Source organism: Streptomyces sp. TE5632 (genome assembly GCF_054061295.1).
In genome coordinates this window covers 115343-344688 of the sequence record NZ_JBSSEA010000002.1, presented here as the reverse complement: position 1 = coordinate 344688, position 229346 = coordinate 115343, and the positions used below count along the sequence as shown (strand labels likewise).

Genomic DNA, 229346 nt, shown 5'->3' with positions numbered 1-229346 from the left:
GCGGTCAACGTGGTCAGCGGCTGGTTCAGAGACGAGTTCACCGCCCTCGGTGAACCCTGGCTGGAGCACGACGAACGCTACCGCCGCTCCGAGGAGTTCATTCGTGCCCTGCGCACCATCTGGACCGAGGACCACGCCGAACTCGCCGGTGATTTCTACCGGTTGCGGGACTTCTCACTCAAGCCCAAGCCGCTGAACACGCGGGAGCGTCCGCACCCGGAGATCTTCCAGGGCGGCAACTCCACCGCTGCCCGCGCCATGGCCGGCCGGGTCTCCGACTGGTACTTCAGCAACGGCAAGGACTTCGGCGGCGTCACCGAGCAGATCAACGACGTTCGTGCCTCCGCCGCCCAAGCAGGGCGCAGGCCCCCGAAGTTCGGCCTCAACGGATTCCTCATCGCCCGCGACACCGAGGCCGAGGCCCGTGACACCCTCCGGGAGATCGTCGCCAAGGCCGACTCCGAGGCGGTCGAGGGCTTCGGTGCCGCCGTCAAGCAGGCCGGCAGGTCCACGGCCGACGGCAAGGGCATGTGGCAGGACTCCACATTCGAGGACCTGGTCCAGTACAACGACGGCTTCCGCACCGGGCTGATCGGCACCCCGGAGCAGATCGCCGAGCGGATCGTCGCCTACAAGCGGCTCGGCGTGGACCTCCTTCTCCTCGGCTTCCTCCACTACCACGAGGAGGTCGAGTACTTCGGCCGCCGTGTCCTGCCCTTGGTGCGCGAACGGGAGGCGGCCCTTCCCGCCGTCACCGGCTCCGTCTCCGTACGCGTCTGAACGCGTCTGAACATGTCTCCCCCACGAACACGCCCACGAGAAAGGCCGAACCGATGAGCACCGTCACACCGACCGACTGGGACGTCCGCCCCGCCCCGCGCACCGCCGAGGACTGGATCGCCCGAGCCGCGGCCGTCGCCGCCGTCCTCGCCACGGATGCCGCCGCCCGCGACCGTGCGGGCGCCGCTCCGCACGAGGAGGTGCGGCTGCTGAAGGACTCCGGCCTCGTCACCCTGCTCGGTCCCGTCGAACACGGTGGCGGAGGCCAGAACTGGATCACCGCCTACCGGGTGATCCGGGAGATCGCCAAGGCCGACGGTTCCCTCGGCCAGCTCCTCGGCTACCACTACCTGTGGAACTGGGCGGCCCGGTTGGTCGGCACCCGTGAGCAGTGGGAGCACGTGGAGGCGGAGGCCGCTCGCAACCGCTGGTTCTTCGGCGGTGCCGTCAACCCGCGCGATCGGGATGTCGTGGTCACCGAGGACGGCGACGACCTGGTCTTCACCGGCCGCAAGTCCTTCTCCACCGGCAGCAGGGTCTCCGACGTCACCGTTCTGGAGGGTGTCCTGGAGGGGACCGACCAGCACGTCTTCGCGATCGTGCCCTCGGACAGCGCGGGACTGACCTTCCACGACGACTGGGACAACATCGGCCAGCGGCTCACCGAGAGCGGCAGTGTCACCATCGACGGGGTCCGCACCCCCTGGTCGTCCGCGGCCGGATACGTCGACAAGGAGTTCCGGCCGCGCGTCTACAACACCCTCAACGTCCCCACCATCCAGCTGGTCTTCGTCAGCTTCTACCTCGGCATCGCGGCCGGCGCGCTGGAGACGGCGGCCACCTACACCCGTACCAAGACCCGGCCCTGGCTGCACGGCGGCCACGCCCGCGCGGTCGACGAGCCGTACGTCGTCGACACCTACGGCGACCTCACCGCGAAGCTGTGGGCGGTCGAGGCCCTGGCCGACGCCGTCGCCGCCGAGGGACAGAAGCTGCACGACGACCCCGACGCGGTCACCGAGCAGGCGCGCGGCGACTTCGAGGTGCGGGTGGCCGCGGTCAAGGCCCGCGCCACCGATGCCGCCCTGGAGATCGCGAGCCGAGTCTTCGAGGTGACCGGCGCCCGCTCCACCAGCACGGCCGAGGGACTCGACCGGTTCTGGCGCAACATCCGCACCCACACGCTGCACGACCCGGTCGCCTACAAGCGCCGGGAGGTCGGACGCTGGTTCCTCGAGGGCGAACTGCCCGAACCCACCTGGTACTCCTGACGCTCCCGGGGCGCCCGCCGGTCGCGGGCGCCCCGTACTCCTGGCCTCCGTGTCTCCCGAGAACCCCACGGAGCCTGCGTGAGCCCTGAGCCCTGCGCTTTCCGAATCCCGAGCCTTCCGAAAGAGGACCCATGGCCACCGTCCTGTCCGTCTCCGGCAGCCCCTCCGCCTCCTCCCGTACCCACAGGCTGCTGCGCCACCTGGACCAGCGGCTGACCGCGCAGGGGCACGAGGTGATCCCGCTCGACGTGCGCACCCTCCCCGCCGAGGCGCTGCTCGGCGCGGACTTCCGCCACCCGGCCGTCGTCGAGGCCGCCGAACTGTTCGCCCGTGCCGACGGCGTGGTCGTCGGCACCCCCGTCTACAAGGCGTCGTACTCCGGTGTCCTCAAGGCGCTCCTCGACCTGCTGCCGCAGTACGCGCTGACCGGCAAGACGGTGCTGCCGCTGGCCACCGGCGGCACCACCGCCCACGTCCTGGCCATCGACTACGCCCTGCGCCCGGTCCTGAGCTCCATGGGTGCGGCCCACATCGTGCAGGGCTGGTTCACCCTCGACAAGGACATCACCGTGCACGACGACGGCTCTCCGGTCGTCGCCCAGGGCGCCGCCGAGGCCCTCGCCCAGGTGGTCGACCAGTTCTCGGCGGCCCTGCGCCCCGCCGCCCCGGCGACGCTGGCGGTCGCGAGTTGACCGGGGGCACCGCGCACGTCATCGCCGACGACGCGGAAGCGCTCGCCGTCGCCGCCTCTCTGGCCGAGGAGTTCCGCGTGGAGGCCTCCGTGCGCGACGCCGAACGCCGGCTGCCGCGTGCGGAAGTGGACCGGCTCGCCTCGTCCGGTCTGCTCGCCGTCACCGTCCCGGCCGAGTACGGCGGGGCGGACGTGAGCCAGGAGACCCTGGCGGAGATCTTCCGGCTGCTGGCCGCGGCCGACGCCAGCCTCTCCCAGATCCCGCAGAGCCACTTCGTCTACGTCAACGTGATCCGGCGTCAGGGCACCGACACACAGCGCGCGTTCTTCTTCGCGGAGCTGCTCGCGGGCCGCCGCCTCGGCAACGCCCAGTCCGAGGCGGGGACCCGGCACGTCCAGGACATCCGTACCCGCCTGGAGCCCCGGCCGGACGGCTCGTACGTCCTCAAGGGCGTCAAGCACTACGCCACCGGGGCCCTCCACGCCGACTGGATCCCCGTCCTGGCCCGCGCCGAGGACGACAACCTGCACGTCGCCTTCGTCCCGCGGGACGCCCCGGGCCTCACCGTGATCGACGACTGGGACGGCATGGGGCAGCGGACCACGGCCAGCGGCACCGTGCGCCTGGACGGCGTCCCGGTGGCGGCCGGCCACCTCTTCCCGCACCATCTCACCTTTCGTGGCCCACAACTGCACGGAGCAGCAGCCCAGTTGCTGCACGCCGCGATCGACGCGGGGATCGCCGGGGGAGCGCTGGCGGAGGCCGCCGAGTTCGTCCGGACGAAGAGCCGCCCCTGGTTCGAGAGCGGCTTCGACGCCGCGGCCGACGATCCCCTGCTCGTCCAGCGGTTCGGTGAACTCGCCGTCCGGGTGAGGGCGTCGGAGGCGCTGCTGCGGGAGGCCGCCCGCGCCGTGGACACCGCCCGCTCCGGTCTCACCGACGCCTCGGCCGCCGAGGCGTCCGTCTCGGTGGCCGCCGCTAAGACGCACGCCGCCGGCACCGCGGTCGAGGTGGCCGGCGCGCTCTTCGAGGTCGCCGGCACCCGCGCGGCCCTCAACTCCCTGAATCTGCACCGGCACTGGCGCGACGCTCGCACCCACACCCTGCACGATCCGGTGCGCTGGAAGATCCAGCACATAGGCCGGTACGTGCTGAGCGGGACCCCGCCGCCCCGCCACGGCCTGCTCTGACGAACGCGCCTGATCGGAGATCCCTCGTGTCCCTCACCTTCCACTGGTTCCTGCCCACCAACGGCGACAGCCGCCATGTCGTCGGCGGCGGCCACGGCACCCCGGCGTCCGCCTCGGGCCGGGACCGGCCGCCGACCGTCGCCTACCTGAGCCAGATCGCCCGTGCCGCGGAGCAGCTCGGCTTCGTGGGTGCCCTGACCCCCACCGGCGCCTGGTGCGAGGACGCCTGGCTGACCACCGCCATGATCAGCCGGCACACCGAGCGGCTGAAGTTCCTGGTCGCCTTCCGGCCCGGGTTCGTCTCGCCCACGCTCGCCGCGCAGATGGCGTCCACCTTCCAGCGGCAGACCGGTGGACGGCTCCTGCTCAACGTCGTCACCGGCGGTGAGAGCCATGAGCAGCGGGCCTACGGCGACTTCCTCGACAAGGACGCCCGTTACCGCCGTACCGGCGAATTCCTGCGGATCGTAAGGGACTTGTGGGGCGGTGCGACCGTCAGTCTGGACGGGGAGCACCTGAGTGTGCAGGACGCGTCCCTGACCAGGGTGCCCGACCCGGTGCCCGAGGTGTACTTCGGCGGTTCCTCGCCCGCCGCTGTGGAGGTGGCCGCCCGGCACGCCGACGTCTATCTCACCTGGGGCGAGCCGCCCGCGCAGGTGGCCGAGAAGATCGACCGGTTGCGGTCGGCCGCCGCCCGCGAGGGCCGCACCCTGCGGTTCGGCGTCCGGTTGCACGTCATCACCCGCGACACCGCCGAACAGGCCTGGTCCGAGGCGTTCCGGCTGCTCGACGGATTCGACCAGGAGACCGTGCGCTCCGTCCAGGCCGGGCTCGCCCGAAGCGAGTCCGAGGGGCAGCGGCGCATGCTCGCCCTGCACGGCGGCAGCCGGGACGGGCTGGAGATCCACCCCAACCTCTGGGCGGGTATCGGACTGGTGCGCGGCGGCGCGGGCACCGCCCTGGTCGGCAGTCACGACGAGGTCGTCGAGCGGATCGAGGAGTACCACGACCTGGGTGTGGAGGAGTTCGTCCTCTCCGGCTACCCGCATCTGGAGGAGGCGTACTGGTTCGGCGAGGGCGTCCTGCCCCGCCTCGCCGCACAGGGGCTGTGGAGGCATCCCTTCCAGGAGGGTGCGGAACCCGCAGTTCCCACCCAAGTCCCCTTCGTCAAATAGGAGTTGACGCGCGGGGCTGGCCGGTCCGCGGCTTGACTGGTACAGACCAATGCGGTTAAGTGTGCCCGACACCCCCCACCACGGCCGCCCCCCACGCCGTGGCCGGCTCCGCCGGCGCGCGTGCGGCGACAGTTTGCTCAGGCATGTCCCCGCCCGGGAGCGGCCGTGTCCCGCAGAGGAGTTGATCCCTTGTCGAGACGCCGCATATCCACCGTGCTGGCCGCAGTCGTCATCGCCGGCAGCGCACCGGTGCTGCTCCCGGCCGCGACCGCTTCCGCCGCTCCCGTGTCGGCCGCCGCCGCGTGCTCCAGCTATCCGAACTGGGTGGCCGGGCAGTGGTACAACGCCGGTGACATCGTCCGGTACACCGACGGCCGCGCCTACATCGCCGAGCACGCCAACCCGGGCTACGACCCGATCATCAGTACCTGGTACTGGGAGCCGTACTCCTGTGACAACGGCCCCGGAACACCGGTCGGGAACTTCGTCGTGACCGAGGCGCAGTTCAACCAGATGTTCCCGAACCGGAACTCCTTCTACACCTACAGCGGGCTGAAGGCGGCCCTGAGCGCCTACCCCGGCTTCGCCAACACCGGCAGCGACACGGTGAAGAAGCAGGAGGCCGCCGCCTTCCTCGCCAACGCCAGCCACGAAACCGGTGGCCTGGTGCACGTGGTGGAGCAGAACACCGCCAACTACCCGCACTACTGCGACTGGGGCCAGCCCTACGGCTGCCCGGCCGGCCAGGCCGCCTACTACGGGCGCGGGCCGATCCAGCTGAGCTGGAACTTCAACTACAAGGCCGCCGGTGACGCGCTCGGCATCGATCTGCTGAACAACCCCTGGCTGGTGCAGAACGACTCCTCCGTGGCCTGGAAGACGGCCCTGTGGTACTGGAACACCCAGACCGGCCCCGGCTCGATGACCCCGCACAACGCCATGGTCAACCAGGCCGGTTTCGGCCAGACGATCCGCAGCATCAACGGCTCCCTGGAGTGCGACGGCCGCAACCCGGCGCAGGTGCAGAGCAGGGTGACCACGTATCAGCAGTTCACCCAGATCCTCGGGACGTCGCCCGGCGGCAACCTGTACTGCTGACGCAGGGCCGCGGGGCATGGTGTCATGCTCCTGACCATCCGCGACCTGGCCGCGTGCCCTCGTGCACGCGGCCATCCTTCGGACGAAGGGCACCCACCATGCGCACCCCCCACGTCCTGCTCGCCACGGCCGTCACGACCACCGCGCTGGTCGCGGCGGTCGTGGCGCCGACGCCCGCGGCGGGGGCCGACGCGGTTCTGCCGCCCGGCACCACCCACTACGTGCAGAGCGCCACCACCGGACTCAACGCGGCCGACAGCGCCGGAGCGGTCGAGCAGCACCGGCCGCGCGGCAACGAGGGCCGCCAGCAGTGGACGCTGCGGGTGAACGGCGCCTCGTACCTCCTGGAGAACGCCGACACCCCCGGCAGCTGCCTCGGCCGTGCCGGCGACCTGGCCGGGACCGTTCCCTGTACGAGCGCGGACGCCGCCTGGGAGATCACTCCCGTCGGCGCCGACCGGTACACCCTCGGCGTCCCCGGCACCGACCGCCGCCTCACCGTCGCCCCCAGACCCGCGGGGGCCAACCACCCCGCCCGACTCGCCGTCGCCGGCGGCTCCGGAGACCTCGCCGACTGGTATCTCACCCCGGTCACCCCCGCCACCCGGCCCATGCCGCCCCAGGACACCCGCACCCTGGACCAGGTCACCTTCCTCACCTCGCACAACGCCTACGCCAACGGGGTCGACGGCGGCTTCGCCCCGCCGTTCGTCAACCTCTTCCCCAACCAGACGCGCGGCATCGAACGCCAACTCGCCGACGGCGTACGCGGATTCATGCTGGACATCCACCAGACCCCGGACGGCGCGATCCTCTGCCACAACAGCTGCACCCTGGTCAGCAGGCCCGTCGCACTGTGGGTGGACCTCCAGCGCATGGTGGACTTCCTCAAGGCCCACCCCGACCAGGTCGTCACCGTGTTCCTCGAGGACTACGTCGACCCGGGCGTACTGCGCGCCGAACTCGCCCGCGTCACCGGACTGTCGGACGTCCTCCACCGGCCGGACCGCACCGGGGTGCGCGAGCACGGCTGGCCGACGATGGCGGAGCTGACCGCCACCGGGAAGCGGCTGCTGATCTTCAGCGACCACAGCCGCTCCGCCGACCAGTCCGCGGGGCTGACCCGGGACAGCTTCGGCGTCATGTACCAGCGGGAGTGGACCGTCGAGAACCACTGGTCCATGGGCTCCGGAGTCGGCACCTCCGACTGGTCCTGCTACAGCCGCTGGTACGACGCCGGTACCAACATCCCGCTCACCCGCACCGAGCCGGGCTTCCGGCCCCTCTTCGTCATGAACCACTTCCGGGACACCCCGATCGCGGACACGGTCGGCACGGACAACGCCAAACTCGCCGACCGCGCCCGCCGGTTCTGCCAGCCCGCCGCCCGCAAGAAGCCCAACTTCCTCGCCGTGGACCGCTACGACCTCGGCAACCCGGCAGCGGCCGTCGCAGCCCTCAACACGTACACGTATCCGTAGCCCCGTGCGGCAAGGAGGGCAGGTGCGGGTCCGGCGCCGGGAGGCGCCCTACACCAGCCAGGTTCCGTCCCGCATGAGATGCCGCTTCGGCATCTCATGCACCTCGTGCCAGGCCTGCACCGCCCGGGGGCGTACCCGGAAGAACGCGTAGACGGCCCGGTCCGCGCGCGGATCCCAGCCGGTCTTCTCCCGGAACGCCTCCGCCGCCGCCGGCGGCACCTCCCGCGCGCCGTACGTCTCCACCTCGCCGTCGATCAGGACGACGTCCCGCGTGTCGCCGAGCGCCAGCCGGGTCCGGCCGCCCTCCCGCAGATTGCGGCCGGTGGGGTTGGCCGGCCGGGTCGCCAGCCAGACGGCCTCGCCGTCCCACACGAACCACAGCGGCACCAGGCAGGGCAGCCCCTCGGCGTCCGCCGAGGCCACCCAGATGTCCATCTCCCGCTCCAGCCGGTCCAGGACATCCCTTCTGCGCTGCTGCCGACTCCGCTGCGGTGGCTCGGTGATCTTCATGCACGGACGGTAGCCGCGCGACCCGCCCGGGCGCCTCGGTCTGCCGTCGTAGGTCCTCGGGACCAGGTCCGGGGCGCCGCCGGGAGCGGGACTGGCGCGCACCGACGTTTTACGTATAACCTCTGCCGATCGAACCTACTCCGGAGAGGCCCGATGAGACGTGTCGCCCTGGTGACCCTCGTCGTAGACGACTACGACGAGGCGATCCGCTTCTACACCGAGGCCCTCGGGTTCCGCCTCGCCGAGGACACCCCCCGGCCCGACGGCTCCCGCTGGGTCGTCGTCGAACCGGACGACGGGCGCACCGGCACCGGACTGCTCCTAGCCCGGGCCGAGGGGGAGGAGCAGCGGGCCCGGATCGGAGACCAGACCGGCGGACGCGTCGGCTTCTTCCTGCACACCGACGACTTCGCCGGCGACCACGCCCGGATGACGTCCGCCGGCGTGACCTTCCTGGAACAGCCGCGCCACGAGCCGTACGGCTCGGTCGCCGTATTCCAGGACCTGTACGGCAACCGCTGGGACCTGCTCCAGCCCGCCGAGTGATCCCTCACTCCACCACCGAACAGCTGAGGAACGCACCACCCATGACCACGCCACGCCTCGACACCGACACCCTCCGCCGGCTGCCCAAGGCCGTACTGCACGACCACCTCGACGGCGCCCTGCGCCCCGCCACCCTGGTGGAGTTGGCGGACACGGTCGGCCACACCCTGCCCACCACCGACGCCGACGAGCTCGCCGCCTGGTACGTCGAGGCCGCCGGCTCCGGTGACCTGGTGCGTTACATAGGCACCTTCGAGCACACCCTCGCCGTCATGCAGAGCCGCGAGGGCCTGCTGCGCACCGCCGAGGAGTACGTGCTCGACCTCGCCGCCGACGGTGTCGTCTACGGCGAGGTCCGCTACGCCCCCGAGCTGATGACCAAGGGCGGGCTGACCCTGCCCGAGGTGGTCGAGGCGGTGCAGGAGGGGCTCGCCGCCGGCATGGCCAAGGCCGCCGCCGGGGGGACACCGGTGCGGGTCGGGACGCTGCTGTGCGGCATGCGGATGTTCGACCGGACGCGGGAGATCGCCGACCTGGTGGTGGCGTTCCGGGACGCGGGCGTCGTCGGCTTCGACATCGCCGGCGCCGAGGACGGCTTCCCCGCCGCCGATCACCTGGACGCCTTCGAGCACCTGCGCCGCGAGAGCGTGCCGTTCACCATCCACGCCGGCGAGGCCCACGGCCTGCCCAGCATCCACCAGGCCCTCCAGGTGTGCGGCGCGCAGCGCCTCGGCCACGGTGTGCGGATCACCGAGGACATCCCCGACCTCGCGGCCGGCAAGCTCGGCCGGCTCGCGGGCTGGGTCCGCGACCGCCGGATCGCGCTGGAGATGTGCCCCACCTCCAACCTCCAGACCGGCGCCGCCGACTCGATCGCCACGCACCCCATCACCGCGCTGAAGGACCTCGGTTTCCGGGTCACCCTCAACACCGACAACCGACTGGTGTCCGGCACCACCATGACCCGCGAGATGTCCCTTCTGGTGGAGCAGGCGGGGTGGACCGCCCGGGACCTGCGGACCGTCACGGTCAACGCCGTCAAGAGCGCGTTCCTCCCGTTCGACGAGCGCAACGCCCTCCTGAGGGACGTGGTGCTGCCCGGCTACGAGCCTGTGCTCTGAAGGAGCCCGCGCACATAGGCCGCCTGTCCGGCGTGCTGGAGGTCGTCGGACAGGACGCTGACCAGCCGCACCCCGAGGCTCACCGGTGGGTCCCAGCGCTCGTCCACGATGCGCTCCAGGTCCTTGGCCCGCAGCACGCGCAGCGCCCCCAGGCTCTGCGCGTGCACCGCGTCGTAATAGCCGGTCAGCAGGTCGGCCGAGTCGACCCGCACCTCGGCGACCCGCGCCGGGGTGTGGCCGTACCCGGTGTCGCGGCGGGGCAGGCCGAGCGCGAACCGCTCCTCGAAGTCCTGGGCGAGCCACACCTGGTCGAGCCCGAAGGCGTCCGCGACGTGGTCGTCCTGGATCCGGGTGAGGTGCCAGACCAGCCAGGCGATGGAGTTGGCGCCGGGCGCGGGCCGGGCGTTGAGGACGTCGGGGCCGAGCCCGGCCACCGCGGCGTGGACTTCTTCGCGGATCCTGCCGAAGCCGTCGATGAGGATGTCCTTGGCGTGCATGGGTCCACCCTCGCGCATCCCGCCCCCGCCCGCGCCCCGTTCCCCCGTGGGGAGTCCGGCCGTGCTCACGCTTCCGCGTCGTCCAGCAGGGCCATCAGCGCCCGCGCGGCGGGGCTGGTGGCCTCCGCCGGCGGGAGCAGCGCCACGGTCTCGTACACCGGCTCACCGGTGTCCTTGAGCGGCAGCGCGGTCAGCGCCTCACGCTTGTGCCGGAAGTGCTGTGGGACGACGGCGATGCCGAGGTTCTCGTCGACCAGGTCCAGGAGGCTGTGCACGTCGTTCACCTCCAGTGCGACCGTGCGCCGTACCCCCGCGGCGGCGAACGCGGTGTCGGTGGCCCGGCGCGGACCCCAGTCGGGATGGAAGTCCACGAACACCTCGCCGCCCAGGTCGTGCGGGGTCAGCGGCGCCCCGGTCCGTGCGAGCCGGTGCTCGGGATGGCACAGCACGGTCATCGGCTCACCGGCCAGCGCCACCGGCCGCAGCTGGTCCGGGTCCGCCTGCGTCCGGTAGGCGAAGGCCAGGTCGAGGCGTCCCGCCGCGACCTCCTCGGCCAGTGCCGCCGAGCCCCACTGCCGCAGCCGGATCTCCACGTCCGGATGGCGTCGCCGGAACGCGGCCAGCAGCTTTGCCACATGCACCCCGGCGATGCACTGCTCGGTGCCCACCGCGAGCGTGCCGCGCAGCACACCCTGCACTGCGGCCACCGCCTCGTGTGCGGCCCGCACCTGGGCCAGGACGCGCTCGGCCTCCACCAGCAGGGCCCGTCCGGCCTCCGTCAGCGTCACCCTCCGGGTCGTCCGTACGAACAGCGGCGCCCGCAGCTCGCGCTCCAGCGCGCGGATCGAGGCCGACAGGCCCGACTGGGAGACCAGCAGCCGCTCCGCCGCCCGGGTGAAGTGCTGGTCCTCGGCGACGGCGACGAAATGCTGGAGGTGGCGCAGTTCCATGATTGAGAAGCGTATCCGCTGAATTCCATCGGATTCTTCTGTTGGACCGCTGCCCGCGGTGCGCGACAGAGTGGAACCCCGGTTCGACGGAACCGGACACCCGTGTGCCAACCCCCTGGAGTCGTGTTGTACACCCCGCACCCCGACCGTTACGCGGACCTGCCCTACCGGCGCACCGGACGCAGCGGCCTGAAGCTTCCCGCGCTCTCGCTCGGCCTGTGGCACAACTTCGGTCCCGACCGCCCCGCGGAGACCCAACGCGCCATCCTGCGTCGCGCCTTCGACCTGGGCGTCACCCACTTCGACCTCGCCAACAACTACGGCCCGCCGCCCGGTGCCGCCGAGTCCGCCCTCGGCGAGGCGCTGCGCGCGGACTTCGCGCCGTACCGCGACGAACTGGTGATCTCCACCAAGGCCGGCCACCTGATGTGGCCCGGCCCGTACGGCGAATGGGGTTCACGCAAGTATCTGTTGTCCTCCCTCGACCAGAGCCTGAGCCGCATGGGCCTGGACTACGTCGACATCTTCTACTCGCACCGCTTCGACCCCGACACTCCGCTGGAGGAGACGATGGGGGCCCTGCACTCCGCGGTCCAGCAGGGCAAGGCGCTCTACGTCGGCGTGTCCAACTACTCCGCGGAGCAGACCCGTGAGGCCGCCCGCATCCTCGGCGAGCTGGGCACCCCGCTGCTGATCCACCAGCCGCGCTACTCGATGCTCGACCGGCGGCCGGAGGACGAGGGCCTGCTGGACGCCCTGGACGAGCTCCAGGTCGGCTCCATCGCCTACTCCCCGCTGGAGCAGGGCCTGCTGACCGCCCGCTACCTCGACGGCATCCCCGAGGACTCGCGGGCCGCGAGCGACAGCCCGTTCCTGAACACCGACGCCGTCACCGGCGAACTGGTGGAGCGGCTGCGCACGTTGAACGGCATCGCCGAGTCCCGCGGCCAGACCCTCGCGCAGATGGCGCTGGCCTGGGTGCTGCGCGGTGGGCGCGTGACCTCGGCCCTGGTCGGGGCGAGCAGCCCGCGGCAACTCGAGGACAGCGTCGCGGCCACCCGCAACCTCGACTTCGACGCGGACGAACTGGCCCGCATCGACGCGGTGGTCAAGCAGTAGGCCCCTCACTCGGGCAGGTCGCCCACCCGGCCGCGTCGTGGTCCTCGGCACGACGCGGCCGGGTGCGGCGTCGTGCTTCCGGTCACCGTGCGCGCCGCGTTCCGGCCAACGGGAGGGGCGAATATGCCAGGAGAGTGGCCGGAAAGGCATGGTGACAGTGATTCAGCGGTGAACATACTCGACAACGAGAGCGCTTCACCCCGCGCGACGGCGCCCTCACGCACAGCGCGCGACCCACCGGAGAGCGAGCGCGGTCGGCCGCCGGGCAACGCAACGGGGGGAGAGCATCGTGCACGACGAGTTCCTGTGCCACGTCACGGCGTACGGGGTCTGCGACGGCCGGCGCATCGGCGTACCCCTCGGCACCTACCGCGCGCCCACCCTGGCCCTGGCCCTCTGGTGGCTGCGCGATCGCGCCTCGTGGATCGCCGAGCGCCTCGACCCGCAGCCCGAGGCCGAACACTTACCCCCGGGCGCGCTCGTCCCCGTCGCGGACGGTGTGCCCGACGTACCCGCCGTGCTGCGTGCCTGGTGCGGTGACGCCGCCCGGCAGGAGGAGATGGCGGAGGCGCTGGCCGCCGGACAGTTGGTGCGCCTCGCCACCGGCGACGACACCACCGAGTACGAACTGCTGGCCGAATCCGTGGACGCCCTGCGGATGCAGCGCGCCGCCCCGGTGCTGGGCGTCCCGGTCGCCTGACCGCCCCGCCGCGCACAGCACGCACCGCGCACAGCACGCACCGCGCGCCGCGCCGACCCCGGGCCACCCCGGCCGGGCCAGGCACTCGAACGGGCCGATCGGTGGAATCCAGGCATGGTCGAGCGGTCGGTCGCGCCGGAGCTACCGGTTCGCCCGCGTCGTCCACGAGACCCTCGCCGGCCATCCGCCGTTCCGCCGGGACGACGACATGGCCCTGCTCCGGGCCCACCAGTACGACGACCCGCCGCCCCTGACCGCCGTACGCCCCGACTTCCCGCCGCAGACCGACGCCGTCCTCGCCAAGGCGCTGGCGAAGAGTCCCGACGACCGGTACGCGTCCGGCCTGGACCTCGTCGCCGCCCTGCGCACCGCCATGGCAGGGGGCGGCGAGGCCACGACCGCACCCACGGGGCACACGGGCGGGGGAACGCCGGCGAGGGGAGCACCGACAGGGGGGAGCATCGGACAGGCAGACGCCTGAACTGCCGAAACCGCCGCCGGCCTGGGCAAAACCGGTGTTCGGACCGCGGACGTAGAACACCGTCGGCGGCCGACGCGCCCCGTCAGCGGTCCGGCCCGCCCCGGCCGCGCCGCCTCCCCCGCGCCGGCAGCGCGCCCGCGAAACCGGTGACCAGGCCCCACAGGAGGGCCAGACCCAGCGCGCCCGCCAGACGCGGTTCGAGCAGCACCTGACCGGAGAGTCCGGTACCGAGGTCGCCGATGCCGAGCACGGAGAAACCGAGCCGGGCGGAGATCCGGCCGACCAGGCAGATCATCAGAACCGTCAGCGCGAGTGCCACCGCCAGGTGCACGGCGTGCTGCCAGGCCCGGACCCGGGCCGGTGACAGGGCCGCCATCACGAACGCGACGGCCAGCAGCAGCACCGCGTCGGCCACCAGCAGCCACCACACCCTGCCGTCGTGCTCGGCGAGCGTGCTCAGGTTCAGTGCCGAGACGTCCTCGGTGCGCAGCACCTCGTCGAGCACATGCGGCATGGGCAGCCCGAAGGGCCCCTCCACCCTGCCGTCCCAGGTGGCGCCGAGCCCGATGGTCAGCGCGAGCCAGGTCACGTTGGGCAGACCCAGCAGGATCACGGCGAACGTATCCGCCGGGTGTCCCCGCGTCGCGGCGACGACCAGCGCGATCACGGCACCGATGACGACGAAGGCGAGCAGCAGCCGCAGCATCGCGCGCGCCGCGGGCCGCACCGCCGTCTGGAACCGGAGCAGCCTGCCCGGCAGTGGGGCGCCCCGCGACACCAGCAGGGCCAGCACCAGCACACCCGCCAGCCAGAGCAGGCCGACGAGGACGGTCAGCGGCACATCGGCGGCGAAACCGACCTCGGGGGAAATCCCGAACAGATCCCCGAGATCATCCAGGGACCCGTCCCCGAGCGAGACCTCGAAGGTGTGCCGGGCGGCGAACGCCAGTCCGAGCAGGGCGAGCAGCCACAGAGCGGCGATCCGCGCGGCCCACCCGATCAGCTCGGGCGCCCCCGCGACGGCCCGGTGGCGCAACGGACGCAGAAAGCCCCGGCCGACGAGCAGGGCCCCGGTGAGCGTGACGGACAGCGGCATGACCGTCAGGCCGCCCTCCGCACCGGCCAGCTCGCCCGCGTCCCCGGACAGCCTCACCGAGCCGCCCACGGCGGTGACCACCGTCGCCGCGACCACCTTGGGGGAGGAACCGTCGGGGAGGTCCGCGGCACCGGCCGCCCACAGCCCGAGCGCGGCCACGACACCCATGGCGAGCAGCCCGCCCACCACCGTGACCAGGGCCTGCGCCCAGCCGTGGCGGGCGGTCACCCGGTCGGAGACGGCACGTGAGCCCACCCCTGCACGCTAAGCGGGTTTTTGCAGCGGGCGCCTGTCGAAAGGCCCGTCCGCGTCGGCTTGCGACCGGTGCGCCACCGGAGCGCACAATGAACGAGTGGCGGAAGCAGTGGGGTGTGTCCGCAGGAACCCACGGAAACAGCCGGCAAAGGCCTGATGCCGGTGCGGCGCGTGACTGTCGTGGAGCATCCGCGTGGGAAGAAGGGCTCGTGAGCGTCGAACCACCGTCCTCCGGCCGGCCCACCGGTCCTCCCTCCGGGCCGTTGCCGGGTTCCTCCCAGCCACCGCACTCCGGGCCGCCCCCGCCACCGGCGGGCGGAGCGGGCAAAGACGCGAGCGGCGGTTCGGGGCCGCCCGGGCGGGGCCGGCAGCCGCGGTGGCGGTCCGTACCCGCTCTGGCCGCGCTCGCCGCGGCCGTGGCGGTGGCCGTGGTCCTCGCCGTGGTGCTCACCCGCTCCGACGGCGGCTCCGAGGCGGGCGGTGGCGAAATCTTCCTGCAGGCCGCGAACGCCGAGGGCGCCGATCCGTTCACCGAGTCGACGGCCGAGGACGGCTCCGCCCCGCCCGACACCCCGCCACCCAGGACCTCGGCCCCGTCCACCGGGCCCTCGTCCCCTGCCGACGCGGTGGGGACGGTGAGCGGCGGGGAGCCCGGCCTGTACGGCGGCACCCGCAACGTCTCCAGTTGTGACGTGGAGCAGCAGATCAAGTTCCTGCGGGAGGTGCCCGCGAAGAACGAGGCGTTCGCCTCGGTGGCCGAGGTCGAACCCTCCGAGGTGCCCTCCTACCTCCGCTCGCTGACCCCGCTGCGACTCCGGCTGGACACCAGGGTCACCAACCACGGATACCGCGACGGCGCCGCCACGGACTACCAGGCCGCCCTCCAGGCGGGCACGGCCGTACTGGTCGACGACCGCGGTGTCCCCGGGGTCCGCTGCGCCTGCGGCAACCCGTTGACCGAGCCGGTCGAACAGGCCGACCCCCGGTACACCGGCGACCCCTGGCCGGGCTACCGCGCCTCGAACGTCGTCGTGGTCGAACCGGCACCGCGGCCGATCGAGAAGTTCGTGGTCCACGACTCCGGCAGCGGCGGCTGGTCCGAGCGGCACCGGGGAGACGCGGGCGGCAAGGACCGTGCCACGAAACCGCCGGACGGGCAGAGCCCGTCACCGGGTGGCACCACCCCCTAGACGCCGTCGCCGGACACGCCCCGTCGGCCGGACCGTCCACCCCCGAGTCCGAGGCGCCGACCAGCGGGCCCCACCGGCGAATCGCCCACCAGCGAGCCGGGGAGCGGCGAATCACCGACCGGTGAACCGCCGTCGTCCGAACCCCCGGCGCCGCCTTCCGCCGAGTCCGGCACCACGAACGACGCCCCGGACGGCATGATGAACGACGCCCCGGACACCACCGCCGACGTCGCGAGCGGCGCCGCCCAGTCGGTCACCCAGTCGGTCGCCCAGTCAGCCGTGCGGTGCCGGTGTCCCGCGCCCGGTGCCCCGAGCGCGGATCACCAGAGCGTGGTCGCCCAGCCCGAGGAGGCGGTCGGCCGGGAGTTCGCCGCGTGTGGTGAGGACCGCCTCGATGCGGGCGGTGAGCGGGTCGAAGGCCGCGTCGAGCACGGTGCCGCGCTCCTCGCCGTCCTCGGTGAGGACCCTGCTGCCGAGCAGATCGTGATGCGGTGGGGGCTCGGCCGAGGCGGAGGACGGCGGGAGGGCGATCAGCATGTCCGGACCGGCGGCGTCCACGTCGTCCCAGGCCAGCACGGTCTCCCTGCGCAGGCGCCCGCTCCGTACCCGCACATGGGTGACCGTGCCGGACGCCGCGTCGACCGTCAGCGCCCGCACGACGCCGAGCCGGTCCCCGTCCCCCGGGGTCAGCACCGGCAGCCCTCGCACCCGGGAGAACAGCATCACGGCAGCGCGCCCGTCCGCCGGGCATGGAACGCGCCGACCCGCGCCACGAAGGCCGGCAGGTCGTCGGTGACGTAGGTGGTGGCGTGCGCGGGGATGACCAGCGACCGGCCGGAGACGGAGACCGCCTCGCCCCGCGGCACGTACACCTGGTGCCGGCGGTGCCTCGAGCCCGGCACCAACTCCCGGTGCGCGGCGAGCCGGAAGGCGACGATCCGGCCACTGGTGCCGCCCTCGACCAGGACGTCGAGGACCGTGCCGACCGCGTCACCCTCGTCGGTGAGGACCTGCGCGCTGAGCAGCCGCCCGTGCAGGGCGTCGCGGCGGGCCACCGACAGGGGCACCTCGCACAGCGCCCTCTCGTCGCGGACCATGACCGCGTGCCGGCCGAGGGAATGCACCGCCGGCCAGGGCAGATCCCGGGGCAGGGGACCCGACAGCAGAGTTCGGCCGGTGAGCGTGAAGCCGGTGACGCGCCCGGTCGTGGCGTCGAGGACCGTGTCCTTGACGTGGGCCACCGCATCGCCGCCCAGCGTCACCACGGGCAGCGTCCGCAGGCATCGCACCGCCAACAGTTCGTTCATGGCTCGCCCTTCCCACCGGAGGCGGTCCCCGCTCCGCACCCGCTTGTCCGGGTGCCCTCCGTGTGGCATGACGAACACCGATCAGGGGACTGTGCCGCCCGACTCGGGGTAGGTGCACGGGTGCAGAACGTCCGGCCAGTCCGGCTTCCCAGAGAGATACGCATGACCAATCACCTGGACGGGGCAGTGATACCGATTGGTTTCGACGTGCCCGTGGAACCGCTGCGGCGGACGGCACACTTCACCGGCGAGCCGGGATGCATCGCCGAGGCGCGCGACTTCGCCGCGCGCTTCCTGGAACAGCTGAGGACCGAGTGGTGCGCCACGATCGGCCGGCGGACCGACGGCGCGGCACTCCTGGTGGTGAGCGAACTCGTCACCAATGCCGACCGGCACAGCGGCGGCCCGTACATCCTGGAGCTGGAGGGCACGGACGAAGCGATCACGGTCGCCGTGTACGACAGCAGCGGCACCCTGCCCCGGGTCTTCCCCCGTGACCCCCAGCGCATCGGCTGCCACGGACTGGAGATCGTCCGGGCCCTGGCGCGGGAGCTCTTCGTGGAGCGGGTACCGGTCGGCAAGCGCGTCGGCGCGGTGCTGAGCCTCGACGCCGGCTGAGACACCGGCCGACGTCGGCCAGGAACGCCTGGCCGAGAACGCCTGTCGGCAGAGCTCCCACTCCCCAAGGGCGTCTTTGGACGGCCCGCACCCACCGGGAAACGACAAACCGAGCACGCGGCTGCCGGCCCACCCTCACAGGGTGGGCCGGCAGCCGCGTGCGGTGTCCGTCCCTCAGGGCGTCAGGCGCAGCCCAGCTCGCCCAGCATGCCCTCGCGCAGACGGCCGATGATCCGCTTGATCAGCCGGGAGACGTGCATCTGCGAGCACCCGAGCCGCTCGCCGATCTCAGCCTGGGTGGCCTCCTCCACGAACCGCATGCGGATGATCTCGCGGTCGCGGTCGCTCAGCTCGGCCATGAGCGGCGCGAGCGCGTGGAAGTCCTCGACGAGCCGCAGCCCCTCCTCCTCCATACCGATGAAGTCGGCGAGGACGGCTTCGCCGTTCTCCGGGCCGTCACCGGTGAGGGCGGCGTCCAGCGACGAGGAGTTGTAGCCGTTCGCGGCGAGCTGTCCCTCGTTGACCTGCTCCTCGGTGATGTTCATCAGCGTGGCGAGCTCGGCGACCGTGGGATCGCGGTCCAGCCGGCTGGAGAGCTCCTCGCGGGCCTTGGCCAGTTCCACCCGCAGCTCCTGGAGCCGCCGCGGCACATGCACCGCCCACGTGGTGTCACGGAAGAAACGCTTGATCTCACCGACGATGTACGGCAGCGCGAAGGAGGTGAACTCGACCTCGCGCGACAGCTCGAACCGGTCTATCGCCTTGATCAGACCGATCATGCCGGTCTGGACGATGTCCTCCATGTCGTCGCCACGGCCGCGGAACCGTCCGGCCGCGAACCGCACCAGCGACATGTTCATCTCGATCAGAGTGTTGCGCGCGTACTGGTATTCGTGTGTGCCCTCCTCCAGCTCCGCCAGACGACGGAAGAACTGCCGGGACAGTTCCTTGGCATCGCGCGGAGCGACGGCTCGGGGATCCACCACCCCCGGCAGGCTCCCGTCACCCGTCCCGGCCTCGGCGTTCTCCTCGACGACCTGTGCCTGCGGCCGGATCACGGCGGTCTCCATACCTCTACCTCTCCCCACGAACGTGCACGGGCGGATGTGCGTCGGTCCTTCGGAGGTGCTGGTACCCAGCTTGTCCCCGAACACTCCCCCCGACTTTTCGAGAGCCCCGCAAAGGCTCGGCGTTCCGCCCCTTCACTCAGGGCGGAATGCCGCTCCCTTCCCCTCGGAGCGGGGATTCCTAGGCTGAAGGAGTGAGCAATCAAGCGCCCCTCGACGTCCGTGTCATTCCCCTGCGGCCCGCGGCCGCGGGCCCGAAGCCCGCGCGCCGGGCCGCGGCCCCGCCGGGCCGGGCCCCCATCGTCCCCGTCCCCGTTCCCGGCCCCGCTCCGGCTTCCGCTCCGGCTCCCAGGGAGCCGCTGTGGCGCGACCTGGTCGGCGACGTGCTGCGGCGTGAGCGGCTCGCCCAGGAACGGACGCTGAAGGACGTCGCCGACACGGCCCGGATCTCCATGCCGTACCTGTCGGAGGTGGAACGGGGCCGCAAGGAGGCCTCGTCGGAGGTCCTCGCGGCCGCCGCCCAGGCCCTGGGACTGGGCCTGGGCGACCTGCTGTCGCGGGCGCAGGGAGAACTCGTCCGCGTCACCGGCCTGCGGGCTCCCGCCGGCCGGGGCGCGAACCGGGGCACCCCCCGCGCCTCGTACGACGGGCTGTGCCTGGCCGCCTGACGCGACCGTGCCGGGCCCGGCGCCTCACGCACCCACGAGGCGCCGGCTCAGCACCTCGTCGGCCAGGCCGTAGGACACGGCCTCCTGCGCGGTGAACACCTTGTCGCGGTCCATGTCCGCGCGCAGCGTCGCCACGTCGTGGTGCGTGTGCCGGGACAGGACCTCCTCCACCTGCGAACGGATCCGCAGCATCTCCTTTGCCTGCAACGACAGATCGGAGACCGTGCCTCGCTGCCCGCCCGTGGCCGGCTGGCCCAGCAGCACCCGCGCGTGCTCCAGCACGAACCGGCGCCCCGGGTCCCCGCCGGCCAGCAGCACCGCCGCCGTGGACGCCGCTTGACCGACGCAGTACGTCGAGATCGGCGCCTGCACGAACGCCATGGTGTCGTAGATCGCCATGAGCGAGGTGAACGAGCCGCCCGGGGAGTTGATGTAGACCGCGATCTCGCTCTCCGGGGCCGACGACTCCAGATGGAGGAGCTGAGCGATGACGACGTTGGCCACCCCGTCGTCGATCTCGGTGCCCAGGAAGATGATCCGCTCGGACAGCAGCCGGCTGAACACGTCGTAGGACCGCTCGCCCTGCGGGGTGCGCTCGACGACGTTCGGAATCGTGTACGTACCCATCGTCACAGCCCCATCCGGCGTCGCGAGGCGGCCGGCCGGACATCGTCCAGCGACTCCACCACCTGGTCCACCATTCCGTACTCCCTGGCCTCCTCGGCCGTGAACCAGCGGTCGCGATCGCCGTCCCGGGAGATCGTCTCCGCCGACTGGCCGGTGTGCTCGGCGGTGATCCGCTCGATGGTCCGCTTGGTGAACTCCAGGTTCTCCGCCTGGATCTCGATGTCGGCGGTGGTACCGCCGATCCCGGCAGACGGCTGGTGCATCATGATCCGCGCGTGGGGCAGGGCGTACCGCTTGCCCGGTGCGCCGACGCTCAGCAGGAACTGGCCCATGCTGGCCGCGAATCCCATGGCGAGCGTCGAGACGTCGTTGGGGATCAGCCGCATCGTGTCGTAGATCGCCAGGCCCGCGTGCACGGAGCCGCCGGGACTGTTGACGTACAGGCTGATGTCGGTGCGCGGGTCCTCGGCGGACAGGATCAGCAGCTGCGCGCACACCCGGTTGGCGGAGACCTCGTCGACCTGGGTCCCGAGCAGCACGATCCGCTGCGCGAGGAGCTGCGCGGCCAGATGGTCGTCGAACCGGGTCGAAGGGGTGTCGCCCTCCTCGGCCCGGGGCAGCGGAGCCGGCGGCCGGCCGGCGGTGAGTGGAGACATCGGCGCTCCCGTGTTGTCGGTGTTATAGGTGTCAGTGCCGTGTTGCCCTTCGGCGCACGGCCGGTGCGACCGTGTGTCCTCACTCTCGACCGGCTGCGGCGGCCCGTGGGGCTTTCTCTGCCCGCGGCAGATTCGCCAGGGGCAGAGCGCCGCCGACCGATGAGTTCCGAGGGGCGGGCCGGTCGGCAACGACAGACCGCGTTCCACGCCCTTTCCACACCCCGGGAGGTATCCATGACCACCGACGGATTCACCACATGTCTCTGGTTCGACGGCCAGGCCGAAGAGGCCGCGGACTTCTACGTCTCCGTGTTCAAGAACTCGAGTGTCGGCCGGATCCTCCGGTACACCGAGTCCGGGTACGGCACGACGGGCTCCGTCCTCACCGTGGAGTTCACGGCCGACGGACAGAGGTTCGTCGCGCTGAACGGCGGACCCGAGTTCAAGTTCAGCGAGGCGATCTCCTTCCAGATCGACTGCGCCGACCAGGCGGAGGTCGACCACTACTGGGACAAGCTCGTCGAGGGAGGTGGGGAGCACGGCCCCTGCGGTTGGCTCAAGGACCGGTTCGGCGTGTCCTGGCAGGTCACCCCGGTACGGCTGACCGAGCTGATCAGCGACCCGGACCAGGAGAAGGCGGACCGCGCCATGAAGGCCATGCTGTCCATGGGCAAGCTCGACATCGCCGCCCTGGAGAAGGCGTACGCGGGCGAGTGACGCCGGCGGGGCGGGCGGGGCCGCGGACGGGCCCCGCCCGGCCGACGGCGGCCGGGCCCGGGCGGATCACCGCCCCAGTGGGGCCCGCTCGGCCAGGATCTCCTGGAGCACATGCCGTGAGTTCGCCGCGAGCACCAGGTCGGTGTCCCAGTGGTTACTGGCGCAGAGCACTTGTTCCGTAGCTGCCGTATTCCTGGGAACAAGCAACGCAGAGTGGCGATGCAGCCCGGCCTCAACGGCTGGGCACTGGCAAGCGGGCTGTCTCGAACTCGCTGTGTGCCTACGGCAGACGGATAACCAGTAGAGCCCTGGGCAGGCTGATGACAAGGTGACGCTTATGCCGTCGCCCGTGGTCGAACAACTGCTCCGTGAACTGCACGCGTCACTCATACTGCGCAAGCGTCCTGAGGATGTGGGCCGCCTCATCCAAGATCTTCACGCCGCACAGGGCACCGACCTCGATACAGCGACCGAGGCGGCGCTCGCCAAAGCCGCCGAGCATTCGCTGCGCGACCTCTGGCACAGCTATACCTCCATGGCGGAAGAGTTTGCCCGTCCCGTCGGCGCACAACGCCAGCTCGCCCGAGCGGCGAGCCTGTTCACGAGTGTGACGGAACTGCTGGGCAGCGCCGGGGACGATCCCGCCGAGATCGAGGCGGTGATCCGGCATGCAGGCGAGGAGATCGGCCGATCGTACGGGCAGAACGACTTCGGCATGGACCGCCTCAACAGGGTCGAGCGCACGGCGGCGGGCCTCGGCGCGATCTCAAAACGCCAGTACAACAAGCGTTTCCGGCTGCTGCGCCGGATGGAAGCCAAACTGGCCCGACTCATCCACGAGCAGCACCGCCGCGAAGTGACGATGACCGGCAAAGGCGCGCTTGCTCACGCCCTGCCGTACGAGCTGTTCGCCATCGACATGGACACGGCAGCCTTCATCGCCTACATCACGGCGCGCGGCTACATGCGCAGCGTCTTCACCAACGGCCGGCAACGTCAGGTCTACGACGAGGTCGCAGAGGCCTTGTTCCAGCGCCTGCGGGACGCTCCCCTGCGGACTTGCTGGCACGCGGTCGCGCATGTATACCCTACGGCCGAAGTGCTGGCCCATGTGTCCGACCAGGACCTCACACAGTTGCTGGTTCGGTGGAACCGTTTCCTGCGCCAGGTCGCCGATCTGCTGGAAGACGCCTGGGACCGGCACCCGCTGGAACGCGACACGATGATCGTGCGCCGCGGAAACGACTCGTCGACGTGGAACCAGGCCGCGCAAGCATGGAACACGGCCCGGGCACATTGGTTCGCGCTGCTCAGCGAGTTGGGCCAGGACGAGATCCTGGATCGTGTTTGCCCCGGCAAGGTGCCCCGCCTCATGGCTGCCGACGTCGCGTACCGGCACCGCATGAGCGGCGGCGGGCTGCACCCGGACACCTACATCTGGGCGGAGCTTCCTCTGCCCTGGGAAGTCCTCCGGGCTGAGAAGGAATGCCCACGCTCACTCGTCGAAGCAGTCTGCGCCCGGCATCGGGTGGACCCGGTGGCCAGCGCCTGGACCGCCCCCAGGTCGGCAGCTGAAGCCGTGCCTTTCCGGCGCACGCCCGAGCTGGTGCACGGAGTCGTCGTGGCGGACCCACTCATAGCCAGCGCGCTTCGGTCAGCAGGAGTCTTCTCCGGCAAGGACAAACGTGCTGCCGCTCAAGAGTGGTGGTGACCGACGGCAATGAACGCACGGGGCTGGGCCTGCAAATCAGTTGACCCACGCGGCAACTCCCGACAATGATCACAGCGGCGACGAGGAAGCTCTGCGGAGGAGCGCCCGGCTCTGATCCCGGGTGGACGCAGGTTCGAATCCTGCCCTCGTCGCCCCTTCACGTACTCGCCCCCCAACAGCCTGACCAGCCGATTACTCCAGCCGCTGTTTACCGGCGCACCGCGGTCATGCTCCGGCAAGGCCGCGTCAGTGCGGGGCACGCGCTTGATCTCGCCGCGCCGCTTCCTGCGCGTCCTGGGCATCACCGGCTCCAGGCGCCGGGCAGCCGGGCGGGACGCCACGGGTAGCGGAGGCCGGGGCGCTACGGGTGGGCCGGCCGATGCGGCGGCGCGGGCGGGGGATGAGCACGAATGATCCCAGCGGGTTGGGTGGGCAACACCGCGGCCCGCTGACATCGGTGCGTCGGCGGGGCGCGGGAGACGGTGAGGTAGGTGACCGGGCAGGGCGTCGGGTCAGGAGTCAGCTGGCGCTGCGGGTCCGGAGCAGCCGGGCGGCCCACTGCCGCAGCTGGTCCAGGAGCGTGGGGTGGGTGTGGCGCCAGGCGCTGCGGTCCAGGCCGTAGGTCTCCAGGAAGCGGTGGGAGGCTCCGCAGGTGCACGTCCAGCCGTAGGGCGCGGGGCGGGTGTCGTCGCGGGTGGCGGTAGCCTGACGGCAGTTGGATGAGCGAGACCGACAGCGCCCCGCCCGCGGGCCCACACGCCGCCCGTCCCAGCGGTGAACGCGCCTGTTGTCGAACGGTTTTGACGCACCCCGTCAGCGGGAGCGGACCTGCTCCCCGAGCACCCGGGTGATCTCCCGCGCGATGCGCAGGATGCCGGGGGAGCGGACCGGGCAGGGTCTCGGCGTCGACGTCGTGGGCGCCAGGCAGAAGTGCAGGTAGTCGTCATCCAGGTGCAGGGCGGTGCGGCCTCGGCCCTGCTGGGTGCAGTACTCGGGATGGGCCCGCTCGTAGGCGTCGCACGGCAGGTACTGCGACCAGGTGTAGCGCGCCCCGGCCGGACTCACCGCGCCGCCCGCGTCGGCCACCAGGCCGCCGGAGGCGGCGGCGTGTTCCTCGTAGAGCGTGTTCACCCGGCGGACCCGGTCGGGGGTGATCGGGTCGGGTCCCTGCAACACCCAGACGATCCGGGGCGGTCGGGCCGCACCGGCCGCGCGGATCTGCTCGGTGAGCCGGCGTGCGGCGGCCGCGTACCGCTCGAAGTACTTCTCAGGTGAGGCGTCGTAGGTGATTCCGTCCATGCAGGGGGTGTAGTCCCAGGCGTTGCCCCAGAACTGCAGCACCACGTAGTCCGGCCGCAGCGAGCGCACCAGCGCCGCCGCCTTGTCCGCCGCCGGGACCAGGGACCGTCGTGCGGAACCCTCCAGGTAGTCGCACAGGGTGGTACCCGAGTAGGGCGCGCTCGTGTACCGCGCGCGCAGGTCCTTGCGCAGTTCCCGCCCGAGGACCTTCTGGTTCTCCATCGCGAGTGAGTCGCCGAGGTACAGCACGGTGGGCGGCTCGGGCGGCTCGCCGGACGCGGCGCCGGGGGAGACGTCCCGGGAACCGCCCGCACCGGGCGAAGGGGTGCCGGGCGTGGCCGCGGGCCGTTGGTGCGTGGTGGCCGACGCCGAGGGCGCGGCGGGCGGTGGCGGCTCGACCCCGGGCCCGGACGACGGGTCCCCGCACGCGCCGAGCAGCACGGCGGCCAGCGCCATCCCCACGACCCACGGCTTGCGCATACGGCGACCCCCGCCCCGCCCGGCGAAAACGGCTCCCAGGCAAGCACAGCAGAGCCCAGGGGGGAAGACACAGTGCAGGAAAGGCCGTTCACCGGGGACGCGCGGGCCGTGCCCGGCGCGCGGGTCCGGGCGACGGTGACTAGCGTGACGCAAAGGACCGACCAGCCTCCGGAGAGGGCACGCCGCCATGGCCGTACAAATCGAGGGAACACCCTGCTGGGCCGACGCGGTGTTCAACGACGTCGAGGCCGCCAAGGCTTTCTACGGAGACGTCCTGGGCTGGACCTTCGGCGCGTCCTCGGAGTTCGGCGACTACACCCAGGCGTACGCCGACGGCAAGGCGGCGGCGGCCGTCGTGCCGCCCATGCCGGGCCAGGAAGGCCCGTCGCAGTGGTGCCTCTACTTCGCGGTCCGGGACGCCGCCGCCACCGCCGTCCGGATCGGGGACAACGGCGGCGAACTGCTGATGGAACCGATGCGGGCCGGCGACTTCGGCACGATGTGCCTGGCCCGTGAACCCGGCGGGGCCGTCTTCGGCCTCTGGCAGGCCGGCACCCACGAAGGCTTCGAGGCGACGGCCGTACCCGGCGCGTACTGCTGGGCGGAGGTCTTCACCCGGGACCCGGAGAAGACCGACGCGTTCTTCCCCACCGTCTTCTCCTACCGGTCGAAGCAGCTCGAGGACGAGACCGACTTCCGGATCTACGGCCTGGGCGAGCGACCCGTGCTCGGCCGGATGAAGATGACGGAGGACTTCCCGCCCGAGGTGCCGCCGTACATCAACATCTACTTCACCGTCCGGAACTGCGACGAGGCGGTGACCCTGGCCACCGAGCGCGGCGGCATCCTGCGCTTCGGGCCGACGGACACCCCCTTCGGGCGCTTCGCGGCACTCAGCGACCCGCAGGGCGCGAACTTCTCGGTGATCGACATCACGACCACGACGGGCGAGACGCCCGAGACGACGGACGTCGTCTGAGACGCCGGCCCGGACCGGCGCACCGCCCGGCCATGGCATGATCGGGCGCATGCGTGAACGTGTTGTGGCCGCGTGCGACGGGGCCTCCAAAGGCAACCCCGGACCCGCCGCCTGGGCCTGGGTGATCGCCGACGCCTCCGAGACCCCGGTCCGCTGGCAGGCGGGCGCACTCGGCAGAGCCACCAACAACGTCGCCGAACTCACCGCGCTGGAACGGCTGCTGGCGGCGACCGACCCCGATGTGCCGCTCGAGGTCCGGATGGACTCGCAGTACGCCATGAAGGCGGTCACCACCTGGCTGCCCGGCTGGAAGCGCAACGGCTGGCGCACGGCGGCCGGCAAACCGGTCGCCAACCAGGAACTCGTCGTCAGCATCGACGAACTCCTGCAGGGCCGCTCCGTCGAGTTCCGCTACGTCCCCGCCCACCAGGTCGACGGCGACCGGCTCAACGACTTCGCCGACCGGGCCGCCAGCCAGGCGGCCGTCGTCCAGCAGGACGCGGGCAGCGACGCGGGCTCGCCCGAGCCGCCGCCCTCCCCGGACACCCCGCCGGCCGGCGCCGCGAAACGCCGCTCCTCCGCGACCAAGGCGTCCTCCCGGCCGCGCGGTGGCTCCTCGACCCGCACGATCAAGGCGAAGTTCCCCGGCCGCTGCCTCTGCGGCCGCTCCTACGCGGCCGGCGAGTCCATCGCCAAGAACGACAGCGGCTGGGGCCACCCCGAATGCCGCACGACCGCGAGCGTCTGAGCAGGACCGCTCGTCTCGCCGTCCCACCGGGCCGCGACGGATGACAGACTGACGCCATGGACGAGCGCACATTCGACAGGTCGGGTCAGCACGCCTCCGTGATCGGTCTCGGCACCTGGCAACTCGGGGCGGACTGGGGGGAGGTCGACGACAAGCAGGCCCTCACGGTCCTGGAGGCCGCCGCCGAGTCCGGGGTCACCTTCTTCGACACCGCCGACGTGTACGGCGACGGGCGCAGCGAGCAGACCATCGCGTCGTTCCTGAGCGGCCGGCCCGATCTGCACGTCCTGGTCGCGACCAAGATGGGCCGCCGGGCCGAACAGCTCCCGGAGAACTACGTGCTGGACAACTTCCGTGCGTGGAACGACCGTTCGCGGCGCAACCTCGGTGTCGACCGCATCGACCTGGTGCAGTTGCACTGTCCGCCGACGCCCGTCTACTCCTCCGACGAGGTTTTCGACGCCCTCGACACCCTGGTGGCGGAGGAGCGCGTCGCCGCCTACGGGGTCAGCGTGGAGACCTGCGCCCAGGCGCTGACCGCGATCAGCCGGCCGAACGTGGCGAGCGTGCAGATCATTCTCAACCCGTTCCGCATGAAGCCCCTGCTCGAGGTGCTCCCGGCGGCCCGCGCGGCGGGCGTCGGCGTCATCGCCCGCGTCCCGCTGGCCTCGGGGCTGCTGTCGGGCAGGTACACCAAGGACACCGTCTTCCCGGAGAACGACCACCGCACCTTCAACCGGCACGGTGAGTCCTTCGACCAGGGCGAGACCTTCTCCGGTGTGGACTACGCGACCGGCGTCGAGGCCGCCGCCGAGTTCGCCACGCTCGCCCCCGAGGGCTACACCCCGGCCCAGCTGGCCCTGCGCTGGATCGTCCGGCAGCCCGGCGTCACCACCGTCATCCCCGGCGCCCGCTCGCCCGAGCAGGCCCGCGCCAACGCGCACGCCGCCCGGCTCCCGGAGCTGTCCGAGCGGACGCTCACCGCGATCGACGACCTCTATGCGCGGCGGATCAAGGACCAGGTGGAGTCCCGCTGGTAGGAGTCCCCGGCAGAGCCGTCGGCAGAGTCCGCCGGCAGCGGCCCAGAACCGTCATGGCGCCAGGAGCAGCTGCCTCTCCTGCTCCTGGTCGCCGGAGACTGCTCCCTCGTCACGCGTGGTGAAGGCCTGGGCGAGCGTGTCGCTCGCCCGCCGCACCGCACCCGGGGCGCCCTGCACGGTGACGGCCACCGGCGCGGACAGACGCCCGGGGTCCGTGGGAGAGCCGTCGGTCCGGGCCTCCCCGGTGGAGGTCGCCACGTGGACCGTCGCCTGCTCGTCGGGGGGAGGCTCGTCCGGCGCCCCGAACGCCTGCCCGAGGGCCCGGACGACCACACGTGCGTCGTCGACGCCCTCGCCGCTGAGTGTCACGGTGAGCTGGGTATCGGGCATACGTCCCACAACCTCCCGGTCTCGATGTCGTCGGCGTCCGTGCAACCGGCCGTCCGGCACCCAAACCGGGCCCGGGAAGCGGCCCCGGAACCGTGGAGAACGGCCGCGGACGGGGAAGAGGCGGGAAGAGAGGGACCGAGGCCGTTCAACTCAGGAGGCATCGTGCCGGACCCGGAGCAGGGCGAGAGCAGGCGCAGGGGGCGCAACGAGACCGAGGAGGAGCGGGCGGACCGGATGTGGCAGGAACTCATCCAGGAGGTCCGCGTCGCGCAGACGGGTGTCCAGATCCTCTTCGGCTTCCTGCTGACCGTCGTGTTCACCCCGAAGTACGAGCAACTGTCCGAAACGGACCAGACGATCTACATCGTCACGGTCGCCCTCGGCGCCTGCGCCACCGGTGCGCTCATCGGCCCCGTCTCGCTGCACCGGCTCGTCTCCGGGCGGCGCGTCAAGCCGCAGGCGGTGCGGTGGGCGTCCCGGCTGACCCTGCTCGGCCTCGTCCTGCTGCTCGCCACCACCAGCGCCGCACTGCTGCTGATCCTGCGCGTGGCGACCCACGACGACTTCGTCCCGTACCTGGTCGCCGGGGTGGTCACCTGGTACCTGGTGTGCTGGTTCGGGCTCCCGCTGTGGGCCCGGCACCGGCACACGACGCGGTGACGCCGTCGTCCGTTGTGCGTCGTCTGTTGTCCGATGGCGTCCCTCAGCTGCCGGCGAGGACGTTCGCGAGGAAGTCGTCGAGGTGGACCTCCTCGTGTCCCGGTGCGACCGTCCGGTACGTCTCGCGCAGGAAGTCCCCGACGGTCTCGGCCCACGCGTACACCACCGCGCGGTGCCGGCCGCCGTCGGCGTGGGCCGCACCGAAGAACTCCATCCGCAGTTCCCGCCCCACGCCCGGGGACTCCGGACGCAGTCGCACATCACCGGTCCCGGTCGGGCGGGTGAGACCGTCGAAGAGCATGTCCCGGTCCAGCTGCCAGCGTGCGAGGACCCGGCCCTCGTGGCTGAACACGACGGTGACGGCGAAGGGATCCGCGGGGTCGTAACTCAGGTGGGCGAGCCCGGGAATGCGATCCGCGACGCCCGCCTGGATCTCCACCACCAGGGTCTTGTGCACGAACGAGTTCACGAGGGGGCCTCCGGGAAGTACCGACGTAGAGCCCCCTGGTACCCCGCAACCGGACCGTATGCTCATCCCTCCGGGTGATTCCTCGGTGCCGCGCCCGGCTCGCCCCCGACGGGGTTCCGTTCAGCCGAAGGCGCTCCGCAGTGCCGGCAGCAGGGTTTTCTCCGACCAGTCGAGGTGCTCCGGCTGTGTGTCGTCGTCGATCCGCACGAGGGCGATCTCGGTGAAACCGGCCTCCACTATGTGTCATGACCGCCGAGTCCCCGATCGAAGGGGGCGATAACGGTGGATCTGCACCGGTGACCGGGGTCGGAGACGGAGGGGCGAGGACGGCCCCGGGCCGGATGGGGGACGGGCTCAGGACCGCGCGAGGGCGGCGATGCGCAGGTCGCGGGTACGGCTCTGATGCTCGATGACGTGCTGCCGGGCGGCCGCCGCGTCGCCGCGCCGGATCGCGTCCAGGATCCGGGTGTGCTCCTCGAGGATCAGGGTGAGGTTGTCCGGACGGGTGGTGGTGCCGGAGTCGTAGACCTTCAGCTGGGCGTCCAGACGGTCCATCAGCTCGGTGATCGTCGCATTGTGCCCGGCCTCGCGCAGCGCCCGGTGCCACTGTTGGTTGAGCTCCTGCAGCTCCGCGGGGTCCGTCGACGCCGCGGCGGACTCGTGGACGTGGACGAGCCGGGCCAGGTCGAGTTCGGTCCGACGGGTCGCGGCCGCCTGTGCGGCCGACGACTCCAGTGCGATGCGCGCCTCGCAGATCTCCAGGATCTCCTGGGGGGTGCGGGTGCGCACCACGTAGCCGCGAGTGGCCCGGGTCACCAGGCCCTCCTGTTCGAGTCGGATCAGCGCCTCCCGGACAGGAGTGCGCGAGACGTTGAACTGCGTGCTGAGACCAGTCGGGATCAGGACGGTTCCGGGTGGTGACTGGCCGTCGAGGATGCTCTGCCGGATCCGGGTGTAGTGGCTGCCCGCGCCCGTATCGGCGCCCCGGTCTCCCCGTGCGGTGCTCAAACTGGTCGCTCCCCTTTCCGTGCCGAGGACCGGCCCGCCGTCGGCGCACGCGAAGCGGCGTTCTCGGCGGACAGACGTTCTCGCGATTCGAGACGGTCATAGTCTGCCACTGTCTACATGTGTATACAGTTGCTTGCAGTTGAATCCGGACGTGAGAACCGTCGAGTCCTCGGGTCCGGGTCCACGTTCGAGTGCATGACCCATGTACGCCTGACGGGATTTCGGGAGCTTCTGATGCATCGTGGCGCGCAGCCGGGGCGATACGCCGCCCACCCGGCGCACCCGGTGGCCGGGCCGACCTCCCGCTTCTGCAACAGCCTGACGAGCCGTCGGCACATCGACCTCATGCGCGTCGTCAGCACGAGCTGTTGTTGATCACACACGCACTCCGCCTGCCGCGTTCCGGCCGCTGAAACAGCGGCGGGCGCGGCCGTGTCAGGCCCGACCGCAGGCGCACCTCGTCTCCTGCCCCGGCTCGCCCCGCCCAGTCCACTGTTCGGAATGGCTCCGGGAGTCGGCTCCGGGCACCGCCCCCAAGGCCTCACCGCCACACGGCCCCGAAGTCCTTCCCGGCTGCCGCCCCACACCGGCCAAGCGGTCGGACGGGCGGCCGAACCACTCCTGAAGGGGATCTCCCATGCCCGAGCAGACGCTGCTCGCCAAGGACCGACCACCGCATCCCGGACCTGCCGGTCCTGTCGGACGACCCGGCACACCGAGGAAGGGGGCGGCCGGGCCGTCCTCCGCCGGCCGCAACCGCCGGGCGCTGCTGCGCACCGCCCGCACGGCCGGCCCCTGGGCCGTCCCCCTGCTGGTCCTGGTGGTGTGGCAGTGGACCGCCGCGGCCGGCATCCTGCCGCCGTCCATCCTCCCCGCCCCCGGAGCGGTTCTGCGGGCGGGAAGCGATCTGGCCGCCACCGGGGAACTCCAGTTCCACCTCCTCACCAGCCTGCGGCGCATCCTGCAGGGCTTCGCCCTGGGCGCGGCCACCGGCCTGATCCTGGGCTTCCTGGTCGGCATGTCGAAGGTGACGGAGATCCTCCTCGACCGCTCCCTGCAGATGGTGCGCACCATTCCGCACCTGGCTCTGGTGCCGCTGATGATCGCCTGGTTCGGCATCGGGGAGGAACCCAAGATCCTCCTCGTGGCGCTGGGCACCTTCTTCCCCATCTACCTGAACACCGTGACCGGCATCCGCGGGGTCGACCCCAAGCTGCTGCAGCTCGGCCGCTCCTACGGACTGGGACGGTGGCGTCTGGTGCGCGACATCGCCGTCCCCGGGGCCATGCCCACCATCCTGTCCGGCATCCGGTACTCCCTCGGCGTCGCCTGGATGACCCTCGTGGTCGCCGAGACCATCTCGGCCAGCGACGGGATCGGCTACCTCGCCCAGAACGCCCGCGAGTTGCTGCGCACCGACCAGATCGTCCTCGCCATCGTGCTGTACGCACTGGCCGGTCTGCTCGCCGACCTCCTGACCAGGCTCATCGAAAGGAGGGTGCTCCGGTGGCACCCGAACTATCGTCCCGAGGCGAACCAGTGACCCCGGCGCGAGCAGGTGCCCGGCTCGCTCTGGACGGCCTGGGCCGGCAGTACGACGGCCGGTGGGTCCTGGAGAACCTCGACCTGGAGATCGAAGCCGGCTCCTTCGTCTCCTTCCTCGGCCCCAGCGGCGCGGGCAAGAGCACCCTGCTGCGGATCGTCGCCGGGCTGGAGGAGCCGAGCGCGGGAACCGTCCAGCTCCACGGAGCCGGTCCGCAACCGCCCATGGTGCGGATGATGTTCCAGGAGGACCGGATGCTGCCCTGGCGCACGGTCGAGGACAACGTGCTGCTGGGCGTCAAGGGCCGCAAGGACGAGGCACGCGCCCTGCTGGAGGCCGTGGGACTGGCCGACCGCGGGGGCGCCTGGCCGGCCGAGCTCTCCGGCGGGCAGAGGCAGCGCGTCGCCCTGGCCCGCGCCCTGCTCCACCACCCCGAACTGCTGCTCCTGGACGAGCCGTTCGGCGCTCTGGACGCGATCACCCGGATCGCCATGCAGCAACTCCTGGAACGCCTGTGGCTGGAGCAGCCGCGCACCGTCCTGCTGGTGACCCATGACGTGGAGGAGGCGCTCGTGCTCTCCGACCGCGTCCTGGTGCTGGCCGACGGCGCCGTCGGCCGCGACCTGCACATCGACCTGCCCCGCGGGGAGCGGCGCGGCCACCCCCGCCTCGTCGCCTGGAAGGAGGAACTGCTCCAGGGTCTCCTCGAACCGCACTCCTCCGTCCCGGCCGACGTCTGACCCCGCGACCCACCCCCACCCCCACCCCCGCCGCCGCCACCCGCCCCCGCTTCCGCCCGCCCGCCCGAGCAGCACGCCACCGAGAAAGAACCCGACCGTGACCGTGAACCGCCCGTTCTCCCGTACGACCACAGGAGCCTCCCCGCTCCTGTCCAAAAACGTCTCGCGCCGCCGCATCCTGGCCGTCGGCGGTGCCGCCGCCCTCGCCCCGGCGCTGGCCGCCTGCGGCGGCGGAACGCGGCCGGGCAACGCGGCACTGGCCGACGGCGTGCCGGAGAAGCTCCGCTACGCGGTCATCGGCAGCGGCAGGACCGGCACCCCGGCGGCCCTGCGCTACAAGTTCGACGGCGTGGACCTGGGCAAGGAACTCGGCGGCACCACCGTCACCTGGCCGTCCGGGTTCACCGCCTCACTGCCGGTGATGGAGGCGCTCAAGGCCGGCAGCGTCGACCTCACCTTCGCCACCGCCACCGCCGTGGCCTACGCGATCGGCGGCGGCGTGCCCATCGTGCCGCTCGCCGCATACCCGCTGCCCGCCAACGAGGTCGAGATCCTCGTCGCCCGGAACTCGCCCATCCGCGGCGCCGCCGACCTCAAGGGCAAGCGGGTCGCCGACCAGCAGGGCACCACCGGCACCTACAGCCTCATCAAGTACCTGCAGACCGCCGGCCTGCGGCTGGACGACGTCGAGTACGTCAACCTGCCGGCCGCCGACGCCGAGTCGGCCTTCGCCAACGGCAAGGTGGACGCCTGGATCAGCTGGACGCCGGCCATCAGCCTGGGCCGGGCCCGGCACAAGGCCCGCAGGCTGCCGAACGTCAAGACCTACGACTACTCCTTCTACGTGGCCAGTGAGTCCTTCGCCGAGGAGTACCCCGAGGCCGCGGCGAAGGTGGTGCGTGTCATCCGGGACACCCAGCGCCGCGTCAACGCCCGTCCCGAGGCGAGCGTCGAGTTCTTCGACAAGATCGGCGGATTCGGCTCGGAGGACCTCGAACGTGAGGTGTTCCTCGAGCTGACCAAGGAGAAGAGGCTCTCGGACTCCAACGCCGACCGGCTCGCGCCGGTGGACCGCAAGGCGATCGAGAACACCCAGGACCTCGCCGACAGCTTCCACGCCCTGGGCGTCTACCCCTCGAAGATCGACGTGACCGGGTTCCTGCAGGACTCCCGGTTCGACACGGTCAAGAAGGCGGTGGCCGCCGAACTGGCCAAGTGACCGACAGGGCGAACCGCAGGACACACAGCACTACAGCACGGAAGAGAGAACACGCAGTGAGCACCCCCGAGAACCAGATGCACCTCGCGGCCTTCGTGACCGCGGGCCCCGGCCGGCCCGGCGGCTGGCGCCACCCCGGATCCGAGCCCGGCTGGCTGTCGGCCTCCTACTACCAGCACATCGGCCGCGTGCTCGAGCAGGGCAAGTTCGACCTGATGTTCCTCCCGGACATCCTGTCCGTGCCCGACCGCCTCGGCGGCAGCATGGACAGCCAGCTGCGCTACGGCGCGCTCGGCTCCCTGCGGCTCGACCCGACGCCGGTGCTGTCGGCGGTCGCCGCCGCCACCACCCGGCTCGGCGTGGCCGCCACGATCTCCACCAGCTACTTCGAGCCGTTCCCGGTGGCGCGCTCCTTCGCCACGCTCGACCACCTCAGTGACGGCCGCGCCGCCTGGAACGTGGTGACCTCCTTCCAGGACTCCGAGGCCCGCAACTTCGGCGAGGACCGGCACATCGACCGCGACCAGCGCTACGAGCGGGCCGACGAGTTCCTCGAGGTGACCTGCAAGCTGTGGGACAGCTGGGAGGACGACGCCCTCGTGGCGGACCCGGAAGCCCCCCTCTTCGCCGACCCCGACCGCGTGCACGCCATCGACCACAAGGGGGAGTGGTTCAACGTCCGCGGCCCGCTGAACACGCCCCGGCCGCCCCAGGGCTACCCGGTGATCATCCAGGCCGGGGCGTCCCCCAAGGGCCGCGACTTCGCGGCGCGCTGGTCCGACGTCATCTTCTGCAGCCACGCCTCCCTGGAATCGGCCAAGGACTTCTACCAGGACATCAAGGCCCGGGCGGTCCGCCACGGCCGCCGTGCCGAGGACGTCAAGATCCTCCCCATGGCCACCCCCATCATCGGCCCCACCACCGAGGCCGCGCGCGAGGCCGAGCAGCGCCTGGCGGACCTGGTCCCGCCGCTGGCCGGCCTGTCGACCCTCGCCTACCACCTGGACGTGGACCTCTCGGAGCTGCCGCTCGACGAGCCGCTGCCCGACGTCGACGTCCCCGGTGTCCAGGGGCACTACAAGGAGGTCGTGGAGATGACCCGGCGCGAGGGGCTGACCCTGCGTGAGCTGGGCAAGCGGTACGGCGGCCGCACCGAGGGCTCCTTCGTCGGCACGGCGGCCGAGGTCGCCGACGGCATGGCGCAGTGGTTCACCGAGGGCGCCTGCGACGGCTTCACCGTGGGCGCCGTCCACACGCCGGGCGCCTTCGAGGACTTCGTCCGCCAGGTGGTGCCCGACCTGCAGCGCCGCGGCCTGTTCCGCACCGAGTACGAGGGCACCACCCTGCGCGACCACCTGGGCCTGGAGCGCCCCGAGGCCGGGCAGTGGCGCAACCGCCGGGACGGGAACGGCGACAACGGCTGACCCGCACCACACCCCACACACCGGATCCCGCACAGCGACGCCAAGGACCTCACGGCATGACAGCAGCAGGCGACATCACGAGTATCACCGGACGCACCACCGACACCCAGGGGCGCTTCCTGATGACCGCCCGGACGAACCACTTCGTCTCCGACGCCCGCACAGGGCCGGGGGAGGCCGTCGGGGCAGGAGAGCTGCTGCTGTCCGCCCTGGCCTCCTGCTCCCTGAGCAACATCCAGCTCCATGCCGAGGAACGCGGCTCCGGCCTGACCGGGGGCCGGGCCGAGATCAGCTACCAGCGGGACCCGCAGGACCCCACCCGCTACACCTACCTGCGGATCGAGCTGCTGCTCGAAGGAGTCGACCGGGGCGAGGCCGACATCCTGGTCGGGCTCTTCACCGGCAGCTGCCCGATCTACAACACCCTGCGCCGGGGCGGCCACGTCGAGGTGGCCGCCCGGGTGCGGGAACCGCTCGCCGGCGCCGCCTGAGGAACCGGCCGACCCGGAGCCGGGTCACACCGAAACCCCGCACTCGGCCCGCCGCACGGCAGGCATGTGGGTCCGGGGCCGCTCCCGGCCCCCGGACCCGCTCCACCGCATCCCGCACACCCCCCGCACGCACACCCGAAGGTGATCACCGTGGCCACCGTCCTGTCCGTCTCCGGCAGTCCCTCCGCCGCATCCCGCACCGCCCGCCTGCTGCGCCACCTGGACGCGCGACTGACCGACAGGGGGCACGAAGTGATCCCACTGGACGCACGTACCCTGCCCGCCGAGGCGCTGCTCGGCGGCGACTTCGGCCACCCCGCGGTCCGCGAGGCCGCCGCCCTGTTCGAACGCGCCGACGGCGTCGTGATCGGCACCCCCGTCTACAAGGCCGCCTACTCCGGCCTGCTCAAGTCCCTGCTGGACCTGCTCCCGCAGTACGCCCTGGCCGGCCGGACCGTACTGCCGCTGGCCACCGGCGGCTCCACCGCCCATGTCCTGGCCGTCGACTACGCACTGCGCCCGGTCCTCGCCTCGATGGGCGCCGAACACATCACCCCCGGCTGGTTCGTCCTCGACAAGCACCTGGCCACCGCCCCCGACGGCACCCTGGACATCGAACCGGAGACCGCCCGCCACCTCGAGCGCGTCGTCGACGGCTTCGCCACCGCCCTCGAACGCAGCACCCTGCTGGCCGTCGGCTGACCGGGAGCGGCCACGTTCCCCCGCCGGACAGGCCCTAGCCGGAGCCCGGCCGGAACGTGCGCAGGAACGTCCGTAGCGCCTCCTGGTTCTCCGCCTTCTCCCAGTCGGCGGCCGGGGTCGTCCAGCGCAGCGAGAAGCCGCGCCCGCCGCCCAGGAGGAACCCGCGGCCGAAGGTGCGCACCCGGGGGCCGTCGGCCGCCGACAGCCATTCCATGTCGGCGGCCTGGCGCCCCTGGTACGTGGTCGCGCGGATCGCGCCGATCCGCTCGTAGGCGTCCGTCCGCTCCAGGGACGGCTCCACGTCGTCCCGCCACACGGCCACCGGGTCCGGGCCGACCCGCTCGCTGTAGGTGACCGCGAGGGTGCGGGTGTTCCCGTCCACGCCGAAGGTGACCCGGTAGGCGAGGTCGGACACGCGGGAGGTGTCCAGCCGTTCGAAGTCCTCGGGGAGCGCGACGGAGAAGCCCTCCGGCGCACGGTAGAGGCGGTAGCCGGCCGGGAGACCCGCTGTGCCCGAGGGGGCCGGGGTGGGTACGGCGGACGGCGGGGAGGTGCCCCGGTCGCCCGGCCTGCCGGGTTCGGCCGCCCCGGACGGGTCCGGGGGAGCCGGCGTGGAGGCGGAGGCCGGCGGCGTGTCCTGCGCGTCGGCGGCGGAGCCGGTGCCGGTTGCGGGCAGCCCCAGGACCGCGGCGAGTACGACGGCCGCCACGATGACGACGGCCAGGGCCGTGCCGAGGACCGTCGTCCTTCTGCTCCACTCCCGGCCCGTGGTCCTGAGGGCGGCGGTGCGGGTGCCGCGCAGCCGGGGACCCGGCACCGCGCCCAGGACCGCGTCGGGATCCTCGCTGAGAGCACGGGTGAGCGCCTCGCGGACCACCTGACGGGTCAGCCGCTCCCGCGCGTCCTTGCGGAGCAGGCCCTGAACGACCTGGGTCAGGGGTCCCGCACGCACGGGCGTGCGCAGCGGCAGCCGGTCCACTGCCTTCAGCGTGGACTCGGGCCGCCTCCGGTCGCGGAACGGGGGACGCCCCTCGACCATCGTGTAGAGGATGGCGCCCAGCGTCCACAGGTCCGCGGCGGGACCGACGCGCTCGTCGCGGGCCTGCTCGGGGGAGGCGTAGGACGGTGACGTGAGGCGGGGGGCCGGGGTCGAGCCGGCCAGGCCGAACCCGGCGACCACGACCGGGCCGGTCTCCCGCACGAACACCTGGCCGGGGCCGAGTTCGCCGTGCGTGATGCCCGCCGCGTGTGCGGCATCCAGCACGTCGAGCAGCTCCAGCCCGATGCGCGCGGCCCGCACATAGTTGAACGTGCCCTCCTCACCGAGGAGTTCGCCCAGCGGTGTGCCGTCGACCCAGGCGGTGACGGTCCACAGGAAGCCGGCCTCGTCGACGGCGTCGACGACGGTGGCGATCCGTCCGGGACACAACCGCGTCATGCTCTCGGTCGTGCGCAGGACACGGGAGGGGACGCGGCGCCCGGGCTCGGACGGATCCTCCGGGAGCGTGATCTGCGTGACCAGACAGGGACGTCCCGTCCCGAGGTCGTCGGCGTACCAGCAGATGTGATGGGGCTCGCGATGGATGACCTCAACCAGCCGGTACCTCCCGGCGACCGGCTGGTGGGTGAAGACGTGCGCCCTGCCCATGGCCATCCCTCGTCCGAGCCGCTGCTTCCGCCTTTGCCAGAGGTACGCGCGACCGGGCGCCCTTTGTTCAAGGGGCGGCGCCCGAATTCCGGCGACGACGGATTCCTGTCCTTCGGTCAAAGAAAGGAGCGAGCGGATACGGATCTCCGGGCCCGAGGGGAGGGCTCAGCGCAGCCCGAAACGGGACGCCCAGGCGACCATGTCGCCGGTGGTCGCGTTGCCCCCGCACACCACCAGCCCGATCCGGGCCCCCTCGCCGACCCGCTCCAGCACCCGGCGCGCCGCCGGCAGCAGACAGCCCGCAGCCGGCTCCGTCCACACCTTGGCGTGGTCCGCGAGGTCCAGCGAGCCCTGTACGGCCTCCCGGTCCGGCACCACCAGCACCTCGGTGACCAGCGCCGACACATGCTCGTACGTCAACTGCGACACGGCCGGGGCACTGAGCGTGGAGACGATCGACGACAGCGCGACCGGCACCGGTCCGCCCGCCGTGAGCGCCTCGGACATGGCCTGGGCACCCTCAGTCTCCACACCCCAGATCCTGATTCCGGGCCGCCGGGCCCTGAGCGCCGCCGCCACACCGGAGATCAGTCCGCCGCCACCGATGCTCACCAGTACGTCGGTGAGGTCACCGGCGTCGTCGGCGAACTCCCGTCCCACGGTGCCCTGCCCGGCGATCACCACCGGGTCGTCGAAGGGGTGGACCAGGGTCAGCCCTTCCTGCTGAAGCCGCGTCATCAGCGCGAAGGCACCGTCCATGTCGTCGGCCAGCCGCACCGACGCGCCGGCCGTCTCCGCGACCTCGACCGCCCGCGCGGGGGCCGACCGGGGCATCACCACCGTGGCCTTGACGTCGAGCGCGGAGGCCATGACCGCGACGGCGATCCCGTGATTGCCGCCGCTCACGGCCACGACCCCGGCGGCCCGCTCCGCCTCGTCCAGCGACAGCAGCTTCGCCACCGCGCCGCGCGCCTTGAACGATCCGGTGCGCTGCAGCAGTTCCAGCTTCGCCGTGACCGGGGTGCCGAGCAGCGCCGACAACCCGGGGCTCGGCACCGTCGGCGTCCGTACCACGTGTCCGGCGATCCGCTCCGCCGCGGCCTCGATCTCCGGCATTCCGATCATGACAACCGCCTTCCGGCGCGGGGCGTGATCCGCGCCGTGACGAACCCTGACCCGGCCGGGCCGCCAAGGTCAACAGGGTTCGTCCGGCGGTACGGGCCTCAGTGCTGCTGCGGCTTCTGCGGCGTGGTCTCGCTGGGCCGCACGATGACGTGTCCCTCGCCCTGCAGCATCAGTTGCACCGCCTCGCCCGAGCCGCCGCGCAGCATCGAACCGAACGACTGCGAGCGGTGCAGGGAGGTCGCCAGGCCCGCCGTCCAGCCGACGATCGCGTCCGTGTCGACGTAGACCGGGTACTGCGGCGACACCGGGAGGACCAGCGGATCGCCCTCGCAGACCAGGCCCAGCAGGCCGTGCCCCGTGAAGACGCTGTTGAACAAACCGCCGCCGGTGATGCCGGCGCCCTTCACGGTCGAGATGCGGTACGACAGCGTGGAATCGAAGCACAGGACGTTGCGGCCGTTGACGGTGAACTCGTCGCCCGGCTCGAGCTGGACGATGAAGCAGTTCTGCGCCTCCTGCGCGAACCAGGCCTCGCCCTGTCCCCGCACCGCCATCAGCGGCAGCCCTTCGCCCGTCACCGCGCGTTTGAGCATGCCGCCCACGCCCTGGCCCTTGCGCTCGAACTGGAGTCCGCCGCGGTAGGCGATCATCGCACCCTGCCGGGCGTGCATCTCGCCGTTGACGACGTACCGGATGCACTTGGCGTTCTCGACCGTCATGCCCGGAGCCGAGGCGGGCTGCACCATGTGCCGGCTGGAAAACAGATCACCCTTCATGAGGGCATCCTCACCCGGAGGGTCCGCCTCCGCCAAGATCCCGCCCGGAGCCGGACTCGAGGGCGCCGGCGTGTGGAGCGTTCAGCGGCGAAGGCGCTCCGCCCAGTTCTCCGGTACGCGCTCGGCCGGGCCCGGGGACGGCTGGTCCGCCGGGTGGCTCACGGGCGGGGCCAGGTCGGGGCCCGACTCGTACATCTCGTCGGTGGCGTAGTTCCAGAACCAGGCCTCGCCGGGTTCGTAGCTGCGGACCACGGGATGCCCGGAGGCCCTGAAGTGCGCCGTGGCGTGCTGACCGGGGGAACTGTCGCAGCAGCCGACGTGCCCGCACTGCGCGCAGCGCCGCAGATGGAACCACCAGCCGCCCGCGGCGTCGCACTCGGCGCACCCCGCGCCGCTCGGCGGAACACGGGGATCGATGGCGTGGTCGCTGGTCATGCCGACTCCTCGAGGACGTCGCGGAACTCCACCGACGGTCGGTCCAGCGTATGGGGGATCGCGACCGTTCGCTCGGGTGCGGGCTGCTTCAGGCGGGACGCGAGGAGAGCACCGGAGACGGGTTGGGGAAGACTGGACCGCGTCTGATGGACACGACACAGGAGGAACCGCATGACGCGCCCGATCACGGCAGGGGTCGACGGAACCGAGGAGAGCCTCGCCGGGCTGGCCTGGGCGGCGAGGGAGGCGGTCCGCCGGGGACGGCCGCTGCGGGTGGTGCACGCCTGGCGCTTCCAGACACACGAGGGAATCGACGCCGGTGACGCCGCCACCCAGGGGCAGTGGGTGCGCGACGCGGTGGGTGAGTCGGTCCGCCGGATCACCGAACGGCACCCGGACCTCGCGGTGACCACCGACGTCCTGGAGGGGGACGCCGTGCAGACCCTGGCCGGCGCCGCGGCGGATGCGGAGATGCTGGTGCTCGGCTCGCGCGGGCACGGGCGGATCATCGGCTTCCTGGTCGGCTCGGTCGGCCAGCAGGTGATCGTCGACGCCACGCGGCCGGTGGTCTTCGTGCGGGCCGGGGACCGGGCGTCGGGCGAGGTCGCCGGACGGGAGATCGTCGTCGGCCAGCAGGGCGATCCGGAGGACAGCGCCGCCGCGCTGGACTTCGCCTTCGAGACGGCCGCCGCGCGGGGCGCCACCGTGCGCGCCGTACGGGCCTGGACCCTGCCGCCGATGTTCGTCTACAGCCCCGAAGTGCTGCGCCAGGTCGACGAGGCCGGGGGGCTGGAGCAGTACGAGCAGAAGGCTCTGTCCACGGCCCTCGCGCCGTTCCGTGAGCGTCACCCGCACGTGCCCGTCGTCGAGCACGTGGAGATGGGCAGCGCCGGGCAGGTGCTGCTGTCGGTGGCCGGCACCGCCCAGCTGATGGTGGTCGGCCGTCGCGCGCGCCGCACCGCCGTCGGCGCCCGGATCGGTTCGGTCGCCCACGGCGTCCTGCACCACGCCGACTGCCCGGTGGCGGTGGTACCGCAGGCCTGACTCGGCCGACCGTGGGCCGCAGCGCCACCCGGCCCCGGGCCGGACGTTCCTGACGCAGTCCTCGACCGCCGTGTCGAGACCGGCGTCGTGCCGGACCCGCTCGGACAGGTACCGGCAGTGAGCGAGGGCCTCCGGGCGTTCGGGGGCTGCCCGGCACCGGTTCCGGTGTGCAGTCGGGAGGCGCCGCCGGGGCTGTCCGGGACGTCGTCCTCCTGGGGGACATCCAGCTCTCCAGGTCTGTTCAGCAGCCGCCTAACCTGGTTCTCCTCGGTGTCGAGCCCGGTCAGGCGGAGCAGTCGGCGCCGGTGGTGCCCGGCGTCGACGGCCTTCGGTACGAAGGTGAGCGTGTCGCTGTGGGAGGTGTGCCCGATCTGCATCCCGGCGACGTCGAAGCCCGACTCGTTCAGCCGGCGGATCCGGCGGTCGTCACACCGGTGACCGCCCCCTCAGCCCGGTGCGTGCTCACGGGCCAGCCGCGCCGCGTCCCGCGGGGACCCCTCGCGCGCGGGGCCGTGTCCGGGCAGCAGGAGGTCGCCCTCCAGCCCGGCCAGGATGTCCAGTGAGGCGAGGGCGGTGGCCCGCTCGCGGTGGAACATGCCGGGCAGCAGTTGCGGTCCGCTCACCCGGGAGGTCGGGTGAGCGCTCACCAGGGCGTCGCCGGACACCACTGCCCCGATGTCCGGGAGGTGGAAGGCGCAGTGCCCGTCGGTGTGGCCGGGCGTGTGCACGGGGACCGGCCGGCCGGGCAGATCGAGCGGGCGGGGCGGATCCGGTGCATCGGACCGGCGTTCGGACCGCTCCTCGGACCGGCGTTCGGACCGCGGTCCGGGCCGCGGGAACGGCTCGGGGGCGGCGACCGGCACGTGCGCCGTGCCGCCGGAGCGCAGCGCGTGCAGGGCCCAGGGCAGCACGCCCGGCCGCCAGCCGTTGCGCAGGATCTGCCCGACGGTCACCTGGTGCAGGAAGTCCCGGCGGACGTGCGGGACTTCGGCCTCATGGGCGTACACGGGGGTGCCGTACGTGGCCCGCAGGTACTCCGCGGAGCCCAGGTGGTCCGTGTGCGCGTGGGTGATCAGTACGGCCGTGACCGCCTCCGGCGCGCTGCCCACCTCCGCCAGGGACGCGAGGAGTTGCCCGCGGTCACCGGGGTAGCCGGTGTCGATCAGGGTGACGGCGTCCCCCTCCTGGAGGATCACCCAGTTGGTGTTCGAGCCGTGCACCAGGTGGGTGCCGTCGGCCACGTGCCGCACATCTGCCCGCATGATCGCCCCGCGCTCTGCCGTCCTGCCCGAAGGCCACCAGCAAAGCAGATCAGGACGCCAGCGACCGGGTCGGACCCGGACGTGTCGGAGCCGTCGTGGGGCGGGGCCGGGGCTGCGGGCGCACCCCGAAGAGAAAGCGCGTCAGCCGCGTTCCGCGCACCCTGTACGCGTACACGGCGAGGATGACGGCCAGTGAGGCGGCGACGATCACCACGTACTGGACGGCCATCGGCGCGGACCATCCGACCACGCCGTAGGCGAAGGCGACCACGACCGGCTGGTGCAGCACGTACAACGGCAGCGCGGCGAGCACCGGATACCGGCCGTACCGGCGGGCTCCGTGGAGGCGGCCCCGTAACGGGCAGTCTCGGCCGGCGCCCGCACCCGCGGTCGCCTCCGGTGCCCCCGAAGTCCCGTTCCGGGGCCGGTCCAGCAGGCCGGGGAGGGCCGGCACCCAGCACCAGCCCGCTGCCCCGAGAGCCGCCCGGGTGAACAGCGCGAAGGGGGTCCACGCGGTGAAGGGGGTCCACGCGGCGAAGGGAGCGTCCCCCGCGACGAATCCGGGTGCCGTCGCGGCGAACAGGAGCAGCCCGAGCACACCGGCCAAGGCGGCCACACGGCGCGTCAGGGCGCGGACGCGCTCGTCGTCGCCGAGCGCGAACCCGTACAGCAGGAACAGGAGATACGCCCAGCGGTTCCAGCCCGCGAAGCCCTCCTCCCTGCCCAGCAGGGCGTTGACGGCGGCGAGCGGCAGCACGAGGAACCACAGGTGCCCGGTCTCGAAGTGGTCCCCCTCCAGGACGAAGGGAAGGTCGGCGAGGTCCAAACGGACGGTCAGGAAGCGCGGCAGGGCGGCGGGCCGGTTCACGCGGTGCGGGCGGAACCGGACGCTGATGCGCGGCCCGGCCGCGCTGACGCCCTTGGGCACCCGGTGCTCCCGGGTGCGCCGGCCGGACCCGCCCGGCAGGCGTCGATGTTCACACAGGTGCTCTGATTCCGGCGAGACCCTTCTGGATACGCCGGTGTATCGGATACGTTCGCGTATCGAACGGAGGGGTGGCATGACCGTGGACGGCGTATCCGGGCGGGCGGCGGCCGGGCGGCGGGTGACCGGGCGCCGGGCCCGCACGCGCGCGAACCTCCTGCAAGCGGCGTTCTGCGTGTTCGCGGCCAAGGGCTTCGGGCACGTCTCGATCGAGGAGGTCTGCGAGGCCGCCGGCTACACCAGGGGCGCCTTCTACTCGAACTTCGCCGGCCTGGACGAGCTCTTCTTCGCCCTGTACGCGGAGCGCGCCGAGCTCATCGCGGAGCAGGTCTCCTCGGCCCTCGCCCAAGGCTGCCCCGACCTCGACGTGTCCGCCGCCGTGGACCGCGTCACCGAGGTGCTGCTGCTCGACCGGGACTGGCTGCTGGTGAAGACCGACTTCCTGGTGCACGCCGCCCGCGACCCCGAGGTGTCCCGCAGCCTGCTGGAACACCGCGCGCGGCTGCGCCGGGCCGTCGCGGACCGGCTGGCGCGGGCCCGCGGCCACACCGAACTGCCCGCCGTCCTCGGCACCGCCGAGGACGCCGCGCACGCCGTGGTCGCCGCCTACGACGGAGTCACCGTCCAACTGCTGCTGGACGGGAACGTCGCAGGCGCCCGCGCCTGGCTGAAACAACTGCTGACCGCGCTGCTCACCGACGGCAGCACCGAACCGGCCGCGCACCGACGCGGATGAGGAAGGGACTTCTCGCCATGGATGCCGACGTCGTCGTCGTCGGAGCGGGTCTCGCGGGCCTGGTCGCGGCCCACGAACTGACCAGCCGGGGCCGCAGGGTCGCCCTCGTCGAGCAGGAGAACGCCGCCAACCTCGGCGGGCAGGCCTTCTGGTCCTTCGGCGGGCTGTTCCTCGTCGGCTCCCCGGAGCAGCGGCGTCTCGGCATCAAGGACTCCTTCGAGCTCGCCTGGAACGACTGGCAGGGCAGCGCGGGATTCGACCGGCTCCAGGACGAGGACTCCTGGGCGGTGCGCTGGGCCCGTGCCTACGTCGAGTGGGCGGCGGGGGAGAAGCGGTCCTGGCTGGACGGGCACGGCATCTCGTTCCTGCCCACCGTCGGCTGGGCCGAGCGCGGCGACCTCCGCGCGGACGGCCACGGCAACACCGTGCCCCGCTTCCACATCGCCTGGGGCACCGGCACCGGCGTCGTCGAACCCTTCGTACGCCACGCCCGGCAGGCCGCGCGCGACGGGTTGCTCACCTTCCACCACCGTCACCGGGTCGACGAACTGGTCGTCCAGGACGGCACCGCGCGCGGAGTGCGGGGCACCCTGCTGGCACAGGACGACGCACCGCGCGGTGTCGCCTCCAGTCGCGAGGCGATCGGCGACTTCGAACTCACCGCCCAGGCCGTGATCGTCACCAGTGGCGGCATAGGCGCCGACCACGACATCGTCCGCCGCCACTGGCCCGAGCGGCTCGGCACCCCGCCCCGGGAGATGATCACCGGAGTCCCGGCCCACGTGGACGGACGGATGCTCGACATCAGCGCCCGCGCGGGCGCGCGCCTGGTCAACAGGGACCGCATGTGGCACTACACCGAGGGCGTACGGAACTGGGACCCGATCTGGCCCGGTCACGGCATCCGCATCCTGCCCGGACCGTCCTCGATGTGGTTCGACGCCCTCGGCCGCCGGCTGCCCGAGCCCTGCCTGCCCGGTTACGACACCCTGGGCACACTCGAGCACCTGCGCACCACCGAGGACATCGCCGCCCACGACCACTCCTGGTTCATCCTCACCCAGAAGATCATCGAGAAGGAGTTCGCGCTGTCGGGCTCCGAACAGAACCCCGACATCACCGCCAAGGACCGGGCCGGGTTCCTGCGCGAACGCGTGCTGGGCAAGGGCGCCCCCGGCCCGGTCGACGCGTTCCTGCGCCGGGGCGCGGACTTCGTGACCGCCCCGACCCTGGAGCAACTCGTCGAGAGGATGAACGCCCTCACCGACAAGCCCCTGCTCGACGCGGCCGTCGTCCGCCGCCAGATCGAGGCCCGCGACCTGCAGATCGCCAACCCCTACGCCAAGGACGTCCAGGTGCAGGGCATCCGCAACGCCCGCCGCTACATCGGCGACCGCCTCGGCCGGGTGGCCGCCCCGCACCGCATCCTCGACCCCGCGGCCGGCCCGCTGGTCGGCGTCAAGCTGCACGTCCTCACCCGCAAGACCCTCGGCGGCATCCAGACCGACCTCGACTCCCGCGCGCTGGACGGCGCGGGGCAGCCGATCGAGGGGCTGTACGCGGCGGGCGAGGTCGCGGGCTTCGGGGGCGGCGGCGTCCACGGCTACAACGCCCTGGAGGGCACCTTCCTCGGCGGCTGCCTCTTCTCTGGGCGCGCGGCGGGACGGGCGGCGGCGCGGCAGACGGTGTAGCCGGCGCGGCCGACGGGGGCAGGGGACGGGTCAGTCGTCGAGGAGGCGGGCCAGCACCTCGGCGTGACTGGTCGCCGGCTCCCTGGCCGCGGTCAGCAGGGTCACCTGGCCCTTCGTCGCCAACTCCCGTACATGATCCAGGAGTTCGGCCGCCTCGGGGGCGGTGAGCTCTGCCTCGTAGCGCCCGCGGAACTCCTCGTACGGCCGCTCGCCCATGTGGTACCAGCGGCGCAGTTCCGTCGACGGGGTCAGTCCCTTGGGCCATTCGTCCACGCGTGCCATGTCCTTCGCCAGGCCGCGCGGCCACAACCGGTCGACCAGGACGCGGACACCGTCGTCCGGCTCAGGCGGTTCGTAGACGCGGCGCACGCGTACGCTCATGGTCGGCCCCTTCCCGTGGTCTCCCGCGAGCCTAGCGCCGTCCCCCGGGCCGGGCACGGCGGACAGGACGACGGACGGGCGGGCCGAAACGGGGGCCCCGCCCGCCTCAGGCGCGCCGCGCCTTCAGGCGGCGCTTCAACGCGCGCCGCTCCGTCTCGCTCGTGCCGCCCCACACCCCGAGGGACTGGCCCGAATCCATAGCCCAGTCGAGGCACTGCTCCCGGACGGGACAGCGCCGGCACACCGCCTTCGCCTGCTCCGTCTGGAGAAGTGCCGGGCCGGAGGTCCCGATCGGGAAGAAGAGGTCGGGATCCTCGTCCCGGCAGGCCGCGCGAGTCCGCCAGTCGTCCATGGAAAACCACCTGTGATCGGAGTGGATACGCACCCTTCGGGTGCACTGTTCCGTTACGGGTCACCTGCCGGTGCGCGATGAAACAGCGGCTCCGGTGTTCTGCGTCACCGCGGACACGCCCGCCCGGCCGGCGACGGACGGGTGTGACGCGCCCTCAACTCCGCAGCGTCGTCGCCGCAGTTGCCGCCACCGCGTCGGCCACCGCCGCGAGGGCCGGGGAGTCCAACTTCCACTGCTGCCAGTACAGGGGCGCTTCGGCCACGTGGTCCGGGGCGAAGACGACGAGCCGGCCGGCCCGCAACAGGGGCTCGGCCTGCGTCTCGGGCACCATGCCCCAGCCCAGGCCCGCGGCGACCGCCTCGGCGAACCCCTCCGAGGTCGGAATGAGGTGCCGGCTCGTGCTCGCCCCGGTGCGGCCGCGGGTGAGCCGGCGCACGAAGGCGTCCTGGAAGTCGTCCCGTCGGTCGAAGGTCACCACGGGTGCCCGCGGCAGCGTCTCCTCCAGCGGCACCGTGAGGTACCGCGCGGCGAACTCCGGGTTGGCCGCGGGGAGATAGCGCATCCGACCCAGGGGCCGCACGGAGCAGCCCGGCACCGCCTCCGGCGACGAGGTCACCGCGGCCATCACCGTTCCCTCGCGCAGCAGGGCCGCGGTGTGGGACTCGTCCTCGCGGCGCAACTCGAAGGAGAGGCGCGGCTCGCCCGGAACCCGGGTGAGGGCGCCGAGGAACCAGGTCGCCAGGGAGTCCGCGTTCACCGCCACCGACACCCGGGTCGGCTCCCCGCCGGGGCCCAGCCCCAGCTCCGCGTACGCGTCCCGCTCCAACCGGGCCACCTGGCGGGCGAGCCGCACCAGCACCTCTCCCGACTCGGTCGGCCGCACCGGCCTCGTGCGCAGCAGCAGCACCCGCCCGGTGCGCTGCTCCAGCGCCTTCACCCGCTGGCTGACCGCGGAGGGTGTCACGTGCAGGGCTGCCGCGGCCGCGTCGAACGTGCCCTCGTCCACCACGGCGAGCAGGGTCCGTACCTGGTCGAGCGGAAGATCCTCCATCACATCGGCTAAGGGTACGTAAGAAACATTAGCTGTACTGCGCCAGGCGGTGCCTCTAGCGTCCTCGGCATGAACAGCGCCCTGACCACGGCCGCCGCCGGATTCGGCACCGGCCTCTCCCTGATCGTCGCCATCGGCGCCCAGAACGCCTTCGTCCTGCGCCAGGGTGTCCGCCGGGAGGCGGTCCTCGCCGTCGTCGGCATCTGCGCCGTGTCCGACGCGGCCCTCATCGCCCTCGGCGTCGGCGGGGTCGGTGCGCTGGTCGTGGCGTGGCCCGGCGCGCTGACGGCGGTCGGCTGGATCGGCGGCCTGTTCCTGCTCGGCTACGGCCTGCTGGCCGCGCGCCGGGTGGTCCGACCGGGCGAGGCCGGGCTGCGGGCGGAGGGCGAGGCCGTGCGTTCGCGCCGTCGCGCCGTGCTCACCTGTCTGGCGATGACCTGGCTCAACCCGCACGTCTACCTCGACACCGTGTTCCTGCTGGGCTCGGTCGCCGCCGACCACGGGCCGCTGCGCTGGACGTTCGGCCTCGGCGCCGTGCTGGCCAGCCTCTGCTGGTTCGCCGCCCTCGGCTTCGGGGCCAGGCTGCTGAGCCGTTTCCTGGCCCGGCCCACCGCCTGGCGGATCCTGGACGGCCTGGTCGCGACCACCATGGTCGTCCTCGGTGGCACGCTCATCGCCGGCAGCTGATACGGCGGGCGGGCGCCGTCACCGGTCCTGCCATAGTGAACCCCGGCAAAAAGATGTAGTCACCAACCGGGACGGTCGTGGACACCAGCGAGAGCAGCACCGAACCCCAGGCCGAGGAGCCCGCCCCCGAGCGGGCCGTGCCGGGTCCGTCAGGCCCATCGGGTCCGTCGCGTACGGCAGGTCCTTCCGTGCGGCCACGGCCGCGCGGCCTGCGCCGGTGGGCCATGGACACCCGCCCCCTGCGCCGCCCGGCCTACCGCCGGCTGTGGGCGTCCACCGCCGTCACGGCGGTCGGCAGCCAGCTCACCGCCGTGGCCGTGCCCAAGCAGATCTACGACATCACCGGCTCCTCCGCCTGGGTCGGCGCCGCGAGTCTGGCGGGTCTGCTGCCGCTGATCGTGTTCGCCCTGTGGGGCGGCGCGATCGCCGACGCCATGGACCGTCGCAAGCTCCTGCTGATCACCAACACCGGGATCGCCGTCACCTCGGTCCTGTTCTGGGTGCAGGCCGCCACCGGGCTGGACTCCGTCGCCGTGCTCATGGTCCTGCTCGCGGTGCAGCAGGCGTTCTGGGGACTGAACGCCCCGGCCCGCAGCGCCTCCATCGCCCGCCTGGTCCCCGAGGAGGAGCTGCCCGCCGCCAACGCCCTGGGCTCCACCGTCATGCAGACCGGCCAGATCGCCGGACCGCTGCTCGCGGGTGCGCTCATCCCGGTCGTCGGGCTGGCGGAGCTCTATCTGATCGACGCGCTGGCGCTGTGCGTCACGGTGTGGGCGGTCCACCGTCTGCCCGCCCTGCCACCGCTCGACGCGACGGTGGCGCGGCGCGCGGGCCTCCGGGAGATCCTGGACGGATTCCGCTACATCTCCGGGCACGCGGTGCTGCTGCTGTCGTTCGTGGCGGACATCGTCGCCATGGTCCTCGGCATGCCCCGGGCCCTGTTCCCGCAGCTCGCCACCGAGACCTACGCGCCCTACGGAGAGGGGTTCGCGCTGGGGCTGCTGTTCGCCGCCATCCCGATCGGCGCGGTGGCGGGCGGACTGTTCTCCGGCACGTTCTCCCGGGCCCGTCGGCACGGCTGGATGGTCATCGGCTCCGTGGTGGTCTGGGGCGTCGCGGTCACGGGGTTCGGGCTCAGCGACAGCCTCTGGATCGCCGTGGCCTTCCTCGCCGTCGCCGGGATCGCGGACATGGTCTCGATGGTCTTCCGCGGGGCGATCCTGCTCTCCGTCGCGACCGACGAGATGCGCGGCCGGATGCAGGGCGTCTTCACCGTCGTCGTCGCGGGCGGCCCCCGGCTCGCCGACGTCCTGCACGGCACCGCCGGTTCCGCCTTCGGCCCCCGTACGGCGGTGGCGGGCGGCGGGCTCCTGGTCGTCGTGGTGATGCTCGCCCTGGCCGCCGCGATGCCGGCGCTGCGCCGCTACCGCGTGTGAGGCGCGACCGGGCCGTACGAGGTGCCGGGGTCTACAGTGCGCGGTGCCCGCGCGTCGTGTGCGGCTCCATCAGCCGGACCCGCGTCGCCTCCAGCCGGTGCGCGAGGATCTCGGCGACGCAGCGCACCAGCGTCAGCCCGAGCGCCGGGTCCTCCTCGCACAGCCGGAGCACGGCCGCCGCGTCGAACTCGTAGGCGCGGACCGGGCTGAACGCCTCGGCGCCGAAGTCCCACCGGTGGGGCGGGAACAGCCAGGACCAGCCCAGCAGATCGCCCGCGCCTAGGGTGGCGACCGTCACCCGGCGCAGGTCGTTCACCCGCTGGTCGAGGGAGACCGCACCGGAACGGACGACCCAGAAACGGTCGGCGGTGGCTCCGGCCTCGAAGATCCGGGTGTCCTCCGGGAAGGCGACCTCCCGCGCGAGTGCCATCAGACGTTGGCGCTGCGGTGGGGGGAGGGCCGTCAGGAGTTTGATCGCGTTGGTCATGAAGCAGGGCTCCTCGCCGGACATTCGGTACCGGTGCCTACCTCCATTGGAGCCGCTGCCGCCGTCCGGGGCACTTCGGCATGTGAAAGCCCTGGCTGGACGGGGGAAGCCAGCCAGGGCGGTAAAAGGTGGTGGAGGGAGGACGGGCGTCGACTCCGTCACCACTTATGGGTGAACGATAAACCATCTGTGCGGGTGGGTGCCGCCAGAACCGGGTCACGTGACCTGTTTCACCTCCGCCGGTTCGGGAACAGTCCCTGGACCGGCCGGTCAGCTCCGCACGTCGGACCTGCCGGGAGTCAGGATCTCGTCCAGCACCCGCAGCACGGCCTCGTACGCCAGCCTGTGCATGTCGGCGACTCCCTTCTCCGCGGGATCAGCCCGTTCGAGTTCGGCGCTCCTCGTCCGCCACAGCCGCTCCTCATGGGCCGCGCGGGCCCGCGCCCGCTGGATCCGCCGTACCAGTTCGTCCGAGTCCACCACACCGGTCATGACGTCCGCCTACCCCGTTGAGCCACGGGAATGGCAGGTGTTCGGAAAAAGGTCGGAAGGTTTGCCGGTGCCGGGGCAGGTGAGCCGAAAGAGATGACATTCCTCATCGGACAGGGAGCCGAACAATGTGCGAGGAGCGCATGACCGGAACCGACATCGCCCCGCGCGGCACCCGCCGCGCCGACACACGGCGACCGTATCGGCCACGGCCGGCCGAGGCGCGCCAGGCCGTGTGGCAGGCGGTGTGCGAGCGCTGCCGCGCCACGCACACCCCGTGCGACGCCGAGGCCCTCGCGGACGTGCTGCTCGTCACCTCCGAACTCACCACCAACGCGATCCTGCACGGTGGCGGCATCACCGACTTCCGGGTCGACGTCACCGGTCCCGGCGTGCGCGTCTCGGTGAGCGACCGCAGCGCGGAACTGCCCGTCGCACGGCCGACGACCGACCGGCAGGGACGCTTCACACCAGGCGGCCGGGGCTGGCGCATCGTCTGCCGGCTGTGCCGCGACGTGCGGGTGGCCGACCTGCCCGCGGGCGGCAAATGCATCACCGCCGTGGTCCCCCTGCCCTGAAGGCCCGCCGGACCCGTCCGGCAGATTGTGCCGGGAAGCGGAGTTTGCGCCACCGGCGGGAGGGCAGTCGGAGGGTCGTGCTTCGGACCGGAGGCGCGCCAGCGGGAGAGACATGGCTGCTGAGGAATTCCCTCCGGACGCCCCCGCAGCGGCCGTCCCGCGGTAGACCACTTTGAAATCCACTGTTCGGGAGCGAAATCGCATGCTCATAGACACGCCCACCGACCGCCCCGACCCCGCTGCCACCACGACCACCACCCCGGCCCCCGCCGCCACGACGCCCACGACCGCCGCCACGACGCCCACGACCGCCACCGCGACGGCGGCCGCCCCCGCAGCCCGCGACGCGCGCAGGCGCCACGAAGACGCTCCGGACACCGCGGCCCTGTTCGCCCGGCTGGCGTCACTGGAGGACGGCCCCGAGCGGGACGCCGTCCGCGACGAACTCGTCACCGCGTGGCTGCCCATGGCCCACCGCATCGCCGGCCGCTTCCGCGACCGCGGCGAATCCGTCGAGGACCTGCGTCAGGTGGCCGCTCTCGGACTGGTCAAGGCGGTGGACCGCTTCGACCCGGCCCGCGGAGCCTTCGAGAGCTACGCCGTCCCCACCATCACCGGCGAGGTCAAGCGGCACTTCCGGGACCGGATGTGGGCCCTGCGGGTGCCCCGCCGGGTACAGGAACTGCGCAACAAGGTACGGATCGCCCGACGGGACCTCGCCCAGACGCCCGGCAGCCCCGAACCCTCGCCCGCCGCCCTGGCCGAGCACACGGGGCTGACCGAGGAAGAGGTCGGAGCCGGGCTGGAGGCGCTGGAGAGCTTCAGCACCCTGTCACTGGACGCGGAGATGTCGCCCGACGACGACGGCTACAGCCTGGCCGACACCCTGGGCGCCTCGGACGCGGCCTACGACGTCGTGGTCGACCGCGAGTCCGCCAAGGAAGGACTGCGCCGCCTGCCCGAGCGCGAGCGCACCATCCTCTACATGCGCTTCTTCGAGGACATGACCCAGAGCCGCATAGCCGACCAGCTGGGGATCTCCCAGATGCACGTCTCCCGGCTCATCAGCCGCAGCTGCGCCCGCGTGCGCGCCGACGCGATGGGCCGACGGAGGACGACCGCCCATCGAGGGCATGCCTGAGCGTCGTACCGTCGCCAGTCGTGCTGTCTCCAGTCGCCAGTCGTCCCTGTCGCATGAGCGACCGCAAGAAGGGAACACGGTGCAGATGAGTGAATCCGAGATCCCGCCGGACGGCCGGCCCGTGGACGTCTACCTCGACCTGTTGCGCATCCGGATGGACACCGAGGACTACCGCCTGCTGCTCCGTGTGGTGGAGCCGGTGCTCCGGGCGATCGAGGAACACCGCCTGTCCGGTCTCGACGTCGCCCTGGACGGCGGAGACGACGAACTGCCCCAGGAGGTCCGCGACGAGGCCGCCCTCGTCATCGCCACAGCCGTCACCGGCCGCATGGACAACGAGGTGGTCGAGCTGGACGTCGACGAGAGCGGACCGGTCCGCGTGGTCACCGACGCGACCACGGCCGCCGACCCGTCCCGGCTCGACGAGATCGCCGGCTACATCAGGGAACGGCACCGGCAGAACGACGAACTGCGCGGCATCGCCGAGGCCAGCGGCCTGCCCACCGACTTCTGAGCGGACCCGCCCACCGGATCGCACGAGGTCGCGGACCCGGCCGCCCGGCCACCCGCCACGGAAGGTCCGTCACCGCTCGCGTGTCGCCAGCGGTACGCCCAGGGGGCGCGCGAGACCCACCACCGCTTCGTCCAACCGCTCCAGATGCCGCAGCACCCGGCCGGTGATCCGGCCGTAGCGCGAGGCGCCGTCGTCACCGGAACCACCCAGCAACGAGGCGAAGCTCGGCCCCGTCTCGATCCTGGCCGTGACGTCCTCGTCCGCGACCCGGGCCGCGATCGCCGCGATGTTGCGCACCGTGCGCCCCGTCGTCCCGCGCAGCCGTGGATCCGCCGCGATCGAGGGGTGGGCCTGCAGCAGTTCGGCCGTGGCCGCCAGCGAGCGAGCGTGGTAGGCGCAGGTCTCCAGGAGCGCCACGACGTACCGCGCGGTGTCCCGTCGGCCCCGCAGCGGAGTGACCGGATGGGTGAGCGGCTGGGTGGCGGAGCGCAGATCGCCCAGCGCCTGGTCCAGCTCCCGCGCCCGGTCCAGCAGATCGACGGCGGGTCCGCCGCTGAGCTGGTCGACGGCGGCCTCGGTGACCTCGGTGAGCCGCTCCAGCACGGTGCCCAGCAGCTCGTTCGTGCGCCGGTCCGTGCGCACCGGCAGGACCAGGGCCGCGGCGACCACCCCGCAGGCGGCACCCAGCGCGGTCTCCTCCACGCGCAGCACCAGCACCTCCCAGCTGTAGGTGTGCAGCAGCGTGTACAGCAGCCCCACCATCGCCGTCACGAAGAACGACATCAGCGTGTACGAGAGCGGTGCCGTGTAGGACATCGCGAAGATCATCACCAGGATCAGGCCGAACGTCGTCCAGGTGTGCCCGCCCACCACCGCGGCCAGCGCGATGCCGGCGACCACGCCGAGGACCGTGCCCAGCAGCCGCCGGTAGCCCTTGACCAGGATCTCGCCCGTCGACGAGGTGTTGATGAAGACGATCCAGCACGTCAGGACCGCCCAGTACCAGCGCTCGGAGGACAGCAGCTCACCGCCGACGATGGCCAGCGACGAGCCCACGGTGACCTGTACGGCGGCCCGGGTGGTGGGACGTCTCAGCCCCGTGTCCTCCTCGGTCGTCCGCTCCTCCTCCCCGGCGTCGATGGAGGCGTCCTCGGCGTCCAGTTCCTCACGGGAGCGGGCCGTGGCAGGGGTGTCGTCCGACTCGTCCTGCGGACCGTCCAGGGCGATCCGCAGACCCATCACCGCACGGGCCGACTCGCCGATGGCCCGGAACACGTCCTGGAGGGCCGGAGAACACACCGGCAGGTTCTCCTCGTCCCGGTAGGCGAGCAGGCGGTTGCGCACGTGCGCAACCGCCGTCCCCGGCGCTCCGGGCCCGGCGAGCAGGACCAGCGTACGCAGCGCGAGCAGATCGCGGCGCAGTCCGGCGGTGGCCTCGTCCGGCGCCGCCGTCCGGCCCGCCTCGGGAGCGGGCGCGCCCGGAAGGTGCAGGGTCAGCGTGTCCGCGCGTTCGGCGCTGCGGGCGGACAGCAGCAGCAGGCCCAGCCGCTCGGCGGCGATCTCGGCGTCCGCGATCCGGCGCTGCACCAGCCGCGCCGACGACTCGTCGGGGGTCCCCTGCTCCAACCGCGTCTGGATCATCAGGGCCGTCTCGTGCAGCCGGGCCGTACCCGCGCGGACGTCCTCCAGTGCCTTGTCGACCTCGTCCGGCGCGGCGTCGAGCAACGCCAGTTGCGCCGTCACGAGCTGCGCCAGCCGGGCACGGAAGGCATCCCGGAGCCGAGCGAGGAGCCCGGCCGGGGTCACGGGGACGACGGCGAACCGCATGACGGCACTGCACACGAACGCGGCGGCCAGGGCGGCCCACATCCCGGGCAGCTCCCCGGGGGAGGCGCCGATGAACAGGGACACGAAGTAGACCTGGAAACCGATCAGCCCCAGGGCGGTCCCGCGGTCGCCGAACCGGCGGGCGTACACCGCGCAGAAGATGAGGACGGTGAAGAAGACGTCACCGACGACCACCCGCTCGCCCAGCACCGCGCCGAGCGACACGGCCACGAGCGCCACCGGCAGACCGAGGGCGAGCGTGACGGCCTGGGCGCCTCGCTGTTTCTCCCGGATGGCGAAGGTGGCGACCGTCGCGGTCATCGCGCCCGCCACCAGCTGGGTGACGCCCGCCCCCACGAGGGCGAGCACGGCCAGCGTCAGCGCGATGGCGCCCACCGTCCGCAGTCCGGCCGTCAGCCGCAGCAGCCCGGGATCCGACGCCGCCAGGCGGTCCCGCAGTCGTGTCCGCACCGAGTGCCCCGCCGCTTTCACGCCGCCGCACACGCTCCCGTCGCTCGCGTTGATCGGAATGCCAGCATGGCATGTGCCCAGGCGGCACCCGTCGGAGGCCCCCCACCGGCAGGGTCACCGGGACGGCGGGGCGCCGAACGGGCGGGGCAGCCGCGGGGACGGGGTCACCGCACCCGCCGGCCCGCCTCCTCGATGTGCGCCCGCACCTGCTCGGGCGTCAGATAGGCGTGCGTGTACTCGAAGTCCCCCAGCTTGGCGGGCTGGCGGGACTGGAAGCCGGTCCGCACGAAATCGTCCCCGGCGATCGAGTTGAGCAGCCAGTTCGTCATGACCCGCGTCTTGGCGACGTTGGTGCGCAGCGCCGACCAGTGGTACCCGCGGGCCGCCACCTGGGCGGGCAGGCCCCGCAGTTCCACACCGAGCGGCTTGGACACGGCGTCGGTGCCGCCCAGGTCCACGACCAGCCCGAGGTCCTTGTGGTGGTACGGCCGCAACGGCCGGCCGGTCAGCGTCGCGATGACGTTGTCGGCGACCTGCTTGCCCTGCCGCAGGGCGTGCTGCGCGGTCGGCGGGCACACCGCGCCCTCGCCCTTGGCGAGGTCGGGCACCGCGGCGGAGTCACCGAGGGCGAACACCCCGTCGCGGCCGGGCAGACACATGTCCGCGTTGACCGCGAGCCGCCCCCGGACCGTTTCCGCGTCGAGCGTGGCGATCAGCGGGCTGGCGACGACGCCGGCCGTCCAGATGAGGGTGTGGGTGGGGATCACCCGGCCGTCGGTGAAGGTGACCTCCTCGGGGCCCGCCTTCGCGATGGAGACACCGAGCGAGATCTCGATGCCGCGCCGGGTGAGGATCTCCTGCGCGCTGCGCCCGAGCTTCTCGCCCAGCTCGGGCATGAGCTTCGGCGCGATGTCGATCAGGTGCCACTTGATCAGGCCCGGGTCCAGACGCGGGTAGCGCTCGACGGCGGCGTGGGTCAGCCGCTGCAGACAGGCGGCGGTCTCGGTGCCCGCGTAGCCGCCGCCGACCACCACGAACTGCAGCCGCGCGGCCCGTTCGGCCGGGTCCTCGCTGGCGTCGGCGAGGTCGAGCTGGGCGATCACGTGGTCGCGGATGTAGGCGGCCTCGGCCAACGTCTTCATGCCGTAGGCGTGATCGGTGAGTCCGGGGATGTCGAAGGTGCGGGTGACACTGCCGGGGGCCAGCACGATGTAGTCGTAGGGCTCGGTGAGGGTCCGGCCCGTGATCGTGCGGATGACACAGACCTTGGACCTCAGGTCCACGCCGACGGCCCCGCCCGGAATGATCCGGGTGCGGTACTTCGCGCTGCGGCGCAGGGAGACGGCGACCGACTGCGGTGTCAGCACACCGGAGGCGACCTGCGGGAGCAGCGGCATGTAGAGCTGATAGGAGGTCGGTGTCACGAGGGTGATGTCTGCTGCCCACGGGGAGAGCTTCCGCTCCAGCCGGCGGACGCACGCCACGCCGGCGAAGCCTCCGCCCACCACCAGGATCCTGGGTCGTGTCACGGCGCTCATCCCTTTCTGCGGCTCCACACGGTCTGCCTCGAACGTCGACGCCCTTCAGGTGCCCCGGGATCGCTGCCCTGCACCTCCTCGATCGCAGCGCCCGACGCGTCACATCGGCCCCTGCGGGCCCCGGCACGCGAGAACCTTCAGCACCACGATGCCCGCACCGGCGGCGGAACGCACCGGGAAGCCCGTGACACCTGCGGGCCGGCCGCCCGCCCCTCGGCGGGCCGCGAGGGCTCAGCCGTGCAGGTGGCAGAGCAGCAGACAGACGTCGTCGTCGCGTTCGGAATCGCTGAGCATCGGCTGCAGCAGGCGGTCCGCCGAGCCCTCCAGGTCCGTGTCCAGCTCCGCGGGGACGAACGAGCCGAGCGCCGCCGCGAGCCGCCCGATGCCCGGATCGATGCCCTGGGTGCGCCGCTCGACCAGCCCGTCCGTGTAGAGCGCCAGCGTCGAACCCGGCGCCACCTGTTCGGTGTGGTCGGCGATCTTCTGCTCCAGCGGGATCCCGAGCATCGCGCCCGGTTTGGCGTCCAGGGTGCGCACCCGCCCGTCGGGCAGCCGCAGCACCGGCGGCGGATGCCCCGCGGCGGCCCACGTCAGTGTGGACCCGTCCGGGTGGAAACGGGCGATGACGGCCGTGGCGTACAGATGCGGCTGGAGCTGGTGCAGGAACCTGTGCAGCCGGGTCAGCAGCCGGCCCGGACTGCCGACGTCGACGGCGTAGGCGCGCAGCGCGGTGCGCAACTGACTCATCATGACCGCCGCGTGCAGCCCGTGCCCGGTCACGTCGCCGATGACCGTGATCAGACTCCCGTCCGGCCGGTGGAAGGCGTCGTACCAGTCGCCGCCGATGTTCATGCCGTGCGTGGCCGGCAGATACCGGGCGGCCAGGCTCAGCCCCGGGGTCGTGGGCAGTTCGGTGAGCAGGGCGCGCTGCAGCGTCTCGGCGATGTCCCGGTTGTGCTCGAAGCGGCGGGCGTTGCCGATGGCGATACTGGCCCTGCGGACGAGTTCGAGCAGCATCACCGCGTCGTCCGGATCCCAGCGCTCACCGGGCGGCGACAGGGTGAGCACGCCCAGGGGCGCCTGGCGCGTCAGCAGCGGCACGCACAGCAGCGGCCTGCCGGGATCGAGCAGGGAGGGCGGCCGGTCGTCCACACCGCGCAGCCCACCGGGGTGGTCGGCGGCGTACTGCGGCCGCCCGGTGCGGGCCGCGCGCACCGCGGCGGCCGGGCGGGTCGGGGGGTGGTGCGGATCGTCGTCCTCGTCGAACAGCCATATGTCGACCCGGGCCGCGTACCGCGGCACCAGCAGTTCGGGCAGCCTGCGCACGATCTCGTCGTGGTTCAGCGAGGCGTTGAGCACCGCGCTGGCGTCCGCCAGGAAGGTCAGCCTGCGGCGGGCGTTCTCCGCCTCGTTGCGCGCCCGGTGCTCGGCGGCGAACGCCTCCCGCTGGGCGCGTCCCGCCGCGTCCAGCTCGGCGTGCAGAGCCAGGACGCCCTGGTTGGTCTGGTGCAGCTCCTCCCGGTGGAAGGCGACCAGCGCCTCCTGCTCGGCGAGCCGGTCCAGCACCTGAGCCGTGTCCTCGTCGGCGCTCAGCAGCGCCTGGGCCAGATCGGCCGGATCGTCCGTCACCGTGCCTCCGTCGTCGGGCCGGCCCGCCTCCGGGCAGGGGACCGTCACCTCCCACGGAGTCTCCCCGGCGGCGCTCGCGTCCGGCGGGGGGAACAGTACGGCGTGCAGCACGCCTTCCTCGTAGTCCGGGCCGGGTGTGCCCACGGTGAGCCGCCAGGTACCGCCCTTGGCCAGGCACTGCCGCAGCCGGATGCCGAGCGCCGTCGCCAGCCGGGCCCGCTCGACGGCGGGCACCCCGTGGCGGGCGGCCAGCCGCGCCAGCGAGACACGCGCGCGTGCCGCGTCGGTCACGCTGCTGATCTGCCATACGCGCGTCATGGTCGGCCCGGTGGTGCGGAGGTCAGGACGGCCACCGCGGTGTCGTCCCGCACGGGGCGGGCGGCACTGCCCGCGTCGCGGATCGTCACCGCGGCCGTCACGGCCGGGTCGGCCGCCGTGAGACAGGGGTCCGACGGCGGGGCCCAGGAGCTGGGCAGCCCGTCGGTGTGCAGGATGAGCACACTTCCGGCGGACCACGCGAGATCGTCCTCGCGCACGGTGCCGGGCCGGTGGTGACCGACGATGCCGGGCCGGGAGAGCAGGGCACGCCACCGGTCGCCCTCGCGCAGCCGGGCCCCGATGTTGCCGATCCCCGCGAACCGCAGCCGCCCGGTCCGGGTGTCGAGCTGGGCCACCACGACGGCCGCGCCCCGGGTGGCGCCCAGCTCCTCGTGCAGCCGGCGCAGTGCCTCGGCGGGGGCGAGATGGGGCCTGCGGCTCACCGCCTCCACCGCGGTGGTGGAGGCGCGTGCCGCCTCGGGGCCGTGGCCCAGCCCGTCGGCCAGCATCAGGGTGTACCGGTCCCCGGACCTGACCCAGACCCAGGCGTCCCCCGAGTGGTCGGCCCTGGCGTAGGGGACATTGACCCCGCCGGCCCGGATCACGGGCACCGACGGCCCACCGTCGCCGCGCGGGCCGTTCCCGCCGAGCGCACCAGCGCCGCCACCGATCCGGGCCACCACCACCGTGCCCCGGCCGAGCACGCTGTGCAGACCGAATTCGTCCGAGAGCCGCCGGCAGGTGCCGAGGCCGGCTCCCAGTGAGCGGGTCGTGCTGAACCCGTCCCGCAGCGCGTCGGCCACATCGGCGATGCCCGGCCCGTGGTCGACCGCGGCGATCTGCACGGCCCGCGCCCGGTCGCCCTCGCGGAGCACGGACGGCTGCACGACGTCGATGAGCACCTCACCGTCCCGCGCGTGCTTGAGGAGATTGGTGGCGAGTTCCGTCGCGACCAGCGAGACGGCGGCGGTGCTCCGTTCGTCGAGACCGGCCAGGGCCGCCGCGTCCTCGGCGGCGACCCGGACGTCCCGTACCCGGGTGGAGTCCCGCACCGGCACGTCCCAGAGGCGTGGCATCAGATCTCCTCCCGCACACGGGGCGGCCGGTTCACCCACGAGGTCACCCGCACCGTGGTTCCCGATCCCACTGTGCTCTCGACCTCGAACTCGTGCACCAGGCGCCGCGCGCCGCCCAGCCCCATCCCCAGCCCGTCGCCGGAGGTGTAGCCGTCGCTGAGCGCCCGGTCGAGGTCGGGGATGCCCGGCCCGGAGTCGGTGAACGTCAGCCGCAGTCCGCCACCGAATCCGGCGGAGACCGGGGAGGCGTCCATCTGCCCGCCCCCGCCGTGCACCAGGGTGTTGCGCGCCAGCTCGCTGGCGGCGGTGACCAGCTTCGTCTGGTCGACCAGTCCGAAGCCGAGCAGGGCGGCGGCCTGCCGCACATGCTGGCGCACCCACACCAGGTCCATGTCCGACCGGATGGGCAGGCAGGCCTCGACCTCCGAGGTGGTGGGCATCACCGGTGCTCCCGACGCTTGCCACCGGCGCGGGACGGTACGACGGGCTGCTCGAGCAGTGCCATCGCCGCCTGGGTGTCGAGCGCGGTACGCAGCCCCGGCAGCGTCAGCCCCAGCTCCACCAGGGTGATGGCGACCGCCGGCCGCATCCCGGCCACGACGGTTCGCGCGGCCAGCAGCGACGACTGCGCCGCGAGCTCGGCGAGCACCCGCCCGAGGAACGAGTCGACGATCTCCACACCGGAGATGTCGATCACCACCCCCGTGACCCCGCTGCTCGCGATGGTCTCCGACAGGTCCTGCTGGAGCTGCTGGGCCGTGCTGTCGTGCAGGTCGCCCTGGAGAGTCACCAGAAGCACGCCGCCGAGCCTCAGCACCGGCACATGTCCCGCGGCCGGGCGGGAGAACGCCTCGCTCACCGGCGGCCCGCACTGCCGGCCGTCGTGCTCACGACGTCGACCCCCAGCTCGTGCAGGCAGTAGCCCAGCGCGTCGGCGAGGCTCGCCCGGGTGAGTACCGAGCCGAGGTCGAGACCCAGGTGGACCATGGTCTGCGCGATCGCCGGACGGATACCGGAGACGATGCACTCCGCGCCCATCAGCCGGGCCGCCGCGACCGTCTTCATCAGATGCTGCGCCACCAGCGAGTCGACCGTCGGTACCCCGGTGATGTCGAGGATCGCGAACCGGGCGTGCTGGTCGACCACCGCGTTCAGCAGTGTCTCCATCACGACCTGGCTGCGGGCACTGTCGAGTGTTCCGATCAGCGGGACCGCGACGATCCCGTCCCAGAGCTTGATGACCGGCGTCGCCACCTCCAGCAACTGCAGACGCTGCCGGTCGATGAGCGCCTGCCCCTCGCTCAGGGCCGTCTGCATGGCCACCACGCGCAGGGTGCCCATGAGCACGCTCAGCGTGGTCGTGCACTCCCGCAGCTCCTCGGGCGGGGCCTGGCCCAGGTCGGCGGCGAGGAGATTCTCGACCGGCGGCCACAGGGCGGCCAGCTCGTTCGACACCTGAGTGGCGGACAGCCCCGCGCGGCTGCGGGCCTCGGTCATCCGCGCCAACTGCTCACGGACGCCGGTGAACCCGGCGGCGTCGGGGTCCTCGACCCGCTGTGCGTCGGCGACCTGGGCCAGGGCGTCGACGACTGCCTTGCCGGCCTCCACCGCCTCGTCGCGCGAGAGGGTGAACACCGCACGGAACAGGGGCTCGTCCGCCCACCGCTGGGCGATCTGCTCACGCCTTCGCCGCAGGAAGTCCCTGACCTCGAGCGTCGGTGTTCCGAGCGGTTCGCCCGCTTCGCGCTCAGGCACCTGTGTCTCCTCATCGTCGTGCCGCACCGAGCCCGTGAGGGTGCCGAGACGGTGCTGTGACCTTGCCGGACGACCACTCTAACGACGCCCCGGACCTCTCAGGAACCGGGTTCCCGCGGTGCGCCGGACAGGGAGTCGACGCGCTCCAGCGCCTCCTCGACGCTCTCGGACAACGGAACCGTGATGCTCACGCCGGTCAGGTCCAGGACACGGCGCACCGCGGGGAGAGGGGAGATGATGTGCACGCTCCCCGGCAGATCACGGGCCTCCTGATAGACACGCAGGACGATGTTCATGCCGGACGAGTCCATGAAGGGGACCGCCGAAAGGTCCAGCAGGAAGTGCCGGCGCCCGTGATGGAACTGGTTGGCCAGGTGATGCTGGAACTCCTTCGCGGTGTCGGCGTCCAGGTACCCCTGAACCGTCAGTAGGACGGCGTCCTCCCGGGGCACGGTCACCTCGACGGACAGCGGGTTCGGAACCATGGACACGTATACCTCCCAGACGAGCCGGCGGCCGGGTACGGCCGCACGTGCGGCCGCCTACCCCCGCATCGCCGTGTCATGCGGGGCACCGCATACCGCCCCGGCCGCCGCCCGGGGCCGGTTTTGTGGCGGCGCCCGCCGAATGCACCGGCTCCAGCCGGGTAGTTGGCTGCTGTGGAGACGGTCGGGCCGACGACGGACCCGCCCGCTCCGGGAGCGTCGTCCACCGGGGAGGCAAGGAGCAGCGTGCCCATAGACAGCATCTGGTCATACGCGCCGGAGCTGGGTCCCGCCCAGGGGCAGGATCTGGACCTGACGGGATACACCGTCGTCGCGAGCGACGGCACCATCGGCCATGTGGACCGGCAGGCCGACCACCACTCCATGCGGCACCTGGTCGTCGACACCGGCGTCTGGGTGTTCGGCCGGAGCCTTCTCGTGCCGGTCGGCGTCATCACCGCCGTAGACGCCGGCGAGCGGAGGATAACGGTGTCCTGCACGAGGGCGGAGGTGAAGGCGGCGCCCCGGTTCAGGACCGACAGCGAGACCATGGACCCCGAGTACCTCACGGCGGTCGGCGAGTACTACCGGGGGCTGACCGGCCCGGTCTGCTGACCGCCGCCGGGCGAACCCGCGGCGGCCGCCCGCCGGCCGCGGCGGTCACCAGGGCAGGAACACATGGATGTCCTTGCCGTGGTCGGTACCGACGACGCTGACCTGGTCGCACAGCGTGTGGATCAGATGCCAGCCGATCCCGCCCCCGCCGCGGCTGGGCCGGAAGGGCCGGGGCGCGGGCGCGGTGGTGCTCGTGTCGTGCATCACCACATGCACCCCGTCGAACGTCCGGCGCAACCGCATCTCGAAGGGGCCCGGCGCGTACTGGACCGCGTTGGCGGCCAGTTCCGTGACCACCAGGAGGATGTCGTCCCAGTGCTCCGGAGCCGCCGGCGCGGACACGCGGGCCAGGTCGAGGAGGAACTCCTCCGCCACCAGGCGTGCGTCGGTGACGTCGTGCAGCTCCCCGTGGAAGCCGGCGACGCGGTCCGTGATCTCCTCGGCGGCCAGTGACTTGTCCCTACGCGGCTCGGATGCCATGTCGCCTTCCCTGCCCCGGATTCGACGGGCAGTCGTTCATGTGGCTCGTTCCTTTTCCTTCGTCTCCCTGGTCTGTGGGTTCCCGGGCCGGCGGAGCCTACGCACCCGTATGTCCGTGCGCGGCGGGTGACACCCGCGTCACTTCGGCGACACGGGCCGCGCGGTCAGCGGAAGACGTTGTCCGAGTCGTCCCAGACCGACGGCTCCTCCGGCGCCGGGGCCCGTCTCGGACGCGAACGCGAGTGGTACATCGCGTCGATCTCCAGCGCGTGGCGTCGCACGATCTCGTCCCGGCGCAGTTTCATCGACGGCGTCAGCAGGCCGTTGGTCACGTCGAAGGGCTCCGCCAGCACCCGGAACACCCGGATCGACTCCGAACGGGACACACTGCTGTTCGCCGCGGCGACCGCCCGCGCGATCTCCTCGTGCAGCGCGTTCTCCTCCCGGGCCTCCCGGGTCGGCGCGTCGCCCGACAGCGAGAGAGCCGCCCGCCAGTGCGTCAGGAACTCCGGGTCCAGGGTGATCAGCGCCCCCACACAGGGCCGGTCGTCGCCCACGACGACGGCCTGGTGGACGAGAGGGTGCATCCGCAGCCGCTGCTCCAGGGCCGCCGGCGCGACACTCTTGCCGCTGCTGGTGATGATGATGTCCTTCTTGCGGCCGGTGATCGTCAGATAGCCCTCCGAGTCCACCCGGCCGAGGTCACCCGTGGCCAGCCAGCCGCCGGCCAGCGCGGTCAGGGTGGCGGCCTCGTCGCCCAGGTAGCCCTGGAACACCGACGGCCCGCGCACCAGGATCTCCCCGTCGTCGGCCACCCTGATCTCGCTGCCCGGCAGCGCCCGCCCGACGGTGCCGGACTTCTCCCTGCCGAGCGGCTGCATCGTCACACCGCCACCGGTCTCGGTGAGCCCGTAGCCGTCGTGGACGTAGATGCCGATGCCCTCGTAGAAGAGGGACAGGTCGCGGCTGAGGGCCGAGCCGCCCGAGGTGGCCCTGCGTATCCGGCCGCCCAGCGCGGCCCGCAGCTTGCGGTAGACCGTGCGCTCGTACAGGGAGTGCTGCAGCCGCAGGTCGAGGCCGGGCCCCGGGCCCCGGCCCAGCCGCTGCCGCTCCACGGCGGCGGCGAAGTCGCGGGCCGTGCCGGCGGCCCGCTCGAACAGCGCTCCGCGCCCGGCCTGCTGGGAGGCGCGCAGGAAGTTCTTGTAGATCTTCTCCAGCAGGGAGGGGACCGCGTACAGATAGGTGGGCCGCAGGGTGCGCAGGGCCGAGGAGAGGGACTCCGTGCCGGTGTCGGGTTCGTGTCCCATCAACAGCCCGCCGCGCACGCACAGGCCCTGGATCATCAGCCCGTACACATGGGAGAACGGCAGGTAGGCGAGGACCACGGGCTGCTCTCCCGGCGGAGCCGCCGTGTGGGCCCAGCCCGCCAGCAGGGTGTCGCAGGGGGCGGCCAGGTTGCGGTGGCTCAGTGCGCACCCCATCGCGTGCCCCGAGGTGCCGGAGGTGTAGGCGATCACGGCAGTGGAGTCCGGCAGCACGATCCGGCGCAGCGAGTCGACCATGGCCGCCGGTATGTACTCGCCGCGCGCCACCAACTGGTCCAGTGCCCCCGAGTCCAGCTGCCAGACGTGCCGCAGCAGCGGCAGCGCGGCGCACACGGACCCGACGGTCATCACCCCCTGCTCGTCCTCGACCATCACGGCCACGCAGCCGGATTCCCGGAGGATCCACTCCACCTGGTCGCGTGAGGAGGACGGATAGACGGGGACGACCTCGGCGCCCACGGTCCACAGCGCATAGCACAGGACCGTCCACTCGTAGCGGGTACGCGCCATGATCGCCACGCGGTCGCCCGGGGACAGCCCCGAGGCGACCAGCCCCTTGGCCAGGTCGACGACCTGGTCGCGGAACTCCAGCGCGGTGACCTCCTCCCAGGTCGTGGAGGCCGGGCCGGTGCGGCGGGCGAGCATCGGCAGGGTGGGGCTCTCGGCGGCCGTCTCGAAGAGACTGTCCGCGAGGCCGCCCGTCAGGGGCGAGGCGGCCCAGGGAGCGAGAGCGGGGTCGCGCATGCACTGCTCCTGACATGTACGGGCTGTGACTCGGTCGACGAGCAGAGTCATCGCGGTGCCTGAATGTAGCCGAGCCGGGGCGTTCCGGGGCCGGGATCGCGGGAAGTGTGGCCACACCGATGATCTCGGAGCTTCCCGTGCCCCCGGACCGGACGTGAGCCGCACGGTTCGGCGACCCCGGACCGGGGCGTACGCATGGCCCCGGGCGGGGCGCACACGTGACCCCGGACGGAGCCGATGGTGATGATCACCAAGCCCGTGTATACCGCACATGGCCGGTCGGGGCATCGCCGGGCCCGCTCTTACGGACCGTCAGGAAGCGCTGTACCCACGCCGGTTGCCGTCCGGCGCGGGTACAGGGCGGGGTGCCGCAGGGCTTCACGGGACGTCGGGCACCAGCCACACCGTCGCGAGGGGCGGGAGCGTGATCCGGACACACCCGCCCTCGGGCTTGACCGGGTCCGGATTGGTGACGTCACCGCCGCCGTACCGGGCCGCGTCCGTGTTGAGGACCTCCTGCCAGGCGCTCACGTCGTCGGGCACGCCGAGCCGGTACCCGTGCCGGACGACCGGGGAGAAGTTCGACACCGAGAGCAGCGGCCGCCCCTCGGCGTCGAACCGCAGGAACGCGAACACGTTGTCCTCGGCCGCGTCCACCGAGACCCAGCGGAAGCCCGCCGGGTCGGTGTCCCGCTGCCACAGCGCCTCCGTCGCGCGGTAACGGGTGTTGAGGTCACGCACCAGGTCCCGTACCCCGCGGTGGTCGCCCGCCGAGTGGTACGCGTCGTCCAGCAGCCACCACTCGGGGCCGTGCCGTTCGGACCATTCGGCGCCCTGCGCGAACTCCTGCCCCATGAACAGCAGTTGCTTGCCCGGGTGGGCCCACATGAAGCCGAGATAGGCCCTGGTGTTCGCCCGGCGCTGCCACCAGTCGCCGGGCATCTTCGACACCAGGGCCTGCTTGCCGTGCACGACCTCGTCGTGCGAGATCGGCAGGACGTAGTTCTCGCTGTAGGCGTACACCATCGAGAACGTCATCTCGTGGTGGTGGTACTTGCGGTGGACCGGTTCGTGGGAGACGTACTCGAGTGAGTCGTGCATCCAGCCCATGTTCCACTTCAGGCCGAACCCCAGCCCGCCGGTGTCGGTGGACCGGGTCACCCCGCCCCACGCGGTCGACTCCTCCGCGATCGTCACCACGCCGGGGCAGCGCCGGTACACGGTCGCGTTCATCTCCTGCAGGAACGCCACCGCGGCCAGGTCCTCCCGGCCGCCGTGCACATTGGCCTCCCACTGACCGGAGTCCCGTGAGTAGTCCAGGTAGAGCATGGAGGCGACCGCGTCCACGCGCAGCCCGTCGATGTGGAACTCCTGGCACCAGTACACGGCGTTGGCGACCAGGAAGTTGCGCACCTCGGTCCGGGCGAAGTCGAACGTGTACGTCCCCCAGTCCGGGTGCTCCGCCCGCCGGGCGTCCCCCGGCTCGTACAGCGGGTCCCCGTCGAACCGGGCCAGCGCCCAGTCGTCCTTCGGGAAGTGGGCCGGCACCCAGTCCATGATCACGCCGATCCCGGCCCGGTGCAGGGCGTCGACCAGGTACCTGAAGTCGTCGGGCGAGCCGAGCCGCGAGGTCGGCGCGTAGAACCCGGTGACCTGGTAGCCCCAGGACGGACCGTAGGGATGCTCGGCGACCGGCATCAGCTCGACGTGGGTGAACCCGAGGTCCTTGACGTACGCGGGCAGTTCGTCGGCCAGTTGACGGTAGCTCAGTCCCGGCCGCCAGGACGGAAGATGCACCTCGTACACCGAGAACGGCGCCTCGTGCACGGGCACCCGGGCCCGCTGTTCCAGCCACTCGGCGTCGTTCCACGTGTGGCGCGAGGACGTCACGATCGACGCCGTGTTCGGCGGTTCCTCCGCGAGGCGCGCCATCGGGTCCGCCTTGAGGGCCAGGTGACCGTACCGGGAGTGCACCTCGAACTTGTAGCGGGCGCCCTCGCCGATCCCCGGCAGGAACAGCTCCCACACGCCGGAGGCACCGAGCGAGCGCATCGGGAACGCCGTGCCGTCCCAGCAGGTGAAGTCACCGGCGACCCGCACCCCCTGCGCGTTCGGCGCCCACACGGTGAAGCGGGTGCCGCTCACGCCCTGGTGGGTCATGGGGTGCGCGCCGAGCGCGGTCCACAGCTCCTCGTGCCGTCCCTCGCCGATCAGATGCAGGTCGAGCTCGCCGAGCGCGGGCGGCATCCGGTACGGGTCGTGCACCTCCACGGCCTCCTCGTCCCCGTACGCCACCGCCAGGGTGTACGCGGGGATCGCGTCCAGCGGCAGGACCACGGAGAACAGGCCGTCGCCCTCCGAGGTGAGCGGGACACGCTCGCCGCCGGTTACCACGCTCACCGCCCGCGCGAAGGGACGCAGCGCCCGGAAGGCGATGCCGCCCGGCACCGGGTGCGCGCCGAGCAGCGCGTGCGGATCGTGATGGGCGCCCGCCAGCAGGCGTCCCCGGTCGGTGGGATCGAGGGCGGGAGCGGTCCCGTATGCCGCCGGAGCGGACGGGGCGGGCCCGGCCGACTCGGGAAGCGGGGTGTCATGCAGGGCCACGGCTTCAGTCTCCTCTCACGGCGAGGCGCTCGATCGCCGCCATGGGTACGGGCAGCCAGTCGGGTCGGTGCCGGGCCTCGTACAGCACCTCGTACACGGCACGGTCCGTCTCGTAGGCGCGGAGCAGGCCGTGCTTCTTTCGCGGGTCCCAGCCGGAGCGCGCCGCGTAGCCCGCGCAGTAGGCCTCGCGGCAGCGGCGCGCCCACTCCGGGCGCCAGGGGCGCCGCTGGCGGGCGGCGTAGTCGAACGAGCGCAGCATCCCGGCGATGTCCCGCAGGGGGGAGTGGGCGCTGCGCCGTTCGGAGAGCGGCCGGGACGGCTCGCCCTCGAAGTCGATGACGAACCAGTCGCGTCCGGCCCGCAGCACCTGCCCGAGGTGCAGGTCACCGTGGATGCGCTGGGCCGCCGGGCCGGGGTCGCAGATCGTGAGTGCGGCGAACGCGGCCTTCAGACCGGGCACGAACGGCTGGAGGACGGGGACGGAGTGCGCGGCGGCCGTCAGCCGCTCGGTCATCGCCGTCGCCGTCAGTCCGTTCTCCCCGGGTCCACCGACGGGGAAGGCCGAGGCCAGCGCCAGGTGCACGTCCGCCGTGGCCCGGCCGAGGGCGTACGACTGGGCGGTGAAGTCGTCCCCGGCGGCCAGTGCGTCCAGGGCCAGCGTCCAGCCGTCGGAGGCGTCCCGCAGGAACGGCTGGAGGACACCGAGCGTCGCCTTGAACGGATGCGTGGTACGCAACCAGGCCACCGGGGCGGGCACCCGGTGGCAGCCCTGCCGGGACAGTGCGCCCGGTACCTCCAGATCCGGGTTGACTCCGGGCTGGATCCGGCGGAAGACCTTCAGGATGAACTCCTCGCCGTACACCAGCGAGGAGTTGGACTGCTCGGCGTCCAGCAGGCGCGGCACCAGCCCGGCGCCGGGCCCCGGCTGGGCCGCGTCGCACTCGAAGCGCAGGGGGCCGGTCGTGCCGGGATAGCGCAGCCGTTCCAGGAGCAACTGGGCCGAACGGGGGTCGTGGAGGGCGTCGTAGACCGTCCGTCCGGCCAGCGGCCCGTCCTGCACCCTGCCGATGAGGGCCCGGCCGAGGCGCGGCGACGGGTGCTCCCGCATGCCGAGGAGGAGTTGGTAGCAGTCACCGGCCGGGGGAGTGTTGCCGGGAGAGGGCACGCCGCCGTGGCCTGCGTGGACCAGCAGGTGCAGACAGCCCGGGAACAGCTCCGTCATCGACAGCACATGGAGATCGGTGACGGGGCGGTCCTTGCCGGCGAACCAGCGCTGCCCCGGCAGCCACTCGCGCAGCAGCCCGGTGAACGACTCCATGGACTCGGCGGGTGCGCTGCGCGGGCGCAGGAATGCGGTCTTCGTCATGGTGACGCCTCCTCTCGTCGGCGCACGCTCACAGTCGTCGGCCGATGCGGGATCGGGGTGCGGTTCGGGCGAGCCGGAACCAGTAGAAGCCGTGGCCCCCGAGGGTCAGCAGATACGGCAGTTCGCCGATGGCGGGGAAGCGCACCCCGCCGAACAGCTCGACCGGATGGCGGCCCGCGAAGGCACTCAGATCGAGTTCGGTGGGCTGGGCGAAGCGGGAGAAGTTGTTCACGCAGAGCACCAGGTCGTCCCCGTCCTGCCCGTTCGGGGGGGCCTCGCGGAGGAAGGCCAGGACGGCCGGGTTCGACGACGGCAGCTCGGTGTAGGAGCCCAGGCCGAAGGCGGGGTTCTGCTTGCGGATCTCGATCATGCGGCGGGTCCAGTGCAGCAGCGAGGACGGCGAGGCCATGGACGCCTCCACGTTGCTGACCTGGTAGCCGTAGACCGGGTCCATGATGGTGGGCAGGAACAGCCGCCCCGGGTCGGAGGAGGAGAAGCCGGCGTTGCGGTCGGGGGTCCACTGCATCGGGGTGCGCACCGCGTCGCGGTCGCCGAGCCAGATGTTGTCGCCCATGCCGATCTCGTCGCCGTAGTAGAGGATCGGCGAGCCGGGCAGGGACAGCAGCAGGGCGGTGAACAGCTCGATCTGGTTGCGGTCGTTGTCCAGCAGCGGGGCCAGCCGGCGGCGGATGCCGATGTTGGCGCGCATGCGGGGGTCCTTGGCGTACTCGGCCCACATGTAGTCGCGTTCCTCGTCGGTGACCATCTCCAGGGTCAGCTCGTCGTGGTTGCGCAGGAAGATGCCCCACTGGCAGTTCGAGGGGATGGCGGGGGTCTTGGCGAGGATCTCGGAGACCGGGTGGCGCGACTCGCGGCGCACCGCCATGAAGATGCGGGGCATGACCGGGAAGTGGAAGGCCATGTGGCACTCGTCGCCGCCGGCGGTGTAGTCGCCGAAGTAGTCGACCACGTCCTCCGGCCACTGGTTGGCCTCCGCCAGCAGCACGGTGTCCGGGTACTGCGCGTCGATCTCCTTGCGTACCCGCTTGAGGAACGCGTGGGTGGCGGGCAGGTTCTCGCAGTTGGTGCCCTCCTCCTGGTAGAGGTAGGGCACGGCGTCCAGCCGGAAGCCGTCGATCCCCAGGTCCAGCCAGAAGCGCAGGGCCGCCAGGATCTCCTCCTGGACGCGTGGGTTCTCGTAGTTGAGGTCCGGCTGGTGCGAGAAGAACCGGTGGAAGTAGTACTGCCCGCGCACCGGGTCGTAGGTCCAGTTGGACGCCTCGGTGTCGACGAAGATGATCCGCGCGTCCGGATAGCCCTTGTCGTCGTCCGCCCACATGTAGAAGTCGCCGTAGGGGCCGTCCGGATCCTTGCGGGACTCCTGGAACCAGGGGTGCTGGTCGCTGGTGTGGTTCATGACGAAGTCGATGATCACGCGCATGCCGCGCTGGTGCGCCGCGTCCACGAACTCGACGAAGTCGGCGAGGTCGCCGAAGTCGGGCAGTACGGCGGTGTAGTCGGAGACGTCGTAACCGCCGTCGCGCAGGGGCGACTTGAAGAAGGGGGGCAGCCACAGGCAGTCGACGCCGAGCCACTGCAGATAGTCGAGCTTGGCGGTCAGTCCCTTCAGGTCGCCGATGCCGTCGCCGTTGCTGTCCTGGAAGGAACGGACGAGGACCTCGTAGAAGACGGCCCGTTTGAACCAGTCCGGGTCGCGGTCCCTGACCGGTGTGTCCTCGAAGGTGTCCGGCACGGGTTCGTTCACGGTCATGGCGTTCCCGCCCCTCCGGCTCGCTGTGCGGCGGTCGGTCGCTGGACGTGCAGGACATGCGCAGGAGCCCGCCCCGGTTCCAGGCGCACGTAGTTGGTCCTGCCCCAGTGATAGCTCTCGCCGGTGAGCTCGTCGCGCACCGGCACCGACTCGTGCCGGTCCAGGCCGAGTTGCGGCATGTCCAACGAGACGGTGGCCTCCTGGGTGTGGTGCGGGTCGAGGTTGGCGACCACCAGCACGACATCGGACCCGCTGCGCTTGCTGTACGCGATGACGGCGTCGTTGTCGGTGTCGTGGAAACGGAGGTTCCTGAGCGCGCGCAGGGCGGGGTGCGCCCGTCGGATGGTGTTGAGCCGGGTGATCAGGGGGGCGATGGTCTGGCCCCGGCGCTCGGCGCCCTCCCAGTCCCGCGGGGTGAGCTGGTACTTCTCCGAGTGCAGGTACTCCTCGGAGCCCTCCCGCAGCGGGGTGTTCTCGCACAGTTCGTAGCCGCTGTAGACGCCCCAGGACGGGGAGAGGGTGGCGGCCAGCACGGCCCGGACCTCGAAGGCGGGCCGGCCGCCGTGCTGCAGGTAGGCGGGCAGGATGTCGGGGGTGTTGGCGAACAGGTTGGGCCGCATGTAGCAGGCCGCCTCCCCCGACAGTTCGGTCAGGTACTCGGTCAGTTCCCGCTTGGTGGTGCGCCAGGTGAAGTAGGTGTAGGACTGCTGGAAGCCGATCTGGGCCAGCGTGTGCATCATCGCCGGGCGGGTGAAGGCCTCCGCCAGGAAGATGACGTCGGGGTCGGTGCGGTTGATGTCGGCGATGACGCGTTCCCAGAAGGCCACCGGTTTGGTGTGCGGGTTGTCCACCCGGAAGATCCGCACCCCGGTGGCCATCCAGTGCCGCAGGATCCGGCAGGTCTCGGCGAGCAGGCCGTCCGGGTCGGCGTCGAAGGCGAGCGGGTAGATGTCCTGGTACTTCTTGGGCGGGTTCTCCGCGTGCGCGATCGACCCGTCCGGGCGGTGGTGGAACCACTGGGGGTGCTTGTGCACCCAGGGGTGGTCGGGGGAGCACTGCAGGGCGAAGTCCAGGGCGACCTCGAGGCCGAGTTCGCCGGCGCGCGTGACGAAGCGGGTGAAGTCCTCCGGGGTGCCCAGGCGGGGGTGGACGGTGTCGTGGCCGCCCTCGGGGGAGCCGATGGCCCAGGGCACGCCGACGTCGTCGGGGGTGGCGGTGAGGGTGTTGTCGGGTCCCTTGCGGTGGGTGGTGCCGATGGGGTGGATGGGGGGGAGGTAGACGACGTCGAAGCCCATGGCGGCGATCGCGGGCAGCCGGCGGGCGGCGGTGTCGAAGGTGCCGTGCGGCTGGTCGGTGGTGCCCTCGGAGCGGGGGAAGAACTCGTACCAGGAGCCGTACAGGGCGCGTTCGCGTTCCACGAGCAGGGGCATCGGGTCGCCGGTGGTGACCAGTTCGCGCAGCGGGTGGCGGGCCAGCACCGCGTCCACCTCCGGCGTCAACGCCGCCGCCAACCGGGTGGCGCAGGGCAGGGAGTCGTCGTGGAGCCTCTTCGCCGCGGCGAGCACGGCGGAGCGGCCGTCGCCCTTGGGCACTCCGGCGGCGGCCCGCTTGTACAGGTCGCCGCCCTCCTCCAGTACCAGACCGGTGTCGATGCCGGCGTGCACCTTGATCCGCGCGTGGCGGCGCCAGGTCGTGACGGGGTCGCCCCACGCCTCGACGCGGTAGGTCCACCGGCCCACGGTGTCCGGGGTGATCTCCGCGCTCCACCGGTCCGTGCCCGGTGCCAGTTCCCGCATCGGGATGAACGGCCGCCGACGGCCCTCGGGGTCCTTCAGGACGACATTGGCGGCCACCGCCTCGTGCCCCTCACGGAACACGGTGGCCGTCACCTCGAACGTCTCACCGACGACGGCCTTCGCCGGCCGTCTGCCGCATTCGACGGCCGGCCGGACGTCCCGTACGGGGATACGTCCGATGGTCCGCGTCGTCTTCATGGGTCTGCACCTCCGCCGTGCTCGACGCCGGGCCGGCGCCCGGTCGTGGGGACCAAACTGAGGCGGGAAGGTTCGTTACCTTCCCGCCGGGGAGCGCCGCTCGATAGACGGCGGGACCCGTCTCGCCGGGGCGGCCGGACGCGGCCTGTCGCTCGCCGCCGGACCGGGCCACGCGTTCACGGCCGGACGAGTCCACTCGTTCTGTTCCTGCAGGTAGGTGACGAGACTGGTACGCAGATACCGTTCGGCGGCGTCGGCAGCCTCCCGCGCGCAGCGCTTGCCCATCAGCACACAGAGGGTGTATCCCGAGTCCTCGAACGTGGTGCGGACCGTGCGATCCGTCGGGGCGGCGAGCATCACGCGTTCCCAGGCCCGGTAGCGACGCAACTGCCGGGCGACTTCGGCTCTGGCGGGTAGCAGCATGGCGCCGTTCACCTTTCCGTGGCTCGATGGGGCACGTACTCCCGACGGCAGGGTGACGGTCGTGCGTACGGCGGCACGGACCCGTGACGGCGATCGAGGGTATGCACACATGGTGCATGTCCGGTAACTCCGCGTCTTGTTGGTTTTTCAACCATTAAGGGCCGGTGCGCGGGGCGGGCGCGGACCGGAGGCGGCTCGACGGTGGGGCTCGGGGCGGGTCGCATCATGCGCAGCTGTCACCCCGGGCGCCTCGGCCGTGCGCTCGTGTTGCACGGATGGACCAACCGGGTCACGCTGATGGTGACTCAGGAGCGCCAGCCGCTCACGTTTCGTGTTCGGGGCTCGTCCCGCAGGGGCGAGGGGAATCGGGAGCTTCGCGGTGAGGAGCCAACGACGATGAAGACGACAGTGCCCTGCTACTACCACCTCGACGTGGAAGTGAGCCCGGAGCGGGTGGGGCAGGTCAGCCGCATTCTGGCCGCCCACCTCCGGCACTGGGACCTGGAGAACCTGATGGAGTCCGTCTGCCGCGGCACCGAGATGCTGCTGCACGCCATCGACGAGCACGCCACCGACAAGAACACGTCGATCGAGATGTGGTGGAACGGCCAGCACCTCATCACGGCCATCGGGGACCACGACCGCGCACTGCGCCCCGACCAGGAGCTGCGCGGCTGTCTGGAGCACATCGCGGCCAGCAGCGACGGCTGGGGCTGCTGTGCCGCCGAGACCGGCAGCAGGGTCATCTGGTTCTCGCGGCGGGCCCGGGCCGGCGAACGCGTCCCGCTGGTGCCGACCGCGCCCGATCCGAGGGTCAGCGAGGGTCTGGATCTGCCCCGCGTGATCAGCGTCGCCCAGCTGGCCGGGCTGGTGCGCACCCCGGCCGGCCTTCTGGAGGCGGCCCGGTGACCCGACGGAACAACCGGAAAGGGGCGCCCGCGTGGAGCGGGCGCCCCTACCCGCTGGGTGCGGTCCCTGACGGTGAGGGCACCAACTTCGCGTTGTTCAGCGAGATCGCCGAACACGTCGAACTCGTCCTGGTGGACGATGCCGGCCGGCACACGGGTGTCCCGTTGACCGAGGTCGACGGGTCGGTGTGGCACGGCTACCTGCCCGGTGTCGGCCCCGGCCAGCGCTACGGCTACCGGGTGCACGGGCCGTGGGCGCCGGCGGCCGGGCACCGCTGCAACCCGGCGAAGCTGCTGCTCGACCCGTACGCCACGGCCGTCGACGGACAGATCGACAACCACCCCTCGCTCTACGAGCGCCGACCCGACGGCCCCGACCGGGCCGACAGCGCCGGACACACCATGCTGGGTGTGGTGACCGACCCGGCGTTCGACTGGGGTGACGACAGCCGGCCCGGCCGGTCGTACGCCGACACAGTGATCTACGAGGCCCACGTCAAGGGCATGACCCGCGCCCACCCCGACGTCCCCGCCGAACTGCGCGGCACCTACGCCGGACTGGCGCACCCGGCGGTGGTGGACCACCTGACCTCGCTGGGGGTCACCGCGGTGGAGCTCATGCCGGTCCACCAGTTCGTTCAGGACGGTGTGCTGCAGAGCCGCGGCCTGGCCAACTACTGGGGCTACAACACCATCGGCTTCTTCGCCCCGCACAACGCCTACGCCGCCCACGGCACCCGCGGCCAACAGGTCACCGAGTTCAAGACGATGGTGCGGACCCTGCACGCGGCAGGGCTCGAAGTGATCCTGGACGTCGTCTACAACCACACCGCCGAGGGCAACGAGAAGGGCCCCACCCTCTCGTTCCGCGGCATCGACAACTCCTCGTACTACCGCCTGGTGGACGGTGACTGGTCGCACTACTACGACACCACCGGCACCGGCAACAGCCTGCTGATGCGCCACCCCTACGTACTTCAGCTGATCATGGACTCGCTGCGGTACTGGGTCACCGACATGCACGTCGACGGCTTCCGCTTCGACCTCGCGGCCACGCTGGCACGGCAGTTCCACGAGGTGGACCGGCTGTCGGCGTTCTTCGACCTCATCCAGCAGGATCCCGTGATCAGCCGCGTCAAGCTGATCGCCGAACCGTGGGACCTCGGTGAAGGCGGTTACCAGGTGGGCAACTTCCCACAACTGTGGTCGGAGTGGAACGGCAAGTACCGGGACGCCGTACGGGACTTCTGGCGCGCCGAGCCGCACACGCTCGGCGAGTTCGCCTCCCGGCTCACCGGCTCCTCCGACCTGTACGCGCACAGCAGGCGGCGGCCCCGCGCCAGCGTCAACTTCGTCACCGCGCACGACGGTTTCACCCTGCGCGACCTCGTCTCGTACAACGACAAGCACAACATGGCCAACGGCGAGGGCAACCGGGACGGCGAGAGCCACAACCGGTCCTGGAACAGCGGTGCCGAGGGCGACACCGACGACCCGGCCGTGCTCGAACTCCGGGCCCGCCGCCAGCGCAACTTCCTCGCCACCCTGTTCCTTTCGCAGGGCATCCCGATGCTCTCCCACGGCGACGAAGTGGGGCGCAGCCAGCGCGGCAACAACAACGCCTACTGCCAGGACAACAAAATCTCCTGGATAGACTGGCGGCCGACCGACGAACAGCGCGCCCTGCTGGACTTCACCCGGCGGGTCATCACCCTGCGGACCGCCCACCCCGTGCTGCGGCGGCGCCACTTCTTCCGCGGCGAGAGCGTGCGCCGCACGGGCCGGAACCTGCCCGACCTGGCGTGGCTGCTGCCGAACGCCGAGGAGATGACCGACGACGACTGGCAGCGCTCCGACGCCCACAGCGTCGGCGTCTTCCTCAACGGCGACGCCATCGCCGAACCCGATCCGCGCGGCCGGCGCCTGGTCGACGACTCCTTCCTGCTGCTGTTCAACAGCCACTGGGAACCGGTGGACTTCCGCCTCCCGGCGGCCACCTACGGCGAACGCTGGACGGCGCTGATCGACACCACCGACCCGGACGGCGTCCCCGACGAGTCGGAGCACAAGGCGGGTACCCGGCTGACTGTCGGACCACGCAGCCTGGTGCTGCTGTCCAGGCCGTCACTCACCGCGAAATGAGACACGGGCGGGCCTGCCGGGCGCACCGCCCGGCAGGCCCGGATCAGCGGTTGCGGCGCGCGGTCACCGTGAACTGGGCGCCCTCGTTGTCGCGCAGCACGGCCTCGTCTTCCCGCAGGGCCAGCACACTGCCGCCGTGCCGCTCGGCGGCGCGGACACACGCGGCCACGTCCGCCACGGTGAAGTGGACCTGCCAGCGCGGCCGGATCGCGGGATCGGGAGCCGACCCCAGCGCCCCCGACTCGATGCAGGCGACCGCATGCCCGTCACTGCGCAGCACCACCTCGTCGCCCTCGTAGACGACCTCGGTGCGACCGGACCCCGCCGCGCCCCAGTCGAAGACCTCGCCGTAGAAGATCGCGGCGTCGAAGGCGTCACGGGTGTGCAGCCTGACGAAGGCGGGTTGCGACCGGCGCCAGCTGAGCCAGTGGGTGAACAGCTCGCCCTCCCAGACACCGAAGGTCGCGCCGTCCCGGTCGGCCAGCAGCGCCGCGCGCCCCGGAGGCAGGGAGAGGGGACCGACCGCCAGGGTGCCGCCGCGTTCCTGCACCCGCGAAACCGCCTCGTCCGCGCTGCGCGCGGCGAAGTACGGGGTCCAGGCCACGGCCATCCGCCACATGTCGGCCACCCCGGCGAGGCCGGCCACCGGCGCGCCGTCCACCAGAGCGATCCTGAACCGCTCGCCCAGCCGGGCAGGGCGCCATCGCCAGCCCAGTACGGCCGTGTAGAAGTTTTCGGTCGACCCGATGTCGCGACTGGTCAGACTCACCCAGCAGGGTGTCCCGTACACGGAGTGGGTGGAGAAGACATCCGTCGTACCGAGGGCGGAGGGCGTGTCGTGGGTCATGGCAGTCGCGTCCTGATCTCGTCGGCCTGGGGCAGCCAGCTGCAGGACTCCAGTGTCCGGCCTGTACCGCTCCGGGCGCCTGCCGAGTACCCCGGTGAGGGCGCCGAAACGGTGACCGGGACATCTCCGTGGCGTCCGGGTGGCACCGGACGGGGCGAGTGACGACGATGGAGGGGCAGGACCCTGGGTGAAGGCACCCGAGCACTGGGTGAAGACACCACGAGAGCGGCACACCGGACCCGGAGGTGACCATGCCCACGGACGGGGACGCGGACGCGGACCGGATCCTCCGGCTGGAGGAAGAGGTACAGCAGCTGAAGGAGGCGGTCGTCTCGCACGCGGTGGTGGACCAGGCGATCGGTGTGATCGTCGCGATCGGGCGGGTGTCACCCGATCAGGGGTGGACGGTGCTGAAGGAGGTCTCCCAGCACACCAACGTCAAACTCCGCGACATCGCCGGGACGATCGTCGGCTGGGGAAGCACCGGTGTGCTGCCGCCGGAGACAGGGGCCGAGCTGGAGAAGGTCCTGGACCGGATCAGCCGGCCTCCGTCCGCAGCTCCTCACGTACCTGGGCGAAACAGCTGCTGAGCAGCCGGGACACATGCATCTGCGAGATGCCGAGCAGCTCGGCGATGCTGCTCTGCGTCATGCCCCGGAAGAACCGCAGATAGAGGATGAGCCGCTCGCGCTCCGGAAGTGCCTCGAGACAGGGCCGGACCGCCACCCGGTCGACGACGGTGTCGTAGGCGGGGTCCGGTCCGCCGAGCGAGTCCCCGAGCGCGTAGCCGTCCGTACCGGGCATCTCCGCCTCCAGCGACAGCGCGGAGAAGCACTCGAGGGCCTCCGTGCCGGTGCGCACCTCGTCCTCGGTCAGCTGTGCGTACGCGGCGATCTCGGCGGTCGTCGGGGCCCGGCCGGGAGTGGTCTGCGACAGTTCCTTCACTGCGTGCCGCACCCGGTTGCGCAGGTCCTGGACCCGGCGGGGGACGTGCAGGGTCCACATGTGGTCCCGGAAGTGACGCTTGATCTCGCCGGTGACGGTCGGCACGGCGTACGCCTCGAAAGCGTTGCCGCGCGCCGGATCGTAGTGGTCGACCGCCTTGACCAGGCCCAGAGCCGCCACCTGGTACAGATCCTCCAGAGCCTCACCGCGCCCCCGGAAGCGGACGGCGATCCGCTCGGCCATGGGCAGCCAGGAACGGACGAGCTCGTCCCGCAGCGCCTTGCGCTCGGGGCCGTCGGGCAGCCGGGCGAGGCGGAGGAAGTCCTCGGCGGTGTCGGGTGCGTCGTGGTGGGGATGCGGCTTCGTGGTGCTGCCGGCGATACGCATGACACGCACCTCCCTGAGCAGGTGCCGGGTGGACGGGCACCGTGGGAGCGCGGGCTCGGACCGCACGGAGGAGACCCCGGGGGCGGCGAGCCGGTTCCCACGGTCGTGCCTCCGGTCCGAAGCACTGGCCTTTTCATTCCCCTGCGCCGCGCCGGTGAAACTGCTTCCCGAATTTCCGGGGCGGGAGTGCGCGGGAAGAAAAGGGAATAAGCGGGAAACACACGCTGCGAAATCGCGGAAATTCATTGTGTGAAGTTCCGGAAGGCTCGGGAGGCCGGTCGGCGCCCGGGAGAGGGGCGGGTTCGCGTCGTACGCCGGTGGTGCGGCCCGCCTCCGGGCCCGCCGGTGCGATCACGACACCGAACGTGATGTGCGGCACGCCGCGGTCCGGGCCGGACGGCCGGTCCGGCGGATTGTTCCAGCGCAGCGCTTGATCAGCGATCAGAGGGGATGAACCACCTGACCACAGCGCATTCCGCGCGTTTGACAGTGCCGGGAGCCCACGGATAGGAAGCAGCGACGGAAGTGGAAAGGTGAACCGTGTACGAGCCGAACGTGGTCGGGGACTGGCAGGAGTACGACGAGCATGCCGGTCTGCGGGTCCGCGTCCACCGTCTGGAATCGGGCGAACCGCCCCGGGGACGGGACGACGCCGCCCAAGGACTGGCGTACTTCAGCGTCCGTGTGACCGTCGAGAACCGCGGTGAGCGGAAATTCGGGATTCATCTCGAGGACGGTCAGGTCGACGTACGGACAGGGCCCGACGGGGAGAGCGCGTTCATCGACTGGCGCAACTCACAGTTCATCGAGGGATTCGACGTCTATCCGCTGCGCCGCGCCACCGCCGTGCTCTACGCGGCAGCCCCCGAGGCGTCCCTGAGCCATGTCGACGTCCAGATCCAGCTCCGGGCCGACGAGGAGTGGACCGGCCGCCGCCTGTGGTCGGGGGCCATCGCCGTGCACGACGGGGCCGCCGGGGCCCCGGGGGGCGGGGCCAGGGAGGGCCTCGCGCACCAGTTGAGCGCTTTCCTCCGGGGCCAGGCGGAGGAGGGTACCGCCTGATTCGCCGTCAGTGGGCGATCCCGTCGATGATCTCGCGGGCGCCCTGGCGCAGCAGGGCCACGGCGACGGAGGTGCCGAGCGTCGCCGGATCCAGCCGGCCCGCCCACTCGTGGGCGTTCAGCCGCACCTTGCCGTCCGGCGTGAAGACGCAGGCCCGCAGCGACAGCTCGCCGCTCCGGTCGACTCGTGCGTACCCGGCGATCGGGCTGTTGCAGTGCCCCTGCAACACATGCAGGAACATGCGCTCGGCGGTGGCCTCCCGATGGGTGTCCGGGTGGCCGAGGACACTGACCGCGTCGATGAGACCGGTGTCGCCCTCACGGCACTGCAGGGCGAGGATGCCCGCGCCGATGGGCGGCATCATCGTCTCGGGGGAGAGGACCTCGCTGATCACGTCACCCCGGCCGATGCGCTCCAGGCCGGAGACCGCGAGCAGCAGCGCGTCCGCCTCACCGGCGGCGAGCTTCGCCAGCCGCCGGTTGGCGTTGCCGCGGAACGGCACGCACTGAAGGTGCGGATGGGTGGCCGCCAACTGCGCGACCCGGCGCACCGCGGAGGTGCCGACCCTGGCCCCGGCCGGGAGTTCGTCCAGAGTGAGTCCGCCCGGGTGCACGAGCGCGTCACGGACGTCGTCCCGCTTCAGGAACGCGGCGAAAACGGTACCGGTCGGGAGCGGGCGGTCGGCGGGCACGTCCTTGACGCAGTGCACCGCGACATCCGCCTCCCCGGCCAGCAGCGCGGCGTCCACCTCCTTGGTGAACGCACCCTTGCCCTCCACCTGCGACAGGTCGCCCAGCCACTTGTCCCCGGTGGTCCGCACGGGGACGACCTCGGTGTGCACACCGGGCAAGGCGACCGCCAACTCATCCTGCACGCGCCTTACTTGGGCGAGCGCCATGGGTGAGTCGCGGGAGACGATTCGGATCAGTTCGGGGACCGACATGGCGACACGATAGACCCTTCTGCTCGAATCCCCCTGCCGGACGGACCGGTTGGGAGTCCGAACGGGGGATCCGTCCGGACTCCCGGTGACGGGCGGCCGGCTGTTCGGGAGCCGGTATCAGGCGTTCGGGTCGAACGGTATGCCCGACGGTTTCGCCGCGGTCAGATGGGAGGCGAAACTCCCGTCCTTGAGGCCGAAGTTCGCACTGCCGAAGTTGTGAGCGACGAGTTTTTCGCGCAGCCCGGCCGGATAGCCGTTCCAGCCGACCAGCGGCGGGAACTGCCAGCTGCCCTTGTGGTTCTCCGGCGGTTCGTCACCCGAACCGGCGAGCCGGAAGCAGTGCGTGCTGATGCCGTCCTTGTGGTACACGATCTTCGGGTGCGTCCCGTCGAAGCGGACCGCCGACCGGGCGTGGATCGAGAACGAGCCGTGGTTGGACGTCGCGACGTACTGCGCCGTGTCGTTCTGCACCCACACCACGACATGCTCCCAGTCGTGGCGGTGGCCGCCGAGGCTGACACCCGGCAGCGCCTGGTCCTTCTCGAAGTACAGGGCGTAGACGATGGCGCACCAGCCGTTGTTGCACTTCGAGCGCGAGTAGCCGTTGGTGGTGTCCAGGTCCGGGGCGTCACGGCAGTTGCCGTTGAGGGCCCCGGTCGGGTTGAGCCCGGGGTTGATCGCTCCGTCCGGGCCGATCGCGGGTGTGGGGTAGCACCCGTCGGTGTCGTAGTCGTAGGCGGGCTGGAAGGTCCGATCGAGGCTGTCCGCGTTCGCCGGCAGGGCCGGCGGCGGAGCGGCGAAAGCGGTGGCGGGAAAGGCGACGACGAGAGCGACGGCACCGGCGAGACCGGTCAGCCATCTCCTGCGGTGCGTTCGGAACGTGCTCGACGACACTGCGTCCTCCTCATGGTCCGGGCGCAGCCCAACGGCTGTGGGGGGCAAGGGCGTTCAGCATCCCGGCTGTGCACTTCCGTGCCAAGGGGCCACGGACGTACCGATGGTGAAGCGTTGCCCAACACCCGACGAGCCGTTACCGGATCACTCCCTGTCGTCCGGAATGTCGGTGGCCGCCTTCTCGGGCGTGAGATCCGGACAGGGCGCGCGGCCTGACGGCTCCGGCCCGGGGCGCCCGGTCCCGTTCGCGCCGATCCCGGCGCGAACGGTGAAACCCGGAGCCCCCCGCATACTTACTGTCCGGTAAGGTCGTGTGGCAGGTCGACGGAGGAGGAACCGTGTCCCGGTCCGATCACTCGCCCCTGCTGCTCGCGGGCCTGCTGGCCGTCGCGGGCGCCGCCCATTTCACGGTCCCGCGCCAGTTCGACCACATCGTGCCGCGCTCCCTGCCCGGCTCGCCCCGGGCCTGGACCTACGCGAGCGGCGCCGCAGAACTCGCGCTGGCCGCCGGAGTGGCACTGCCGCAGACCCGCAAGGCCGCCGCGTCGGCCACGGCCGCCTTCTTCGTCGGAGTGTTCCCCGCCAATGTGAAGATGGCCGTCGACTGGAGCCGCCGCCCCACGCCGCAGCGAGCCGCGGCCTGGGGACGGCTGCCCCTGCAAGTGCCACTGGTGCTGTGGGCGCGTGGAGTCGCCAAGGGTGCAAAGGGCCGGTCGTGAGCGGACGGCCGCAGCAGCGGTGACGACATGGGCCGGCGGGCGGAGTTCGCCGGCGGGGTGGGGTGGGGCGGGGTGGTCAGAACTCCTCGTGCACCTCCGGGTCCCCACCGATGCGCCGATGGGACCGGTCGGCGATGGCCCGCATCTGGGCGGCGTCCAGTTCGAAGCCGAAGACGTCGAGGTTGGCGCGCTGCCGTCCCGGATCGGCCGACTTGGGCACGGGCAGTGCGCCGAGCTGGATGTGCCAGCGCAGCACCGCCTGGGCCGGTGTGACCCCGTGGGCCTCGGCCACCGAGGCCACGGTCAGGTCGTCCAGCACCTGTGAACCCCGGCCCAGCGGGCTCCAGCTCTCGACGAGCACGCCCTTGTCCGCGTGGTAGGAGCGCAGCTCCTCCTGGGGGAAGAACGGGTGCAGCTCGACCTGGTTGACCGACGGCAGCACCCCGGTCTCCTTCTCCAGCCGTTCGATGTGGGCGGGTGTGAAGTTGGAGACCCCGATCGAGCGTACGAGCCCGTCCTCACGCAGTTTGATCATGGCCTTCCAGGAGCCGACGTACTTGTCGACCCGGGGGAGCGGCCAATGGATGAGGTACAGGTCGACGTACTCCAGCCCGAGACGCGCGCGGGACTCCTCGAAGGAGGCGAGGGTCTCCTCGTAGCCGTGGTGGCGGCCGGGGAGCTTCGTCGTCACGACGACCTCCTCGCGCGGGACGTCGGCGCGGGCCACGGCACGGCCGACACCGGTCTCGTTGCGGTAGTTCGTCGCCGTGTCGACGAGGCGGTAGCCCATCTCCAGGGCCGCCGTCACCGACTGCTCCGCCTGCGCGTCGTCCATCGGCCAGGTGCCCAGGCCGATGGCGGGGACCGTCGTGCCGTCGTTGAGTGTGTGGTTCGGGATGCTGATCACGAGGGGACCCTCCCATGGACAGTGTCGTCACCCTCCAGCCTCACCGACCGGACGGCCGATGATCAACCCGACGGGCGGGCCGGACGGACGACACGCACTCATATGAATCGGCAGGGATCCGTGCGGATCGACACGGATCGACGGAGAGGGCGCACATGACGACGGGCGGAAGCGGTGTGGGCGGGGCGGGCGGAGGGAGCACGGAGAACGGGGCGGGCGGTGGGGAGGACGTCGAGAAGAACGCGGGGGTCGAGGTGCGTCCGGTCGCCGGGCACATCGGTGCCGAGATCACCGGCGTCGACCTCGCCGACGAGCCCGGTGACGCCGTGATCGCCGCCGTCCGGGCGGCGGTGCTGCGCTGGAAGGTGGTGTTCTTCCGCGGACAGCGCCTGGACCACGCCGGACACGTGGCGATGGCGCGGCGGTTCGGTGAGCCGGTGGTCCTGCCCCGGCGCGGGAAGGCCTCGCCGCCCGGCTTCCCCGAGATCGAGACGACCGCCGACCGGCTGGAACTCGGTGGACGGTTCGGCATGGAGCACGACGAATGGCTGCGGCGCCGCCGCCACACCCTGCTGCGCGGCTGGCACTGCGACCACGGCGCACGCGTCGATCCGCCCGCCGCGACGATCCTGCGCGCGGAGGCCGTCCCGCCCTACGGAGGCGACACCACCTGGTCGAATCTGGCCGCCGCCTACGCCGGACTGTCCGCTCCGGTACGGGAGTTCGCCGACCGGCTGCGCGCCGAACACCGGCTGGGGGTCGGCTACCAGCCACGGCCCGGCGACGACGCGTATCTGCGGCACCTGCTGGACCATCAGACCGCCTCCGAGCACCCCGTGGTGCGGGTCCATCCGGAGACGGGGGAGCGGGTGCTGTTCGTCAACGGCTACTACATCGAGCAGATCACCGGCCTGTCCCGGCCGGAGAGCCACGCCGTTTTGGAGATGCTGCTGGAGCAGGCGACCCGGCCCGAGTACACGGTGCGCTTCCGGTGGGAGCCGGGCAGCGTGGCGTTCTGGGACAACCGCGCCACCATCCACCTGGCTCCGAGCGACGCCGCCCACCTGGGCCACCCGCGGATCATGCACCGGGTGATGCTGACCGGTGACGTGCCGGTGGGTGTCGACGGCCGCCCCTCGGAGCCGATCACCGGAACCGCCCCGGGACGCTGGTGACCGACCGATCAGCCGACCGGACCCCGTTCGAAAGCCGCTCAGAAGGCGCGGCTCAACAGGTCCAGCAGCGCGGCCCGGTGAGGCTCGTCCGCCTCCTTGTCGTACGCGGCGGTGTCGGCCTGTGCGTAACCGTGGCGGGCCCCGGCGTACACCTCGCAGCGGTGCCGGACCCCGGCCGCGGTCAGCGCCCGTTCCAGATGCTCGATCTGCTCCCCGGGCATCGACGGGTCCTGGTCGGCGTGAGCGAAGTACAGTTCCGCGGTGATCCCGTCGGCCAGCAGATGCGGGCTGTCCGGCGCGTCCGACGCCGGCCCGGCCCGTGGAACCCGGCAGCGGCGGCCACCCGGTCCGGGTGGGTGCCAGCCGTACGGAGGGAGAGCACCGCGCCCATGCAGTAGCCCGTCACCGCCACGGGACCGCCCGCCGCCACGGGGCGGCCGGCCACCGGAGGCAGGCGTCGGCGTCGCGCACGGCCCGCTCCGGCGTCAGCTCCTGCATGATCGGCGCGATGCGCTGGAAGATCTCCGGCCGTGCCCGCGGGTCGATGAACTCGGGCAGCCCGGTCACGGGAGCGGGCCCGTGACGGTAGAACACGTTCGGCACCAGGACGGTGTACCCGGACTCCGCCGGCCGGTCGGCCAAGGCCCGCAGCCCCGGACGCAGCCCGAAGGCGTCCATGTGGAACAGGACCGCAGGGTGGGGACCGCCGTCGGCCGGATGCGTCAGACAGGCGTCGGCGGTGCCGTCCTCGGTGGCGATGTGAGCGGTGGTTCCCCGTACGACGGTCATGACAGGCGGGCGCCTCCCTGCGGGATGTCGGCCGGGACCCGCGCCCGCAGCACGGATCACGCCCATCCTGACATGTCATGGGACCGGCACTTCAGCCGTATCCGGGGCAACTCGGTTGAGGAGGCGCTTCTTTGCCCATCACGTCCGTGTCGCCTCCCATCTCCCCCCGCCCGCCCCTACTCGAACCGTGAGGTGTCGCCCGCGCCCCGCCGTACGATCTCCGCCTCCCCGCCCGAGAAGTCGATCACGGTGGTCGGCTCGGTGCCGCAGTCCCCGGAGTCGAGCACCGCGTCCACCTGGTGGTCGAGCCGGTCCTTGATCTCCCAGCCCTGGGTCATCGGCTCGTCCTCGCCGGGCAACAGCAGGGTGCTGGACAGCAGGGGCTCGCCGAGCTCCGCCAGCAGCGCCTGGGTGACGACGTGATCGGGGATGCGCACGCCGACGGTTTTCTTCTTCGGATGCTGCAGTATGCGCGGCACCTCCTTCGTCGCGGGCAGGATGAACGTGTAGCTGCCCGGCGTGGACGCCTTGACCGCGCGGAACACGTCGTTGTCGATCCGTACGAACTGGCCGAGCTGCGCGAAATCCCGGCACACCAGAGTGAAGTGGTGACGGTCGTCCAGCTTGCGGATGGTACGGATCCGGTCGATGCCCTCCCGGCTGCCCAGTCGGCAGCCGAGCGCGTAGCAGGAGTCCGTGGGGTACGCGACCAGGGCGTCGGCGCGGATGCTGCCGGCGATCTGGGCGATGGTGCGCGGCTGGGGGTTGTCGGGGTGCACGTCGAAGTACTTCGCCATTCACCGAGCTTATGCCGCCCGGGTGGCAGGACCGCACACCCCGGCCGGTGCCCGCCCGCGCCCCGGCCGGGCGCAGGGCACCCTGGACGCTGTGTCCGCCCGTGGTGAGCTCGACGCATCGGTGGGGTAACGTCCGGGGCCGGGCGGAAGACGCCCGGCGGAACGAGGGGAAGACCGAGGTGGCAGCCCGTAAGGACGGAATCCGGCGGCCGCAGCCGGCGGCGGGGGAGCGATCGGAGCAACCCGGGTGGGCACAGGAACTACTGGAGCACCTGCGGCCGACGGGCCGTGACGTCCGCAGGATCGTCGACTGGCTCGCCGGCACCGTGCACGCGTCCGTGGCTCTCCGGGACGCCTCCGGAGCCCTCGTCGCCGGGACCGGGCTGCGGCTGGACGATGACCTCGTCGCCGCTGTCACCTCGGGCCGGATCGCCTCCGCGGCCTGGGAGGACGGCGAGCGCCACCTGCGCCTGGTGAAGGTCGGGCACCCCTTTGAGGTCTGGGCACTGGCCGTCTCCCGAGACGCCCCGTTCGACCGGCGCAGTGCCGACATCGTCGTGCACACCGCCCAGGTCGTCGAGCTGTTGCTGACCGCCCGCGAGACCGCCGCGGCCGGGCGGCGGCTGCGGCGGGCCAGCGCCGACCTGCGGCTGGCGATCCTGCAACTCCTGATGGTCGAGGACACCGTCGCCGCCCGCCGGGTGGCCGCGGGACTCTGGCCGGGCCTGCTCGACGCCGACACGGCATGCGTCTACGTCGTCGAGTCCGAGCCCGCCCACCGCGACCGCCTCGCGCAGGAGTGCCTGGACGCCACGGAGGAGGCGGCCCTGGTCGTGCGGTGTCCGGCCATGGACGGGCACGTGATCGTCGTCAGCCCCCGCGAGGCCACTGCCGGTGAACTGAAGTCCCTGGTCGAACGGCACCCGGACGCCTTCCTCGGAGGCAGTGTCTGGCAGAGCCTCGCCCGGACCGCCACCGCGTACGGTCAGGCCGTCAGCGCCCTCGCCGTGGCGCGCTTCCGCCCGGACAAGACGGCGGTGTACGCCGAGCGCACCCATCCCGAGCGGCTGATGGACCCTGCGGCCCTGCGCGGCTGGGCGGCCCGACTGCTGCGCCCACTGGACGCCGTGCCGCACCACACCCGCGCCGAGCTCCTCGCCACCACCCGCCTCGGCCTGGAGTTCACCGCCGTCAACACGGCCAAGATCCTCGGCGTGAGCCGCAACACGGTGCGCGCCCGCATGGAACGCGTCGAGACCATGCTGGGCACCGACTTCGACGACGTCACCGCCCGTGCCGTCGTGCACCTGGCGCTGCACACCCAGATCAACCTCCAGGACGGGCAGACGGGCGGCACCTGCGCGACACCCGCCCCGGGGCTCACGCCTCTGGTGTCCGGGCCCGCCGTACGCTCCTGGGCCAAAGAACTGCTCGAACGGCTGGACCGGGACGCCCGCCCTCTGCGGCGCACGCTGCGTACCTGGATCGCCGCCGGCGTCAACGCCGAGCGGGCCGCCCAGGTCCTGGGCGTCCACGCACAGACCGTGCGCGAGCACGTACGCAGCTCCGAGCCGGTCCTGGAACGCCAGCTGCTGGCCGCCGGGACCGACCTGTACGAGGTCGTGCTGGCCCATCTGGCGCTGGGAGACCTCGAGCACCCGGTGTTCACGGGCCCCGCACCGGCACCCTCATCCGGGTGAACGACGGACCGGATCGGAATTTTCGACGATTCCGTGGCCGACCGCGCGCGGGGTGAAACGGGCTTTATCGGACTCGTTTGTGCACGGCTGAGTCCTGCGGCCGTCGCAGCGGGCATCGGTGCGATACACACCCGCGTCGCCGTTCACATAGGTTCGTCCCTGCCGCGGGAGCACGACCGGAACGGGGGACCGGTCGCGCTCCCGCCCGTCTTTCCCGCCGGGGCTCGCCGCCGGCCCACCTCATGACAGCCGTGGCGGCCGCGGACGGCCCCGCCGTTCTCGCTCCGACCCGCGCACCGGGGGTGTGCGCGCCGTCGCTCCGAGTCGCCGCTCTCCGCGATGCACGGCAGCATGGCCCTCGTACGCACGCCACCGGCGGGACGCGCGCGATGCGCGCGGCCAGACCGTCCGGCGGCGGGAGGTCCCGCGAGCGGGCTCCGGCTCCCGGGGCCGCGTGAGCGACCACGCGACCGCGCGCCCCCGGGAGCCGGGGAACCCGCGGGTCCGGGACACCGGAGGAACACCGCACCCGGACCGGCCGCGACGGCCGGCCCACGGCCGTACGCCCCCGTGTCCCGGCCCTCCACCAGTCATGAGCAGCCGAAGGAGTCCACCAACATGACGGACGTTTCGAGCCGGGGCCCTGCCCCGGGCGACGACCGCAAGGTACTCACCAACCGGCAGGGCCATCCGGTCCACGACAACCAGAACCAGCGCACGGTCGGCGCCCGCGGGCCCGCCACGCTGGAGAACTACCAGTTCCTGGAGAAGATCAGCCACTTCGACCGGGAGCGCATCCCCGAGCGTGTCGTGCACGCCCGGGGAGTGACCGCGTACGGTCACTTCGAGGCCTACGGCACCTGGGGCGACGAGCCGGTCAGCCGTTACACCCGGGCCCTGCTGTTCCAGGAGCGCGGCAAGCGCACGGACGTGGCCGTCCGGTTCTCCACCGTCATCGGCGGACGCGACTCCTCCGAGGCCGCCCGCGACCCGCGCGGCTTCGCTGTGAAGTTCTACACCGAGGAGGGCAACTGGGACCTCGTCGGCAACAACCTCGGCGTCTTCTTCATCCGGGACGCGATCAAGTTCCCGGACGTCATCCACGCACTCAAGCCCGACCCCGTCACCTTCGAGCAGCAGCCGCGGCGCATCTTCGACTTCATGTCGCAGACGCCCGAGTGCATGCACATGCTGGTCAACCTGTTCAGTCCGCGCGGCATCCCCGCGGACTACCGTCACATGCAGGGCTTCGGCGTGAACACCTACAAATGGGTGAACACCGAGGGCGAGACCAAGCTCGTCAAGTACCACTGGATGCCCAAGGCGGGCGTCCGCTCCATGACGGAGGACGACGCCGCGAACGTCCAGGCGGGCTCCCTCGGCCACGCCACCAAGGACCTCTACGAGGCGGTGGGGCGCGGCGACCACCCGGAGTGGGAACTGCTCGTCCAGATGATGGACGACCACGACCACCCGGAACTGGACTTCGACCCGCTCGACGACACCAAGACCTGGCCCGAGCAGGACTTCCCGCCGAAGCCGGTCGGCCGGATGGTGCTCGACCGGATGCCGGAGAACTACTTCGCCGAGAACGAGCAGATCTCCTTCGGCACCGGTGTCCTCGTCGACGGCCTGGACTTCTCCGACGACAAGATGCTCGTCGGCCGGACCTTCTCCTACAGCGACACCCAGCGCCACCGGGTCGGCCCGAACTACCTCCAACTCCCCGTCAACCAGGCCAAGGCCGCCGAGGTGAACACCAACCAACGCGACGGCCAGATGACCTACCTCGTGGGCCAGGCGGGGGAGAACCCCCAGGTCAACTACGAACCGTCGATCACCGGCGGCCTGCGCGAGGCCAAGGAGCCGTCGCACGACGAGCAGGGCCCGGAGATCCGGGGCTACCTCACACGCAAGCGCATCCCCCGCACCAACGACTACCTCCAGGCGGGCCAGCGCTACATGCTCATGGAGGACTGGGAGCGCGACGACCTGGTGAAGAACTTCGTCGACCTGATCTCCCAGTGCGACCGGCCGGTGCAGGAGCGCATGGTGTGGCACTTCCTGCTGGTCGAGAACGAACTCGGCCGCCGGGTCGGCGACGGACTCGGCATCGCTCCGGGGGACGTCGCCGGTCTGGAGCCCCTAGCCGACCAGGACCTCACCGACGAGGACCGCAAACGGCTCGCCAACCTGGGCGACAACCCGCCGCGTGACGTGCGAGGGCTGACGATGACCCACTGCGTCCCCAACGAACGGCACGTGGTGAACCGCTGAACAGGCCACCGGTCCCCGGGCCGGCCCCGCCAGGGGGCCGCCCGGGGGTGTCTGCGTCGTGCCTCCCTTCGCACCCGGCACTCGCCCCCGACTTGTCACGACTCGTCGCGCAGGACGGTGAAAACGCGCTGCCCACCGATCGAACGGACCGGTTCCCGGGGACCAATCGAGCCATGACAAGCGCATCGTTCCAACGCACCCTCACCCTGCCCGCCTCCGTGTGCGACCAGGCCGCACAGCACCTGGAGCAGGCCGCCAAACGGACCGTCGACGGGGCCGGGATCCCGTTGAAGGCCTTCCGCACGGCCGCCGACAGCGACTACACCCTCCCGGTCTCCGTGGTGGAACAGGCCGCGGCCTGCCTGCTCGTCCTGGCCACCGAGACCGCCCAGACGGTACGGCCGTCGGCGCTGCGCGCCACCATCAGCGTCGCCCTGAGCCTGCGCGACGCCGCTCAGGCGGTCCGTCGGCCCGCGCTCACGAACCGGTTCTGGTGAGACACCGTCCGCCGTCACCGGAGCAGGTGTCGCCGAATGGTCCGTTCCCGCGGGGGAACCCGGCGACCCGCACCACGGACCCCACCGACAGCACTCCGAGACCCCCGATACCCCCGACACCCAACAGGAGAAGGCCATGAGTCTGCTGCGCGCCGTCGGCCGCCCGATGCTGGCATCGATGTTCGTCGCGGGCGGTCTGGAGTCCGTTCGCCACCCCAAGGACGTCGTCCCGGTCGCCGAGCCCGTCGTCCGGCCCGTCACCGAACGCGTCGCCGTGCTCCCGGACCGCACCGAGCAGACCGTACGGCTCAACGGCGCCGTACAGGTCGTGGCCGGGCTGCTGCTGGCCGCCGGACGCGTCCCACGCACCGCCGCGCTCGCGCTCGCGGTCACGCTCGTGCCCACGACGCTCGCCGGGCACCGCTTCTGGGAGGAGGACGACGCCTCCCAGCGTGTCCAGCAGCGCATCCACTTCCTCAAGAACCTGGCCATGCTCGGCGGTCTGCTGATCACCGCCGACGACACCGGAGCCGCCCCCTCGCTGCTGTGGCGCGGCCGTCACACGGCCCGCGAACTGCGTCGCGACGCCCACCTGGTACGGCACGCCGCCCGGGCGGGAGCCCGCCCCGCCGCGGCGGCCGCCCGCGTCCGGGCCAAGCTGCCCGGCTGACCCGGGATCCGTCGGTGAGGGAGCCGACGGGGGCCGAATCGCGTTAGCCCCCCGGAGCCCGGGGAACCCAGGGGCGAGTGGGCCCGGCCGGGTGCCACCACGATCCGGAGGTGAAGCACATGGGACACGGAGGCGACGTCATCGACGAACTGGTGACCGATCACCGGGAGGTCGAGGATCTCTTCGGCAAGATCGAGGACCTGCCGGCCGGGCACAAGGACCGCAAGGCGTACGCGGACCAGGCGACGATCGAGCTCGTCCGGCACTCGGTGGCGGAGGAGGCCTATCTCTATCCGGCCGTGCGCGAGCACGTGGAGAACGGGAACACCCTGGCCGACAGGGAACTCGCGGACCACGCCAAGGCCGAGCAGATCATGAAGGACCTGGAGAGCCGCGACGCGGGGGACGCCGAGTTCGACCGGCTCGTCGGCATGCTGATGGGCGAGATCCGCGAGCACATCGCCGACGAGGAGCAGAACCTGTTCCCCGGGCTGCGCGCGTCCTGCTCCCCGGAACAGCTCGACCAGCTCGGTGACAAGGTCCGGCAGGCCAAGAAGACGGCCCCGACCCGGCCGCACCCCGCCGCCCCGGACAAGCCCCCGGCCAACAAGCTGCTGGCACCGGGCGTCGGCCTGGTCGACCGGCTCCGCGACGCGCTGAGCGGTCGCGGCAAGCTCGACTGACGCCGTCCGACGGCCCGACACGGTCGCTGCCCGGGCAGCGACCGTGTCGGGGCCCGGCGTCAGGCGGTGAGCGTGTGGTCCGGACGGAGACGGTCGAGCAAATGGGAGCGGTGCAGTTCGGCCACGGGCGCCAGCAGGTCGGGGTGGCGCAGCAGCGCCGCTGCCTTCTGGTCGGTCTCGTCGGGTGCGAGCAGCCGCCGGAACTCGGCCGGCGCACCGGTGGTGTGAGTTCCTCCGGAGAGCGCGGCCACGGCGCGGGAGGCCATGTCCGGGTCGGCGAGCAGGCAGGCCGCCCAGCTGGTCACGACCTCGTCCACCCAGGTGCGCCAGGCAACCGGGTCGTCCGGGTCGTCCGGGCCGGCGTCGGCGCCGGTGACCCCGTCGAGCCGGGCCGAACCGCCCGGGCCCGCCAGACCGACCAGAGCGGCGTCCATCGCCGTCGGATACCGGAGCCACGCGGCGACCGTCACCGCCTGCCGCGCCTGCACCTCGCACAGGGCGGAGGCGAGCGCCCCGCCGGAGGCGGGGAAGGAACGGGTCAGCCACTGTGTGGTCGCCGCGATGACCGGGGAGAGGTCTGCTTTCACTGCCGGGCCGTCCGAGCTGGTGGAGTCAGGGACATCTGTCCGGAAACGGTAGCTTCCGGCGCACCCGGTCGGATATGGCCCCGGTCTCCTCCGGGACGTGGCCTCGGCCACACCGGCCGGGGCCGCTCGTCCGCCCCGCGGTGTCCGGACGCGCCGGCAGGGCACCCGGCGGCCATGGACGTACTCGGCCGCCCGGAGGTTCACCGCAGCCCTCGTGAAACGGTCACCCGCGCTGCCACAGGGCCGGGGTGCCGGCCGGTGCCCACGCGCCCTGGGCCTGGTGGCTCTGCAGGCACCGGTAGCGCACGCCGTCGCGGGTCACCACGGCTCCGGCCTCGTACACGCGGCCCTCGGTCCACTCCTGGGTGGCGCCGTCCTGCGGGGCCGGGGTCGGTGTCGTGGCCTGGGCGGTGGTGGTGAGGACGAGGCCGAAATCGCTGAGGATCGGGTTGACCGGCTGGTAGAACGTCGTGCCACCGCTGGTGCAGTTCCCGGTGCCGCCGGAGGTGACGCCCTGCGCCTGGACGCCCGCGACGAACGGCCCGCCGGAGTCGCCCGGCTCGGCACACACCGTGGTCCGGGTAAGCCCGCCGACCGTGCCCTGGGGGTAGGTGACACTGGTGTCGTGCTGCTGGATCGTCCCGCAGCGCCATCCGCTGGTCGAACCGGACCGGCACACCGCGGCACCGACGAGTGCCTGCACCGATCCGGTGACCTGCACCTCCTGACCGTCCTGCGTCTTGACGCCGGGTGTGGCCGTCCACTGGTCGTTGGTGGCCACCCACGCCATGTCCTTGCCGGGGAACGTCGAGGCCCGGAAGGTGCCCTGGGCGGTGCGGTCGTAGCCGGTCGTCACCGCGCCGGGCGCGCCGCAGTGGCCCGCGGTGACGAAGCCCTGCTGCTCGTCCCCGGTGACGGAGAATCCGACGGAGCAGCGGGCGGTGTCGTCTATGTAGAAGGCGTCGCCGCCGGTGATGTCCTGCACCAGGCGCGGCGAGTCCGTCGTCGTGCGGATGTTGACGTCCGTGCCCTGGAGCCCCGCCGCCTCGACGAAGGCGGCGCCGGCCGCCTGGCTCCTCGCCCGCACCATGATGCGGTTGTTCGGCACGTCGACGTACCACACGGGCGTGTCCAGGGTCTGGACACGGGTGGCCGTCGCGTCCAGCTTCGCCTTGGTCGCCACGAGGTCGGACAGCGTCCGCCGGACGACCGCGGCCGTCGCACCCTGGGCCTCGATGGCGGGGACGTCCCCGGCGTCGACGGTCGCGACCGTGAGGTTCTGGGAGGCCGTGCCGTGCACCCAGGCGCCGGCGAACCGCTCGCCCAGGGCGATGCGCAGACGGCCCGCGCGGGTGCCCGCCTCCGCCTCGTTGGCCAGCCGTTCGGACGCCTGGGCCTCAGTCAGCCCCAGATCGCGCTGCAGGGCGCCGAACAGCTGTGCCGACGACCGGTTGGCGTCGGCGCCCAGAGGCCGGGCGGCGACGGGCGCGGGTCCCGCCGTGGGCGGGAGCCCGGCCGCCGCGACGGAGGGGAGGCCGGTGAGGAGGAGACCGCCGAGCGCGGCCAGGGCCGCTCGGCGCGCGGTCCGGGCATGTCTGAGGGCCATTCGGTACGTCTCCTTCGTTCGGGGGTTGGCTGCCGCGAGCCCCGGGGCCTGTCCGGCGGGTTTCCGCCGGGCCCGCTGTCGCACCCCGCCGCGCTGCCGGGCCCGCCCCGCGTACGTCCCGTACGAGAACGGCCCTCCGCCCTGCGACGCACGGCGCCGGCTCTGCGGGCAAGAACTAGGTCCGATCCGGCGTGAAACGCCGGATCGGACCTAGTTCTTGCCCCCGGCGCCCGATGCGATGTCAGGAGCGCGCCAATTTCGCGCTTTGGTGAGGCGAATGCGCCATGTGCAGTACCAGGGCGCGACGGCAGACGCCGGGTGTGGTCGGACGTGAAGCGCCGCCGGCAACGGGCCGACGGCACTGGGGCGAGCGAGGTGCGCGGCTGTGTTCAGCCGGACGCTTCGGTACCGGCTGACGTGCTCACGCGTTCCGGGACCGGCAGATGGGAGAAGTGGAAGGCGCGACCGATGACCGGCTGGGCGACATTGCGCACCTTGACGCCTCCGCCGGTCGTGCCGTGCTCCGTGCCGGCGTGCGCGTGCGCGTGCCCGTGCACGGCGAGGTAGGCGCCGACCGTGTCGATCGCCTCGGCCAGCAGATGGCTGCCCAGGAACGGGTAGATCTCCAGCGGCTCCCCGGCCAGGTTCTCCGGCACGGGGGAGAAGCGGGTGAGGGCGATCCGGAGGTCGCAGCCCCCCGCGTCCAGCCGCTCCAGGGACGCCCGCAGCCCGTCGGCGCACCGGCGCGAGTGCCGGACGAACTCCTTCATCACCGGCTCGCCGAACTCCCCGGCGCCGCGCCCGACGAACCCGCCCCCGAACCCCTTGCTGCCGGCCACCCCGATACGTGTGCCGCCACTGCGCACGACGGTCCCCTCGCCTTCCAGGACCCGGGCGCCGGCGTCCCGCAGGATGGCCGTGACCTCGTCCGGGTGGTCGTCGTGGTGGTCGTGGTCGCCGAGCACGGCGACCACCGGGACGGCGAGGCCCCGGATCTCCTCGGCCACCACGCGAGCCTCCCCCGGGGTGCCGTGCAGGGTGAGATCGCCCGCCGGCAGCAGCAGGTCGGCGCAGCAGGGCAGGGTGTCGAACGCGGGACGGAGCAGCCCCTGGCTGTCCGGCCCCATGCGGATGTCCCCGACAGCGGCGATCCGGATCATGCCGGCGCCTCCGCCTGGTCGGGCGACGACGTCTCGTTGACCACGACATCGCAGTGCACCGGAAGCCCGGCGAGCTCCTCGCGCACGATGCGCAGGACCTCCTCGCGGGCGGGGGCCGAGGGAACGGTCCCCGTGACCGGCACGGCCTCGCCGCGGACCTCGATCCGCACGCCGAGTTCACCGAGCTCCCCGGCGGCGAGACGGTCCTGGAGACGGGCGACGCGGTACTCCCGGCTCTGCGCCGGGGGCACGCCACCCGCCGGTCCGGCGCCTTGGCTGCTCGTGGGGATGCTCCTCCGCGGGCTCGCGGACGACGGTTCCCCCGGACGACGGGCTGCCCCGGGGACGGGTCAGCCGCTGTGTCCGCACTGAGCACCCGGGGTGCCCGGTCCGGCACCGGCGGAGGTACGAGGCGCGGGGGCCGCTGTCCGTGCGACGGGGCGGCGACGGGACCACCCCGGGTGAACAGGAAAAGCGGTCCGGCCGTTCACGGCTGAATATGGGCGGCAAGGCAGGGAAGCCGATGGGTGCCCCTGGGTGATGCGCTTTGGAGGTCGACATGGACGACATGACCGACATGAACCCAGACACGTCTCGTTCGTCGGATCTTCCGCAGCCCCTGCGGGCCATGGCGTCGGGTCTGCGGCACGTGCCGGGCGCTGAACAGGTCGGGAAGGCGGCCGGCGGTGCGCTGGACGCGATCGGGGCGGTGTCCCCGCGCGGTCGCCGCATGGTCGTCTACGCCGGAGCCGGCGTGCTCGGTGTGGCCGGCGTCGTCGAGTGGCCGGTGGCGCTGACCGGCGCGGCCGTCGCCTGGCTCACCCAGCAACGTCCGGCCCGGCCGCCGGAGACGGAGTCGTCGAACGGCACAGCACCGTCCGGCGGACACGGGGCGCACCGTCCGGAAACCGGAGCGGAACCGGAGCCCGCGCCCGAACCGCCCACCGACCAGGGTCCCGGCGACCGGCTGGGCCTCTCCCGCCACCGGCACGAACCGGCGGAACCCCACGTGCGCGAACAGCCCGCCAGGGTGGGCGACACCGCGACGGCGTCCGCGCTCAAGCAGGTCGCCGAAGCCACCGCGCACCACGAACCGCACACCGCCCGCCACCCTGGCCGAGGCGGCGCACACGACCCGCAGACCGGCTGATCCAGGATCACGGGGCACCCTCAGATGTTCACACGCTTCGACGTCGCCCCCCTCGCCGGGGCCGTGGTGGGGGCCGCCGCAGGCGCCGCCCGCAGCACCGCCCAGGGAATGACGTCCGTCCACGACACGACGCGCCGCATCCGCAACGTCGCCCGCAACGCCCTGGGCGGCGGCCGGCACTGGCGGGCCGGACACCGCGTCCACCTGGCGCTGCGGGACCCCGGCGGCGACGCCGGCCCGCTCGCCCGCAAGGTGGCCGCCGAACTCCTCGACCACCCCGACGTGCTGACGGCGTACTGGGACGAGGGGCTGACCCGCCTCGTCGTGACGGCGGCGGAGGACGCGGCCGGCGACCGGGTGACCGAGCGGGCCGTCGCCCTCGCCACCCGCCTCGGGCTGAGTGAGGGTGCCGATCCGGAGGAGGACGAGACCTTTCATCCCGGCGACCCCCGCGAGGTACGGGTCAGCGCCGCCGCGCTGCTGCTGGACGCCGCCGGTGCGGCCGGGGCCCTCGCCGGGCGCTCGCTGGGCCTGCCGCGGACCCCGAGAACGGTCACCGCCGCCGTCACGCTGATGCGTGAGAACCCCCGCTTCCGCGCCCTGCTGAGGCAGCGGTTCGGCTGGAACGGCATGGAACTCGTCCTCGCCGCCGCCAACGCCGCCGCCCACGGAGCCGGACAGTCCCCGATGTCCCTGGTCCTCGACGGGCTGCTGCGGACCGGTCAGCTGGCCGAGGCGGTGGCCCGGGCCGCGGCCTTCGAGGCGCTGCACGACGACCTCTGCACCGAGGAACGCGCCGGCGTCCCCAGCCCCACCGACAGCCGCCCACCGCTGCGGGTCACCCCCGCCCAGGCCTACGCGGCCAACGCCGGCACCGGCAGCCTGGCCGGCGCCGCCGCCGCCCTCCTCGTCACGCACCAGACCCAGGAGGCAGCCGAAGCAGTCCTCGCCGGATCCCCCAAGGCGGCACGCTACGGTCCGGCCGCCTTCCAAGCGGCCCTCGGCACCTTCCTCGCCCGGTCCGGGATGCTCGTACGCAGTGGGGAGCGGCTGCGACAGCTGGAGATCGCCGACTCCCTCGTCCTGCACGCCGACGTCCTGCGCAGCCGCCCGCCGGGCACCCCGGACGCCGACGGCGGGGCCGCCGCGTTCGACGACCCGGTCGACCCGTTCGCCGAAGCCGTCCTCGACGCGGCCCGCCGGGCCGGGCTGTACGTCGTGATCACGGGCGGCTCCGACCTGAAGGACATCACCCGGCTCGCGGACGAGGCGGCCCCGGCGGACATGCCGCTCGGCGACGTCGTACGGGCGCTGCAGAACGACGGGCACATCGTGGTGGGTGTCGCCCGTGTGGCCGAACCCGGTGACGGCGAGGTGGCGGACGGGCTGCCCGCCGCTGACGTGGCCGTCGCCCTCACCGACGAGCGGTCGGCGATCGCCTGGGGAGCCGACGTGCTCGCCCCGGGCGGAACGGCCGACGTATGGCGGCTGCTGACGGCCATTCCGGCGGTCCGCCGGGTCGGCCGCCGCTCGCAGGTCCTGGCCCGCGCGGGCGCCGCCCTGTCGGGGCTCATGGTGGCCCGCGGCGGCAAACCCGGCGGCCGCGCCTGGCAGCGGCTCACCCGGCACGCCCCGGTGAACATCGCCGCGGCGGGCGCCCTGCTCTCCGGCTGGGCGGAGGCCGTCGGCGTGGCCCGCGCCACGCCGCCCGAACCACGGCTGCACGTGCCCTGGCACGCGCTGGAGCCGCACGAGGCGCGCGACCGGCTGAGCAGCCCCGCGACCGACGCCGAACCCCGCGGTCTCGCCCTGCTCGCCGACCGGTCCCGCCGGCGGGCGGCCCGGCTCGCCCGTACCCCCGTGGCGGCCCCGGCCCGCTGGACCTGGCAGGCGGCCGGTGCCGTCCGCCGGGAACTCGACGACCCCCTCACGCCCGTCCTGGCCACCGGGGCGGTCGCCTCCGCCCTGCTCGGCTCGCTCGTCGACGCGCTGCTCGTCGTCGGCGCCATGGACCTCAACGCCGTGGCGGGAGGACTCCAGCGGCTGCGCGCGGAACAGGCGCTCGCCCGGCTGGCCGCCCGCCAGCAGCCCAAGGCACGCCGACAGGACGACCGCAGTCGCACGGTCACCGTCGACGCGGTCCGGCTGCGGCCCGGCGACCGGATCAGCCTCGCCGCCGGGGATGTCGTACCGGCCGACGCACGACTGCTGGAGGTGGACGGACTGGAGGTCGACGAGTCGGCGCTCACCGGCGAGTCCCTGCCCGTGGCCAAGGACGTCGACGCCACTCCCGGCGCGCCGGTGAGCGGGCGGACCTGCATGGTCTTCGAGGGCACCACCGTCGTGGCCGGCCGGTCCGTCGCGCTGGTGGTGGACACCGGCGACCGCACCGAGGCGGGCCGCGCCGTCGCGCTCGCCGCCCGCACCCCGCCGCCCGCCGGCGTCCAGGCGAGGCTGCAGGAACTGACCCGCAAGGCGCTGCCGGTGACCCTCACCGGCGGGGCCCTGGTGACCGGGTTGTCGCTGCTGCGCGGCAGTCCGCTGCGGCAGGCCGTCAGCGGCGGGGTCGCGGTGGCCGTCGCCGCCGTCCCCGAAGGGCTGCCGCTCGTCGCGACCGTCGCCCAGATGGCGGCGGCCCGCCGTCTGTCCCGGCGCGGCGTCCTGGTGCGCACGCCCCGCACCCTGGAGGCGCTCGGCCGGGTCGACACCGTCTGCTTCGACAAGACCGGCACCCTCACCGAGAACCGGCTGCGCCTGGTCCGGGTCGCGACCGCCGACGGCACCGTCCTCGCCCCGGACGCCGAGTCCGCCGTGCCGGTGGTACGGCTGGCCGCCCGCGCCTGCCCGCAGGTGGAGACGGGCCAGGGGCTCCGGGTCGCGCACGCCACCGACGAGGCGGTCCTCGACGCCGCACCGCCCGACGAGTCCTGGGCGCCCAGCGGTGAGCTCGCCTTCGAGGCCAGCCGGGGCTATGCCGCGGCCGTCGGCCGGGACAACGGCGGCACCCACTCGGGCGCCGGTGACCTCCTCGTGGTCAAGGGCGCCCCCGAGACGGTCCTCCCGGCCTGCCGCGACCTGCCCGACGACACGACCGGAACGGCCCGCACCCTCGCGGGGCAGGGGCTGCGCGTTCTCGCCGTCGCCCGGCGGCCGTGCCGGGGCCCGGACGCCACCGCCGAACTCGAAGCCGACCTCGCGGATCTGGAGTTCGTCGGGCTGATCGCCCTGGCGGACGTCCCGCGCGACACCTCGCAGGCCCTCCTCACGGAGCTGCGCCGCTCCGGCATCCTGCCCGTCATGCTCACCGGCGACCACCCGGAGACCGCCCGCGCGATCGCCCTGCAACTGGGCTGGCCGGAGGCGACCGAGGTGGTCACCGGCGACGAACTGGTCGCCATGGGCCGCCGCGACCGGGTCCGCGCCCTGCACGGCGCCGGAGTCGTCGCCAGGGTCGCGCCCGAGCAGAAACTCCATGTGGTGGAGGCGCTGCAACAGGCGGGCCGGGTGGTGGCCATGGCCGGCGACGGGGCCAACGACGCCGCGGCGATCCGCGCCGCCGACGTGGGCGTCGGCATCGAGGCGCGCGGCTCGGCCGCCGCCCGCAACGCCGCCGACCTCGTCCTCACCACCGGCGACCTGTCGGTCCTGGTCGACGCGGTCCGCGAGGGCCGTGCGCTGTGGCGCAGCGTCGCCGACGCGGTGAGCATCCTCATCGGCGGCAACGCGGGCGAGGTCGGCTTCAGCGTGCTGGGCACCCTGCTCGCCGGTTCCTCACCGCTGTCGACCCGTCAGCTGCTGCTGGTCAACCTGCTCACGGACATGTTCCCGGCGATGGCGGTGGCGGTGACCCCGAGCGACGATCCGTCGACGGCGGCCCATGCCGAAACCGGCCCGATGGGCCTCGACGTCCTCGGCGCCCCCCTGCTGCGCGCCATCCGGCGCCGGGGCGTGACCACCTGCCTCGGCGCAGTCGCCGCGTACCTGATCGGCCGCCTCACCCCGGGCAGCAACCGCCGCTCCACCACCATGGCCCTGTGCGGCGTGGTCGGCGCCCAACTCGTGCAGACCCTCTCCGGCCGCCGGCACAGCCCTCTGGTGTGGACGACGGCCCTGGGCTCCGCCGCGGTGCTCGCCGCCCTCGTCCAGACCCCCGGCGTCAGCCACTTCTTCGGCTGCACCCCACTGGGTCCCGTGGCCCTGACGGGAGTGACGCTGGCCATCGCCCTCTCGGCGCTCGCACCGCGCCTGGAACGCCTGGAGACGGTCCGACGCCTGTACGAGCTGCTCTCCCGCCTCGCCCTGCGCCTGGGGGCCGACGCCCAGCAGGCCCGGCACCTGCTGCACAGCGGCATCGCGCGGCCGGTGGTGGCGTAGGGGCTCTCGTCCTGGAGGAAGCGACCACCGGCCGGGACGGCAGCGGCCCGAGCGGAACCTTCCGGGTGCGCTCAGACTGGAAGAGCAGGGCGGCCCCGGAACCCTTCGGGAGATCCGCCGACGCAGGCGGGCGCAGGCCGTGCCCGAAGCCGAAGCCCGCCGGGAACGAGAAGGGCGGGGGTCGGCATGAAGGGCTACGTCTTCCACGGCCCGGGCACCCACACCTTCCCGCTCGAACGCACGCAGGACGCGTACGAGGTCTCCGGCAACGCCGTCGCGCCCGGGACCGTTCGGCCCATGCGCCGAACGGTCCCGGTGACGGACCCTGGAGAGGAGGCGCCGCGGCCCCGATGCACCGGCCGGTCCGACACACCGGCGCGGCACGTCGTGGCTTCCGGCACCCGCGCGAGGAGGTGACGTCCCATGGTGCGGACGCGTGGTGCGCGGCCACGCAGGGTGTGGCTGTGGCGCTGGCGCAAGAACCCGCTGCGGCGCCGCAGCGATCTGATCGAAGCCTGGCTGCTGCTCGTCACCCTCGTCCTCGCCCTCCTGGCCGGGACGTTCACCGGCCTGGCGGCGGCGGGGGCGGTGGACGGGTCCCTCGCGGAGCGCCGCGCCCAGGCCCGCACCGTCCCGGCCGCACTGGTCGGGGACGCGGCACGGGCACTGCCCGCGCCGGTGGCCGAGGACGGTGACGGCAGCGGTCATGTGTGGGCCAAGGTCCGGTGGACCGCCCCCGACGGCACCGTCCGCACGGGCCGGGCGGAGGCCGACCCCGGGAGCAGGGCCGGCAGCGTGGTCACCGTGTGGACGGACGGGGAGGGGCGCCTGGTCTCCGAACCGCCCGGTGGAGTGGATGCTCAGTTCCAGGTCGTCATGGCGGGCCTCACGGTCGCAGCCGCGAGTGGGGGGCTGGTCCTGCTCGGCGGACGGCTCGTCCGGGCCCGGCTCCAGCGGCGGCGCGCGGTGGCGTGGGAGGCCGAGTGGCGGCTGGTCGAGCCGACGTGGCGCAAGCGCATGACGGGCTGACGGACGCACGGTCCGAGCGGGATACGCGTGGACCATGTGCGGCATTCGCTACCTGCTGAATTGCAAAAATTAGCAATTGCCTACATCCTTGACTGATATGCCCGTCGTCGTGGGCCCCCGGGGGCACGCCGTACGACGGAGCGCCGTAGCCACCGGGAAGTCGAGGGGTTGTGTCGGTACCGTTGCTGCTCGCCGGGGTCTGGACCCGGATCACGTCGCTGCTGCCCACCCGCGGCGACCTCGACCAGATGCGGCGCGATCCGCGCCGCGACCTGCTCGCCGGACTGACCGTCGCCGTCGTCGCACTGCCCCTCGCCCTCGGATTCGGCGTCTCCTCCGGGCTCGGCGCGGAGGCGGGGCTGGCCACCGCCGTGGTCGCCGGTGCGCTGGCCGCCGTGTTCGGCGGCTCCAACCTCCAGGTCTCGGGCCCGACCGGGGCGATGACCGTGGTGCTCGTCCCCATCGTCGCCGACCACGGCGCGTCGGGCGTGCTCACGGTCGGGCTGATGGCGGGCGTGATCCTGGTCGTGCTGGCGCTGCTGCGGGCCGGAGGCAGCATGCGGTACGTGCCCGCGCCCGTGGTGGAGGGCTTCACACTCGGCATCGCGTGCGTGATCGGACTGCAGCAGGTCCCCAACGCCCTCGGCGTCCCCATACCCGAGGGCGACCGGGTGCTGGTGGTGGCCTGGCGGGCGTTCGAGGAGTTCGCGCGCACACCCGACTGGACCGCCGTCGCCCTGGCGCTCTCGGTGGCCGCCGTGATGCTGATCGGGGCGCGCCTGCGGCCGACCGTCCCGTTCTCCATCCTGGCCGTGACCGCGGCCACGCTCGTGGTCCAGGTCGCCGGACTGGACGGGGTACGCCCCATCGGCGACCTGCCCTCCGGCCTGCCCGCCCCCTCGCTCTCCTTCCTCGACACCGGCGCACTGGCCGGACTGGTCGCACCCGCCGTGGCCGTGGCGGCGCTGGCCGCACTGGAGTCGCTGCTGTCCGCCTCCGTGGCCGACGGCATGACCGTCGGCCAACGGCACGACCCGGACCGCGAACTGTTCGGCCAGGGCCTGGCGAACATCGCGTCGCCGCTCTTCGGCGGCGTCCCCGCGACCGGCGCGATCGCCCGCACCGCGGTCAACGTCCGCACCGGAGCCACCTCACGACTGGCCGCCCTCGCGCACGCGGCGGTCCTCGCCGGGATCGTCTTCGCGGCCGCCCCGCTGGTGTCGAAGATCCCGCTCGCCGCGCTGGCGGGCGTCCTCCTGGCCACCGCCGTCCGCATGGTCGAGGTCGGTTCGCTGCGCGCGATGGCCCGTGCCACCCGCTCCGACGGGCTGGTCCTCGTCCTCACGGCCGTCGCCACCCTCGCCCTCGACCTCGTCCTCGCCGTGATCATCGGGCTGGCCGTCGCGGGCCTCCTCGCGCTGAGCGCCGTCGCCCGACAGGCGCACCTCGCCCCGCTCCCGCTCGACCAGGACGACCACACGGAGGAGGAACGCGAACTGCTGGCCGAGCACATCGTCGCCTACCGCGTCGACGGCCCGCTGTTCTTCGCCGCCGCCCACCGCTTCCTGCTGGAACTGACCGAAATCGCCGACGTGCGCGTGGTCATTCTGCGCCTCTCCCACGTGAGCGTCGTCGATGCCACCGGCGCCCTGGTGCTCAAGGACGCGGTGGCGAAACTGAGGCGCCGCGGCATCGTCGTCATGATCTCCGGAATCCGGCCCGACCACCGCAAGGTCCTCGACTCCGTCGGCGCGCTGCAGTTGCTGCGGGACGAGGGCCGGGAGTACGCCACGACGCCGGAGGCGATCCGCGCGGCCCGTGACCACCTGGAGCTCACCGGTGTCCTGCCCGCGCCCAGGGCCCCGCACCCGGCCGCCGCGCCCACCGGACCGCCGAACAGGCCCTGACCGACCGGGGGATCGGCCGGCACAGCCACCGGAACACAGGGATGTATGAAGTTGCTAATGTCGGAAAACGTCGAGGTCGGGTGCCGACGACGCACAGGCGGGGCGAGGGCCCCCGGACCGGACGACGGGACCGGGGCGGCGCGCCGGAAACCGGGAACCGGAAACCGGAGAGGGGACGGCACGATGACCATGCCGCTGTACCAGCTGAAGGCCGAGTTCTTCAAGACCCTGGGCCATCCCGCCCGCATCCGGGTCCTGGAACTCCTCAGCGAGCGCGAGCACGCCGTCGCCGAGATGCTGCCCCAGGTGGGCATCGAACCGGCTCACCTCTCCCAGCAGCTGGCGGTGCTGCGCCGGGCGAACCTCGTGGTCAGCCGCAAGGAGGGCTCGACCGTGTACTACTCGCTGACCAGCCCGCACGTGGCGGAACTGCTCGGGGTGGCCCGCACCATCCTGTCCGGAGTGCTGGCCGGCCAGGCCGAACTGCTCGCCGACCTCAGGAGCGAGACGAAACCGCTTCCCTAGGCCCTGGCCCACGGGTCGGCGTCAGCCCGCCGGGGCCGCCTTCTCACCCTCGCGACGGCCGTGCAGGAAGAGCTGGGGCTCCGGCGTGGCGCCGGGGTGGGCCGGGACGAACAGCACGCTCTCCTCCGACAGCACCGTCAGCCCCGCCTCGCGCACCAGCGCGGTCACGGCCTGGGCGGCGAAGCTGGTGACCCGCACGTCCTGTCCCATGAAGACACCGTCGAAGCCCTCGACGTCCAGGGGCACGGTGGCCAACGCGAACAGGCCGCCGGGGCGCAGGGCCAGGGCCAGCCGCCGCACCAGGTCCGCCTGCTCCGCACGGGACATCTGGAGCAGGGCGAAGTACACACAGACGGCATCGAAGGCACCGTCCTCGAGCGGCAGCCCACGGACGTCGCCGCAGCGGAACTCGGCCTCGGGCACCTGCCGGGACGCGATCTCCACCATCACCGGCGACACGTCGACGCCCAGCACCCGGTGACCGGCCGCGGCGAGCGTGGCGGCCGTGGGCCGCCCCGTCCCGCTGCCCACGTCCAGCACCCGGCTGCCGGGCGGGAGCCGTTCGAGCAGCCACGCCAGCGAGGCCCGGTGCGCCTCGGAGGCGGCGAACGCCTTCTCGTAGTCGCTGCCCAGCGCGTCGAACACCGCCGCTGCCGGTGACCTGCGATTCCCGTCGGCCAAGACGCACCCCGTCCCCGCGTGTCGATGCCGGGCATCGTGCCATCCCGGAGCCGCCCTCACAACCGTTCCCCGCTGCTCCTTTCGGCGCTCCCTCCGACGTTCCTCCCCGCACGCCGGACCGGCTTGCGAAGGCCCCGGCAGGCACGGCAGGGTCGGGGGTGTGCCGACTCTGCTGATCATCCATCACACGCCCTCGCCCAACTGCCAGACGATGTTCGAAGCGGTCCTGTCCGGGGCCGGCGCCCCGGAGATCGAGGGCGTCCGGGTCGTCCGGCGGGCGGCGCTCTCCGCCACGGCCGGCGACGTCCTGGGCGCCGACGGCTATCTGCTCGGCACTCCGGCGAACCTCGGCTACATGTCAGGGGCGCTCAAGCACTTCTTCGACCAGGTCTACTACCCGTGCCTCGACACCACCCGGGGCCGGCCGTTCGGTTACTACGTGCACGGCGGCAGCGACGTCACCGGGGCGGTGCGGGGCATCGAGTCCATCACGAAGGGCCTCGACTGGCGGCGCGCCGCGGACGCGGTGACCGTCACCGGCGAACCCGACAAGGCCGCCGTCGAGCGGTGCTGGGAACTGGGCGCCACGCTCGCCGCCGGACTGATGGACTGACCCGCCCGGATCTCGGCGGCGGGATCAGCTCCCCCCGTCCACCCGGCGCCGGTCCTGCTCGTCCCAGGCACGGGTGTCCCGAGGCTGGGTGTACGGCTCGGCCTCCGGCGGATGACCACCGGCGATGGCCCGCTGCCGGGCGATCTCCGCGTCGAACTCCAGGCCCAGCAGAATCGCCAGATTGGTGATCCACAGCCAGACCAGGAAGACGATGACACCGGCCATCGTGCCGTACGTCTTGTTGTACGAGGCGAAGTTGGCGACGTAGAACGCGAACCCGCCGGAGGCGGCCAGCCAGATCAGCAGGGCCAGGAAGCTGCCGGGGGTGATCCACCTGAACCCCCTGACCTTGGCGTTCGGAGCGGCCCAGTACAGCAGCGCGATCATGATCGTCACCAGGACGACCAGCACCGGCCACTTGGCGATCGACCACACCGTCAGCGCGGCGTCCCCGATACCGAGGGTGCCGCCTACCTGACGGGCCAGACCACCGGTGAAGACGACGATGAGCGCACTGACCACGGCCAGCACCATCAGCACGACCGTCATCCCGAGCCGCACCGGCAGCACCTTCCACACCGGACGTCCCTCGGGCATGTCGTAGACCGCGTTGGCCGAGCGGATGAACGCCGCCACGTAGCCCGACGCCGACCACAGGGCGAGCACGAGACCGACGATCGCCATGACCGAGCCGGTACCGGCGTTGCCCTGGAGCTGGTCGACGGCCCGGGTGATGATGTCGCGGGCCGCCCCGGGGGCGAGTTGCTGGACGTTCTCCATCACCTTGTCCGTGGTCGAGCGGCCCGTGATGCCCAGCAGCGACACCAGCACCAGCAGTGCCGGGAACAGCGCCAGCACACCGTAGTACGTGAGTGCGGCGGCCCGGTCGGTCAACTCGTCGTCCTTGAACTCGCGCAGCGCACCCTTCAGCGCGGCGCCCCAGGCCCCTTTCGGGAGCCCGGTCGGCGCGTCCGGCGCCGACTGCTCCACCTCGTGGCTCGGTCCTTGCTCCACCGGTTCCCGGCCTGAGCGCTCCGGGTCCGGGCCTGAGCGCTCCGGGTCCGGGGGGTCACCGTCGGACCGCTTGTGGCGTCCCGGGACATTCAGTTTCATGACCTTCGAGTAACCACGGAACGGGAAATCACTCCGCGCGCGAGCGGCCACGGGAGCGGAACAAGGTTGTGGGAGCGCTCCCAGAACATGCAGGATGCCGGGCATGATCTCCTCTCCCGTGATTCGTCCCTACCGTCGCGAGGACCGGTCGGCCCTCGACGACATCTGTGTCCGCACCGCGCACAACGGTCAGGACGCCCGCCCCCACTACCGTGACCCCGGCATCCTCCCGGCGGTCTTCGCCGCCCCCTACGTCCACCTGGAGCCCGAACTCGCCTTCGTCCTGGACGACGGGAAGGGGCGCGCGGTCGGTTACGTCCTCGGTGCCGCCGACACGCCCCGCTTCGTGCGGGACTTCCGTGCCGCGTGGCTGCCGCTGGTCGCCGATCGTCATCCCGAGCCGGACGGGCTGCCCGGGACGCCGGACGAGGAGATGGCCTGGCTCCTGCACCACCCCGAGCGGATGTCCGTCCCCGAACTGGCGGCCTACCCCGCCCATCTGCACATCGACCTGCTGCCCCAGTGGCAGGGGTGCGGGTACGGCCGGGAGCTGATGCGGACGTTCCTCAAGGCGCTGCACGACCGCGGGGTGCCCTCGGTCCACCTCGTGATGGCGAAGGCCAACAGCTCCGCCAGGGCCTTCTACGACCGGATGGGCTTCCACGAGATCGAGGTGCTCCTCGACGATTCCGTCACCTGTCTCGGGCGCTCGACGCGGGACCACGACCGGCTCTGAGGACCCCATGTGCGGGCAGGCGACGGATGTGAACTTCCGCTGACCAGTGGTCGTTTCATCTGCCCGGCCCCCGAAGTCCCCGCCGTGCACGCCGAGTCGGGCGGGAACCCCGGGGGCTCGGGTGCCCTGCGGTTCCCGGAAGTTCCTGAGATTTCTCGAAGAAACCGTGAGGCACTTGAACACACCGCGACGCGCCTACGTATGGGGCGTGGGAATTCCATGCCCACCCCCCGCGACAAAAGCGTAGGAGTACTGCCTTGGCACGCAACACACGCAGACGCCCACGAGGTCCACAACGCGCGACCTTTGCCGCGGTCGCGCTGATCCTGGGCGGAGGGGGGTTGATGGCGGCCAATGTCTACGCTTCCGCGACGGAGGACGACGCCGTGGGCGGGGCCGGTCAGGCGCGCGTCCTCGGCGGCACCACCATCGACTGCCCCGACGTGGCGACCAACCTGACCACGGTGCCCGAGAAGGCGCGGCCGGACGTCGACAAGGAACTGGCCGCGCTGGACGAGCAGATCGCCCAGGCCTATCAGCGCCTGGGGGAGTCAGCGCAGGACATTCAGCAGGATCCCGGCGTCGCCGACGACAAGGTCATCGACCCGCTCGAAAAGGAGCGCTCCGCGACCCTCGAACGCATCGCGGCCGCCATGGAGGAGCAGGGCGACCGCCCCGAGGGCCTCGGTGAACTCGCCGACTGCTCCGTCCGCGACTCCGGAAACGCGTCCGCCCAGCCGGGAGACGGCCAGGACGGGAACAGCCCGGAGGGTGACCAGGGCGAAGGGGGCGACAACGGCCAGGAGCAGGGCGGCGGAAACGGCGGACAGGCGGGCAACGGGCCCGTTGCCGCGGACTTCGTGGACATCAAGAGTGTCCAGCCCAACGTGGTCAAGCCCGACCCGGCGGCGGACGCGTCGAAGGGCACCTTCGTCAGCAGCTGCGGAGTCAACGAGAACGGTCTGTTCAACTCGGACAACGTGATCGCGGCCCCCGGTGTCGCCAACGGCGCGCACCACTTCCACGACTACATCGGCAACCAGGCCACCAACGCCTTCTCCAGCGACGACCAGTTGGCGGCGGCCGACACCAGCTGTGAGGACCAGGGCGACAAGTCGTCGTACTACTGGCCCGTGCTGCGGCTGCAGAACGGCACCGAGGAGCAGGACGCCAACTCCCCCGGCGGCGGCATCGAGGGCAACGTCGGTGAGATCGTGACCCCCAAGGAGGTCACGCTGACGTTCGTGGGCAACCCGCAGGGCGAGGTCACGGCCATGCCGCGGCTGCTGCGCATCATCACCGGCGACGCCAAGTCGTTCGTCAACGGCCCCGCCAACGCCAACGCGTCCTGGAGCTGCACCGGCTTCGAGGACCGGCAGCTCGAGGACAAGTACCCGCTGTGCCCGCAGGGCAGTGACGTGGTCCGCACCTTCGACTTCCAGAGCTGCTGGGACGGCCGCAACACCGACAGCGCCAACCACCGTACGCACATGGCGTTCATGGACGCCCAGGGCAACTGCCCGTCCGGCTTCACGCCCGTGCCGCAGCTGGTCCAGCGCATCGTCTACGACGTCGACGCGCCGAGCCTGAACGACGGCGGCGCGACGACCCCGCTGTTCGCCGTGGACTCCTTCCCGGAGCAGCTGCACAAGCCGGGCACCGACCACGGTGACTTCATCAACGTCTTCGACGAGGACCTGATGCAGGAGATGGTCGACTGCATCAACAGCGGCCGCACCTGCGGTGTCGGCGCCGGCGACGGCGGTGAACAGCCGGGTGAGGACCCGAAGGAGGAGCCCACCGAGGCTCCCGGCGAGGGCGGCAACGGCGGCAACGGTGACAACGACGCAGAGCAGCCCGATGACGGTGCCGCTCAGCAGGGTGACAAGGGCGGCAAGGGCGACAAGCCCGGTGCCGGTGACGGCCGGCAGGAGAACCCCTCGGAGCCCCCGGCCGACGCCCCGGCCACCGAGGAGCCCGCGGGTGACGACGCCACCACACCGCCCGGCGACAAGCAGCCCGAGGTCCGGGCCTCGGTCGTGCCCAAGGGTGACGGTGCGGCAGGCACGGGCAACCAGCAGGGCGACGGCGCCGGCCAGGAGACGCCGGGCGTCGGCACGGCGACCGACGACGCCGGCCGGCAGGCCGCGGCGGCCGACGCCACCGAGCCGCAGGCCGTGAGCGGCGGTCTGGCCGAGACGGGTGCCCAGCTCTGGCCGGCGGCCGCGGGCGCGGTCCTGGTCATCGCCGGCTTCGTACTGCTGCGCCGCGTGCGTCGCACCTGACCCGAACGTCCCGCGCGGCGAGGCGCGGGTACGCACGACGGCGGCAGGCCCACACGGTGGCCTGCCGCCGTCGTGTCGCACGTCCCGCTATCCGGGCCTTCGGGAAGGCGCCGGCGCACCCTCCGCCCTCCGTGTCGATGTGGGGCAGGATCCGCTCCAGCCACCGCGGTGTCCACCAGGCGTGCCGGCCGAGCAGGGTCATGACGGCCGGCACCATCAGCAGGCGTACGACGGTGGCATCGATGAGGACGCTGACGGCGAGGCCCAGACCCAGCATCTTGACGACGATGTTCTCGCTGATGATGAACGCCGCGAACACGCTCACCATGATCAGCGCGGCGCAGGTGATGACCCGCGCGGTGATCTCCAGGGCGTGGGCGACCGAGTCCTCGGCGTCGCCGGTGCGCAGCCAGGCCTCGTGGACGCGGGAGAGCAGGAAGATCTCGTAGTCCATGCTGAGGCCGAAGATGATGGCGAACATCATCATCGGTACATAGCTCTCGATCGGCACCGTGCCGGACACGCCGAGCGCGGGCCCGCCCCAGCCCCACTGGAAGACGGCGACGACGACGCCGTAGGAGGCGGTGATGGACAGGACGTTGAGGACGGCCGCCTTGAGGGCGACGAGCAGCCCCCGGAACACCGCCAGGGTGATCAGGAAGGCCAGCGCGACCACCACGCCGATGATCAGCGGCAGCCGGTCGGCGATGAGGTCGCGGAAGTCGACCTGGGCCGCCGTCGTACCGGTGACGTAGGTCTTGGCGGCCTCGGCGTCCGTGCCCCGCACGGCGTCCGGCAGGGTGTCGTCCACCAGGCGGTTGGTGAGGTCCGTCGTCGTGGCGCTCTGCGGGGAGGCCGTCGAGTACACGGTGCCGACCAGGACGTCACCGTCCTGCGTGGCGGTCAGTGGGGTGACGGCGGCGGTGTCACCGACCGCGTCCAGGGTCTTCTGGGCCTGTGAGGCGAGGCCGGACCGGTCGGAGTCCGGTACCGATGACTGGTCGATGACGACGGTGAGCGGGCCGTTGGAGCCGGGCCCGAAGGCGTCGGTCATCAGGTCGTAGGCCCGACGGTCGGTGAAGGAGGTGGGGTCGGCGCCGTCGCCGATGTGGCCGAGCCGGATGGAGAACACCGGGATCGCCAGGACGGCGATCGTGGCGAGGCCCGCCGCCAGATACCGCCAGGGTCTGCGTTCCACCCGCTGTGCGTAGCGGTGCCAGGTGCCCCGCGGTTCGGCACCCGGCTCGGCGTCGGTCTCGGCCACCGGGCGGCGCACCCGGTAGCGGTCGATGTGCCGGCCGATCAGCCCCAGCAGGGCGGGAACCAGGGTCAGCGCGCCGATGACGGCGGAGACGACCGTGACGGCGGCGGCGAATCCCAGCTTGGCGATGAAGGAGACACCGGATGCGGACAGGCCGGCGAGGGCGATGATCACCGTGCAGCCGGAGACGACGACCGCCCGTCCACTGGTGGAGGTGGCATGACCGGCGGCCCGCACCGGGTCCTCGCCGTCCATGACGTCCTGCCGGTGGCGGGTGAGCAGGAAGAGGGCGTAGTCGATGCCGACGCCGAGGCCGATCATCGTCGCCAGCGTCGGCGAGACCGTCGCGAAGGTGAGCGCGGCCGCCAGCAGCCCGAGCACGGCGAGACCGCAGACGACCGCGATCAGCGCCGTCAGCAGGGGAATGCCGGCGGCGATCACACTGCCGAACCCGATCAGCAGGACGACGATCGCCACGCCGAACCCGATCAGCTCGCTCACCCGGTCGTCGGGCGCGGGCCTGGCCAGCTCGCCGAGCGGCCCGCCGTACTCGACCTGCGCCCCGGCCGCCCGCAGCGGCTGGACGGCGTCGTCCACCCCGTCCAGGTAGTCGTCGCCCAGAGTGGAGGGCTGGACGTCGAAGCGGACCGTGATGTAGCCCGTCTTCCCGTCGGAGGAGAGCGGACCGACGTCGGGCTGCGACCGGCCGGTGGACGACCCGGCGGCGGACAGCGGATTCTGTGCCGACAACACGTGCGGCAGCTTCTCCAGCTCGGCCACCGCGGTGGAGATCTGCGAACCGAACGCGGTCAGTTGCCGCTGTTCGTCGTGCAGCACGATCTGGCTGCTGTAGCCGCCGGCCTGTGGATCGTGCCGCTGGAGGACCTCGATGCCCTGCTGGGACTGGGCGTCCGGCAGCGTGAAGTCGTCGGAGTACGTCCCCCCGAAGGAACGGCTCGTCACCTGCAGCGCCACCAGAGCCACCAGCCAGGCCACGACGACGATCACGAAGTGCCGCGCACACCACTCGCCCAGCCGCCGCAGCATCCCCGCCCTGCGCCCACCCCGTGCCTCGTCTCCGTCCTGCTCGGCAGGCATGGGCGTGTTCTCCTCTGCCCCGGCTCTCCGCCCCGTCCTGTGCCGAGGCCGAGCCGGTCCTGGCCTCGTCTCCATTACATGCGGAGGGGATCACCCCGGCATCTCGGACCGCGCGACGGCGACCACAGCCGGTGGCGGCCCGGTGCCCGGGCGCGCCGCTCCCGCCGGCCCCGAGCGGGGCGGGCCGCGACGACATGCTCGCGGAGCGGGCCGGGCGTACCGTCCGGGGTGCGAGGCGTGTACGTCCCTGAGGGAACGGCGGGCACCTGCGCACCTTCTCTGACGGGCGGGCAGCCTTCCTGCCACCGGACCGGAGGCCGTGATGTCCAGGATGAACGAGCCGCTCCTGGACGCCGCGCCGCTGGGCGACGCCTTGGGCGCGGGCTTGGCCGCCACGGTGCGGCGCACCGGAGCCTCGGTCGGCGCCCTCTACCTGCTTGGACGCGGTGGACGGGGTGCTGCGCCTGGGGGTGGCTGAGCGGGATCCCGGAGGACTTCAGCACCCCGTGGCGGCGGCTGTCCCCCATCTCACCGACGCCCGTCACCGACGCCGTCTGGGAGGACCGGCTGGTCTGGGTCGGCGGTCAGGACGAGAGGGTGCGCAGATACCCCCGGATCGCCGCGGTCCTGCCGTACCCGTTCGTGATGGCCGCGATGCCCCTCGACCCCGGACCGCTGCTCGGCATCGGCACCGGCGGCCACTGTCCGGTCACCACCGTCGGCCTTCCCGCGGGCACCGTCCTCGCTCTTTCCACCGACGGCCTGGTGGAGGCCCCGGCACCGACACCACCCACGCCGCCGAGCGGCTCGCCGAACGTCTGGCGGCGGGCGCCGACCTGGACCTGCGCCGGCTCGTCGACCGCCTACTGCACCCCGCGGAGCGCCCCGGCCGGTCCGCCGACGACATCACCGTCCTCCTCCTGCGGGCCACGGAACAGGGCGGGCCGCCCTACGGAACGCCGTGAGCAGCGGCGCCACGTCGTCCGGCCGGTCCTCGGCCCTGCGGACCGCGTGCGACGGCGGACTCCGCGTCGTGGAGCCGGCCCGCCTCCCGGCTCCGTCCCCTGCGACGGCCTCTTCCATCTCGTGTCCTTCCGGTGCAACCTTTGGTCCAACTCGGTCGTCTCACCCGATATCAGCAGGAGGCGACCCTTGGGGGCTGAAATAATGAAAAGAAGAACAATTTGCGTGACTCTGGCACTCGTGGGCGGCACGCTGGGAACGGCGGCGGTCCCCGCCGCGGCCACGCCCGCCGTATCCGTCCAGGCCGTCTACAACCAGGCCGCCGCGTGCCCCACCGGCTGGGGCAGCCTGGTCAAAACCGCCCCCACGACGGCCGCGACGACACCGGTCCGGGACGTCAGGACCGGACACCACACCTGCTACGACCGGATGGTCGTCGACCTGCCGGGAGCGGGCGGCAGCGGCATCGGGTACACGGTCCGGTACGTCGACCGGCTGTACCAGGACGGCTCCGGCCGGCCCGTCCCCGTCGCCGGCGGCGCCGTCCTGGAAGTACGGGTGGCCGCTCCGCCGTACGACCCCGAGACCGGCCGGCCCACCTACCCCGCGCGCGCCGGACAGCCCCTGCCGGGGGTGGACCTGACCGGGTACCGCACCTTCAGGGACGCGCGGTTCGCAGCCGGCTTCGAGGGCGACACCCAGATCGGGCTCGGGGTGCGCGCCCGGTTGCCGTTCAGGGTGCTGCAACTCCCGGACCGTCTCGTGATCGACGTCGCCCACAGCTGGACGGACGCGAGCTGACCGCGATTGTCAGTGGTGGATGCCACCCTGCCGGTATGGACGAGCTGGAGTTCATGCGCGGCAGGGTCTACGGAGCGGACCACGACGATCCGGGGCCGCGCGACGGGCGGTCGTACGCGGAGCTGGCGGGAGGGCCGCTGGACGGTCTCCTACTGGACATCACGGACCGTTCCGAGACGGAACTGCGAGGCGGCGTCGGGCTGCCCACCGAGATAGGCCGCTACGGCGCGGGTGGCCGCGCCCTGTACGTGCCCCGCGGCAGGGGCGGGCGTGTGTTCGACTGGAAGGGCGACGTTCCCTGAACACGTGGCCCGCGCCGGCCGGCCGGCGCGGGCGCGAGGAGGTGGGAGTGAGCCATGGGACTCCTTTCGGGCGGCGGCCGGGTGGTGCGCGACCGGGTCGGTGACGCGATCTTCTCCCGGGTGGCGGGACCGGACGGCCGCGACAACCGCGCCCGTATCCACGGCACGCCCGGCCCGCGCTGGTTCGGTCCCGAGCGGCCCGTCAGGCGGGTGCACGGGGATGCCTCGATGTTCATCGGCGGACTGTCGGCCCTGCTGCTCCAGTCGCTCCATCCGCTGGCCATGGCCGCCGTCGCCGGGCACTCCGGGTTCCGCGGGGACCCGTGGGGCCGCCTGCAGCGGACCAGCACCTTCCTCGCCATGACCACCTACGGTCCGGCCGACGGCGCCCAGCAGGCCGTCGACCGGGTACGGGCCGTGCACGAGACGGTGCGCGGCACGACCGCCGACGGCCATGAGTACCACGCCGCCGATCCCCACCTGCTGTGCTGGGTGCACATCGCGGAGGTCGACATGTTCCTGCGCGCCCACCAGCACTACGGCGCCCGCCCGCTGGACGACGAGGGCTGCGACGGTTACGTGGCGGACATGGCGCACATCGCCACCGCGCTCGGCGTGCCCGACCCGCCGAGGAGCCGAGCCGAACTCGCCGACCGGCTGGAGGACTACCGCGGGGAGCTGCGGTCGACCCCCGAGGCACGCGGCGCGGCGCGTTTCCTGCTGCTCAATCCGCCCGTTCCGGTCCTCGCCCGGCTGCCCTACGGAGCCCTGGCCGGCGGTGCCGTGTCCCTGCTGCCGAACTGGGCGTCCCGCGCGTTGTGGCTGCCCCGGGCGGCACCGGCCGAAGGCATGCTCGTCCGCCCGTTCGGCACCGCCGTCACCGCGGGCATCCGCTGGGCGCTGGCTCCGCCCGGAGGCCGGGCGGAGCACGGACAGCGTGGCCGTCCGCCCGGGCCGGGACAGGGTGCCGCCGGTTGACACATCCGATTCGGGGCACTCAGTGCTGGCTGGTGCCGTTCGGACACGGGAGGTCGAAGTGGCGGTTCGTCATCGTCTGATCAGCACGAGTCCGCAGACGGTCTGGGCCGTCCTCGCCGACGGCCGTCGCTACGCACAGTGGGTGGTGGGGACCTCGTCCTCGGAGCCGGCCCGGGGCCGGTGGCCCCAGCTCGGCGCGGCGATCCGCTATGAGGTGCGGCTGGGACCCCTCCGCCTGTCCAACGAGACGATCGTCCGACGTTGTGAGCAGGGCGAGATCCTGGAACTCGAGGCCAAGGCGGGTCCTCTCGGCACGGCGCGCATCGCCATCGAGCTGCGGCCGTGGGGAGACCAGTGCCTGGTGCTCGTGGACGAGCATCCACTGCGCGGAATCGGCGGTCGCCTGCACAACGTGGCCGTGGAGCCCCTGTTCCAGGTGCGTCACCGCGCCATGCTCGCCAGGCTGGCGAAGCTCTGCGAGGCCGAGGCCGCCGAGGAGGAGCGTCGCCGCCCCCTCGGTCAGGTCGTGTCGCCGAAGCCCGGCCGGGGAGGCGCTCGTGCCTGACGCCGTGGTGATCGGGGCCGGCCCCAACGGACTCGTGGCGGCGAACCTCCTGGCCGACGCGGGCTGGAGTGTGGAAGTGCTGGAAGAGCAGCCGGAACCCGGCGGCGCGGTACGGCACGACCGGGGCGTCGACCCGGACTTCGTCAGCGACCTCTTCAGCTCCTTCTATCCGCTCGCCGCCGCTTCCCCGGTGCTCCACGGGCTCGGTCTGGAGGACCACGGGCTGCGCTGGAGCCATGCCCCACACGTCCTGGCCCACCCGCTGAGCGACGGCAGGTGTGCGGTGCTCGACCGCCGGATCGATGTCACCGCCGACTCCCTGGAGGACTTCGCGCCGGGCGACGGAGCCGCCTGGCGGCGGCTGCACGACGCGTGGCAGAACCTTCGCCCAAGCCTCCTGAACTCCCTGTTCACCCCGTTCCCGCCGATCCGCTCCGCCGTCCGGTCCGTCGTCCGGCTGCGCGGCGCGGGCGGCCTGCGGATGGCCCGCACCCTGGTACTGCCCGTTCGCCGCCTGGGAGAGGAGGAGTTCCGGGGTGAGGGCGGCGGGCTGCTGCTGGCCGGCAACGCGCTCCACGCCGACCTGGCACCGGAGGCCGCGGGCAGCGGGGGCTTCGGCTGGCTGATGTCGATGCTCGGACAGACCTACGGCTTCCCCGTGCCGGCCGGCGGCTCCGGCGCCCTCACCGAGGCACTCTCCCGTCGGCTGGCCGCACGCGGTGGCCTGCTGCACTGCGGCCGGCGGGTCGACCGCATCGTCGTGCGCGAGGGCCGGGCGGTGGGGGTGCGCACCGCGGACGGCGAGACGATCGGCGCCGGACGGGCCGTCCTCGCGGACGTGTCCGTACCGGCTCTGTACGGCGAACTCGTCGACGCCGTGCACCTTCCCGCCCAGCTGGTGTCCGATCTGCGGCGCTTCCAGTGGGACTTCGCCACCTTCAAGGTGGACTGGGCACTCGACGGCCCGGTGCCCTGGCAGGCCGAGCAGGCCGCGGGCGCCGGCACCGTCCACCTCGCGGACGGCGTCGACGAACTGACCCGGTTCGCGGCCCAGCTCGCCATGCGCCAGGTCCCCGATCGCCCCTTCTCCCTGTTCGGGCAGATGACGACATCCGACCCCACTCGCTCTCCCCGGGGCACCGAGTCCGCGTGGGCCTACACCCATGTGCCCCACGCCGTCGCCGGCGACGCGGGCGACGAGGGACTCACCGGTACCTGGGACGCCGAGGAGCAGGAGATCATGGCCGACCGCGTCGAGCGCCAGGTCGAACGGTTCGCACCCGGGTTCCGCTCCCGGATCCGGGCCCGGCGCGTGCTCGCCCCGCCGACGCTCCAGTCCCTCGACCGGAATCTGCACGGCGGCGCCATCAACGGCGGCACCACGGCCATGCACCAGCAGCTCTTCTTCCGCCCGATGCCCGGCACCGGACGACCGGAGACGCCCGTGAAGGGACTGTATCTGGCGTCCGCGGGAGCACATCCGGGCGGCGGCGTCCACGGCGCACCGGGCGCCAACGCCGCCCGCGTGGCCCTGCGCCGGCACCTGACGCCGGGTCTGGCACGGGCGCAACGCCTGCTGGCGCGCCGAGACCGCACCGGCCGCAGGCAACCCGATCCGGGCGCCCGAGCCGACGGCGGATGACCGGAACACCGACGACCACAGGCGGAGGCGAGACGATGACCAGCCACGACGGTCCCGACCGCGCGCATCAGCGCCCCGAAGGCGTCAGCCGCATCACCGTGGAAGCCCTGGGGTCGCTGTCGAAGGCACTGGAGACCACCGAGCGAGCCCGGGGCCACCTCTACAGCTTCCACCAGCTCACCGGCACCGCCGACCTCGAACTGGACCGGGCGGTCGAACTTCTTCGCGAGGCCGGGCACCCGGAATGGGCCGAGACGGTGCGCACACAGGTCCTGGGCCGGAACGTGATTCCCGGCCACTGGACGTTCCAGATCGTCGAGGCCTACGACCACACGTACTACGAGCCGTTCAGGGAATTCGAACGCGCCGCCGTCGAGGAACTCGCCGAGGGACACGACCACCTCTACGAAGCGGAGATGAAGGAAGCTCGTCGTACCGTCGGTCATCCCGACCACATTGCCCGTCCCGACACCACCCCGGAGCCCGGGGCACGGGCGGAGGAGCGCAACCGCGCGGACCGCACCCGAGCATCCCGAAGGGAAAGGCCATGAAGGCCAACCCGCTCCACGGCCGCACCGCCGTGGTGACCGGCGCCGCGCGGGGAGTCGGAGCGGCCCTGGCCCGCGACCTGTCCCGGCGAGGGGTTCGGCTCGCCCTGCTCGGCCACGAGAAGGCGGCACTGACGGCGGTGGCGGACGGCCTGCCCACGGCGACGCTGGTCTGCGAGGTCGACATCACCGACGAGGCCGCCCTCGGCGATGCCGCCGCACTGGTGCGGACGCGTCTCGGCACACCGTCCGTCGTCGTGGCGAACGCGGGTGTCGCGGAAGGCGGTCCGTTCGCCACCTCGGACCCCGCCGACTGGCGCCGGGTCATCGACGTCAACCTGACGGGAAGTGCGGCGACCGCCCGCGCCTTCCTGCCCGATCTGCTGGCGACACGGGGCTACTACCACCAGGTCGCCTCGCTCGCCTCGATCGGAGCCGCCCCCATGATGAGCGCCTACTGCGCCTCCAAGTCCGGGGTGGAGGCCTTCGCCCACGCGCTGCGGGCCGAAGTGGCGCACCACGGCGTGGCCGTGGGCATCGGATACCTGAACTGGACCGACACCGACATGATCCGCGACGCCGACCGGTACCCCGTGCTGCGGGAACTGCGCGCCCGGATGCCGCCGCCCGCCCGGCGCGTGTACCCGGTGGACCAGGTCGCCGCCCGGCTGGCAGCGGCAGTGGAGCAGCGCAGTACGGCCGTGTACGTGCCCCGCTGGCTGCGCCTGGCTCAGGCGGCGCGTGCCGCGCTGCCGCCGGTGGTGCTGCGGGTCGCCCGCCGAGAGCTGGCCCGCCTGGAGGCCGAGGACCCGATGCGGCACACGGGTCTGCTGGGCGCCGGTGGGGAGGCCGACCGGGTGGCCGCCCGGAGGAACGGGTGACTCCTGGATCGGTCGCGACATCGGCCTCAGGGCGCGGGCGTGGCCTCCCGCACGGCGCGGTGGACGGCCCGCGCCAACCGGGCGCCCCACAGGGAGCGGGGCCCGGCGAAGGCCTGCGGCTCCTCGCCGGGGCAGGGGACGCGGGCGGCGACACACACCGCGTCGGTGGGGGTCCCGGAGCAGTCGTGACCCGCTTCCAGGAGGGCCTGCACCTTTGCCTCCGTGGCCGTGGCCACCGCGTTGACCAGGGCGGCGTCGCTGAGCGGCACCGGCACGGCGACGACGATGTTGATCGTGCCCGGAACACCTGTGCGGTCTGTGCCGCCTGTGCCGTCCGTACCCACTGCCGGAGCAGCGGCCCAGCCGCGTACCTTGATGCCCGACGTGACGACCGCCTCCGCGCCGCCGTCGTGCGCGTGGGCGTACGCCGAGACGTCTGCGGCCGTCATCAGTCCCACCCCCGGACCGCGTGCGCCCGCCCCGGAAGCGAGGGCGGCGAGGTGCCGGTCGGGGTCGGTGCGCCGATAACCGTGGGAGACCTGGGCGTTGAGGACCCAGGCCCGCTCGCCGATGCCTCCGCCCAGTACCGCGCTGCTGATCATTCGCAGGCCCGGCCCCGGAATCCACAGCAAGGCGTGCAGTCGTTCGCCGTCCTCGACACGGGTCAGGCAGCGTGGGCGCAGCAGCCCGACGGGGGTGCGGGGCGGCGGGAGGACGGCGGTCACCGGGCAGAACTCCTTGCGGGATCGGGGTCGGCCGATCGTATGCCGGACCGGCCGTCCCGGCACGCACGGGTCCCGCTCGGCCCTCCGCCGCCGCCACTGCTCCCGCCGGCCGGGCGTCGCCGTGGGCGCGTGTCGACGGGCGGGGGACACGGTCAACGGCGACGGCCGCGGAGCTTGCTCAGCAGGCGCTGCGCCTGTGCGCGGCGCCGGGGGTCGGCCGCGGCACGTCGTACCTGCTCGGTCGCGCGTTGCCCCTGGGGGCTCCTGGCGAACCGCTTGATGCGCTCCACGATGCCGGGCATGAGGGCTCCTTTCCACGGGCCTGCGCCCTTGCCGTTCTCGGCGTTCCTGTTCTCCTCGCCTACCCCCGGAGGACGGACTCAGCCCTGCGGACGCCCGTACGGGCTCACGTCTGCCTCAGCGGCTCGTACACCTCGGGGGCCACCCCGAAGGTCCAGGCCACCCCCTCCCGGGCGGTCCGCGTCGTCGGCGGCACCCGGAGCCAGTACGTGCGCCGGGTACCGTCGGGCTCCGGAGTGGAGTTGACGACCTCCACCATCACGACCGCCTCGTCGCCGACGAGTTCGACACGCCAGAGCGTGCCCGTCTCGTCCTGGTGCACGGGCTCGGCCCCGGAGTCGGTCAGATAGCGGTCGTAGCCGTAGTACTCGAGCATCACCCGGCGCAGTTCGGCGTTCTCCTCGGCCCGGATCCGCTCCGGCGTGAGGGTGCGCAGCTCCTTCAGGAAGGCACGCGGCACCGGCATGCCGCGCCAGGCGCACAGGGCGAAGCCGTCGGGGAACTCCAGCGCCGGGCCGTCGCCGTGGTCCAGCCGGCCCGCCTCGTCACGGTGCAGGGCGACCGGACGCTCGCACACCACCGCCACCTTCTCGAACGGCCACCACCAGCCGGCGCTGCGGCACACCTGGGCCAGTCCGTCGAGCGGGGACCCGGCACCGTCCAGGGCGGCCAGCCACGGCGCGTCGTGCTGCCCGAGCAGCGCGTCCAGGAGGACCAGCCGTATCGCGGTACGGGCGCCGGCGTCGTCGGCCGCGAGATCGTCGAGCACCCCGGTGCGGATCCGGTCGACCAGCGCCTGCGTGGAGTCCCAGAGCGCACCGCCGGTCGCCGACCAGTGCCGTGACCAGCCCGCCGCGCCCAACTCCTCGTGCAGGCGCCCGCGCTCGGCCGCCCAGGGTGCCGTGCGTACCGCCTCACGCACGCTCACCCCGAAGTCCGCCCCCTGCCGCACCAGCGTCACGCCCTCGCGCGGCGAACCGGCCCAGACCACCCGCTCCGGCTCCGGCAGCCCGGCACGCCGGTACGCCAGCCGGATGCCTTCCTCGGCCGCCGCCCGGTCGGCGGGCACGGCGCTCGCGGCCCACGCACGCCAGTGCCCCAGCCCGTCCGCGTGCCCGCCGCCCGCCTCGCCCGTCCCCCGCGCAAGGCCGTCGGCCCCGGCCGCCGCTCCGCTCGCCCGCTGCGTCATCGTCATCGTCAACGTCCCCTGTCCGCGCCGCTCGTACGGCCCGTACCGTCCGTACCGTTCGTGTTGTCCGTGCTGCTCGTGCTGCTCGTGCTGCTCGTACCGCTCAGTCGGCGACGAGCCGTACCGAACCGGGGACGTACTCACGCTGCCGGATCACGCGGTACCACCCCTTGGGCAGCGGGATGGCCGCGTGCTCCTCGTGCACGACCCGGCCGCCCTCGGGCAGATGCAGCAGCAGCGGTCCGAAAGGACCGGGCTCACTGACCAGTTCGCCCTTGCCGACGACCGCGTGCGCATGCCCGGTGACCTCCCCCAGAGCCAGCACGAGCCGCCCGCGGGCGTCGCGCGGTGCCCTGGGCGCGTTCGGGACGTGCGAGGGCACCGCCTCGCCCGCGACGGGCACGATCAGCACGTCTCCCTGCCGGTACATGGAACTCCCCTCCACTCCGGCGCACGGTGCTCCGGAGTCCATGCGAGGACCGTAGGGGCCACCACTGACAACGCCTCCTCGCCGGGGCCGCCGCCGGGCGCTGTCAGTCGCTGTTGGTAGAACTGCCGTACGCACCGTCGGACGGCTCCCAGCCGGGGTTTTGTGACGGCGCCGGACCTCGCACCACCCACCCGTCGGACACACGTCAGGAGCAGCCCGCATGACCATCGGTGGCCACCTCGAGAAGCTGTACGGACTTCCCGCCTTCTCCTTCCCGGGACCGTCCGAGACGACGACGGAGCTGCCCGAGCCCGACGCCGTGGCCTGGCGGGTCGCCACCGGCTCGTACGACGCCGAGGAGACGTGGAAGGCGGCCTTCGCCCGGTTCTGCGACCAGGTCGACACGACGAGGGTGCGCGCCCTGATCGTCGGCGCCTGGGAGGACGCGTACGACTCGGACCCGTCCGAGGTCATCGAGGCGCTGCTGGCCGCACACGACCGCCTGCCCGCCCTGCGGGCGCTGTTCCTCGGGGACATCACGTTCGAGGAGTGCGAGATCTCCTGGATCAACCAGACCGATGTCACCCCCCTGCTGGCCGGCTTCCCGGCCCTGGAGGAGTTCGCGGTGCGCGGCGGACAGGGGCTCCGCTTCCCCGCCCTGCGCCATGACGCACTGCGCACGCTGACCATGGAGACCGGCGGTCTCCCGGTGGACGTCGTCCGGGGCGTCGGGGCCAGCGAACTGCCCTCGCTGGAACACCTCGACCTGTGGCTCGGCACCTCGTGGTACGGCGCCGACAGCGAGGCCGCGGACCTGGAACCGATCCTGTCCGGCGCCCGGCTGCCGCGCCTGCGCCACCTCGCCCTGCGCAACAGCGAGATCCAGGACGAGGTCGCCGCCGCCGTGGCGTCCGCCCCGGTGGTCGCCCGTCTCGAGGTGCTCGACCTGTCCATGGGCACCCTCGGCGACGAGGGCGCCGTCGCCCTCCTCGGCGGCCAGCCGCTGACGCATCTCGAGAAGCTCGACCTGCACCACAACTACCTGAGCGAGCCCCTGCGGCAGCGCCTGCGCGAAATCCTCGAGCCCGCGGGTGTCGAGGTGGATCTCGACCAGGACGACGCCGACCGGGACGAGGACGACGACGGCACCGTCCACCGCTACGTGTCCGTGGGGGAGTGAGCACCGCGTGGGCCACTACCCCTCCCACCTGACGCGCTTCCACGGCCTGCCCGTGCACGTCTTCGCCGACGACGACGCCGAACGGGGCCCGCGCCTCCCCGCTCCCGACTCGGTCGCCTGGCGGCTGACGGCCGAACGGGACGAACGGGAGGTCCCGTTCGAGCAGCGGTGGAACCGGTTCCTGGGCCGGGTCCGTACCGACGAGGTCGTGGCCCTGGTCATCGGCGCCTGGTGGCAGGAGTGGGACGAGGACGGGATCGGTCCCGTCCTCGACCTGCTCACGGCCGAGGCACACCGGTTCCCCGGACTGCGGGCGGTGTTCCTCGCGGACGTCGAGTCCGAGGAGACGGAGATCTCCTGGATCAAACAGGGCGACGTCAGCCGGGTGCTGCGCGCCTGGCCCGGCCTGCGCGAGCTGGGCCTGCGCGGCTCCGAGGACCTGGTGATCGAACCGCTGCGGCACGCGGCGCTGCGCAGGCTGCGCGTCGAGTCCGGCGGCCTGGCCCCCGAGCCGGTGCGTGCCCTGGCGGCCTGCGACCTGCCCGCCCTGCACCATCTGGAGCTGTGGCTGGGCACCAGTTGGTACGGCGGTGACTGCACCGCCGCCGACGTCCAGGCACTGCTGACCGGGCTGAGCCGCAGCCCCGGGCTGCGCCACCTGGGCCTGTGCAACAGCGACATCCAGGACGAGATCGCCGCGGCGGTGGCCGCCGCGCCCGCCGTCGCGGGCCTGGCCTCCCTGGACCTGAGCATGGGCACTCTCGGCGACGAGGGAGCAACCGCGCTGCTCTCCGGCCAGCCGCTGACCCATCTGCGGGTGCTCGACCTCGGACACCACTTCATGAGCGACGAGATGACCCACCGCGTGCGCGAGGCCCTGGCACCGCACGTCCCGGACCTCGGCCTCACTCCCGCCCGGCGCGACCAGCACAGCCCGGAGAGCCGTTATGTCGCCGTCGGGGAATGACCCGGGCCCGGCCGGCCCCGCGCCGCGCTTCGCCGTCGTCGGCAACCCGGAGAACCGCAGAGTCACCCTTTTCGCCGACGCCGTCCGCGTGGCCGGACTGCCCGCACCGCGCGTCGTGCCCTGGGCAGCGGTCCTGCGCTCGGACGGAGCGCACTTCGCGGCCGACGAGATCGTCCGGCTCGACTCGCCCGGTGAGAACCCGGAAGTCGACCGGCTGCTGCGGGACGCCCAGGACCCGACGAGGGTCGAGGGCTCGGCACGCTGGTACACGCGGTTCACCCGGGCCGTGCGCGCACTGCGCGGCGGTGTCCGCCTCGACGATCCCGGCGAACTGGCCGTCCTCTTCGACAAGCGGCGCTGCCACACCACCCTCGCCGCGGCGGACGTGCCCGTACCCTGGTCGCCCACGTCGGGAGCCGCCGCGGCACCCGTCCGGGGCTGGGACGACGTCCGCGCGCTCATGCGCCGGCACCGGATGCCGAGGCTCTTCGTCAAACTCGCGCACGGATCCTCGGCCTCCGGCGTACTCGCCGTCGAGTCGTCGGCCGACGGCCGTGTCCGGGCCACCACCTCCGTCGAACTCACCCCGGACGGAGCCCTGTTCAACTCCCTGAAGGTACGCCGCTATGAACGGGAGCGGGACATCGCCGCCATCGTGGACGCGCTGGCCCCCGACGGTCTGCACCTCGAACGCTGGCTGCCCAAGGCCTCGTTGCGGGGCCGCGTCACCGACCTGCGGATCGTGGTGGTGGCCGGACGCGCGACCCACGCCGTGGTGCGCACCAGCGGCACACCGCTGACCAACCTCCACCTCGGAGGCGGCCGCGGCGATCTCGACGCGGTCCGGGACGCCGTACGGGCGGCGGGCGGGCGATGGACCGACGCCCTCGCCCTGTGCGAACGGGCGGCGGCCTGCTTCCCGCGCACCCTGTGCGTGGGCGTCGACCTGCTCCCGGCCGCCGGATGGCGCCGGTTCGCGGTCGGCGAGGTCAACGCCTTCGGCGACCTGCTGCCCCGCCTCACGGGTCTGCCGGGCAGCGGAGCGGAGGGCCTGGACACCTACGCGGCCCAGGTCGCCGCGGTCCTGCGCCGCACCGGCCCCGGACCCCTGAATCCCCCGTACTTCCCGCATGACGCGCACAACGCGCACAACGCGCACAACGCGCACAACGCGCACGACACGCACCACCGGCACCAGCACCAGCACAGAACGGGAACCACCCATGCCAGCGCCTGACATGAACGAGCCCGACATGAACGCGCCGGACATGAACGCGATCGTCGGCAGCCACGACATCCTGCTCGTGACGCTCGACACCCTCCGTTACGACGTCGCCGCCGAACTCGCCGCCGCCGGCCGCACCCCGAACCTGGCCCGCCTGCTGCCCGGCGGACGGTGGGAGGAGCGACACGCCCCGGGCAGCTTCACCTACGCCTCGCATCAGGCGATCTTCGCCGGCTTCCTGCCGACGCCCGCCACCCCCGGCCCGCACCCCCGCCTGTTCGCGGCACGCTTCGCCGGCAGCGAGACCACCGCCGACGGCACCTTCGTGTACGACACCCCGGACCTGGTGTCGGGCCTGGCGAAGGAGGGCTACCGCACGGTGTGCATCGGCGGAGTCGGCTTCTTCAACCGGCGGGGACCCCTCGGATCGGTACTGCCCGGCCTGTTCCAGGAGTCCCACTGGGAACCGGAGTTCGGGGTCACCTCACCCATGTCCTTCGAGGCCCAGGTGGCCCGCGCGGAAGAAGTCGTACGGGAACTGCCCGACGAACAGCGTCTGTTCCTCTTCGTCAACGTGGCCGCCCTGCACCAGCCCAACTGGTTCCACCTGCCCGGCGCGACCCGGGAGGACGGCGACACACGCGCGACGCACGCCGCCGCCCTCGAGTACGTCGACCGGCACATCGGCCGCCTCTTCGCCGCCGCGAGCAGCAGACGTCCCTGCTTCGCCGTCGTCTGCTCCGACCACGGCACCGCGTACGGCGACGACGGGTACACCGGCCACCGCATCGGCCACCCCTCCGTGTGGACCGTTCCCTACGCCCACTTCCTCCTGGACCACACCCCCGCCGAGGCCGCCCGATGACCACCGCCACCAACACCCACCCCCGTACCGACGGCACGCTCCCGGCGAGCCCGTACCAGAGCTACGTCTACGCCTACCCGCACAAGACCGCCTACCGCAGGCTCCCCGACCGTCCGCGGTTGAGCACCCTGTGGGCCGCCGAACCCAAGGACGCCCTCTCCCTCTACCTGCACATCCCGTTCTGCGAGGTCCGCTGCGGTTTCTGCAACCTGTTCACCCGCATCGGCGCCCCGGACGGCCTGACCGGTGCCTATCTGGACGCCCTGGACCGGCAGGCGACCGCCGTGCGGGAGGCCCTCGGAGAGCGGGACGGCGTGCGGTTCGCCACGGCGGCCTTCGGCGGCGGCACCCCCACCTTCCTCACCGCCGCCGAACTCCAGCGGCTGTGCGACATCGCCGAACACCGGATGGGCGCCGACCTGCGTGCCGTCCCCCTGTCGGTGGAGGCCTCACCCGCCACGGCCACCGCCGACCGGCTGGAGGTCCTGGCCGCGCGCGGCACCACCCGTCTGAGCCTCGGCGTCCAGAGCTTCGACGACAGCGAGGCCCGCGCCGCGGTACGGCCACAGCGCCGCGCCGACGTCGAAGCGGCCCTCGGCCGCATCCGCGACGCCCGCATCCCCGTCCTCAACATCGACCTGATCTACGGCATCGACGGCCAGACCGAGCGGACCTGGCTGCGCTCCCTGGACGCGGCCCTGGCCTGGAATCCCGAGGAGCTCTACCTCTACCCGCTCTACATACGCCCCCTGACCGGCCTGGGCCGCCGTGCCGAGGGAGCCGACCCGGCCTGGGACGAGCAGCGGCTGCGCCTCTACCGCCTGGGCCGTGACCATCTCCTCGCCCACGGCTACACCCAGCACTCCATGCGCATGTTCCGCCGTGCCGACGCCCCGCCGCAGGGCGCCGACGACTACGCCTGCCAGACCGACGGCATGATCGGTCTCGGCTGCGGCGCCCGCTCCTACACCGCCGGCCTGCACTACTCCTTCGACTACGCCGTCGGCATGCACGAGATCCGCGGCATCATCGACGACTACGTCTCCCGCCCGGCCACCGACCTGGCCCGCGCCGAGTACGGCAGGCGCATCGACACCGACGAGGCCCGCCGGCGTCACCTCATCCAGTCACTGCTCCAGGCGGACGGCCTGCACACCGCCGACTACCGGGCCCGGTTCGGCACCACGCCCCAGGACGACTTCGGCACCGAACTGTCCCGGCTCGCCGACCGCGGCTGGCTGACGGACGACGACCCACGCACCCCGGTGCTGCGCCTGACCCCGGGAGGGCTGGCCCACTCCGACGCCATCGGCCCGGAGCTGTTCTCCCCGGCCGTACGGGCCGCCATGGCCGCCTACGAACGGAAGTGAGACCCCGCCCATGGACTTGACCGTGCTCTACCGGGGCCCGCTCGCCTCGTGCGACTACGACTGCCCGTACTGCCCCTTCGCCAAGCGCCGTGACAGCCGGGAGCAACTGCGTGCCGACCGCGCCGCCCTGGAGCGGTTCACCCACTGGGCCACCGCGCAGACCGGCGACCGCCTCTCCCTCCTCTTCACCCCCTGGGGAGAGGGCCTGGTCCGCTCCTGGTACCGGCGCGCCCTGACGGAACTCTCCCACCGGCCGCACATCCGCCGGGTCGCCATCCAGACCAACCTCAGCTGCCGCACCGACTGGCTCGCCGACGCCGACCTCGCCACCCTCGCCCTGTGGTGCACCTACCACCCGGGGCAGACGCCGTACGACCGCTTCCTGGCCAAGTGCCACCGACTGGCCCGCCTCGGCGTCCGGTTCAGCGTCGGCATCGTCGGCCTGCCCGAGCACCTGGAACCCGCCCGGCGGTTGCGCGCCGAACTCCCGGAACAGGTGTACCTCTGGGTCAACGCCGCCGAGGGCCGCACGTACGACGACGCCGAGGCGGAGGTGTGGACGGCACTGGATCCGCTGTTCGGCTACAGCCGCCGCCCCCACGCCAGCGCGGGCCGGTCCTGCCGCACCGGGGAGTCGGTGATCTCCGTCGACGGCGAGGGCACGGTCCGCCGCTGTCACTTCGTCCGCACCGAGCTCGGCAACCTCTACGACGACACCTACCGGCAGGCACTGAGCCCCCGGGCCTGTCCCCTCACCAGCTGCGACTGCCACATCGGCTACGTCCACCTGGAGACACTGCCGCTCTACGACGTGTTCGCGGGCGGTGTCCTGGAACGCATCCCGGCGTCGCCCGCGCAGACCGGTCCGGGCGACCGGGCGGGTTTGCCGCGGGACTCAGCGGCAAGTCGGTTTCCATGAGTGAACAGAACAAGAGCCCGAATCAGAAGACCACCTCCACCCGGACCGCCGCGTCCAAGGCACGGAACGCCACGGAGAAGGCGACCGCCCCTGCCGAGCGGGCGGCCTCCGGCGCCGTCGGCAAGGCCGGTGACGCGGCGTCAGCGGCCAAGTCGGGCGCGGAGCGCGCGGCCGAAGCGGCGAACGGCGCCGTGCAGAGCGCGGCCAGGGGAGTCGAGGCGGGCCGCAGGGCGGTCGTCGCCACCTCCGGTCAGGTCGCCGCCACCGCGGTGACCGCCTGGACGGTCCTGTCGAACCGCAAGCTCGTCGCCGCCGGTGTCGGCGCCGGCCTGACCGTACTGAGCGCCGCTTCCTACGCGGTGGGCCGCCGTGTGGAACGCCACACCCAGGGGCCTCTCACGCGGATGACCGGCGGACGCATCTGACCCGGGGCGGTGCCCGGGCGGGCGGTTCCACTCGCGTGGTGCGGCCCCGAAGAGGAAGGATGTGTCCACAAGCGCACATTCAACCCCTGCCAAGGAGTGGGCACATGCAGAACGAGAGAGCGGGCGGTCCGGCCGGCCCCGAGGATCTCGTCGACGTCGCTCGGCTGGTCACGGCGTACTTCGCCGTGCGCCCGGACCCGGAGGAGGCCGGGCAGCGCGTCGCGTTCGGGACGTCCGGGCACCGCGGCTCGTCCCTGGCGGGCGCGTTCAACGAGGACCACATCGCCGCGACCAGCCAGGCCATCTGCGAGTACCGTGCGGGGCAGGGCACCGACGGCCCGCTCTTCCTGGGCGCCGACACCCACGCGCTCTCCGAGCCGGCCAGGGTCACCGCCCTGGAGGTGTTCGCGGCCAACGGCGTCACCGTGCTCATCGACAGCGCCGACGGATACACGCCGACCCCCGCGGTCTCGCACGCGATCCTCACCCACAACCGGGGCCGCACCGCGGGCCTCGCCGACGGCGTCGTCGTCACCCCGTCCCACAACCCGCCCGCCGACGGCGGTTTCAAGTACAACCCGCCCAGCGGCGGCCCCGCCGGCTCCGAGGCGACCACCTGGATCCAGGACCGGGCGAACGCCCTGATCGGCGGCGGCCTGAAGGACGTCCGGCGCATCCCCTACGCCCGTGCCCTGGCCGCCCCCGGTACCGGTCGCCACGACTTCCTGGGTACGTACGTCGCCGATCTGCCCAGCGTGCTGGACCTGGACGCGATCCGGGCGGCCGGCGTCCGGATCGGCGCCGACCCGCTGGGCGGGGCGTCCGTCGCCTACTGGGGCCGCATCGCAGAACAGCACGGCCTGGACCTCACCGTGGTCAACCCGCTCACCGATCCCACCTGGCGGTTCATGACCCTGGACTGGGACGGCAGGATCCGCATGGACTGCTCCTCGCCGCACGCCATGGCCTCCCTCATCGCGCAGCGGGACCGCTTCGACATCGCGACCGGCAACGACGCGGACGCCGACCGGCACGGCATCGTCACCCCGGACGCCGGCCTGATGAACCCCAACCACTACCTCGCCACCGCCATCCACTACCTCTACGCACACCGCGAGCAGTGGCCGTCCGGGGCCGGTGTGGGCAAGACGCTGGTGTCGTCCGCGATGATCGACCGCGTCGCCGCCGACCTGAAGCGCGAACTGGTCGAGGTGCCCGTCGGCTTCAAGTGGTTCGTCGACGGACTGGCGGACGGCACCCTCGGCTTCGGCGGGGAGGAGTCAGCCGGAGCCTCCTTCCTGCGCCGCGACGGTTCGGTGTGGACCACCGACAAGGACGGCATCCTCCTCGCGCTGCTCGCCTCCGAGATCACGGCGGTCACCGGAAAGACCCCCTCCGAGCACTACGCCGCTCTCACCGCGCGCTTCGGCGAGCCCGCCTACGAGCGGATCGACGCCCCGGCGACCAGGGAGGAGAAGGCCCGTCTGGCGAAGCTCTCCCCGGCACAGGTCACCGCCGACACCCTCGCCGGGGAGACGGTCACCGCGGTGCTCACCGAGGCCCCCGGCAACGGCGCGTCCATCGGAGGGATCAAGGTGACCACGGCCAACGCCTGGTTCGCGGCCCGCCCTTCGGGCACCGAGGACGTGTACAAGATCTACGCCGAGTCCTTCCAGGGCCCCGACCACCTCCGCCGGGTGCAGGAGGAGGCCAGGACGGTGGTCCTGTCGGCGCTGGGCGGCTGAGCGGTTCCGCGTGGCCGGCCCCTCGTGCCGAGGAGCCGGCCACGCGTCAGCCCGCTTGGACCGCCGACGTGGTCGGGGAGGGAGAGGCGATTCCGGTCGGCGGCGACGTCGCCGTGGGCAGCTCCGCGGGGAGGTCCTCCGACTGCTGCAGCACGGTGTCGCCAGGCCCCTGGCGCGGTGTGCCCGCTCCGGGGGACAGCAGGGACCAGGCGCCCACGGCCACCGCGATCGCGGCGGCCGTGCCGATCACCCGGCAGACCCGGCGCACTCTGGCCCTGCCGTCCAGATTCCGCCACGACGGCCCCTCCCACGGGTCCTCGGGGTGCCACAGGTCACCGACGAAGGCCGTGGTGTCGTCCGCCTGTCGCTCCGCGTCGCAGCGGGCGGCGGCGCGCGCGGGCTGCGGCTGCCACCCCGCCGCCCGCTGCGACGCGGAGGGCTCGACGGGGGCGGAGGCGCGAATGGCACGCTCGTTGTCCGTGAGGAACCGCTGCCAGACCTCGTCCGGCGGGGACGGGGTGCCGTCCCCGCCCTCCGGCGTCTCGCCGTTCTCCGGTCGCTGCGCGGTCACGTCCGTTCGTTCCTCTCCGGTGCGGGAGCCCGCCGACGACACCACAGCCGACTCGCACCAGGACCCCGGCAGGATCATTGCACAGTACAAAATCCGAAGACCAGGGGCCCGACGGCCGACGTTTTCGCACTTTCCTTCCTCCCTTCGCCCCACCGGACGCACACGTCGCACCCGTGACGCGAGCCGCCTCCGGCAGGCTTCGGACGCGGTGGGGCCCGATGGGACAAAGGTCCGGTGCGAGGGCCGGGACGGACCCGTGACCCTTGCATGGTCTGAAGGCGGGGGAGGGGGCGTCCACGGAGGGAACTGACGGTTCTCGAGCGCCTCGGCACCGCTGGAGCGGCTCATGACCGATGAGAAGCCGCCATCGCCCCAGACGGCCCTGCTCCGGACGCCGATCGTGGTGAGGGCGGTGATCGCGTTCGTGGACAGGGCGGTCGGACCGGGTGTGGGCATGCTGCCCCTCGTGTCACGGGGCCCCGCCTTCGCCGGACTCGTCGGTGGCCGGCGCCGTACCGCGGTGATCGGCGTCACGGCCCTGCTGCTGGGCGGGGGGCCGGGCCCGTGCAACGGACTGTTCGCGGAGCGCCGCGGGTACACCGCCACGGCGTCCGTGGCCGGAGTCACCGGCGTCGGCGTCGCGGCCTCGGTGATGCGTTCCCGCCGGGAGGCGGAACCGGCCAGTGCGCGGTTGATCGCGGAGGTCGCGCAGCGGGTGCTGCTGCGGCCGGTGCCGCTGACGGCGGGCCCGCTCCGGGCGGCGGTGTCCCGCACGTCCGCGGTCGCGGAGGCCCGCATCGGCGGAGATCTGTACGGGGTGGTGGCCTCACCGCACGGGGTCCGGGTGATCGTGGCCGATGTCCAGGGCAAGGGTCTCGCCGCGGTGGAGACGGCCGCCGTGGTGCTCGGCGCCTTTCGGGAGGCCGCCCATGACGAGACGGACCTGACCGGGCCCGGCGAACGGGTGGAACGCAGCGTGGCCCGGGAACCGGAGGGCGAGCGGCTCGTCACCACGATCCTCGCCGAGATCGGCGCCGGCCAGGACCTCGTCCTCCTGAACTACGGTCACCCCGCCCCCCTTCTCGTACGGCGCGACGGCAGCGCCGACTTCCCCGAGCCGCCGTCATACGCCCTGCCGTTGGGCCTGTCCGCGCACGGCACCGACGGACCGGAACCCTTCCACCTGGAGTTCGCGCCCGGTGATCAGTCGCTGCTCCACACCGAAGACGTCACCGAGGCCCGCGACCAGGACGGCCGTTTCCATCCACTGGGCGAGCGAACGCATCTGCTCAAGGGGCCCGACACGCACCGGGCCCTGGAGGCACTGCGCGAGGATCTGGTCCAGCACGCCGGCGGGCCGCCGGACGACGACGCGGCGATGCTCCTACTGCGCTGCCACCGGCACGGGTGTGGCGTTCCACCCGCGTGAAGCGCGCGAGCGGGCGGACGGCCTCGCGACCGCTCATGGCGGTCTGTGCGGACCGGATCGCCGCGCCGTCCTCCTGACGCGTCAAATATGCATGTTAGGTTCCTATTTGAGAGATCCCCCGCGCACAGGACGGTGAGACCCGATGACGGCAGACGGCGGCGACGACGCCACCGAGCACGACGGCGACCTCCCACTGCCGCGGACGCTGTGCGACACGGCGGCGCTGGCGGCGCTCGAGGACGCGCCGGCCGGCGCCCTGTGGCGGCTCGCGGAGCCGGGACGGCAGCTCGACGCCAATGTCGTACGCATCCCGCCCGGCCGGCGGGTCGACACCCACCGCGAGCCCGAACTCGACGTCCTCCTGCTCGTCCTGGCGGGCGAGGGCTCGCTGACCGCGCCCGACGGCACGCAGTCCCTGCGCGCGGGCACCCTGATCTGGCTGCCGCACGGCTCCACGCGGAGCCTCGCCGCCGGCGACGCGGGACTGACCTATCTGACCGTGCACCGGCGCCGCCCCGGCCTGCGGATCACGTCACCGGGCGCCACGAGTCCTTCGGACGGTTCTTCCCGGCAGCGGTGATGAGGTGAAACCGGCACCAAGAAAGTAATAACAACAGACAACTTCTGGGCACTTCCGGCGGTCTAGTCCGCCATGAAGATCTCTTTCCTGATCCACAACGCTTACGGGATCGGAGGCACGATCACCACCACGTTCAACCTCGCGGCGGCACTGGCCGAGCGTCACGACGTGGAGATCGTCTCCGTGTTACGGCACCGGGAGCACCCCCACCTCACCCCGCACCCCGCAGTGAGGCTGCGGGCCCTGGTGGATCTCAGGCGGGAACGGGACGATCCCCGGTACCGCAGACCGGCGAAGGTGTTCCCCTCGGCCGAGTACCGCTACCACCAGTACAGCGAGTTGACCGACCAGCGGATCGCCGAGTGCCTGGAGGACATCGACGCCGACGTGGTCATCGGGACCCGGCCGGGACTCAATGTGCACCTCGCGCTCCAGGCCCCGCGGCACGTCGTACGCATCGGTCAGGAACACCTCACCCTCGACAACCACCCGCCGAAACTGCGCACCGCCCTGCGCCGCGCCTACCGGCGGCTCGACGTGCTCACCACCGTCACGGAGGCGGACGCCGACACCTACCGGCGCAAGATGCGGCTGCCCGGGGTACGGGTGGAGGCCCTCCCGAACAGCGTCCCCGACCCCGGGCTGCCCGCCGCGGACGGCACCGCCAAGCTGGTGATCGCGGCCGGCCGGCTGGTCCCCGTGAAGCGGTACGACCTGATCATCGAGGCGTTCGCCCGGATCGCGGCCGAGTACCCGGACTGGCAGCTGCGCATCTACGGAAAGGGCGAGGAGCAGGCCGGGCTGCGGCGCCTGATCGAGTCGCTCGGCCTGTGGAACAACGTTTTCCTCATGGGCGCGGCGACCTCCATGGAGGCGGAGTGGGTCAAGGGCTCGATCGGCGTGGCCGCGTCCGACTCCGAGTCGTTCGGCATGACGATCGTCGAGGCGATGCGGTGCGGACTGCCCGTCGTCAGCACCGACTGCCCCTACGGGCCAGGTGAGATCATCAAGGACGGAGTCGACGGCAGACTGGTGCCGGTCGGGGACGCCACCGCCCTCGGCGCGGCCCTGCTGGACCTGGTCCGCGACGACGAACTGCGCCGCCGCATGGGCAGGGCGGCCCTCGACAACGCCCGCCGTTACGCACCCGGCCCCGTGGTGGCGCAGGCGGAACGCCTGGCCCGGGAAGCCGTGGTGGCCCGAAGCGCCGGACAGCGCCTCGCACCGGAGGACGACCGCAGACACCGGGCCCTGGCCGGCCGGGGCCACGCCGCCGCCGACCTCGCCCGTGCCGCCGCGTCCGACGCGCTGCGCACCCTTCGGAAGGGACACCGATGAGCACCCGGCGGGACACGGACGACCTGCGCGCCCACTGCACCGTCGACACCGACGGCCGGATCACCTTCCGCCTCCGGCTCCGATCGTCCGGCCGCCCTCGACTGGCACTGGTACCACGGCCGAAGAAGAACCGGCCGGAGCGGCCGGCGCACCTCCTCGACCTCGAACCCCACGGCGACGACGGAGACGTCCGGGCGGTGCTCGCACCGCGACCGGAACTCACGGAGGGCCGCTGGGACGCGTATCTGCTGAGGGAGCCGGACGCCGGACGGGAACGGCTGCGCCCCGGTCTGCGGGACCTGCGCGCGCTCGCCCAGGGAACACTTCGGGTCGGGCCGTCCCCGGTGGCGGTCCGGGTGCCCTATGCCACGAAGGACGGCTTTCTCGCGGTCCGGGCCTGGCTGCGTACCGCACACGCGGAGGCCGGTCGGCTCGACATCACCGACGGTGCGATGACGGTCCGTGTGCGCCTGTACGGCGTCGAACTCGCCGACGGCGCCGAGGTGTTGCTCCGGCTACGGGGCGACAGGACCACCGCGCGCGGCTACCGGCCGCGGGCCGAGGGCAACACGTTCGACTTCTCCGTGCCCTTCGCGGAATTGGCGGCCGCGGCAGCCGGCAACCAGGTCTGGGACGCCTTCCTGCGGCCCGCCGCCGACGCCCCGTTGGTCCGGATCGGCCGGCTCCTCGACGACATGGCCGACCGCAAGACGGTGTGCGTGTACCCGCAGTCCGCGGTCGGCGGAGCCGTCCTGCGTCCCTACTACACCGTCGACAACGACCTCGCCGTCGAGGTGACCGCGACGGACCGACCGCGGTGACCGAGCGATCGTTATGGTGACCGGCATCGTTCAAACGAACATCCGGGCTCGGGGGCGGGCTCATGCGGGAGCCGGTCGGTCTGCGCGGGCAGCGGACCCTCGCCACGGTCGAAGCCAGGGGGTCCGCCCGGGTGACCGGCCTCGCCGCCGAACTGCAGGTGTCGGTGGTGACGGTCCGGCGGGACGCCGAGGAACTGGCCCGCGAGGGCCGGCTGCGCCGTGGCCACGGTGTCGTCCGCTCCACGTTGCCGGCCCAGGAGTTCCCGGCCCGCGGCCTGCCGGGCGGCGAACCGGACCCGGCGGACCCGCCGGACGGGAACGCGGTGGCCGTGGTCGTCCCGGAGCGGCACTCGTATCTGTACGAGGTCCTGCACGGCGCACGCAGCGTGCGCGAAGCGGCCGGCCGGCGCATCGCGCTGCACATCGCGCCCCAGGAGCGGGCGCCGAAAGGCCGTTGGGGGGGGCGGGCGCTCGCGGACGGCGCCGCCGGCCTCCTGCCGGCCCCGCGCCGGCGCACCCGCGCCGACGAGGAGGCCGACCGGGACCGGCCGGCCGCGTCGGGCGTGCCCACGGTGCTGATGGAGCGGCGGCCGCGGCCGGGCAGCGCCCTGCACGCGATGGACCCGCTCTGCTCCGGCCACGAGTGCGGCGCCCGCCTCGCCGTGGAGCACCTGGTGGGCCTCGGTCACCGGCGCATCGTGTTCGCCACCAGGGAGGACAGCCCCACCACCCGCACCCTGCGGTCCGCCTTCGCCCGGATCGCCGAGGAACATCCGCTGGTGGAGGCCGCGGCGTGGACGCCGAGCGCCCCGGACGCCGGCCCCGGGGACCGCACCCCGCCGACAAGCCCGACAGGCCCGGGGGCCTGTACGCGCGGCTGCGCGCTGGCGGCCACGCCTTCCGGAGGGACCGCGAGGAGCCCGCGCCGGTGGAGGAGCGCGACCGCGTGCTCGCCCTGCCCGCGCCCGGACTGCTCGTCCGGGCGACCCGGGCAGACGGAGTCGTCCGGCTGCACAGTCACGGCAGCCGCCATGTGAGCCCGTACCAGGCGGAGTCGGCGGCCGAGGACGACCCGCACTACGGGCGCCAGTCCTGCTCGACCCGCACCGGCCCGACCGCGACCGGGAACATCGCCGACAACCGTCTGTCCGTGGTGGTCGGCGGCCGTCCCGGTGTCCGCCGCCGCCTCCACCCGCTGGGCGCCGGACACGGCGAGGGGTGGGGCTGGGCGGCCTCCTGGCACCGGCCGGTGTTCGTCGACGGCCCGCCGATGGTGCCGGGCCTGCGGGTGGAGAGCGTCACGGTGGCCCACGGCCGCCACGAGCTGCGGGTGCACCGGGTGGTGGGGGCACCGGTGGACTCCCGTGTCACCCACACCGGCTGGACCACCGGCCCCGACGAGCCGCTGGTCTCGTCCCTGCACGGCCTGTGCGGCTGGGACGGTCCCGCCCCGGTCCTGGTCCGCGCTCCCCAGGGCACGGCCTTCACCCGCTGGGCGCGGGCACCACGGCTGACCGGCCGGGCCTGCGGCACGTCCGTCCACGTCAGCCTGGCGAGCCTGACCGCCGCGTCGGACCCCGGGCCCTTGTCGGAGGCGGCCCGGGAGATCCGGGTGGACGAGGCAGCGATCGAGGTCGGGTGGGCCGACGGCGGAGCCCGCACCCGGATCACGTTCGACCCGGTGGAGGCCGGCCACCCGCAGCAGTGACGCCCGCTGCGCCGAACGGCCCCGTCACCTGGCGGCTCGTCCCGGAGTCCTGGAGAGTCGTCCCGACCGGTGCGTGGGCCGCCGACCGGCCGGCACACACCGCGACGCGCCGGGCCGAGCACGGGTCTTACAACTATGGCCGCGATTGCGGAATCCTGCCGGAGGGATTCTGAGCCCATGAGCAAGGAGCGGAACAGTGGCGGTGCACAGTGCGTCGGACTCACTCGAGTCGGACACTTACGAGGACGAACTACCGGTCCGGCGGAGGCGCCCCGGAAAAGTCGTCGTCTCATGGCTGACCACAACTGATCATAAGACCATCGGCACGCTATATCTCACGACAGCATTCGGATTCTTTATTCTCGGTGGCATTCTCGCGCTGGTCATCCGCGCCGAACTCGCCCGGCCGGGCCTGCAGATCGTGTCGAACGAGCAATACAACCAGGCATTCACGATGCACGGCACGCTCATGCTGCTGATGTTCGCGACGCCACTGTTCGTCGGCTTCGCGAACTGGATCATGCCGCTGCAGATCGGCGCGCCCGATGTCGCCTTTCCGCGGCTGAACATGCTCGCCTACTGGCTCTTCCTGTTCGGCTCGCTGATCGCGATCAGCGGTTTCCTCACCCCGGACGGAGCGGCCAGCTTCGGCTGGACCGGCTACAGCCCGCTGTCGAACGCGGTCCGCTCGCCGGGCCTCGGCTCCGACCTGTGGATCATGGGCCTGGCCTTCCAGGGCTTCGGCACCATCCTGGGCTCGGTCAACTTCATCACCACGATCATCTGCATGCGCGCCCCGGGCATGACGATGTTCCGCATGCCGATCTTCACCTGGAACGTGCTGCTGACCGGTGTCCTGGTCCTGCTCGCCTTCCCGGTGCTGGCCGCCGCGCTCCTGACGCTCGAGTACGACCGGAAGTTCGGCGCAACGGTCTTCGAGGCGTCCAACGGCGGGGCGGTGCTGTGGCAGCACCTGTTCTGGTTCTTCGGCCACCCCGAGGTGTACATCATCGCGCTGCCGTTCTTCGGCATCGTCAGTGAGGTCATCCCGGTCTTCAGCCGCAAGCCGATCTTCGGCTATCTGGGCCTGGTCGGCGCGACGATCGCCATCGCGGGTCTGTCGGTGACGGTGTGGGCGCACCACATGTTCGCCACCGGCGCGGTGCTGCTGCCGTTCTTCTCCTTCATGACCTTCCTGATCGCCATCCCCACCGGGGTGAAGTTCTTCAACTGGATCGGCACCATGTGGAAGGGCAGTCTCTCGTTCGAGACGCCGATGCTCTGGTCCATCGGCTTCCTGGTCACCTTCCTGTTCGGTGGCCTGACCGGTGTCATCCTGGCCTCGCCGCCGCTGGACTTCCACGTCACCGACTCGTACTTCGTCGTGGCGCACTTCCACTACGTGGTGTTCGGCACCGTCGTCTTCGCGATGTTCGCCGGCTTCCACTTCTGGTGGCCGAAGTTCACCGGCAAGATGCTCGACGAGCGGCTCGGCAAGGTCACCTTCTGGACGCTGTTCATCGGCTTCCACGGCACCTTCCTGATCCAGCACTGGCTGGGTGCGGAGGGCATGCCGCGCCGCTATGTGGACTACCTGGCGGCCGACGGCTTCACCGCGCTGAACACGGTCTCCACGATCTCCTCGTTCCTGCTCGGCATGTCGCTGCTGCCGTTCTTCTACAACGTCTGGAAGACGGCCAAGTACGGCGAGAAGATCGAGGTCGACGACCCGTGGGGCTACGGCCGTTCCCTGGAGTGGGCCACCTCCTGCCCGCCGCCGCGGCACAACTTCCTCACCCTGCCCCGCGTCCGCAGTGAATCCCCGGCCTTCGACCTGCACCACCCGGCGGTCGCCGCGTACGACCGGGAGGTCAACCGTCCGGAGACCTCCGCCATCCAGGCCCCCGGGGACATGCAGGAGTGATCGCACAGCCCAGCGTGTGGAGGAGCATGTGAACCCCATCCAGGACAGCGCCCGAGGCCTCAACCAACTCGAGGGGTACCTGCTGTGGGCGGCCGAGGTCGAGGACGCCCGGCGGCAGGCCGGCCGATTCACCGAGCAACTGCCGTGGCTGACGACCGCGCAGCGCGAGGACGTGGAACACCTCTACACCGCCGAGCGGATCGCGGCCTCCCGCGCCTCACTCACCCGGATCTGCGACCGTGCGGCCGAGCTCCGGGGCGAGTACGAGGACCGCTACCGGCAGCTGCGGGTGCGCTGCGTGGCCGCGGCGGTGGTGGGCGCGGCCAGTGGCGTGGGCGCGGCGATCATCGCGGTCCTCACCGGGTCATGACCGGTCGCAACGACGCAGACGGGGGACGTTGCCCGGACTCGCGCGGGGTGCGAGGCGTTTTGACGAAGTCGAAGTCAGGCTGAGCCCCATGGCTTCATCGATCCCCATGGCTTCACCGATCGAAGGTCCGGACCACGGACGTTCCCGAGTTCCGTCCCGGGGCGGCCGACGGTCCGCCGGCCCCGTCCGGGTGCGCGGACGGCTGCCGATGTCGGCCGTCGCGCTCCTGGTGACGGCGGTCCTCACCGGCTGCGGAGCGATCAGTGGCAGCACGGCGCGGGAGTCCCCGACGGCCGCCGCACCCACGGCCGCCACCTCTCCGGCCGCCACGCCCAAGGCCGCGCCACCGGTGGCCGGGCCGCCCGCGGCCGGGCCACCGGAGACTGGATCGCCGGAGACTGGATCGCCGGAGACTGGATCGCCGGAGCACGGAGCCCCCGGTGCCGGGAGCACCACACAGGGCAGGTCCGAGGCCGGCGCGGAGACGGGGCCACCCGCCCCGCTCGGCGGTCTCGGCCCGCAGACGCTGGCGCTGATCCCCGAGAACACCCGCCAGGCCGTCGTCGTCACCGGCACGGGCAGGGACGCGAACCGCTCCGAGGCCGTGCTGTACCGGCGTACCGCCTCGGGGTGGAAGGCGGGCACCCCGTGGCCCGCCCGCAACGCCCTCAACGGCTGGACCGACGACCACCGGGTGGGCGACCTCCGCTCGCCGATCGGCGTGTTCACCCTCAGTGACGCGGGAGGCCTGCTGCCCGATCCGGGCACCCTGCTGCCGTACGACGAGTCATCGGGGTTCGCCATCGGCGGTACGGGCTTCATGGGGGAGCCGCTCGCCGGCTCCTTCGACTACGTCATCGCGATCGACTACAACCGCGTCCCGGGCACCTCACCGCTCGACCGGACACGGCCGCTCGGCGCCGACCGGGGCGGTGGCATCTGGCTGCACGTGGACCACCAAGGGCCCACCCAGGGCTGTGTGAGCCTGGAGGAACCGCACATGAGGCAACTCCTGCGGGCGCTCGACCCCGCGCAACACCCGGTGATCGTCATGGGGGACGCCGGGGCACTGCGCAGGTGAACGCGATGCCGGCGAGGCGGTGCCGTACACATCTCGGACTCGGCCAGATCTTCACCGCCTTCGTCACCGGCGCCGTGAGATCGGCACCCTGCTGCTGCGGGGAGCATGACCCGCACCCCGCACCCCGCAGTCGGGCCACGGCCCGCTCGACTAGCCGGCGCCGCGCTCTCCCGTGCTCTGCTCTTCCGCGCCGCGTCGCGTGGTCCACTCGTCCGTACCGCGTTCGTCCCGGTCCGGGTCGACCTCGGCCCGCTGTGTTCCGCCCTTCTCCAGGACTGGCCGGCCAGAGGCGCTCTCGCCCGCGGTGAGGTGCTCCAGCACCTCGACCAGCTCCTGGCGCGCGCGTTCCACGGAACGCCTGGTGGTGAGCTGCCCGGTGATCACCGCGGACAGGAGGAGGGAGGTCAGGGCCACCAGACCTGTGGCCTTTTTCCACCGCGACCAGCGCAACGGACCGCGGAGGTGGTGGATCGCGAGCAGGACCGGGGTGACGATCAGCACCCCCGTGGCGTCACCCACCCACCAGGCCGGCCACACCCCCCAGGAACCGGACACCGGAAGCTCGCCGGTGGCGACGAACAGGACTGCGGCGGTGGACGAGCTGATCAGCATCGAGGCGGAGGCGCCGGGGAACACCAGTGCCACACCGTCCCGTGGGCGTGCGGGCCACATTGAGCCCCTGGTGGACGGGCGAGTGGCGCACGCCGGGGGCGGCGGGCGGATTCCGGGGGAGCATGCCGCGTTGCAGTGCGACGGCCAGTTCGACCCGGGAGCGCTGCACCTCGGCCTGCGCCCGCGCCTGAGCCGCCAGCGTCCTGAACCCGGCCAGCAGCTCGTCGCCGTCGTCCGTGGAGGCGGTACGGGACATGGATCACTCACTCGGGCGAGGGCGGTGACGCTCGGTGTCTCCCTTGGGGTTCAATGCTCACATGTGGCTGTGACAGACGATCATCGGAACTCGAATGCACGGGCCAGTTCCGCGGAGCCGGGCGCGGACGGGTGGAACGCGAGTACCGGAGCGCGCCGGGAAAGACCCTAGGCTGTGCCCATGGAGCAGCGCGAGATCATGCAGCGGGGCGTCGGCATCCTCACCGAGGCCCTCGAGATGCGGCGGCAACTCCGAGAGAACCCGGACGCCGAGGTGATGAGGAGCGGGGCCGTCTCCAAGCTTCTCGAAGAGATGCTGCCGCACATCCAGTTGCCGGCCGACGCCAACGCCCGCGAGGTGGCGGAGATCGTCACCGAGAAGCTGGGGCCCGCCATCGTGCACATCACCTCCGCACTCACCTTCGCCTTCGTGCAACTCGCCGAAGTGCACGACGCGGGTCGCACGGACGTGTCCTCCGCGGACGTCCTGCGCTCCATCTCGCTGCGCTACGAATCCGGGACCGAGCGGTAACCGGCGGGGGCGTTCGCCGCACCGGGCACAGGCGACGGGCGGCTGTGCCCGGTGCGGCGCCCGGGGAAACGGGATCTCTGGTCCGCTTCACCGCCGTTCGTCCCGGACTCTTGACTCCCTACGCGCCAGTAGCCATGCTCGGCGTACACCTTGTACCGGTCATGACAATCGGATGAGCCCGGGTCATCGGCCCGGGCCGCCCGGTGGGCCGGCCGTGCCGCTGACGGAGGGACGTGGGCCGTGATCACCGCTCGACGCCGGTACGGCGGTGGACGCCGCCAAGTCGCCCTCGTGGCGCTGCTTCTGCTCGTGCTCACCGTGATGTCCCTCGGCCCCACACCCAGTTCCGCGGCCGACGGCGACTGGTGGGAGCCGACCGCGCGGCCGGCGCCGGACTCCGGGATCGGCGTCACCGGCGAGCCGTTCACCGGTACCGGCGCGCGCGGTGAGGTCCGCGGGTTCGTCGACGCGCACAACCACATCATGTCCAATGAGGCCTTCGGCGGCCGGCTCATCTGCGGCAAGCCCTTCTCCGAGAAAGGGATCGCCGACGCGCTCAAGGACTGCCCCGAGCACTACCCCGACGGCTCGCTCGCGATCTTCGACTTCATCACCAACGGCGGTGACGGCAGGCACGATCCCGTCGGCTGGCCCAGCTTCGAGGACTGGCCGGCCCACGACTCGCTGACCCACCAGCAGAACTACTACGCCTGGATCGAGCGGGCCTGGCGCGGCGGGCAGCGGGTCCTGGTGAACGACCTCGTCACCAACGGCGTGATCTGCTCCGTGTACTTCTTCAAGGACCGCGGCTGCGACGAGATGACGTCGATCCGGCTGCAGGCGAAGCTGACCTACGACATGCAGGCCTACATCGACAGGATGTACGGCGGCACGGGCAAGGGCTGGTTCCGGATCGTCACCGACAGCACCCAGGCCCGTCAGGTCGTCGAGCAGGGCAAGCTCGCGGTCGTCCTGGGTGTGGAGACCTCCGAGCCGTTCGGCTGCAAGCAGGTCCTGGACATCGCCCAGTGCGACAAGGCCGACATCGACGCCGGGCTGGACGAGTTGTACGACCTCGGCGTGCGCAGCATGTTCCTGTGCCACAAGTTCGACAACGCACTGTGCGGGGTGCGCTTCGACGAGGGCGCGCTCGGCACCGCGATCAACGTCGGGCAGTTCCTGTCGACCGGCACCTTCTGGCGGACCGAGAAGTGCGCGGGCCCCCACCACGACAACCCCATCGGCCTGGCCGCCGCGCCCGGAGCCGAGGAGGAACTGCCGGCGGGCGTCGAGGTCCCGGCCTACGACGAGGACGCTCAGTGCAATACAAGGGGTCTCACGGATCTCGGCGAGTACGCGGTGCGCGGCATGATGAAACGCAACATGATGCTCGAGATCGACCACATGAGCGTCAAGGCCACCGGCAGGGTGCTCGACCTCTTCGAGGCCGAGTCGTACCCCGGCGTGCTCTCCTCGCACAGCTGGATGGACCTGAACTGGACCGAGCGCGTCTACGGCCTCGGCGGCTTCGTCGCCCAGTACATGCACGGCTCCGAGGACTTCGTCGGGGAGGCGCGGCGCACGGAGGCGGTGCGCGACAAGTACGGTGCGGGCTACGGCTACGGCACCGACATGAACGGCGTCGGAGGCTGGCCCGCCCCGCGCGGCGCCGACGCGCCCCACCCCGTCACATATCCCTTCCGCAGCGTGGACGGCGGGTCCGTCATCGACCGGCAGACCACCGGCGAGCGCACCTGGGACCTGAACACCGACGGAGCCGCGCACCACGGGCTCGTCCCCGACTGGATCGAGGACATCCGGCGCGTCGGCGGCCAGGACGTGGTGGACGACCTCTTCCGGGGCGCCGAGTCCTACCTCGGCACCTGGGGCGCCTCCGAGCAGCACCGGGCGGGTGTCAATCTCGCCAAGGACGCCCCGGCGACCGCCAGTTCGTCCGAGTGGAACCCGTTCACCAGCTACGCTCCCGGCCGGGCGGTGGACGGCGACCGGGGCACCCGGTGGGCCAGCGACTGGAGCGACGACCAGTGGCTCCGGATCGACCTCGGTGCCACCCGGGAGGTCGGGCGCGTCACGCTCGACTGGGAGCGCGCGTACGGGACTTCGTACCGCGTCGAGCTCTCCGTCGACGGCTCGGACTGGCGGACCGCCTGGTCCACGGTCTCGGGGGACGGCGGCCTGGACACGGCCCGCTTCGCCCCGGAACCGGCCCGCCACGTCCGCCTCCGGTTCCTGGACCGGGGGACCGACTGGGGGTACTCCCTGCGTGAGGTCGGCGTCCACAGGAGTTGACGGTGGCCCCCGCCCGCCTGGGTGGGGCGCTTCTCAACTCCTTTGCGGCAGTGCGCCGTCCAGGATTTCGCGTACGGCGGGGAGCGCCGCCGCGCGGTCGGCGGGGACGAGACCGATGCGGGTGCGGCGGTCGAGCAGGTCGCTCTCGTCGAGCGCTCCCTCGTGGCGCAGGGCCCACAGCAGTTCGGCCCCGGTGACCGGGTGCCCGGGCAGCAAGGGCTCGCCCAGCCGGGTGTCCCGCGCGCCGAGGGCGTGGACGGCCGGTGCCTCCGTTCCGTAGCGCCGCACCAGGCGGCGGGGTGCGGGCAGGGCGGTGAGGACGTGCGGCGGTGCGGCGCCCACGAGCGGGAGGGAAGCGGTGCGGGACGGGCCGGCCGGAAGCCGGCGGGCGCGGACGGCGGTGTCGACGGCGTCCTCGGCCATGCGCCGGTACGTGGTGAGCTTGCCGCCGACGACGGTGACGACACCCTCGGACGAGGTCAGGACCGCGTGCCGTCGTGAGACGTCGGCGGTCCTCGTCGCCGCACCGGCGCCGGCCGCCGTGGTGTCCAGCAGGGGGCGCAGTCCGGCGAACGCCCCGACGACGTCGTCCCGGTGCAGCGGGACGTCCAGGACGGAGCACAGGACGTCGAGGAGGAAGCCGATGTCCGTCTCGGGTGCCTCGGGGACCTCGGGGATGTCGCCGTCCACGGGTTCGTCGGTGAGTCCGACGTAGACCCGGCCGTCGTCCTGGGGCAGCACGAGGACGAAGCGGTTGTTCTCCCCGGGGATCGGGATGTGCAGGCCGGCCGGGAGCGGGCCGAGGCTGTCCGGGCGCAGCACGAGGTGGGTTCCGCGGGAGGGGCGGATCCGGATGCCGTCGACGAGACCGCCGGCCCAGACGCCGGACGCGTTGATCACCGCGCGGGCGCGGATCTCGCCCTCCTCGCCGGTGAGTTCGTCGCGGACCCGGGCGCCGGACGCGGTCAGCTCCAGGGCCCGGAGCCGGGTGAGGACGCGCGTCCCGTGTGCGGCGGCGGTGCGGGCGAGGGCGGTCACCAGGCGGGCGTCGTCGGTGAGCCGGCCGTCCCACGACAGCAGGCCGCCCCGCAGCCCGTCGCCCCGTACGGCGGGGGCCAGGTGACGGGTCTCGGTCACCGAGATCCGGCGCGGCGCGGGCAGGGTCGCCCGCGCGGTGCGGGCGGCCAGCCGCAGGGCGTCCCCGGCCCGGAAACCGGCGCGGGCCAGGGCGGCCTGACCGCGGGAGACCAGGGGAGTGAGGGGCAGGACGAACGGCTGGGCGTGCACCAGATGGGGGGCGGTGCGCTGCATCAGCACCCCGCGTTCGACCGCGCTCTCGTGGGCGACGTCCAGCTGGGCGGAGGCGAGGTAGCGCAGCCCGCCGTGGATGAGTTTGCTGCTGAAGCGGGAGGTGCCGAAGGCCAGGTCGTGGGTGTCGACGGCCACCACGCTCAGACCGCGGGCCGCGGCGTCCAGAGCGGTCCCGGCGCCGGTGGCGCCGAGACCGACGACCAGGACGTCGACGGCCGGGCCGCCCACGGTCTCGGTCAGTTCGCGGGTGCGGCGCCCGGCGGACAGGGACGAGACGGAGGCCGGTCCGGTGAGGGCGTTCATGGTGTGAGGGTCCTCTCCAGGATGTCGCGCAGTTCCGAGAGGAGCGCCTCGGAGGTGAGGTCGGGGTCGTCCTCGTCGGTCATGGTGCGCAGGGACAGGGTGAAGGACTGGACGATCAGGAGTACCGACCGCGCCTGCCGTTCGGGATGGCCGGTACGCACCGATCCGTCGGTGTGCCCCTCGCGCACGTTGTCGGCCAGCAGTTCCAGCAGCGCCACCTGGCTCGCTCCGCGACGGTCCAGCACGTAGGGCAGGAGCAGTTCGGGATCCACGTCGACGATCTTGCGGAAGAGCGGGTGCTCGCCGAAGGCGCGTACCCCCGCCACCAGCCCGTCGACCATGCGGTCCCGGCTGGTGACGTTCGGAGAGCGCTCGGGGACCGCGCCGGTGGCCACGTCGATCCATTCCCGGGTCATGAGGTCCCCGACCAGCGAGCGCACATCGGGCCATCGTCGGTACAGCGTCATCCGGGAGACCCCGGCGCGGCGGGCCACGTCGGTCAGCGTGGTGCGGCGGACCCCGACGGCCAGAACGCAGTCGCGCACCGCGTCGAGCACGGCGTCGTTGTCCGAACGGTTGTGACGAGTAGGCGTCATATGTAACAGTGTAACCACTAGTGGGGCCGTCGGCGACGGCATCGCTCATATCGACGCTCGAACCGACCGGTGAGGACGACAGTCATGGACATGCTGTGGAGCGGCTGGGGCGACCCGGCGAGGGCGACGCCGCTGCCCGACACGGTGATCGGGCTGTTGCGCGATCTGCTCGGCGTCGAGCCGTGCGCGGCCGGGCCGGTGGCCCTCGGGGAAGTGGCCGTGCCCGAGCCCCGGTTGGCGCCCGCCGCGCACCGCGCGCTGGTCGAGGCGCTGGGCGGCGAGGACCATGTGCGTACCGACCCGGAGACGCGGATCCGGCACACGCGCGGCAAGTCCACCCCCGACCTGCTGCGGATCCGGCACGGTGACGTCACCGACATCCCGGCGGCCGTCCTGTTCCCCGCCGGCCACGACGAGGTGCTCGCCGCCCTGCGTGTCTGTACCGAACAGCGCCTGCCCATGGTGCCGTTCGGCGGCGGCACCTCCGTGGTCGGCGGTCTCGCCCCCGGTCGGCAGGGCACCTTCGTCGCCCTGGACCTGCGGCGTATGGACGCCCTGCTCGACCTCGACCCGGTCTCCCGCACCGCCACCCTGCAACCCGGCCTGCGCGCCCCGCAGGCCGAGGCGCTGCTCGCCGAACACGGTTTCACCCTCGGTCACTTCCCACAGTCCTACGAGTGGGCGACCATCGGCGGCTTCGCCGCGACACGCTCCAGCGGCCAGGCGTCCGCCGGGTACGGCCGCTTCGACGAGATGGTGCTCTCCCTCACCCTCGCCACCCCCGAAGGCACCCTCGACACCGGCCGGGCCCCGCGCTCGGCGGCCGGGCCCGACCTGCGCCAGCTCGTCCTGGGGTCCGAGGGGGCCTTCGGCGTCATCACGTCGGTGACCGTCCGGATCCGTCCTCTCCCACAGGCCCGCGTCTACGAGGGCTGGCGGTTCGACTCCTTCGAGGAGGGCGCCGCCGCGCTGCGCCGCCTCGCCCAGGACGGGCCGCGCCCCCACCGTGCTCCGGCTGTCCGACGAGACCGAGACGCTGATCGGCCTTGCCCAGCCGGACGCGATCGGCTCCGGCACCCCGCAGTCCGCCGGATGCACGGCGGTCGCGGGCTACGAGGGCACGGAGGAGGACACCGCGTACCGCAGGGAAAAGGCCGCGGCCGTCCTGCGCGCGTGCGGTGGAACACCGCTGGGGGAGGAGCCCGGCCGCCGCTGGGCCCACGGCCGCTACTCGGCCCCTTACCTGCGCGACTCCCTGCTCGACGCCGGGGCCCTGGCCGAGACGCTGGAGACCGCGACGTTCTGGTCCCGGATCCCCGGGCTGTACACCGCGGTCCGTGACGCGCTCACCGCCACGCTCACCGAGGCCGGCACCCCGCCCCTGGTGATGTGCCACATCTCCCACGTCTACGAGAACGGCGCCTCCCTGTACTTCACCGTGGTGTCGGCGCAAGGCGACGGCGACCCGGTGGCGCACTGGACGCGCGCCAAGCACGCCGCGAACGAGGCGATCCTCGCCGCCGGCGGCACGATCAGCCACCACCACGGTGTCGGCACCGACCACCGGGACTGGTACGTCCGCGAGGCCGGCCCGCTGGGCGCCGACGCCCTGCGCGCGGTGAAGCGGCGCCTGGACCCGGCCGGAGTGCTCAACCCCGGCGTCCTCCTGCCCGCCGACTGAACCGAAGCGCCGTCATCCGTCAGAGGACCATCCCGCTCCATCCCGTCGGCCCGCCCGGAGGCAACCCGATGCGACAGTTCACCGCCGTCGTCAACCCCACTGCGGGCGGCTCCACCGGAGCGGCCGCGCTGCTCGCCCTCGCGCGACAGCTCCGGGGGGCCGGGGCCGAACTGCACACGGAGTACAGCCGCAGTCTGGCCCACGCGAAGGAGCTGGCCCGGGACGCCGGGCAGCGGGGGCGGGTGGTGCTGGCCGTCGGTGGGGACGGCATCGCCGGAGGCATCGGCGGCGCCCTCAGCGGGACCGGTGCCATGCTCGGCCTCGTGCCGGCCGGCCGGGGCAACGACTTCGCGCGGGCCCTGGAACTGCCCACCGAACCGTCGGCCCTGGCCCGGATACTGCTGGAGAGCGAACCGCGGCACGTCGACACCATCGAGGTCGAGTCGGCCGTCCACGACCGCACCGTCGTCCTCGGCAGCGTGTACGCCGGAGTGGACGCGCTCGCCAACCGTCACGCCAACCGCAGCAGACTGCTGCGGGGCGCCGCCTCCTACTACGCCGGCGGACTGCGGGCGGCCACCACCTGGCGGCCGGTCCGCTACCGGGTCACGATCGACGGCGAGGAGCACGCGCACACCGGCTACACCGTGGTGGCCGCCAACTCCGGCTACTACGGCTCCGGCCGTGTCATCGCGCCCGACGCCCGGGTGGACGACGGGCTGCTGGACATCGTGATGATCGAGGACGCGCCCCGGCGCCTGTTCTTCACCCTGATGAACGACCTGAGGACGGGCGCCCACGTCCACCGGCCCCAGGTGCGGGTGGAGCGGGGCCGGGAGATCCGTGTCGCCGCCGACCGTGAAGTCCCCTACGGTGCGGACGGCGAGGTCGACGCCCTTCTCCCCGTGACGCTCAGAGTCCTGCCCGGAGCACTGCGCGTGCTGTGCTGACCTCAGGCCCGGGCGCCGTGGTAGCGCTGGGCGAGCCGGGCGAGTGCGACCGCGCCGAGAAGCAGGCCGAAGTCGCGCAGGGCGATGTCGTAGTAGCCGGGGATGGTGAGAAGGCTGACGATGATCCCGGCCAGCCAGCCGGCGACCAGCCAACCCCCGAAGCGCGGCGCGAGCGCCACCACGACGCCGGCCACGATCTCGATGACTCCCACGGCGTACATGGCCGACTGAGCGCTGCCCGGGACGAGGTCGTTGATCCACGGCGCGAGGTAGGCGGGCCAGTCGACGAGCAGGTTGGCGAACTTGTCCAGGCCGAACAGGATCGGGGCCACGGTGAAACCGGTGCGCAGGATCACGAAGGCCTGGTAGCCGGGGTCGGCGAGCGAGGCCCGCCGAGGTGCGGCCGAGGCACTGCTGGAACTGGAGGTACTGGGGGCGGCCATGGCCCCTCCTTCTGTCGTCCTGTCGAGCTTCTATAAACAACTCTCATTGTCGATAGAAGCTCCGTTTCCTTCTTTAGTCAATGCCTGTGGGTTTTACACTGGTGTTCGTGGACGACACGGACGAAGTACGGGACCAGCCGGACGAGGCGCGTGACCAGGACGTCTCGGCCATCGCCGCCCTCGATGAACCCACCCGTCGGAGGCTCTACGACTACGTGGTGCGCGAGCCGGAACCGGTGGGCCGGGACGATGCCGCCGCGGCTCTGGGCCTGGCCCGGCAGACCGCCGCCTTCCACCTGGACCGGCTGGCCGACGAGTCCCTGCTCGACGTGGTCCGTGCGCGGCGCAGCGGACGCACCGGCCCGGGCGCGGGCAGACCGGCCAAGCTCTACCGCCGCTCGACGAAGCAGATCGCCGTCAGCCTCCCGGACCGGCGCTACGAACTCGCCGGGCAGCTTCTCGCCCACGCCGTGGAGAAGTCCGACGCCACCGGCGAGCCGGTGCGTGACGTCCTGCACCGCACGGCACGGGAATGCGGCGCGCAGGTGGGCGCCGACGGCCACGAAGAGGTCTTCCCCCTGTTGGAGCGGTACGGCTTCGAGCCGCGGTACGAGGGCGACGCCGTGGTCCTGGGCAACTGCCCCTTCCACACGCTGGCCCGCACGCACACCCGGACGGTCTGCGGGATGAACCTCCACCTGCTGCGCGGTGTCCTCGACGGCCTCGGCGACACCGGCTTCGAAGCACGCCTGGCGCCGGAACCCGGCCGCTGCTGCGTCCGCCTGGAGCCCGCGGTCTGAAGGTCACTCACCTCACTTGGCGAGGAAGGACAGAAGCGCCCGGTTGACGTCCTCGGCGTGCGTCCACAGCAGGCCGTGCGGAGCGTCCTCGATCTCCACGTACTCCGCGTTCGGCAGCGCCTGCTGGAACGGGCGCCCGGTCGAGTCGATGGGCAGGATGTTGTCCGCCGTTCCGTGCAGGATCAGGGCGGGCACGTCGATGGCGGCGATGTCCCCCCGGAAGTCGGTGAACCACGTCATCGGCGAGGCAGCCGCGGCGAAGGATCCACCCGACGCCGCCGTGTGCCAGCTGTTGCGGACGGATTCCGGGCTGATCCGGCTGCCGAGGTTCTCGTCGAGGTTGTAGAAGTCCTTGAAGAACGACGTGTAGTACGCGTACCGGTCGGCCTTCACCGCCGCGGAGATGCCCTCGAAGAACTCGCGGGGCGCCGCGCCGGCCGGGTTGTCGTCGGTCTTCAGCAGGCAGGGCTCCAGCGAGGCGAGGAAGGCCACCTTCGCGACGCGCTCCGTGCCGAACCTGCTGACATAGCGGGCCACTTCACCGGTGCCCATGGAGAACCCGACGAGCGCGGTGTCCGAGACGTCGAGGGTCTCCAGGACCGTGTTCAGATCGGAGGCGAAGGTGTCGTAGTCGTATCCCGTCGTGGGCTGGCTCGACTGTCCGAATCCGCGCCGGTCGTAGGTGATCACGCGGTACCCCGCGTCGAGCAGCGCGGCGGACTGCTTCTCCCAGGAGCGGCCGTCGAGGGGGTACCCATGGATGAGGATCACGGCCTGTCCGGCCCCGTGGTCCTCGTAGTAGAGCTCGATGTCGGTGGAGTTCTCGCGTCCCACGGTGATGTAAGGCATTGCGGTTCCGTCTCTCCTCGGCTCGATGGCGGGCAACCCGGGTCGCACGACCGTGCCGGGGCGGAACCGGGCGATGTCTCCAGGTTCCCGCGACATGCGCGAACCCGCATCCGGTCGGCGGCGCGCGTGCGAGATCGCCGAGGAGAGCCTGCCGCAGCACCCTTCTCCGTGATCTTGGGCATGCGCGGGGCGTTCGACGGCCCCCACGAGGAGTGATCCGCTCGATGAGCACCACGACGAGACCGTCCGCCCCGACCGCTCCCGGCAGCCTGCCGCTGATCGGTCACGCCCACCGGCCCGGCCGATCCGGCCGTGAACGGCGAAGAACGGCGAAGAACGGCCAAGTGCGGCTAGAAAACAGCACCTTCAGTCACCGGCGACGGGTTAATGTCAGTGTCAGGGAGCAGAATGATCAATGAAAGAGATCAACACCGGCGCCGTGCTGGGTAGACGGTCTCGAGTCCCGGCTCCGGAAAGGCCCCAGCGATGCTCTTCACCATCAACCAGACGCAGGACCGTCCACGCGCCGGACGGGTGACCGCCGGGCTCCGGGAGGCCCCCGCGAGTTCGTTCGCCCCGGCCGGCACCAGTGGTGTCGACGCGCTGCGCATCATCTCCGACCCGCGTACCCCCACCTTCGTCACGGTGTACGCGAACGGCCGCCGCAGATACAGCTACTGGCGTCCGCTCGACTCCACCACGGGCCAGGGCGGTTGCTATGCGGCCCTGCCCACCTCGGACTGCGACGAGCTGCACGCGGCCGGGAAGATCGAGCTCGGGGACCCCGTCGAGGACCTGAACCGGACGACATACCGGGTCAGCGCGTCCCCCCGGCTCGCGCCCGCGCCGATACGCTCGGCGCGGGAGCGCCCCCGTGTGGTGCGAACCGCCCGCGTGGCCTGAACCGGCCGCCGGGGTGCGCTCCCGTGCCGCGCGAGGTCTGCGAGACGCGGCACGGGCAAGGCCGAACGGCGACGTCGAAAGCCGGGCAGAGTTCCGGGGATGCGCGGGAACAGCATGAGCATGGAGGCGACGGCACACCGGGCGGGAACGACGCGGATGCGAGGGACGGTCGCGCTCCGGGTGCTCGCTGCGCTGACGGTCGGCGCGCTGGCCGGCTGCGGAGGCTCGGGCGGCGTGGGCGCACAGTCCCCGGACGGCGACCGGACGTCGGAGTCCCGCTCCGCCTCGGCACAGCCGTCGGTGTCGGCCGTGGACGGGCACGACACGGCCGCCTGCTCGGACGGGAACTGCGAGATCGCGGTCTTCGAACCGGTGACCATCCGCTTCGACGGGCCGGCCGGCGCAACGACCCTGTCCGTGACCGAGGTCGGCCCGGACCGGATCGAGTACGCGCTGAAGTCCGGCAACGGCCAGGTCAAGGGCGGGGTCGAAGGCCCCGGGCAGGTCTGCCTCACCGTGCTGCGTTCCAGCGGCTCCAGCACCTCGTGCGGCGGACCGGGCGACGGGCGGCCGCCCGTCGCCCGGTCCGCCGCCGTCGTCATCCAGGCGGCGACGGGGGAGGACGGCACGGCTCTGCTCCACGTCGTGTCGGACTGACGACCCGTCAGTCGATGGAGGCCGAAATGACGGCGGACACCGCGAGGTTGCAGGACGCCGTCATCCGGACCGCGGGGTGCGGCTCCGGCTCGACCAGGATGGCGCCCAGACGCCCCGGCGTGACGAGGTCCACCGCCAGGAACGCCACGGCCGTCATCACCAGCCCCAGCAGACCGAACGCCGCGGTCGACACCAGCCCCTTGCCGAAGTCCTCGTACGTCGTCTCGACCAGGACGATCCCGAGGACCAGCAGGACGAGACCGAGCGCGCCGTAGGCGGTGGTCCGGCCTAGTCCGTTGACGATGCCGCTCATGAGGGGGCGCCGGCTCCGTAGCGTGGGGGATCGTGAGTGATCGCGGTCAGGGGTGAGCAAAATGCAGCGCACCCCTTCGCCGTTCTGGAGCGTGCGGGGGTGCGTGCGCGACGGCGGCGGGGCACCGTCAGGTTTCCCCGCCCGCTTCCTCGCCGATGTCGTCCCAGCGGGCCACGAAGCGGGCGGATCCGCCGGTGACGCGGTAGAGGAACGCGCCGCCGTCGTCGTTCGGCTCGAAGAAGTGACCGTCGGGATCGAAGGCGACTCTGCGGGTGATCCCCTGCCAGGGACGGCGCAGCAGTTCGGCGCGCAGGGCGCTCCGGCCGTCGCCGCCGGTGGCGGCCAGGCCATGGGCGGCGAACCGGACGGCTCCGTACGCCTCGGCCGCCCAGGGCCCGAGCGCTCCGCACGGGCAGGGGGCCCGTGCGCGGCGACGGCCTCGGCCAGCGACGGTCCCGGCGCGAACGAGGTGGCCAGCCACGGCGTGGCCGCCTCGGCGTCGGCGCCGAGCGCCGGTACCACCCAGGGGCTCTCCACCCGCCGGGCCAGCTCCGTCTCCCGCGCGAACCGGGCCCGGAAACCGTCCTCGGCGCCCGGTCCTCCGCCACGGTGTACGCCTCGTCCGTCGGTGAGGCGCTCGGGGAGGGCGACCGGCTCGCGGACGCCTCGCCGCTCCTGCCCGTCCGCTCCTCGGATGCCGTCGGGGAGGCGGAACTCCCGCCCGTCCCCTCGGTACATGCGGCCAGCAGAAGCGCCCCCGCCACTGCGGCCACGACTGGTCTGTGCGCGGCCATGCCCGGTCCCCGCCCCCTGCTTCGAACGGTCGGTTCCGTCGTTGTAGGCAGTGTGGCGCATGGGGAGCGCATCGGGTGGCAACTGAGCTTGACGCATTGCTACTTGATGTTCAAACGGATCGGCGGCGTCTGCGGGCGACGGGTGGGCGACTGTGGATCGCTGGTCCGTACCAGGGTGTTGACGCCCTCTTGGCTCAGGCCTTAAATCAAGGAGCGACGCACCTGTCCCCCCACACCCTCGGTCGGCGCGCCCGTGGACGCGGGCCGCCGCACGGAAGGGAGAGCCATGTCCTCTCCGCGTACGCTCCGCAGATGGCTGACAGCCGCCCTGTCCGCGGCTCTGGTGGCCTCCGCCGCCGTCGGGACCGCCCAGGCGGAACCGGTGGACAGCACCGCCGCCGCGGCTCCCGCGGCCGTGACGTTCTCGGACAACTTCGACGGGCCCGCCGGCGCGGCGGTCGACTCCTCGAAGTGGCACATCGAGACCGGCGACAACGTCAACAACCACGAGCGGCAGTACTACACGTCCGGCAACAAGAACGCCGCCCTGGACGGCCAGGGCCATCTGGTGATCACCGCCCGCAAGGAGAACCCGGCCAACTACCAGTGCTGGTACGGCACGTGCCAGTACACCTCGGCCCGCCTGAACACCTCCGGAAAGTTCACCGCGCAGTACGGGCACGTCGAGGCGCGGATGAAGGTTCCACGCGGTCAGGGCATGTGGCCCGCCTTCTGGATGCTGGGCACGCCGGTCAACTGGCCGGACTCGGGCGAGATCGACATCATGGAGAACGTCGGCTTCGAGCCCTCCACCGTCCACGGCACCCTCCACGGTCCTGGTTACTCCGGCTCGGGCGGCATCGGCGCCGGCTACACACTGCCCGGCGGCCAGGCCTTCGCGGACGGCTTCCACACCTTCGCCGTCGACTGGGCGCCCGACTCGATCACCTGGTCCGTGGACGGAAACGTCTACCAGCGGCGGACCCCCGCCGACCTGGGCGGGAAGCAGTGGGTGTTCAACAAGCCCTACTTCCTGATCCTCAATCTGGCGGTGGGCGGCTACTGGCCCGGGGACCCGGACGGCTCGACCGTCCTCCCGCAGCAACTCGTGGTCGACCACGTGTCGGTGACGACGAGTGACGCACCGGCCGGCGGCGCGATCCGCGGCCTGGCGGGCAAGTGCGTCGACGTCGCCGGGGCGAACACGGCCAACGGCACCCCGGTGCAGCTCTACGACTGCAACGGCACCTCCGCCCAGCGGTGGTCGGTGGGCGGTGACGGCACGATCCGGGCGCTCGGCAAGTGCCTGGACGTCGCTTCGGGCGGCACGGCGGACGGCACCCCCGTCCAGCTGTGGGACTGCAACGGCACCGCGGCCCAGAGGTGGGTCGTCACCGGCGCCCGCGACATCGTCAACCCCCAAGCCGACAAGTGCCTGGACGTGACCGGCAACAACGCGGCCAACGCCACCCGGCTGCAGATCTGGACCTGCACGGGTGCCGCGAACCAGAAGTGGACGGTGGGCTGAGGCCGGCAGTCTCCGGCGGGAGACCCGCGCCGCTCCCGCCGGCCGTTACGATCGCCGCGTGCGCTCTCCCCGCTCAGCCTCGGGCTGGACCATGGCCGTCTTCGGAGCACTCGCCGCCGTTCTGGGGGCGGTGGGGCTGATCGCGCCGGCCGCGCAGTTGTCGCTGCTGGGCCTCGCGGCCCCGGGCAGGCGGGGCGGTGGCGACCTCACGCCGGCCTTCGTGACGGCGTCCTCGATGGCGGCGCTGAACATGGGCGTGTACTACGTACTGGCGGCGCTCGCCGACTGGCGGGCCTTCTTCCGGTGGACGGTGCCGTTCCGGCTGCTGACGTGCACGGTGTTCACGGTCGCCGTGCTCACCGGACGGGCCCCCGGGGCGTTCATCGGCGTCGGCGTGTGGGAGGGCCTCGGCGCGGTCGCGACCGGTGCGGCGCTGCGGTACGAACGGCGCACCGCCGCAGCGGGCAACCCCGACGAGGGTGCGGTGACCCCCGGGCCCGCGGACCGTGCCGAAGCCTGAACCAGAGGCGTCGGGCTGCCATAAGTGTTTTTACCTTTCTTTTGCTGTCGGGGAACACGGTCGCCATCGCGTCCGTTGACCGGTCGGACCGCGAGATCCGGGACTGACGACCGGTACCGGAAAGACAGCAACAGAAACCGAGGTGGAACCAGTGGCGATGTGGGACCGTGTCAAGGACCAGGCCAGGGCGTTGCAACAGTCCCAGGGCGCGCGGGCGGGAGGCGGGCAGTACGGGAACCCCGGACCGGCACCGGCCGGCGGCCCCGCGCGCGGTTCGTCCTCCGGCGGCTCCAAGGCCCAGCTGATGGGCTTGCTGAAGTCCCAGCTCGCCTCGGCGAAGGCGGAGCTCAAGAGCGGCGCCTACCGGGACGCCAGCATGGCGATGTGCGCGCTGGTCGCGGCCGCCGACGGGCGGGTGGACCCGGCGGAGCGGCAGCGGGTGGAGGAGCTGATCGTCTCCAACGACGTCCTGCAGAACTTCCCGCCGGACCAGCTCCGCAAGCGGTTCAACGACCACGTGGACCAGCTCGTGGCCAATTTCGAGGTGGGCAGGGCGCGGGCGTTGCAGGACATCGCCAAGGCGGCGAAGAAACCCGTCGAGGCACGCGCGGTCGTCCAGACCGGCATGGTCATCGCCGGTGCCGACGGCACCTTCGAGGCGTCCGAGCAGTACGCCATCCGTGAGGCCTGCGCGGCCCTGAACATCTCACCGACGGAATTCGGGGTCTGAGGGCCGCGCAGGTCTCTTCGGTCACACCGCCGGAGCGCCGCCGACGGTGTGACCGAGCAGGTGCAGCGGGGCGGCCGACACCCCGGCCCGTTCCACGGCGTCCCAGTAGGCCAGGGACACTCCGGCGTCCACCAGACCGTGCACCAGCGGCAGTTCGTGACCGGCCGCGTGCAGCAGGGACTCGGCGCGGCAGGACGCCAGGGTGCCCTCGATCCAGGGCTGGGCGAGATAGCCGGCCGCGGCCACGGCCGGCAGATCCTCGGCGACCTCCCGGTCGGTGCGGCCGACATGCAGCAGCCCGCCACCCAGCACCAGCACGTCGTCGTGTTCCCGCATGCGTGCGAGGGCCCGTTCGGTGTCGAAGCAGTGCGGGAAGGAGTCGTCGACCACGACGGCCCCCGGCCGCAGCCGGTCGACGTCGAGCACCGCGGTGGCGCCGCTCACCGCCGTCACCAGCAGGTCCGCGCCGTGGACCGCGTCCGGCAGCACCCGCTTTGACTCCGCCACCTCGACGCCGCCCGCACCGACCAGACCGCGTTCCCGCAACCGCCGTCCCAGCGCGGCCAGTCGTGGTCCGCTGCCCCGCACGTCGCACAGCAGCAGACGCCGGGGAGGCCGGGCGGCCAGGGACAGCAGCAACTCCAGGGAGGAGGCACCGATCGAACCCAGTCCGGCGAACGCCACGTCGAGATCCGAGAGATCCCGGCCCGTGGCCCTGAGCGCCGCGTGCACCGTCCTGACCACCGCCACCACCGTCGCCGCGTGCCCCGTCGTCAGGGCCGCCGGATGACTCCCGGACCGCAGCACGTCGAAGCCGTATCCGGTCAGCGACGGAATCATCCCCGCCAGGGACACACAGCGCGCTCCCCGTGCGGCGGCGAGCGACACGGCACGGGCGGTGTGCCCCACCAGCTCGCTGCCCGCAGCGAGTTCGTCGGCGAAGAGCGGAACGCAGACGAAACCGGACCGGCCCAGCGGCGTACGGACCGTCTCCAGCAGACGCGGGGCGCCGTCGGGGAACAGCAGGTCGCGCAGCTCGGCCCGCGGCAGTGCCGACCCGGGCAGACCCGCCAGGCGCGCCAGATGGCCGGGTGCGGGCAAGTAGCCGACCAGGGCCGCGTCCATCGTGTCCCGGGCCCCGGGCCCATGGCGGCCGCCCGAACCGGAGGGACGCGGCGCGGGCCGGTGTGTTCCGGGCTGGTCCGGCACGCCACCGCCACCTGACGCGGCCCGGGTGAGACGCCGGCGGACCGAGTCGGCGAAACGGTCGAGCGTGCCCGGTGCGAACGCCGCCGCCGAGCCCCGGACCGTGACCCGCACCCCGCCCGCGTCGGGCCGTACCGCCATGAACACGTCCGTTGTGGCAGCGGGCGGCAGGAAGGTACTGTCGCCCGACTCCCACGACAACCGCAGGGTCCCGCCGTCCGCGGGGGCCAGCGCGGAGAAGTCGAGGAAGGTGAAGAAGAACTGCGAGGTCAGGGGAAGCCCGTCGGCGCTCCGGGGGATCACGTCCTCATGGGCGCGTGCCTCCTCCGCCTCCGCCGCGACGCGGCGGAGCGCACCGTCGAAGTCCCCTTCGGAGAGGGGCCCGTCGGAGGCGGGGTCGGAGGCCGGCCGTACGGGTACGGCCGTGGCGAACGGGCCGAAGACCCGGTGCGCGTCGGGCAGCGTTCCGTCCCGGCCGCTCACCGCCAGCCCCACGATCAGGTCCGGTCGGCCGGTCAGTGCCGTGAGCTCCTGGTGGTAGGCGGTCAGCAACGGCGCGTAGAGGGTGGTCCGCGCGCGTGCGGCGAGCGCGCGCAACGCCGCCGTCGGGGAGGCTCCGAGGGTGAACTCCGCGGAGTGGAACATGACGTCGCTGTGGGTCCCGGTCCGTTCCTCCTCGCCGTTGCCGCTGACGGTGGTCCGCAGCACCGGGGGGCGGTACGGTGCGCACACCTGGGCTCGGCGTCGCGCCCGCCCGGCGACACCGGCCTGGTGTCCGGCCTGCGTCGAGGACCGGACATGGTCACGGAAGTCGCCGCGCAGTGGCGGGAGCGGGGGTGCGTCGCTGCCGCCGGTCAACCGGTCGTACACCTCGGTCAGTTCCTGCATCAGCAGCGCCGCACTGTATCCGTCGCCGATGACGTGATGCGCGTGCACCAGCAGGACGTGTTCCTGTGGGGCCAGGCTCAGCACCTGAAGCCGTAGCAGGGGCCAGGCCCAGGGTTCGAGGCGCCGTGCCGCTTCGGCCGCGGCCCGTTCGTCCACTTCGGCAGGGGTCGCGACCGTCGTGAAGGCGACCGGCAGACGCAGCGACGGCGGCAGTTCCTGCTGCACGGGCGGACGGGCACCGGCCGGGAAGACGGTGCGCAGCATGCCGTGACGTTCCACCAGCAGGTCGACCGCGGCCTGGAAGACCTCGGGGTCCAGCGGTCCGGACAGCCGAAGCCGCGCCAGCCAGGTACCGCCGCCCGGCGAGAGAGCCTCCGCGAGGAGGAAGCCGCGCTGACCGGGTGTGACGGGGAACGGGGCCGTGCGGTCGTCCGCGGCCGGGGAAGAAGAAGGGGAGAGGAAAGGGGAGAGAGAAGGGGAGAGGGAAGGGGAGGGGGAAGCAGAACGCGACTTCCTCGCGTCGGCATCGACCGCGTCGACGGCCGCGGAGAGTGCCGCGAGGGTGCGATGACGGTAGATCACGGTCGGCCGGGGCAGGGGCGCTTCGAGCTCCGCGAGCCGGGAGAACACCCTCAGGACGAGCAGCGAGTCACCGCCCAGGTCGAAGAAGTCGTCCTCCCGGCGTACCGAGGCCACCTGGAGCACGTCGGACCAGATCTCCGCCATACGTCGTTCGGTCGCTGTGGCCGGGGGAGTCCCGTCACCGTCCGGCAACGCCGAATCGGCGGGGACAACGTCCTGGACCGCCGTCGCGCCGGAGCCGGGGGCCGGGCCGGCCAGTGCGAGGCGGTCGACCTTGCCGGTGCCGGTGAGGGGCAGTGCGTCGAGGCAGGTGATCCGGGCCGGGACCATGTACGACGGCAGGAGACCGGCCAGATACCGGCGCACCCCCCGGGTGTCCGGCCGGTCCGTCGCGGACCGGGGGGTGACGAAGGCGAGCAACCGCCCCTCCTGTGCGATCACCGCCGCCCGTGCGACGCCGGGACAGCCCTGGAGCGCCGCCTCGACCTCTCCCGGCTCCACCCGGTTCCCACGGATCTTCACCTGGTCGTCGACCCGGCCCAGGAACTCCACGGTGCCGTCGGCCGACCGGCGGACCCGGTCTCCGCTGCGGTACCAGCGCTGCCCCGCCCGCAGGGTGAACGCCCGCCCGGACAACTCCGGTTCACCCAGGTAACCGGGGGTCAGACCGGTGCCCGCGATGAGCAGTTCCCCCGGCTCGTCCGGCTCGCAGGGGGTGCCGTCGGCGCGGACCACCTCCAGGTCGGTGCCGGCCACGGGACGTCCGATCGGCAGCTGCCGCACCTCGTCGCCGGGGCGGGAGTCGATGACGTGGCAGGTGGCGTTGATGGTCGACTCGGTGGGCCCGTACAGATTGGCGATGCGCGCGCCGTTCCCGAACAGGTCGAACCAGCGGCGCACGTGATCCACGGGCAGTGCCTCCCCGCCGACGTGGACCCACCGCAGCGCGGTCAGGTCCGGCAGACACGCTCCGCTTCGCGCTCTCGCCTCGGCGGCGGACAGCAACTGCTCCCACAGCGTCGGCACGGAACTCCACACGGTCACCCGCGCCCGCTCCACGTGCGTGAGCAGCAGTTCGGGATCCCGCAGCAGGGCCCGCGGCACCGTCACCACGGTGCCGCCGACCAGGAGAGGGGCGAGCAACTGGCGTACCGAGGCGTCGAAGCAGGGCGACGCGGTCTGCGCGAGGCGGTCGCCGGCACCGTACCCGAAGGTGGCGACGGCCCAGTCGAGGTAGTTCTCCATCGCCCGGTGAGTGATCGGTACCGCCTTGGGCCGTCCCGTGGAACCGGAGGTGAAGATGACATACGCGATCGCCTCGGCACCGGGCGGCGCGGCGGGAGCGGCAGGGGGTTCCGGCGCGGTCACCGGAACGTCGCCGTCCACCGGTGCGTGCCCGAGGACGGGAACCGCCCGTACGGCTGTGAGAGCGTCGGCGGTCTGCCGGGTGGGGGCGTGGCACACCACGGTGGTGGTGCCCGTGCGGACCAGTTGGTCGGTCAGGCGTGCGACGGGGTGCTCCGGGTCGAGCGGGACCCAGCCGGCCCCGGCGCGCAGGATGCCCACCACACCGACGACGGTGTCGGCCCCCGGCTCGGTGAGCAGACCCACCAGATCACCAGGCCGTACGCCGAGGGCACGCAGGCGCGCGGCGAGCAGAGCGGAGGCACGATCGAGCGCCCCGTAGCTGAGCGGCGCACCCGCGGCGTCCCCGGTGGCAGTGGCGTCCACCGCGACCGCGTCGGGCCGCTCCCGGAACCTGTCGAGCAGCCGCGCGACCAGCGGGGACGGCACGGGGGACGGCACCGAGCGAACGGCGCCGGCATCCGGCGACGATGCTGCCGGGCCGGGCGACGGCGGTGTGCCCAGCACCGCGGTCAGTTCGGCGCGGAACTCCCGGTCCAGTCGTGCCACGGTGGTCCGCCGGAACAGTGGCTCCGGGAAGTTCCACGACCATCGCAGGAGCGGGCCGTCCGCCCAGCACAGCAGACTCAGCCGGGTCGCGGCCGACCCGGTGCCGGCCGCGGTCGCCCGTACCTCCACCGGGCGGTCCGCGGCCGCGCTCACCGGGAAACGGGCGAAGCTGAAGCCCGCCGGACTCACCGTCCGGGGGCCGAATCCGGCACCGGGCGCGGCACCGGGAAGCAGCGCGGCCAGGTCCAGACTGCTCAGCCCCGCGTGCCGTTCACTCTGCAGCCAGGTCCGGCGCAACCGATCCGCCAGGGGCAGAACTCCCTCGTCGTCAGCCGTCCGGCACAGCAGGGGAAGGGTGTCGGCGAGCGGGCCGACCAGCCGGTCCACACCCTCGAAGCGGTCCTCGCGACGGGCCCTGGCCACGTTCACGGCGACGTCCCGGGCCTTTGACCACCGGGCCAGGCAGCGCACATACGTGGCGAGCAGCAGGTGGAACAGGGAGATGCCGTGCGCGGCGGCCAACTTCTCCAGGCCGGCGGTGAGTTCCGCGTCGAGCTCGCCGTAGTGCTGCACGATCGGGCCGGACGGGCCGGACACGGGCGCGTCGGGATCACTGTCGTACGGCAGCCGCAGCGGTTCGCCACGTGCGGCGAGGCGCTCGGACCAGTAGCGCCGGTCGGCACGCCGCTCAGCGGAGTCGGACGGCGGCAGACTCGACGCGTACTGCGCGAAGTCCGGTGCCGCGAGCACCTGTTGCGGACGGTCTCCGTGGCACAGAGCGGTGTACGTGTTCCACAGTTCCTCGGCGAGGAGGTTCAGGCTGTAGCCGTCCACCGCCACGTGGTGCACCACCAGCAGCAGATGGGCGAGCGCCGGCTCCCGGCGGAGCAGTACGGCCCGGACCGGTGGCAGCGCCGCCAGGTCGAACGGCTGGTTGCACACGGCCGTTTCGGCAGCGTCCACCTCGTCGGCGGCGCAGTCGCGCACCTCGTACCAGTCCGACAGCGGCACCGGCGGCGCCGTGCGCTGCGTCGGCAGCCCGGCCGGTTCACGTGCGTCGTCCACCCGCAGCCGCAGCATGCCGTGCCGTTCGGCCAGCGCCGCCAGCGCCCGGCCGAGCAGACCGGTGTCGAGCGGGCCGCGGACCGTCAGTCGCAGATGACCCCGTGCCGGGACGTCCGGATGAAGCCCGCTGCTGGTGTACAGCGCGAGTTGCACGGGCGTCAGGGCGAAGGGCAGCCCGTTCCCGGCACCGGACCCGTCACCCGGCCCGGCCCCACCCGTGGCAGGTACGGAGGTCTCGCCGGTGTGATCCCCCAGGTGGGCGGCGAGTTCGCGCACCGTCCGGTGCTCGAAGAAGAGCGTGGTGGGCAGTCGCCGCCCCAGCCTCCGCTCCAGCCGCTTGACCAGGTCGACGGCGCCCAGCGAGTCCAGGCCGAGCCGCAGGAACGGCGTGTCGTCGTCGACGGCGGACGCCGGGACACCGAGCGACTGCGCCAGCAGTTCCCGCAGCACGACAGCGGTGTCCGAGGGCACCGCGGGCCGGCGTCCGCCGGCGTCGTCCGTGTCGCCGGACCTCTCGACGGCCGTGGGCCGCGCGGGATGCCGCGGCACGGCGGCAGGCCGTGGCGCCGGCGCCAGGTCGGCGAGGACCAGCTGAGCGGCGTCGGTGCCGCACGCCGTGCGCAACGCTGCCAGCGCGGGCGCGGTGGCCAGGGGCCGGCCTCCGCCGGCCGCGCCGGCCGTGCGGCTCCCGGCACCGTCGAGTGCTCCGAGGCCCGCGGCGACCGCGAGGCCCGTCCCGGCGAACGGACCCAGGTTCACCGACAGCCAGGGCCGGCCCGCCAGGCGCTCGGCTCCGGCGAAGGAGTCGAGGAAGGCGTTGGCCGCCGCGTAACCGCCCAGCGCGCCGGCCAGGCCGGGCAGCACCGACGAGACCGACGAGAACGCGACACACACCCCCGGACGCTGCCCGTGCCGCCGCAACGCACCGGCCAGCAGGACCGTGCCCAGGGTCTTCGCCCCCAGTGCGTCCACCGTCTCCCGCACGTCCGTCCCGCGCAGGCTGCCGGGCCGTACCACGCCCGCCGCGTGGAACACGGCGTCCAGCGGCGGCAGCCCGCGAACGAGCCGCTCCACGTCGTCGGGCGCCGTGAGGTCGGCCATGACATAGCGCGCGTCGGCACCGAGGCCGGTGAGCTCCTCCAGCAGACCCGAGGGCGGGTTCGGGGACCGTCCCGCCAGCACCAGGACCGGCCGGCCCCGACCCGCCAGGTCCCGGGCCAGTGCGGACCCGATGCCGCCGGCGCCCCCCGTGACGAGGTACGCGCCGTCGACCGGCAGCCGGCCCGCGCCGGCCGGCTTGCCCGCCGCTCCCGCCGCTCCCGCCGTTCCCGGCTCTCCGGCCGCCCCCGGCTCTCCGGCCGCCCCCGGCGCGACGGTGCGTACGAGGCGCTGTCCTTTCCTCCAGGCCACGGCTCCCGCCGCCTGCGGAGCCGTCAACTCGGCTACCAGGGAACGTATTTGTCCCTCGCCGTCGGGGAAGCCGGGTGAGCCGTGGGAGGAGAGGTCGACCCAGTTCGCGACCACCCCGGCCGACTCCTCCGGTACGGCGAGTGCCAGACCGCCCAGGACCGCCCGCCCCGGTACCGCGTGCTCCACGCCGTGCCCGGTGACGTGTGCGTCCTCGGTCACGACCAGCAGGCGGCGGGCTCCGGACCGGTCGAGCAGGGTGAGGGCGTCCTGGAACGCCGCGACGGCCTGCCGCAGGTCCCCTTCGAGGCCCTCCGCCGGGTTCGGCCGGTCCGGCCCACCGAGGAGGACCACCGTCTGCGGACGGACCTCACCGTCGTCGGCCGTGACGGCCCGCACGCCGACGGCGGCGAACCCGTCCGCCAGGCGGCGCACCGCCACCGGGTCCGTTCCGGTCACCAGCACGGAGCCGGGGAGACCGTCGCCGGGCAGGGGCGCGGGTTGCCAGCCGATGCGGTGCAGCAATCCGCGCGCGTCGGGTTCGGGCCAGTACCTGCGCCGCCGGTACGGGTAGGGCGGCAGCTGCACCCTGCGGTGGCCCGCGTCGAGCGCCGTACGGTCCAGCGGCACCCCGCGCACCCACAGCCGTGCCACCGTCTCCATCAACTCCCGCGCCCCGCCCGGCGCGGCCCCGGTGCCGGGCGGCTGCACGGGGGCGGACACCACAAGGGCGCCGTCATGAGTGCCGTCACGGGCGCCGCCGAGGTGCCTCCGGCGGGCGGCCACCGCACGGATGGGACCCGCGAGGTTCTCCCCCGGGCCGAGTTCCACGAAGGTGTCGTAGCCCTCGTCCAGCAGACGGTCCACGGCCCGGCCGAACAGGACCGGCCGCAGCGCGTGTTCGCGCAGGTGGTCAGGGTCCAGGCGCGGCTGCCACTCGGCGGTGAGCGTACTCATCACCGCGAGCGCGGGCACCGAGGGACTCAGCAGCCTGCGCGCCGCATCGCTCACCCCGGGTGCGACCGGTGCCATCAGCGGCGAGTGGAAGGCGCGCGGCACCCGCAGCGCACGGACCGTCGCGCCCTGCGCGGTGAGCAGCTCCGACGCCTGCCGCACCGCGTCGGGGGTGCCGGAGATCACCAGTCGGCCGGGACCGTTGTACGCCGCCACCGCGAGATCACCGGGGGAGACCGCCACCAGGTCCTCCACCGCCCGTTCGTCGGCGCCCCGCACCGCCGCCATGGCACCCGGCGCGGTCGACCCACCCATCAGCCGCCCTCGTTCCGCGGCGAACAGCACCGCCTCGGACAACGACAGCATGCCGCCGACGCAGGCGGCCGCCAGTTCACCGACGCTGTGCCCGACCACCGCGTCGTGCCGCACCCCCCAGGCCGTCAACTGCCGGGCGAGCGCGACGCCGTGCGCCACCAGCAGCGGCTGCGCCACCTCGGTCGCGGCCAGCGAGGAGGCGTCGACTCCGCCGTCGACGCACCAGGCCGTCAGCTCCCGCCCGTGCACGGCTCCCACCAGCGCCGACGCCTCGTCGAGCGTCGCACGGTACACGGGTGCCGTGTCGTACAGCTCCCGCCCCTGCTCCGGTCGCAGGCCGCCCTGACCGGGCAGGACGAAGACGGTCCGGGGCCGGTGCGTCACCGCCCCGGCGACCGCGCCCGGCACGGGTGCCCCGCCGGCGGCGCGCACCGAGGAGAGCCGCTCACGCAGGTCGCCGTCGGCCACGACGGCGAGCCGGTGCGGCCGTTCGTCGCGTGCGGCGCCCGCCGTCAGACAGACGTCACCCTCCGTGAACTCCGGGTGGTCGCGCAACTGCTCCGAGACCCGTGCCGTCCACGCGTCGAGCCCGGCGGCGCTGCCCGCCGACAGGGTGAGCAGGTTCGGGCCGCGGGCGCCTCCGCGCGGTGCGGTGTCGTCCCCGCCCGGTGGCAGGACACGGGAGGGCGGCGCCTGCTCCAGTACGGCGTGCGCGTTGGTGCCGCCGAAGCCGAAGGCGTTGATCCCCGCCCTGCGCGGCCCGGACGACTCCCAGGCCGTCACCTCGGTGACCAGGGCGAACCCGGACCGCTCGACCGCGGGGGAGACCGGTGCGTGATGCAGGGAGGCCGGCAGCCGCCCGTGCCCGAGGGCCAGGACCACCTTCACCAGGGAGGGCAGCGCCGCCGCGTTCAGCAGGTGCCCGACGTTGGTCTTCACCGAGCCGAGCAGCCGGGGCCGGCCGTCCGGGCGGGCCGGGAAGGCATGGGCGAGGGACCGCAGTTCGATCGGATCCCCCACGGCGGTACCCGTCCCGTGGGCCTCGACGTACGAGACCGACGCCGGGTCGACACCGCAGTACGCGTAGGCCCGGCCGATCACCTCGCGTTGCCGCAGCGGGTTGGGTGCCATCAGACTCAGCGACGTACCGTCGTTGTTCACCGCGGTACCGCGGACGAGGGCCAGGACCACGTCGTCGTCCCGCTGGGCCTCCTCGAGGCGCCGCAGGACGAGGACAGCGCCGCCCTCACCCGGTACGAACCCGTCGGCCGCGGTGCTGAAGGCACGGCTGCGCCCGGTCGGTGACAGGGCCTTGGCCGCCTCCAGAGCCTGGTGTGCGGAGGGGGTGAGGTGCAGGTTGACCCCGCCGACGACGGCCACGTCGCACTCGCCGTCCGCGAGACTGCGCCGGGCCAGATGCAGCGCCACCAGGCCCGAGGAGCACGCGGTGTCCACGGCCAGCGCCGGGCCGTCCAGGTCGAGGCAGTGTGCCACGCGCGCGGCGACCAGGTTGGGGAGATTGCCGGTCAGGGCCGTCGCGTCCGCAGAAGCACCCGCGGAGCCCGTCTCGGCGAGGAGTTGCCGGTAGCCGCTGTCGCCGACGGCGGCGAAGACCCCGGTCCGCACACCCCGCCGCCGGGGCCCCGCGTAACCGGCGCGTTCCAGTGCCTCGTGGGCGAGTTCGAGGAAGACACGCGCCTGCGGGTCCAGCGTGCGCGCCTCCTCGTCGCCGATGCCGAAGTGGCCGGCGTCGAAGGCGGCGGGGTCGTCGAGGAAGGCTCCCCAACGTGCCGGCTGCTCAGGCCCCGTGCGGCCGTCCGCGCTCCAGCGGCCCGGAGGCACCGCGGACACGGCGTCGCGCCCGTCAGTGAGCAGGTCCCAGAACTCCTCCGGCGTGTCGGCCCCGGGGAACCGGCAGGCCAGCCCCACCACGGCAGTCGCGGACGCACGGCCCGCGGCGTACGCACCCTCCTGTCCGTACGCCGCCGAGGCGGCCGCCTCCCCCTCGGCGGACGTGCCCTCCACGGCATCCGTCCCGACGACGCCCATGAGGTGGTCGGTGAGCGTGGCGACCGTGTCGTTGCGCATCACCGCCGGCCCCAGAGCGACACCGAGGGACCGTTCCAGCCCGGCGAGCGCCTCCATGGCCCTGATCGAGGTACCGCCCAGCTCGGCGAACCGCTCCCGGTCCCCGAACGAGGCCTGCGGCAGCCCCAGAACCCCGGACCACGCCTCACGCACCGCACGCCGGACCTCCCCGCGGGAACGGGGCGCCGACCCCGGCCCCGCGGACGACGGCCGCGGCCGTTCCACCGGATCGCCGGGCACCGCACCGGAACGCGCCGACGGCCGGTACGCCCCCGCCTCGAACCGGGAACGCATGCGCTGCCGCCGCACCTTTCCGCTCGTCGTCCGGGGGAAGGCGGACGGCGGCAGCGCGAGCACCCGTACGTCGTCGTGGCCCAGCGCCGCGCGGACCCGACGCGCGACCCGGTCCAGCACCTCGGCCGCGGTGCGGGGCGGTCGCGCCCAGGCGACGAACACCACCACCCGCTCCCCGCCGCTCACCGGGTCGGTCGACCCGACCACCACCGTCGTACCGGCCGGCACCCCCGGCGTACCGGCCGCCACCTCCTCCAGGTCCGGGGCGTGGAACGTACGGCCGTTGACGAACAGGACGTCCTTGTGCCGGCCGCTGACGCACAACCGGCCGTCCCGGAGGAAGCCCAGGTCGCCGGTGCGCAGCCAGCCGCCCGCGAAGGCCCGCTCCGTCGCGTCCGGCAGACCGTGGTAGCCGCGTGCGATCTGCGGACCGCTCACCTCGACGTGCCCCACCCGCCGGTCACCCAGCACCCGGCCCCCGCCGTCGGTGATACGCACCGAGCACCCCGGCACCGGTACGCCGACGTCCATCAACTCCACGGCGTCACCACCGGGTTCCCGTTCCACCACGCGGCCCCGGCTGAGCGCGGCGCGCTCCACGGCCACCGGCACGGCCACCTCGCCCAACGGCGGGAACGCGACGGCCAACGTCGCCTCGGCCAGCCCGTACACCGGCGTCGCCGCCCGCGGATCCAGCCCCGCCGCCCGGGCCCTGGCGGTGAAGTCCCGCCACACCGTCGCCGATATCGGTTCGGCCCCCACCAGGATCAGCCGCACCGCGCTCAGGTCCAGCCCGGCGAACACCTCGGCGGGAACCCGGCGGAGGGTCAGGGCCAGTGCGAAGTTGGCCGCCGACAGGATCGTGGCGCGATGCGCGGCGGCCACGTCGAACCACAGCCGGGGATTCTTCGCGAACGACAGAGGACCGATCTTCACCTGCTTGGCCCGCGCGGCCAGCGGTGCCAGATGAGTGCCGATCAGGCCCATGTCGTGGAAGTACGGCATCCAGCTGACCACCACGTCGTGTTCCGTGAGGGCGGAGGCCTCGGTCAGCTGCCGCAGGTTCGCCAGGACGGCCGCGTGGGTCAGCTCCACGCCCTTGGGCGCACCCGTGCTGCCCGACGAGAACTGCAGGAAGGCCAGCCCGTCCGGGGCCACTTCGGCGGGAGCGGCCAGGGGCGGGCACGCCCGCAGTGCGTCCAGCCGCAGGATCTCGGCGTCCTCGGGGAGTTCGGCGGCCACCGGCGCGCAGGCCGCGTCCACGACGACCGGGGGACGGCCGAGGTGCTCCCACACCGGCCGGACCCGCCGCGCGTCCGGCGCCAGCGGCACCGGTACCGAACCGGCCGCGAGCACGCCCCAGAACAGGGGCTGGAAGTCCGCGCTGTTCTCCGCGAGCACCGGAACGCAGGTGCCCCGCGCGACGTCTGCCGCACGCAGACCGCCCGCGACGCGCAGCGCCCGGTCCACCAGTTCCCGGAAGGTGACGGCCACCTCGCCGCCGTCCCCCCGGACATGGACGATCACCTGGTCGGGGGACCGGCGGGCGGCATCGAGCAGGACGTCCAGCAGCGTCGCGGCGTTCATCGGTCCGTTCGTTCGTCGGTGAGGCAAGCGGTGTGGTGAGGCATGCGTTGTGTGGGACGGTCCGGAACCGGGACAGGTTGCTTTTGCCGTGCTGCCTCTCGCGGGGCGTACCTCCGGTGCGCACGGTGCATGCGTGAGCCCTGTACGCGCCCCCGTGGCCGTACGGAGAATGCAGTGTCCGTGATCATGAGCGGAGTGCCCGGTTCCTTCCGCCGAAGCAGAGGAAAGCAGGTCGACTGCCGTGCTGTTGCGTCTGCCCACATCCCTGTCCGAAGCACAGAACTGTATGGCCGAGGGAGCGGTGCCCATCGGCGGAGCCACCCTCGTGTGGGCACTCTGGCAGCGGGACGGCTTCCCCGAGCAGGCGATGTCCCTGCGCAGCCTCCCGGAGGCCAATGTGCTCGAGCGTGAGGCCCTGGGCGCGGCCGTTCTGCTGCACCGGATCGACGACCGGGTGCCGGAGGTCCTGCGCGGCGCGGCCGCCACCGTGGGCACCGGCGCCGTGCGCCGGACGGCCACGGTCGGCGGCAACATCGTGGGCAGCACCCTGCGCTGCCTGCTGCCGGCGGCGCTCGTCCTGGACGCGCGCGCCACCGTGCTGGACCGGGACGGAACCTACGAGACCGATCTGGCCGAGGTGGTGGCCAAGCGCCACCTGCTGCTCAGTTTGCGCTGGCGCGACCCCGTGACGAGCGGATACCACAAGGCGCCCGGCGAGGTGGGCGGACCGCCGCCGCTCGTCGTCGCCACCGCCGTGCACGCCGAGGGCGACGGACAGCGCCGTGTCCGCGTCGCCGTCCGTGACGGCCACGAGGTGATCGGCGGGAGCACGGAGTACGTGACCGGCACGGACGAGGTGCTGGACGCCCTGGCCCGTACGGATCTCGGTTCGCTCCCACCGGCGGCCCGGGACGTGATGCGCCGGGAGGTGTCCGGGGTCCTCGTCCGGGCCACCGACGGCTGACGACGCCGACGGCTCACCGCTTCAGCCGGCCACGGGGGCGTGCCGGGACCGCGTCAGTCGACGGGCCAGGTGTGCACCGGGGCGTTGAGATGCATGTAGTCGATGTACACCTGCGTCATCCGCCGCAGGGCCTCATGGCGGCCGCACTGAGCCGAGGCGTCGATGTGGTGGAACATCTCCTTCTGCCACACCGCCCCGTTGCGCCCGGTGACGCACCGCTGCTCGATGATGCCGAGCAGCGGCTCCCGCCAGACCTCGTCCATTCCGGAGAGCTCCAGCCCGCGGTGTGCCAGCGGCAGCAGCCGCCGCAGCACGAGCTCGGGCACCGGCACCTCGCCCATCCCGGGCCAGTACAGCCGTGCCTCGATGCCGTGCCGTGCCGCCGTGTGCAGGTTCTCCTCGGCGGCCGAGAACGACATCCGCGACCACACGGGCCGTTCCTCCTCCACCAGGGCACGGGTGAGGCCGTAGTAGAAGGCGCCGTTGGCCAGCGTGTCGGCCACGGTGGGACCGGCCGGCAGCACCCGGTTCTCCACCCGGACATGCGGCTTGTCGTGCGCGATGGCGTAGACCGGGCGGTTCCAGCGGTAGATGGTGCCGTTGTGCAGGGTCAGCTCGCCCAGTTCGGGGATGTCGCCGCGGTCCAGCGTCTCGGCGGGATCCTGCTCGTCGCACAGGGGGAGCAGCGCCGGGAAGTACCGCAGGTTCTCCTCGAAGAGGTCGAAGACGCTGTTGATCCACCGCTCCCCGAACCAGACCCGGGGACGCACCCCCTGCACCTTGATCTCCTGCGGGCGGGTGTCGGTGGCCTGCTCGAACAGCGGGACACGGGTCTCGTGCCACAGCTCCTTGCCGAACAGGAACGGCGAGTTGGCCGCCAGGGCGATCTGCACCCCCGCGATCGACTGCGCCGCGTTCCAGTAGTCGGCGAACTGCTCCGGATACACCTGGAGGTGGAACTGCGTGCTGGTGCACGCGGCCTCGGGAGTGATCGTGTCCGCGTAGGTGCGCAGCCGGTCGAGGCCGTCCACCTCGATGTGCAGGTCCTCGCCCCGGGCCGCGAAGATCTGGTCGTTGAGCAGCCGGTAGCGCGGGTTCTCCGACAGCGCCGACTCACCCACGTCCTCCTGCCGCAGGGTCGGCAGAATACCGGTCATGATCAGATGGGTGCCGACCGACTTCGCGCGTCGCTCCGCGTGATTCAGCGCGGCGCGGATCTCGGACTCCCAGGAGTCCGGGCCGCCCGCCGTCAGCCGTCGGGGCGGCACGTTGATCTCGAGGTTGAACCGGCCCAGCTCCGTGGACCAGGCGGGGTCCGCGATCACTTCGAGCGCGTCGCTGTTGCGCATCACCGGCTCCGCCCGGTCGTCGACCAGGTTCAGCTCGATCTCCAGCCCCACCTGGGGCCGCTCGGACTCGAACCGTTCCTCGCGCAGCATCTGCGCGAACGTGTCGAGGCACTCCTGCATCTTGATCCGGTACCGGCGGCGGTCCTCACGGGTGAACACCAACGCCGGGACGTCGCGTCCCATCGCTTCGCCTCCCGGCTTCCCGTCCTCGGACACCTCTCCACCCCAGCGTCGCACCACCGGGCGACTCCGACCAGACGGGACGGGACGCACCGTGAAATTCAGGTACCCGGTACCTGTACGGGGTACCCCTGGCGCTTGACCTCCGGCTCCTCGCCCTTCGTGCCCCGGCGTATCCGCTGTCCATCGGCCACCGTGCCGCCCCGCGGTCGTCGCGGGGTCCGCCGGGCAGTGGGCCGGCGGGGTGGCGCAGATCTCTCCGGCGCGTACGGCCGGGGTGGGATTCCCCTCCAGCGGCAGCGAGCGGCGGAACTCGCCGACCGTGAGCCGAACCGGGCGGACCGTCCGCAGAAGGAACTCGGCGCGACACTCCCGACGGATACCCGCGAGATCTGCGGAAGCAGGGGCGACGTGCGAGTGCACCACGTCCGCGCTCTCCCCGACCTCGCACATGCCGGACGGCAGCCCTCCGACCGGGCGTGCCTCATGCTCCACCGACAACGCAAAACGGTGGTGGCCTGCGACACCTGCCATGACCGCATCCACTCGGAACGGCCGGCCGGACCACTCACGCAGCAGTCACTGGAGAGCCGGATGACCGGGAAACCGTCATGTCCGGTTCGGCGGGAGGCCGCGTGGAACAGGAATCGCCCTCACCGCGAGCACCTCACCGCGCGGCCGACCCGACGTCGTCGACCTGTCGGCGACGCCGGTGCGTCCGCGACCACGAGTTCGGGCCGGGGCACCGCGGGGCCACGGTTCGTCGGCCGATGATCCTCTTGATGCGACGCCACCTCGCTCGCACCGTCAACCCATTGACGCCAAAACGTTCAGTCCCGGGGCAGGCACTCAGGAACATCGGCCGAGCCGGGTACGGCGAGTGCCCGAAGACCGAGGGCGCCCGACGCCTGCCCGCGGGCCCTGGCACTGTGCGGTCGCAGGTTCGCACCTGGCGCCGCGCTCTGCGCTGACGGTGCTGCCGAGGAGCCGGCGGCACCATGTGTACGCCGTTCGCTTCGGTCGCCGTGCGTCGGTCGAAGGCCTCGGTGAGCATCTCCGGTACGACCCTCGGCAATGGGATGGGTCGGCGTCCAGGGCTCTCGAATGGAGAAACGCGAACATGATGCACCGGATGGTCGTCCTCGCCCTGATGAGCGTGCTGACCGCGGCGCTCTCGGCCGGGGCCGCTCTCGCAGGGGCCACACCCCCTGGTGGAGGGCCGAAGCCACCCCCTCCACCAGGGTCCGGGCCCAGTAGCGAGGCATGGGCATGGACCCAACTGACCAGTCGCGGCACCCAGATCCGCTACGTGACCACCGACACCACCCTCACGTGCCCCACCGTGCGGTACACCATGGGCACGACCAGGGGTTCCTTCCCGATGCACCGGGTGAGCACCCCGGTGTTGCCGCAGTTCCTCACCACCGTGTGCGAGTTGGGCGTGCCCCTCGGAGCCTTTGACGCGGTGCTCCAGCAGTCGACGGTCCGGGCGACCGTGGTACACCCCGCAAACCGCCGGCTCCCCTTGCCGAACTGGACCGACACCACACGCCCCGGCACCATCGGCGTCATCGGCGACACCGGCTGCCGGGTCACGACGGCGGGTCCCGGCCAGGACTGCGCGAACCATCAAACCGGCTGGCCGTTCCCGCAGATCGCGAACAGCGCCGCCACGGTGACGCGACCGGACCTCGTGATCCATGTCGGCGACTACCTCTACCGTGAGGACCCGAGCCAGGCGAACGACACGGCGGCCAATCCGGGCTGCACGACGAGGGCGGACAGATTCAGCTGGCCGTGCGTCGTCGCCGACTTCTTCAGACCGGCGGAAACGCTGCTGGCCACGGCACCGGTCGCACTGACCCGAGGAAACCACGAGGACTGCAACCCTGCGCAGCAGGGCGGCGCGGGCGGCGCGTGGTTCCGCTACCTCGCCGACGACCTCCGCGCCGACGGATCGTGCAGTCCCTACACCGCGCCCGTGGAGATCCGCGCAGGCACTCTGAACCTCGTCTCCGTGGACTCCTCGTTCGCCGACCCGGCCGACGACGGAAGCACGACGCAGCGGGCGCTCTACACCGCGCAGTTCGAAACCGTGAACCAGGCCGCGCGGCAGCATCCCACCCACGATTACTTCGTGTTCACCCACAAGCCGCTGTGGATGGTGAGATCGGCGGGCCCTCCGGCTCGATGGGTGACCCGTGTCCTCGACGAAGCCGTCGCCGACACGACCCTGGGCCGGCTGGAGGACAACATCCGCATGGTGCTGTCGGGCCACGTCCACCTCTACCAGATGATCGATTTCGACACCGCCCGCCCGCCCCAGGTGACCGTGGGCCTCTCGGGCGGAGCACCACTGGACCAGGGCCCGAACGACGCCAACGTCGTCGGAAAACCGGTCGGTACGCCGCCGCAGCCCGTCCACCAGTCGATCACTCAGGGAGGGGTCTTCGGGTACGGGCTCCTGCGCGACAACGGCGCGACCTGGGACCTCACCTCTCACGACACGACCGGTGCTGTCCGCGGTCAGACCTGCACGCTGAGCGCGAGCACCGCCAACAAGGCATTCACCTGCCACTGAGGGCGTGTCGGAAGGCCGTCGGCGCTCCACTCCGGCAGCCGCCCCCGACTGTGGACGGAGTCCGGGAACCGCAGCGCGTCCCCGACCGGCTCGCAAGCACGCATGGTCCCACCACAGGTCATAGGACCGACGGCCCCATGTGAACGATGGCGGAGATGTCTCACGGCATCTCCGCCATCGGTGCGACATCCCGTATCGGTCAGCAGCGTCTTCCTGCCGGAGGACGAGCCGGGGAGCGGGTTTTCCCGGACAGTGGTTCCCCGGCGCCGCGCTCACCCGCACGATCCATCTGACGCCATTCCGGCCTCGGCCCGGCCGGGTTCGTGGTGAGGAAGTACACGGCCCTTCCGCCGAGCAGCACCGGCACGAGTGAGCAGCACCGGCACGAGCCCGACCGAAGCCACCGCCGCCCCGGCGATCGGCCCACCCGGTGGCATGTCGGCCCAGGCCCGTGACGCGGTGAGCGCTTTGACCCTGCCCGGCATCCGGCGGAGGAGCCGTTCGAAGAGCACGGCTCTTCCGGAGGTACCGGTGAGTGGCCCGGCTCACATGGCGTAGTGGGCGCGACACCGACACCATGGTCTTCGTCACCCGGCAGGCTGAAGGGATCGAGAATGTTCCGCAAGGTGCTGGTAGCCAACCGTGGTGAGATCGCGATTCGGGCGTTTCGTGCGGGCTACGAACTGGGCGCCCGAACCGTCGCGGTCTTTCCGCACGAGGACCGCAACTCGCTGCACCGGCTCAAGGCGGACGAGGCGTACGAGATCGGGCAGCCGGGGCATCCGGTGCGCGCCTACCTCTCCGTCGAGGAGATCATCGGCGCGGCGCGCCGGGCGGGAGCCGACGCCGTCTACCCGGGATACGGATTCCTGTCCGAGAATCCCGAGCTGGCCCTCGCCTGCGAGGACGCGGGCATCACGTTCGTCGGACCGGACGCACAGATCCTGGAACTCACCGGGAACAAGGCCCGCGCGGTGGCCGCGGCCCGTGAGGCGGGCGTGCCGGTGCTGGGGTCCTCGGCGCCCTCCACCGACGTGGAGGAACTCGTCCGTGCCGCCGACGACATCGGCTTCCCCGTGTTCGTCAAGGCGGTCGCCGGTGGCGGCGGGCGCGGAATGCGCCGCGTGGAGGGCCCCGCCCAGCTGCGGGAGGCCGTCGAGGCCGCCTCCAGGGAGGCCGAGTCCGCGTTCGGCGACCCCACGGTCTTCCTGGAGAAGGCCGTCGTCGAGCCCCGCCACATCGAGGTGCAGATCCTCGCCGACGGCGAGGGCAACGTCATTCACCTGTTCGAGCGCGACTGCTCGCTGCAGCGCCGCCACCAGAAGGTGATCGAACTCGCGCCCGCGCCGAACCTCGACCCGGAGCTGCGGGACCGGATCTGCGCCGACGCCGTGCGCTTCGCCCGCCGGATCGGCTACCGCAACGCCGGGACCGTGGAGTTCCTCGTCGACCGTGACGGGAACCACGTCTTCATCGAGATGAACCCGCGCATCCAGGTCGAACACACCGTGACCGAAGAGGTCACCGACGTCGACCTCGTGCAGGCGCAACTGCGCATCGCCGCCGGTGAGACGCTGGCCGACCTCGGTCTCGCCCAGGAGAACATCACTCTGCGGGGCGCCGCGCTGCAGTGCCGCATCACCACCGAGGACCCGGCCAACGGCTTCCGCCCCGACACCGGGCGGATCAGCGCCTACCGCTCGCCCGGCGGCTCCGGCATCCGCCTGGACGGCGGCACCACCCACGCCGGCACGGAGATCAGCGCCCACTTCGACTCGATGCTGGTGAAACTGACCTGCCGGGGCCGGGACTTCACCACCGCGGTCAATCGGGCCCGGCGCGCCGTGGCCGAGTTCCGCATCCGCGGCGTCGCCACGAACATCCCCTTCCTGCAGGCCGTGCTGGACGATCCGGAGTTCCAGGCCGGACAGGTCACCACGTCGTTCATCGAGCAGCGTCCGCACCTGCTCACCGCACGCCACTCCGCCGACCGAGGCACGAAGCTGCTGACCTACCTCGCCGACGTCACGGTGAACAAGCCGCACGGCGAGCGGCCCGAACTGATCGACCCGCTGACCAAGCTGCCCCGGCTGCTCCCTGGCGAGCCGGCGGCGGGGTCCCGGCAGCGGCTCGCCGAACTCGGCCCCGAGGGCTTCGCCCGCTGGCTGCGCGCGTCACCGACCGTCGGCGTCACCGACACCACCTTCCGTGACGCCCACCAGTCGCTGCTCGCCACCCGGGTCCGCACCAAGGACCTGCTCGCCGTCGCCCCGGTGGTGGCGCGCACCCTGCCCGAACTGCTCTCCCTGGAGTGCTGGGGCGGTGCCACCTACGACGTCGCCCTGCGTTTCCTCGCCGAGGACCCGTGGGAGCGCCTGGCCGCCCTGCGGGAAGCCGTACCGAACATCTGCCTGCAGATGCTGCTGCGCGGCCGCAACACCGTGGGCTACACGCCGTACCCGACCGAGGTGACCGACGCCTTCGTCCAGGAGGCGGCGGCCACCGGCATCGACGTCTTCCGCATCTTCGACGCGCTGAACGACGTCGCCCAGATGCGGCCCGCCATCGACGCCGTACGCGGGACCGGGACGGCCGTCGCGGAGGTCGCCCTGTGCTACACCGCCGACCTGTCCGACCCGTCCGAGCGGCTCTACACCCTGGACTACTACCTGCGCCTGGCCGAGCAGATCGTCGACGCGGGCGCGCACGTCCTGGCCGTCAAGGACATGGCCGGCCTGCTCCGGGCACCCGCCGCGGCGACCCTGGTGTCGGCCCTGCGCCGGGAGTTCGACCTGCCGGTCCACCTGCACACCCACGACACCTCCGGCGGTCAGCTCGCCACCTACCTCGCCGCGATCCAGGCCGGAGCGGACGCGGTCGACGGGGCGGTGGCGTCCATGGCGGGCACCACCTCGCAGCCGTCCCTGTCGGCGATCGTCGCGGCGACCGACCACTCGGAGCGGCCCACCGGCCTCGACCTCCAGGCCGTCGGCGATCTGGAGCCGTACTGGGAGAGCGTCCGCAAGGTCTACGCCCCCTTCGAGGCGGGCCTGGCCTCACCCACCGGCCGGGTCTACCACCACGAGATCCCCGGCGGGCAGCTCTCCAACCTGCGCACCCAGGCCATCGCCCTGGGCCTGGGCGACCGCTTCGAGGACATCGAGGCGATGTACGCCGCCGCAGACCGGATGCTCGGCCGCCTGGTGAAGGTCACCCCCTCCTCGAAGGTGGTCGGTGACCTGGCACTGCACCTGGTGGGCGCCGGGGTGTCCCCGCAGGACTTCGAGCAGGATCCGGACCGGTTCGACATCCCCGACTCCGTCATCGGCTTCCTGCGCGGCGAACTGGGCACCCCGCCCGGCGGTTGGCCGGAGCCCTTCCGGACCAAGGCACTGCGGGGCCGCGCCGACGCCAAACCCGTGCGGGAACTGACCGCCGACGACCGTGCCGGACTGGCGAAGGACCGTCGGGCCACGCTCAACCGGCTGCTGTTCGCCGGTCCGGCCCGCGAGTTCGAGACCCACCGCCAGAGCTTCGGCGACACCAGCGTCCTGGACAGCAAGGACTTCTTCTACGGGCTGCGCCCCGGCAAGGAGTACACCGTCGACCTCGACCCCGGGGTGCGGCTGCTCATCGAACTCCAGGCCGTGGGCGACGCCGACGAGCGCGGCATGCGCACGGTGATGTCCACCCTGAACGGTCAGCTGCGGCCGATCCAGGTCCGCGACCGGGCGGCGGCCTCCGACGTCCCGGTCACCGAGAAGGCCGACCGGACCGACCCCGGCCATGTCGCGGCGCCGTTCGCCGGAGTGGTGACCCTCGCGGTCGCCGAGGGCGACGAGGTGGAGACGGGGGCCACGGTGGCCACCATCGAGGCGATGAAGATGGAAGCCGCGATCACCGCCCCGAAGTCCGGCACGGTGAGCCGGCTGGCCATCAACCGCATCCAACAGGTGGAAGGCGGCGATCTCCTCGTGGAACTCGCCTGACCCGACCGCAGACCGTGGACGCCCTCCTGTGTGCACCGGGCCGCGGCGAGCACGGGCCGGCCCCGCGCTGGACGCCGAGTTCGTCGGCCGTGCACCAGGGGGGCCGGTCGGGCACCCGGAACTCATCCAAGGCCCGGAGGCTCGCTCAGGTCGACGGCGCGCAGGGCCGCCGCCAGAGCCGGTTCGTCGCCGACGTCGAGGGCGGTGTCGGTGAGTTTGATGACGTGTTCGTCGCCGTGCGCCAACGCCCGTTCGAAGACCTCCTCGGGGGTGAGAGGCCCCGGCGGGGTGTACGCGACGGGGGAGCGCGGCGCGTACATCGCGGTCACCGCCGCGGACGCCGTCCAGGCGGCCCGCAGACTCGGTACCCACAGGGCACGCGGCAGCGCGGGCAAACTGCGCAGTACGGCGTTGGGGGCCGTGGCCGCGTGGACCAGCATGGTCTCCTCGCCGTGGCCGTGGGTGGCGTAGCGGTGGGTGGCGGCCCGCACCAGTTCGCAGAGGCGGCGGCGGGCCTCGTCCGGGTCCGTGACCGTGGCCGCCCACACCGGCAGGCCCGCGACACGGGGGAGCCGGTCGGCGAAGCCGCCGTCCTGTGCGGCGAGCGGCGTCACCGTGTCCAGGGCGGCGGCCGCGCTGCCGGAGCCGGGCAGCGGTGACGGGTCCGCGATGGGGTGGTGGCGGGCGGCCCAGTAGCCGAGGCCGTGCCCGAGTTCGGACAGGCGCGGCCCGGTGGCCTCGCCGGCCAGGAGCGTACGCACGGCGTGTCCCACCCGGATGACCGGATGGGTGGAACCGCCGTACAGGCCGGGCAGGAGCCGGGGCCACCACTCGGCGAGCACCTCACGCCAGGGACGTTCGGCCAGCTCGCGGCCGAAGTAGCCGATCCAGTCGGCGGCGCGGCGGGAATCACCCAGCGCGGAGGGCCAGTTGACGGCCGTGACCGGCTCGCTCCCGGCCGGGAAGTCCTCGAGCTTGCGCGCGTACAGGTCGAGCCACCGGTGGACCGCACCGGCCCGCCCGTGCGTGGTCAGGGCTTCCACGGCCATCGGCGCGTGATTGGTGAGCCGGCCGAGCCGCTCCGGTCCGAAGGCGTGCAGCCGCTGGAGCGCCTCGTCGAGTGTGCCTGTCGTGTCCATGGACGGAACGTTAGGCGCGGCGCCACGGCGGCGTAACGGGCCGCAGACCTAGGACCGATGAGACCGGCCGAGACCGGCCCCGCCCGACTACGTTTCCGGTGTCGCGGTGCGGCTGCGCACCGGGTGCTTGCTCAGGACGGAGACCCGGTTGAAGGCGTTCATGGTGATCGCCACCCAGATCACGGCGGAGATCTCGTCCTCCGACAGCACGGAGCGCGCGAGCGCGTACGCGGTGCTCTGCGCGTCGGCGTCCGTGGGCAGGGTGGTGACCTCGGCGAGTGCCAGCGCGGCGCGCTCGCGCGGAGGGAACAGTTCGGTGTCGCGCCAGACGGCCAGCACGCCCAGGCGCTGTGCGGTCTCGCCGGCGCGCAGCGCCCGCGTGGTGTGCAGACTGAGGCAGAACGCGCAGGCGTTGAGCTGGGAGACCCGGATGTTGATCAGCTCGACGAGGACGCGGTCCAGACCGGCGTCGGCCGCGACCTCGCGTACCGCCTCGGCCGTGGCCGCCAGCGCGCGATAGGCGGCCGGGCTCTGCTTGTCGACGAACACCCGCTGGTCCGTGGTCTCCGCTGCCGCCTGGGTCACGTGAACTCCTTCATCGCGCGGTGTCTGAACCTCTGTTCCCATCATCCATGATTGTTGAAAAATGTAGTTTCATCGGCCGGCTGGACGCGGTCCCGCGCCCATCGCCGTGAGCTGCAGCCGCAGCGCCAGCCGCACCCGGGGCGAGGACAGGTCCACCGGGGCCACCTCGTCGAGCTTGCGCAGCCGGTAGCGCAGCGTGTTGGGATGGATCCGCAACAGCCGCGCGGCGCTCTGCGGGTCGTCGAAGTGGTCCAGCCAGGCCGCGAGCGTCGCGCGATACGGCGTGCCGTGCTCCTCGTCGTGCGCGCGCAGCGCGGCGAGCGGCCCGCCGAGCAGGCCCGTGTCGATCCCGACGGCCGCCGTGGCACGCTCCACGACGACGGTGTCCCAGGCGTCCTCCATCAGGACGATCCCCGTCCGGTCGGGGAGCGGGAGCCGGCCGGCGCCGATCAGCCGGTGGAGCTCGCCGGCCTCCGCGGTGGCACGGGGCAACTGGTCGGGGGAGCGGGCGGGGCAGCCCACCGCGGCGTACATACCCGGGTCATGGGCGTGGACCTCACGCAGCACATGCCGAAGCCAGTCCAGGGTGCCCGCACCGGCGTCGGCCATACCCCCGGCGGTGACGGGGCGCCTGCCCCGCGGCCGCTCGACGACCAGGCCGAACAGCAGCCCGTCGAGGTCGGTCAGCAGGGGCTGGTGCCAGCCGAAGCGGAGTGCGACCGATTCCCACAGATCCAGTTGCCTGCGTACGTCGGTCCCCTCGGGGGATCCGAAGGCCACCACCCGCCAAGGACCCGCAGGCAGCGCGGGTGCCGTGCCCGGCCCGGGACCGCCCGGTCCGGGCACGGCACCCGGACCGGGGCCGGAGGCTGCGCCCTCGCGCAGGGTCACCCGCAGCTGACCCGTCGAGACCCGCCGTGCGATACCGGCCTCGGCACGCAGCCGCAGCAGGTGCAGGGCGAGGACCGAGGCCACGTCGCTGAGCTCCCGGATGCGTTCCGGGGGGACCGGAGAGCGGACCACCGCCCAGATCGAGCCGAGCCACTCGCCGCCGGCCCGTACCGGGATGATCAGCCGGGGCAGGGTGCCGTCGGGGCCGGCCGGGGTCCAGATGGGGTCGCTGGAGCGGGCGAGCCTGCGGAAGACACCGCCGGCCCGGAAATGGGTGAGGGTCTCCGGGGGCACACGCCGGCCCACAATGGTGGAGACGCGCGCCGGATCGGTCGTGTCCTGCCGCGCGGAGTAGGCGAGAACCCGGGACTGCGCGTCCTCCACCGTCACCGGCGCGTCGATGATCTCGGCCGCCGCGTCGGCCAGCGCGAACAGGTCGACGTGCGGTCCGGGACTGCCGAGGCGACTGGTGTCGGGCGCGGAGGCCCGGTCGATGACGCCCCGCAGCAGCCAGACGACATGCGCCCACGACGTGTGCGGCTGCAGCTCCACCAGCGCGGGGCCCGCCAGCTCGCGGGCGGCACGGGCCACCTGCGGATCACCGGCGAAGGGGCCCTTGAGCACGACGCCCCCGGCCGCCGCCCGGGCGGCCCGCTCCAGCAGGGCGACGGCCCCGGCCCGGTCGGCCACGCCCACCCCCAGGACGAGCTCTCCCGGCTGCCCCACGGCATCCCCGGGTTCGGCCAGGGCGACGTCGTGCACTTCGGCGTTTCCGGCCGCCACGACGGTACGGAGAAACCCGGCGCCCAGGGAATCCACCAGATCGGTGACCGTGATCATCATCGGCCTCCCACGGCGCGACGGCAGCAGCTCATGAGCAGGGTCATGCCCCCATTGTGACCCGGGGACATGGTTCCCGGTGCACCACGTGTACGGCCTCCATTGGCCGTACAGCACAAAGACAACGGCACGCCCCGGGCTCACCATCGAAGACACCACCGCATTGGAGAAGAGGTTCCACATGACCCGACCCGCCTCGCCCGCGCACTCCGGCCCCCGCTCCGTCGCCGTCGTCGGTGCCGGCATGGTCGGACTGTCCACCGCCTGGTTCCTTCAGGAGCGAGGCGTCGACGTCACCGTGTACGACCGCGACGGGGTGGCCGCCGGCTCCTCCTGGGGCAACGCCGGATGGCTGACCCCCGGCCTGGCGACGCCGCTGCCCGAGCCCGCGGTCCTCAGCTACGGCGTACGCGCGGTCCTCAGCCCGTCCTCTCCGGTCTACGTGCCGCCCAGCGCCAACCCCAACCTGCTCAGGTTCCTCGCGGGGTTCGCCCGGAACAGCACCGCGACACGGTGGCTGCGGGCCATGCGCGCGCTCGTCCCCATCAACAGCCTGGCGCTGCCCAGTTTCGACGCGCTGGCCGAAGGCGGCGTCGAGGCGCGGACGCTCGACGCCAAGTCCTTCCTCGCGGCCTACCGCACGGCCGGGGAACGCCGGGTCCTGCTGGAGGAGCTCGAACAGATCCACGCCGCAGGACAGCGCATGGAGTTCGACATCCTCGACGGCGACGAGGCCCGGGAGGTCGAGCCGTCCCTCTCGAACGAGATCGGCGCGGCGATCCGTCTGCGCGGCCAGCGCTACATCGACCCCGGACACTTCACGCACGCCCTGGGCGACGCGGTCCGCGCCCGGGGCGGCGAGATCCGGGAGCGGACGGAGGTCACCGATGTGCGGGACGAGGCCACCGGTGTCATCGTCCGGACCGGTGACGGCCGGAGCCGGCGCTTCGACGCGGTGGTCCTGGCCACCGGAGCCTGGCTCGGCCGCCACGCCAAGAAGTTCGGGGTCCGCTCCCTCGTACAGGCCGGCCGGGGGTACAGCTTCAGCGTCCCGGTCGAGCGCGTGCCGTCCGACCCCGTGTACTTCCCCGCCCAGCGCGTCGCCTGCACACCGCTCGGCGACCGGCTGCGCGTCGCCGGAATGATGGAGTTCCGCAAGCCGGACGCACCCCTGGACGCGCGCCGGATCAACGCCATCGCCGAGGCGGCCCGCCCGCTGCTGCGCGGCGCCGACCTGGACGCCCGCAAGGACGAGTGGGTCGGCTCGCGCCCCTGCACGACCGACGGACTGCCGCTGATCGGGGCCACCCGCTCACCCCGGGTCTTCGCCGCCGGCGGACACGGCATGTGGGGCATCACCCTCGGCCCGGCCACCGGACAGCTGCTCGCCGAGATGATGGTCACCGGCGCACGCCCCGCGCAGCTCGCGCCGTTCGACCCGCTGCGCTGACCGGCCACCGGCGGCGGGGCGGGGACACCCGCCCCGCCGACCCGTCCGTTACTTGGGCGGGGTCGGTGTGTCGTGGGTCCGGTACATGGCCTGTACGTCGAGCGCCAGCTGGACCGTCGGCCCGACGACGGCGATGCCGCGGGCGAGCATGGAACGCCAGTTGAGGGTGAAGTCCTCGCGATGCAGTTCGGCCTTCGCGAGGGCGGCGCAGCGCAGCTCCTGCTCGTAGCCGCCGTTCACGGTGCCGAGATACTCGGTGTCGAGGCCCGCCGAGCGACTGGTGCCGTGCATCGTGAGGGTGCCGTGCACAGTCCACTTGGAGCCGCCGTGGTAGGCGAACCGCGTGCTGGTGAAATCGATGTACGGGTAGTTCTCGACGTCGAGGAAGTCGGCCGACCGCAGGTGGTTGTCGCGGGTCTGGTTGCCCGTCGAGATGCTGGAGGCGTCGATGCGCACCGAGACCTGGGAGTCGCCCATGTTCTCCGCGACCCGGATGCCGCCCTCGAACCGTGTGAAGCGGCCGTGGACATGAGCCATGCCCACGTGCTTGGCGATGAACCGGATCGCGGTGTGCGGAGGGTCGAACACCCAGGTGCCGGCGGGCGGCAGCTCCAGCCGGCGTCCGGGCTCCAGCACGACGCGTGCGGGGGCGAGAGCCACCCCGGCGACTATGTCGACGCTCTCGCGGGCGGGTGACAGGCCCTCCGCCGCCAGCATCACGCTGTACCTGCCCGGGGGCAGGGCCGCCATGTAGTAGCCGTACGGGTCGGTGATGCCGCGGGCCGCGACGCGGTGGCTGTCCAGCGCAGTCACCGTGACCTCGGCTGCGCCCAGCGGCTGCCCCAGGGCGTCGACGGCCTCACAGCCGAACGCCCCCGCGCCCGCCGGCAGGGGGACCGAGAGGCCCGACGCGGCGCCGGAGGCGCCCTGCGGGCGCAGGCGCCGCAGCAGTCCGAGGACCATGGTGTTCACCTTTCTTCACGCATGTTTCCGTCTGGCCCGCACGGCCCACCGTGTTCGCGGCTGCCAAGAGCCAGGGGATGGGGACATCAGTACGAGGGGGGCGGCCTGCCATCGATCCTAAAGCCGTCGGAAGAGGAGAGTGACTGCTCCCGGCGTCGGCGCGGGCGCAGGGCGGCGCCGGGTGAGCCACCGGGGAAGCGGTGCTGTGAGAGCAATGCGCTGATTTGTGGGGATGCTTCTTTGCAGTGGCGCTCCGGCAAATGGTGGGAACGTGTCGGGGTGTCCATACGCCACTCGCGATTTCGGTGCACATTGCACACGATCCGCGCGCACACCGCCGGAGTAGCCCGGACCGATGAGTCCTCGCGCGTTCCGCGGTCCAGGGAAGAGGCGAGGGGAAAGGCGTTCCCCCGCCCGGGACAGGAGTGCGGACGATGAAGCTCACGCTGACGCAGTTTCTGACACTGGACGGCCCCTACCAGGGCCCGGGGTCCCCGGACGAGGACACCAGTGACGGATTCACCCGGGGCGGCTGGTTCGTGCCGTATCTGGACGAGGCGTTCGAACAGCTGGCCGCCACCTGGCTCGGCCAGGCGGACGGGTTGCTGCTGGGCCGCCGCACCTGTGTGAGTTTCGCGCGGGACTGGCCGAAGACGACCGAGCCCTCCTTCGGCCCGCTCATGAACGGCCTGCCGAAGTACGTGGCCTCCCACAGCCTGGCCGAGGCCGGGTGGAATCCGACCACGGTCCTCTCCGGCGCCGTCCCCGCCCAGGTCGCCGACCTGAAACGGCAGCCCGGCCGCTAGCTGCAACTCCACGGCAGCGCCCGGCTGGCCCGGTCCCTGCCGGCCGTCGGCCTGATCGACGAACTGCGCCTGGTCATCGCCCCCGTGGTGCTGGGTGCCGGCCGCCGCCTCTTCCCGGCCGGCCTGCGCCTCGTCCGCCACGAGGTGACACCGCGCGGACTGGCGGTCCACGTCTACGAATCAACCGGACGACCCGAGTACGGCACCCACGGAACCCAGGGAGCCGATGCGCAGGGACCGACGGAGGCACGACACGGCGAAGGTCCTCGCCCCGGGCCTGGCCTGTGAGGGGGTGTGACCGGGCGGGGCGAGGACGGCCGAGTGCCGCAGGACGTACCGGGCAGGCCGGGGCGCCGGTTCAGCCCTGCAGGCGGTACTCGATGATCGCGCCCGGGTTCTCCAGGGGGTCGGACACCGGACTGCCCTGCGCGTCACGGACGGGGCCCGCGGAGTCGGTCGCGACGAAGAGGGACCTGCCGTCGGCGCTGAACTCCGTGTCACGGAAGCGGTTGTGCTCCATGAAGAGCTCGGTGACCTTGCCGACGCCCTGGCCTCCCGGTGTGAGGTCGACGCGGTAGACGGTGCCGTCCTTGAGGGTGGTCATCACCAGGGAGTTGTTCCAGCCCGGGATGCCCCTACCGGTGGCTTCGGCGGACTTCCTGGACGTCCCGTAGTGCTCGAAGCTGGAGGGCGCGATGGTCGGCCAGCACAGCGACCACATCTCGCCCTGTGCGCACCTGGGATCCTGGAAGCCGAAGTCCGAGCCCACGGTGCCGAAGGTGTGGACCGGCCGCACGAAGGGCTGCTTGAAGTCGGTCTCCTGCTGGACGGGGACCGTCTTGGGGATCTCGAAGTTGCTGAAGGTCAGCTCGTCGCACGGCGTCGGCCACGAGGCGGACCAGTTGGCGTAGGCGTAGGCCTTGTCGTCGCGGTAGCCCGAGACGTTCGGCCAGCCGTAGTTGCCGCCCTTCTTCAGGATGTTGATCTCGTCGTCGGTCTTCGGGCCCTGCTCGTTCGAGTAGAGCGTGCCGTCGGGGCCGAAGGCCAGGCCCTGCGCGTTGCGGTGCCCGTAGGTGTAGACGTGGCTGCGCACGCCGCCCAGGACCGGGTTGTCCGAGGGGATCGAACCGTCGGTGTTCAGCCGCAGGGTCTTCCCCTGGTAGGCGATCCAGTCCCTGCCCTCGACCTCGTGAGCGGTGGGCAGCCGCATGGCGTAGCTGGGCTTGCAGGTGTTCCCGAACTGGTTCACACCCTGGTCACCGATGGTGTAGTACAGCTTGCCGTCCGGGCCCAGGCGCAGCCGCGCCGACTGGTGGTCGTTGCCGGACGGCATGCCGGCGATGACGGCCTCCGGGCTGTGCAGCCGCTTCCGGTCGGGGTCGTAGGTGTACCGCTCGATCTTGGTGCGGGCCTGTACGACCGGGGTGCTGTCGATGTCGTTGCTGTAGGAGATGTACGCGTACACCTCGCCGGTCCCGCGCCGTTCCTCGATGGCGAGGCCGAGCACACCGTCCTGCCCGCCCTCGCTGTGGACGGCCTGCGGCAGGCTGAGCAGGGTGGTCTTGGCGCCGGTCTTCGGGTCGACCCGGGTGACCTTCTTGCCGGTCTTCTCGGTGGCCCACAGGGACCCGTCGGGAGCCCGTACGATCTCGTAGGGGTTGTTCAGCCCGGTGGCCACGACGCGCTTGGCGAACATGCCCGAGGCGGGCGGTGTGCTCGTACGGGCGGGAGGGGAGACGGCGTCGGAGTCGGAGTTCCCAAAGGGGTCCCCGCCGGTGACGGCGGCGCCGGTGAGGGAGGCGCCGAGGGCCAGGACGAGTGCGGTCGTCACCGGCCCGCGCAGTATGTGGTGCATGTGGTTCCTTCCAGTGAGGTTGCCCCGTCCGAGCATCGCGTGGAGTAATCGATTCAGCACTCCGGGTGCTGCGGCGTTCTGCCGTTCAGGTGACGGGGCGCCGTGGCCGGGAGGCGGGACATGCGCGAGAACCCGACCGGGCGGCGTCCGGGCAGGGCTGAAGGGCCGCTCCACCCCGACGAGTTGAGTGCCGATGTGGCGGGCGGCGGCCGGCCCGGCGGTGGGCCCACGGCTTCGGCGGCGTCCCAGGGGCGTGCCACCGGTGTTCACCCGATCGAAGTGCAAGGAGCGCCCCGCATCGTGGCTCACCCGGATGGCTAGACTGCACCGGCAGTGCCGTACCGCCGCGCCGACCGTCCAGGAGTGTCCCGTGACGCACCGCTTCTTCTTGTGAGCCAGGTACTCCGCATGGCAACGAACCGTACGGCCAAGAGCATCGCCACCCGTCAGCGATTCGTCGACGAGGCCCTGCGCCTCTTCAAGGAACAGGGCTACGAACGCACGTCCATGGCCCAGATCGCGTCCGCGGCCGGCAGCAGCCGGGCCAATCTGTACCTGTACTTCAACAGCAAGTCCCAGATCATCAGGGCCCGCATGGCCGAGATCGAGGCCGAGGTGGCCGAGCTCTACGCCGTACTGGACGGGATGCCGAGGTACACACCCGAGGTCATGCGGGAATGGCTTGGCACCGCCCGTGAGATGTGGCTGCGCTACGCCACCGAGTTCGAGGCCGTCAACCAGGCCATGGCCATCGATCCGGACGTACTCGAGGAATGGCTGGGCCTGGTCCGGCGTGTCTCGTCGGCCCACGCGTCGCTCCACCTGGACGGTGCGACGGAGGACGAGCGGGTGGAACGCGAAGTGCACATGACCACGCTGATGATGAGCCTGGAACGCAACTTCTACTTCCTGTACATCCGCGGCCACAAGGAGCGGGAGGAGCTGATCCTCACCTCACTGGCCCGGCAGTGGGCCCAGTTGTTCGACGACTGACCGGACACAGGACTCCGCCGGGAAACCCGGCGAACGGGCTTCCCGACGGAGTGGGGGAGTGGGTGAACGGCCCGGCGTCAGCCGCCCAGCACCAGTCGCGGACAGTCGGCCGCGGCCCGGGACACACAGATCAGCATGGTCCTGTCGGCCTCCTGCTCCGACGGGGTGAGGATCGAGTCCCGGTGGTCGGCCCGGCCGGAGACGATGGGCGTCTCGCAGGTGCCGCACGTACCGGTCCTGCACGAGGAGACCACCGGGAGCCCGGCCTCCTGGGCGGCCTCCAGGATCGTCTCGTCCGCGCCGACCTCGACGACCGTCCCGGACTCGGCGAACTCCACCTGGAACGGTGTGTCGGGAACGGACCGCACCACGGGCCTCGGGGCGAACCGCTCCAGGCGCAGCGAGTTCTTCGGCCAGTGGGCGGTGTTCTCCTCCACGGCCCGCAGCAGCGGCTCGGGGCCGCACGCGTAGACGAGAGTCCCCTCGCGCACCTCACCGAGCAGGCCGGGCAGGTCGATCAGCCCGAGCTCGTCCTGGGGGACCACCGTGACGCGGTCGCCGTGGACGGCCAGCTCGTCGCGGAAGGCCATCGACGCGTGCGTGCGCCCGCCGTAGACGAGATCCCACTCGGCGCCGGCCCGCTCGGCCTCCCGGATCATGGGCAGGATCGGGGTGACACCGATGCCGCCCGCGATGAACAGGTAGCGGGGCGATGGCAGGAGCCGGAAGTTGTTGCGCGGCCAGGACACGGTGACCCGGGACCCGACCGTCAGCGCGTCGTGCACCGCCGCCGACCCGCCCCGGCCGGACTGCTCCCGCAGCACGCCGATGCGGTAGGAGGTACGGTCCTCCGGATCGGAGGACAGCGAGTACTGACGTACCCACGGCTCACCGTCCCCGCTTGGCACATGGACGTCGACATGGGCTCCGGCCTTCCACGGCGGCAGTTCCCCGCCGTCCGGGTGGCTCAGAGTCAGGGCGACGACGCCCTCCGACGCCTCGGTGCGCTCCGTCACCTCCAGGGCGAGCGTGCGCACGGTCCGCGTCCGGGAACGCTCGACGTCCGCGACGTCCCAGCGCACCTGCAGCGAGCGGCGCACCGGGAGCAGGGCCATGCGCAGGAAGTCGAGCTCGTCCGTGTCGTCCGGGCGCAGCGACGGCAGCCGCTCGAAGAGCACCCGCAGCCCCGTGGCGCCCTGGACACGGGCCAGGGGGTTGCCCAGGCAGGTGTGCCGTCCGGCCGTGAAGGCCAGGTGATCGGTGGGGTCGGGGCGGTGGATGTCGAACTCGAAGGGCCGCTCGACGTGCTCGGGATCGGTGTTGGCCGAGGCCAGCGCGACCCACACCATGTCACCGGCGGAGATGCGCACACCGGACAGTTCCACGTCCCGCGTAACCCGGCGCGAGGTGAACGTCGAGGACGGGCGTCGCCGCAGCGTCTCCTCGAAGACCCGGGGCCAGAGCTCCGGTTCGGCGAGCGCGTCCTCGAGCGCCTGCGGGTTCTGGGACAGGAAGAGCACCGCGTTGGTCATGGCCTGGGCCGTGGTGTCCGTGCCGGCCGCGGCGAACTCGGAGACGTGCAGGGCGATCTGGGGCGTGGGCAGCGCGTACGAGCCGTCCTTCGCCCGGGCCGACGCCATCACGGAGATGATGTCGTCGGCATCGGAGTCGCGCCGCGCGTCGACGATGGCACGCAGCTTCAGGTTGGCCTCGACGAAGCGGTCCCACACCTGAGACCGCGCCGGCTCGGGCAGCGGCTCGTGCGCGGACGACAGCACGGCGAACAGGTCGTCGCGCAACTGCCTCAGCATCGCCTCGTGTTCGTAGCCGAGACCCAGCAGCGCCATGATGGTCTGGGTGGTCAGCTCCAGCGAGTACTCCTCGAGCAGGTTCGCGCAGCCGTTGTTCTCGAACCGGTCGATGATGCGGTGCGCCCTGGCCTCGATCTCGGGCTGCAGCCGGTCCATGCGCTCCTTGACGAAGCCCCGCTGCGCCACGGACCGCGTTTCGGTGTGTCCGGGCGGGTCCTGCCCCACGATCATCTTCGCCACGAGATCCGGCGGGTAGACCTCCCGGTGCTTCGCCGGCACGTCCGCGGCCGAGTTGGCGGCCGAGGAGTAGGTCTGCCAGTCCGACAGGACGGTGAGGCAGTCCTCCCGCCGCGTGACGATCCACGCGTTCAGGTGCGGATACCAGAACACCGGCGAGGTGTCGCGGACCGTGGCCAGATGAGCGGCCGGGTCCCGGTAGTAGTCGTCACCCATCGCGTCGAAACCGTGGGCGACGGGGCAGCGGCCCACGGGACGGGCCTCTTCCTGCAGTGACGTCATGGCCTGGTCCTTTCGCGGGTCAGACGCTGGTTGCCGCGGAGGCGGCGATCGAGGAGAGCTTCTGGAAGCGGGCGACGTTGTCGCCCTCGTCCATCACCCCGGAGGAGAGGAAACAGAAGGACATCCCCGAGACCGGGTCCACCCACAGCAGGGACGAACCGGCGCCGTAGGAGCCGAAGGTGCGCGGCGAGACGAACGGGCCGAAGAAACGGGCGTGCGTCCCGGTCCCGGCGAGGGCCATGCCCAGGCCCATGTTGCCCGGCGGAAGGTTCCACTTGCGGGCGGCGGCGACCATGCCGTAGAGGTCGTTGATCCGGTCGCCGGTCTGGTTGGTCGTGGCGAAGTCCAGCACCGACTCACCGATGAGCTGTTCCCCGGAGCCGGTGCGCCCCTTGTTCCGCAGCATCTCGGTGAACGCGAAGACGTCGTCGATGGTGGACACCGCGCCGACCCAGGGCATCTCCGCGTCCTCGCGGTCGATGACCTCGTTGAGGCACTCGATGTCCTCGGGCTTGAGCCAGGAGTCGTTGGCGACGATGACCTTCAGCGGAACGCCCAGGTCACGCCATTCGACGGGCATCCCGAACCTGGTGTGCGTCATGCCGACGGGGCCGAAGACCTTCTCCTGCATGAGCTCCCGGAACGAGTCGGCACCGTAGGCGCGGCGGGCCATCTCGCCCATCAGCGCGTGGTTGATGGCCGCCGAGTAGTTCAGGTTCGTGCCCGGTTCGTGCACGACGTCGACGCCGGCCAGCGCCTCGACGACATCGGCGAGTACGGCGAAACCCTCCGGGCCCAGCCCCGGGTTGGGCGTCGCGGGCATGCCGGCCCGATGCGTGAGCAGGTGGGCGAGGTTGATCCGGTCCTTGCGCGCCGCGCGGAACGGCTCGGTGCCGAAGAACTCGGGAATGAGGTCGACGACGCGGGTCGACAGCATCAGCCTGCCCTCGCTGAGGGCCCGGAAGACCAGGGCGTTGGTGAAGCCCTTGGACATGGACAGGATGCGGTAGACGTCGTCGCGCCGGGTCGGGCGGCCGGTCCGGGCGTCGGCCAGTCCGTAGCTGCCGCGCAGGGCGATCTCGCCGTGGCGGGCCACGATGACGTTCGCCCCGTGGTAGGCGCCGCTCTCGATGTCCGCGCGGATGGTGTCGTCCAGGACCTCGAGGAAGCGGCGCTCGACGCCGGGTGTCTCGGTGAGGGCGACCGTGGGCCTCGGGGCCTCGGTGTGCTGCACTGGATCTTCTCCGTCCGGTTGTCGATGGGGGGTCAGAGCATGAGGGCGCCGCCGGAGGGCGCCAGCGTCTGACCGGTGTAGTGGCCCGCCGCGTCGGAGGCGAGGAAGAGGACCGTCCGGCCGATCTCGTCGGGTTCGGCCAGACGCTTCAGCGGCTGGAGGGAGAGCAGCGCCTGGACGTGGTCGTCGCCGGACGCCGTGAGCATGGCCGTCCTGATGCCGGCCGGGGCCAGCGCGTTGACCCGGATGTCGAAGGGGGCGAGCTCCGCCGCCACCGCCTTGGTGAGGCCCACGACCGCGGCCTTGGACGCCGGGTAGTAGGCGGGCATCGGCAGGCCGATGAGCCCCGCGACGGAGGCGAAGTTGATGATCGAGCCGCTGCCGCTCTCCTTCATCAGCGGTACGGCGGCACGGATCGTGTAGAAGGTGCCGTTGAGATTGATCGCGACGACGCGGTCGAAGTCCTCGTCGGAGATGCCGTCCAGGAACTCGGGGTGGTAGGGCTCGCCGTTCTTGAAGGACTCGGTCATCTTCTGGTTGATCCCGTCCACCCACGCCTGCTTGGCCTTGTTCGGCGTGGCGACACCGGCGGCGTTCACGAGGATGTGCAGGCGGCCGTGGTCCTCCCGGACCCGGTCGAAGACGCGGTTCACGGCGGCGGAGTCGGAGACGTCCGCGGCATGACCCCGGACCCGCTCCAGACCGGCGAACTCGCGGTCGAGGTCCTCCTGCCGCAGATCCATGCCGTACACCGTGGCACCGGCTCCCACCAGTGCCTTCACAGCGGCCAGGCCCATGCCCGAAGCCGCACCGGTGACGACCGCGATCCTGCCGTCGAGTTCCATAGTCGATCCCCTCGTCGTTGAGGTGTGACCTGCCGCTTCAGGGCAAGTCCTGCCTGCCTGCGGTGAAGTCCGGTCAACCTAATCAAGAATTTGACACCTGTCTAGGTTTACTTCCCGGGAATGTCCGGGAGCCGGAATCCGGCGGTCCGGACTGGAGAGGTGCGCTGGTCCGATTCCACTGGACGGAAGAGGGGCCTGGCCGGGTGGTTCGGACGGACGCAGAATGTCGCCCATGTCCTCCTCGCGCATTCACAGCCGTACGCAGATCGGCATCGTCGGGGCCGGCCCCGCCGGCCTGATGCTCTCCCACCTGCTCGCCCGGGCCGGGATCGATTCCGTCGCGATCGATCTGCGCGGCCGCCGGGAGATCGAGGAGACCCACCGCGCCGGGATCCTCGAGCAGGACTCGGTCGACCTGCTGGTCGGCACCGGCGTCTCCGACCGGGTGCACCGCGACGGTTACCGCCACGACGGCATCGAGCTGGCGTTCGGCGGGGGCGGCCACCGCATCGACTTCCAGGGGCTGGTCGGCGCCTCGACCCAGCTCTACCCCCAGACCGACGTCTTCATCGATCTCGCCGACGCCCGCGAGCGCGACGGCGGCGACGTCCGGTTCGGCGTCACCGACGTCGCGGTCGACGGCCTCACCTCCGACTCCCCGGTCATGCGGTTCACCGACGCGGACGGCACCCCCCACGAGGTGCGCGCCGACTTCCTCGTGGGCGCCGACGGATCACGCAGCCTGTGCCGCCGCGAGGTGCCGGAGGCACGGCGCACGCAGTACTTCCGGGAGTATCCCTTCGCCTGGTTCGGCATCCTGACCGAGGCGGCGCCCAGCGCGCCGGAGCTGATCTACAACCACTCGCCGCGGGGTTTCGCGCTGATCAGCCAGCGCACCGAGACCCTCCAGCGGATGTACTTCCAGTGCGACCCCGCGGAGGACGCCGCCACCTGGTCCGACGACCGGATCTGGGAGGAGCTCCAGTCACGGGTCGGGGCCAACGGCCACACACTCAAGGAGGGGCCCATCACCTCCAGGACCGTGCTGCCGTTCCGCAGCTTCGTCCAGGAGCCGATGCACCACGGTCGGCTGGTGCTCGCCGGCGACGCCGCGCACACCGTGCCGCCGACCGGCGCCAAGGGCCTCAACCTGGCCCTTGCCGACGTACGGGTGCTGGCCGAGGAGCTCGAGCGGGCGGTCGCGAGCGGTGACACCGCCCCGCTGGCGACCTACAGCGAGCGGGCCCTCGGCCGGGTCTGGAAGGCCCAGCACTTCTCCTACTGGATGACCACGATGCTGCACACGCTGCCGGGGGCCAGTCCGTTCGACGTCCGGCGCCAGGAGGGCGAACTGTCCGCGGTGACCGGCTCGACCGCGGGCTCGACCTACCTCGCCGAGGCCTACACCGGTTGGCCGGAAGGGCGATGAACGTGGCGCTGCCCCGTCAGAGCCCGACCGCCGACCAACTCGGCACGGACGTCACCGGCCACCTGCCCGACCGCGCCGGCGTGCCCCGCGCTGCGGGCTTTTGGCCGAGGACGACGCCGTATGGCGCCTGGCCGTCGGCCACCTCCACGTGCGGAGCGACGACGGCCACACCGCCTGCTCCTACGGCCTCGCCGCGGCCCTGTGCGACCTGCATCCCGAGGCCGGCCGCGACTTCATGTACCGCGCCGCCGCGGCACGCCACGGTTCTCCGTGGCCCGCCCCGGCGGCACGGTTCCTGACGATCAGCCGGCCGTGCGCGAGGTCTGGACAGCCGTCGGCCGACGTGTTGTCATTCCGCTGCACGGTGAATTTCCAACGTTGAAATGGCTCCTGGCCATCGCAGCGCCGGTGCCGTGCCGTACCGGCGGACCCGCGTCGGCCGCAGGTGAACACCCCTCGCCTGCCCGGCCGTTCACCTGACGCAGTCCCGTTTCGTCCTGTCCCCATGCCCCCTGCGCGAGGAAAGGTTCGATGACAAGACAACACACCCGCCCGAGAGCCCGGTGGTGGGCGCTGCTGACCGCTGCGGCCCTGCTCCTGCCCACGAGCGCGGCAGTTCCCGCCGCGGCGGCCGCGGAGCCCGTGAGCAGCAGCATGTCCGCGCGTACCGCCGGTGCGGCAGCCGATGCCGTCGTCGAGCAGCACGGCCTCAAGGGCGAGTACTTCAGCATGTCGGCGCCGGGAGCCCGGGATTTCGCCGAGCTCGGCGGCACCCTGCTGGAGCCGCAGATCAACTTCTCCGGCCTGACGAGCACGTTCGAGGAGCTGACCGGGAAGACGGAGCACACGACCGCCCGCTGGACCGGGCAGATCGAGGCGCCGACGACCGGCGACTACACGTTCTACGCCATCGGTGACAACGGATTCCGGCTCTTCATCGACGACAAGCCGGTCATCGACCACTGGGAGCCGGACTGGGACAGGGAACAGACCAGCAAGCCGATCAGGCTCACCGCCGGTGAACGGCTCACCTTCCGGCTGGAGATGTTCCAGGACCTCGGCGGGGCGAACATGTTCCTGCGCTGGTCGAGCCCGACGACGCCCAAGCAGCTCGTCCCCGAATCGGCGTTCACACCGCCCGCCGGCTTCGAGGTCTTTCCGGTGGACCTGTCGGTCGCCGAGGACGGGAAGCGGCTGCGCGCCCGCTTCGAGGGCAGGGTCGGCGACCTCGACGAGGTCACGGAGCACCTGAAGATCGAGGCCGACACCACCGCCATGCCGGTCACGTCGGTGAAGGCGGCACCCGGCGACCGCAGCTCCCTCCTCGTCACGCTCGCGAAGCCGATCCAGAAGAACCAGCAGGTCCGGTTCACCTACGACGGCGAGGGCGGTCTGACGACCGGCGGCAAGACCGTGCCCCGGATCGTCCGCTACGCGCAGAACGCTTCCAGCCGGCGCCTCACCACACCGTGGGGCGACAAGCTGGACAAGAAGAACCCGCTGCCGGAGCACCCCCGTCCGCAGCAGGTGCGGTCCCAGTGGAAGAACCTCAACGGAACCTGGCAGTTCAGCGGTGCCGAGGCGGGCGAGCAGCCGGTCTTCGGCAAGAACCTGGACGAGCGGATCACCGTGCCGTTCCCCGTCGAGTCCCAGCTGTCCGGGCTCGAGCGGCACGAGGACCACATGTTCTACCGCAGGCTCGTCGAGGTGCCGAAGAACTGGAAGATCGGTGCGGGAAAGCGGCTGAAGCTCCACTTCGGCGCCGTGGACTACCAGGCACGCGTCTGGGTCAACGGCAAGAAGGTCGCCGAACACACCGGCGGCTACACCGCGTTCAGCGCCGACATCACCGACGCGCTCAAGGGCAGGGGAGCGCAGGAGGTCGTGGTCGCGGTCACCGACACCGGCGGCGCCGACCAGCCGACGGGCAAGCAGCACACCCGTCCCAGCGGCATCTTCTACACCCAGTCGTCAGGCATCTGGCAGACGGTCTGGATGGAGCCCGTCGCCGAGCGGGCCGTTGACAACGTCGTCACCACACCGGACATCGACACCGGCAGCCTGGCGGTGACCGTCGAGTCCGAGAGCGCCTCCTCGAAGGCGCGCGTGGAGGCCGTCGCCCGTGACGCCCGCGGCAAGGTCGTCGGCAGGGTCAGCGGTCCGGCCAACCGTGAACTCCGGCTCCCCGTGGCGAAGCAGCATCTGTGGAGCCCCGACGATCCCTACCTCTACGACCTCGACGTCAGGCTGACCGACGGCCGGTCGGTGGACGAGGTCGGCAGCTACTTCGGCATGCGCGAGATCGGGATCGAGGAGGTCGGCGGCTACCGGAAGCTGGTGCTCAACGGAGAGCCCGTCTTCTCCCTCGCCACCCTCGACCAGGGTTTCTGGCCCGACGGCCTCTACACCGCCCCCAGCGACAAGGCGCTGGCCTTCGACCTCGAGGCGCACAAGAAGCTCGGCTTCAACGCCGTCCGCAAGCACATCAAGGTGGAGCCGGCGCGCTGGTTCTACCACGCGGACAAGCTCGGCCTGCTGGTCTGGCAGGACTTCGTCTCCGGGAACATCACCGACGAGACCGGGCAGAAGGCCTTCGTCGACCAGGGCCGCGAGATGATGCGCCAGCACCACAACTCGCCCTCGGTCATCGGCTGGATCGTCTTCAACGAGGGCTGGGGAGAGTGGGACCGCGAGGAGAGCGGTCGCATCGCCGAGTCGGTCAAGGCCGCCGACCCCTCCCGCGTCGTCAACGCCCACAGCGGTGTCAACTGCTGCAACTCCAAGGGCGACTCGGGCAAGGGCGACATCATCGACCACCACGACTACAACAACGAGGACCCGCCCTTCCCCGACCACCGGGCGGCCATGGACGGGGAGCACGGCGGCTTCACCCTGCGCACCCCGGGCCACATGTGGCCGGGCACGCCGACGGTGATCTACAGCGGTGTCGCCGACAAGGAGGCGCTGACCCGCAAGTACGTGCAGAACACCGAGCAGTTCTACCTCGACCAGGCCGCCGCCGAACTCTCCGGTTCGGTGTACACACAGATCACCGACCTGGAGAACGAACTGAACGGCCTCTACACCTACGACCGCCGGGAGATCAAGGTCGACCCGGTCAGGGTGCGCGAGGCCAACCGCAAGGTCATCGCGGCCGGCGCCGCCGCGGGCGAGCGGGCGCAGCTGAAGGGCGGCGGCCACTGGACCCTCGACGAGGGCACCGGCACCACCGCGAAGGACGACGGCCCGAACGGCAGGCCCCTGACCCTCACCGACGGCACCGCCTGGACCCCCGGTGTCAGCGGCAGCGCGCTGAAGTTCGACGGACGGGGGCAGCACGCGCGAACCGAGGGCCCCGTGCTCGACACGACCGGCAGCTACTCGGTCTCCGCCTGGGTCAGGCTCGACTCGCTGCCCGGCAACTACGCCACCGCGGTGAGCCAGGACGGGCGGCGCCAGGCGAGTCCCTTCTACCTGCAGTACGGGCAGGGGGCCTTCGCCTTCAGCACACCCGACGGGAAGCGCGCACGGCTGGAGACGAAGCCGGACACGGGCCGCTGGTACCACCTCGTCGGTGTGCGTGACGCCGCGCGGGGCGAGATCGACCTCTACGTCGACGGCGTTCCGGCGGCGACCGCCACCGCCGGCCCCGCCTACGTCGGCTCGGGGCCGCTCGCCGTGGGCCGTGCCCAGTGGAACGGCACCGACACGGACTTCTGGGACGGCGCGGTGGACGAGGTCCACGCGTTCGACAGGGCCCTCACCGCCGAGGAGGTGAAAGCCCTGCACGATCGGGAGAAGCCGTGACCGGCCGGGCCGGCACGGTCGCCTGTGCCTGTCGGCAGTAGCGGGAAGGTGCGGGTGCCGGACGGCACCCGCACCTTCCCGCACGCCTGGGAGCGCCGGCCCGGGAAGGCGGTGGCGGCCCCGCGGCCGTCACCGCCTCTCACCCGGGGGACCGCACACCGCTCACGGTGCCCAGGGCGCCGCCACGGTCCAGGTGGTGTCCTCCGCGAACAGAGCGGGGTTGTCCCAGGTGTGCGTACCGCCAGGGGTGGCCAGCCACAACTGGGCGTCGTAGTGGCGCAGATACTGCTCGGGGAAGTTGTGGGCGGACAGCCGCACCGCTCCGTTCGCGCCGCGCACGGGGCAGAAGGTGGCGTCCGCCCGGAACAGGCCACCGCTGCCGGCCTCCTTGTACACGCGGTAGTCGCGGTGGCGCAGATACTCGCCGGGGTAGTTCCGCGACTCGAACGAGTAGCAGGAGCCGTCGGCGAGGCCCGGCACGATCCTCCAGGTGGCGTCGTTCTTCAGCAGCGTGCTGCTGCCGCCGTCCACGGCCTCGGTGAACACCGCGCCGTCCCGGTGCCGCACGTAGCGGTTCGTCAGCCCCGGGGTCGTCACACCGAGAGACCGGTACTGGCCGGTCGGCAGGGTGACGGGGGCCGACGGCGAGCGGGACGCGCCGATCAGGGCACGGTTGGCGGCCCTCACCCGTGCCTCGTCGACCTTGACGACCTGACGGTCGTAGGTGAGCAGGCCGTTGGCCTCGTTCTCCACATCGGTGATCTCGGTGTAGACCGCGCCGGACAGGCCCCGCGGAAGCCGCACCTCGCGGATCGCGTCCAGCAGACCGACGAACCGGTTGCCGAGACGGGCCGCGTCCGGCTGGTCCTCGTAGCTGAACCCGCCGCCGGGGTACCACTCGTGACCGGACACCTTCAGACCCAGGCCGCCGTACTCGCCGAGGACGGCCGCGCGGGTGGCGTCGGGCACCGTGGTGCCGGGACCGACGTAGACGTGGTGGTCGACGACGTCCCCGTTGCCGCCGTCCACGCTTCCGCAGCAGTTGACGCCGCTCATGTTGTTCACCAGACGGGACGGGTCGTACGCCTTGACCTCGTTCGCGATGCGGGCCTGGTCGTACTGGCCCCAGCCCTCGTTCTGGTTGACCCACATCACCACCGAGGGCGAACTGCGGTGCTGGTCGATGACGCGGTCGTACTCGGCCTCCCACTGGGTGCGGGCGGCCGCGTCCGGCGTGCGCAGGTCCATGGACGGCATGTCCTGCCAGACCAGCAGACCGAGCCGGTCCGCGTGGTAGAACCAGCGCTGCGGCTCCACCTTGATGTGCTTGCGGACCATGTTGAAGCCGAGGTCCTTGTGCTTCTGCAGGTCGTACCGAAGGGCGGCGTCGCTGGGCGCGGTGTAGATGCCGTCCGGCCAGTAGCCCTGGTCCAGGGTGCCGGTCTGGAAGACGAACTCGCCGTTGAGGACGGGGCGCAGGATCCCGTCGACGCGGGCGACGCCGACGGAGCGCATTCCGGTGTAGCTGCCGACGGAGTCGGCGATCGTGCCGCCGGAGAGCAGATCCGCCCGTACGTCGTAGAGGAAGGGGTCGTCCGGGGTCCACCGCCGGGCGGAGGGCACCGGCACGGTGAACTCGCTGCCGACGGGGCCGGTGGCGGTGCCCACCGCGGTACCGCCGGCGGAGACCGTGACCCGGGCCTGGTGGCCGTTCGTGCCGGCGCCCCGCACCGTGACCCTGAGCCGGTTGTTCACCAGGTCGGGAACCATGTCGAGGCGGGTGATGTGCGCGGGCGCCGTGGGTTCGAGCCACACCGTCTGCCAGATGCCGGACGCGGCGGTGTAGAAGATGCCGCCGCCCGGATGCGGTGTCACGTCGTTGATCCGCTGCTTGCCGACGGCCTGGCCGCCGGTCTGGGTCGGGTCCCACACGGAGACGACGACGGTGTTGGTGCCGCTGCCGAGCAGATCGGTGATGTCGTAGGAGAACGCGTCGAAGCCGCCGCTGTGCGGTGCGCCGGCCTGCCGGTCGTTGACCCACACGGTCGTGCGCCAGTCACTGGCGCCGAAGTGGAGCTGCACACGCCGGCCGTTCCAGCCGGACGGCACGGTGAAGGTGCGCTTGTACCAGAGCTTGTCGTTCTGCGTGATCCGGCGCTGGATGCCGGACAGCGCGGACTCGGCCACGAACGGCACCCGGATCTGCTCGGGGAACGACGCGGGCCGGCCGGCGTCGGCCGAGGTGACGGCGAAGTCCCAGATGCCATTGAGATTGGCCCAGTCGGGGCGGGTGAGCTGGGGGCGGGGATACTCGGGCAGGGGCGTGTCGACGGGGACCTGGTCGGTCCAGGGGGTGGTCATCGGCGCGGGTTTGGGCGTCCACGCCCGGGGTGCGGCGGCAGCGGTGGCGGACCCGGTGAGGGCCGTACCGCCGAGCAGGGCCAGCACCATCAGCGCGGTGGTGACCCACCGCCGCCGGTGTCCGATCCCGTGAACCGGTGAACGCGGTGCGGGTGGTCGACGCATCGTGCCTCCTCGGAGAGTGGGGGGCGGTACACGTGCGCGTGCGCGGGACGGCCGGCCTCCGCTCCCGTACGGGAACCGGGAGCCGGCTGCCCCGAAAGCCGGACGCGGCAGCCGGTCCGGGGAGGGAGGGCTGCCGCGTCCGGAGCTTCACAGCAACTGGCGTCTGCGGCCCAGCCAGGTCTGGGCGACGACCACGACGGCCAGGAAGGCACCGCTGACGACCTGCTGGTAGGAGGAGTCCAGGGAGCCGATCTGGTTGATGACGTTCTGGATCACCTTGAGCAGGAGGACACCGACCAGCGAGCCGCTGACATGACCGAGGCCGCCGGTGAGCAGCGTGCCGCCGATCACGACGGCGGAAATGGCCTCCAGTTCCATGCCGTTGCCGAGGATGGTCACACCGGACGCGAGCCAGGCCGCGTTGAGCGCGCCGGCCAGCCCGGCCAGCACCCCGGACAACGTGTAGACGAGGATCTTGGTCCGGGCCACCGGAGCACCCATCAGGGCCGCCGCGTCCTCATTGCCGCCGACCGCGTACACATGCTGTCCGAAGCGGGTGCGGCGCAGGACGACCGCTCCGGCGACGAACAGCGCCAGGGTGACCCACACGGGGTTGCCGATGCCGAGAGTGGTGCCCTGGCCGAGTTCGGAGAGGAAGGAGCCCTTGCCGATCAGGTAGGTCTCGGCGCCCTCGTCGGTGAGGGCCAGCATCAGACCGCGCGCCCCCAGCATGGCCGCCAGGGTGACGATGAACGGCGCCAGCCGGGAACGCGCCACCAGCAGGCCGTTGACGACACCGATCCCGCCGCACACCACGAGGGGCAGCAGCAGCGCCACCAGGGTCCCGTGCCGAGAGCCCCAGGCCGCCAGGACACCCCCCAGGGCGAACAGGGAACCGACCGACAGATCGATGCCCCCGGTGATGATGACGAAGGTCATCCCGAGGGCGACGATCGCCAGGAACGCCGAACTCGTCGCCATGTTGCCGACGTTGTCCCCGGTGGCGAAGGAGTCGAAGCTGAACGACGCCACCAGCGAGACGATCACCAGTACGGCCAGCGCCCCGTGCTGCTGGACCAGGGCACTGAGGCGCTCCGAGCGCACGGGGCCCTCGGGTCCCGTGGCCTTCGGTGGTCGCCCGCCCGCGGTGGTCACGGGCACGTCCGTCTTCGTGGCGGTCATCGCTTCCCCCGTCCCCGTGCCGCGTAGACCGCGCACACGATCACTATGGCCTGCGCGATCTGGGTCCACGACGGCGGCAGATCGTGCTTGATGAGGGTGGCGGTGAGCAACTGGATGAGGACCGCCCCCGCCACGGTGCCGGCGATGTTGACGCGGCCGCCGGTCAGCGGGGTCCCGCCGACCACGACGGCGGTGATGGCGGACAGCTCCATCAGATTGCCCAGCGAGGTCGGGTCGCTGGCCTGGAGCCGGGCGGTGGCCAGCACGCCCGCCACGGCCGCCAGCAGCGCGCACAGTACGTACACGGTGATCAGCACGCGCCGCACCGGCAGGCCCGCCAGCTGCGCCGCGGGGCGGCTGTCCCCGATGGCCAGCAGCTGGCGCCCGAACGTGGTGCGGCGGACCACGAGCGCGGCCAGCAGCGCCAGGACGGCGGCGATGAGGATCAGATACGGGACGCCCAGGACGTCGCCGGATCCCAGGGAGGCGAGTGCGGGGTTGCGCAGATCCTCCAGCTGCGGCAGCAGGACCAGGGCGAGGCCCCGGCCGCCGACCATGAGCGCCAGGGTGGCCACGATCGGCTGCACTCCGACGAAGAAGGCGACCAGCGCGCCGCCCGCCAACCCGACCGCGGCGGCGAACACCGCCACCACCAGCAGCGCCGGCAGCAGACCGTAGCCGAGGTACAGGGCGGTCACGGAGGCTGCCAGGGCCATCACGGCGCCGACCGACAGATCGATGCCCTCGGTGCCGATGACCAGGGCCATGCCGAGCGCGACGATGATGACGGGGGCGACCTGCACGGCCTGGGTGCGGAAGTTCTCCGCGGACAGGAAGTGCGGGGTGATGACGATGTTGACGACCAGCAGCAGTGCCACGCCGGCGTAGACGCCGTACGTCTGCAGCCACTGCAGGACGCGGGCCCGGTCCAGCGGCACGGTGCGCAGAGCGGCTTCAGCCATCGCCGGCCTCCTCCGCGGCCGTGACGCCGGCCGTGTTCCCGGCCGGGGCGTGCCCGGCGATGGTCCGCATCAGTGTGTCCTCGGTGACCTCCTCGCCGGCCAGTTCGCCGACGACCGCACCGTCCTTCAGCACGACCACGCGGTCGGACCCTTCGATCAGTTCCTCCAGATCGGAGGAGATGAGCAGGACGGCCAGGCCGTCCGCGGCCAGTTCGTCCACGAGTTTCTGCACCTCGGCCTTGGCCCCGACATCGATGCCCCGGGTGGGTTCGTCCAGCAGCAGCACCTTGGGGTTCATCGCCAGCCAGCGGGCGAGCAGCACCTTCTGCTGGTTGCCGCCGGACAGTTCACCGACCTTCTGGTGCGGCGAGGACGCCTTGATGCGCAGCCGTTCGACGAAGGTGTCCACGACGCTGTCGACGCGTGCCTCGGAGACCAGCCCGAAACGGGAGAGCCGGGGCAGCACGGCCAGTGAGATGTTCTCGCGGACCGAGAGCCCGGGAACGATGCCCTCGCTCTTGCGGTCCTCGGGCAGCAGACTGATGCCCGCCCGGATGGCGGCGGGGGTGGAGCCGCCGCGCAACGGGACACCGGCCACCAGGACCTGCCCGGAACTCGTCGCCAGCGCACCGGAGATGGCTTTGGCCGTCTCGGTCCGCCCGGACCCGAGGAGTCCGCCGAGTCCCACGACCTCGCCGGGCCGGATCGCCACGGACACCTCGTGCAGCTTGTGCGGGGCCGTCAGTTCCCGTGCTTCCAGCACGGGTTGGGCGCTGACTGCATGGTGGTCGCCGGTGAACCTGGTCAGGCCCTCCGTACGGACCTCGCCCAGCTCCCGGCCCAGCATGGTCGACACCAGGGACAGACGGTCGAGGTCGGCGAGGCGGCCGTGATGGACGCGCCGTCCGTCGCGCAGCACGGTGACCGTGTCGCACACGGCGTACAGCTCGTCCAGCCGGTGACTGACGTAGACGACCGCGATGCCCTCGTCACGCAGCCGCCGGATCACCGAGAACAGCGTCTCGACCTCCCGCGGCTCGAGCGAGGAGGTCGGTTCGTCCATGACGACGACGCGTGCCTCGGTCGCCACCGCGCGGGCCAGGGCGACCATCTGCTGAGCGCCGACGCCGAGGGCGCGCAGCGGCAGACGGACGTCCACCCGGACGCCGTAGGCGCGCAGGGTCTCCTCGGCCTCCTTGTGCATACGGGCGAAGTCCAGCAGGCCGAAACGGGTGCGCGGCTCGCGGCCCAGGAAGAGATTGCGGGCCACGCTCAGCAGCGGGATGAGGTTGACCTCTTGGTAGATGGTCGAGATCCCGGCCTTCTGCGCCTCCAGCGGTGTGGCGAAGGAGACGTCACGGCCCTGGAAGACGATGTCACCCGCGTCGGGCCGGTGGACACCGGTGAGGAGCTTGATGAGGGTCGACTTGCCGGCGCCGTTCTCGCCGATCAGGGCGTGGACCTCGCCCGGATGCAGGGTCAGGTCCACGTCGTCCAGGGCCCGGACGCCCGGAAAGGTCTTGCTCAGTCCGCGGACGGCGAGGACTTCGGCGGGGGGAGCCACCTGTGCCTCCAGGAAGTGAGTGGTGACGGGACGGCGGGGCCCAAAGGGAGCGGGCCCCGCGGGGATCAGTAGGCCTTGCCGAGGTCCTGCTCGGCGTTGTCGGTGTCGTAGGCGCTGTCCTGGATGACGATGTCCTGGGGCACTTCCTTGCCCTGGGTGAAGGCGTCCAGCGTCTCGAACGCCAGCGGACCGAACCGCGGGTTGGACTCGATGACGCCGGTGATCCAGCCGTCGACGATGCCCTGTACGGCGTTGCGCGTGCCGTCGACCGTGACGATCTCGACGTTGCCGGCCTTCTTGCCCGCGCCCTTGAGCGCGGCCACCGCGCCCAGGCCCATCTCGTCGTTCTCCGCGTAGATGCCCTTGATGCCCGGCTTGGACTGGATGAGCTGCTCGGTGACCTGCTGCCCCTTCTCACGGGTGAAGTCACCGGTCTGCTCGAAGACGACCTTCAGCCCTGGGGCCTTCTCCGCGACCCGCTCCTTGAAGCCCTGGGTGCGTTCGGTGGTGACGTTGTTCCCGGCCGCGCCCAGCAGGATCGCGACCTCGCCCTTGCCGCCCGTGGCCTCGATCATCTGGTCGGCGGCCCGCCGGCCCTGCTCGACGAAGTCCGAGGCGATGAAGGAGACGTAGTCCTTGCAGGCGGTGGCGTTGATCTTGCGGTCGATCGTGACGATCGGGACCTTCTTGGCGGCGGCGGCCTGCAGCACCGGGTCCCAGCCGTCGGAGTTGAGCGGCGCGATGACCAGCAGGTCGGCGCCCTTGGCGAGCAGGTCCTGGACGTCGCTGATCTGCTTGGAGAACTGCGACTGGGCGTTGGCCGTCAGCAGTTTGACGCCCCGCTTCGCCGCCTCGTCCTTGATGGACTGCGTTTCGGCGATGCGGAACGGGTTGGCCTCCTTCTCCGACTGCGAGAAGCCGACGGTGGCGCCCTTGAGGTCGAGCTCCTTGCCGCCGTACGCGTCGATGGTGCAGGTCTTGCTGCCCGGCTTCGGCGTGACGACCTTCTGGCCGGCGTCGGCCGCGGCTGCCGGGGACTTCTTGCCGTCCGACGCGTCGTCCTCCGACTTCGCGCAGGAGGTGGCGGTCAGGGCCACCGCGGCGGCCAAGGCCACGAGCACGGGACGGGCGAGGAGGTGAGGACGATGAGTGGTGCGCTGCATGGTGACCCCGATCCGGGTGACGCTGAAAGGGAACTGGGGAGCTGGAGAGCGCGGAACCGGTGCTGCTCCCGGTGTGCGATACGGCGTCCGGTTCGCCGCCAACAGGTTTTTACATCGTTGGAAGAACGCTGTAAACCCCCTGTGCGCAAGGTGCGAGCGGAGCGCGGCGGGGGAGAGGGCGAGCGGGGCGAGCAAGCTCTGCCCTCGGCGGTGACGGCACGCGGGCGCGGGGCGGGTCCGGCAAGCGCTTGCCGGACGGGGCCGGTCCAGGGCCCGGAGAGGTGTCCGCACGGCCGGTGAGCCAGGGGCCGAAACCCTTGGTCAGGTGTCCGCGGCACCGGTGTCGGCGGGCCGGCCCAGGGTGCTCTCCCGTTCGACCAGGCGGTAGTCGGCCCGGATGCGACGCGGCTCAGGAGCCGCGTCGTGCAGCCGGGCCAGCACCGACTCCACCGCGAGCCTGCCGATGGCGGCCTTGTCTGGCGACACGGAGGTGAGGGTCACCGCGCCGAACCGCCCTTCGAGCACGTCGTCGAATCCGACGACGGCGATGTCGTCGGGGATCCGCAGGCCACGCTCGTGCAGGACCCGCATCGCCCCGATGGCCATCGGGTCGTTGTAGGCGAACACCGCGTCGGGCCGCTGCCCGCTGTCCAGGATGTGGGCCATCGCCGCCGCACCGTCCGCGTGGCCCCAGCCGTCGGTGGCGGCGACGAGGCCCTCGTCGGCGGGGAGCCCGACGGCGGTGAGCTCCTCACGCCAGCCCCGTACGCGCAGTTGGGCGGGTTCGCTGCGGGCGCGCCGGGCCCCGATGAACGCCACCGTGCGGCGTCCCAGGGAGACCAGGTGCCGGACGGCGGCGCGGGCCGCGGCGACGTTGTCGATGGCGATGTGGTCGTACGGCAGGTCGTATTCCCGCTCACCGAGCAGCACCAGCGGTACCTGCTCCGTGCGCTCGCGGAAGTCCTTGGCCTCCAGCTCGATGGGGCTGAGGATGAGTCCGTCGATGACCCTGGCCCGGAACCCCTGGCTGACCAGGATCTCCTGCTCGCGACGGCCCCCGGTGTGGTCCAGCAGCACGATGTAGTCGTGCTCGGCCGCGGTGTCGATGACGGCGGCGGCGAGTTCGGCGAAGTAGGGGTTGCCGAGTTCGGGCAGGGCGAGCGCGATGATGCCGGTGCGCCCTTTGCGCAGGTGCCGGGCGGTCAGGTTGGGCCGGTAGCCGAGAGCGTCGATTGATCTCTGGACGCGCTCGCGCATGGCGGGGGTGACGTGCTGATAGTTGTTCACCACGTTGGAGACGGTCTTGATGGAGACCCCCGCGTGCGCGGCGACGTCCTTGAGGCTGACCCGCACGGCAATCCCTTCGTGGACGGCCCGGCCGGGGACCGGTGCCGAGACGGGTGCCGTCACCGTGAGCCGGGCGCCGAGCCGCCGGATGAGAGTTTTACAACGTTATACATGCGCTTCCGCGACACTGACAAGGCCAGGAGCAGGACGAGGGAGGCGGACCCGGACCGGCCGCCCCGGCCGCCCCTCCCGGACCGGGCCGTTGCCCCGGGTTCAGGCGCCTGCCGTGGGGTGGCGATGTGCAGGGGGCAGATCACCGGGGTGCCGTGGACCGGGTCGGTGAGGATGGCGCTCTCGACGCCGTAGAGCTCTCGGACGAGGTCGGGGGAGATGATGGCCGACGGGGCGCCCTGGGCGACGACCGCCCCGTCCTTGAGGGCGATCATGTGGTCGGCGTAGCGGCACGCGGTGGTCAGGTCGTGGAGGACCAGGACCAGGACCAGGACCGGGGTGCGGCCCTGCGCGGCCAGCGAGCGGACCAGTTCGAGCACTTCGAGGGCGTGGCCCGTGTCGAGGGCCGAGGTGGGTTCGTCGAGGAGGAGGATCTCGGTCTCCTGGGCGACGGCCATGGCGATCCAGGCACGCCGGCGCTGACCGCCGGAGAGCGTCTCGAGCGGACGGTCGGCGAGGCTGTGCAGGTCGGCGGCGGTGAGCGCCTCCTCGACCGCGTGGGCGTCGGCGGCGGACCACTGACGCAGCAGGCCCTGGTGGGGCTGGCGGCCGTAGCGGACGAGGTCGCGGACGGTGAGGCCGTCGGGGGCGATCGCGGACTGGGGGAGCATGCCGATGGTGCGTGCGATCTCCCGGGTGGGGATCCTGGTGAGTTCCCGGCCGTCGAGGAGGACGGCGCCGCCACGCGCGCGCAGTGTGCGGGCCAGCCCGCCGAGGAGCGTGGACTTGCCGTACCCGTTGGGGCCGACGATGACAGTGACCCGGCGTTCCGGCAGAGCGAGGTCCAGACCGTCGATGACGAGATCGGGGCCGTGCCCCAGAGACAGGGCCCGGGTGCGCAGGCGGCTGTCGGTGGCGACCGGGTTCACGGGGACCTCCTGATCCTGTTGCCGACTCACCAGCGGCGGGGGTCTCGGACATGCGTACGCTCCAGGTCCAACGGCCGGTCAGGAAGCAGCAACCTGTCCACAGAAGTCGGGCCGAGAGAGAATGGCGCGGTTGTGACACGGGTCCTGACGTCTACTCAGTTCGGAGAAGGCATGCAGCACAGCTCCCGACGCCCCGTCCGCGGTGCCCGTAAGGCCGCCCTGCTGACCGCCGTCGTAGCCGTCGGACTCGCCACGGCGACACCGGCGACAGCCGTGGCGGCCGGCCCCTCCGGGGCGCAGGCCCCGGCCGTGCCGCTGCGGGTGGCGACCTACAACATCCACGCCGGAGCCGGCCAGGACGGGGTCTTCGACCTCGATCGCACCGCGGAGGCCATACGTGATCTGGACGCCGACGTGATCGGTCTCCAGGAGGTCGACGTGCACTGGGGCACCCGGAGCGGCTTCGTCGACGAGGCCCGCGCGCTCGCCGACGCGCTGGACATGCGGGTGTTCTTCGCACCGATCTACGATCTGGACCCGGCCACCGCGGACGGGGAGCGCCGGCAGTACGGTGTCGCCGTGCTGAGCCGCCACCCGGTGCTCGAGGCCGAGAACCACGAGATCACCCGGCTCTCCACCCAGACGTCCGATCCGGTGCCCGCCCCGGCGCCCGGCTTCGCCGAGGTGACGGTCGACGTCAAGGGCGCGTTCGTACACGTCTACAGCACGCACCTGGACCACCGGGCCGACCCGTCGATCCGTGCGGCCCAGGTGGCGGACATGCTCGAGGTGCTGGCTGCCGACCGTGGACCGAAGATCCTGGTCGGCGACTTCAACGCCGAAGCGAAGGCTCCGGAGTTGGCACCGCTGTGGCAGCGGTTGCGGGACGCCGCCCCGGACGGCGGTGGGACGTACCCGGCGGTCGACCCCGTCAAGCGCATCGACCTGGTGACGGTTTCCCCCGGCATCACCGTGACCGGCGCCCACGAGGTCGCGACGGACGCGTCGGACCACCGCCCCGTGGTCACGGACCTGAAGCTGCACCGGCGCGGCCGCTGAATCGCCAGGGCCAGGGACGGCACCTCACGGGAGTCGTCCCCGGACATCTGCCTTGACGGGGTGTCAGTCCTGTCCGGGGACGCTCATCTCGCCCAGCAGCGACCAGTCGTCCTGCGGCACCGTCGCGTTCACGATCCGCGGGGTCTCGGCGAGGTGCGGCGGCAGGGTCCGCTGTGCGGCCCTGAAGTGCTCGGACTGCACATGGGCCGCCCCCGCCGCGTCGTCACGGAAGGCCTCGACCAGGACGTACTCCGTCGGGTCCTCGATGCTGCGGGACCAGTCGAACCACAGGCAGCCGGGCTCACCGCGGGTCGCCGCGGTGAAGTCGGCGGCGATGTCCGGCCACTGGTCCGCGTACTCGGGGCGGATACGGAATTTGGCGGTGATGAAGATCATCGGTCGGTCTCCCTCATCGGTTCTCTGCGCGCCGTCGCACCACCCGGAGCGTCGTCCGACGGGCGAACACCGGCCCGGGGAGTGCCCGCTCCGCCAGTCGGGACGGTCACCGGCTGGATGGATCCGGCAGTGCACGGTCGTGGCCGTGACACAGGTCGAACACGGCCGACTGCGAAGATCGTAGCCGACACGGGGCGGGCGGGCCTCGGCGGTGACCTCCCGCACAGGGACGTCAGACCGGTACCGTGCGCAGGCGCAAGGGGACGGCCGTGGCGGATTCCGGCAGGCGCAGCCTCCGGCTGCCGGGCGTGATCGAGCCCAGGATGCCGGGACGGCGGGCGCCGGTGCGGGCCGGGACCGTGCCGGCCGGTCCGTGCGCGGTCAGGTATCCGTAGACGCCGAACTCGTACCGTTCGATGAAGCTGCCCACCGACCCTGTCGGCAGGGTCCGGGGCTGCGTCCGGCGGTGGCCCTGGGAGCGGCCGAACCGGCGCAGAGCGCGGAGCGGGCACGCGTCGCGGACCTGCGCGGGCGGTGAGCGCACGGCCGCCCGTCCGTACGCGGTGGCCCGCGGGCGCGTCACCAGTCGGCACGCCGGCGCGGGGCGCCCGGCGGACCTGGCGGGTCCGCCGGCCGCCCCAAGGCGTGCCGCGGGCCAATGCCGTACGGGTCAGTCCTTGATCTCGCAGATGACCGCGCCGGAGGTGATGGACGCGCCCACCTCCGCGGCCAGTGCCTTGACGGTGCCCGAGCGGTGGGCGTTCAGCGGCTGCTCCATCTTCATCGCCTCCAGCACCACCACCAGGTCGCCCTCGGCGACCTGCTGGCCCTCCTCCACCGCGACCTTGACGATGGTGCCCTGCATCGGCGAGGCCAGCGTGTCGCCGGAGGCCACCGGCCCGGACCGCTTCGCCGCCCGGCGCTTGGGCCGGGCGCCGGCCGCCAGCCCGGTGCGGGCCAGCGACATGCCCAGCGAGGCGGGCAGCGACACCTCCAGGCGCTTGCCGCCCACCTCCACCACCACCGTCTCCCGGTCCGCCTCGGCGTCCGCCTCGGCGTCCGCAGCGGCCGCGAACGGGGGGATCTGGTTGACGAACTCGGTCTCGATCCAGCGGGTGTGCACGGTGAACGGGCCGTCCTGGCCGTGCACCTCGGGGGCGAACGCCGGATCGGCGACCACCGCGCGGTGGAACGGCAGGGCGGTGGCCATGCCCTCCACCCGGAACTCGGCCAGCGCGCGGGCGGCGCGCTGCAGCGCCTCGGCGCGGGTGCGGCCGGTGACGATCAGCTTGGCCAGCAGCGAGTCCCAGGCCGGGCCGATCACGCTGCCGGACTCCACCCCGGCGTCCAGCCGCACCCCGGGGCCGGCGGGCGGGGCGAAGGCGGTGACGGTGCCGGGGGCGGGCAGGAAGTTGCGGCCGGGGTCCTCGCCGTTGATGCGGAACTCGAAGGAGTGCCCGCGCAGCACCGGGTCGTCGTAGCCCAGCGGTTCGCCGTCGGCGATGCGGAACATCTCGCGCACCAGGTCCAGGCCGGCCACCTCCTCGGTGACCGGGTGCTCGACCTGCAGCCGGGTGTTGACCTCCAGGAAGGAGATGGTGCCGTCGGAGCCGACCAAAAACTCCACGGTGCCGGCGCCGACGTAGCCGGCCTCCCTCAGGATGGCCTTGGAGGAGGCGTACAGCTGGGCGGTCTGCTCCTCGGACAGGAACGGGGCGGGGGCCTCCTCGACCAGTTTCTGGTGGCGGCGCTGCAGCGAGCAGTCCCGGGTGGAGACGACCACCACGTGGCCGTGCGCGTCGGCCAGGCACTGGGTCTCCACGTGCCGGGGCTTGTCCAGGTAGCGCTCGACGAAGCACTCGCCGCGGCCGAAGGCGGCGGTGGCCTCGCGCACCGCGGACTCGTACAGCTCGGGGATCTCCTCCAGGGTGCGGGCGACCTTCAGGCCGCGGCCGCCGCCGCCGAAGGCGGCCTTGATGGCGATCGGCAGGCCGTGCTGCCGGGCGAAGGCGAGCACCTCCCCGGCGCCGGTGACCGGGTCGGGGGTGCCGGCCACCAGCGGGGCGCCGGCGCGCTGGGCGATGTGCCGGGCGGCGACCTTGTCGCCCAGGTCGCGGATGGCCTGCGGGGGCGGGCCGATCCAGGTCAGCCCGGCGTCCAGGACCGCCTGGGCGAAGTCGGCGTTCTCCGAGAGGAAGCCGTAGCCGGGGTGGATGGCGTCCGCGCCGGACTCGTGGGCGGCCTTGAGGACCTTGTCGATGTCCAGGTAGCTGGTGGCCGGGGTGTCACCGCCCAGGGCGAACGCCTCGTCCGCGGCGCGGACGTGCGGGGCGTCCCGGTCCGGGTCGGCGTAGACGGCGACGCTGGCGATGCCGGCGTCCTGGCAGGCCCGGGCCACGCGGACAGCGATTTCGCCACGGTTGGCGATGAGCACCTTGGTCAGCATGCCGTCTCCTGTACGTCCGTCCGGTGGGCGCTGAGCGCATCGACGGTCTCGACGATGCGGCGGATGTTCGCACCGGGGGTGAACACCGCGGCGACGCCCATGACTTCGAGGGCGCGGACATCGGCGTCCGGGATGATGCCACCGACCAGGATGTGGACGTCGCCCGCGTCTTCCCGCGCCAGCAGTTCGATCACGCGCTCCACGATCGTCAGATGGGCGCCCGAGAGGACGGAAAGGCCCAGGACGGGTGCGTCCTCGGCGATGACGGTGGCGACGATCTGCTCCGGGGTCTGGTGCAGTCCGGTGTAGATCACCTCGTGCCCGGCGTCGCGCAGTGCGCGGGCGATCACCTTGGCGCCGCGGTCGTGACCGTCGAGTCCGGGCTTGGCGATCACCACACGCAGTCGAGGCGGCGCCGCACCACCGAGGTCTGCGCGTTGTCGCAGGACGTTCATCTGAGTCCTTTCGTGGAGACCCCCGCCTTCAGGCGGGGGTGGGGGTACCGCCCGCTTGTGGGGGAGAAACGAAACCCCCGCGGATCGGGACATCGAGCGGTTTTCCGCCGTCAAGGCGGAGAACTATGCCCTGACCGGCAGATTTGATGCTCACAGGCAGTCGCACTAGTTTGTGAGCGTGACCACGGCGTGCGTGAAGCGGGCGTTCAAGTACCGCTTTTACCCGACCGACGCGCAGGCGGCCGAGCTGTCGCGCACGTTCGGCTGCGTGCGGAAGGTCTACGACCTGGCCCTCGCGGCCCACACCGAGGCCTGGGCACGCCAGGAACGGGTCAACTGCAACCAGACGTCGGCGCTGCTGACAACCTGGAAGAAGACCGAGGAACTCGCCTAGCTCAACGAGGTCTCCTCGGTCCCGCTCCAGCAGTGCCTGCGCCACCTGCAGGCGGCGTTCACCGGCTTCTTCGGCAAGCGGGCGAAGTATCCGCGCTTCAAGTCGAAGAAGTCGAAAAAGTCCGCCGAGTGCACCACCAGCGGGTTCCGCTACCGACACGGGAAGCTGACCCTGGCCAAGATGGGCGAGCCGCTGGACATCGTCTGGTCCCGGCCGCTGCCAAAGGGCGCGCAGCCGTCCACGGTGACCGTCTCGCAGGACGCGGCCGGCCGCTGGTTCGTGTCCCTGCTGTGCGAGGACCCCGCCGTGCGGCCGCTGCCCGCCACCGGTACGGCGGTCGGGATCGACGCGGGCCTCACCCACCTGCTGACCCTCTCCACCGGGGCGAAGGTCACCAATCCCCGGCACCAGCGCCGCGACCGCGCCCGGCTGGCCCGGGCCCAGCGGGAGCTGTCGCGCAAGACGCAGGGCTCGGCCAACCGGGCCAAGGCCCGGCGCAGGGGCGCCCGCGTCCATGCCCGCATCGCCGACCGCAGGCGGGACGTGCTGCACCAGCTGACCACCCGACTCGTGCGTGAGAACCAAACGCTCGTGATCGAGGACCTGGCCGTGCGCATCATGGTCAAGAACCGGAGCCTGGCCCGCGCCATCAGTGATGCCGCGTGGTCGCAGTTCCGGAGCCTGCCGGAGTGCAAGGCCGCCTGGTACGGGCGGGAAGTGATCGCGGTCGACCGCTTCTTTCCCTCCTCCCGGCTGTGCTCCGCCTGCGGCACCCTCGCAAAGAGGATGCCGCTCGGCGTCCGCGCCTGGACGTGTGAGAGCTGCGGCACGGTCCATGACCGGGACGTGAACGCGGCGCAGAACCTGCTGGCCGTCGGACTGGCGGTGTCGGCCTGTGGAGCCGGTGTAAGACCTCAACGGAGAACTCCGGGCGGGCGGTCGGCAGTGAAGCAGGAAACCCCACGGCGCGAGCCGTAGGACTCCCCCTCCTTCGGGAGGGGAGGAAGTCAAGGTCTCTCCGTTCGGAAATTCACTGGGGGAGGGCTGAGGCGCGCCAGCCGACAGGGCCGTATCCCTGCGGCGTGCGCAAGAGCAGGCGAGGGGAGGCCCAGGCATCGGCACGGCGGGGGGCAGGTCCGGGACCCGGTGCACGGACGGCGGAGATCAGCGCAACCACGGCGGCGAGTTCCTCCGGGGTGGGGTTGCCCCGTACGACCTTGATCACAACGGCTCCTGGGGGTCAGAGGGGGGATGTCCGGGTTTCCCGGGGGTTTCCGGCGGGCGGGGGGTCAAAGGGGGATGTTGCCGTGCTTCTTGGGCGGCAGCACGGCCCGCTTGGTGCGCAGCTGGCGCAGCCCGCGCACGATGTGCCGGCGGGTCTCGGACGGCATGATCACCGCGTCCACGTAGCCGCGCTCGGCGGCGGTGTACGGATTGAGCAGCGCGTCCTCGTACTCCCGCACCAGCCGGGCCCGGGTCGCCTCGGCGGCCTCGGCGTCCTGGGCCCCGGCCAGGGTGCGCCGGTGCAGGATGCTGACCGCGCCCTGCGCGCCCATCACCGCGATCTGCGCGGTCGGCCAGGCCAGGTTCACATCGGCGCCCAGGTGCTTGGAGCCCATCACGTCGTAGGCGCCGCCGAACGCCTTGCGGGTGATCACCGTGATCAGCGGCACCGTGGCCTCCGCATAGGCGAAGATCAGCTTGGCGCCGCGGCGGATGATGCCCTCGTGCTCCTGGTCCACCCCGGGCAAAAAGCCGGGCACGTCCACGAAGGTGAGCACCGGGACGTTGAAGGCGTCGCAGGTGCGCACGAACCGGGCCGCCTTCTCGCTGGCGGCGATGTCCAGGCAGCCGGCGAACTGCAGCGGCTGGTTGGCCACCACGCCCACCGGCCGGCCCTCCACCCGGCCGAAGCCGGTGAGGATGTTCGGCGCGAACAGCGGCTGGGTCTCCAAAAACTCGCCGTCGTCCAGCACGTGCTCGAGCACCGTGTGCATGTCGTAGGGCTGGTTGGCCGAGTCCGGCACCAGCGCGTCCAGCTCCCGGTCCTGCGCGGTGGGCGTCAGGTCGGCCTGCTCCAAGAAGGCGGGCGGCTCGGCGAGGTTGTTGGACGGCAGGTAGGACAGCAGCTGCTTGACGTAGTCGAGGGCGTCCTTCTCGTCGCCGGCCAGGTGGTGGGCCACCCCGGAGGCGGTGTTGTGGGTGCGGGCCCCGCCCAGCTCCTCGAAGCCGACGTCCTCGCCGGTGACCGTCTTGATCACGTCCGGGCCGGTGATGAACATGTGGCTGGTCTGGTCCACCATCACGGTGAAGTCGGTGATCGCCGGGGAGTAGACCGCGCCGCCCGCGCACGGGCCCAGCACCAGGGAGATCTGCGGGATCACCCCGGAGGCGTGGGTGTTGCGGCGGAAGATCTCGCCGTAGGCGCCCAGCGCGGCCACCCCCTCCTGGATGCGGGCGCCGCCGGAGTCGTTGATGCCGATGACCGGGCAGCCGGTCTTCAGCGCGAAGTCCATCACCTTGACGATCTTCTGTCCGTAGACCTCGCCCAGCGCGCCGCCGAAGACGGTGAAGTCCTGGGAGAAGACCGCCACCGGGCGGCCGTCGACGGTGCCGTAGCCGGTGATGACGCCGTCGCCGTAGGGGCGGTTTTCCTCCAGGCCGAAGCCGGTGGAGCGGTGCCGGGCGAACTCGTCCAGCTCCACGAAGGAGTCCTCGTCCAGCAGCAGGGCGATCCGTTCCCGGGCGGTCAGCTTGCCCTTGGCGTGCTGTTTCTCCACGGCGCGTCGGGAGCCGGCGTGCGTGGCCTCGTGGATGCGCCGCTGCAGGTCCGCGAGCTTCCCCGCGGTCGTACGAATGTCGATGTCGTTCACTGGTTCTTCCACTCCGGGGCTCACTGGTCAGAAGGTGTCGTGGGGGACGTGTACGCCCCAGACGTCGCGCAGCGCGTGGGAGACCTCACCGACCGTGGCGTGTCCCCGCAGGGCCTCCCGTATCGCGGGGAGCACGTTCTCGGTGCCCTGGGCGGCGGTGCGCAGGGCGTCGAGGGCGCGTTCGAGGGCGTCGTCGTCGCGGTCCCTGCGCAGGGCGGCGAGGCGTTCTCGCTGGTCGAACTCGATCCGGGGGTCCACGCGCAGCGGCTCGTACGGTTCTTCCTCGTCCAGGACGAACGTGTTGACGCCGACCACGGTGCGTTCCTTGTTGTCGATCTCCTGAGCGATCAGGTAGGCGGAGCGTTCGATCTCGGACTTCTGGAATCCCTGCTCGATGGCCGCGACGGCGCCGCCGCGGTCCTCGACGGCCCCCATCAACTCCAGTACTGCCGCCTCGATTTCGTCGGTCATCGACTCCATGAAGTAGGAACCTGCGAAGGGGTCGACGGTCTTGGTCACATCGGTTTCGTAAGCGATGACCTGCTGGGTGCGCAGGGCCAGTCGTGCTGCCTTCTGGGTGGGCAGGGCGATGGCCTCGTCGTAGGAGTTGGTGTGCAGGGACTGAGTCCCGCCCAGGACCGCTCCCAGGCCCTGCAGTGCGACCCGGACCAGATTGACTTCCGGCTGTTGGGCCGTCAGCTGCACACCGGCGGTCTGCGTGTGGAAGCGCAGCATCTGTGACTTCGGATTCCGGGCGCCGAACTCCTCGCGCATGACGCGGGCCCAGATGCGGCGGGCGGCGCGGAACTTCGCGATCTCCTCCAGCAGCGTGGTGCGGGCGACGAAGAAGAAGGACAGGCGCGGAGCGAAGTCGTCGACGTCCAGGCCTGCGGCGAGCGCGGCGCGCACGTACTCCTTGGCGTTGGCGAGGGTGAACGCGATCTCCTGCGCGGGCGTGGCCCCGGCCTCGGCCATGTGGTAGCCGGAGATGGAGATCGTGTTCCAGCGCGGCAGCTCTCGGTGGCAGTAGGCGAAGATGTCACTGATCAGCCGCAGCGACTGTTTCGGCGGGAAGATGTAGGTGCCGCGGGCGATGTACTCCTTGAGCACGTCGTTCTGGATCGTCCCGGTCAACAGGTTGCCCGGGACGCCCTGCTCGGCGGCGACCAACTGGTACAGCAGGAGGAGTGTCGAGGCCGGTGCGTTGATCGTCATCGACGTCGACACCTTGTCGAGCGGCAGACCCCGGAACAGCGTGCGCATGTCCTGGATCGAGTCGATCGCCACACCGACCTTGCCGACCTCGCCCTGGGCGATGGCCTCGTCGGAGTCGTAGCCCATCTGGGTCGGCAGGTCGAAGGCCACGCTCAGGCCCCCGGTGCCGGCGCCGACCAGCTCGTGATAGCGCTCGTTGGACTCCTTCGCGGTGCCGAAGCCGGCGTACTGCCGCATCGTCCACGGCCGGCCGGTGTACATCGACGGGTACACGCCCCGGGTGAACGGGAACCGCCCCGGCGCGCCCAGCTTGGCGTCCGCGTCGAAGTCCGCCGGTGTCCTGGCGTCGTAGACCGGCTGGATCGGCAGCCCGGACTCGCTGCGTGCGAGAGAACCCACGGTGACCTCCTGTGGTACTCCATCTCTTTTGAACGGTACGCAGTACCATTCCATTGGGCAAGTGGCCACCGAAGGACGCGACAGGGAAAGATGGGTGATCATGAGCAAGCCAGCCGCGCGGATCCGGCTCTCGGAGGCCGCCTTCGCCCTGTTCGACGAGCGCGGATACGAGCAGACCACCGTCGATGACATCGCCGAACGCGCCGGTGTGGGTCGCACCACCTTCTTCCGGTACTACCCGGCGAAGGAAGACGTCATCTTCCCCGACCACGACCGGATGCTCGAGCAGATCAAGGACCGCCTGGCCACCTCCAGCCACGAGACCGCCCTGGCCGCCGTCTCCGACGCGGTCCGCCTGGTGCTGCTGCACTACCTCGACGAAGGCGACCTCGCCCGCCGGCGGTACCGGCTCACCAGTAAGGTCGCCGCGCTCCGCGACCGCGAGATCGCCAGTGTGGCCCGCTATCAGCGCCTGTTCCGCGAGTTCATCTCGAACTGGCTGGGAGACTCCAGCGAGTCGGCCTCACTCAGGTCCGAGCTCATGGCCGCGTCCGTGGTCGCGGCCCACAACCACGTGCTGCGCCGATGGCTCCGGGGTGAGTCCCCCGACCCTGTCGGAGAGGTCGACGCCGCGATGCGCGAGGTGCTCGCCCTGTTCCCGGGCCCGCAGTCCCGCTCGGAGACGGACGCCGACGGCACCACGGTCGTCGCCTTCCGGAGCGGACAGGACATCGACGCGTTGCTCCCCTCGCTGCGACGCCTCATCGAGGGCCACTCCGAGCAGTGAAAACGTCCGGAACGCCCCTCGCCCCTCGATGAGGGCGCCTGCTCACGTCGAGGCGACCGCTCTGGCCACGGGGCCGGGCCACATGCAGCGGGAAGATCCGAAAGCGCGGCCCGTCAGGGGGACCGCCGGGTGTTGAGCCGGGCCGCCTGACGTGTCAGGTGGTCGCGCTCGGCGAGGTCGGGTGCCTTTCGGGCCGCCTCGGCGTACAGCCGGGCCGCCGTCGCCAGGTCGCCGTCGCGCTCGTGGAGGTACGCCGCCACCGCGGTGTGGCGGGGCAGTGAGGCGTCCAGTTCCGCGAGCACCGCCAGTCCGGCGCGCGGTCCGTCGGCCTCGCCGACGGCCACCGCTCGGTTGAGCCGGACGACCGGGCTGTCGGTCAGGCGCGTGAGCTCGTCGTACCACTCGACGATCTGCACCCAGTCGGTCTCCTCGGCGGTGGGCGCGTCGGCGTGGAGTGCCGCGATGGCGGCCTGGGCCTGGAACTCGCCCAGCCGGTCGCGGGCGAGAGCCGCCTGAAGGATCTCGACGCCCTCCGCGATCAGCGCGGTGTCCCATCGGCCACGGTCCTGTTCGGTGAGCGGCACCAGGCTGCCGTCGGGCGCGGTCCGGGCGGCGCGCCGGGCGTGGTGGAGCAGCATGAGTGCGAGCAGCCCCGCCGCCTCGGGGTGGTCGATGGCGGCCGCGAGCTGTCGGGTGAGCCGGATGGCCTCGGCGGCGAGGTCGACGTCGCCGGAGTAGCCCTCGTTGAAGACCAGGTAGAGGACGCGCAGCACGGTCGTGACGTCGCCGGGCTGGTCGAACCTTCCCCGAGCTCTCGGCTCCTCCCTCACTCTCGACTCCTCCGCCACTCTCGACTTCGCTCGAGCGGGGGGACCCCCATGAGCGGGGGGACCCCCATGAGCAAGGGAGGCCCCACTGCCGGCCACGGTGCGCTTGGCCCGGCTGATGCGCTGCGCCATGGTCGCCTCGGGCACCAGGTAGGCCTGGGCGATCTGGCGGGTGGTCAGCCCGCCGACGGCGCGCAGCGTGAGCGCGACGGCGGACGACGGCGTCAGCGACGGGTGGGCGCACAGGAAGTAGAGCTGGAGGGTGTCGTCCACCGCGGACACGGGCCCGGGCGCAGGCTCCTCGTCGACGAGGTCCTCACGCCGGCGGCGGGCGGCGTCCGCCCGCCTAGCGTCGAGGAACCGGCGCCAGGCCACGGTGACCAGCCAGCCCTTCGCATCCCGCGGAGGGTCGGCCGGCCAGACGCGGAGCGCCTCGACCAGCGCGTCCTGCACGGCGTCCTCGGCCGCCGCGAAGTCGGCTCCGCGGCGGACGAGGATTCCGAGCACGCTCGGCGTGAGGCTCCGGAGCAGGACCTCGTCCATGGACGAGGTCATTCCGTGATGGTGGGCGGCGCGGCCAGGAACGGGCGTACCTCGAGCCACTCGTGGATCGGCTTCCCGCCCGACCCGGGGGCGGCCGACAGTTCCCCGGCCAGCTCGAGGGCACGTTCGTAGGTGTCGACGTCGATGACCATCCAGCCGGCGATGAGGTCCTTGGTCTCGGCGAACGGGCCGTCGGTGACCGGCGGGCGCCCCTCGCCGTCGTACCGGACGAACGTCCCCTCGGGGGTGAGCGCCTGGCTGTCGACGAACTCACCGGTCTTCTCGAGCCGGGCCGCGAAGTCGTTCATGTACTGCACGTGGGCCGAGATCTCCTGTGGCGTCCACCGGTCCATGGGCACGTCGTTGACCGGAGCCGGAGCGCCGCGGTAGTGCTTGAGCAGCAAATACTTGGCCATCGTGTTTCTCCTCGGTGCTGGTGCGCCCCATTGTGGGCGCGTTCACTGCGGGGACGTAGCCGGCCAGGGGTTCTCGACATCGGCGTCCGGTTTTTCGGCTCTCGTGGGCGAGCCCGGGGGAGCCCGCCCGATGCGGGGCCCGACCCACCTCGGCAGGCGCGCGTCTACCGTTGTGGTATGCGCAGCGACGTGGTGACGCTGTTCGTGTGCGGCGATGTGATGCTCGGCCGCGGCGTCGACCAGATCCTGGCCCGCCCCGGCGATCCGGTGCTGCGGGAGACCTGCGTCGCGGATGCCCGCACCTACGTCCGTATGGCCGAGTCGGTCAATGGACCGGTCCCGGCCCCCGTACCCCCGTCCTGGCCGTGGGGTGAGGCACTCCGACTGCTGGACGGGACCGCCCCGGACGTACGGATCGTCAACCTCGAGACCTCCATCACGCGCAGTGACGCGTTCGCCCCCGGCAAGGCGGTTCACTACCGCATGCATCCAGCCAACGTGTCCGCCCTGACGGTGGCCCGGCCCGACGTCTGCGTCCTGGCCAACAACCATGTGCTGGACTTCGGCCGGGCGGGCCTGGCGGAGACGCTGGAGACGCTCGACCGCTCGGGCCTGCGGGCGGCGGGTGCCGGGCAAGGCGCCGACGAGGCGTACCGGCCGGTGGCCGTCCCCGTCAGAACGGGCGGCCGTGTCCTCGTCCTCGCGCTGGGGGCGAGTTCCAGCGGTGTTCCGACAGGCTGGGCGGCGACCGCGGCCCGCTCCGGCGTCGCCCGTCTCCCCGACCTGTCGGCCGGCACGGCCGCCGCGGTGGTGGAGCGTATACGGCGGGCGAAACGTGCGGGCGACACCGTGGTCGTGTCCGTGCACTGGGGCTCCAACTGGGGCTACCACGTCCCCCGCGAGCAGATCCGTTTCGCGCACGCCCTGGTGGACGGCGGCGCCGCCCTCGTCCACGGGCACTCCTCGCACCACCCCCGCCCCATCGAGGTGTACCGGCAGAGGCTGGTGCTGTACGGCTGCGGCGACTTCATCGACGACTACGAGGGCATCAGCGGGTACGAGGAGTACCGCGACGACCTCCGGCTCGCCTACTTCGTCACGGTGGCGGCGGACACCGGCCGGTTCCTGGGCCTGCGCATGATGCCCCTGCGTTCCCGGCGTATGCGGCTGGAGCCCGCCTCGCACCAGGACGCCGCCTGGATGCACGCGACCCTCGACCGTGTCAGCGCTCCCGTGCACCCGGTCCTCGAACCGGACGGCACACTCTCACTGGAGCCGAACCGCCAACGCCCGGCGTGCTGACGTCCCGGCTCCCGGTCTCCCCGTCGCCGCACCGCTCGCGCAGGCGGGGCCGGCCGCTTCACGGCCGGCCCCGCCGGTCGGGCCTCGACACAGCCGGCGTTCACCGTGACCTCGTGTGCCCGGAGTTCGTCCGGGTCCGAGCGGAACTTGTAACCGTCCGTCCCGATGTACGAAATCCCCGCGTGAGAGGTTTTCCCACGGTCAGGCTACGGGTGTCTGGACGGCCGTATGAACGCCGGGAGATTTCAGACGCACAACCGTGTGTATCCGATCGCGGCATTGGCCGACTGATGGAAGTACTGGTTTCCCTCCGGATCGGAAATGCGCGCCCCGAACAACACGCAGTCCCGGCCGTCGTACTCCCACGCCGTCTCACGGGACGGGCCGATCGCGTACAGGCTCGGGCCGGACCACGAGTTACCCCTGTCGGCCGTGCCGGACGCCCCCACCGTAGCGACATGCATGTCCGTCGCCACGCCCACCCACCGGGATTTCACCGCGAAACCGCAGAACGAGCGCGTGTACGGATTGTATTCCACATACACGGTTCCCGCCGGCAGGAAACTGCCGGAACGTACCACGGGCTCCGCGTGGACGTATGCGTAACCCGCGCCGCACACGTCACCCACCGTGCTCGGTGCCAATGGTGCGGCCGCCGCAGGTGCCGCAGCGGCACCGAGTGCGAGTGCTCCCAGGGCGACGCAACTCCATAACCGTCGAATACTCATTTCTCTCCCCCTCCTCGGACGACATGTGATCAGAGCCTGTGGCTCCGGTGAGGAGTTTACCGGGGGTCGGTACGCGCAATGGGAATCCAGGGAATGGGCTGCATCACATTCCATTCTCACGAACTGTTCTCGAACTGCACCGCCCCGGATAATTCAATGGTTCCCGTCACCACAATCCGGCTTTTCTGTATGTGGTTGTACGGGATGCGCCGCGGTGAGCGATGGACGACAGGTGCTTCCGGCCCCCGCAGTGCGGCTTCGGCGCACTCGGCCGACGGGTTGCTTGGTGGTTCGTCGTACCGGATGAGGTCTGATCCGAGACGGCACGGGCACCGGGAAGGAGGTTCCGGACCCGCTGGAACGTCTCGCCCGGGTCCCGTACCCGCGTGATCGGCGCGGGGTGCGGCAGGTGGCGTGATCGGCCCGAGTCCCTCCGGGGAAACCGGTTACAGGGCTCATTCAGACTGCGTGTCGAGCCGCTCGGCCAGGAAAGTGATGATCTCGTTCCGAGCCCGCAGGGTGGGGTGACCGTCCTGGTCGACGAGGTGAGCCGTGACGACGCTGTGGGCACAACCGACGACATCCTGGTTGTTCGCGGATCGGTTCGCCGACCGGTACGCCGAGGTGCGCCTGCGCCCGGAGAGCTTGGCCGTGACCGACCGAGGGATGACGACCACGTCAGCACAAGAACCATCGAGCGGGCGAACGGCGCTCCGAGCCCGGTGACACCCACCAGGTCATCGCTTCGCCAGGGCAACAGTCATGCCGGACCCGGAAGCCAGGAGTCCCGTTCCAGTGGTCGGTGCTCCGCCGCGCCGTTCACAGGAGGCCCGGGCCCGCCTGATGCGCTCCCGAAAACCCGACGGAACCGACCCACTCCGTGGAGCCGGTGACGGCGAGGTGGTACTCCGCTGTCGTCTGCTCTTCGTCCCAGGTCGAGTTCAGGGTGACACGCGCCGTCAGCTCCGAGTCGGCGGGCACCTTGATCTGAAGCCAATTGACATACCGGCTCGCCCTCGACTCGGCCACCACGTTGCCGGCACCGTCGAGGAGTTCCACCGTGTAGCGGTCGGCGATCTCCTGCGGCGACTTCCAGCTCGCGGGCAGATGGAAGACGTTGCGAATCAGGATGTCCTCGGTGTCGACGGCCGCTCCGTTCGGGAAGACCGACAGGGCGGGATAGACACCGCACGGGTTGAAACCGTAGGCGTTGAACATGCAGGACAAGTCGGCGAAGCCCCGGTCCGGTACCACCGTGACCGTGACGAACTGATCCTCGGCCGACGTCATGGTGTACTCGGTCGGCCGACCGGGCGTCGTGACGTCGGTGGCCATGAACGATGTGTCGAGAGCGACATCGGCGGCGTGGGCGCGGCCGCGGGGGTACGTCTCGACGAGCTCGTACATGCGCCGCTGCCCGCTGCCCCAGGGCGCCGCACCTTCGACCTTGGTGACCAGCTTCCCGTTGTCGTAGTAGCGGCCGTCGGCCGGATCGAGGAGGACGCCCATGGGCCCGCGGGGCCCGAGTGGACCGAGCGGGCCGTAGACGCCCAGGGGGCCGGCGGGCCCGAGAGGTCCGTACACACCGCCGGCCTGGAGCTGCCCGGAGATCTCGTTGATCGCGGGCAGGTTCTCGCAGTAGGCCTCCTGCCCGACCGGACCGGTCGGGCCGAGCGGTCCGGTCTCGTCCAGGACCGGTTGAGCGAGGATGCCCCATGTGTCGAGCAGCGATGCGAAGAACGGGTGGTGCCGCAGGTGATCGAGTTGCGTCTCCCAGTACGCACTCGCCTCTCCGACGGGCCCGTACCGGCCGAGCGGTCCCCAGGGACCGAGCGGCCCCAGGTGTCCCAGCGGTCCGACGGGACGCAACAGCGCTTCTCCGGGCTCACCGTCCGCGTACGCGGCAGGGTCGATCCGTGGCTGGATCGATGCCATCAGCGGCTCGGCACGGTCGTCCGCGTCGCTGTCCATGGTCAGTTGCCGCTCCACGGTGGTCGCGCTGGTCCATGTCCAGTCGGGCATGGCGGACGCCCCGTCGACGACGCAAGGCCGCTCGTCCGGTGTTCCTGCGGATGACGGCTGAGCCGCTCCCAGCAGCATGCCGAGGCTGCTCAGCACGACAAGAGTCCGACGATGCCGATTGCGGACCATCGATTCCCCCATGAGTCAACTCACTTCGAGTGCAAGCGTGTTCAGTACGGGATCGATGGTGACACGTTGCGGTTGCCGGACAGTGACCGGCCCACTGCTCGGCTTCGCCGTGGCGCGAGACAAGCCGCCGAATGCGCATGCGAACCCCGGCCGTACCGGCACGACTTGGCCGATGACGCGGGTGTGACCGACAGATCACTTCCCCACCCGGAGATCAAGGGGGCGGGTGGCCAGTGCAGTTCGGCTTCGTCGATGGTGAGCCGGACGTCGTGGCGGGCCCATTGCGGTTCCATCCAAGCCGCAAGGCCGACGAGCCGACTCCGCAGCTCACGCGTAGGCCGTTGTCGACCTGGCCCCCCGATTTCATTTGATCGCCCTCTCCGTGATCGGCTGCCTGTGCACCCTGCGGCTGCTGGCCCGCGCCCGTGGCGACCACTTCCCCACCTGGCAGCAGGCCGCCGCCGCACTGCTCTACGCCCTGATCGCCGTCGTCGGTGCTTTCCCCGAACTCGCCCGCCACGTCGGGCTGCGCCCCATCCAGACCGAGGCTCTCATGCTGATCGGCCTGATCATCCTGGCTCACGACCTGGTCTGGCGGTACATGGTGGGAGGGGGCCGCGCCGAGGAGGAGGCCTGACGTCGGTAGTGACTGCATCGGGCTGTTGCCTGGTGGCGTCTGCGCCAGGGGGACCAGTGCAGCAGCCTGGCCGCAGTCACGTCCGGTCGGCTGAAGACGGCGACGAGGCGGCGGCGGACCTCCGGGAGGGTCAGCGTGGTCGGATCGCTGCTGCGGGCGGGTTGACGCGTATCGGCGGATCGCTGGGCTGCCGCGTCGGCGGCGACCGACGGTCAGGAAGACCGGGGTGAGCATCGGCAGGGAGCGGTGGAACTCGCGTGCCCGATGTCTCTGGTGCGTCTGGTGTCCGGCATCGGCGAGGTCCTCCACCGCGGGTCCGTCGGCCAGGAGCTTCGGCTGGCCCAACTGACGAGTTGTGCCGGTCATGCTGAGGTGGTGGAGGGCCTCGGCCAGGGTCCGTAGTCGGACGCCGAGGCTGATGGCGCGCCTCGCCCGGGTGAGGGAGGAGCGGTCCACGTTGAACCGGCAACTTCCGCGGCACGGACGTAAGCCGGACCTGGCCCGGTGCCACCCGTTCCACAACTTTCTTGCCTGGGTCAGGAGTTGATCGATCATCACGGCCGGCAGATTCGCGCCCGTGGTCGCCAGGGAACGCTGCGAGAGTCGCGTTCCCCACCGCACGACCATGATCAACCGTCATGAGTCCGACGCCTCGCCGTCAACCGTGCACGAGTTGGTCAGCCGTCGATCACCGGGGCAGGGGGACCAACCACCGGGGCCGAAGGCCACCCTGTTTCCGGACCCGGCCCAGCTGGGCTTCACCGCGCCCGTGCCGGACCCGCTGTGCCCGTCCCTTCGGCGTCGTGGCATGAAGTTGCCGTGCGATGAGGGTGCGAGGAGACTGACAGAGAGGGGGTGTTCCTCAGGCTGCGGGTCCGAGGGCCATGTCGTCACCGGCCAGGGCTTCCGCACCGATGTGAAGAGGCGAGAGCGATGTCACGTCAGTACTACCAACGTGGCCATCTCGTCGAGGCTGAAGAACTCGACGACGTTATCGCGGTCAAGACGGGCGCGGCTTTCCAGGACAGAGTCGCCGAAAGAGCGACGGATCCGGGAAGCAGTGCTCGTGGGGAGATGCGCGAAGCCGGCATCGACGACGAGACGAACGAAGCCTTCGCCCGAGCGAGCTGGATATTCGTCAGGCCGAACCAGCGGACCCGCGAGGCATTCACCACGGGCGACGAGATCCCCAGTGCGGAGGCGGCCGGCAAGGTCATCCGGCGGCCCAATGGCAGGATCGGTATCGCGACCGACGCGTTGACCGTCCGGTTGGAGCCGACACTGTCGGAGGACGAAGCCGAGCGCGAGCTCGAGACTGCCGGTTTGACCATCGTCAACAGACTCGGCTTCGCGAAGAACCTGTACGAGGTACGGGCCCGGGCGTCGCGGGACGTCCTCGCTGCCTCCGCCGAGCTCCACGGCAACGATCGTTTCGTCTTCGCCGAACCGTCGTTCACCGGGCACGTCCCTGCCCGGTTCAGGCCCACCGGGGCCCGGTATCCGCGGCAGTGGCAATGGAGGAACGCCGGGACCAACGGCGGCACCTCGGACGCCGACGTCCGCATCGGGTCGGCCTGGGACCGCACCTTCGGGGCAGGAATCCGAGTCGCCGTCATCGACAACGGCTTTGACGCGGAGCACCCGGACCTGGCCGCCGGGGTGGACCGGTTGCCGGGATTCTTCACCGACGGGGTGGAAGGCGCGGTCTTCGTCCAGGGCACCTCGGGGACGCCCGACAGCGATCACGGCACCTTCTGTGCGGGCGTGGTCGGGGCCCGGCTCAACAACGGGGCGGGGAGGTACGGGCGCGGCCCCCGAGTGCAGCCTGATGTCGCTGGCGTGCCTGCCGGACCAGGTCGGTACGCAGCCGACGCTCGCCCGCGCCGTGGCCTATGCGACCGATCCTTCGACGGAAGTCCCCGGGACCGGCCCGGGGAGCGGGGTGGACGTCCTGGTCAGCAGCCTGGGCCCGAACGGCGCGGACTGGGATCTGACCAGCACTTTGGAACTCGCTCTCGAATTCGCCGCCACCAACGGCCGTCAGGGCAAGGGAATGCCGATCTTCTGGGCGGCGAGCAACGGCAGGAACGTCGACATCGCCAAGGACGAAGTGGTCTCCCATCCGGATGTGATCGTCGTGGTGCGGTCGACCAACCAGGACCGGGAGGACAACACGGCACGCGGTGCGGGGGCGGCCGGACGACGGCATCGGCGAGTTCATCCCCGAAAGGGACTCGAAGATCGCGGTCGAACTGGCGGAGCGGATGAACGACGCGGTACGCGCGGTGCGCGACGTCGACCACGGGGTCGAGGCGGCGTACGGGCTGTACCCCACCTCGGGGACGAGTGACGACTACGCGTACAGCCGGCACCTCACCGACCCGGCCGCCACGAAGGTGTTCGGTTACACGATCGAGTGCGGTGCCACGTTCCAACCGGTGTTGAGCGAAGCCGAACAGGTCATCCGGGAGGTCTCGGCAGCGTTGCTGGCACTCGCGCTCAACGCTCCCGAGGCCACGGACGGCTCGGTGGGGTGATCGCGGACGGCGGGACTGCCTCTGGCCCAAGGCACGTGTCTAACGCCGCCACTATCGCACACAGAGCGTGAACGATGACCGCTTACCGTAGTTGAAGGTGGTTGTCCGAGGAGCCGCTGCCGGTCACCGACCGGACCATGGGCGTGCCTCACATACGCCGCCTCCTTTGGTGAAGGGATGAGCCTGCCATGGCCACCAAGACCAAGAAGAAGAGCACTTCGCCGGCCAAGAAGCCGGCGTCCTCCGAGGAGGAGCTGATCGCCTCGCTGCGACGTTACATCCGAACCCGTGGACCTGAGCTGCTGGAGGATCCGAACATCAGCTCCGTGGGCATCGGCCGCAAGCTCACCGGCGGGCGGCGCGGCAGGCAGGTCGCGCTGCAGTTCACGGTGGACAGCAAGGCCGAGCCGGAGGTGCTGGAGACGCTGGGCACCACGCTGATACCCGAGACGATCACGGTGGACGGTACCGAGGTGCCCACCGACGTCATCGAGCGCAGCTACAAACCGCAGTTCCGAAGGGTCGCCGAGGCCAAGAGCCCGGTGCGCAAGACCCGCCTGGACCCGATCGAGCCCGGGGTGAGTGTCGGGTCGGTGACGGTCTCGGCGGGCACGATCGGCTGCATCGTCTACGACAAGACCGACGGCACCCCCTATGTGCTGAGCAACTGGCACGTGCTGCAGGGCCCTCGCGGCGAACTGGGTGTGGAGATCGTCCAGCCCGGACCGCACGACGACAACCGCATCCACCGCAATCGCCTGGGCACGCTCAAAAGGTCCCACTTGGGCGTGGCCGGTGACTGCGCGATCGCCACCATCGAGGATCGCGCCTTCATCCAGGAGATCTTCGAACTGGGCGTGGCCCCCAGGGAACTGGGACAGCCGGAGCTCGACGACAAGGTCATCGCCAGCGGACGGACCACCGGCGTCACCCACGGCATAGTCCGCCGCATCGAAACCATCGCCAAGCTCAACTACGGCGGTCAAGTCGGAAACAAGGCCATCGGCTGCTTCGAAATAGGCCCTGACCCCGACCGCCCGCCCGAGACCGGGGAGATCAGCAGCGGTGGTGACTCCGGCGCGGTGTGGCTCTTCAAACAAGGTGGCCGCCCTGGCACGGTCATGGCCGGGCTGCACTTCGGCGGTGAAGCCGCGGGCGACCCGGACGAGCACGCGCTGGCGTGCCTGCCGGCCTCGGTGTTCGAGAAGCTCGAGATCAGCCTGACCCCGCCGGCCCCGGAAGACATCCGGACCGTCGCCGGATATGCCACGGACTTCCTCGACGAGCGGATCGACGTCCCGCAGTTGGACGCGGACCTCACTCGCGACGCGATCCGCCTCAACGGTTCCGAGGTGGTCTCCTACACACACTTCTCGCTCGCCCTGAGCAAGAAGCGGCGCTTCCCCTTCTGGGTGGGCTGGAACATCAACGGTGGCACCTTGAAGAAGCTCAGCCGCAACGGCATCCCGTTCGTCAAGGACCCGAGGCTGCCCGCCACCGCGCAGGTGGGCAACGAACTGTACGAGAACAACCGGCTCGACCGCGGGCACATAGCCCGCCGCGCCGATCTGCTGTGGGGCAGCCTGCCGGAAGCCGAGAGGGCCAACACCGACTCGTTCTTCTACACCAACATCACTCCGCAGATGGACGACTTCAACCAGAGCTCCAAGAACGGGCTGTGGGGCGAACTGGAGGACGCCGTCTTCGCCGACACGGAGGTCGACGACCTCAAGGTCAGTGTGTTCGGCGGGCCGGTGTTCCGGGAGGACGACCGTACCTTCCGCGGGGTGAAGATCCCTCGCGAGTTCTGGAAAGTCATCGCCTTCACCGAGCACGGCAAGCTGAAGACCAAGGGGTTCCTGCTCACCCAGAACCTCGATCAGCTCGAAATCCTGGAACTCGATGAGTTCCGCGTCTTCCAGGTCACCCTCGGCGAGCTCGAGAACCGCACCCGGCTCAGCTTCCCGGCCACCCTGCACAAGGGTGACACTCTTCAGATACCTGAAGCCGTCGCCGACCGGACCCCCTTGGAGACCCTGTCCGACATTCAGTGGGATTGACCGTACGCCCCAGCTGTCCCGCTCGACCGTGTGGAACGGCAAGCCGAGAAGGAACTGCTTGTCGTCGGAGTCAGGAGGGTCGTCGAACGCCGTGAGCGCCTCCGCGTGGAGGGCCCTGGCCCGCGCCCGCTGCGCGGCGGTGCGGCGCCGCATGCATTCGACGAGGACGAGCGTGCGTTTGCCTTCCCGTGGATCCCCGGCGATCTCCTTGCCGTTCCGCGAGCAGAGGCCGGTCAGGTTGAGCAGGTCGTCCTGGATCTGGAACGCCGCACCGAGGCAGCAGCCGTAGCGGTCGAAACGGGCCGTCGCCTGGTGCTTGCCCTCGGCCACGAGGGAACCGACGCGACAGGGGTTGCTCAACGCCTTGAACTCGTTGGGGTCGACCCGTTTGGTCGATGCGCACTTCTCCTGCGTCTTCATCGAAGCCATCGGTGAGTCCGCGCAACGAACCGCCGCCTGCCGGGCTCGGCGTCAGTACCTCGCTCGGAATCCCGGGCGGGGACCGCGGCAGGTTCGCGACCGCCGCCGCACCAGGTGTGGACACGGCGCGAACCCGGAGGGCGGGGCGGATGGATACGCGCGTGCCGGTCCCCTTCGGCAGCGGTACGTACGGCACGTCGACGGCCGGTCGAACTCGGCCGTCGAAGAAAGCCGGGGCCGCCTCGAAGGCCAGGAACGAGGACATCGAGGCCTCCCGGAGCCGTGCGACCAACCCACCGTCGTGCAGCCGGCGAGGTGACTGCCGATCGACCGGGCGACGTCGGCGTGAGCGAGACACTCCGTGATGCTGTGGGCCCGGTCGCGGGCATCGACGACGGCGAGGTCGGTCAGGCCGTCCGCCCAGTCGTCGGCCAGTGGACATCCGATGGCCACCGCGTCGGCCGGGCACCATGCATCGAGCCAGTCCGCCACCTTCTCCGGGCTTTTCGGCCCACCGGACAGGAGCCGGTTGTAGACGCTGTCCATCCCGAGGGGACTGCCCACCGTGGTCAGGTGGACGACCTCCACAGGCCGACTACCGGGTCTTCTGGAGCTCCGACGGCTTCCCCTTCGAACGGCCGGGCCGACACACGGTCACCGTCACGGTCGCCTGGTCCGCCGGTGGCGTGCCGGTCGGCGTGACCGGCAGCTGCGGCATCTGGGTCGACCGCCCCACGACCGACGAGGAGAACCGCGACGCCGCCCTGGTCATACACCCCGAGGTCGGCAAGTGGGTCGTCCTCGGCGGCAACGCTCCCCATCTGGAGGAACCCGTCACCCGCCTGCGCACGCTGGACGACGGCGCCGTTCGCACCACGGAAGCCACCGCTGGCCGATGCTCCCGGGTGGTGGATGCCTTCAGCCGACTCGAACTGGTACCGCGATCCGAGGAGAGCTGAGCCGGGCAGCCGCCACGGCACGCTCATCGCCCGGGTCTCTCGCCTGGCGTGGAGCCCGCGGCAGCAGATCCGAGAATC

Annotated in this window: 200 protein-coding genes, 1 tRNA gene and 9 pseudogenes (1 of these 210 cut by a window edge); 110 read left to right on the top strand and 100 right to left on the bottom strand. The window is 72.0% G+C overall.

From position 1 onward, the window contains the following. The 7 genes from sfnG to ACVW19_RS03600 all read left to right on the top strand — a co-directional run. Positions 1–780 carry the 3' portion of a dimethylsulfone monooxygenase SfnG gene (sfnG, locus tag ACVW19_RS03630; protein ID WP_457456498.1) on the top strand. It extends 339 nt beyond the left edge of the window, so the window shows 780 of its 1119 coding nt (coding positions 340–1119); the start codon falls outside the window, past its left edge; the stop codon is at positions 778–780. 53 nt (positions 781–833) lie between these two features. After that, positions 834–2051 carry an acyl-CoA dehydrogenase family protein gene (locus ACVW19_RS03625; protein WP_457456496.1) on the top strand — a complete coding sequence of 406 codons (1218 nt, stop codon included), beginning with the start codon at positions 834–836 and terminating at the stop codon, positions 2049–2051. 131 nt (positions 2052–2182) lie between these two features. After that, on the top strand, positions 2183–2743 hold the full coding sequence (ssuE, locus tag ACVW19_RS03620; protein ID WP_457456495.1) for an NADPH-dependent FMN reductase: 561 nt from the start codon (positions 2183–2185) through the stop codon (positions 2741–2743). Beyond that, positions 2740–3933 (top strand): SfnB family sulfur acquisition oxidoreductase, encoded by a 1194-nt coding sequence (locus ACVW19_RS03615; RefSeq protein WP_457456493.1) that lies wholly within the window; start codon positions 2740–2742, stop codon positions 3931–3933. The genes ssuE (ACVW19_RS03620) and ACVW19_RS03615 overlap by 4 nt, the downstream gene beginning before the upstream one ends. Before the next feature lie 26 nt (positions 3934–3959). Further along, on the top strand, positions 3960–5108 hold the full coding sequence (locus ACVW19_RS03610) for an LLM class flavin-dependent oxidoreductase (RefSeq protein ID WP_457456492.1): 1149 nt from the start codon (positions 3960–3962) through the stop codon (positions 5106–5108). Between the two features lie 189 nt (positions 5109–5297). Next, positions 5298–6206, top strand: coding sequence for a glycoside hydrolase family 19 protein (locus ACVW19_RS03605; protein WP_457456490.1), 909 nt, complete (start codon positions 5298–5300; stop codon positions 6204–6206). 98 nt (positions 6207–6304) lie between these two features. After that, positions 6305–7687: a phospholipase gene (locus ACVW19_RS03600; RefSeq protein ID WP_457456488.1), complete on the top strand. Its 1383-nt coding sequence runs from the start codon at positions 6305–6307 to the stop codon at positions 7685–7687. A gap of 48 nt (positions 7688–7735) precedes the next feature. Here ACVW19_RS03600 and ACVW19_RS03595 read toward each other — a convergent pair whose 3' ends face one another. After that, complete coding sequence (locus tag ACVW19_RS03595) at positions 7736–8197, bottom strand: pyridoxamine 5'-phosphate oxidase family protein (protein ID WP_457456486.1); 462 nt, start codon at positions 8195–8197, stop codon at positions 7736–7738. 153 nt (positions 8198–8350) lie between these two features. Here ACVW19_RS03595 and ACVW19_RS03590 point away from each other — a divergent pair, with 153 nt between their 5' ends. Then, positions 8351–8743, top strand: a complete 393-nt coding sequence (locus ACVW19_RS03590) for a VOC family protein (RefSeq protein WP_457456484.1) — start codon at positions 8351–8353, stop codon at positions 8741–8743. A gap of 41 nt (positions 8744–8784) precedes the next feature. Next, positions 8785–9864: an adenosine deaminase gene (locus tag ACVW19_RS03585; protein WP_457456482.1), complete on the top strand. Its 1080-nt coding sequence runs from the start codon at positions 8785–8787 to the stop codon at positions 9862–9864. On the opposite strand, the gene ACVW19_RS03580 is transcribed toward ACVW19_RS03585, so the two are convergent. Then, positions 9846–10361, bottom strand: a complete 516-nt coding sequence (locus ACVW19_RS03580) for a mycothiol transferase (protein ID WP_457456480.1) — start codon at positions 10359–10361, stop codon at positions 9846–9848. The genes ACVW19_RS03585 and ACVW19_RS03580 overlap by 19 nt on opposite strands. Before the next feature lie 65 nt (positions 10362–10426). After that, positions 10427–11311, bottom strand: a complete 885-nt coding sequence (locus tag ACVW19_RS03575; RefSeq protein ID WP_457456478.1) for a LysR substrate-binding domain-containing protein — start codon at positions 11309–11311, stop codon at positions 10427–10429. A gap of 126 nt (positions 11312–11437) precedes the next feature. Here ACVW19_RS03575 and mgrA point away from each other — a divergent pair, with 126 nt between their 5' ends. The 3 genes from mgrA (at position 11438) to ACVW19_RS03560 (ending at position 13611) form a co-directional block, all read left to right on the top strand. After that, positions 11438–12430, top strand: a complete 993-nt coding sequence (mgrA, locus tag ACVW19_RS03570; RefSeq protein ID WP_457456958.1) for an L-glyceraldehyde 3-phosphate reductase — start codon at positions 11438–11440, stop codon at positions 12428–12430. 289 nt (positions 12431–12719) lie between these two features. Further along, complete coding sequence (locus ACVW19_RS03565; protein ID WP_202280550.1) at positions 12720–13130, top strand: hypothetical protein; 411 nt, start codon at positions 12720–12722, stop codon at positions 13128–13130. A 208-nt stretch (positions 13131–13338) separates the two neighbouring features. After that, positions 13339–13611 (top strand): hypothetical protein, encoded by a 273-nt coding sequence (locus ACVW19_RS03560; RefSeq protein WP_457456475.1) that lies wholly within the window; start codon positions 13339–13341, stop codon positions 13609–13611. A gap of 82 nt (positions 13612–13693) precedes the next feature. Here ACVW19_RS03560 and ACVW19_RS03555 read toward each other — a convergent pair whose 3' ends face one another. After that, positions 13694–14962, bottom strand: coding sequence for a streptophobe family protein (locus tag ACVW19_RS03555; RefSeq protein WP_457456474.1), 1269 nt, complete (start codon positions 14960–14962; stop codon positions 13694–13696). Positions 14963–15171: 209 nt separating this feature from the next. Between ACVW19_RS03555 and ACVW19_RS03550 the strand changes: the two are divergent. Continuing rightward, positions 15172–16371: pseudogene (locus tag ACVW19_RS03550) on the top strand (DUF6777 domain-containing protein); the annotation flags it as partial. A gap of 54 nt (positions 16372–16425) precedes the next feature. On the opposite strand, the gene ACVW19_RS03545 reads toward ACVW19_RS03550, so the two are convergent. Beyond that, entirely contained in the window at positions 16426–16875 is a 450-nt protein-coding gene (locus tag ACVW19_RS03545; protein ID WP_457456956.1) for a PRC-barrel domain-containing protein, read from the bottom strand. Continuing rightward, complete coding sequence (locus ACVW19_RS03540; protein WP_457456472.1) at positions 16875–17459, bottom strand: PRC-barrel domain-containing protein; 585 nt, start codon at positions 17457–17459, stop codon at positions 16875–16877. The genes ACVW19_RS03545 and ACVW19_RS03540 overlap by 1 nt, the downstream gene beginning before the upstream one ends. Before the next feature lie 162 nt (positions 17460–17621). On the opposite strand from ACVW19_RS03540, the gene ACVW19_RS03535 reads away from it, so the two are divergent. After that, entirely contained in the window at positions 17622–18077 is a 456-nt protein-coding gene (locus ACVW19_RS03535) for an ATP-binding protein (RefSeq protein WP_457456470.1), read from the top strand. A gap of 182 nt (positions 18078–18259) precedes the next feature. Here the strand turns inward: ACVW19_RS03535 and ACVW19_RS03530 are convergent, their stop codons facing one another. Continuing rightward, positions 18260–19147 (bottom strand): RNA polymerase sigma factor SigF, encoded by an 888-nt coding sequence (locus ACVW19_RS03530; protein ID WP_457456468.1) that lies wholly within the window; start codon positions 19145–19147, stop codon positions 18260–18262. 191 nt (positions 19148–19338) lie between these two features. On the opposite strand from ACVW19_RS03530, the gene ACVW19_RS03525 reads away from it, so the two are divergent. Continuing rightward, positions 19339–19812, top strand: coding sequence for a helix-turn-helix domain-containing protein (locus ACVW19_RS03525; protein ID WP_457456466.1), 474 nt, complete (start codon positions 19339–19341; stop codon positions 19810–19812). Between the two features lie 24 nt (positions 19813–19836). Here the strand turns inward: ACVW19_RS03525 and ACVW19_RS03520 are convergent, their stop codons facing one another. Further along, positions 19837–20439 (bottom strand): ClpP family protease, encoded by a 603-nt coding sequence (locus ACVW19_RS03520; protein ID WP_457456465.1) that lies wholly within the window; start codon positions 20437–20439, stop codon positions 19837–19839. A gap of 2 nt (positions 20440–20441) precedes the next feature. Further along, complete coding sequence (locus tag ACVW19_RS03515) at positions 20442–21095, bottom strand: ATP-dependent Clp protease proteolytic subunit (RefSeq protein ID WP_457456464.1); 654 nt, start codon at positions 21093–21095, stop codon at positions 20442–20444. 234 nt (positions 21096–21329) lie between these two features. Here ACVW19_RS03515 and ACVW19_RS03510 point away from each other — a divergent pair, with 234 nt between their 5' ends. The 3 genes from ACVW19_RS03510 to ACVW19_RS03500 all read left to right on the top strand — a co-directional run bounded on the left by ACVW19_RS03510 (position 21330) and on the right by ACVW19_RS03500 (position 23675). Next, positions 21330–21812, top strand: coding sequence for a VOC family protein (locus ACVW19_RS03510; protein ID WP_457456462.1), 483 nt, complete (start codon positions 21330–21332; stop codon positions 21810–21812). 349 nt (positions 21813–22161) lie between these two features. Then, complete coding sequence (locus ACVW19_RS03505; protein WP_457456461.1) at positions 22162–23523, top strand: hypothetical protein; 1362 nt, start codon at positions 22162–22164, stop codon at positions 23521–23523. A gap of 79 nt (positions 23524–23602) precedes the next feature. Continuing rightward, positions 23603–23675 (top strand) — tRNA-Gln (locus ACVW19_RS03500). A 367-nt stretch (positions 23676–24042) separates the two neighbouring features. On the opposite strand, the gene ACVW19_RS03495 is transcribed toward ACVW19_RS03500, so the two are convergent. After that, positions 24043–24279 (bottom strand): hypothetical protein, encoded by a 237-nt coding sequence (locus ACVW19_RS03495; protein ID WP_457456459.1) that lies wholly within the window; start codon positions 24277–24279, stop codon positions 24043–24045. A 57-nt stretch (positions 24280–24336) separates the two neighbouring features. Beyond that, positions 24337–25302: an SGNH/GDSL hydrolase family protein gene (locus ACVW19_RS03490; protein WP_457456457.1), complete on the bottom strand. Its 966-nt coding sequence runs from the start codon at positions 25300–25302 to the stop codon at positions 24337–24339. Between the two features lie 187 nt (positions 25303–25489). Between ACVW19_RS03490 and ACVW19_RS03485 the strand changes: the two genes are divergently transcribed. The 3 genes from ACVW19_RS03485 to ACVW19_RS03475 are packed head-to-tail and all read left to right on the top strand — an operon-like array spanning position 25490 to position 28069. Then, positions 25490–26281: a VOC family protein gene (locus ACVW19_RS03485; RefSeq protein WP_457456455.1), complete on the top strand. Its 792-nt coding sequence runs from the start codon at positions 25490–25492 to the stop codon at positions 26279–26281. A 37-nt stretch (positions 26282–26318) separates the two neighbouring features. Beyond that, positions 26319–27029, top strand: coding sequence for a ribonuclease H family protein (locus tag ACVW19_RS03480; RefSeq protein WP_457456454.1), 711 nt, complete (start codon positions 26319–26321; stop codon positions 27027–27029). A 56-nt stretch (positions 27030–27085) separates the two neighbouring features. Continuing rightward, positions 27086–28069 carry an aldo/keto reductase gene (locus tag ACVW19_RS03475; protein ID WP_457456452.1) on the top strand — a complete coding sequence of 328 codons (984 nt, stop codon included), beginning with the start codon at positions 27086–27088 and terminating at the stop codon, positions 28067–28069. A gap of 51 nt (positions 28070–28120) precedes the next feature. Here the strand turns inward: ACVW19_RS03475 and ACVW19_RS03470 are convergent, their stop codons facing one another. Beyond that, positions 28121–28459, bottom strand: coding sequence for a hypothetical protein (locus ACVW19_RS03470; RefSeq protein ID WP_457456450.1), 339 nt, complete (start codon positions 28457–28459; stop codon positions 28121–28123). Positions 28460–28621: 162 nt separating this feature from the next. On the opposite strand from ACVW19_RS03470, the gene ACVW19_RS03465 reads away from it, so the two are divergent. Next, on the top strand, positions 28622–29119 hold the full coding sequence (locus ACVW19_RS03465; RefSeq protein WP_457456449.1) for a DUF6328 family protein: 498 nt from the start codon (positions 28622–28624) through the stop codon (positions 29117–29119). A gap of 43 nt (positions 29120–29162) precedes the next feature. Here ACVW19_RS03465 and ACVW19_RS03460 read toward each other — a convergent pair whose 3' ends face one another. The 3 genes and pseudogenes from ACVW19_RS03460 to ACVW19_RS03450 form a co-directional block, all read right to left on the bottom strand. Further along, complete coding sequence (locus tag ACVW19_RS03460) at positions 29163–29588, bottom strand: SsgA family sporulation/cell division regulator (RefSeq protein ID WP_457456447.1); 426 nt, start codon at positions 29586–29588, stop codon at positions 29163–29165. A 120-nt stretch (positions 29589–29708) separates the two neighbouring features. Continuing rightward, a pseudogene (locus ACVW19_RS03455) lies at positions 29709–29822 on the bottom strand (LLM class F420-dependent oxidoreductase); the annotation flags it as partial. A 120-nt stretch (positions 29823–29942) separates the two neighbouring features. After that, entirely contained in the window at positions 29943–30596 is a 654-nt protein-coding gene (locus ACVW19_RS03450; RefSeq protein WP_457456445.1) for a GntR family transcriptional regulator, read from the bottom strand. A gap of 637 nt (positions 30597–31233) precedes the next feature. Between ACVW19_RS03450 and ACVW19_RS03445 the strand changes: the two genes are divergently transcribed. The 6 genes from ACVW19_RS03445 (at position 31234) to ssuE (ACVW19_RS03420) (ending at position 36715) form a co-directional block, all read left to right on the top strand. Continuing rightward, positions 31234–32139 carry an ABC transporter permease gene (locus ACVW19_RS03445; RefSeq protein WP_457456443.1) on the top strand — a complete coding sequence of 302 codons (906 nt, stop codon included), beginning with the start codon at positions 31234–31236 and terminating at the stop codon, positions 32137–32139. Further along, a complete protein-coding gene (locus ACVW19_RS03440) occupies positions 32136–32879 on the top strand; it encodes an ABC transporter ATP-binding protein (protein WP_457456441.1) in 744 nt (247 codons plus the stop codon). The genes ACVW19_RS03445 and ACVW19_RS03440 overlap by 4 nt, the downstream gene beginning before the upstream one ends. Before the next feature lie 97 nt (positions 32880–32976). Then, complete coding sequence (locus ACVW19_RS03435) at positions 32977–34098, top strand: NrtA/SsuA/CpmA family ABC transporter substrate-binding protein (protein ID WP_457456440.1); 1122 nt, start codon at positions 32977–32979, stop codon at positions 34096–34098. Between the two features lie 56 nt (positions 34099–34154). Further along, a complete protein-coding gene (locus ACVW19_RS03430; protein ID WP_457456438.1) occupies positions 34155–35522 on the top strand; it encodes an LLM class flavin-dependent oxidoreductase in 1368 nt (455 codons plus the stop codon). Positions 35523–35578: 56 nt separating this feature from the next. After that, on the top strand, positions 35579–36013 hold the full coding sequence (locus tag ACVW19_RS03425) for an OsmC family protein (RefSeq protein ID WP_457456437.1): 435 nt from the start codon (positions 35579–35581) through the stop codon (positions 36011–36013). Between the two features lie 150 nt (positions 36014–36163). Then, positions 36164–36715 (top strand): NADPH-dependent FMN reductase, encoded by a 552-nt coding sequence (gene ssuE / locus ACVW19_RS03420; protein WP_457456435.1) that lies wholly within the window; start codon positions 36164–36166, stop codon positions 36713–36715. Positions 36716–36749: 34 nt separating this feature from the next. Here the strand turns inward: ssuE (ACVW19_RS03420) and ACVW19_RS03415 are convergent, their stop codons facing one another. The 4 genes from ACVW19_RS03415 to ACVW19_RS03400 all read right to left on the bottom strand — a co-directional run bounded on the left by ACVW19_RS03415 (position 36750) and on the right by ACVW19_RS03400 (position 40699). Continuing rightward, positions 36750–38363, bottom strand: coding sequence for a serine/threonine protein kinase (locus tag ACVW19_RS03415; protein WP_457456434.1), 1614 nt, complete (start codon positions 38361–38363; stop codon positions 36750–36752). A 165-nt stretch (positions 38364–38528) separates the two neighbouring features. Beyond that, the gene (locus ACVW19_RS03410) at positions 38529–39488 is read right to left on the bottom strand and encodes a threonine/serine dehydratase (RefSeq protein WP_457456433.1); all 960 of its coding nucleotides are present in this window, start codon (positions 39486–39488) and stop codon (positions 38529–38531) included. Between the two features lie 98 nt (positions 39489–39586). Then, on the bottom strand, positions 39587–40264 hold the full coding sequence (locus tag ACVW19_RS03405; RefSeq protein ID WP_457456431.1) for an AIM24 family protein: 678 nt from the start codon (positions 40262–40264) through the stop codon (positions 39587–39589). 81 nt (positions 40265–40345) lie between these two features. Beyond that, on the bottom strand, positions 40346–40699 hold the full coding sequence (locus tag ACVW19_RS03400; protein WP_457456430.1) for a UBP-type zinc finger domain-containing protein: 354 nt from the start codon (positions 40697–40699) through the stop codon (positions 40346–40348). 171 nt (positions 40700–40870) lie between these two features. Between ACVW19_RS03400 and ACVW19_RS03395 the strand changes: the two genes are divergently transcribed. Beyond that, positions 40871–41743 carry a universal stress protein gene (locus ACVW19_RS03395; protein WP_457456428.1) on the top strand — a complete coding sequence of 291 codons (873 nt, stop codon included), beginning with the start codon at positions 40871–40873 and terminating at the stop codon, positions 41741–41743. A gap of 299 nt (positions 41744–42042) precedes the next feature. Here the strand turns inward: ACVW19_RS03395 and ACVW19_RS03390 are convergent. From ACVW19_RS03390 to ACVW19_RS03380, 3 genes and pseudogenes are all read right to left on the bottom strand, one after another. Continuing rightward, a pseudogene (locus tag ACVW19_RS03390) lies at positions 42043–42120 on the bottom strand (hypothetical protein); the annotation flags it as partial. A gap of 69 nt (positions 42121–42189) precedes the next feature. Then, positions 42190–43005 (bottom strand): MBL fold metallo-hydrolase, encoded by an 816-nt coding sequence (locus tag ACVW19_RS03385; RefSeq protein WP_457456427.1) that lies wholly within the window; start codon positions 43003–43005, stop codon positions 42190–42192. A 49-nt stretch (positions 43006–43054) separates the two neighbouring features. Continuing rightward, positions 43055–43933, bottom strand: a complete 879-nt coding sequence (locus ACVW19_RS03380; RefSeq protein WP_457456425.1) for a hypothetical protein — start codon at positions 43931–43933, stop codon at positions 43055–43057. A gap of 133 nt (positions 43934–44066) precedes the next feature. Here ACVW19_RS03380 and ACVW19_RS03375 point away from each other — a divergent pair, with 133 nt between their 5' ends. Next, entirely contained in the window at positions 44067–44726 is a 660-nt protein-coding gene (locus ACVW19_RS03375) for a TetR/AcrR family transcriptional regulator (RefSeq protein ID WP_457456423.1), read from the top strand. Positions 44727–44743: 17 nt separating this feature from the next. Then, positions 44744–46417, top strand: a complete 1674-nt coding sequence (locus ACVW19_RS03370) for an FAD-binding dehydrogenase (protein WP_457456421.1) — start codon at positions 44744–44746, stop codon at positions 46415–46417. Positions 46418–46447: 30 nt separating this feature from the next. On the opposite strand, the gene ACVW19_RS03365 is transcribed toward ACVW19_RS03370, so the two are convergent. From ACVW19_RS03365 to ACVW19_RS03355, 3 genes are all read right to left on the bottom strand, one after another. Then, positions 46448–46798 carry a DUF488 domain-containing protein gene (locus ACVW19_RS03365; protein WP_457456420.1) on the bottom strand — a complete coding sequence of 117 codons (351 nt, stop codon included), beginning with the start codon at positions 46796–46798 and terminating at the stop codon, positions 46448–46450. A gap of 106 nt (positions 46799–46904) precedes the next feature. Then, positions 46905–47150, bottom strand: a complete 246-nt coding sequence (locus ACVW19_RS03360; RefSeq protein ID WP_457456418.1) for a WhiB family transcriptional regulator — start codon at positions 47148–47150, stop codon at positions 46905–46907. Between the two features lie 154 nt (positions 47151–47304). Then, positions 47305–48201, bottom strand: a complete 897-nt coding sequence (locus ACVW19_RS03355; protein WP_457456416.1) for a LysR family transcriptional regulator ArgP — start codon at positions 48199–48201, stop codon at positions 47305–47307. Positions 48202–48270: 69 nt separating this feature from the next. Between ACVW19_RS03355 and ACVW19_RS03350 the strand changes: the two genes are divergently transcribed. Then, on the top strand, positions 48271–48888 hold the full coding sequence (locus ACVW19_RS03350; protein ID WP_457456414.1) for a LysE/ArgO family amino acid transporter: 618 nt from the start codon (positions 48271–48273) through the stop codon (positions 48886–48888). Between the two features lie 77 nt (positions 48889–48965). Next, complete coding sequence (locus ACVW19_RS03345; RefSeq protein ID WP_457456412.1) at positions 48966–50324, top strand: MFS transporter; 1359 nt, start codon at positions 48966–48968, stop codon at positions 50322–50324. Between the two features lie 31 nt (positions 50325–50355). Here ACVW19_RS03345 and ACVW19_RS03340 read toward each other — a convergent pair whose 3' ends face one another. Beyond that, positions 50356–50811: a cyclic nucleotide-binding domain-containing protein gene (locus ACVW19_RS03340; protein WP_457456410.1), complete on the bottom strand. Its 456-nt coding sequence runs from the start codon at positions 50809–50811 to the stop codon at positions 50356–50358. A gap of 270 nt (positions 50812–51081) precedes the next feature. After that, positions 51082–51303, bottom strand: coding sequence for a hypothetical protein (locus ACVW19_RS03335; RefSeq protein WP_457456408.1), 222 nt, complete (start codon positions 51301–51303; stop codon positions 51082–51084). 125 nt (positions 51304–51428) lie between these two features. On the opposite strand from ACVW19_RS03335, the gene ACVW19_RS03330 reads away from it, so the two are divergent. The 3 genes from ACVW19_RS03330 (at position 51429) to ACVW19_RS03320 (ending at position 53533) form a co-directional block, all read left to right on the top strand. Continuing rightward, positions 51429–51878: an ATP-binding protein gene (locus tag ACVW19_RS03330; protein ID WP_457456406.1), complete on the top strand. Its 450-nt coding sequence runs from the start codon at positions 51429–51431 to the stop codon at positions 51876–51878. 202 nt (positions 51879–52080) lie between these two features. Further along, positions 52081–53019, top strand: coding sequence for a SigB/SigF/SigG family RNA polymerase sigma factor (locus ACVW19_RS03325; protein ID WP_457456405.1), 939 nt, complete (start codon positions 52081–52083; stop codon positions 53017–53019). Between the two features lie 85 nt (positions 53020–53104). Beyond that, positions 53105–53533 carry a hypothetical protein gene (locus tag ACVW19_RS03320; RefSeq protein WP_202280968.1) on the top strand — a complete coding sequence of 143 codons (429 nt, stop codon included), beginning with the start codon at positions 53105–53107 and terminating at the stop codon, positions 53531–53533. Positions 53534–53602: 69 nt separating this feature from the next. Here ACVW19_RS03320 and ACVW19_RS03315 read toward each other — a convergent pair whose 3' ends face one another. The 8 genes from ACVW19_RS03315 to ACVW19_RS03280 form a co-directional block, all read right to left on the bottom strand. Beyond that, positions 53603–55852 carry an FUSC family protein gene (locus ACVW19_RS03315; RefSeq protein WP_457456403.1) on the bottom strand — a complete coding sequence of 750 codons (2250 nt, stop codon included), beginning with the start codon at positions 55850–55852 and terminating at the stop codon, positions 53603–53605. Between the two features lie 143 nt (positions 55853–55995). Beyond that, complete coding sequence (locus ACVW19_RS03310) at positions 55996–57369, bottom strand: NAD(P)/FAD-dependent oxidoreductase (RefSeq protein WP_457456402.1); 1374 nt, start codon at positions 57367–57369, stop codon at positions 55996–55998. Between the two features lie 231 nt (positions 57370–57600). Continuing rightward, complete coding sequence (locus ACVW19_RS03305; protein ID WP_457456400.1) at positions 57601–59316, bottom strand: PP2C family protein-serine/threonine phosphatase; 1716 nt, start codon at positions 59314–59316, stop codon at positions 57601–57603. Further along, a complete protein-coding gene (locus ACVW19_RS03300) occupies positions 59313–60392 on the bottom strand; it encodes a SpoIIE family protein phosphatase (protein WP_457456398.1) in 1080 nt (359 codons plus the stop codon). Before ACVW19_RS03300 ends, ACVW19_RS03305 begins: the two co-directional genes overlap by 4 nt. Further along, positions 60392–60832 (bottom strand): anti-sigma regulatory factor, encoded by a 441-nt coding sequence (locus ACVW19_RS03295; RefSeq protein ID WP_457456397.1) that lies wholly within the window; start codon positions 60830–60832, stop codon positions 60392–60394. Before ACVW19_RS03295 ends, ACVW19_RS03300 begins: the two co-directional genes overlap by 1 nt. Further along, on the bottom strand, positions 60832–61251 hold the full coding sequence (locus tag ACVW19_RS03290) for an STAS domain-containing protein (RefSeq protein ID WP_457456395.1): 420 nt from the start codon (positions 61249–61251) through the stop codon (positions 60832–60834). The genes ACVW19_RS03295 and ACVW19_RS03290 overlap by 1 nt, the downstream gene beginning before the upstream one ends. After that, the gene (locus ACVW19_RS03285; RefSeq protein ID WP_457456393.1) at positions 61248–62147 is read right to left on the bottom strand and encodes an STAS domain-containing protein; all 900 of its coding nucleotides are present in this window, start codon (positions 62145–62147) and stop codon (positions 61248–61250) included. The genes ACVW19_RS03290 and ACVW19_RS03285 overlap by 4 nt, the downstream gene beginning before the upstream one ends. 98 nt (positions 62148–62245) lie before the next feature. Continuing rightward, the gene (locus ACVW19_RS03280) at positions 62246–62632 is read right to left on the bottom strand and encodes an STAS domain-containing protein (protein WP_457456954.1); all 387 of its coding nucleotides are present in this window, start codon (positions 62630–62632) and stop codon (positions 62246–62248) included. Positions 62633–62878: 246 nt separating this feature from the next. Between ACVW19_RS03280 and ACVW19_RS03275 the strand changes: the two genes are divergently transcribed. Continuing rightward, positions 62879–63247 (top strand): PRC-barrel domain-containing protein, encoded by a 369-nt coding sequence (locus ACVW19_RS03275; RefSeq protein WP_457456391.1) that lies wholly within the window; start codon positions 62879–62881, stop codon positions 63245–63247. A 45-nt stretch (positions 63248–63292) separates the two neighbouring features. Here the strand turns inward: ACVW19_RS03275 and ACVW19_RS03270 are convergent, their stop codons facing one another. From ACVW19_RS03270 to ACVW19_RS03240, 7 genes are all read right to left on the bottom strand, one after another. Then, positions 63293–63727 (bottom strand): ATP-binding protein, encoded by a 435-nt coding sequence (locus tag ACVW19_RS03270; protein ID WP_457456389.1) that lies wholly within the window; start codon positions 63725–63727, stop codon positions 63293–63295. A gap of 164 nt (positions 63728–63891) precedes the next feature. Further along, entirely contained in the window at positions 63892–65796 is a 1905-nt protein-coding gene (locus ACVW19_RS03265) for an AMP-dependent synthetase/ligase (RefSeq protein ID WP_457456388.1), read from the bottom strand. 378 nt (positions 65797–66174) lie between these two features. Continuing rightward, entirely contained in the window at positions 66175–68400 is a 2226-nt protein-coding gene (gene glgB, locus ACVW19_RS03260; protein WP_457456386.1) for a 1,4-alpha-glucan branching enzyme, read from the bottom strand. Positions 68401–68404: 4 nt separating this feature from the next. Then, a complete protein-coding gene (locus ACVW19_RS03255) occupies positions 68405–69766 on the bottom strand; it encodes a maltokinase N-terminal cap-like domain-containing protein (protein ID WP_457456384.1) in 1362 nt (453 codons plus the stop codon). A gap of 28 nt (positions 69767–69794) precedes the next feature. After that, positions 69795–71537 (bottom strand): maltose alpha-D-glucosyltransferase, encoded by a 1743-nt coding sequence (treS, locus tag ACVW19_RS03250; RefSeq protein WP_457456382.1) that lies wholly within the window; start codon positions 71535–71537, stop codon positions 69795–69797. Continuing rightward, entirely contained in the window at positions 71534–73531 is a 1998-nt protein-coding gene (locus ACVW19_RS03245; protein ID WP_457456380.1) for an alpha-1,4-glucan--maltose-1-phosphate maltosyltransferase, read from the bottom strand. Before ACVW19_RS03245 ends, treS begins: the two co-directional genes overlap by 4 nt. 75 nt (positions 73532–73606) lie before the next feature. Continuing rightward, positions 73607–73954, bottom strand: coding sequence for a DUF5133 domain-containing protein (locus ACVW19_RS03240; protein ID WP_457456378.1), 348 nt, complete (start codon positions 73952–73954; stop codon positions 73607–73609). A 396-nt stretch (positions 73955–74350) separates the two neighbouring features. Here ACVW19_RS03240 and ACVW19_RS03235 point away from each other — a divergent pair, with 396 nt between their 5' ends. Continuing rightward, entirely contained in the window at positions 74351–74863 is a 513-nt protein-coding gene (locus ACVW19_RS03235) for a pep a2 (RefSeq protein WP_457456376.1), read from the top strand. Further along, a complete protein-coding gene (gene glgX, locus ACVW19_RS03230; RefSeq protein ID WP_457456374.1) occupies positions 74860–77004 on the top strand; it encodes a glycogen debranching protein GlgX in 2145 nt (714 codons plus the stop codon). The genes ACVW19_RS03235 and glgX overlap by 4 nt, the downstream gene beginning before the upstream one ends. Positions 77005–77047: 43 nt before the next feature. Here glgX and ACVW19_RS03225 read toward each other — a convergent pair whose 3' ends face one another. Beyond that, complete coding sequence (locus tag ACVW19_RS03225; protein WP_457456371.1) at positions 77048–77851, bottom strand: VOC family protein; 804 nt, start codon at positions 77849–77851, stop codon at positions 77048–77050. A 251-nt stretch (positions 77852–78102) separates the two neighbouring features. On the opposite strand from ACVW19_RS03225, the gene ACVW19_RS03220 reads away from it, so the two are divergent. Next, positions 78103–78441 carry an ANTAR domain-containing protein gene (locus tag ACVW19_RS03220; RefSeq protein WP_202280880.1) on the top strand — a complete coding sequence of 113 codons (339 nt, stop codon included), beginning with the start codon at positions 78103–78105 and terminating at the stop codon, positions 78439–78441. Here ACVW19_RS03220 and ACVW19_RS03215 read toward each other — a convergent pair. After that, positions 78389–79183 (bottom strand): RNA polymerase sigma factor SigF, encoded by a 795-nt coding sequence (locus tag ACVW19_RS03215; protein WP_457456369.1) that lies wholly within the window; start codon positions 79181–79183, stop codon positions 78389–78391. The genes ACVW19_RS03220 and ACVW19_RS03215 overlap by 53 nt on opposite strands. A gap of 540 nt (positions 79184–79723) precedes the next feature. Here ACVW19_RS03215 and ACVW19_RS03210 point away from each other — a divergent pair. Then, complete coding sequence (locus ACVW19_RS03210) at positions 79724–80245, top strand: hypothetical protein (protein WP_457456367.1); 522 nt, start codon at positions 79724–79726, stop codon at positions 80243–80245. Between the two features lie 7 nt (positions 80246–80252). On the opposite strand, the gene hemC is transcribed toward ACVW19_RS03210, so the two are convergent. Together hemC and ACVW19_RS03200 are read right to left on the bottom strand one after the other, a co-directional pair. After that, positions 80253–81188 carry a hydroxymethylbilane synthase gene (gene hemC / locus ACVW19_RS03205; protein ID WP_457456365.1) on the bottom strand — a complete coding sequence of 312 codons (936 nt, stop codon included), beginning with the start codon at positions 81186–81188 and terminating at the stop codon, positions 80253–80255. Positions 81189–81305: 117 nt separating this feature from the next. Next, positions 81306–82082, bottom strand: coding sequence for an NPP1 family protein (locus tag ACVW19_RS03200; protein WP_457456363.1), 777 nt, complete (start codon positions 82080–82082; stop codon positions 81306–81308). 338 nt (positions 82083–82420) lie between these two features. Here ACVW19_RS03200 and ACVW19_RS03195 point away from each other — a divergent pair, with 338 nt between their 5' ends. Beyond that, positions 82421–82801 carry a DoxX family protein gene (locus ACVW19_RS03195; RefSeq protein WP_457456361.1) on the top strand — a complete coding sequence of 127 codons (381 nt, stop codon included), beginning with the start codon at positions 82421–82423 and terminating at the stop codon, positions 82799–82801. A gap of 76 nt (positions 82802–82877) precedes the next feature. Here the strand turns inward: ACVW19_RS03195 and ACVW19_RS03190 are convergent, their stop codons facing one another. Continuing rightward, positions 82878–83708 carry an aldo/keto reductase gene (locus tag ACVW19_RS03190; RefSeq protein WP_457456360.1) on the bottom strand — a complete coding sequence of 277 codons (831 nt, stop codon included), beginning with the start codon at positions 83706–83708 and terminating at the stop codon, positions 82878–82880. A gap of 155 nt (positions 83709–83863) precedes the next feature. On the opposite strand from ACVW19_RS03190, the gene ACVW19_RS03185 reads away from it, so the two are divergent. After that, entirely contained in the window at positions 83864–84883 is a 1020-nt protein-coding gene (locus tag ACVW19_RS03185; RefSeq protein WP_457456359.1) for a TauD/TfdA dioxygenase family protein, read from the top strand. Positions 84884–84921: 38 nt separating this feature from the next. On the opposite strand, the pseudogene ACVW19_RS03180 reads toward ACVW19_RS03185, so the two are convergent. Both ACVW19_RS03180 and ACVW19_RS03175 read right to left on the bottom strand, forming a co-directional pair. Beyond that, positions 84922–85672: pseudogene (locus ACVW19_RS03180) on the bottom strand (dienelactone hydrolase family protein). Between the two features lie 176 nt (positions 85673–85848). Then, positions 85849–86469 (bottom strand): L-threonylcarbamoyladenylate synthase, encoded by a 621-nt coding sequence (locus ACVW19_RS03175; protein ID WP_457456357.1) that lies wholly within the window; start codon positions 86467–86469, stop codon positions 85849–85851. Positions 86470–86648: 179 nt separating this feature from the next. Between ACVW19_RS03175 and ACVW19_RS03170 the strand changes: the two genes are divergently transcribed. The 5 genes from ACVW19_RS03170 (at position 86649) to ACVW19_RS03150 (ending at position 92296) form a co-directional block, all read left to right on the top strand. Further along, positions 86649–88169, top strand: a complete 1521-nt coding sequence (locus ACVW19_RS03170; RefSeq protein ID WP_457456355.1) for a helix-turn-helix domain-containing protein — start codon at positions 86649–86651, stop codon at positions 88167–88169. Between the two features lie 618 nt (positions 88170–88787). Continuing rightward, complete coding sequence (locus tag ACVW19_RS03165) at positions 88788–90446, top strand: catalase (RefSeq protein WP_457456354.1); 1659 nt, start codon at positions 88788–88790, stop codon at positions 90444–90446. 173 nt (positions 90447–90619) lie between these two features. Continuing rightward, on the top strand, positions 90620–90943 hold the full coding sequence (locus tag ACVW19_RS03160) for a hypothetical protein (RefSeq protein WP_202280889.1): 324 nt from the start codon (positions 90620–90622) through the stop codon (positions 90941–90943). 136 nt (positions 90944–91079) lie between these two features. Beyond that, positions 91080–91613: a DoxX family protein gene (locus ACVW19_RS03155; RefSeq protein ID WP_457456352.1), complete on the top strand. Its 534-nt coding sequence runs from the start codon at positions 91080–91082 to the stop codon at positions 91611–91613. 119 nt (positions 91614–91732) lie between these two features. Next, the gene (locus ACVW19_RS03150) at positions 91733–92296 is read left to right on the top strand and encodes a hemerythrin domain-containing protein (RefSeq protein ID WP_457456351.1); all 564 of its coding nucleotides are present in this window, start codon (positions 91733–91735) and stop codon (positions 92294–92296) included. 59 nt (positions 92297–92355) lie between these two features. On the opposite strand, the gene ACVW19_RS03145 is transcribed toward ACVW19_RS03150, so the two are convergent. The 4 genes from ACVW19_RS03145 to ACVW19_RS03130 all read right to left on the bottom strand — a co-directional run bounded on the left by ACVW19_RS03145 (position 92356) and on the right by ACVW19_RS03130 (position 95900). Continuing rightward, positions 92356–92883: a hypothetical protein gene (locus tag ACVW19_RS03145; protein ID WP_457456349.1), complete on the bottom strand. Its 528-nt coding sequence runs from the start codon at positions 92881–92883 to the stop codon at positions 92356–92358. 223 nt (positions 92884–93106) lie between these two features. Further along, a complete protein-coding gene (locus ACVW19_RS03140) occupies positions 93107–94489 on the bottom strand; it encodes a trypsin-like serine protease (RefSeq protein WP_457456347.1) in 1383 nt (460 codons plus the stop codon). A 389-nt stretch (positions 94490–94878) separates the two neighbouring features. Beyond that, a complete protein-coding gene (locus ACVW19_RS03135; protein ID WP_457456346.1) occupies positions 94879–95649 on the bottom strand; it encodes a metallophosphoesterase family protein in 771 nt (256 codons plus the stop codon). Continuing rightward, entirely contained in the window at positions 95646–95900 is a 255-nt protein-coding gene (locus tag ACVW19_RS03130; RefSeq protein ID WP_457456344.1) for a hypothetical protein, read from the bottom strand. The genes ACVW19_RS03135 and ACVW19_RS03130 overlap by 4 nt, the downstream gene beginning before the upstream one ends. Before the next feature lie 308 nt (positions 95901–96208). Here ACVW19_RS03130 and ACVW19_RS03125 point away from each other — a divergent pair, with 308 nt between their 5' ends. The 5 genes from ACVW19_RS03125 to ACVW19_RS03105 all read left to right on the top strand — a co-directional run bounded on the left by ACVW19_RS03125 (position 96209) and on the right by ACVW19_RS03105 (position 104634). Then, a complete protein-coding gene (locus ACVW19_RS03125) occupies positions 96209–96799 on the top strand; it encodes a hypothetical protein (protein WP_457456342.1) in 591 nt (196 codons plus the stop codon). 24 nt (positions 96800–96823) lie between these two features. After that, the gene (locus tag ACVW19_RS03120; RefSeq protein WP_457456340.1) at positions 96824–101173 is read left to right on the top strand and encodes a cation-translocating P-type ATPase; all 4350 of its coding nucleotides are present in this window, start codon (positions 96824–96826) and stop codon (positions 101171–101173) included. 423 nt (positions 101174–101596) lie between these two features. After that, the gene (locus tag ACVW19_RS03115; protein WP_457456338.1) at positions 101597–102202 is read left to right on the top strand and encodes an Rv1733c family protein; all 606 of its coding nucleotides are present in this window, start codon (positions 101597–101599) and stop codon (positions 102200–102202) included. Positions 102203–102372: 170 nt separating this feature from the next. Beyond that, positions 102373–104109: a SulP family inorganic anion transporter gene (locus ACVW19_RS03110; RefSeq protein ID WP_457456337.1), complete on the top strand. Its 1737-nt coding sequence runs from the start codon at positions 102373–102375 to the stop codon at positions 104107–104109. 183 nt (positions 104110–104292) lie between these two features. Next, positions 104293–104634 carry an ArsR/SmtB family transcription factor gene (locus tag ACVW19_RS03105; RefSeq protein ID WP_457456335.1) on the top strand — a complete coding sequence of 114 codons (342 nt, stop codon included), beginning with the start codon at positions 104293–104295 and terminating at the stop codon, positions 104632–104634. 21 nt (positions 104635–104655) lie between these two features. Here the strand turns inward: ACVW19_RS03105 and ACVW19_RS03100 are convergent, their stop codons facing one another. Further along, entirely contained in the window at positions 104656–105315 is a 660-nt protein-coding gene (locus tag ACVW19_RS03100; protein WP_457456333.1) for a class I SAM-dependent methyltransferase, read from the bottom strand. A gap of 160 nt (positions 105316–105475) precedes the next feature. Here ACVW19_RS03100 and ACVW19_RS03095 point away from each other — a divergent pair, with 160 nt between their 5' ends. Beyond that, the gene (locus ACVW19_RS03095; protein ID WP_457456331.1) at positions 105476–105928 is read left to right on the top strand and encodes a flavodoxin family protein; all 453 of its coding nucleotides are present in this window, start codon (positions 105476–105478) and stop codon (positions 105926–105928) included. Positions 105929–105952: 24 nt separating this feature from the next. Here ACVW19_RS03095 and ACVW19_RS03090 read toward each other — a convergent pair whose 3' ends face one another. After that, positions 105953–107041: a YihY/virulence factor BrkB family protein gene (locus tag ACVW19_RS03090; protein ID WP_457456329.1), complete on the bottom strand. Its 1089-nt coding sequence runs from the start codon at positions 107039–107041 to the stop codon at positions 105953–105955. Between the two features lie 103 nt (positions 107042–107144). Between ACVW19_RS03090 and ACVW19_RS03085 the strand changes: the two genes are divergently transcribed. Further along, positions 107145–107777: a GNAT family N-acetyltransferase gene (locus ACVW19_RS03085; protein WP_457456328.1), complete on the top strand. Its 633-nt coding sequence runs from the start codon at positions 107145–107147 to the stop codon at positions 107775–107777. A 344-nt stretch (positions 107778–108121) separates the two neighbouring features. Next, positions 108122–110062 carry a DUF1996 domain-containing protein gene (locus tag ACVW19_RS03080; protein ID WP_457456326.1) on the top strand — a complete coding sequence of 647 codons (1941 nt, stop codon included), beginning with the start codon at positions 108122–108124 and terminating at the stop codon, positions 110060–110062. On the opposite strand, the gene ACVW19_RS03075 is transcribed toward ACVW19_RS03080, so the two are convergent. Beyond that, positions 110019–112421 (bottom strand): MMPL family transporter, encoded by a 2403-nt coding sequence (locus ACVW19_RS03075; protein WP_457456324.1) that lies wholly within the window; start codon positions 112419–112421, stop codon positions 110019–110021. The genes ACVW19_RS03080 and ACVW19_RS03075 overlap by 44 nt on opposite strands. 1167 nt (positions 112422–113588) lie before the next feature. On the opposite strand from ACVW19_RS03075, the gene ACVW19_RS03070 reads away from it, so the two are divergent. Genes ACVW19_RS03070 through ACVW19_RS03040 form a run of 7 tightly spaced genes read left to right on the top strand, consistent with a single transcriptional unit; the run spans position 113589 to position 119101 of the window. Beyond that, positions 113589–114185: an AMIN-like domain-containing (lipo)protein gene (locus ACVW19_RS03070; RefSeq protein ID WP_457456952.1), complete on the top strand. Its 597-nt coding sequence runs from the start codon at positions 113589–113591 to the stop codon at positions 114183–114185. Positions 114186–114220: 35 nt separating this feature from the next. Next, the gene (locus tag ACVW19_RS03065) at positions 114221–114487 is read left to right on the top strand and encodes a hypothetical protein (RefSeq protein ID WP_457456322.1); all 267 of its coding nucleotides are present in this window, start codon (positions 114221–114223) and stop codon (positions 114485–114487) included. A 54-nt stretch (positions 114488–114541) separates the two neighbouring features. After that, positions 114542–115465, top strand: coding sequence for an oxygenase MpaB family protein (locus ACVW19_RS03060; RefSeq protein ID WP_457456320.1), 924 nt, complete (start codon positions 114542–114544; stop codon positions 115463–115465). 58 nt (positions 115466–115523) lie between these two features. Next, complete coding sequence (locus ACVW19_RS03055) at positions 115524–116030, top strand: SRPBCC family protein (RefSeq protein ID WP_457456318.1); 507 nt, start codon at positions 115524–115526, stop codon at positions 116028–116030. Beyond that, positions 116023–117672 carry a phytoene desaturase family protein gene (locus ACVW19_RS03050; protein WP_457456316.1) on the top strand — a complete coding sequence of 550 codons (1650 nt, stop codon included), beginning with the start codon at positions 116023–116025 and terminating at the stop codon, positions 117670–117672. Before ACVW19_RS03055 ends, ACVW19_RS03050 begins: the two co-directional genes overlap by 8 nt. A gap of 35 nt (positions 117673–117707) precedes the next feature. After that, positions 117708–118223 carry a hypothetical protein gene (locus tag ACVW19_RS03045; protein WP_457456314.1) on the top strand — a complete coding sequence of 172 codons (516 nt, stop codon included), beginning with the start codon at positions 117708–117710 and terminating at the stop codon, positions 118221–118223. Next, on the top strand, positions 118220–119101 hold the full coding sequence (locus ACVW19_RS03040; RefSeq protein WP_457456312.1) for an SDR family oxidoreductase: 882 nt from the start codon (positions 118220–118222) through the stop codon (positions 119099–119101). Before ACVW19_RS03045 ends, ACVW19_RS03040 begins: the two co-directional genes overlap by 4 nt. A 26-nt stretch (positions 119102–119127) precedes the next feature. On the opposite strand, the gene ACVW19_RS03035 is transcribed toward ACVW19_RS03040, so the two are convergent. The 4 genes from ACVW19_RS03035 to ACVW19_RS03020 form a co-directional block, all read right to left on the bottom strand. Continuing rightward, positions 119128–119826 (bottom strand): adenosylcobinamide amidohydrolase, encoded by a 699-nt coding sequence (locus ACVW19_RS03035; RefSeq protein ID WP_457456310.1) that lies wholly within the window; start codon positions 119824–119826, stop codon positions 119128–119130. Between the two features lie 152 nt (positions 119827–119978). Continuing rightward, positions 119979–120128 (bottom strand): hypothetical protein, encoded by a 150-nt coding sequence (locus ACVW19_RS03030; protein WP_457456308.1) that lies wholly within the window; start codon positions 120126–120128, stop codon positions 119979–119981. Between the two features lie 104 nt (positions 120129–120232). Next, positions 120233–121321 carry a DUF6745 domain-containing protein gene (locus ACVW19_RS03025; RefSeq protein WP_457456306.1) on the bottom strand — a complete coding sequence of 363 codons (1089 nt, stop codon included), beginning with the start codon at positions 121319–121321 and terminating at the stop codon, positions 120233–120235. A 97-nt stretch (positions 121322–121418) separates the two neighbouring features. After that, complete coding sequence (locus tag ACVW19_RS03020) at positions 121419–121745, bottom strand: hypothetical protein (RefSeq protein ID WP_457456950.1); 327 nt, start codon at positions 121743–121745, stop codon at positions 121419–121421. A gap of 220 nt (positions 121746–121965) precedes the next feature. On the opposite strand from ACVW19_RS03020, the gene ACVW19_RS03015 reads away from it, so the two are divergent. The 8 genes from ACVW19_RS03015 to pgm all read left to right on the top strand — a co-directional run bounded on the left by ACVW19_RS03015 (position 121966) and on the right by pgm (position 130441). Beyond that, a complete protein-coding gene (locus ACVW19_RS03015) occupies positions 121966–122925 on the top strand; it encodes an STM4015 family protein (RefSeq protein WP_457456304.1) in 960 nt (319 codons plus the stop codon). A gap of 7 nt (positions 122926–122932) precedes the next feature. Continuing rightward, positions 122933–123892, top strand: a complete 960-nt coding sequence (locus ACVW19_RS03010; RefSeq protein WP_457456302.1) for an STM4015 family protein — start codon at positions 122933–122935, stop codon at positions 123890–123892. After that, a complete protein-coding gene (locus ACVW19_RS03005) occupies positions 123873–125129 on the top strand; it encodes an STM4014 family protein (RefSeq protein ID WP_457456301.1) in 1257 nt (418 codons plus the stop codon). The genes ACVW19_RS03010 and ACVW19_RS03005 overlap by 20 nt, the downstream gene beginning before the upstream one ends. Positions 125130–125160: 31 nt before the next feature. Continuing rightward, positions 125161–125982 carry an STM4013/SEN3800 family hydrolase gene (locus ACVW19_RS03000; RefSeq protein ID WP_457456948.1) on the top strand — a complete coding sequence of 274 codons (822 nt, stop codon included), beginning with the start codon at positions 125161–125163 and terminating at the stop codon, positions 125980–125982. Beyond that, positions 125979–127352: an STM4012 family radical SAM protein gene (locus tag ACVW19_RS02995; protein ID WP_457456299.1), complete on the top strand. Its 1374-nt coding sequence runs from the start codon at positions 125979–125981 to the stop codon at positions 127350–127352. Before ACVW19_RS03000 ends, ACVW19_RS02995 begins: the two co-directional genes overlap by 4 nt. 10 nt (positions 127353–127362) lie before the next feature. Then, positions 127363–128271: an STM4011 family radical SAM protein gene (locus ACVW19_RS02990; protein WP_457456297.1), complete on the top strand. Its 909-nt coding sequence runs from the start codon at positions 127363–127365 to the stop codon at positions 128269–128271. Further along, the gene (locus ACVW19_RS02985; RefSeq protein ID WP_457456295.1) at positions 128268–128696 is read left to right on the top strand and encodes a hypothetical protein; all 429 of its coding nucleotides are present in this window, start codon (positions 128268–128270) and stop codon (positions 128694–128696) included. Before ACVW19_RS02990 ends, ACVW19_RS02985 begins: the two co-directional genes overlap by 4 nt. A gap of 104 nt (positions 128697–128800) precedes the next feature. Then, positions 128801–130441: a phosphoglucomutase (alpha-D-glucose-1,6-bisphosphate-dependent) gene (gene pgm, locus ACVW19_RS02980; protein ID WP_457456293.1), complete on the top strand. Its 1641-nt coding sequence runs from the start codon at positions 128801–128803 to the stop codon at positions 130439–130441. Positions 130442–130487: 46 nt separating this feature from the next. Here the strand turns inward: pgm and ACVW19_RS02975 are convergent, their stop codons facing one another. Further along, positions 130488–131012, bottom strand: a complete 525-nt coding sequence (locus ACVW19_RS02975) for a hypothetical protein (RefSeq protein ID WP_457456291.1) — start codon at positions 131010–131012, stop codon at positions 130488–130490. A 346-nt stretch (positions 131013–131358) separates the two neighbouring features. On the opposite strand from ACVW19_RS02975, the gene ACVW19_RS02970 reads away from it, so the two are divergent. The 9 genes from ACVW19_RS02970 (at position 131359) to ACVW19_RS02930 (ending at position 140263) form a co-directional block, all read left to right on the top strand. After that, complete coding sequence (locus ACVW19_RS02970; RefSeq protein WP_457456289.1) at positions 131359–132441, top strand: PP2C family protein-serine/threonine phosphatase; 1083 nt, start codon at positions 131359–131361, stop codon at positions 132439–132441. Between the two features lie 142 nt (positions 132442–132583). Further along, positions 132584–133021 (top strand): cupin domain-containing protein, encoded by a 438-nt coding sequence (locus ACVW19_RS02965; protein WP_457456287.1) that lies wholly within the window; start codon positions 132584–132586, stop codon positions 133019–133021. A gap of 72 nt (positions 133022–133093) precedes the next feature. After that, positions 133094–134359 (top strand): glycosyltransferase family 4 protein, encoded by a 1266-nt coding sequence (locus ACVW19_RS02960; RefSeq protein ID WP_457456285.1) that lies wholly within the window; start codon positions 133094–133096, stop codon positions 134357–134359. Further along, entirely contained in the window at positions 134356–135180 is an 825-nt protein-coding gene (locus ACVW19_RS02955) for a transferase (protein WP_457456284.1), read from the top strand. Before ACVW19_RS02960 ends, ACVW19_RS02955 begins: the two co-directional genes overlap by 4 nt. Before the next feature lie 62 nt (positions 135181–135242). Further along, positions 135243–136217 carry a DeoR family transcriptional regulator gene (locus ACVW19_RS02950; RefSeq protein WP_457456282.1) on the top strand — a complete coding sequence of 325 codons (975 nt, stop codon included), beginning with the start codon at positions 135243–135245 and terminating at the stop codon, positions 136215–136217. Continuing rightward, on the top strand, positions 136214–136888 hold the full coding sequence (locus ACVW19_RS02945) for a hypothetical protein (RefSeq protein WP_457456280.1): 675 nt from the start codon (positions 136214–136216) through the stop codon (positions 136886–136888). The genes ACVW19_RS02950 and ACVW19_RS02945 overlap by 4 nt, the downstream gene beginning before the upstream one ends. A gap of 196 nt (positions 136889–137084) precedes the next feature. Next, the gene (ctaD, locus tag ACVW19_RS02940; RefSeq protein WP_457456278.1) at positions 137085–138812 is read left to right on the top strand and encodes an aa3-type cytochrome oxidase subunit I; all 1728 of its coding nucleotides are present in this window, start codon (positions 137085–137087) and stop codon (positions 138810–138812) included. Positions 138813–138840: 28 nt separating this feature from the next. Beyond that, positions 138841–139182 carry a hypothetical protein gene (locus ACVW19_RS02935; RefSeq protein WP_457456276.1) on the top strand — a complete coding sequence of 114 codons (342 nt, stop codon included), beginning with the start codon at positions 138841–138843 and terminating at the stop codon, positions 139180–139182. 208 nt (positions 139183–139390) lie between these two features. Next, positions 139391–140263 (top strand): hypothetical protein, encoded by an 873-nt coding sequence (locus tag ACVW19_RS02930; RefSeq protein ID WP_457456274.1) that lies wholly within the window; start codon positions 139391–139393, stop codon positions 140261–140263. A 150-nt stretch (positions 140264–140413) separates the two neighbouring features. Here the strand turns inward: ACVW19_RS02930 and ACVW19_RS02925 are convergent, their stop codons facing one another. Together ACVW19_RS02925 and ACVW19_RS02920 are read right to left on the bottom strand one after the other, a co-directional pair. Next, positions 140414–140875: an MASE1 domain-containing protein gene (locus tag ACVW19_RS02925; RefSeq protein ID WP_457456273.1), complete on the bottom strand. Its 462-nt coding sequence runs from the start codon at positions 140873–140875 to the stop codon at positions 140414–140416. A gap of 19 nt (positions 140876–140894) precedes the next feature. After that, positions 140895–141131, bottom strand: a pseudogene (locus ACVW19_RS02920) (serine/threonine-protein phosphatase); the annotation flags it as partial. Between the two features lie 180 nt (positions 141132–141311). Between ACVW19_RS02920 and ACVW19_RS02915 the strand changes: the two are divergent. Beyond that, positions 141312–141662 carry a hypothetical protein gene (locus tag ACVW19_RS02915; RefSeq protein ID WP_109381155.1) on the top strand — a complete coding sequence of 117 codons (351 nt, stop codon included), beginning with the start codon at positions 141312–141314 and terminating at the stop codon, positions 141660–141662. 321 nt (positions 141663–141983) lie between these two features. After that, positions 141984–143972, top strand: a complete 1989-nt coding sequence (locus ACVW19_RS02910; RefSeq protein ID WP_457456946.1) for a discoidin domain-containing protein — start codon at positions 141984–141986, stop codon at positions 143970–143972. A gap of 33 nt (positions 143973–144005) precedes the next feature. Here the strand turns inward: ACVW19_RS02910 and ACVW19_RS02905 are convergent, their stop codons facing one another. Then, positions 144006–145586 (bottom strand): FAD-dependent oxidoreductase, encoded by a 1581-nt coding sequence (locus tag ACVW19_RS02905; RefSeq protein ID WP_457456271.1) that lies wholly within the window; start codon positions 145584–145586, stop codon positions 144006–144008. Then, positions 145583–146182 (bottom strand): TetR/AcrR family transcriptional regulator, encoded by a 600-nt coding sequence (locus ACVW19_RS02900; protein WP_457456269.1) that lies wholly within the window; start codon positions 146180–146182, stop codon positions 145583–145585. The genes ACVW19_RS02905 and ACVW19_RS02900 overlap by 4 nt, the downstream gene beginning before the upstream one ends. An 84-nt stretch (positions 146183–146266) precedes the next feature. On the opposite strand from ACVW19_RS02900, the pseudogene ACVW19_RS02895 reads away from it, so the two are divergent. Next, positions 146267–147863: pseudogene (locus ACVW19_RS02895) on the top strand (FAD-binding oxidoreductase). 68 nt (positions 147864–147931) lie between these two features. Next, positions 147932–148813, top strand: a complete 882-nt coding sequence (locus tag ACVW19_RS02890) for a YegS/Rv2252/BmrU family lipid kinase (protein ID WP_457456267.1) — start codon at positions 147932–147934, stop codon at positions 148811–148813. Between the two features lie 2 nt (positions 148814–148815). Here the strand turns inward: ACVW19_RS02890 and ACVW19_RS02885 are convergent, their stop codons facing one another. Further along, on the bottom strand, positions 148816–149256 hold the full coding sequence (locus tag ACVW19_RS02885; RefSeq protein WP_457456265.1) for a hypothetical protein: 441 nt from the start codon (positions 149254–149256) through the stop codon (positions 148816–148818). A gap of 80 nt (positions 149257–149336) precedes the next feature. Between ACVW19_RS02885 and ACVW19_RS02880 the strand changes: the two genes are divergently transcribed. Beyond that, positions 149337–150056, top strand: coding sequence for a helix-turn-helix transcriptional regulator (locus tag ACVW19_RS02880; RefSeq protein WP_457456264.1), 720 nt, complete (start codon positions 149337–149339; stop codon positions 150054–150056). A gap of 12 nt (positions 150057–150068) precedes the next feature. Here the strand turns inward: ACVW19_RS02880 and ACVW19_RS02875 are convergent, their stop codons facing one another. Further along, positions 150069–150905 carry an alpha/beta fold hydrolase gene (locus ACVW19_RS02875; RefSeq protein ID WP_457456262.1) on the bottom strand — a complete coding sequence of 279 codons (837 nt, stop codon included), beginning with the start codon at positions 150903–150905 and terminating at the stop codon, positions 150069–150071. A 486-nt stretch (positions 150906–151391) separates the two neighbouring features. On the opposite strand from ACVW19_RS02875, the gene ACVW19_RS02870 reads away from it, so the two are divergent. Both ACVW19_RS02870 and ACVW19_RS02865 read left to right on the top strand, forming a co-directional pair. Further along, on the top strand, positions 151392–151808 hold the full coding sequence (locus tag ACVW19_RS02870; RefSeq protein ID WP_457456260.1) for a hypothetical protein: 417 nt from the start codon (positions 151392–151394) through the stop codon (positions 151806–151808). A gap of 99 nt (positions 151809–151907) precedes the next feature. Further along, a complete protein-coding gene (locus tag ACVW19_RS02865) occupies positions 151908–152465 on the top strand; it encodes a hypothetical protein (protein WP_457456258.1) in 558 nt (185 codons plus the stop codon). A 7-nt stretch (positions 152466–152472) separates the two neighbouring features. On the opposite strand, the gene ACVW19_RS02860 is transcribed toward ACVW19_RS02865, so the two are convergent. Continuing rightward, positions 152473–152778 carry a DUF350 domain-containing protein gene (locus ACVW19_RS02860; RefSeq protein ID WP_457456256.1) on the bottom strand — a complete coding sequence of 102 codons (306 nt, stop codon included), beginning with the start codon at positions 152776–152778 and terminating at the stop codon, positions 152473–152475. A 127-nt stretch (positions 152779–152905) separates the two neighbouring features. Continuing rightward, complete coding sequence (locus ACVW19_RS02855) at positions 152906–153259, bottom strand: ABC transporter substrate-binding protein (protein WP_457456254.1); 354 nt, start codon at positions 153257–153259, stop codon at positions 152906–152908. Between the two features lie 599 nt (positions 153260–153858). Between ACVW19_RS02855 and ACVW19_RS02850 the strand changes: the two genes are divergently transcribed. The 3 genes from ACVW19_RS02850 to ACVW19_RS02840 all read left to right on the top strand — a co-directional run bounded on the left by ACVW19_RS02850 (position 153859) and on the right by ACVW19_RS02840 (position 156350). Next, positions 153859–155100: a lectin gene (locus tag ACVW19_RS02850; protein WP_457456252.1), complete on the top strand. Its 1242-nt coding sequence runs from the start codon at positions 153859–153861 to the stop codon at positions 155098–155100. 91 nt (positions 155101–155191) lie between these two features. Continuing rightward, positions 155192–155620 (top strand): hypothetical protein, encoded by a 429-nt coding sequence (locus ACVW19_RS02845; protein ID WP_457456944.1) that lies wholly within the window; start codon positions 155192–155194, stop codon positions 155618–155620. A 151-nt stretch (positions 155621–155771) separates the two neighbouring features. Then, positions 155772–156350, top strand: coding sequence for a tellurite resistance TerB family protein (locus ACVW19_RS02840; protein ID WP_457456251.1), 579 nt, complete (start codon positions 155772–155774; stop codon positions 156348–156350). A 21-nt stretch (positions 156351–156371) separates the two neighbouring features. Here the strand turns inward: ACVW19_RS02840 and ACVW19_RS02835 are convergent, their stop codons facing one another. Next, positions 156372–168650: an amino acid adenylation domain-containing protein gene (locus ACVW19_RS02835; RefSeq protein ID WP_457456249.1), complete on the bottom strand. Its 12279-nt coding sequence runs from the start codon at positions 168648–168650 to the stop codon at positions 156372–156374. A 241-nt stretch (positions 168651–168891) separates the two neighbouring features. Here ACVW19_RS02835 and ACVW19_RS02830 point away from each other — a divergent pair, with 241 nt between their 5' ends. Continuing rightward, positions 168892–169614, top strand: coding sequence for an FAD binding domain-containing protein (locus ACVW19_RS02830; RefSeq protein ID WP_457456247.1), 723 nt, complete (start codon positions 168892–168894; stop codon positions 169612–169614). Between the two features lie 53 nt (positions 169615–169667). On the opposite strand, the gene ACVW19_RS02825 is transcribed toward ACVW19_RS02830, so the two are convergent. Further along, the gene (locus tag ACVW19_RS02825) at positions 169668–171146 is read right to left on the bottom strand and encodes a glutamate--cysteine ligase (RefSeq protein WP_457456245.1); all 1479 of its coding nucleotides are present in this window, start codon (positions 171144–171146) and stop codon (positions 169668–169670) included. A 159-nt stretch (positions 171147–171305) separates the two neighbouring features. On the opposite strand from ACVW19_RS02825, the gene ACVW19_RS02820 reads away from it, so the two are divergent. From ACVW19_RS02820 to ACVW19_RS02810, 3 genes are all read left to right on the top strand, one after another. Next, positions 171306–171917 carry an HNH endonuclease gene (locus tag ACVW19_RS02820; RefSeq protein WP_457456942.1) on the top strand — a complete coding sequence of 204 codons (612 nt, stop codon included), beginning with the start codon at positions 171306–171308 and terminating at the stop codon, positions 171915–171917. Positions 171918–172452: 535 nt separating this feature from the next. After that, a complete protein-coding gene (locus ACVW19_RS02815) occupies positions 172453–173724 on the top strand; it encodes a metallophosphoesterase family protein (protein ID WP_457456244.1) in 1272 nt (423 codons plus the stop codon). Positions 173725–174338: 614 nt separating this feature from the next. Beyond that, complete coding sequence (locus ACVW19_RS02810) at positions 174339–177713, top strand: pyruvate carboxylase (protein WP_457456242.1); 3375 nt, start codon at positions 174339–174341, stop codon at positions 177711–177713. Positions 177714–177835: 122 nt separating this feature from the next. Here the strand turns inward: ACVW19_RS02810 and ACVW19_RS02805 are convergent, their stop codons facing one another. From ACVW19_RS02805 to ACVW19_RS02795, 3 genes are all read right to left on the bottom strand, one after another. Next, positions 177836–178852, bottom strand: coding sequence for a questin oxidase family protein (locus ACVW19_RS02805; RefSeq protein WP_457456240.1), 1017 nt, complete (start codon positions 178850–178852; stop codon positions 177836–177838). A gap of 87 nt (positions 178853–178939) precedes the next feature. Then, complete coding sequence (locus ACVW19_RS02800; protein ID WP_457456238.1) at positions 178940–179437, bottom strand: carboxymuconolactone decarboxylase family protein; 498 nt, start codon at positions 179435–179437, stop codon at positions 178940–178942. A gap of 69 nt (positions 179438–179506) precedes the next feature. Continuing rightward, positions 179507–181171, bottom strand: coding sequence for a PucR family transcriptional regulator (locus tag ACVW19_RS02795; protein WP_457456236.1), 1665 nt, complete (start codon positions 181169–181171; stop codon positions 179507–179509). A gap of 178 nt (positions 181172–181349) precedes the next feature. On the opposite strand from ACVW19_RS02795, the gene ACVW19_RS02790 reads away from it, so the two are divergent. Then, positions 181350–182618 (top strand): NAD(P)/FAD-dependent oxidoreductase, encoded by a 1269-nt coding sequence (locus ACVW19_RS02790; RefSeq protein WP_457456234.1) that lies wholly within the window; start codon positions 181350–181352, stop codon positions 182616–182618. A 48-nt stretch (positions 182619–182666) separates the two neighbouring features. Here the strand turns inward: ACVW19_RS02790 and ACVW19_RS02785 are convergent, their stop codons facing one another. Next, positions 182667–183581 carry a YceI family protein gene (locus tag ACVW19_RS02785; protein ID WP_457456232.1) on the bottom strand — a complete coding sequence of 305 codons (915 nt, stop codon included), beginning with the start codon at positions 183579–183581 and terminating at the stop codon, positions 182667–182669. A 434-nt stretch (positions 183582–184015) separates the two neighbouring features. Here ACVW19_RS02785 and ACVW19_RS02780 point away from each other — a divergent pair. Then, a pseudogene (locus tag ACVW19_RS02780) lies at positions 184016–184675 on the top strand (dihydrofolate reductase family protein). Between the two features lie 70 nt (positions 184676–184745). On the opposite strand, the gene ACVW19_RS02775 reads toward ACVW19_RS02780, so the two are convergent. Next, complete coding sequence (locus ACVW19_RS02775) at positions 184746–186242, bottom strand: glucose/sorbosone family PQQ-dependent dehydrogenase (protein WP_457456230.1); 1497 nt, start codon at positions 186240–186242, stop codon at positions 184746–184748. 408 nt (positions 186243–186650) lie between these two features. On the opposite strand from ACVW19_RS02775, the gene ACVW19_RS02770 reads away from it, so the two are divergent. Beyond that, positions 186651–187235, top strand: coding sequence for a TetR/AcrR family transcriptional regulator (locus ACVW19_RS02770; protein WP_457456228.1), 585 nt, complete (start codon positions 186651–186653; stop codon positions 187233–187235). Positions 187236–187312: 77 nt separating this feature from the next. On the opposite strand, the gene ACVW19_RS02765 is transcribed toward ACVW19_RS02770, so the two are convergent. From ACVW19_RS02765 to ACVW19_RS02755, 3 genes are read right to left on the bottom strand one after another with little or no spacing between them, the layout of a single operon-like run. Then, a complete protein-coding gene (locus tag ACVW19_RS02765) occupies positions 187313–189565 on the bottom strand; it encodes a cytochrome P450 (protein WP_457456226.1) in 2253 nt (750 codons plus the stop codon). 19 nt (positions 189566–189584) lie between these two features. Further along, positions 189585–190799 (bottom strand): serine hydrolase domain-containing protein, encoded by a 1215-nt coding sequence (locus ACVW19_RS02760; protein ID WP_457456224.1) that lies wholly within the window; start codon positions 190797–190799, stop codon positions 189585–189587. Between the two features lie 32 nt (positions 190800–190831). Then, a complete protein-coding gene (locus tag ACVW19_RS02755) occupies positions 190832–191644 on the bottom strand; it encodes an SDR family NAD(P)-dependent oxidoreductase (RefSeq protein ID WP_457456222.1) in 813 nt (270 codons plus the stop codon). 232 nt (positions 191645–191876) lie between these two features. On the opposite strand from ACVW19_RS02755, the gene ACVW19_RS02750 reads away from it, so the two are divergent. The 3 genes from ACVW19_RS02750 (at position 191877) to ACVW19_RS02740 (ending at position 196880) form a co-directional block, all read left to right on the top strand. After that, entirely contained in the window at positions 191877–193073 is a 1197-nt protein-coding gene (locus ACVW19_RS02750) for a 4-hydroxybenzoate 3-monooxygenase (protein ID WP_457456220.1), read from the top strand. A gap of 100 nt (positions 193074–193173) precedes the next feature. Next, on the top strand, positions 193174–193455 hold the full coding sequence (locus ACVW19_RS02745; RefSeq protein WP_457456218.1) for a hypothetical protein: 282 nt from the start codon (positions 193174–193176) through the stop codon (positions 193453–193455). Between the two features lie 149 nt (positions 193456–193604). Then, on the top strand, positions 193605–196880 hold the full coding sequence (locus ACVW19_RS02740) for a LamG-like jellyroll fold domain-containing protein (RefSeq protein WP_457456216.1): 3276 nt from the start codon (positions 193605–193607) through the stop codon (positions 196878–196880). Between the two features lie 162 nt (positions 196881–197042). Here the strand turns inward: ACVW19_RS02740 and ACVW19_RS02735 are convergent, their stop codons facing one another. The 7 genes from ACVW19_RS02735 to ACVW19_RS02705 all read right to left on the bottom strand — a co-directional run bounded on the left by ACVW19_RS02735 (position 197043) and on the right by ACVW19_RS02705 (position 206664). After that, positions 197043–199406 carry an AbfB domain-containing protein gene (locus tag ACVW19_RS02735; protein WP_457456214.1) on the bottom strand — a complete coding sequence of 788 codons (2364 nt, stop codon included), beginning with the start codon at positions 199404–199406 and terminating at the stop codon, positions 197043–197045. Positions 199407–199553: 147 nt separating this feature from the next. Then, on the bottom strand, positions 199554–200588 hold the full coding sequence (locus tag ACVW19_RS02730) for an ABC transporter permease (protein ID WP_457456212.1): 1035 nt from the start codon (positions 200586–200588) through the stop codon (positions 199554–199556). Continuing rightward, positions 200585–201550 carry an ABC transporter permease gene (locus tag ACVW19_RS02725; RefSeq protein WP_457456210.1) on the bottom strand — a complete coding sequence of 322 codons (966 nt, stop codon included), beginning with the start codon at positions 201548–201550 and terminating at the stop codon, positions 200585–200587. Before ACVW19_RS02725 ends, ACVW19_RS02730 begins: the two co-directional genes overlap by 4 nt. Continuing rightward, positions 201543–203114 carry a sugar ABC transporter ATP-binding protein gene (locus ACVW19_RS02720; protein ID WP_457456208.1) on the bottom strand — a complete coding sequence of 524 codons (1572 nt, stop codon included), beginning with the start codon at positions 203112–203114 and terminating at the stop codon, positions 201543–201545. Before ACVW19_RS02720 ends, ACVW19_RS02725 begins: the two co-directional genes overlap by 8 nt. 65 nt (positions 203115–203179) lie before the next feature. Beyond that, a complete protein-coding gene (locus tag ACVW19_RS02715) occupies positions 203180–204277 on the bottom strand; it encodes an ABC transporter substrate-binding protein (RefSeq protein WP_457456206.1) in 1098 nt (365 codons plus the stop codon). A gap of 321 nt (positions 204278–204598) precedes the next feature. Beyond that, positions 204599–205630 (bottom strand): LacI family DNA-binding transcriptional regulator, encoded by a 1032-nt coding sequence (locus tag ACVW19_RS02710; RefSeq protein ID WP_457456204.1) that lies wholly within the window; start codon positions 205628–205630, stop codon positions 204599–204601. A gap of 53 nt (positions 205631–205683) precedes the next feature. After that, complete coding sequence (locus tag ACVW19_RS02705) at positions 205684–206664, bottom strand: ABC transporter ATP-binding protein (RefSeq protein ID WP_457456202.1); 981 nt, start codon at positions 206662–206664, stop codon at positions 205684–205686. Between the two features lie 171 nt (positions 206665–206835). On the opposite strand from ACVW19_RS02705, the gene ACVW19_RS02700 reads away from it, so the two are divergent. Next, positions 206836–207723 (top strand): endonuclease/exonuclease/phosphatase family protein, encoded by an 888-nt coding sequence (locus ACVW19_RS02700; protein WP_457456201.1) that lies wholly within the window; start codon positions 206836–206838, stop codon positions 207721–207723. Between the two features lie 63 nt (positions 207724–207786). On the opposite strand, the gene ACVW19_RS02695 is transcribed toward ACVW19_RS02700, so the two are convergent. The 4 genes from ACVW19_RS02695 to ACVW19_RS02680 form a co-directional block, all read right to left on the bottom strand. Then, positions 207787–208119 carry a putative quinol monooxygenase gene (locus tag ACVW19_RS02695; protein ID WP_457456200.1) on the bottom strand — a complete coding sequence of 111 codons (333 nt, stop codon included), beginning with the start codon at positions 208117–208119 and terminating at the stop codon, positions 207787–207789. A gap of 232 nt (positions 208120–208351) precedes the next feature. Further along, positions 208352–208702 (bottom strand): hypothetical protein, encoded by a 351-nt coding sequence (locus ACVW19_RS02690; RefSeq protein WP_457456198.1) that lies wholly within the window; start codon positions 208700–208702, stop codon positions 208352–208354. 87 nt (positions 208703–208789) lie between these two features. Then, positions 208790–210562 carry an acetyl/propionyl/methylcrotonyl-CoA carboxylase subunit alpha gene (locus ACVW19_RS02685; RefSeq protein WP_457456941.1) on the bottom strand — a complete coding sequence of 591 codons (1773 nt, stop codon included), beginning with the start codon at positions 210560–210562 and terminating at the stop codon, positions 208790–208792. Then, on the bottom strand, positions 210559–211020 hold the full coding sequence (locus ACVW19_RS02680) for a cobalamin B12-binding domain-containing protein (protein WP_457456196.1): 462 nt from the start codon (positions 211018–211020) through the stop codon (positions 210559–210561). The genes ACVW19_RS02685 and ACVW19_RS02680 overlap by 4 nt, the downstream gene beginning before the upstream one ends. A 172-nt stretch (positions 211021–211192) precedes the next feature. On the opposite strand from ACVW19_RS02680, the pseudogene ACVW19_RS02675 reads away from it, so the two are divergent. Continuing rightward, positions 211193–212392, top strand: a pseudogene (locus ACVW19_RS02675) (RNA-guided endonuclease InsQ/TnpB family protein). A gap of 52 nt (positions 212393–212444) precedes the next feature. Here ACVW19_RS02675 and ACVW19_RS02670 read toward each other — a convergent pair. The 3 genes from ACVW19_RS02670 to ACVW19_RS02660 form a co-directional block, all read right to left on the bottom strand. Beyond that, positions 212445–212639 (bottom strand): acyl-CoA carboxylase subunit epsilon, encoded by a 195-nt coding sequence (locus tag ACVW19_RS02670; RefSeq protein ID WP_457456194.1) that lies wholly within the window; start codon positions 212637–212639, stop codon positions 212445–212447. A gap of 64 nt (positions 212640–212703) precedes the next feature. Then, entirely contained in the window at positions 212704–214287 is a 1584-nt protein-coding gene (locus tag ACVW19_RS02665; protein ID WP_457456192.1) for an acyl-CoA carboxylase subunit beta, read from the bottom strand. A gap of 27 nt (positions 214288–214314) precedes the next feature. Then, positions 214315–215901 carry an acyl-CoA mutase large subunit family protein gene (locus ACVW19_RS02660; RefSeq protein ID WP_457456191.1) on the bottom strand — a complete coding sequence of 529 codons (1587 nt, stop codon included), beginning with the start codon at positions 215899–215901 and terminating at the stop codon, positions 214315–214317. Between the two features lie 100 nt (positions 215902–216001). Here ACVW19_RS02660 and ACVW19_RS02655 point away from each other — a divergent pair, with 100 nt between their 5' ends. Continuing rightward, entirely contained in the window at positions 216002–216688 is a 687-nt protein-coding gene (locus tag ACVW19_RS02655) for a TetR family transcriptional regulator (RefSeq protein WP_457456189.1), read from the top strand. Positions 216689–216801: 113 nt separating this feature from the next. On the opposite strand, the gene ACVW19_RS02650 is transcribed toward ACVW19_RS02655, so the two are convergent. Together ACVW19_RS02650 and ACVW19_RS02645 are read right to left on the bottom strand one after the other, a co-directional pair. Continuing rightward, on the bottom strand, positions 216802–218058 hold the full coding sequence (locus ACVW19_RS02650; RefSeq protein WP_457456939.1) for an RNA polymerase sigma factor: 1257 nt from the start codon (positions 218056–218058) through the stop codon (positions 216802–216804). A gap of 8 nt (positions 218059–218066) precedes the next feature. Continuing rightward, on the bottom strand, positions 218067–218474 hold the full coding sequence (locus ACVW19_RS02645) for a YciI family protein (protein ID WP_457456187.1): 408 nt from the start codon (positions 218472–218474) through the stop codon (positions 218067–218069). Between the two features lie 177 nt (positions 218475–218651). On the opposite strand from ACVW19_RS02645, the gene ACVW19_RS02640 reads away from it, so the two are divergent. Further along, positions 218652–219776, top strand: coding sequence for a CapA family protein (locus ACVW19_RS02640; protein WP_457456185.1), 1125 nt, complete (start codon positions 218652–218654; stop codon positions 219774–219776). Positions 219777–220021: 245 nt separating this feature from the next. Here ACVW19_RS02640 and ACVW19_RS02635 read toward each other — a convergent pair whose 3' ends face one another. The 3 genes from ACVW19_RS02635 to ACVW19_RS02625 form a co-directional block, all read right to left on the bottom strand. Beyond that, positions 220022–220357 (bottom strand): hypothetical protein, encoded by a 336-nt coding sequence (locus tag ACVW19_RS02635; protein WP_457456183.1) that lies wholly within the window; start codon positions 220355–220357, stop codon positions 220022–220024. A gap of 602 nt (positions 220358–220959) precedes the next feature. Beyond that, positions 220960–221181 (bottom strand): hypothetical protein, encoded by a 222-nt coding sequence (locus ACVW19_RS02630; RefSeq protein WP_457456181.1) that lies wholly within the window; start codon positions 221179–221181, stop codon positions 220960–220962. Between the two features lie 142 nt (positions 221182–221323). Next, the gene (locus tag ACVW19_RS02625) at positions 221324–222526 is read right to left on the bottom strand and encodes a hypothetical protein (protein ID WP_457456179.1); all 1203 of its coding nucleotides are present in this window, start codon (positions 222524–222526) and stop codon (positions 221324–221326) included. 496 nt (positions 222527–223022) lie between these two features. Here ACVW19_RS02625 and ACVW19_RS02620 point away from each other — a divergent pair, with 496 nt between their 5' ends. Continuing rightward, a complete protein-coding gene (locus ACVW19_RS02620) occupies positions 223023–223292 on the top strand; it encodes a hypothetical protein (RefSeq protein ID WP_457456177.1) in 270 nt (89 codons plus the stop codon). A 264-nt stretch (positions 223293–223556) separates the two neighbouring features. Continuing rightward, positions 223557–223694 (top strand): hypothetical protein, encoded by a 138-nt coding sequence (locus ACVW19_RS02615; protein WP_457456175.1) that lies wholly within the window; start codon positions 223557–223559, stop codon positions 223692–223694. A 534-nt stretch (positions 223695–224228) separates the two neighbouring features. Here ACVW19_RS02615 and ACVW19_RS02610 read toward each other — a convergent pair. Then, positions 224229–224756, bottom strand: coding sequence for a hypothetical protein (locus ACVW19_RS02610; protein WP_457456987.1), 528 nt, complete (start codon positions 224754–224756; stop codon positions 224229–224231). Between ACVW19_RS02610 and ACVW19_RS02605 the strand changes: the two genes are divergently transcribed. From ACVW19_RS02605 to ACVW19_RS02595, 3 genes are all read left to right on the top strand, one after another. Continuing rightward, positions 224652–225560: a S8 family serine peptidase gene (locus ACVW19_RS02605; RefSeq protein ID WP_457456937.1), complete on the top strand. Its 909-nt coding sequence runs from the start codon at positions 224652–224654 to the stop codon at positions 225558–225560. The genes ACVW19_RS02610 and ACVW19_RS02605 overlap by 105 nt on opposite strands. Beyond that, complete coding sequence (locus ACVW19_RS02600; protein WP_457456985.1) at positions 225476–225829, top strand: hypothetical protein; 354 nt, start codon at positions 225476–225478, stop codon at positions 225827–225829. The genes ACVW19_RS02605 and ACVW19_RS02600 overlap by 85 nt, the downstream gene beginning before the upstream one ends. Before the next feature lie 188 nt (positions 225830–226017). Beyond that, complete coding sequence (locus ACVW19_RS02595) at positions 226018–227889, top strand: DNA/RNA non-specific endonuclease (RefSeq protein ID WP_457456173.1); 1872 nt, start codon at positions 226018–226020, stop codon at positions 227887–227889. Between the two features lie 165 nt (positions 227890–228054). Here the strand turns inward: ACVW19_RS02595 and ACVW19_RS02590 are convergent. Then, positions 228055–228309 (bottom strand): annotated as a pseudogene (locus ACVW19_RS02590) (polyprenyl synthetase family protein); the annotation flags it as partial. A 698-nt stretch (positions 228310–229007) separates the two neighbouring features. On the opposite strand from ACVW19_RS02590, the gene ACVW19_RS02585 reads away from it, so the two are divergent. Further along, positions 229008–229268 (top strand): hypothetical protein, encoded by a 261-nt coding sequence (locus ACVW19_RS02585; RefSeq protein WP_457456172.1) that lies wholly within the window; start codon positions 229008–229010, stop codon positions 229266–229268. The last annotated feature ends 78 nt before the right edge of the window (positions 229269–229346 follow it).

Coding starts and splice junctions, on each gene's coding strand:
- ACVW19_RS03240 (WP_457456378.1), bottom strand. CDS start 73,954: ATGCTGCTACCCGCCAGAGCCGAAGTCGCCCGGCAGTTGCGTCGCTAC.
- ACVW19_RS02730 (WP_457456212.1), bottom strand. CDS start 200,588: ATGACCGCCACGAAGACGGACGTGCCCGTGACCACCGCGGGCGGGCGA.
- ACVW19_RS02655 (WP_457456189.1), top strand. CDS start 216,002: ATGAGCAAGCCAGCCGCGCGGATCCGGCTCTCGGAGGCCGCCTTCGCC.
- ACVW19_RS03445 (WP_457456443.1), top strand. CDS start 31,234: ATGCCCGAGCAGACGCTGCTCGCCAAGGACCGACCACCGCATCCCGGA.
- ACVW19_RS02715 (WP_457456206.1), bottom strand. CDS start 204,277: ATGCAGCGCACCACTCATCGTCCTCACCTCCTCGCCCGTCCCGTGCTC.
- ACVW19_RS03335 (WP_457456408.1), bottom strand. CDS start 51,303: ATGACCGGTGTGGTGGACTCGGACGAACTGGTACGGCGGATCCAGCGG.
- ACVW19_RS02645 (WP_457456187.1), bottom strand. CDS start 218,474: ATGGCCAAGTATTTGCTGCTCAAGCACTACCGCGGCGCTCCGGCTCCG.
- ACVW19_RS03030 (WP_457456308.1), bottom strand. CDS start 120,128: ATGCCCGGCATCGTGGAGCGCATCAAGCGGTTCGCCAGGAGCCCCCAG.
- ACVW19_RS02735 (WP_457456214.1), bottom strand. CDS start 199,406: ATGCGTCGACCACCCGCACCGCGTTCACCGGTTCACGGGATCGGACAC.
- ACVW19_RS03150 (WP_457456351.1), top strand. CDS start 91,733: ATGGGACACGGAGGCGACGTCATCGACGAACTGGTGACCGATCACCGG.
- ACVW19_RS03510 (WP_457456462.1), top strand. CDS start 21,330: ATGACCACCGACGGATTCACCACATGTCTCTGGTTCGACGGCCAGGCC.
- ACVW19_RS03070 (WP_457456952.1), top strand. CDS start 113,589: ATGAAAAGAAGAACAATTTGCGTGACTCTGGCACTCGTGGGCGGCACG.
- ACVW19_RS03225 (WP_457456371.1), bottom strand. CDS start 77,851: ATGACCCACGACACGCCCTCCGCCCTCGGTACGACGGATGTCTTCTCC.
- ACVW19_RS03265 (WP_457456388.1), bottom strand. CDS start 65,796: ATGCGCGACCCCGCTCTCGCTCCCTGGGCCGCCTCGCCCCTGACGGGC.
- ACVW19_RS03155 (WP_457456352.1), top strand. CDS start 91,080: ATGAGTCTGCTGCGCGCCGTCGGCCGCCCGATGCTGGCATCGATGTTC.
- ACVW19_RS03220 (WP_202280880.1), top strand. CDS start 78,103: ATGCCCACGGACGGGGACGCGGACGCGGACCGGATCCTCCGGCTGGAG.
- ACVW19_RS03485 (WP_457456455.1), top strand. CDS start 25,490: ATGGCCGTACAAATCGAGGGAACACCCTGCTGGGCCGACGCGGTGTTC.
- ACVW19_RS02650 (WP_457456939.1), bottom strand. CDS start 218,058: ATGGACGAGGTCCTGCTCCGGAGCCTCACGCCGAGCGTGCTCGGAATC.
- ACVW19_RS02595 (WP_457456173.1), top strand. CDS start 226,018: ATGGCCACCAAGACCAAGAAGAAGAGCACTTCGCCGGCCAAGAAGCCG.
- ACVW19_RS02770 (WP_457456228.1), top strand. CDS start 186,651: ATGGCAACGAACCGTACGGCCAAGAGCATCGCCACCCGTCAGCGATTC.
- ACVW19_RS03475 (WP_457456452.1), top strand. CDS start 27,086: ATGGACGAGCGCACATTCGACAGGTCGGGTCAGCACGCCTCCGTGATC.
- ACVW19_RS02905 (WP_457456271.1), bottom strand. CDS start 145,586: ATGAACGCCCTCACCGGACCGGCCTCCGTCTCGTCCCTGTCCGCCGGG.
- ACVW19_RS03355 (WP_457456416.1), bottom strand. CDS start 48,201: ATGGAGGATCTTCCGCTCGACCAGGTACGGACCCTGCTCGCCGTGGTG.
- ACVW19_RS03520 (WP_457456465.1), bottom strand. CDS start 20,439: ATGGGTACGTACACGATTCCGAACGTCGTCGAGCGCACCCCGCAGGGC.
- ACVW19_RS03425 (WP_457456437.1), top strand. CDS start 35,579: ATGACAGCAGCAGGCGACATCACGAGTATCACCGGACGCACCACCGAC.
- ACVW19_RS02785 (WP_457456232.1), bottom strand. CDS start 183,581: ATGGTCCTCGGACTGCTGCGGCGCCTGCGCCCGCAGGGCGCCTCCGGC.
- ACVW19_RS02755 (WP_457456222.1), bottom strand. CDS start 191,644: ATGGAACTCGACGGCAGGATCGCGGTCGTCACCGGTGCGGCTTCGGGC.
- ACVW19_RS03405 (WP_457456431.1), bottom strand. CDS start 40,264: ATGAAGGGTGATCTGTTTTCCAGCCGGCACATGGTGCAGCCCGCCTCG.
- ACVW19_RS02615 (WP_457456175.1), top strand. CDS start 223,557: ATGTCTCTGGTGCGTCTGGTGTCCGGCATCGGCGAGGTCCTCCACCGC.
- ACVW19_RS02695 (WP_457456200.1), bottom strand. CDS start 208,119: ATGATCTTCATCACCGCCAAATTCCGTATCCGCCCCGAGTACGCGGAC.
- ACVW19_RS03340 (WP_457456410.1), bottom strand. CDS start 50,811: ATGACCAACGCGATCAAACTCCTGACGGCCCTCCCCCCACCGCAGCGC.
- ACVW19_RS02775 (WP_457456230.1), bottom strand. CDS start 186,242: ATGCACCACATACTGCGCGGGCCGGTGACGACCGCACTCGTCCTGGCC.
- ACVW19_RS03325 (WP_457456405.1), top strand. CDS start 52,081: ATGCTCATAGACACGCCCACCGACCGCCCCGACCCCGCTGCCACCACG.
- ACVW19_RS03125 (WP_457456342.1), top strand. CDS start 96,209: ATGGACGACATGACCGACATGAACCCAGACACGTCTCGTTCGTCGGAT.
- ACVW19_RS02910 (WP_457456946.1), top strand. CDS start 141,984: ATGTCCCTCGGCCCCACACCCAGTTCCGCGGCCGACGGCGACTGGTGG.
- ACVW19_RS03140 (WP_457456347.1), bottom strand. CDS start 94,489: ATGGCCCTCAGACATGCCCGGACCGCGCGCCGAGCGGCCCTGGCCGCG.
- ACVW19_RS03280 (WP_457456954.1), bottom strand. CDS start 62,632: ATGGTTCCGAACCCGCTGTCCGTCGAGGTGACCGTGCCCCGGGAGGAC.
- ACVW19_RS03080 (WP_457456326.1), top strand. CDS start 108,122: ATGGCGGCCAATGTCTACGCTTCCGCGACGGAGGACGACGCCGTGGGC.
- ACVW19_RS03005 (WP_457456301.1), top strand. CDS start 123,873: ATGTCGCCGTCGGGGAATGACCCGGGCCCGGCCGGCCCCGCGCCGCGC.
- ACVW19_RS03300 (WP_457456398.1), bottom strand. CDS start 60,392: ATGCCACGCCTCTGGGACGTGCCGGTGCGGGACTCCACCCGGGTACGG.
- ACVW19_RS03530 (WP_457456468.1), bottom strand. CDS start 19,147: ATGGAGACCGCCGTGATCCGGCCGCAGGCACAGGTCGTCGAGGAGAAC.
- ACVW19_RS03360 (WP_457456418.1), bottom strand. CDS start 47,150: ATGGACGACTGGCGGACTCGCGCGGCCTGCCGGGACGAGGATCCCGAC.
- ACVW19_RS02875 (WP_457456262.1), bottom strand. CDS start 150,905: ATGCCTTACATCACCGTGGGACGCGAGAACTCCACCGACATCGAGCTC.
- ACVW19_RS02965 (WP_457456287.1), top strand. CDS start 132,584: ATGACGGCAGACGGCGGCGACGACGCCACCGAGCACGACGGCGACCTC.
- ACVW19_RS02680 (WP_457456196.1), bottom strand. CDS start 211,020: ATGAACGTCCTGCGACAACGCGCAGACCTCGGTGGTGCGGCGCCGCCT.
- hemC (WP_457456365.1), bottom strand. CDS start 81,188: ATGTCGGTCCCCGAACTGATCCGAATCGTCTCCCGCGACTCACCCATG.
- ACVW19_RS03545 (WP_457456956.1), bottom strand. CDS start 16,875: ATGCTGTTCTCCCGGGTGCGAGGGCTGCCGGTGCTGACCCCGGGGGAC.
- ACVW19_RS03515 (WP_457456464.1), bottom strand. CDS start 21,095: ATGTCTCCACTCACCGCCGGCCGGCCGCCGGCTCCGCTGCCCCGGGCC.
- ACVW19_RS03600 (WP_457456488.1), top strand. CDS start 6,305: ATGCGCACCCCCCACGTCCTGCTCGCCACGGCCGTCACGACCACCGCG.
- ACVW19_RS02960 (WP_457456285.1), top strand. CDS start 133,094: ATGAAGATCTCTTTCCTGATCCACAACGCTTACGGGATCGGAGGCACG.
- ACVW19_RS03375 (WP_457456423.1), top strand. CDS start 44,067: ATGACCGTGGACGGCGTATCCGGGCGGGCGGCGGCCGGGCGGCGGGTG.
- ACVW19_RS02925 (WP_457456273.1), bottom strand. CDS start 140,875: ATGCTGATCAGCTCGTCCACCGCCGCAGTCCTGTTCGTCGCCACCGGC.
- ACVW19_RS02750 (WP_457456220.1), top strand. CDS start 191,877: ATGTCCTCCTCGCGCATTCACAGCCGTACGCAGATCGGCATCGTCGGG.
- ACVW19_RS03025 (WP_457456306.1), bottom strand. CDS start 121,321: ATGACGATGACGCAGCGGGCGAGCGGAGCGGCGGCCGGGGCCGACGGC.
- ACVW19_RS03015 (WP_457456304.1), top strand. CDS start 121,966: ATGACCATCGGTGGCCACCTCGAGAAGCTGTACGGACTTCCCGCCTTC.
- ACVW19_RS03540 (WP_457456472.1), bottom strand. CDS start 17,459: ATGAACGAACTGTTGGCGGTGCGATGCCTGCGGACGCTGCCCGTGGTG.
- ACVW19_RS03490 (WP_457456457.1), bottom strand. CDS start 25,302: ATGCGCAAGCCGTGGGTCGTGGGGATGGCGCTGGCCGCCGTGCTGCTC.
- ACVW19_RS02850 (WP_457456252.1), top strand. CDS start 153,859: ATGTCCTCTCCGCGTACGCTCCGCAGATGGCTGACAGCCGCCCTGTCC.
- ACVW19_RS03245 (WP_457456380.1), bottom strand. CDS start 73,531: ATGAAGACGACGCGGACCATCGGACGTATCCCCGTACGGGACGTCCGG.
- ACVW19_RS03350 (WP_457456414.1), top strand. CDS start 48,271: ATGAACAGCGCCCTGACCACGGCCGCCGCCGGATTCGGCACCGGCCTC.
- ACVW19_RS03580 (WP_457456480.1), bottom strand. CDS start 10,361: ATGCACGCCAAGGACATCCTCATCGACGGCTTCGGCAGGATCCGCGAA.
- ACVW19_RS03330 (WP_457456406.1), top strand. CDS start 51,429: ATGTGCGAGGAGCGCATGACCGGAACCGACATCGCCCCGCGCGGCACC.
- ACVW19_RS02995 (WP_457456299.1), top strand. CDS start 125,979: ATGACCACCGCCACCAACACCCACCCCCGTACCGACGGCACGCTCCCG.
- ACVW19_RS03090 (WP_457456329.1), bottom strand. CDS start 107,041: ATGAAACTGAATGTCCCGGGACGCCACAAGCGGTCCGACGGTGACCCC.
- ACVW19_RS03295 (WP_457456397.1), bottom strand. CDS start 60,832: ATGCCCACCACCTCGGAGGTCGAGGCCTGCCTGCCCATCCGGTCGGAC.
- ssuE (WP_457456495.1), top strand. CDS start 2,183: ATGGCCACCGTCCTGTCCGTCTCCGGCAGCCCCTCCGCCTCCTCCCGT.
- ACVW19_RS03235 (WP_457456376.1), top strand. CDS start 74,351: ATGAAGACGACAGTGCCCTGCTACTACCACCTCGACGTGGAAGTGAGC.
- ACVW19_RS03045 (WP_457456314.1), top strand. CDS start 117,708: ATGACCAGCCACGACGGTCCCGACCGCGCGCATCAGCGCCCCGAAGGC.
- ACVW19_RS03305 (WP_457456400.1), bottom strand. CDS start 59,316: ATGACGCGCGTATGGCAGATCAGCAGCGTGACCGACGCGGCACGCGCG.
- ACVW19_RS03135 (WP_457456346.1), bottom strand. CDS start 95,649: ATGATCCGGATCGCCGCTGTCGGGGACATCCGCATGGGGCCGGACAGC.
- ACVW19_RS02725 (WP_457456210.1), bottom strand. CDS start 201,550: ATGGCTGAAGCCGCTCTGCGCACCGTGCCGCTGGACCGGGCCCGCGTC.
- ACVW19_RS02950 (WP_457456282.1), top strand. CDS start 135,243: ATGCGGGAGCCGGTCGGTCTGCGCGGGCAGCGGACCCTCGCCACGGTC.
- ACVW19_RS02825 (WP_457456245.1), bottom strand. CDS start 171,146: ATGGGACGCGACGTCCCGGCGTTGGTGTTCACCCGTGAGGACCGCCGC.
- ACVW19_RS02880 (WP_457456264.1), top strand. CDS start 149,337: ATGCCTGTGGGTTTTACACTGGTGTTCGTGGACGACACGGACGAAGTA.
- ACVW19_RS03075 (WP_457456324.1), bottom strand. CDS start 112,421: ATGCCTGCCGAGCAGGACGGAGACGAGGCACGGGGTGGGCGCAGGGCG.
- ACVW19_RS02700 (WP_457456201.1), top strand. CDS start 206,836: ATGCAGCACAGCTCCCGACGCCCCGTCCGCGGTGCCCGTAAGGCCGCC.
- ACVW19_RS03000 (WP_457456948.1), top strand. CDS start 125,161: ATGAACGCGATCGTCGGCAGCCACGACATCCTGCTCGTGACGCTCGAC.
- ACVW19_RS02985 (WP_457456295.1), top strand. CDS start 128,268: ATGAGTGAACAGAACAAGAGCCCGAATCAGAAGACCACCTCCACCCGG.
- ACVW19_RS02890 (WP_457456267.1), top strand. CDS start 147,932: ATGCGACAGTTCACCGCCGTCGTCAACCCCACTGCGGGCGGCTCCACC.
- ACVW19_RS03255 (WP_457456384.1), bottom strand. CDS start 69,766: ATGACGAAGACCGCATTCCTGCGCCCGCGCAGCGCACCCGCCGAGTCC.
- ACVW19_RS03115 (WP_457456338.1), top strand. CDS start 101,597: ATGGTGCGGACGCGTGGTGCGCGGCCACGCAGGGTGTGGCTGTGGCGC.
- ACVW19_RS02930 (WP_457456274.1), top strand. CDS start 139,391: ATGTCGGCCGTCGCGCTCCTGGTGACGGCGGTCCTCACCGGCTGCGGA.
- ACVW19_RS02970 (WP_457456289.1), top strand. CDS start 131,359: ATGACCGATGAGAAGCCGCCATCGCCCCAGACGGCCCTGCTCCGGACG.
- ACVW19_RS02805 (WP_457456240.1), bottom strand. CDS start 178,852: ATGGACACGACAGGCACACTCGACGAGGCGCTCCAGCGGCTGCACGCC.
- ACVW19_RS02990 (WP_457456297.1), top strand. CDS start 127,363: ATGGACTTGACCGTGCTCTACCGGGGCCCGCTCGCCTCGTGCGACTAC.
- ACVW19_RS03175 (WP_457456357.1), bottom strand. CDS start 86,469: ATGGCGAAGTACTTCGACGTGCACCCCGACAACCCCCAGCCGCGCACC.
- ACVW19_RS03165 (WP_457456354.1), top strand. CDS start 88,788: ATGACGGACGTTTCGAGCCGGGGCCCTGCCCCGGGCGACGACCGCAAG.
- ACVW19_RS02885 (WP_457456265.1), bottom strand. CDS start 149,256: ATGGCCGCCCCCAGTACCTCCAGTTCCAGCAGTGCCTCGGCCGCACCT.
- ACVW19_RS03585 (WP_457456482.1), top strand. CDS start 8,785: ATGACCACGCCACGCCTCGACACCGACACCCTCCGCCGGCTGCCCAAG.
- ACVW19_RS02865 (WP_457456258.1), top strand. CDS start 151,908: ATGCGCGGGAACAGCATGAGCATGGAGGCGACGGCACACCGGGCGGGA.
- ACVW19_RS02860 (WP_457456256.1), bottom strand. CDS start 152,778: ATGAGCGGCATCGTCAACGGACTAGGCCGGACCACCGCCTACGGCGCG.
- ACVW19_RS03120 (WP_457456340.1), top strand. CDS start 96,824: ATGTTCACACGCTTCGACGTCGCCCCCCTCGCCGGGGCCGTGGTGGGG.
- ACVW19_RS03590 (WP_457456484.1), top strand. CDS start 8,351: ATGAGACGTGTCGCCCTGGTGACCCTCGTCGTAGACGACTACGACGAG.
- ACVW19_RS02900 (WP_457456269.1), bottom strand. CDS start 146,182: ATGACGCCTACTCGTCACAACCGTTCGGACAACGACGCCGTGCTCGAC.
- ACVW19_RS03400 (WP_457456430.1), bottom strand. CDS start 40,699: ATGACCAGCGACCACGCCATCGATCCCCGTGTTCCGCCGAGCGGCGCG.
- ACVW19_RS03185 (WP_457456359.1), top strand. CDS start 83,864: ATGACGACGGGCGGAAGCGGTGTGGGCGGGGCGGGCGGAGGGAGCACG.
- ACVW19_RS02795 (WP_457456236.1), bottom strand. CDS start 181,171: ATGATGATCACGGTCACCGATCTGGTGGATTCCCTGGGCGCCGGGTTT.
- ACVW19_RS03270 (WP_457456389.1), bottom strand. CDS start 63,727: ATGGCATCCGAGCCGCGTAGGGACAAGTCACTGGCCGCCGAGGAGATC.
- ACVW19_RS03480 (WP_457456454.1), top strand. CDS start 26,319: ATGATCGGGCGCATGCGTGAACGTGTTGTGGCCGCGTGCGACGGGGCC.
- ACVW19_RS03575 (WP_457456478.1), bottom strand. CDS start 11,311: ATGGAACTGCGCCACCTCCAGCATTTCGTCGCCGTCGCCGAGGACCAG.
- ACVW19_RS03085 (WP_457456328.1), top strand. CDS start 107,145: ATGATCTCCTCTCCCGTGATTCGTCCCTACCGTCGCGAGGACCGGTCG.
- ACVW19_RS03215 (WP_457456369.1), bottom strand. CDS start 79,183: ATGCGTATCGCCGGCAGCACCACGAAGCCGCATCCCCACCACGACGCA.
- ACVW19_RS02835 (WP_457456249.1), bottom strand. CDS start 168,650: ATGAACGCCGCGACGCTGCTGGACGTCCTGCTCGATGCCGCCCGCCGG.
- ACVW19_RS03595 (WP_457456486.1), bottom strand. CDS start 8,197: ATGAAGATCACCGAGCCACCGCAGCGGAGTCGGCAGCAGCGCAGAAGG.
- ACVW19_RS03320 (WP_202280968.1), top strand. CDS start 53,105: ATGAGTGAATCCGAGATCCCGCCGGACGGCCGGCCCGTGGACGTCTAC.
- ACVW19_RS02810 (WP_457456242.1), top strand. CDS start 174,339: ATGTTCCGCAAGGTGCTGGTAGCCAACCGTGGTGAGATCGCGATTCGG.
- treS (WP_457456382.1), bottom strand. CDS start 71,537: ATGACCGTGAACGAACCCGTGCCGGACACCTTCGAGGACACACCGGTC.
- ACVW19_RS03370 (WP_457456421.1), top strand. CDS start 44,744: ATGGATGCCGACGTCGTCGTCGTCGGAGCGGGTCTCGCGGGCCTGGTC.
- ACVW19_RS02915 (WP_109381155.1), top strand. CDS start 141,312: ATGGAGCAGCGCGAGATCATGCAGCGGGGCGTCGGCATCCTCACCGAG.
- ACVW19_RS03040 (WP_457456312.1), top strand. CDS start 118,220: ATGAAGGCCAACCCGCTCCACGGCCGCACCGCCGTGGTGACCGGCGCC.
- ACVW19_RS02790 (WP_457456234.1), top strand. CDS start 181,350: ATGACCCGACCCGCCTCGCCCGCGCACTCCGGCCCCCGCTCCGTCGCC.
- ACVW19_RS03395 (WP_457456428.1), top strand. CDS start 40,871: ATGACGCGCCCGATCACGGCAGGGGTCGACGGAACCGAGGAGAGCCTC.
- ACVW19_RS03385 (WP_457456427.1), bottom strand. CDS start 43,005: ATGCGGGCAGATGTGCGGCACGTGGCCGACGGCACCCACCTGGTGCAC.
- ACVW19_RS02845 (WP_457456944.1), top strand. CDS start 155,192: ATGGCCGTCTTCGGAGCACTCGCCGCCGTTCTGGGGGCGGTGGGGCTG.
- ACVW19_RS03365 (WP_457456420.1), bottom strand. CDS start 46,798: ATGAGCGTACGCGTGCGCCGCGTCTACGAACCGCCTGAGCCGGACGAC.
- ACVW19_RS03415 (WP_457456434.1), bottom strand. CDS start 38,363: ATGGGCAGGGCGCACGTCTTCACCCACCAGCCGGTCGCCGGGAGGTAC.
- ACVW19_RS02870 (WP_457456260.1), top strand. CDS start 151,392: ATGCTCTTCACCATCAACCAGACGCAGGACCGTCCACGCGCCGGACGG.
- ACVW19_RS03310 (WP_457456402.1), bottom strand. CDS start 57,369: ATGAGCGCCGTGACACGACCCAGGATCCTGGTGGTGGGCGGAGGCTTC.
- pgm (WP_457456293.1), top strand. CDS start 128,801: ATGCAGAACGAGAGAGCGGGCGGTCCGGCCGGCCCCGAGGATCTCGTC.
- ACVW19_RS02955 (WP_457456284.1), top strand. CDS start 134,356: ATGAGCACCCGGCGGGACACGGACGACCTGCGCGCCCACTGCACCGTC.
- ACVW19_RS03625 (WP_457456496.1), top strand. CDS start 834: ATGAGCACCGTCACACCGACCGACTGGGACGTCCGCCCCGCCCCGCGC.
- ACVW19_RS03470 (WP_457456450.1), bottom strand. CDS start 28,459: ATGCCCGATACCCAGCTCACCGTGACACTCAGCGGCGAGGGCGTCGAC.
- ACVW19_RS02625 (WP_457456179.1), bottom strand. CDS start 222,526: ATGCCCGACTGGACATGGACCAGCGCGACCACCGTGGAGCGGCAACTG.
- ACVW19_RS03020 (WP_457456950.1), bottom strand. CDS start 121,745: ATGTACCGGCAGGGAGACGTGCTGATCGTGCCCGTCGCGGGCGAGGCG.
- ACVW19_RS03535 (WP_457456470.1), top strand. CDS start 17,622: ATGACCAATCACCTGGACGGGGCAGTGATACCGATTGGTTTCGACGTG.
- ACVW19_RS02640 (WP_457456185.1), top strand. CDS start 218,652: ATGCGCAGCGACGTGGTGACGCTGTTCGTGTGCGGCGATGTGATGCTC.
- ACVW19_RS03060 (WP_457456320.1), top strand. CDS start 114,542: ATGGGACTCCTTTCGGGCGGCGGCCGGGTGGTGCGCGACCGGGTCGGT.
- ACVW19_RS03105 (WP_457456335.1), top strand. CDS start 104,293: ATGACCATGCCGCTGTACCAGCTGAAGGCCGAGTTCTTCAAGACCCTG.
- ACVW19_RS03065 (WP_457456322.1), top strand. CDS start 114,221: ATGGACGAGCTGGAGTTCATGCGCGGCAGGGTCTACGGAGCGGACCAC.
- ACVW19_RS03160 (WP_202280889.1), top strand. CDS start 90,620: ATGACAAGCGCATCGTTCCAACGCACCCTCACCCTGCCCGCCTCCGTG.
- ACVW19_RS03410 (WP_457456433.1), bottom strand. CDS start 39,488: ATGATCGGAATGCCGGAGATCGAGGCCGCGGCGGAGCGGATCGCCGGA.
- ACVW19_RS02740 (WP_457456216.1), top strand. CDS start 193,605: ATGACAAGACAACACACCCGCCCGAGAGCCCGGTGGTGGGCGCTGCTG.
- ACVW19_RS03560 (WP_457456475.1), top strand. CDS start 13,339: ATGGCCCTGCTCCGGGCCCACCAGTACGACGACCCGCCGCCCCTGACC.
- ACVW19_RS02765 (WP_457456226.1), bottom strand. CDS start 189,565: ATGACGTCACTGCAGGAAGAGGCCCGTCCCGTGGGCCGCTGCCCCGTC.